This window comes from Sporosarcina sp. SAFN-015 (assembly GCF_059415085.1).
Genome location: NZ_JBPFDR010000004.1, coordinates 1 through 230,686, shown reverse-complemented (window position 1 = coordinate 230,686; position 230,686 = coordinate 1). Strand labels below are relative to the sequence as shown.

Annotated in this window: 233 protein-coding genes, 6 pseudogenes, 1 riboswitch and 2 other annotated features (1 of these 242 cut by a window edge); of the genes and pseudogenes, 183 read left to right on the top strand and 56 right to left on the bottom strand. The window is 44.1% G+C overall.

Annotation, left to right across the window (positions count from 1 at the left end; all coding sequences use genetic code 11):
• The 3 genes in view from ACR65H_RS09305 to ACR65H_RS09295 are tightly spaced (at most 24 nt apart) and all read right to left on the bottom strand, a layout consistent with a single transcriptional unit that may run on beyond the window.
• Positions 1–890, bottom strand: the 5' portion of a protein-coding gene (locus ACR65H_RS09305; RefSeq protein WP_440499898.1) for a b(o/a)3-type cytochrome-c oxidase subunit 1. 766 nt of this gene lie to the left of the window's left edge; only the first 890 of its 1,656 coding nucleotides appear in the window; it begins with the start codon at positions 888–890; the stop codon falls past the left edge of the window.
• Positions 887–1,390, bottom strand: coding sequence for a cytochrome c oxidase subunit II (locus ACR65H_RS09300; protein ID WP_440499897.1), 504 nt, complete (start codon positions 1,388–1,390; stop codon positions 887–889). Before ACR65H_RS09300 ends, ACR65H_RS09305 begins: the two co-directional genes overlap by 4 nt.
• A 24-nt stretch (positions 1,391–1,414) precedes the next feature.
• A complete protein-coding gene (locus ACR65H_RS09295) occupies positions 1,415–1,570 on the bottom strand; it encodes a cytochrome c oxidase subunit 2A (protein WP_440499896.1) in 156 nt (51 codons plus the stop codon).
• A gap of 305 nt (positions 1,571–1,875) precedes the next feature.
• Here ACR65H_RS09295 and ACR65H_RS09290 point away from each other — a divergent pair, with 305 nt between their 5' ends.
• Together ACR65H_RS09290 and ACR65H_RS09285 are read left to right on the top strand one after the other, a co-directional pair.
• The gene (locus ACR65H_RS09290; RefSeq protein ID WP_440499895.1) at positions 1,876–2,577 is read left to right on the top strand and encodes a glucosamine-6-phosphate deaminase; all 702 of its coding nucleotides are present in this window, start codon (positions 1,876–1,878) and stop codon (positions 2,575–2,577) included.
• A gap of 195 nt (positions 2,578–2,772) precedes the next feature.
• Entirely contained in the window at positions 2,773–3,267 is a 495-nt protein-coding gene (locus ACR65H_RS09285; RefSeq protein WP_440499894.1) for a C40 family peptidase, read from the top strand.
• A 181-nt stretch (positions 3,268–3,448) separates the two neighbouring features.
• Here the strand turns inward: ACR65H_RS09285 and ACR65H_RS09280 are convergent, their stop codons facing one another.
• Complete coding sequence (locus tag ACR65H_RS09280; RefSeq protein WP_440499893.1) at positions 3,449–4,342, bottom strand: accessory Sec system S-layer assembly protein; 894 nt, start codon at positions 4,340–4,342, stop codon at positions 3,449–3,451.
• Positions 4,339–6,705: an accessory Sec system translocase SecA2 gene (gene secA2 / locus ACR65H_RS09275; RefSeq protein WP_440499892.1), complete on the bottom strand. Its 2,367-nt coding sequence runs from the start codon at positions 6,703–6,705 to the stop codon at positions 4,339–4,341. Before secA2 ends, ACR65H_RS09280 begins: the two co-directional genes overlap by 4 nt.
• 239 nt (positions 6,706–6,944) lie before the next feature.
• Here secA2 and ACR65H_RS09270 point away from each other — a divergent pair, with 239 nt between their 5' ends.
• A complete protein-coding gene (locus tag ACR65H_RS09270; RefSeq protein WP_440499890.1) occupies positions 6,945–7,988 on the top strand; it encodes a glycosyltransferase family 4 protein in 1,044 nt (347 codons plus the stop codon).
• A gap of 101 nt (positions 7,989–8,089) precedes the next feature.
• Here ACR65H_RS09270 and ACR65H_RS09265 read toward each other — a convergent pair whose 3' ends face one another.
• Both ACR65H_RS09265 and ACR65H_RS09260 read right to left on the bottom strand, forming a co-directional pair.
• Positions 8,090–9,154 (bottom strand): LCP family protein, encoded by a 1,065-nt coding sequence (locus ACR65H_RS09265; RefSeq protein WP_440499889.1) that lies wholly within the window; start codon positions 9,152–9,154, stop codon positions 8,090–8,092.
• Between the two features lie 165 nt (positions 9,155–9,319).
• Complete coding sequence (locus tag ACR65H_RS09260) at positions 9,320–9,952, bottom strand: YigZ family protein (RefSeq protein ID WP_440499888.1); 633 nt, start codon at positions 9,950–9,952, stop codon at positions 9,320–9,322.
• A 145-nt stretch (positions 9,953–10,097) separates the two neighbouring features.
• On the opposite strand from ACR65H_RS09260, the gene ACR65H_RS09255 reads away from it, so the two are divergent.
• The 4 genes from ACR65H_RS09255 (at position 10,098) to ACR65H_RS09240 (ending at position 13,314) form a co-directional block, all read left to right on the top strand.
• Positions 10,098–11,252 (top strand): sensor histidine kinase, encoded by a 1,155-nt coding sequence (locus ACR65H_RS09255; protein ID WP_440499887.1) that lies wholly within the window; start codon positions 10,098–10,100, stop codon positions 11,250–11,252.
• 20 nt (positions 11,253–11,272) lie between these two features.
• A complete protein-coding gene (locus tag ACR65H_RS09250) occupies positions 11,273–11,947 on the top strand; it encodes a response regulator (protein ID WP_440499886.1) in 675 nt (224 codons plus the stop codon).
• Between the two features lie 60 nt (positions 11,948–12,007).
• A complete protein-coding gene (locus tag ACR65H_RS09245; RefSeq protein WP_440499885.1) occupies positions 12,008–12,595 on the top strand; it encodes a nuclear transport factor 2 family protein in 588 nt (195 codons plus the stop codon).
• Positions 12,596–12,939: 344 nt separating this feature from the next.
• Entirely contained in the window at positions 12,940–13,314 is a 375-nt protein-coding gene (locus ACR65H_RS09240; protein ID WP_440499884.1) for a YhjD family protein, read from the top strand.
• Here the strand turns inward: ACR65H_RS09240 and ACR65H_RS09235 are convergent.
• The 3 genes from ACR65H_RS09235 to ACR65H_RS09225 all read right to left on the bottom strand — a co-directional run bounded on the left by ACR65H_RS09235 (position 13,280) and on the right by ACR65H_RS09225 (position 15,750).
• The gene (locus ACR65H_RS09235; RefSeq protein ID WP_440499882.1) at positions 13,280–13,816 is read right to left on the bottom strand and encodes a competence protein ComK; all 537 of its coding nucleotides are present in this window, start codon (positions 13,814–13,816) and stop codon (positions 13,280–13,282) included. The genes ACR65H_RS09240 and ACR65H_RS09235 overlap by 35 nt on opposite strands.
• Positions 13,817–13,981: 165 nt before the next feature.
• On the bottom strand, positions 13,982–15,151 hold the full coding sequence (locus tag ACR65H_RS09230) for a M20 metallopeptidase family protein (protein ID WP_440499881.1): 1,170 nt from the start codon (positions 15,149–15,151) through the stop codon (positions 13,982–13,984).
• 83 nt (positions 15,152–15,234) lie between these two features.
• Positions 15,235–15,750 (bottom strand): antibiotic biosynthesis monooxygenase family protein, encoded by a 516-nt coding sequence (locus tag ACR65H_RS09225; RefSeq protein ID WP_440499880.1) that lies wholly within the window; start codon positions 15,748–15,750, stop codon positions 15,235–15,237.
• A gap of 218 nt (positions 15,751–15,968) precedes the next feature.
• Between ACR65H_RS09225 and hemE the strand changes: the two genes are divergently transcribed.
• From hemE to ACR65H_RS09205, 4 genes are read left to right on the top strand one after another with little or no spacing between them, the layout of a single operon-like run.
• A complete protein-coding gene (hemE, locus tag ACR65H_RS09220) occupies positions 15,969–17,006 on the top strand; it encodes a uroporphyrinogen decarboxylase (RefSeq protein WP_440499879.1) in 1,038 nt (345 codons plus the stop codon).
• 33 nt (positions 17,007–17,039) lie between these two features.
• Positions 17,040–17,972: a ferrochelatase gene (gene hemH / locus ACR65H_RS09215; RefSeq protein WP_440499878.1), complete on the top strand. Its 933-nt coding sequence runs from the start codon at positions 17,040–17,042 to the stop codon at positions 17,970–17,972.
• Between the two features lie 25 nt (positions 17,973–17,997).
• Positions 17,998–19,419: a protoporphyrinogen oxidase gene (gene hemY, locus ACR65H_RS09210; protein WP_440500096.1), complete on the top strand. Its 1,422-nt coding sequence runs from the start codon at positions 17,998–18,000 to the stop codon at positions 19,417–19,419.
• A gap of 50 nt (positions 19,420–19,469) precedes the next feature.
• On the top strand, positions 19,470–20,324 hold the full coding sequence (locus tag ACR65H_RS09205; protein ID WP_440499877.1) for a glycerophosphodiester phosphodiesterase: 855 nt from the start codon (positions 19,470–19,472) through the stop codon (positions 20,322–20,324).
• Between the two features lie 34 nt (positions 20,325–20,358).
• Here ACR65H_RS09205 and yhfH (ACR65H_RS09200) read toward each other — a convergent pair whose 3' ends face one another.
• The 3 genes from yhfH (ACR65H_RS09200) to yhfH (ACR65H_RS09190) form a co-directional block, all read right to left on the bottom strand.
• Positions 20,359–20,484 carry a protein YhfH gene (gene yhfH, locus ACR65H_RS09200; protein WP_252502348.1) on the bottom strand — a complete coding sequence of 42 codons (126 nt, stop codon included), beginning with the start codon at positions 20,482–20,484 and terminating at the stop codon, positions 20,359–20,361.
• Positions 20,485–20,562: 78 nt separating this feature from the next.
• Entirely contained in the window at positions 20,563–20,688 is a 126-nt protein-coding gene (gene yhfH, locus ACR65H_RS09195) for a protein YhfH (RefSeq protein WP_440499876.1), read from the bottom strand.
• Between the two features lie 80 nt (positions 20,689–20,768).
• Positions 20,769–20,894, bottom strand: a complete 126-nt coding sequence (gene yhfH / locus ACR65H_RS09190; protein ID WP_440499875.1) for a protein YhfH — start codon at positions 20,892–20,894, stop codon at positions 20,769–20,771.
• 134 nt (positions 20,895–21,028) lie between these two features.
• Between yhfH (ACR65H_RS09190) and lplA the strand changes: the two genes are divergently transcribed.
• The 7 genes from lplA to ACR65H_RS09155 all read left to right on the top strand — a co-directional run bounded on the left by lplA (position 21,029) and on the right by ACR65H_RS09155 (position 30,369).
• A complete protein-coding gene (gene lplA, locus ACR65H_RS09185) occupies positions 21,029–22,021 on the top strand; it encodes a lipoate--protein ligase (RefSeq protein ID WP_440499874.1) in 993 nt (330 codons plus the stop codon).
• A 346-nt stretch (positions 22,022–22,367) separates the two neighbouring features.
• On the top strand, positions 22,368–23,072 hold the full coding sequence (locus ACR65H_RS09180) for a response regulator transcription factor (protein WP_440499873.1): 705 nt from the start codon (positions 22,368–22,370) through the stop codon (positions 23,070–23,072).
• Positions 23,069–24,118 (top strand): sensor histidine kinase, encoded by a 1,050-nt coding sequence (locus tag ACR65H_RS09175; RefSeq protein WP_440499871.1) that lies wholly within the window; start codon positions 23,069–23,071, stop codon positions 24,116–24,118. Before ACR65H_RS09180 ends, ACR65H_RS09175 begins: the two co-directional genes overlap by 4 nt.
• Complete coding sequence (locus ACR65H_RS09170) at positions 24,072–24,842, top strand: ABC transporter ATP-binding protein (RefSeq protein WP_440500095.1); 771 nt, start codon at positions 24,072–24,074, stop codon at positions 24,840–24,842. Before ACR65H_RS09175 ends, ACR65H_RS09170 begins: the two co-directional genes overlap by 47 nt.
• A 30-nt stretch (positions 24,843–24,872) precedes the next feature.
• On the top strand, positions 24,873–26,795 hold the full coding sequence (locus ACR65H_RS09165) for an FtsX-like permease family protein (RefSeq protein ID WP_440499870.1): 1,923 nt from the start codon (positions 24,873–24,875) through the stop codon (positions 26,793–26,795).
• Between the two features lie 198 nt (positions 26,796–26,993).
• A complete protein-coding gene (locus ACR65H_RS09160) occupies positions 26,994–28,547 on the top strand; it encodes a fatty acid--CoA ligase family protein (RefSeq protein ID WP_440499869.1) in 1,554 nt (517 codons plus the stop codon).
• A gap of 118 nt (positions 28,548–28,665) precedes the next feature.
• On the top strand, positions 28,666–30,369 hold the full coding sequence (locus tag ACR65H_RS09155) for a methyl-accepting chemotaxis protein (RefSeq protein ID WP_440499868.1): 1,704 nt from the start codon (positions 28,666–28,668) through the stop codon (positions 30,367–30,369).
• Between the two features lie 454 nt (positions 30,370–30,823).
• On the opposite strand, the gene ACR65H_RS09150 is transcribed toward ACR65H_RS09155, so the two are convergent.
• The gene (locus tag ACR65H_RS09150; RefSeq protein ID WP_440500094.1) at positions 30,824–31,699 is read right to left on the bottom strand and encodes a LysR family transcriptional regulator; all 876 of its coding nucleotides are present in this window, start codon (positions 31,697–31,699) and stop codon (positions 30,824–30,826) included.
• 108 nt (positions 31,700–31,807) lie between these two features.
• Here ACR65H_RS09150 and ACR65H_RS09145 point away from each other — a divergent pair, with 108 nt between their 5' ends.
• The 10 genes from ACR65H_RS09145 to ACR65H_RS09100 all read left to right on the top strand — a co-directional run bounded on the left by ACR65H_RS09145 (position 31,808) and on the right by ACR65H_RS09100 (position 40,307).
• Positions 31,808–32,881: a citrate synthase/methylcitrate synthase gene (locus ACR65H_RS09145; RefSeq protein WP_440499867.1), complete on the top strand. Its 1,074-nt coding sequence runs from the start codon at positions 31,808–31,810 to the stop codon at positions 32,879–32,881.
• 77 nt (positions 32,882–32,958) lie between these two features.
• A complete protein-coding gene (locus tag ACR65H_RS09140; RefSeq protein ID WP_440499866.1) occupies positions 32,959–34,929 on the top strand; it encodes a S9 family peptidase in 1,971 nt (656 codons plus the stop codon).
• 16 nt (positions 34,930–34,945) lie between these two features.
• Positions 34,946–35,491 carry a GNAT family N-acetyltransferase gene (locus tag ACR65H_RS09135; protein WP_440499865.1) on the top strand — a complete coding sequence of 182 codons (546 nt, stop codon included), beginning with the start codon at positions 34,946–34,948 and terminating at the stop codon, positions 35,489–35,491.
• Positions 35,488–36,024: an SF0329 family protein gene (locus ACR65H_RS09130; RefSeq protein ID WP_440499864.1), complete on the top strand. Its 537-nt coding sequence runs from the start codon at positions 35,488–35,490 to the stop codon at positions 36,022–36,024. The genes ACR65H_RS09135 and ACR65H_RS09130 overlap by 4 nt, the downstream gene beginning before the upstream one ends.
• Before the next feature lie 504 nt (positions 36,025–36,528).
• Positions 36,529–37,260 (top strand): ABC transporter ATP-binding protein, encoded by a 732-nt coding sequence (locus ACR65H_RS09125; protein ID WP_440499863.1) that lies wholly within the window; start codon positions 36,529–36,531, stop codon positions 37,258–37,260.
• Positions 37,257–38,285, top strand: a complete 1,029-nt coding sequence (locus tag ACR65H_RS09120) for an ABC transporter permease (RefSeq protein WP_440499862.1) — start codon at positions 37,257–37,259, stop codon at positions 38,283–38,285. Before ACR65H_RS09125 ends, ACR65H_RS09120 begins: the two co-directional genes overlap by 4 nt.
• 12 nt (positions 38,286–38,297) lie before the next feature.
• The gene (locus ACR65H_RS09115) at positions 38,298–38,939 is read left to right on the top strand and encodes a TetR/AcrR family transcriptional regulator (protein WP_440499861.1); all 642 of its coding nucleotides are present in this window, start codon (positions 38,298–38,300) and stop codon (positions 38,937–38,939) included.
• 170 nt (positions 38,940–39,109) lie between these two features.
• On the top strand, positions 39,110–39,586 hold the full coding sequence (locus ACR65H_RS09110) for a DUF2975 domain-containing protein (protein WP_440499860.1): 477 nt from the start codon (positions 39,110–39,112) through the stop codon (positions 39,584–39,586).
• Between the two features lie 10 nt (positions 39,587–39,596).
• Positions 39,597–39,809: a helix-turn-helix domain-containing protein gene (locus tag ACR65H_RS09105; RefSeq protein ID WP_440499859.1), complete on the top strand. Its 213-nt coding sequence runs from the start codon at positions 39,597–39,599 to the stop codon at positions 39,807–39,809.
• A 213-nt stretch (positions 39,810–40,022) separates the two neighbouring features.
• Complete coding sequence (locus tag ACR65H_RS09100) at positions 40,023–40,307, top strand: late competence development ComFB family protein (RefSeq protein ID WP_440499858.1); 285 nt, start codon at positions 40,023–40,025, stop codon at positions 40,305–40,307.
• A 24-nt stretch (positions 40,308–40,331) separates the two neighbouring features.
• Here ACR65H_RS09100 and ACR65H_RS09095 read toward each other — a convergent pair whose 3' ends face one another.
• Positions 40,332–41,159, bottom strand: coding sequence for a flagellin N-terminal helical domain-containing protein (locus tag ACR65H_RS09095; RefSeq protein WP_440499857.1), 828 nt, complete (start codon positions 41,157–41,159; stop codon positions 40,332–40,334).
• A gap of 114 nt (positions 41,160–41,273) precedes the next feature.
• Between ACR65H_RS09095 and ACR65H_RS09090 the strand changes: the two genes are divergently transcribed.
• Positions 41,274–41,681, top strand: a complete 408-nt coding sequence (locus ACR65H_RS09090; protein WP_440499856.1) for a flagellar export chaperone FliS — start codon at positions 41,274–41,276, stop codon at positions 41,679–41,681.
• Positions 41,682–41,747: 66 nt separating this feature from the next.
• Here ACR65H_RS09090 and ACR65H_RS09085 read toward each other — a convergent pair whose 3' ends face one another.
• The 3 genes from ACR65H_RS09085 to ACR65H_RS09075 form a co-directional block, all read right to left on the bottom strand.
• Positions 41,748–42,797: a hypothetical protein gene (locus ACR65H_RS09085; protein ID WP_440499855.1), complete on the bottom strand. Its 1,050-nt coding sequence runs from the start codon at positions 42,795–42,797 to the stop codon at positions 41,748–41,750.
• Positions 42,794–43,879 carry a YaaC family protein gene (locus ACR65H_RS09080; protein WP_440499854.1) on the bottom strand — a complete coding sequence of 362 codons (1,086 nt, stop codon included), beginning with the start codon at positions 43,877–43,879 and terminating at the stop codon, positions 42,794–42,796. Before ACR65H_RS09080 ends, ACR65H_RS09085 begins: the two co-directional genes overlap by 4 nt.
• A gap of 108 nt (positions 43,880–43,987) precedes the next feature.
• Positions 43,988–44,764: an enoyl-CoA hydratase-related protein gene (locus ACR65H_RS09075; RefSeq protein ID WP_440499853.1), complete on the bottom strand. Its 777-nt coding sequence runs from the start codon at positions 44,762–44,764 to the stop codon at positions 43,988–43,990.
• A gap of 134 nt (positions 44,765–44,898) precedes the next feature.
• On the opposite strand from ACR65H_RS09075, the gene ACR65H_RS09070 reads away from it, so the two are divergent.
• The 23 genes and pseudogenes from ACR65H_RS09070 (at position 44,899) to ACR65H_RS08960 (ending at position 65,043) form a co-directional block, all read left to right on the top strand.
• Positions 44,899–46,134 (top strand): EAL and HDOD domain-containing protein, encoded by a 1,236-nt coding sequence (locus tag ACR65H_RS09070; RefSeq protein WP_440499852.1) that lies wholly within the window; start codon positions 44,899–44,901, stop codon positions 46,132–46,134.
• A 63-nt stretch (positions 46,135–46,197) separates the two neighbouring features.
• A complete protein-coding gene (locus ACR65H_RS09065; protein ID WP_440499851.1) occupies positions 46,198–47,043 on the top strand; it encodes a DegV family protein in 846 nt (281 codons plus the stop codon).
• Between the two features lie 296 nt (positions 47,044–47,339).
• The gene (locus tag ACR65H_RS09060) at positions 47,340–48,719 is read left to right on the top strand and encodes an ATP-dependent helicase ComFA (protein WP_440499850.1); all 1,380 of its coding nucleotides are present in this window, start codon (positions 47,340–47,342) and stop codon (positions 48,717–48,719) included.
• Complete coding sequence (locus ACR65H_RS09055) at positions 48,716–49,324, top strand: ComF family protein (RefSeq protein WP_440499849.1); 609 nt, start codon at positions 48,716–48,718, stop codon at positions 49,322–49,324. Before ACR65H_RS09060 ends, ACR65H_RS09055 begins: the two co-directional genes overlap by 4 nt.
• A gap of 12 nt (positions 49,325–49,336) precedes the next feature.
• Entirely contained in the window at positions 49,337–49,756 is a 420-nt protein-coding gene (locus ACR65H_RS09050; protein ID WP_440499848.1) for a TIGR03826 family flagellar region protein, read from the top strand.
• Positions 49,749–50,249 carry a GNAT family N-acetyltransferase gene (locus ACR65H_RS09045; protein WP_440499846.1) on the top strand — a complete coding sequence of 167 codons (501 nt, stop codon included), beginning with the start codon at positions 49,749–49,751 and terminating at the stop codon, positions 50,247–50,249. Before ACR65H_RS09050 ends, ACR65H_RS09045 begins: the two co-directional genes overlap by 8 nt.
• Positions 50,250–50,447: 198 nt before the next feature.
• Positions 50,448–50,711, top strand: a complete 264-nt coding sequence (gene flgM, locus ACR65H_RS09040) for a flagellar biosynthesis anti-sigma factor FlgM (protein WP_440499845.1) — start codon at positions 50,448–50,450, stop codon at positions 50,709–50,711.
• Between the two features lie 23 nt (positions 50,712–50,734).
• Positions 50,735–51,232, top strand: coding sequence for a flagellar protein FlgN (locus tag ACR65H_RS09035; protein WP_440499844.1), 498 nt, complete (start codon positions 50,735–50,737; stop codon positions 51,230–51,232).
• 15 nt (positions 51,233–51,247) lie between these two features.
• Complete coding sequence (gene flgK, locus ACR65H_RS09030) at positions 51,248–52,864, top strand: flagellar hook-associated protein FlgK (protein WP_440499843.1); 1,617 nt, start codon at positions 51,248–51,250, stop codon at positions 52,862–52,864.
• Positions 52,865–52,882: 18 nt separating this feature from the next.
• Positions 52,883–53,800: a flagellar hook-associated protein FlgL gene (gene flgL / locus ACR65H_RS09025; RefSeq protein ID WP_440499842.1), complete on the top strand. Its 918-nt coding sequence runs from the start codon at positions 52,883–52,885 to the stop codon at positions 53,798–53,800.
• Positions 53,801–53,853: 53 nt separating this feature from the next.
• Positions 53,854–54,408, top strand: coding sequence for a DUF6470 family protein (locus tag ACR65H_RS09020; RefSeq protein ID WP_440499841.1), 555 nt, complete (start codon positions 53,854–53,856; stop codon positions 54,406–54,408).
• An 83-nt stretch (positions 54,409–54,491) separates the two neighbouring features.
• A complete protein-coding gene (fliW, locus tag ACR65H_RS09015; RefSeq protein WP_440499840.1) occupies positions 54,492–54,929 on the top strand; it encodes a flagellar assembly protein FliW in 438 nt (145 codons plus the stop codon).
• 1 nt (position 54,930) lies between these two features.
• The gene (gene csrA / locus ACR65H_RS09010) at positions 54,931–55,155 is read left to right on the top strand and encodes a carbon storage regulator CsrA (RefSeq protein WP_440499839.1); all 225 of its coding nucleotides are present in this window, start codon (positions 54,931–54,933) and stop codon (positions 55,153–55,155) included.
• Between the two features lie 242 nt (positions 55,156–55,397).
• Entirely contained in the window at positions 55,398–56,135 is a 738-nt protein-coding gene (hag, locus tag ACR65H_RS09005; RefSeq protein WP_440499838.1) for a flagellin Hag, read from the top strand.
• Between the two features lie 342 nt (positions 56,136–56,477).
• Positions 56,478–56,591: pseudogene (locus ACR65H_RS09000) on the top strand (flagellin); the annotation flags it as partial.
• Positions 56,592–56,954: 363 nt separating this feature from the next.
• A pseudogene (gene hag, locus ACR65H_RS08995) lies at positions 56,955–57,707 on the top strand (flagellin Hag); the annotation flags it as partial.
• 363 nt (positions 57,708–58,070) lie between these two features.
• A pseudogene (locus tag ACR65H_RS08990) lies at positions 58,071–58,184 on the top strand (flagellin); the annotation flags it as partial.
• 134 nt (positions 58,185–58,318) lie between these two features.
• Entirely contained in the window at positions 58,319–59,536 is a 1,218-nt protein-coding gene (gene fliB / locus ACR65H_RS08985) for a flagellin lysine-N-methylase (RefSeq protein ID WP_440499837.1), read from the top strand.
• Between the two features lie 432 nt (positions 59,537–59,968).
• A pseudogene (locus ACR65H_RS08980) lies at positions 59,969–60,080 on the top strand (flagellin); the annotation flags it as partial.
• 582 nt (positions 60,081–60,662) lie between these two features.
• A complete protein-coding gene (locus tag ACR65H_RS08975) occupies positions 60,663–61,391 on the top strand; it encodes a hypothetical protein (RefSeq protein ID WP_440499836.1) in 729 nt (242 codons plus the stop codon).
• 661 nt (positions 61,392–62,052) lie between these two features.
• The gene (locus tag ACR65H_RS08970) at positions 62,053–62,856 is read left to right on the top strand and encodes a phage replication protein O (protein ID WP_440499835.1); all 804 of its coding nucleotides are present in this window, start codon (positions 62,053–62,055) and stop codon (positions 62,854–62,856) included.
• Between the two features lie 114 nt (positions 62,857–62,970).
• Entirely contained in the window at positions 62,971–63,573 is a 603-nt protein-coding gene (locus ACR65H_RS08965) for a DUF8042 domain-containing protein (RefSeq protein WP_440499834.1), read from the top strand.
• A gap of 168 nt (positions 63,574–63,741) precedes the next feature.
• Complete coding sequence (locus ACR65H_RS08960; protein WP_440499832.1) at positions 63,742–65,043, top strand: Na+/H+ antiporter NhaC family protein; 1,302 nt, start codon at positions 63,742–63,744, stop codon at positions 65,041–65,043.
• A gap of 37 nt (positions 65,044–65,080) precedes the next feature.
• On the opposite strand, the gene ACR65H_RS08955 is transcribed toward ACR65H_RS08960, so the two are convergent.
• Both ACR65H_RS08955 and ACR65H_RS08950 read right to left on the bottom strand, forming a co-directional pair.
• Positions 65,081–67,063, bottom strand: coding sequence for a methyl-accepting chemotaxis protein (locus ACR65H_RS08955; RefSeq protein WP_440499831.1), 1,983 nt, complete (start codon positions 67,061–67,063; stop codon positions 65,081–65,083).
• Positions 67,064–67,404: 341 nt separating this feature from the next.
• Positions 67,405–67,929: pseudogene (locus ACR65H_RS08950) on the bottom strand (nitroreductase family protein); the annotation flags it as partial.
• 38 nt (positions 67,930–67,967) lie between these two features.
• On the opposite strand from ACR65H_RS08950, the gene ACR65H_RS08945 reads away from it, so the two are divergent.
• The 32 genes from ACR65H_RS08945 (at position 67,968) to ACR65H_RS08790 (ending at position 102,593) form a co-directional block, all read left to right on the top strand.
• A complete protein-coding gene (locus tag ACR65H_RS08945; RefSeq protein WP_440499830.1) occupies positions 67,968–68,327 on the top strand; it encodes a winged helix-turn-helix transcriptional regulator in 360 nt (119 codons plus the stop codon).
• A 75-nt stretch (positions 68,328–68,402) separates the two neighbouring features.
• Positions 68,403–69,323 carry a catalase gene (locus tag ACR65H_RS08940; protein WP_440499829.1) on the top strand — a complete coding sequence of 307 codons (921 nt, stop codon included), beginning with the start codon at positions 68,403–68,405 and terminating at the stop codon, positions 69,321–69,323.
• Between the two features lie 163 nt (positions 69,324–69,486).
• Positions 69,487–71,088: a gamma-glutamyltransferase family protein gene (locus tag ACR65H_RS08935; protein ID WP_440499828.1), complete on the top strand. Its 1,602-nt coding sequence runs from the start codon at positions 69,487–69,489 to the stop codon at positions 71,086–71,088.
• 143 nt (positions 71,089–71,231) lie between these two features.
• Complete coding sequence (locus ACR65H_RS08930; protein ID WP_440499827.1) at positions 71,232–74,426, top strand: AfsR/SARP family transcriptional regulator; 3,195 nt, start codon at positions 71,232–71,234, stop codon at positions 74,424–74,426.
• Positions 74,416–74,799, top strand: a complete 384-nt coding sequence (locus ACR65H_RS08925; RefSeq protein ID WP_440499826.1) for a hypothetical protein — start codon at positions 74,416–74,418, stop codon at positions 74,797–74,799. The genes ACR65H_RS08930 and ACR65H_RS08925 overlap by 11 nt, the downstream gene beginning before the upstream one ends.
• Positions 74,800–74,879: 80 nt before the next feature.
• The gene (locus ACR65H_RS08920; protein WP_440499825.1) at positions 74,880–76,139 is read left to right on the top strand and encodes a substrate-binding domain-containing protein; all 1,260 of its coding nucleotides are present in this window, start codon (positions 74,880–74,882) and stop codon (positions 76,137–76,139) included.
• A 100-nt stretch (positions 76,140–76,239) separates the two neighbouring features.
• Positions 76,240–77,013 (top strand): ABC transporter ATP-binding protein, encoded by a 774-nt coding sequence (locus tag ACR65H_RS08915; RefSeq protein WP_440499824.1) that lies wholly within the window; start codon positions 76,240–76,242, stop codon positions 77,011–77,013.
• Positions 76,991–77,698: an ABC transporter ATP-binding protein gene (locus ACR65H_RS08910; protein WP_440499823.1), complete on the top strand. Its 708-nt coding sequence runs from the start codon at positions 76,991–76,993 to the stop codon at positions 77,696–77,698. Before ACR65H_RS08915 ends, ACR65H_RS08910 begins: the two co-directional genes overlap by 23 nt.
• A gap of 13 nt (positions 77,699–77,711) precedes the next feature.
• The gene (locus tag ACR65H_RS08905) at positions 77,712–78,572 is read left to right on the top strand and encodes a branched-chain amino acid ABC transporter permease (protein WP_440499822.1); all 861 of its coding nucleotides are present in this window, start codon (positions 77,712–77,714) and stop codon (positions 78,570–78,572) included.
• A 4-nt stretch (positions 78,573–78,576) separates the two neighbouring features.
• Positions 78,577–79,569: a branched-chain amino acid ABC transporter permease gene (locus ACR65H_RS08900; RefSeq protein WP_440499820.1), complete on the top strand. Its 993-nt coding sequence runs from the start codon at positions 78,577–78,579 to the stop codon at positions 79,567–79,569.
• Positions 79,566–80,621: a 3-oxoacyl-ACP synthase gene (locus ACR65H_RS08895; RefSeq protein WP_440499819.1), complete on the top strand. Its 1,056-nt coding sequence runs from the start codon at positions 79,566–79,568 to the stop codon at positions 80,619–80,621. The genes ACR65H_RS08900 and ACR65H_RS08895 overlap by 4 nt, the downstream gene beginning before the upstream one ends.
• A complete protein-coding gene (gene phaZ / locus ACR65H_RS08890; protein ID WP_440499818.1) occupies positions 80,593–81,492 on the top strand; it encodes an intracellular short-chain-length polyhydroxyalkanoate depolymerase in 900 nt (299 codons plus the stop codon). Before ACR65H_RS08895 ends, phaZ begins: the two co-directional genes overlap by 29 nt.
• A 12-nt stretch (positions 81,493–81,504) precedes the next feature.
• A complete protein-coding gene (fabG, locus tag ACR65H_RS08885; RefSeq protein WP_440499817.1) occupies positions 81,505–82,245 on the top strand; it encodes a 3-oxoacyl-ACP reductase FabG in 741 nt (246 codons plus the stop codon).
• 18 nt (positions 82,246–82,263) lie between these two features.
• Entirely contained in the window at positions 82,264–83,745 is a 1,482-nt protein-coding gene (locus ACR65H_RS08880) for an AMP-binding protein (RefSeq protein WP_440499815.1), read from the top strand.
• Positions 83,746–83,880: 135 nt separating this feature from the next.
• Positions 83,881–84,252 (top strand): flagellar protein FlaG, encoded by a 372-nt coding sequence (flaG, locus tag ACR65H_RS08875; protein ID WP_440499814.1) that lies wholly within the window; start codon positions 83,881–83,883, stop codon positions 84,250–84,252.
• 15 nt (positions 84,253–84,267) lie between these two features.
• Positions 84,268–85,773, top strand: coding sequence for a flagellar hook-associated protein 2 (locus tag ACR65H_RS08870; RefSeq protein ID WP_440499813.1), 1,506 nt, complete (start codon positions 84,268–84,270; stop codon positions 85,771–85,773).
• 67 nt (positions 85,774–85,840) lie between these two features.
• A complete protein-coding gene (fliS, locus tag ACR65H_RS08865; protein ID WP_440499811.1) occupies positions 85,841–86,242 on the top strand; it encodes a flagellar export chaperone FliS in 402 nt (133 codons plus the stop codon).
• Positions 86,182–86,592 carry a flagellar protein FliT gene (fliT, locus tag ACR65H_RS08860; RefSeq protein ID WP_440499810.1) on the top strand — a complete coding sequence of 137 codons (411 nt, stop codon included), beginning with the start codon at positions 86,182–86,184 and terminating at the stop codon, positions 86,590–86,592. Before fliS ends, fliT begins: the two co-directional genes overlap by 61 nt.
• Positions 86,593–86,987: 395 nt before the next feature.
• Entirely contained in the window at positions 86,988–88,469 is a 1,482-nt protein-coding gene (locus tag ACR65H_RS08855; RefSeq protein ID WP_440499809.1) for a methyl-accepting chemotaxis protein, read from the top strand.
• 57 nt (positions 88,470–88,526) lie between these two features.
• Positions 88,527–88,910 carry a PilZ domain-containing protein gene (locus ACR65H_RS08850; protein WP_440499807.1) on the top strand — a complete coding sequence of 128 codons (384 nt, stop codon included), beginning with the start codon at positions 88,527–88,529 and terminating at the stop codon, positions 88,908–88,910.
• A gap of 125 nt (positions 88,911–89,035) precedes the next feature.
• Entirely contained in the window at positions 89,036–89,599 is a 564-nt protein-coding gene (hpf, locus tag ACR65H_RS08845; protein ID WP_440499806.1) for a ribosome hibernation-promoting factor, HPF/YfiA family, read from the top strand.
• Positions 89,600–89,912: 313 nt separating this feature from the next.
• Positions 89,913–92,417 (top strand): preprotein translocase subunit SecA, encoded by a 2,505-nt coding sequence (secA, locus tag ACR65H_RS08840; protein WP_440499805.1) that lies wholly within the window; start codon positions 89,913–89,915, stop codon positions 92,415–92,417.
• Between the two features lie 273 nt (positions 92,418–92,690).
• Positions 92,691–93,792, top strand: a protein-coding gene (prfB, locus tag ACR65H_RS08835) for a peptide chain release factor 2 (protein ID WP_440500093.1) whose coding sequence is annotated in 2 segments (ribosomal slippage) — positions 92,691–92,762 and positions 92,764–93,792 — 1,101 coding nt in all. Because the reading frame shifts where the segments join, the coding sequence is not laid out codon by codon here.
• Positions 93,793–94,222: 430 nt separating this feature from the next.
• Positions 94,223–94,546, top strand: a complete 324-nt coding sequence (gene cccB / locus ACR65H_RS08830) for a cytochrome c551 (RefSeq protein ID WP_440499803.1) — start codon at positions 94,223–94,225, stop codon at positions 94,544–94,546.
• Positions 94,547–94,886: 340 nt separating this feature from the next.
• Entirely contained in the window at positions 94,887–95,573 is a 687-nt protein-coding gene (gene ftsE / locus ACR65H_RS08825; protein WP_440499802.1) for a cell division ATP-binding protein FtsE, read from the top strand.
• The gene (gene ftsX, locus ACR65H_RS08820) at positions 95,563–96,447 is read left to right on the top strand and encodes a permease-like cell division protein FtsX (protein ID WP_440499801.1); all 885 of its coding nucleotides are present in this window, start codon (positions 95,563–95,565) and stop codon (positions 96,445–96,447) included. The genes ftsE and ftsX overlap by 11 nt, the downstream gene beginning before the upstream one ends.
• Positions 96,448–96,546: 99 nt before the next feature.
• Positions 96,547–97,833 carry a murein hydrolase activator EnvC family protein gene (locus tag ACR65H_RS08815; RefSeq protein WP_440499800.1) on the top strand — a complete coding sequence of 429 codons (1,287 nt, stop codon included), beginning with the start codon at positions 96,547–96,549 and terminating at the stop codon, positions 97,831–97,833.
• A gap of 190 nt (positions 97,834–98,023) precedes the next feature.
• The gene (locus tag ACR65H_RS08810) at positions 98,024–98,674 is read left to right on the top strand and encodes a hypothetical protein (RefSeq protein ID WP_440499799.1); all 651 of its coding nucleotides are present in this window, start codon (positions 98,024–98,026) and stop codon (positions 98,672–98,674) included.
• A 4-nt stretch (positions 98,675–98,678) separates the two neighbouring features.
• Positions 98,679–99,278 carry a peroxiredoxin family protein gene (locus ACR65H_RS08805; protein ID WP_440499798.1) on the top strand — a complete coding sequence of 200 codons (600 nt, stop codon included), beginning with the start codon at positions 98,679–98,681 and terminating at the stop codon, positions 99,276–99,278.
• A 71-nt stretch (positions 99,279–99,349) separates the two neighbouring features.
• The gene (locus ACR65H_RS08800; protein ID WP_440499797.1) at positions 99,350–100,792 is read left to right on the top strand and encodes a S41 family peptidase; all 1,443 of its coding nucleotides are present in this window, start codon (positions 99,350–99,352) and stop codon (positions 100,790–100,792) included.
• A gap of 335 nt (positions 100,793–101,127) precedes the next feature.
• A complete protein-coding gene (locus tag ACR65H_RS08795) occupies positions 101,128–102,300 on the top strand; it encodes a PDZ domain-containing protein (protein WP_440499796.1) in 1,173 nt (390 codons plus the stop codon).
• A 35-nt stretch (positions 102,301–102,335) separates the two neighbouring features.
• Positions 102,336–102,593, top strand: a complete 258-nt coding sequence (locus tag ACR65H_RS08790) for a CsbA family protein (protein ID WP_440500092.1) — start codon at positions 102,336–102,338, stop codon at positions 102,591–102,593.
• Positions 102,594–102,799: 206 nt separating this feature from the next.
• On the opposite strand, the gene ACR65H_RS08785 is transcribed toward ACR65H_RS08790, so the two are convergent.
• Entirely contained in the window at positions 102,800–103,108 is a 309-nt protein-coding gene (locus ACR65H_RS08785) for an AzlD domain-containing protein (protein ID WP_440499795.1), read from the bottom strand.
• Positions 103,108–103,830, bottom strand: coding sequence for an AzlC family ABC transporter permease (locus ACR65H_RS08780; RefSeq protein ID WP_440500091.1), 723 nt, complete (start codon positions 103,828–103,830; stop codon positions 103,108–103,110). The genes ACR65H_RS08785 and ACR65H_RS08780 overlap by 1 nt, the downstream gene beginning before the upstream one ends.
• Before the next feature lie 152 nt (positions 103,831–103,982).
• Here ACR65H_RS08780 and ACR65H_RS08775 point away from each other — a divergent pair, with 152 nt between their 5' ends.
• The 7 genes from ACR65H_RS08775 (at position 103,983) to ACR65H_RS08745 (ending at position 116,400) form a co-directional block, all read left to right on the top strand.
• Positions 103,983–104,609: a TVP38/TMEM64 family protein gene (locus ACR65H_RS08775; protein WP_440499794.1), complete on the top strand. Its 627-nt coding sequence runs from the start codon at positions 103,983–103,985 to the stop codon at positions 104,607–104,609.
• Between the two features lie 203 nt (positions 104,610–104,812).
• Positions 104,813–108,304: a helicase-exonuclease AddAB subunit AddB gene (gene addB, locus ACR65H_RS08770; RefSeq protein WP_440499793.1), complete on the top strand. Its 3,492-nt coding sequence runs from the start codon at positions 104,813–104,815 to the stop codon at positions 108,302–108,304.
• Complete coding sequence (gene addA / locus ACR65H_RS08765) at positions 108,282–112,001, top strand: helicase-exonuclease AddAB subunit AddA (RefSeq protein WP_440499792.1); 3,720 nt, start codon at positions 108,282–108,284, stop codon at positions 111,999–112,001. The genes addB and addA overlap by 23 nt, the downstream gene beginning before the upstream one ends.
• Complete coding sequence (locus tag ACR65H_RS08760; RefSeq protein WP_440499791.1) at positions 111,998–113,188, top strand: DUF418 domain-containing protein; 1,191 nt, start codon at positions 111,998–112,000, stop codon at positions 113,186–113,188. Before addA ends, ACR65H_RS08760 begins: the two co-directional genes overlap by 4 nt.
• A gap of 70 nt (positions 113,189–113,258) precedes the next feature.
• Positions 113,259–114,158: a fumarylacetoacetate hydrolase family protein gene (locus tag ACR65H_RS08755; RefSeq protein WP_440499790.1), complete on the top strand. Its 900-nt coding sequence runs from the start codon at positions 113,259–113,261 to the stop codon at positions 114,156–114,158.
• An 81-nt stretch (positions 114,159–114,239) separates the two neighbouring features.
• Positions 114,240–114,614 carry a YisL family protein gene (locus tag ACR65H_RS08750; RefSeq protein WP_440499789.1) on the top strand — a complete coding sequence of 125 codons (375 nt, stop codon included), beginning with the start codon at positions 114,240–114,242 and terminating at the stop codon, positions 114,612–114,614.
• Positions 114,615–114,948: 334 nt separating this feature from the next.
• Positions 114,949–116,400 (top strand): alpha-amylase family glycosyl hydrolase, encoded by a 1,452-nt coding sequence (locus ACR65H_RS08745; RefSeq protein ID WP_440499788.1) that lies wholly within the window; start codon positions 114,949–114,951, stop codon positions 116,398–116,400.
• 67 nt (positions 116,401–116,467) lie between these two features.
• On the opposite strand, the gene ACR65H_RS08740 is transcribed toward ACR65H_RS08745, so the two are convergent.
• Both ACR65H_RS08740 and ACR65H_RS08735 read right to left on the bottom strand, forming a co-directional pair.
• Complete coding sequence (locus ACR65H_RS08740) at positions 116,468–117,322, bottom strand: DegV family protein (protein ID WP_440499787.1); 855 nt, start codon at positions 117,320–117,322, stop codon at positions 116,468–116,470.
• A gap of 23 nt (positions 117,323–117,345) precedes the next feature.
• Positions 117,346–118,164 carry a Cof-type HAD-IIB family hydrolase gene (locus ACR65H_RS08735; RefSeq protein ID WP_440499786.1) on the bottom strand — a complete coding sequence of 273 codons (819 nt, stop codon included), beginning with the start codon at positions 118,162–118,164 and terminating at the stop codon, positions 117,346–117,348.
• A 200-nt stretch (positions 118,165–118,364) separates the two neighbouring features.
• Here ACR65H_RS08735 and ACR65H_RS08730 point away from each other — a divergent pair, with 200 nt between their 5' ends.
• From ACR65H_RS08730 to ACR65H_RS08720, 3 genes are all read left to right on the top strand, one after another.
• Positions 118,365–119,126: a prolyl oligopeptidase family serine peptidase gene (locus tag ACR65H_RS08730; protein WP_440499785.1), complete on the top strand. Its 762-nt coding sequence runs from the start codon at positions 118,365–118,367 to the stop codon at positions 119,124–119,126.
• A gap of 50 nt (positions 119,127–119,176) precedes the next feature.
• Positions 119,177–119,485 carry a metal-sulfur cluster assembly factor gene (locus tag ACR65H_RS08725; RefSeq protein WP_440499784.1) on the top strand — a complete coding sequence of 103 codons (309 nt, stop codon included), beginning with the start codon at positions 119,177–119,179 and terminating at the stop codon, positions 119,483–119,485.
• Between the two features lie 171 nt (positions 119,486–119,656).
• Positions 119,657–121,798 (top strand): ATP-dependent Clp protease ATP-binding subunit, encoded by a 2,142-nt coding sequence (locus tag ACR65H_RS08720; protein ID WP_440499783.1) that lies wholly within the window; start codon positions 119,657–119,659, stop codon positions 121,796–121,798.
• Here the strand turns inward: ACR65H_RS08720 and ACR65H_RS08715 are convergent.
• Together ACR65H_RS08715 and ACR65H_RS08710 are read right to left on the bottom strand one after the other, a co-directional pair.
• Complete coding sequence (locus tag ACR65H_RS08715; RefSeq protein WP_440499782.1) at positions 121,722–122,201, bottom strand: hypothetical protein; 480 nt, start codon at positions 122,199–122,201, stop codon at positions 121,722–121,724. The genes ACR65H_RS08720 and ACR65H_RS08715 overlap by 77 nt on opposite strands.
• 31 nt (positions 122,202–122,232) lie before the next feature.
• On the bottom strand, positions 122,233–122,418 hold the full coding sequence (locus ACR65H_RS08710; protein ID WP_440499781.1) for a DUF2929 family protein: 186 nt from the start codon (positions 122,416–122,418) through the stop codon (positions 122,233–122,235).
• A gap of 186 nt (positions 122,419–122,604) precedes the next feature.
• Here ACR65H_RS08710 and ACR65H_RS08705 point away from each other — a divergent pair, with 186 nt between their 5' ends.
• The 3 genes from ACR65H_RS08705 to ACR65H_RS08695 all read left to right on the top strand — a co-directional run bounded on the left by ACR65H_RS08705 (position 122,605) and on the right by ACR65H_RS08695 (position 125,295).
• A complete protein-coding gene (locus ACR65H_RS08705) occupies positions 122,605–123,537 on the top strand; it encodes a beta-ketoacyl-ACP synthase III (RefSeq protein ID WP_440499780.1) in 933 nt (310 codons plus the stop codon).
• Positions 123,538–123,611: 74 nt separating this feature from the next.
• Entirely contained in the window at positions 123,612–124,847 is a 1,236-nt protein-coding gene (gene fabF / locus ACR65H_RS08700) for a beta-ketoacyl-ACP synthase II (protein ID WP_440499779.1), read from the top strand.
• A 229-nt stretch (positions 124,848–125,076) separates the two neighbouring features.
• Positions 125,077–125,295, top strand: a complete 219-nt coding sequence (locus ACR65H_RS08695) for a YuzI family membrane protein (RefSeq protein ID WP_440499778.1) — start codon at positions 125,077–125,079, stop codon at positions 125,293–125,295.
• Here ACR65H_RS08695 and trpS read toward each other — a convergent pair.
• Positions 125,252–126,238 carry a tryptophan--tRNA ligase gene (gene trpS, locus ACR65H_RS08690; RefSeq protein ID WP_440499777.1) on the bottom strand — a complete coding sequence of 329 codons (987 nt, stop codon included), beginning with the start codon at positions 126,236–126,238 and terminating at the stop codon, positions 125,252–125,254. The genes ACR65H_RS08695 and trpS overlap by 44 nt on opposite strands.
• Before the next feature lie 44 nt (positions 126,239–126,282).
• Positions 126,283–126,510: a binding site (T-box leader), on the bottom strand.
• Positions 126,511–126,700: 190 nt separating this feature from the next.
• Here trpS and ACR65H_RS08685 point away from each other — a divergent pair.
• From ACR65H_RS08685 to pepF, 5 genes are all read left to right on the top strand, one after another.
• A complete protein-coding gene (locus tag ACR65H_RS08685) occupies positions 126,701–127,906 on the top strand; it encodes a putative glycoside hydrolase (RefSeq protein ID WP_440499776.1) in 1,206 nt (401 codons plus the stop codon).
• 399 nt (positions 127,907–128,305) lie between these two features.
• Positions 128,306–128,704 (top strand): transcriptional regulator SpxA, encoded by a 399-nt coding sequence (gene spxA, locus ACR65H_RS08680; protein WP_060206922.1) that lies wholly within the window; start codon positions 128,306–128,308, stop codon positions 128,702–128,704.
• Between the two features lie 241 nt (positions 128,705–128,945).
• The gene (gene mecA / locus ACR65H_RS08675; RefSeq protein ID WP_440499775.1) at positions 128,946–129,599 is read left to right on the top strand and encodes an adaptor protein MecA; all 654 of its coding nucleotides are present in this window, start codon (positions 128,946–128,948) and stop codon (positions 129,597–129,599) included.
• A 233-nt stretch (positions 129,600–129,832) separates the two neighbouring features.
• Positions 129,833–130,912, top strand: coding sequence for a competence protein CoiA (locus ACR65H_RS08670; protein WP_440499774.1), 1,080 nt, complete (start codon positions 129,833–129,835; stop codon positions 130,910–130,912).
• Between the two features lie 51 nt (positions 130,913–130,963).
• On the top strand, positions 130,964–132,778 hold the full coding sequence (gene pepF / locus ACR65H_RS08665) for an oligoendopeptidase F (RefSeq protein ID WP_440499773.1): 1,815 nt from the start codon (positions 130,964–130,966) through the stop codon (positions 132,776–132,778).
• A gap of 432 nt (positions 132,779–133,210) precedes the next feature.
• On the opposite strand, the gene ACR65H_RS08660 is transcribed toward pepF, so the two are convergent.
• The 3 genes from ACR65H_RS08660 to ACR65H_RS08650 all read right to left on the bottom strand — a co-directional run bounded on the left by ACR65H_RS08660 (position 133,211) and on the right by ACR65H_RS08650 (position 135,205).
• Entirely contained in the window at positions 133,211–134,020 is an 810-nt protein-coding gene (locus tag ACR65H_RS08660; RefSeq protein WP_440499772.1) for a DsbA family protein, read from the bottom strand.
• A complete protein-coding gene (locus ACR65H_RS08655; RefSeq protein ID WP_440499771.1) occupies positions 134,017–134,409 on the bottom strand; it encodes a globin domain-containing protein in 393 nt (130 codons plus the stop codon). Before ACR65H_RS08655 ends, ACR65H_RS08660 begins: the two co-directional genes overlap by 4 nt.
• Positions 134,410–134,503: 94 nt before the next feature.
• Positions 134,504–135,205: a lytic transglycosylase domain-containing protein gene (locus tag ACR65H_RS08650; RefSeq protein ID WP_440499770.1), complete on the bottom strand. Its 702-nt coding sequence runs from the start codon at positions 135,203–135,205 to the stop codon at positions 134,504–134,506.
• A gap of 144 nt (positions 135,206–135,349) precedes the next feature.
• Here ACR65H_RS08650 and ACR65H_RS08645 point away from each other — a divergent pair, with 144 nt between their 5' ends.
• Genes ACR65H_RS08645 through ACR65H_RS08630 form a run of 4 tightly spaced genes read left to right on the top strand, consistent with a single transcriptional unit; the run spans position 135,350 to position 138,147 of the window.
• Positions 135,350–135,742 (top strand): UPF0738 family protein, encoded by a 393-nt coding sequence (locus ACR65H_RS08645; protein ID WP_440499769.1) that lies wholly within the window; start codon positions 135,350–135,352, stop codon positions 135,740–135,742.
• 15 nt (positions 135,743–135,757) lie between these two features.
• On the top strand, positions 135,758–136,459 hold the full coding sequence (gene yjbM / locus ACR65H_RS08640; protein ID WP_440499768.1) for a GTP diphosphokinase: 702 nt from the start codon (positions 135,758–135,760) through the stop codon (positions 136,457–136,459).
• Complete coding sequence (locus ACR65H_RS08635) at positions 136,431–137,231, top strand: NAD kinase (RefSeq protein ID WP_440499767.1); 801 nt, start codon at positions 136,431–136,433, stop codon at positions 137,229–137,231. Before yjbM ends, ACR65H_RS08635 begins: the two co-directional genes overlap by 29 nt.
• Positions 137,131–138,147: an RluA family pseudouridine synthase gene (locus ACR65H_RS08630; protein WP_440499766.1), complete on the top strand. Its 1,017-nt coding sequence runs from the start codon at positions 137,131–137,133 to the stop codon at positions 138,145–138,147. Before ACR65H_RS08635 ends, ACR65H_RS08630 begins: the two co-directional genes overlap by 101 nt.
• Here the strand turns inward: ACR65H_RS08630 and prpE are convergent.
• Positions 138,135–138,875 (bottom strand): bis(5'-nucleosyl)-tetraphosphatase PrpE, encoded by a 741-nt coding sequence (gene prpE, locus ACR65H_RS08625; protein WP_440499765.1) that lies wholly within the window; start codon positions 138,873–138,875, stop codon positions 138,135–138,137. The genes ACR65H_RS08630 and prpE overlap by 13 nt on opposite strands.
• A gap of 93 nt (positions 138,876–138,968) precedes the next feature.
• Between prpE and mgtE the strand changes: the two genes are divergently transcribed.
• Complete coding sequence (gene mgtE, locus ACR65H_RS08620; protein WP_440499764.1) at positions 138,969–140,342, top strand: magnesium transporter; 1,374 nt, start codon at positions 138,969–138,971, stop codon at positions 140,340–140,342.
• 169 nt (positions 140,343–140,511) lie between these two features.
• Positions 140,512–140,787 carry a hypothetical protein gene (locus tag ACR65H_RS08615; RefSeq protein WP_440499763.1) on the top strand — a complete coding sequence of 92 codons (276 nt, stop codon included), beginning with the start codon at positions 140,512–140,514 and terminating at the stop codon, positions 140,785–140,787.
• A gap of 108 nt (positions 140,788–140,895) precedes the next feature.
• Here ACR65H_RS08615 and ACR65H_RS08610 read toward each other — a convergent pair whose 3' ends face one another.
• Positions 140,896–141,453: a CotY/CotZ family spore coat protein gene (locus ACR65H_RS08610; RefSeq protein WP_440499762.1), complete on the bottom strand. Its 558-nt coding sequence runs from the start codon at positions 141,451–141,453 to the stop codon at positions 140,896–140,898.
• Between the two features lie 118 nt (positions 141,454–141,571).
• On the opposite strand from ACR65H_RS08610, the gene ACR65H_RS08605 reads away from it, so the two are divergent.
• The 7 genes from ACR65H_RS08605 (at position 141,572) to ACR65H_RS08575 (ending at position 144,779) form a co-directional block, all read left to right on the top strand.
• On the top strand, positions 141,572–141,973 hold the full coding sequence (locus tag ACR65H_RS08605; RefSeq protein WP_440499761.1) for a hypothetical protein: 402 nt from the start codon (positions 141,572–141,574) through the stop codon (positions 141,971–141,973).
• Positions 141,973–142,428: a stage V sporulation protein AC gene (gene spoVAC, locus ACR65H_RS08600; protein WP_440499760.1), complete on the top strand. Its 456-nt coding sequence runs from the start codon at positions 141,973–141,975 to the stop codon at positions 142,426–142,428. The genes ACR65H_RS08605 and spoVAC overlap by 1 nt, the downstream gene beginning before the upstream one ends.
• Positions 142,422–143,423, top strand: a complete 1,002-nt coding sequence (locus ACR65H_RS08595; protein ID WP_440499759.1) for a stage V sporulation protein AD — start codon at positions 142,422–142,424, stop codon at positions 143,421–143,423. Before spoVAC ends, ACR65H_RS08595 begins: the two co-directional genes overlap by 7 nt.
• A 9-nt stretch (positions 143,424–143,432) precedes the next feature.
• Positions 143,433–143,795, top strand: coding sequence for a stage V sporulation protein AE (spoVAE, locus tag ACR65H_RS08590; RefSeq protein ID WP_440499758.1), 363 nt, complete (start codon positions 143,433–143,435; stop codon positions 143,793–143,795).
• 74 nt (positions 143,796–143,869) lie between these two features.
• Entirely contained in the window at positions 143,870–144,007 is a 138-nt protein-coding gene (locus ACR65H_RS08585) for a YjcZ family sporulation protein (RefSeq protein ID WP_440499757.1), read from the top strand.
• A gap of 17 nt (positions 144,008–144,024) precedes the next feature.
• The gene (locus ACR65H_RS08580) at positions 144,025–144,273 is read left to right on the top strand and encodes a stage VI sporulation protein F (RefSeq protein ID WP_440499756.1); all 249 of its coding nucleotides are present in this window, start codon (positions 144,025–144,027) and stop codon (positions 144,271–144,273) included.
• A gap of 200 nt (positions 144,274–144,473) precedes the next feature.
• Positions 144,474–144,779 carry a hypothetical protein gene (locus ACR65H_RS08575; RefSeq protein WP_440499755.1) on the top strand — a complete coding sequence of 102 codons (306 nt, stop codon included), beginning with the start codon at positions 144,474–144,476 and terminating at the stop codon, positions 144,777–144,779.
• A gap of 110 nt (positions 144,780–144,889) precedes the next feature.
• Here the strand turns inward: ACR65H_RS08575 and ACR65H_RS08570 are convergent, their stop codons facing one another.
• The 3 genes from ACR65H_RS08570 to ACR65H_RS08560 all read right to left on the bottom strand — a co-directional run bounded on the left by ACR65H_RS08570 (position 144,890) and on the right by ACR65H_RS08560 (position 146,655).
• Complete coding sequence (locus ACR65H_RS08570) at positions 144,890–145,327, bottom strand: GNAT family N-acetyltransferase (RefSeq protein WP_440499754.1); 438 nt, start codon at positions 145,325–145,327, stop codon at positions 144,890–144,892.
• Positions 145,328–145,330: 3 nt separating this feature from the next.
• Positions 145,331–145,846, bottom strand: a complete 516-nt coding sequence (locus ACR65H_RS08565) for a YjcG family protein (RefSeq protein WP_440499753.1) — start codon at positions 145,844–145,846, stop codon at positions 145,331–145,333.
• An 83-nt stretch (positions 145,847–145,929) separates the two neighbouring features.
• A complete protein-coding gene (locus ACR65H_RS08560) occupies positions 145,930–146,655 on the bottom strand; it encodes an alpha/beta hydrolase (protein WP_440499752.1) in 726 nt (241 codons plus the stop codon).
• Positions 146,656–146,834: 179 nt separating this feature from the next.
• On the opposite strand from ACR65H_RS08560, the gene ACR65H_RS08555 reads away from it, so the two are divergent.
• The 22 genes from ACR65H_RS08555 (at position 146,835) to ACR65H_RS08450 (ending at position 171,028) form a co-directional block, all read left to right on the top strand.
• Positions 146,835–147,389, top strand: coding sequence for a phosphatidylglycerophosphatase A family protein (locus ACR65H_RS08555; protein WP_440499751.1), 555 nt, complete (start codon positions 146,835–146,837; stop codon positions 147,387–147,389).
• 161 nt (positions 147,390–147,550) lie between these two features.
• Positions 147,551–148,537, top strand: coding sequence for a TAXI family TRAP transporter solute-binding subunit (locus ACR65H_RS08550; RefSeq protein WP_440499750.1), 987 nt, complete (start codon positions 147,551–147,553; stop codon positions 148,535–148,537).
• Between the two features lie 88 nt (positions 148,538–148,625).
• Positions 148,626–149,147 (top strand): DUF1850 domain-containing protein, encoded by a 522-nt coding sequence (locus ACR65H_RS08545; protein ID WP_440499749.1) that lies wholly within the window; start codon positions 148,626–148,628, stop codon positions 149,145–149,147.
• The gene (locus ACR65H_RS08540; protein WP_440499748.1) at positions 149,140–151,182 is read left to right on the top strand and encodes a TRAP transporter permease; all 2,043 of its coding nucleotides are present in this window, start codon (positions 149,140–149,142) and stop codon (positions 151,180–151,182) included. The genes ACR65H_RS08545 and ACR65H_RS08540 overlap by 8 nt, the downstream gene beginning before the upstream one ends.
• 301 nt (positions 151,183–151,483) lie before the next feature.
• Positions 151,484–152,380 (top strand): ATP-binding cassette domain-containing protein, encoded by an 897-nt coding sequence (locus tag ACR65H_RS08535; protein WP_440499747.1) that lies wholly within the window; start codon positions 151,484–151,486, stop codon positions 152,378–152,380.
• Positions 152,381–152,460: 80 nt separating this feature from the next.
• A complete protein-coding gene (locus tag ACR65H_RS08530; RefSeq protein WP_440499746.1) occupies positions 152,461–153,669 on the top strand; it encodes a hypothetical protein in 1,209 nt (402 codons plus the stop codon).
• 27 nt (positions 153,670–153,696) lie between these two features.
• Positions 153,697–154,851 carry a hypothetical protein gene (locus tag ACR65H_RS08525; protein ID WP_440499745.1) on the top strand — a complete coding sequence of 385 codons (1,155 nt, stop codon included), beginning with the start codon at positions 153,697–153,699 and terminating at the stop codon, positions 154,849–154,851.
• A gap of 25 nt (positions 154,852–154,876) precedes the next feature.
• Complete coding sequence (locus tag ACR65H_RS08520; protein WP_440499744.1) at positions 154,877–155,635, top strand: hypothetical protein; 759 nt, start codon at positions 154,877–154,879, stop codon at positions 155,633–155,635.
• Between the two features lie 65 nt (positions 155,636–155,700).
• Entirely contained in the window at positions 155,701–156,507 is an 807-nt protein-coding gene (locus ACR65H_RS08515) for an ABC transporter ATP-binding protein (RefSeq protein ID WP_440499743.1), read from the top strand.
• A 95-nt stretch (positions 156,508–156,602) separates the two neighbouring features.
• The gene (locus ACR65H_RS08510; RefSeq protein ID WP_440499742.1) at positions 156,603–158,453 is read left to right on the top strand and encodes an SLC13 family permease; all 1,851 of its coding nucleotides are present in this window, start codon (positions 156,603–156,605) and stop codon (positions 158,451–158,453) included.
• A gap of 74 nt (positions 158,454–158,527) precedes the next feature.
• Complete coding sequence (locus ACR65H_RS08505; protein ID WP_440499741.1) at positions 158,528–158,941, top strand: VOC family protein; 414 nt, start codon at positions 158,528–158,530, stop codon at positions 158,939–158,941.
• 4 nt (positions 158,942–158,945) lie between these two features.
• Positions 158,946–159,239: a hypothetical protein gene (locus ACR65H_RS08500; protein WP_440499740.1), complete on the top strand. Its 294-nt coding sequence runs from the start codon at positions 158,946–158,948 to the stop codon at positions 159,237–159,239.
• Positions 159,240–159,313: 74 nt separating this feature from the next.
• The gene (locus ACR65H_RS08495) at positions 159,314–160,426 is read left to right on the top strand and encodes a mandelate racemase/muconate lactonizing enzyme family protein (protein WP_440499739.1); all 1,113 of its coding nucleotides are present in this window, start codon (positions 159,314–159,316) and stop codon (positions 160,424–160,426) included.
• A complete protein-coding gene (locus ACR65H_RS08490) occupies positions 160,423–161,109 on the top strand; it encodes a GNAT family N-acetyltransferase (RefSeq protein WP_440499738.1) in 687 nt (228 codons plus the stop codon). The genes ACR65H_RS08495 and ACR65H_RS08490 overlap by 4 nt, the downstream gene beginning before the upstream one ends.
• A gap of 193 nt (positions 161,110–161,302) precedes the next feature.
• Positions 161,303–162,991, top strand: a complete 1,689-nt coding sequence (locus tag ACR65H_RS08485; RefSeq protein WP_440499737.1) for a methyl-accepting chemotaxis protein — start codon at positions 161,303–161,305, stop codon at positions 162,989–162,991.
• A gap of 150 nt (positions 162,992–163,141) precedes the next feature.
• Positions 163,142–163,858 (top strand): ferredoxin--NADP reductase, encoded by a 717-nt coding sequence (locus tag ACR65H_RS08480; RefSeq protein WP_440499736.1) that lies wholly within the window; start codon positions 163,142–163,144, stop codon positions 163,856–163,858.
• Positions 163,859–164,060: 202 nt separating this feature from the next.
• Complete coding sequence (helD, locus tag ACR65H_RS08475) at positions 164,061–166,295, top strand: RNA polymerase recycling motor HelD (RefSeq protein ID WP_440499735.1); 2,235 nt, start codon at positions 164,061–164,063, stop codon at positions 166,293–166,295.
• Positions 166,296–166,452: 157 nt separating this feature from the next.
• Positions 166,453–167,019, top strand: coding sequence for an RNA polymerase sigma factor (locus ACR65H_RS08470; protein WP_440499734.1), 567 nt, complete (start codon positions 166,453–166,455; stop codon positions 167,017–167,019).
• Entirely contained in the window at positions 167,006–167,758 is a 753-nt protein-coding gene (locus ACR65H_RS08465) for a hypothetical protein (RefSeq protein WP_440499733.1), read from the top strand. The genes ACR65H_RS08470 and ACR65H_RS08465 overlap by 14 nt, the downstream gene beginning before the upstream one ends.
• A gap of 1 nt (position 167,759) precedes the next feature.
• Positions 167,760–168,635 (top strand): ABC transporter ATP-binding protein, encoded by an 876-nt coding sequence (locus ACR65H_RS08460; RefSeq protein ID WP_440499732.1) that lies wholly within the window; start codon positions 167,760–167,762, stop codon positions 168,633–168,635.
• Positions 168,635–169,885, top strand: a complete 1,251-nt coding sequence (locus ACR65H_RS08455; RefSeq protein WP_440499731.1) for a hypothetical protein — start codon at positions 168,635–168,637, stop codon at positions 169,883–169,885. Before ACR65H_RS08460 ends, ACR65H_RS08455 begins: the two co-directional genes overlap by 1 nt.
• Positions 169,886–169,897: 12 nt before the next feature.
• Positions 169,898–171,028, top strand: a complete 1,131-nt coding sequence (locus ACR65H_RS08450) for a hypothetical protein (protein WP_440499730.1) — start codon at positions 169,898–169,900, stop codon at positions 171,026–171,028.
• A gap of 88 nt (positions 171,029–171,116) precedes the next feature.
• Here the strand turns inward: ACR65H_RS08450 and ACR65H_RS08445 are convergent, their stop codons facing one another.
• The gene (locus tag ACR65H_RS08445) at positions 171,117–171,785 is read right to left on the bottom strand and encodes a YjgB family protein (protein WP_440499729.1); all 669 of its coding nucleotides are present in this window, start codon (positions 171,783–171,785) and stop codon (positions 171,117–171,119) included.
• A 173-nt stretch (positions 171,786–171,958) separates the two neighbouring features.
• Between ACR65H_RS08445 and ACR65H_RS08440 the strand changes: the two genes are divergently transcribed.
• Positions 171,959–173,257: a phytoene desaturase family protein gene (locus ACR65H_RS08440; protein WP_440499728.1), complete on the top strand. Its 1,299-nt coding sequence runs from the start codon at positions 171,959–171,961 to the stop codon at positions 173,255–173,257.
• A gap of 4 nt (positions 173,258–173,261) precedes the next feature.
• Positions 173,262–174,125 (top strand): RNA polymerase sigma-70 factor, encoded by an 864-nt coding sequence (locus ACR65H_RS08435; RefSeq protein WP_440499727.1) that lies wholly within the window; start codon positions 173,262–173,264, stop codon positions 174,123–174,125.
• A 113-nt stretch (positions 174,126–174,238) separates the two neighbouring features.
• Here the strand turns inward: ACR65H_RS08435 and ACR65H_RS08430 are convergent, their stop codons facing one another.
• Complete coding sequence (locus ACR65H_RS08430) at positions 174,239–175,693, bottom strand: alanine/glycine:cation symporter family protein (RefSeq protein ID WP_440499726.1); 1,455 nt, start codon at positions 175,691–175,693, stop codon at positions 174,239–174,241.
• Positions 175,694–175,823: 130 nt separating this feature from the next.
• Here ACR65H_RS08430 and ACR65H_RS08425 point away from each other — a divergent pair, with 130 nt between their 5' ends.
• The 3 genes from ACR65H_RS08425 to ACR65H_RS08415 all read left to right on the top strand — a co-directional run bounded on the left by ACR65H_RS08425 (position 175,824) and on the right by ACR65H_RS08415 (position 177,526).
• On the top strand, positions 175,824–176,261 hold the full coding sequence (locus ACR65H_RS08425) for a GNAT family N-acetyltransferase (RefSeq protein WP_440499725.1): 438 nt from the start codon (positions 175,824–175,826) through the stop codon (positions 176,259–176,261).
• A gap of 98 nt (positions 176,262–176,359) precedes the next feature.
• On the top strand, positions 176,360–176,683 hold the full coding sequence (locus ACR65H_RS08420; RefSeq protein ID WP_440499724.1) for a hypothetical protein: 324 nt from the start codon (positions 176,360–176,362) through the stop codon (positions 176,681–176,683).
• A 108-nt stretch (positions 176,684–176,791) separates the two neighbouring features.
• Positions 176,792–177,526 (top strand): sulfite exporter TauE/SafE family protein, encoded by a 735-nt coding sequence (locus ACR65H_RS08415; RefSeq protein WP_440499723.1) that lies wholly within the window; start codon positions 176,792–176,794, stop codon positions 177,524–177,526.
• 60 nt (positions 177,527–177,586) lie between these two features.
• Here ACR65H_RS08415 and ACR65H_RS08410 read toward each other — a convergent pair whose 3' ends face one another.
• Both ACR65H_RS08410 and ACR65H_RS08405 read right to left on the bottom strand, forming a co-directional pair.
• Positions 177,587–177,769: an H-type small acid-soluble spore protein gene (locus tag ACR65H_RS08410; protein WP_440499722.1), complete on the bottom strand. Its 183-nt coding sequence runs from the start codon at positions 177,767–177,769 to the stop codon at positions 177,587–177,589.
• A gap of 17 nt (positions 177,770–177,786) precedes the next feature.
• On the bottom strand, positions 177,787–178,092 hold the full coding sequence (locus tag ACR65H_RS08405; RefSeq protein ID WP_440499721.1) for a DUF3243 domain-containing protein: 306 nt from the start codon (positions 178,090–178,092) through the stop codon (positions 177,787–177,789).
• 137 nt (positions 178,093–178,229) lie between these two features.
• On the opposite strand from ACR65H_RS08405, the gene ACR65H_RS08400 reads away from it, so the two are divergent.
• Positions 178,230–179,027, top strand: a complete 798-nt coding sequence (locus ACR65H_RS08400) for a cupin domain-containing protein (RefSeq protein WP_440499720.1) — start codon at positions 178,230–178,232, stop codon at positions 179,025–179,027.
• Between the two features lie 194 nt (positions 179,028–179,221).
• On the top strand, positions 179,222–180,184 hold the full coding sequence (gene corA / locus ACR65H_RS08395) for a magnesium/cobalt transporter CorA (RefSeq protein ID WP_440499719.1): 963 nt from the start codon (positions 179,222–179,224) through the stop codon (positions 180,182–180,184).
• 17 nt (positions 180,185–180,201) lie between these two features.
• Here corA and thpR read toward each other — a convergent pair whose 3' ends face one another.
• Complete coding sequence (gene thpR / locus ACR65H_RS08390; protein WP_440499718.1) at positions 180,202–180,753, bottom strand: RNA 2',3'-cyclic phosphodiesterase; 552 nt, start codon at positions 180,751–180,753, stop codon at positions 180,202–180,204.
• Positions 180,754–180,879: 126 nt separating this feature from the next.
• Here thpR and ACR65H_RS08385 point away from each other — a divergent pair, with 126 nt between their 5' ends.
• Both ACR65H_RS08385 and ACR65H_RS08380 read left to right on the top strand, forming a co-directional pair.
• Positions 180,880–182,943, top strand: a complete 2,064-nt coding sequence (locus ACR65H_RS08385) for a catalase (RefSeq protein ID WP_440499717.1) — start codon at positions 180,880–180,882, stop codon at positions 182,941–182,943.
• Positions 182,944–183,007: 64 nt separating this feature from the next.
• Complete coding sequence (locus ACR65H_RS08380; protein ID WP_440499716.1) at positions 183,008–183,799, top strand: HAD family hydrolase; 792 nt, start codon at positions 183,008–183,010, stop codon at positions 183,797–183,799.
• A 97-nt stretch (positions 183,800–183,896) separates the two neighbouring features.
• On the opposite strand, the gene serA is transcribed toward ACR65H_RS08380, so the two are convergent.
• Both serA and ACR65H_RS08370 read right to left on the bottom strand, forming a co-directional pair.
• The gene (serA, locus tag ACR65H_RS08375; protein WP_440499715.1) at positions 183,897–185,483 is read right to left on the bottom strand and encodes a phosphoglycerate dehydrogenase; all 1,587 of its coding nucleotides are present in this window, start codon (positions 185,481–185,483) and stop codon (positions 183,897–183,899) included.
• The gene (locus ACR65H_RS08370) at positions 185,480–186,643 is read right to left on the bottom strand and encodes a pyridoxal-phosphate-dependent aminotransferase family protein (protein WP_440499714.1); all 1,164 of its coding nucleotides are present in this window, start codon (positions 186,641–186,643) and stop codon (positions 185,480–185,482) included. Before ACR65H_RS08370 ends, serA begins: the two co-directional genes overlap by 4 nt.
• Before the next feature lie 55 nt (positions 186,644–186,698).
• Positions 186,699–186,921, bottom strand: a binding site (T-box leader).
• 336 nt (positions 186,922–187,257) lie between these two features.
• Here ACR65H_RS08370 and ACR65H_RS08365 point away from each other — a divergent pair.
• The gene (locus ACR65H_RS08365; protein ID WP_440499713.1) at positions 187,258–187,773 is read left to right on the top strand and encodes a DUF3231 family protein; all 516 of its coding nucleotides are present in this window, start codon (positions 187,258–187,260) and stop codon (positions 187,771–187,773) included.
• Positions 187,774–187,871: 98 nt separating this feature from the next.
• On the top strand, positions 187,872–189,917 hold the full coding sequence (locus ACR65H_RS08360) for a prolyl oligopeptidase family serine peptidase (RefSeq protein ID WP_440499712.1): 2,046 nt from the start codon (positions 187,872–187,874) through the stop codon (positions 189,915–189,917).
• Positions 189,918–189,948: 31 nt separating this feature from the next.
• Here the strand turns inward: ACR65H_RS08360 and ACR65H_RS08355 are convergent, their stop codons facing one another.
• Complete coding sequence (locus ACR65H_RS08355; protein WP_440500090.1) at positions 189,949–190,878, bottom strand: M23 family metallopeptidase; 930 nt, start codon at positions 190,876–190,878, stop codon at positions 189,949–189,951.
• Between the two features lie 196 nt (positions 190,879–191,074).
• Between ACR65H_RS08355 and ACR65H_RS08350 the strand changes: the two genes are divergently transcribed.
• Positions 191,075–191,392 (top strand): thioredoxin family protein, encoded by a 318-nt coding sequence (locus tag ACR65H_RS08350; RefSeq protein ID WP_440499711.1) that lies wholly within the window; start codon positions 191,075–191,077, stop codon positions 191,390–191,392.
• Positions 191,393–191,498: 106 nt separating this feature from the next.
• On the opposite strand, the gene ACR65H_RS08345 is transcribed toward ACR65H_RS08350, so the two are convergent.
• Entirely contained in the window at positions 191,499–192,218 is a 720-nt protein-coding gene (locus ACR65H_RS08345; protein WP_440499710.1) for a glycerophosphodiester phosphodiesterase, read from the bottom strand.
• A gap of 89 nt (positions 192,219–192,307) precedes the next feature.
• Complete coding sequence (locus ACR65H_RS08340; protein WP_440499709.1) at positions 192,308–192,586, bottom strand: AbrB/MazE/SpoVT family DNA-binding domain-containing protein; 279 nt, start codon at positions 192,584–192,586, stop codon at positions 192,308–192,310.
• Positions 192,587–192,781: 195 nt separating this feature from the next.
• On the opposite strand from ACR65H_RS08340, the gene ACR65H_RS08335 reads away from it, so the two are divergent.
• The 10 genes from ACR65H_RS08335 (at position 192,782) to ACR65H_RS08290 (ending at position 199,123) form a co-directional block, all read left to right on the top strand.
• Complete coding sequence (locus tag ACR65H_RS08335; protein ID WP_440499708.1) at positions 192,782–193,639, top strand: YitT family protein; 858 nt, start codon at positions 192,782–192,784, stop codon at positions 193,637–193,639.
• 55 nt (positions 193,640–193,694) lie between these two features.
• Positions 193,695–193,802, top strand: a riboswitch (SAM riboswitch).
• Positions 193,803–193,906: 104 nt separating this feature from the next.
• Complete coding sequence (gene metA / locus ACR65H_RS08330) at positions 193,907–194,815, top strand: homoserine O-acetyltransferase MetA (RefSeq protein ID WP_440499707.1); 909 nt, start codon at positions 193,907–193,909, stop codon at positions 194,813–194,815.
• Positions 194,816–194,940: 125 nt separating this feature from the next.
• Positions 194,941–195,657 carry a YetF domain-containing protein gene (locus ACR65H_RS08325; RefSeq protein ID WP_440499706.1) on the top strand — a complete coding sequence of 239 codons (717 nt, stop codon included), beginning with the start codon at positions 194,941–194,943 and terminating at the stop codon, positions 195,655–195,657.
• A 132-nt stretch (positions 195,658–195,789) separates the two neighbouring features.
• Positions 195,790–196,362, top strand: coding sequence for a TetR/AcrR family transcriptional regulator (locus ACR65H_RS08320; RefSeq protein WP_440499705.1), 573 nt, complete (start codon positions 195,790–195,792; stop codon positions 196,360–196,362).
• A gap of 101 nt (positions 196,363–196,463) precedes the next feature.
• On the top strand, positions 196,464–196,805 hold the full coding sequence (locus ACR65H_RS08315; protein ID WP_440499704.1) for a DMT family transporter: 342 nt from the start codon (positions 196,464–196,466) through the stop codon (positions 196,803–196,805).
• The gene (locus tag ACR65H_RS08310) at positions 196,805–197,119 is read left to right on the top strand and encodes a DMT family transporter (protein WP_440499703.1); all 315 of its coding nucleotides are present in this window, start codon (positions 196,805–196,807) and stop codon (positions 197,117–197,119) included. Before ACR65H_RS08315 ends, ACR65H_RS08310 begins: the two co-directional genes overlap by 1 nt.
• 167 nt (positions 197,120–197,286) lie before the next feature.
• The gene (locus ACR65H_RS08305) at positions 197,287–197,817 is read left to right on the top strand and encodes a hypothetical protein (protein ID WP_440499702.1); all 531 of its coding nucleotides are present in this window, start codon (positions 197,287–197,289) and stop codon (positions 197,815–197,817) included.
• 30 nt (positions 197,818–197,847) lie between these two features.
• Entirely contained in the window at positions 197,848–198,225 is a 378-nt protein-coding gene (locus ACR65H_RS08300) for a hypothetical protein (protein WP_440499701.1), read from the top strand.
• Positions 198,226–198,325: 100 nt separating this feature from the next.
• On the top strand, positions 198,326–198,931 hold the full coding sequence (locus ACR65H_RS08295) for a hypothetical protein (RefSeq protein WP_440499700.1): 606 nt from the start codon (positions 198,326–198,328) through the stop codon (positions 198,929–198,931).
• A gap of 42 nt (positions 198,932–198,973) precedes the next feature.
• On the top strand, positions 198,974–199,123 hold the full coding sequence (locus tag ACR65H_RS08290; RefSeq protein WP_440499699.1) for a DUF3977 family protein: 150 nt from the start codon (positions 198,974–198,976) through the stop codon (positions 199,121–199,123).
• Between the two features lie 390 nt (positions 199,124–199,513).
• On the opposite strand, the gene ACR65H_RS08285 is transcribed toward ACR65H_RS08290, so the two are convergent.
• Positions 199,514–200,176 (bottom strand): HAD family hydrolase, encoded by a 663-nt coding sequence (locus tag ACR65H_RS08285; protein ID WP_440499698.1) that lies wholly within the window; start codon positions 200,174–200,176, stop codon positions 199,514–199,516.
• Between the two features lie 108 nt (positions 200,177–200,284).
• Here ACR65H_RS08285 and ACR65H_RS08280 point away from each other — a divergent pair, with 108 nt between their 5' ends.
• Positions 200,285–201,184: an RluA family pseudouridine synthase gene (locus ACR65H_RS08280; RefSeq protein ID WP_440499697.1), complete on the top strand. Its 900-nt coding sequence runs from the start codon at positions 200,285–200,287 to the stop codon at positions 201,182–201,184.
• A 39-nt stretch (positions 201,185–201,223) separates the two neighbouring features.
• Here ACR65H_RS08280 and ACR65H_RS08275 read toward each other — a convergent pair whose 3' ends face one another.
• On the bottom strand, positions 201,224–201,865 hold the full coding sequence (locus ACR65H_RS08275) for a spore coat protein (protein WP_440499696.1): 642 nt from the start codon (positions 201,863–201,865) through the stop codon (positions 201,224–201,226).
• A 159-nt stretch (positions 201,866–202,024) separates the two neighbouring features.
• Here ACR65H_RS08275 and ACR65H_RS08270 point away from each other — a divergent pair, with 159 nt between their 5' ends.
• Positions 202,025–203,308 carry a glycoside hydrolase family 18 protein gene (locus ACR65H_RS08270; protein WP_440500089.1) on the top strand — a complete coding sequence of 428 codons (1,284 nt, stop codon included), beginning with the start codon at positions 202,025–202,027 and terminating at the stop codon, positions 203,306–203,308.
• A gap of 51 nt (positions 203,309–203,359) precedes the next feature.
• On the opposite strand, the gene ACR65H_RS08265 is transcribed toward ACR65H_RS08270, so the two are convergent.
• Positions 203,360–203,503, bottom strand: a complete 144-nt coding sequence (locus ACR65H_RS08265) for a hypothetical protein (protein ID WP_440499695.1) — start codon at positions 203,501–203,503, stop codon at positions 203,360–203,362.
• Between the two features lie 304 nt (positions 203,504–203,807).
• Here ACR65H_RS08265 and gdhA point away from each other — a divergent pair, with 304 nt between their 5' ends.
• The 7 genes from gdhA (at position 203,808) to ACR65H_RS08230 (ending at position 212,126) form a co-directional block, all read left to right on the top strand.
• Complete coding sequence (gene gdhA / locus ACR65H_RS08260) at positions 203,808–205,187, top strand: NADP-specific glutamate dehydrogenase (protein ID WP_440499694.1); 1,380 nt, start codon at positions 203,808–203,810, stop codon at positions 205,185–205,187.
• Positions 205,188–205,453: 266 nt separating this feature from the next.
• On the top strand, positions 205,454–206,662 hold the full coding sequence (locus ACR65H_RS08255; RefSeq protein ID WP_440499693.1) for an argininosuccinate synthase: 1,209 nt from the start codon (positions 205,454–205,456) through the stop codon (positions 206,660–206,662).
• A gap of 193 nt (positions 206,663–206,855) precedes the next feature.
• Positions 206,856–208,445, top strand: coding sequence for a hypothetical protein (locus ACR65H_RS08250; protein WP_440499692.1), 1,590 nt, complete (start codon positions 206,856–206,858; stop codon positions 208,443–208,445).
• A gap of 18 nt (positions 208,446–208,463) precedes the next feature.
• Complete coding sequence (locus tag ACR65H_RS08245) at positions 208,464–209,687, top strand: ABC transporter permease (protein WP_440499691.1); 1,224 nt, start codon at positions 208,464–208,466, stop codon at positions 209,685–209,687.
• Positions 209,684–210,814, top strand: coding sequence for an ABC transporter permease (locus tag ACR65H_RS08240; RefSeq protein ID WP_440499690.1), 1,131 nt, complete (start codon positions 209,684–209,686; stop codon positions 210,812–210,814). The genes ACR65H_RS08245 and ACR65H_RS08240 overlap by 4 nt, the downstream gene beginning before the upstream one ends.
• A 1-nt stretch (position 210,815) precedes the next feature.
• Complete coding sequence (locus ACR65H_RS08235) at positions 210,816–211,481, top strand: ABC transporter ATP-binding protein (RefSeq protein ID WP_440500088.1); 666 nt, start codon at positions 210,816–210,818, stop codon at positions 211,479–211,481.
• Positions 211,482–211,544: 63 nt separating this feature from the next.
• Positions 211,545–212,126, top strand: a complete 582-nt coding sequence (locus ACR65H_RS08230) for a YdcF family protein (RefSeq protein WP_440499689.1) — start codon at positions 211,545–211,547, stop codon at positions 212,124–212,126.
• A gap of 119 nt (positions 212,127–212,245) precedes the next feature.
• Here the strand turns inward: ACR65H_RS08230 and ACR65H_RS08225 are convergent, their stop codons facing one another.
• Complete coding sequence (locus ACR65H_RS08225; protein ID WP_440499688.1) at positions 212,246–213,040, bottom strand: histidinol-phosphatase HisJ family protein; 795 nt, start codon at positions 213,038–213,040, stop codon at positions 212,246–212,248.
• 107 nt (positions 213,041–213,147) lie between these two features.
• Here ACR65H_RS08225 and ACR65H_RS08220 point away from each other — a divergent pair, with 107 nt between their 5' ends.
• The 10 genes from ACR65H_RS08220 to rlmN all read left to right on the top strand — a co-directional run bounded on the left by ACR65H_RS08220 (position 213,148) and on the right by rlmN (position 221,227).
• A complete protein-coding gene (locus ACR65H_RS08220; protein WP_440499687.1) occupies positions 213,148–214,110 on the top strand; it encodes an ATP phosphoribosyltransferase regulatory subunit in 963 nt (320 codons plus the stop codon).
• A 13-nt stretch (positions 214,111–214,123) separates the two neighbouring features.
• Positions 214,124–214,759 (top strand): ATP phosphoribosyltransferase, encoded by a 636-nt coding sequence (hisG, locus tag ACR65H_RS08215; protein WP_440499686.1) that lies wholly within the window; start codon positions 214,124–214,126, stop codon positions 214,757–214,759.
• The gene (gene hisD / locus ACR65H_RS08210) at positions 214,756–216,036 is read left to right on the top strand and encodes a histidinol dehydrogenase (protein ID WP_440499685.1); all 1,281 of its coding nucleotides are present in this window, start codon (positions 214,756–214,758) and stop codon (positions 216,034–216,036) included. Before hisG ends, hisD begins: the two co-directional genes overlap by 4 nt.
• Entirely contained in the window at positions 216,033–216,617 is a 585-nt protein-coding gene (gene hisB, locus ACR65H_RS08205) for an imidazoleglycerol-phosphate dehydratase HisB (RefSeq protein ID WP_440499684.1), read from the top strand. The genes hisD and hisB overlap by 4 nt, the downstream gene beginning before the upstream one ends.
• A 13-nt stretch (positions 216,618–216,630) precedes the next feature.
• Complete coding sequence (gene hisA / locus ACR65H_RS08200) at positions 216,631–217,347, top strand: 1-(5-phosphoribosyl)-5-[(5-phosphoribosylamino)methylideneamino]imidazole-4-carboxamide isomerase (RefSeq protein WP_440499683.1); 717 nt, start codon at positions 216,631–216,633, stop codon at positions 217,345–217,347.
• Positions 217,344–218,105, top strand: coding sequence for an imidazole glycerol phosphate synthase subunit HisF (hisF, locus tag ACR65H_RS08195; RefSeq protein ID WP_440499682.1), 762 nt, complete (start codon positions 217,344–217,346; stop codon positions 218,103–218,105). The genes hisA and hisF overlap by 4 nt, the downstream gene beginning before the upstream one ends.
• The gene (gene hisIE / locus ACR65H_RS08190) at positions 218,105–218,743 is read left to right on the top strand and encodes a bifunctional phosphoribosyl-AMP cyclohydrolase/phosphoribosyl-ATP diphosphatase HisIE (protein WP_440499681.1); all 639 of its coding nucleotides are present in this window, start codon (positions 218,105–218,107) and stop codon (positions 218,741–218,743) included. Before hisF ends, hisIE begins: the two co-directional genes overlap by 1 nt.
• A complete protein-coding gene (gene hisC / locus ACR65H_RS08185) occupies positions 218,736–219,800 on the top strand; it encodes a histidinol-phosphate transaminase (protein WP_440499680.1) in 1,065 nt (354 codons plus the stop codon). Before hisIE ends, hisC begins: the two co-directional genes overlap by 8 nt.
• Positions 219,801–219,880: 80 nt before the next feature.
• Positions 219,881–220,060, top strand: coding sequence for a hypothetical protein (locus ACR65H_RS08180; RefSeq protein WP_440499679.1), 180 nt, complete (start codon positions 219,881–219,883; stop codon positions 220,058–220,060).
• 99 nt (positions 220,061–220,159) lie between these two features.
• Positions 220,160–221,227: a dual-specificity RNA methyltransferase RlmN gene (gene rlmN, locus ACR65H_RS08175; protein WP_440499678.1), complete on the top strand. Its 1,068-nt coding sequence runs from the start codon at positions 220,160–220,162 to the stop codon at positions 221,225–221,227.
• 58 nt (positions 221,228–221,285) lie between these two features.
• Here rlmN and ACR65H_RS08170 read toward each other — a convergent pair whose 3' ends face one another.
• The 7 genes from ACR65H_RS08170 to ACR65H_RS08140 all read right to left on the bottom strand — a co-directional run bounded on the left by ACR65H_RS08170 (position 221,286) and on the right by ACR65H_RS08140 (position 226,777).
• Positions 221,286–222,707, bottom strand: coding sequence for a tyrosine phenol-lyase (locus tag ACR65H_RS08170; RefSeq protein WP_440499677.1), 1,422 nt, complete (start codon positions 222,705–222,707; stop codon positions 221,286–221,288).
• A 132-nt stretch (positions 222,708–222,839) separates the two neighbouring features.
• The gene (locus ACR65H_RS08165; RefSeq protein WP_440499676.1) at positions 222,840–223,211 is read right to left on the bottom strand and encodes a hypothetical protein; all 372 of its coding nucleotides are present in this window, start codon (positions 223,209–223,211) and stop codon (positions 222,840–222,842) included.
• A gap of 139 nt (positions 223,212–223,350) precedes the next feature.
• Positions 223,351–223,671 carry a YflT domain-containing protein gene (locus ACR65H_RS08160; RefSeq protein ID WP_440499675.1) on the bottom strand — a complete coding sequence of 107 codons (321 nt, stop codon included), beginning with the start codon at positions 223,669–223,671 and terminating at the stop codon, positions 223,351–223,353.
• 78 nt (positions 223,672–223,749) lie between these two features.
• The gene (locus ACR65H_RS08155) at positions 223,750–224,049 is read right to left on the bottom strand and encodes a hypothetical protein (protein ID WP_440499674.1); all 300 of its coding nucleotides are present in this window, start codon (positions 224,047–224,049) and stop codon (positions 223,750–223,752) included.
• A 72-nt stretch (positions 224,050–224,121) separates the two neighbouring features.
• Positions 224,122–224,691, bottom strand: coding sequence for an SCO family protein (locus tag ACR65H_RS08150; protein ID WP_440499673.1), 570 nt, complete (start codon positions 224,689–224,691; stop codon positions 224,122–224,124).
• The gene (locus ACR65H_RS08145; RefSeq protein WP_440499672.1) at positions 224,688–226,100 is read right to left on the bottom strand and encodes a sensor histidine kinase; all 1,413 of its coding nucleotides are present in this window, start codon (positions 226,098–226,100) and stop codon (positions 224,688–224,690) included. Before ACR65H_RS08145 ends, ACR65H_RS08150 begins: the two co-directional genes overlap by 4 nt.
• Positions 226,100–226,777, bottom strand: a complete 678-nt coding sequence (locus ACR65H_RS08140; RefSeq protein ID WP_440499671.1) for a response regulator transcription factor — start codon at positions 226,775–226,777, stop codon at positions 226,100–226,102. The genes ACR65H_RS08145 and ACR65H_RS08140 overlap by 1 nt, the downstream gene beginning before the upstream one ends.
• Before the next feature lie 161 nt (positions 226,778–226,938).
• Between ACR65H_RS08140 and ACR65H_RS08135 the strand changes: the two genes are divergently transcribed.
• The 5 genes and pseudogenes from ACR65H_RS08135 to ACR65H_RS08115 form a co-directional block, all read left to right on the top strand.
• Positions 226,939–227,688: a FixH family protein gene (locus tag ACR65H_RS08135; protein WP_440499670.1), complete on the top strand. Its 750-nt coding sequence runs from the start codon at positions 226,939–226,941 to the stop codon at positions 227,686–227,688.
• 145 nt (positions 227,689–227,833) lie between these two features.
• The gene (locus tag ACR65H_RS08130; protein WP_440499669.1) at positions 227,834–228,166 is read left to right on the top strand and encodes an ASCH domain-containing protein; all 333 of its coding nucleotides are present in this window, start codon (positions 227,834–227,836) and stop codon (positions 228,164–228,166) included.
• A 6-nt stretch (positions 228,167–228,172) separates the two neighbouring features.
• Positions 228,173–228,613: a hypothetical protein gene (locus tag ACR65H_RS08125; RefSeq protein ID WP_440499668.1), complete on the top strand. Its 441-nt coding sequence runs from the start codon at positions 228,173–228,175 to the stop codon at positions 228,611–228,613.
• 133 nt (positions 228,614–228,746) lie between these two features.
• Entirely contained in the window at positions 228,747–229,595 is an 849-nt protein-coding gene (locus ACR65H_RS08120; protein WP_440499667.1) for a GNAT family N-acetyltransferase, read from the top strand.
• A gap of 461 nt (positions 229,596–230,056) precedes the next feature.
• A pseudogene (locus ACR65H_RS08115) lies at positions 230,057–230,320 on the top strand (transposase); the annotation flags it as partial.
• Positions 230,321–230,686 lie beyond the last annotated feature (366 nt).

Sequence of the window (230,686 nt, the reverse complement as noted above, 5' to 3'; positions counted from 1 at the left end):
GGTATGACAACCATGAATGTCAAGACAACTTGGATGAATTTCCATGTGGGATCAATACCAGGCTCTGTCAACTGGTGATGGAATCCGACCGGAATCGAAAACATAAGCAAAAGGATGAATGATAGCCTTGCAAGCGAGTCGCTGAACAATTTGCCGCCAATAATTTTCGGGATGATTGCATACCATGCCATATATGCAGGGAGCAGCCAGAAATAGACGAGCGGATGGCCGAAATACCAGAAAAGCGTACGGCTCAATAAGACGTTGATTGTCGCCGCGTATCCTAAAGACCAAGGGATGAATTGAATTAATACGGAAGTAGCGACACCGAGAGATGCGATGAACCACATCGCCATATTGATAACGACCATGAATGCGAGCAATGGAGATTTTTGTCCCGGATTCGCTTTCTTCCAAACGTACAGCTGACGGAAGTTGACAAAAACAGCTATCCAGCTGCCGACGATGACTAATGCCAAACCGATATAAAATGCAGCATGTGCACGCAAAGGAGCATAGAATGTGTACAGTACGTTCGCTTGCCCTACTAAAATTGTCGTCGCTGCGATAACTGTACCGACGAGCATTGTCCAAAACGCAACCCAGCCCCATTTGTATTGTTTATCAGAAATACCGACCGTCTTCCCCATAAGGGCAAATTGGAAACCGACGATGAAAAACGTTGTTAATACTAAACCTAAAATGACGCCGTGCACCGTTAAAATCGTGTAGTAGTTAATTCCGAATGGCAATTGGAATTGGCCGGAACGGGACAGAGTTTGCAAGAGTCCCATAAGCCCGCCTATGAGCAAGGAAGCAAATGTTACATGCATGAACGCCATGTAGAGCCGGGCTTCCTTCTTCGGGAACAGATAGTTTTTCAACATCATTCATACACCTCCACGGTTGCAAACATTTGATGGTGGCCGATACCGCAATACTCATTGCAGACGACAGTAAATTCGCCGGTGTTTTTCATGACTGTTTCAAGCCGACTTACGTGTCCTGGCTCAACCATCATGTTGACATTCGTGCCTGCAACTTGGAACCCGTGCACGACGTCCTTAGTAGTGATCTGGAATAAAACAGTGGAACCTTTTGGCACGCGGATTTTTTTAACAGGTTTTCCGTCTGCATCTGTGCCAAAATCGTAGTTGAACGCGGAAGCAACGATATTGACGGTATATTTGCCTTCCGCCACTTCACGAAGGCCGAGATTTTCAGGTTTGAAAGATTCGTGCGCTTCGACGTTTTGTGGGTCGATCGTTTCGATATGACTCATTGGATGTGTCCCTTTCCAGAAAGCTGCGAATCCGATAATTACAAGGAAAAGTGCGAGAGAACCCAATCCGAATGTAAGCCAAATCTTTTCGTATTTATGCAAATGCATCGTATTTCCTCCTAATGAGTCTCATTATCTAGATAAAAATAGTGCGTAAAGTCCAAACCATGTTACTAGGATGAAGACACCTAACAGCATGACTGAGATGAAGGTCCCTTTCAGATTGATGCCGGTATGAGGATTGCCGGATTGTTCTGCCGGGCGCTTCTTGGAATTGCTTGTAGCCATACTTTCCACCTCCTGCATTGAAGTTGTTAGCTCATACTTTTATCATAAGCACGAGGGGAAAATAGAGAATTAGGGAAATCCCTATGAATCTGCAATTTACGAAAGAGTCCACATTTTGTTCACATCGTCTTCAAAAATTAGACATATACGTTTTCGCAGACGAAATGTGTTTCGGAAGAAAAAGAAAGGGAATAGAAGTGTGGTCAGTCTTTTTGTGTAAATTATTCGTTTTATTGACCATACTGTTTTTGGAAATTAAAATAAGACAGTAAGACCAAATCTATAATGAAAGTCGGTTGAGAAGAATGGAAAAATGTAAACTTATTCAAGTTGAAAGCCCTGAAAAAGGAGCGGAACGCTTTTTTGAGTTGATAAAAGAAGAACTTGAGCATAATCGACTTCATGTGCTTGGATTGGCAACAGGAAGTACAATGATCCCTGTCTATAAAAAATTGACAGAATCGGAGCTGGACTTTTCGGATGTGACGACATTCAATCTAGATGAATACGTCGGCTTGCCTGCATCCAGCCCGAATAGCTATGCATACTTCATGAAAGATAACTTATTCAGCAAGAAAAAATTCAAAGATACGAATATACCGGACGGCATGGCAGAGGATCTCGAAGCAGAGTGCAAACGATATGAGAAAGCATTGCAAGATGCAAAGCTCGATATTCAACTACTCGGCGTCGGTGAAAACGGACATATCGCGTTCAATGAACCTGGCACTCCGAAAGATTCCGTCACACACGTTGCAACTTTGACTGAATCGACACTCGGTGTAAACAGCCAATACTTTGAAAACGACGAGAAAATCCCTAACACAGCATTGACAATGGGAATCGCCTCTATTATGAGTGCCAAAAAATTGGTTCTCCTCGCATTCGGTGAGAAAAAACGCCCAGCGATTACAAAAGTGCTCGAAGGCAAAATCGATCCGGACTGGACGATCACATACCTGCTCGAACATAACGACGTAACAATTATTACAGACTTAGAATTATAATTTTAATGGAGAGCCGTGTCCTTGTCGGATGCGGCTTTTTCTTATGGGAAGAATAATGACAAGAATGTTTCAAAGAGAATATTTTGTGGATTTTTGTAATATTTCTGTTACCGAAATGTAATATTGGACGAGCATAGTACATGGTAAAGTAATCTCAGATGATTTATTCAGATAAATAAAAATTCGGGGGATCATATGAGAATACTTTCACGCATGCAAAAGTCGATTGCATTTTTTGCGATTGTCTTTGTATTATTGTTCACACCTACCATTGGTCAAGCTGAAGCATCATCATCCGACTCGGCTTCAATTTCAGAAACGGCTTCAAGCCTAATTGGCATTCGGTATGCTTATGGCGGCACAACAACAGCTGGATTTGATTGTTCCGGGTATGTAAGTTATGTCTTCAATCAACATGGCATTAAGCTATCCCGCACTTCATCAGGTATGTATGCATCCGGGGAAAAGGTCGATAAGAGCGATCTTATCGAAGGGGATCTTGTGTTTTTTAATACAACTGGCAAAGGGGTTTCCCACGTCGGCATCTACGTAGGCGATGGTAATTTTGCACATGCATCAACTTCAAAAGGCGTGCGGATCGATAAACTTAACGACCCTCATTACTGGGGCAAGCGATATGTCGGAGCGAAACGCATTTCAGGCGCTAATGACGTGGCGTTCAATAAATAAAGTTCAAAACGGATTCCTTTATGGGGAATCCGTTTTTTTTATTTTGATATGTTGATAGGTCCAAAGTAATGAGATGAGCATAATAGGTCTAAACTCGCGCAAAAGCCTACACAACTCGCGCAAAACGTTTTCTACCTCATAGAAAAAAGCCGCGAAATTCGCGGCTTTCACTTTTTTATCATTACTGTGGTACACGGATTGTCCAACGGGAGAAGTCTGGCTCTTCTTTTTGAACCATTTCCTTCGGATAAATGAACGTCCATGGCTTCGATGTGTTCGCTTTAACGGAAAGCGGTGCTAAATCGAATGAGCCGCGTGCGACGATTTCGCCTGTCGCATCGACTAGTTCCAATGGAAGCTTTTCGATATTGATCTGCTTTGAGTGTCCGTTGCGGATGAAGATGGATGCAGCAATGCTTCCGTCTTCTTGTTTTTTCACTTGGAAACCTGCGAAGTTCACTTCGCGCGGCTTCAACTTCGGCATGTTTTCAACTACTTTTTCAAGCGCCTCTTTTTGCTCGGCAGTTAAGCCGTCTTCCCAAGCTTGTTCCAGCTCAAGTTTATGGGGCACCATCGATTGTACGTTGAACGCGAGCTTCCAGTTTTCTGCAGGCGGCTCTTCCGCAAAGATGTTGTCCTTCGTGAACACGAATACCCAAGGACGAGCGCTCTTCCCTGGAATGTCGCCCAATTCCTTCAAATCGAATTCCTGTGACGCCAATGTTTTTCCATCCGCGTCAAGGAGCATCAATTCGACAGAGCCGACAGAAATCGACTGTTCCAATGAAGAACGGAAAAATGATTTGACGAGCCAGCTTCCATTTGCCGGTTCGACATCGATGTCGATGCCGGATAGGGAGATTTGGTTCGGTTTCAATGGTTCCAATTCATTCGCAAGGAAACGGAAAACATATTCCTGTTCTTGGGAAAGAGCCCACTCCGGATGAAGGGAAAGCGTTGTTTCCACTTCATCCGTGCCTTTCGCCTGTGCGCTGCCTTCTAGAATTTCTTCTGAATTAATTGTGCTGTCTGAACCCGTTTTTTCGGTTTTCTTAAATAAGTTGAAAAGTTTCATGATTCTTGGGCCTCCTGTTGTTGTGAAATAAGCTTCATAAAGCCGATAACTTCGGATGCGATATTCCGGCGTAGCTTCTGATAATGCGTACCGAATAATTGCAAGCCTTCACGTTGATAAATACGCATTGGATCTTCTTGTCCATATGACCGCAATCCGATACCTTCCTTAAGACGAGCCATCACATCCAGATGTTTCACCCACATCGTATCGATATGGCTTAACATGACTTGAGGGATGATTTCGTTCACCTGCTCATTTTCGGCAAATGAATCAAGATACGCAAACAGATCGGCAACCGGCTCTTCATAAAACTTCAATACGTCTACTGGTCGTTCCAAATTACGTGGGAGCGTGACCGTTTCTAGTAATAGTCCGTTCATCGTCCTCTCAATTCGGTCGAAATCAAAGTTATCCGGAGTTTCATGTTCCGGGCAGCTATCATAAACGACGAATTCCACAGCTTCGGACACCATTATCTTCAATTGGTCGAGAAGGTTTGTGCGCTCGAGAACTTTATCTCGCAACGAATAAAGAACGCCGCGTTGGTCATTAATGACATCGTCAAGTTTTAAGTTGTATTCACGCATAGCGAAGTGTGCACCTTCAACAATCCGCTGTGTCCGTTCTGTCAGTTCGTTCACATCAGCGTTTTGGACGAGTCCATCTTCGTTAACAACGACTTTTTTATTGAACTTCTCAAGGTCTTCCTTCGCGAAGCGTTTGAACATGTCATCTTCAAGCGAGAGGAAAAATTGACTTTCGCCATGGTCGCCTTGACGTCCTGAACGTCCGCGCAGCTGGTTGTCGATCCGGCGGCTTTCGTGTTTTTCCGTGCCGAGGACGAATAGACCGCCAAGTTCTTCGACGCCTTCACCGAGCATAATGTCTGTTCCGCGTCCCGCCATATTTGTAGCAACAGTAATATGGCCACGTTGACCTGCTTGGGAGATGAGATCTACTTCCTGCTCAACACTTTTTGCATTCAATAGATGATACTCAAGTTTTTCACGGTCTAAAAACTCCGCAACTTTTTCAGATTGGAGAATGGAAGTCGTTCCGACGAGCACAGGCTGTCCTTTTTTATGGCGCTCCGCTACTTCCTTCGCTACCGCTTCGTATTTTTGTTCGATTGTCTGATAGACTCGGTCCGGCGAATCGATGCGGGCACGTGGGCGGTTCGTCGGGATTTGGATGACTTCCATGTTATACACTTCACGGAATTCCTTTTCCTGTGTCTTTGCCGTTCCTGTCATACCGCTAAGCTTAGGATACATCCGGAAATAGTTTTGGATTGTAATTTGCGCTTGGGCTTTATTTTCATCAGTGATCGGCAACCCTTCCTTCGCCTCGATCGCCTGGTGAAGACCATCAGATAGGGTACGCCCCTCCATGATTCGCCCCGTGAACATATCGACTAGCTCAATCTTGTCATCTTTCACAATATAATCGACATCACGTTTGAAAATGACATAGGCGCGAACGGCTTGAATCATATAATGATAGAGTGTCTGATGCTCAAGTTCGTACAGATTATCGATGCCGAAAGCTTTTTCTACCTTCTCAATTCCAGTTTCCGTTAGTGAAGTCGCTTTCGTTTCTTCATCAAATTCAAAGTCCACACCTTTTTTGAAACGCTTCGCGAGTCTCGCTGCGATGAAATGAAGATCAGGATCCGCTTGCATTTTACCTGCAACGATCAACGGTGTTTTCGCTTCGTCGATTAAGACGCTGTCCACTTCATCGATAATTGCGAAGTGATACGGACGTTGAACCTTTTGGGAAGTATGCTGAACCATATTGTCACGGAGGTAATCAAAACCGAACTCAGTTCCGACGCCGTATGTAATGTCAGCCATATACGCTTTCTGCTTCGCAGGTCCTTGCATCATCGGGACGTTCAAGCCGACCGTCAATCCGAGGAAGCGGTGAATTTGACCGATCTGATCGTAGTCACGTTTCGCAAGATAATCATTAACTGTAATAACGTGCACACCTTTTCCTTCAAGCGCGCGCAAATAGGATGGCAGGGAAGCGACAAGCGTCTTTCCTTCACCAGTCGGCATTTCTGCAATATTGCCTTCAGCCAATACCATTCCGCCGATAAGCTGAACGTCAAAATGACGCATGCCTAATACTCGCTTGGATGCTTCGCGGACGACTGCGAATGCGTCTGGTAAAATTGCCTGTACAGTTTCGCCTTCTTGGATTTGCACTTTGAACACTTCTGTCATATGTGCAAGTTCTTCATCGGATAATGTTTCGTATTTTGATTCTAAGTCATTTATGTGTTGGACAACTTTACGATATTTGCGAAGTTGTCGTTCGCTCGTTTGATTTGAACGTTTAAAAATTGATAACATATGATGGACGCTCCTTTATTTAATCCTTCTATTAAGGATACAGGTTCTATTTTATCAAACTATATGCGAAAAGACTACCTTGTTAAGAAATTGTAGCGATATAGAAAGGGTAGTCTTTCTGCTAACCGGGTATAGTAGTCTCGAGTACCCAGATTCACGAACTTGGGTGCTTTCCATTGACAGCTGTGCTATAATACTTGTGGCTAATTAAATTATTGTTATTTACGGGGAGGAAGGACATGTTATTCCTTGCAATGGCTGCTGCATTCATAGCTTCCATCATACTGACTCCGCTCGTCATAAAATTCGCGTTCCGTATCGGAGCAGTTGATCATCCGAATTATCGGAAGGTGCATGCATCCGTTATGCCGCGTATCGGAGGGATGGCAATTTTCGGTGCTTTTGTCATCGGTTATTTATTGCTTCGTCCGTCTGATGAGCACGCTATCGGAATTCTTGTTGGAGCCGTCATCATCATTATTACAGGCTTCCTCGATGATATGCTTGAAATTACCGCCAAGGCGAAGATGTTAGGCCAAATGGCTGCAGCGATCGTCGTCGTTACGTGGGGCGGCTTACAAATTGAATTTATTAACTTGCCATTTTTCGGCCCGATTGATTTTGGCTATTTAAGTATCCCAATCACGATTCTTTGGATTGTCGGCATTACAAATGCTATTAATCTCATCGACGGATTGGATGGACTGGCGGCGGGTGTTTCCACGATCGCACTCATTTCCATCTCTGTCATGGCGATGATCATGGGAGAAATGTTTGTTGTCGCGACAGCTGCCATTTTGGCTGCGAGTGCACTTGGCTTCTTGTTCTATAATTTCCACCCAGCGAAAATATTCATGGGGGATACGGGAGCTTTATTCCTTGGCTATATGATTTCGGTATTGGCGCTATTGGGATATAAAAACGTCACGATGATTTCACTTATCATTCCGATTATCATACTTGGCGTTCCGATTTCGGATACGTTCTTCGCAATCATCCGTCGTGTGCGGATGAAGCAAAAGATTTCCGCGCCGGATAAATCGCATTTGCACCATTGCTTGCTGCGGGCAGGGTTCTCACATCGACAGACTGTCCTGATCATCTATGGACTTGCTATCCTTTTCGGTGTAGCTGCAGTTCTTTTCTCGCAAGCGACTGTATGGGGCGCGATTGTACTCATCATCGTCATGCTTCTCGCAATTGAGTTGTTCGTTGAAATCATCGGTCTCGCCGGAACGAATTACCGGCCATTATTGAATTTAGTTCGTATGATTGGAAAATAATGAATGCTGTATAATACGGTGATATGCGAAATCTCGCATATCACTTTTTTTATTGTGCATATAAAAAATACCCCACTGAAATGATCAGTGGGGTGTCTAATTCAATAACCATCGCTGCCTTCAGCGGTTTCATCCGTTGTTCCGACAACATTTGGATTGTTGCTATCCGTTAACGAGGAAGAGTCAGGAATCAAGCCTAAATGGGCTTTCAATAGTTGACTCACATTCTCTAAATCATTTTCGTTCAATTTATAATAATAGGTTCCTGTTGACCAATCGTCATAGCCTTGCAAATTGAGTGAGTCAATTTGTGGCATGCCGCCTTTTGCATATTCCCAGAAGGAAGTCATTTCTTTGAAAGTCATGTCAGTTTTCATATTGTCTCCGACAGCATCGATGACATCACCATATTTCGCGATGGATTTGACTGACACCATCTCTTTAATGATTGCTTGCAAAATCATTTGTTGACGTTTTCCGCGCTCCAAATCACTGTCGAGCTTACGTGTACGCGCTAAAGCGAGAGCATGTCTACCGTCAAGCGTTTGTAAGCCTTTTACTAATTGAATTGTGTTTTTATCGTTTTCATCTTTTTCTAGTCTATTGTACGGAACATCGACTTCAATTCCGCCTAATGCATCTACAACTTCGATGAATGCATTAAAGTTCATTTTCACGTAGTAATCGATTGGGATATCAAGCATTTCTTCAACTGATTCAATCGATGCATGCGTTCCGCCAAATGCATGGGCATGAGTGATTTTGTCTTTATACCCGACCTTCGGGATGTAGACGTACGAATCACGCGGAATGCTTAGCAATTTCACTGACTTTTCCTCTGGATTGAACGTAGCGACGAGAAGGGCATCCGAACGACTATGGCTGTCTCCTTGCATGCGCGCTTCACTGTCATCCACACCGATCAAAAGGACGGATACGTTGTCTTTCGCTGGCTCCACTTTCGCTTCGGCCCTCAATTCGGATTTCTGTGTAGCAGGAACGGCTTCATACGCTCGATCGACTGCCTGCTCCGCCTGGTTTCTCAATGAAAGTCCATATGCTGCAATTGCAAGCAAGGCAGTTAGCGAAACTAATAAGCCGATCTTAATAGCTAGACGACCTTTAGATGTCTTCTTTTTCATTTTTCTATAGTCTTTTCTTTTCATGGCTTGTTTTGGCCTCCACCATTGGCTAAGGAATCTTCCCAAGCAAATTTAATGTTCAATGAACAACGGAAAGTTGACGCAAACAAGAACAGAATCTTGCAAAATAAACAATGAATCGTCAACTTTCCCCATTATACTATTAATTTCCTTGGTCGTATACTATTATCACAAATCGAATTCGAGGAATGAAGTTGAGACTTCAGAAATTTCTGCTTGGCCGTTCGTCAATTCCGTCATCCAACTAATGAAGGCATCCGTCTTTGCTATAGGAACATTTAATAGTAAGCTGACGTCTTCTTCATATAGAATTTCTTTAAGTGGATAAGGCGATTGCCTAGCTTCATTCTCAACTTTTCCGAGCCATGTATAATCGATGGATACTTTCATGAGCGCGTGAAGTTTACGTTCGACGATGCCTGTCGCGGCGATTCCTTCGGTAGTTGCGCGGCCATATGCGCGGATGAGGCCGCCGCCTCCTAATTTAATGCCGCCAAAATAGCGTGTTACGACAACAGCTGTATCTTTCAATCCTTGTTTCTTTAGTACTTCCAGCATAGGGACCCCTGCTGTGCCCGAAGGCTCTCCATCGTCATTTGCCTTCTGGATTTGATCGTGCTCACCGATGATGTAGGCTGAACAGTTATGCGTTGCTGTATGATGCATCTTTTTTATATCTTGAATGAAGTCCATTGCTTCTTGTTCCGTCTCAACACGCTTGACGTACGTCAGGAATCTGGATTTCTGAATGACGATTTCACTTTCACCTGCCAAATTGACTGTTTTATAATCTGCTCGCATTTGCAGCACTCCTATCACTTGTAATACAATCTTAATACGCAATTAGTTTTATGATGATATAATAATAAAGTGTATAAGGAATCAAGGAATACTGCAACATTGCCTATGTTTAGCTTTTTTCGCATTCCAGAAGGGAGGGGTTGAGATGGCAGAAAAGACGATGGATATCCAAAACTTGGAAAAAATATTCGACAATATGGTTAATGTGATGGATCAATCCAAGAATGACATCTTCACTATAAGCGAGCAAAGCCGTCAAACCTTCCAAGAGATGCAAACCGAACTTGTTATTATTAAAGAAGATATTTCCCGGGTAATCACTGAAGGTGATTATTTGGAGGATATGACTCGCCAATCCCGACGACGGCTGGCGGATGTTTCTAAAAACTTTATGAACTACTCAGAAGAAGAAGTACGTCAAGCGTACGAAGTTGCTAATGATTTACTCGTCAGATTATCCATCAACCGAATGGAAGAAAAGCAATTGCGTGTTCGAAGGGACGAGTTGGACCGGCGCATTGCCGCCCTTTTGGAAACGATTGAAAAGGCGGATCATCTTGTCAATCAAGTGACGACGGTCATTACATATTTGACTTCTGATTTGAAAAAGGTCGGGGAAGTGCTTGAAACAGCCCGACAAAAACAAGAGTTCGCCATTCAAATCATCCAAGCTCAAGAAGAGGAACGAAAACGACTATCGCGTGACATTCACGATGGTCCAGCGCAGATGCTTGCCAATGTGCTGCTCAGATCGGGACTCATTGAAAAGACGTTTTCCGAAAAAGGTCCGAATGCTGCCTTGTCCGAACTGAATCAATTGAAAGAGATGGTCCGGAACGCCCTTCTTGAAGTCCGACGCATCATCTATGACTTGCGTCCGATGGCATTGGATGACCTCGGTTTGATTCCGACGCTCCGAAAATATTCTTCGACAGTCATGGAATATGAAAAAGGTGTCACAATCCATTTCATGAATAATGGAACGGAGAAAAGATTTGAGTCAAGCATCGAAGTGGCGATTTTCAGACTCGTCCAAGAATGTATCTCAAATGCACTTAAACATGGAAATTCAAGAGATGTTTGGGTGAAAGTCGAATGGCTTCGTGATACAATGAATATTGTCGTGAAGGATAACGGAAAAGGATTTGACCCGAATCAAACTAAAGATAAATCATTTGGCATTATAGGGATGCGGGAGCGCGTCGAACTGCTAAAAGGCGAGATGAAAATCATGTCGACAATTGGCAAGGGCACAACTGTACTATTCCGTATTCCGTTACATGAAAATATAATTGAATAGAGTATTGGGAGGGAATGACAATGACGAAAATTTTAATTGTAGATGATCATCAGCTATTCCGTGAAGGTGTTAAGAGAATCCTTGATTTTGAAGATTCATTCGATGTAGTAGGAGAAGGAGACGACGGCAGCGAAGTTGTTGAGCTATACCGCCGCTTTGAGCCGGATGTCGTATTGATGGACATCAATATGCCTGGAATGAACGGAGTGGAAGCAACGGAAAATCTAAAAAACGAATTTCCGGAAGCGAAAGTGATCATGCTTTCCATCCATGATGACGAATCATACGTGTCACATGCATTGAAATCGGGTGCGCTCGGTTATATGCTGAAAGAAATGGACGCAGACGCAATTGTACAAGCTATTAAAGTCGTCGCTGCAGGCGGATCTTATTTACATCCGAAAGTGACACATAACCTCGTGTCAGAATTCCGTCGCCTGAGCGAACGTGAACATAAAGGATCATTCCAACAAAACGACATTCGCCGTCCGCTTCACTTATTGACGAAGCGTGAATGTGAAGTATTGCAGCTGTTGACAGATGGACAAAGCAACCGTACGATTGGGGAGACGCTTTTCATTTCCGAAAAAACGGTTAAAAACCATGTTTCGAGCATCTTGCAGAAAATGGGTGTCAACGACCGTACACAAGCGGTTGTCACGGCAATCAAAAACGGTTGGGTTGAAGTGAAATAATGTTATAATAAAAGGGGCCTTCTTATAGAAGGTCCCTTTTACTGTATAGGAGGAAGAATAATGAAAAAAATGTTCGTTTTCTCAATGCTTATATTCGTGCTTATTCTCGGTGCATGTTCGAAAAAGGAAGATACTTCGTCAAACCAAGGTTCGGTGAATGACGGGGAAAAACCGAGTGAATTTGGTTCAATTGATCATGGCGTAGATGAAAATAGCGATGACAATAAAGTTGGCTTCAACTTGTCAGGCGGCACGATTGAAGAAGCTGCAAACGTGCCAGCGGAAGAGAAAGAGCTGATCATCAAGTCGTTCGATACATATATCCACGCGTTCAACAATCAGGACATCGATGAATATATGAGCACGCTTTCCAAGAAGCCGAAAAGCTTCAATTTGGAGGAAGAGCGCGAGTATATCGAAAGTGCATTTGAACAGTTTGAACTGTCTCGCGAGGCAAAAGATATTACAATTGTGAAGTTTGACGAGGAGACGGGGGAAGCCCAAGTGTTCGCCAATTTGGTAACGAAAATGAAACAAAAATCCACGGGCCTAGAGACGAACCGCGACGGCAGGCAAGTCACCGTCTTCACAAAAGAGGATGGAGACTGGAAAGTGAACTCCGTTTATTATATGGAAGAACAGAAATAACGTTTATATACAATTAAATATCCACAAACTAACACTATCCACAAACTAACACTGTCCAAGCAATTTTGCTGGGGCAGTTTTTTCATTCTGTTTATGAAATTATTAGTATTCGTGCTTGAGTTACTTGGAGTGGAAGGCGGCGACTCCAGCGGGAACAGCACGAGCTGAAAGCCCCGCAGACGCGAAGCGACGAGGAGATTGAAGCCGTGCCCGCGGAAAGCGTCCGCCTGAAACGGAAAGTAACGGCTCTTAACGGTTAAAATTACCTTCCTTCACTATATTGCTTTCCAGAAATGAAGGATGTATAATGGGAACAAATGTTCCTTTGAAGGGAGGAAAACGTAATGCCTTTAATTCCAGCGAAGGCATTGCCTCATTTTGAAAACATGATCTACTTGCCGATGGTTCTGATCGTGTTGCAGCGCGACCGGGAACTATTTGAAAAGGGCCCCTTCAAATTGAAAGGACCCTACTTGAAAAGAATTGACGCTTCGATCAAACAGATCCAAAGCGAGCTGCAAGAAACGACGTTTTATTTACGCCGCCATAACATGAAATTGATTCGGAAAACGAGGGATAGCATGTTCACGGAATACATTTTCATCCATGGCGGCTACGAAGACCACCGTCGCTATTTGAATGTCCGACTTCGCAATCGCACAGAAGAATTATTGGACCTGTATTTTACAAGGTCGGATAATCAGTCGGCGGGTCATTAGGCGGAAATAGGAAAGAGGAACGATCAAAGTTCTTATGCTTTCTTACAAAGTTCCTCTCAAGCAATTTTGCCAACGAATATTGGCGATACATCGTCGTGATTGAAATTCCTAATTTGTACCTTCCCCCATTCTCCAATGTAACAGCAATACCTAGACCGTCAGTCTCAAAAAAATCGATTGCATGGGAAGAAATCCATACATTTTGGTCCGATGAAGGAGATAACGTCGGAATAAAGATTAATGGAATGCCGAAAGCGTTTGCCGTCAGTAGAGGCGCCTTCTGCTTATTATCCCCAAATAATAGCCTAGACGTGTTCATAACATTTTTATAGCTCGCACCATAGAAAGTGCAGGAACCGGTTACAATATGTATCGGTTTTTGCAGGACTGTCAGAGTTCTATTCCGTTCAATCACCCTCGTGAAGATTTTATTGCCTTCTTCAATTGGCAATAACATGAGAGTATCGAATGATAAATAATACCTTGTTACGACTTCAGTCAAATCCACTTCCTCCTATCCTAATTATTCCATCCCTCACTAGTATTATAGGATAAGGAATTAGAAAAACAAGCCTTTTAAATGAATAATTTGAACTATACAATAAGACGTTCAATTCTACCATTTTATTGAATGAAAAAACCCCGTCGGTAAACGGGGAGTTGGGTATTATTCAGCTTGATAATCCAACGCGGCAGCGCCAAGCGTTTTCGCTGCAAGCAACATCGCCTGCTCCTCAAAATCGAATTTCGGATGATGGTGAGGATAGGTTGTTTCTGCTGGCTGGGCACCTGTGAAGAAGAAAGTGCCAGGCACCTTTTCCAAATAGTAAGCGAAGTCTTCTCCGCCCATTTGCGGCTTGCTTTCCACAACGTGCTCGACGCCAGGTATCGTTTCAGCAACGCGTTTCAAGAGCTCGGTTTCTTCTCTATGGTTCACGACAGCAGGGTATCCGCGGAAATAGTCGAACTGAATTTCACAGTTATTGGCAAGTGCCGTACCTTCCACGACCCGTGCCATTTCTCGTTCCATCATGTCGCGGACATCAGGATCGAATGTGCGCACCGTGCCGCCAAGCTTTGCCGAATCAGCGATAACATTAAACGCGTTATCCGCGATGAATGAACCGACCGACAATACGGCAGATTCAATCGGATCAACGCGACGGGATACGAGCTGCTGAAGGTTCATGACGAGCTGCGCACCGATGACGACAGCGTCCTTCGTTTGGTGAGGCGCTGCTCCGTGACCGCCTGCACCTTGAACCGTAATCTCAAACCGATCCGCAGCCGCCATGACCGGACCTGTTAAATATTCGATAGTTTTGAAGGGGATGAGCGACCAAAGATGTGTGCCGAAAATGACATCGACACCATCAAGGCAACCGTCCTCGATCATCGAAATGGCCCCACCTGGTGCGAATTCTTCAGCATGCTGGTGAATGAAGACGTATTCTCCTGCGAGATCTTCCCGCAATTCGTGGATTGCCTTCGCCAATTGAAGTAATGCAGCTGTATGTCCATCATGCCCACAAGCATGCATGACGCCTGGAACCGTCGATTTGTAAGGGACGTCTTTTTCATCTTGGATCGGCAATGCGTCAAAATCAGCACGCAAAGCAACAGTCTTGCCGGGACGTGCTCCTTTGACACGGGCGACTACACCGTTGCCGCCGACGCCAGCGCGTACCTCAACACCGAGATCTGCGTAAAAATCATGGATATATTGTGCGGTCTTCTCCTCTTTGAAAGATAATTCTGGGTGCATATGCAGATGTCTGCGGATGACGACCATATCCTCGTAAGCCAGATCTAATTTCTCGAACAATTGCTCATTCATTCCATTACCCCTCTCGAAACGCTGTTATTTATACTTTCACAATTATAACAATACGTTTCGGGGGTCGCAATGCGATCATCCGATCATTCTTGGGTATCTGTTTTCGCAGTATAAGTCGTTAAATAAGAAGCGCTTGCGAAAATATGTGTCGTATTGCCTGCAAATTCTTTCATATTCAGTGAATGAGGAGAGTCCTTGAACGCTTGCGAATTTTTCCAGCGGTCATAATCAATCGGATCTTCCCATTCCGTCATTACAATATAAGTGTCAGAATCGAGTGGGCGAAGAAGACGGAAAGCGATGAAACCTTTCTCGCTTTCAATCTTGCCGGTGTTTGTTGAAAAACGGTGCTCGAAGACAGGCCGTCCTTCATCTGTGACAGGTATGTTGTTGCAGACAAAATACCCTTCTGCCTTCAATTTACCTGCAGAGCTAACGACTTCATACCGCCTTGGTGCTTGGAAGACAGACTTTCCTTCTGTTTCATGCACAAGAAGGGACCGTCCTCCGCCATGCATGAGAATCATCTCTTCATTAGAATGACGCTGTTGAATCTTTTCCATGAAATCAATCGTACCGCTAGTCAAATACATATACATTCCCAATACCTCCTGCCAAAATTAAGTAGTACTCATATTTTCCCTTAACCAGACAATTAAAACAAACATTGTCGAATTGATGGCGGCAAGGATGAAAAGTGAGCACAATTTCATGACAAAACAGCTGAAACACTATACATTCAAAGTAGAAACGTCTATATTTGAAAGCGAATAAGTGAACTTCGATAATTATTATAAAGAAAGTGGGGAATCGATTTATGACAACATTTAACGATACACTGCTTCGTGCTGCTAGAGGAGAAAAAATCGACCATACGCCAGTTTGGTTCATGAGGCAAGCGGGGCGTTCTCAGCCTGAATACCGCAAAATCAAAGAAAAGTATTCACTAGAAGAGATTACGCATCAGCCGGAGCTTTGCGCTTATGTGACAAAACTTCCTGTCGACAACTACAACGTCGACGCGGCGATTTTGTATAAGGATATTGTGACGCCACTTCCGGGAATCGGCGTAGATGTGAAAATAAAAGCGGGCGTTGGCCCGGTCATTTCAAATCCGATTCGTTCGGTGCAAGACGTCCATAATCTCGGTGAGCTTTCACCAGAGGATCATATCCCTTACGTTATCGATACGATTAAAATCTTGAAAGAGCAATTGACTGTTCCGCTGATCGGCTTCGCAGGCGCGCCATTCACATTAGCGAGCTATATGATCGAAGGCGGTCCGTCAAAAAGCTATAATTTGACGAAATCTTTCATGGTATCTGAGCCGGAAGCATGGTTTGCGCTAATGGATAAATTAGGGGATACAATAATCACGTCCATTAAAGCTCAAGTGAAAGCGGGAGCGGCGGCCATCCAAGTGTTTGATTCATGGGTCGGCGCATTGAATGTGTCCGATTACAGAACGTTCATTAAACCTGTCATGACACGTATTTTCAGTGAGCTTCGCGAATTGAACGTGCCATTGATCACGTTTGGCGTTGGGGCTAGCCACTTGGCGAATGAATGGCATGACCTTCCTGTAGACGTCGTCGGTTTGGATTGGCGTTTATCTATTAAGGAAGCTGGGGAAAGAGGATTGACGAAGACATTACAAGGGAATTTGGATCCTTCGCTGCTGTTGGCGGATTGGAATATTATCGAGGAGCGCGCGAAGGTCATCGTTGAACAAGGCGTCGAACACGGCAGCCATATTTTCAACCTCGGCCACGGCGTCTTCCCGGAAGTCCAACCGGCAACATTGAAACGACTCACAGAGTTTGTTCACGAATATAGCGCGCAGCTTCGTAAATAAATTACGCAAATAAATTGTAATGAGGTGCAACTGATGACAAAAAGGAAAATGGGACTTTTAGTTATGGCGTACGGAACGCCATATAAAGAAGAAGATATCGAACCGTATTACACGCATATCCGGCGCGGTCGTCCACCTGCTCCTGAACAGCTGGAAGACTTAAAGTCGCGTTATCAAGCAATCGGAGGCATCTCGCCTCTAGCGAAAATTACGGAAAATCAAGCGAACGCGCTTGGCGACCGTCTGAATGCAATGCAGGACGAAATTGAATTTACCGTTTACGTCGGTTTGAAGCATATAACACCGTTCATTGAAGAAGCAGTTGAAAAGATGAATGCTGATGGCATTAAGGAAGCGGTGTCCATCGTATTGGCGCCACATTACTCGTCATTCTCCGTAAAATCATACAACGGGCGTGCGAAAGAAGAAGCTGATAAATACGGCATTTCCATTACGTCGGTCGACAGCTGGTACAAACAGCCGAAATTCATCGAATACTGGTCCGATAAAATCCGTAGCACGTATGAAAGCATGAGCGAGGCAGAGCGGGAAAAAGCATGCCTCATCGTTTCAGCACACTCCTTGCCTGAAAAAATCAAGCAATTCGGGGATCCGTATCCTGACCAATTGGAAGAGACTGCTAAATTGATTGCGGAAGCTGCACAAGTTGCAAATTATGCAGTCGGCTGGCAAAGTGAAGGGCAGACGGGCGAGCCATGGCTCGGGCCGGACGTCCAAGATTTGACACGTGATTTGCATGAGAAGGAAGGCTACACAACATTCGTTTACACACCGGTCGGCTTCGTTTCGGACCATTTGGAAGTTCTTTATGATAACGATTACGAATGTAAAGTCGTATGTGATGAAATCGGTGCATCGTATTATCGTCCGGCAATGCCGAATACGGACCCGCTTTTCATTAGCTCAATGGCGGACGCAGTTCTTGAACAATTGAAAGAAGCCTGATGGCAGCTAGGAAGTGATGATGGACATGAGTGAACAGAAGAAAAAGGTCGTCATCGTAGGTGGAGGGATCACCGGGCTTTCCGCGGCATTTTATATGCAAAAAAAAGCACGAGAAGAAAACTTGCCAATCGAAGTGATACTTATCGAAGCGACGAATCGGCTAGGAGGGAAGATTCAGACGGTCCGCCGCGACGGTTTTGTCATTGAACGGGGACCTGATAGCTTCCTCATCCGAAAGAAAAGCATGGATACGTTTGCGCAAGATCTCGGTATAGGTGAAGAGCTAGTACGCAACGCAACAGGGCAAGCGTATATACTCGTAAACGATCGTTTGCAGCCGATTCCCGGCGGTTCTGTCATGGGCATCCCGACGAAGTTCGGACCATTCCTGAAATCGGATCTGTTTTCATTAGCAGGCAAGCTGAGGGCGGCTGGGGACTTCGTCTTGCCGCGCTCAGGAATTGAAGGAGACCAGTCGCTCGGCCACTTTTTCCGACGCCGATTTGGCGCGGAGATTGTTGAGAACCTTATCGAACCGCTGCTCTCGGGAGTGTATGCAGGCGATATTGACCATATGAGCTTGCAATCGACATATCCACAATTTTACCAAGTCGAAAAGAAGCACCGCAGCCTCATCCTCGGGATGAAGAAGACGACGCCGAAGCAAGTACCGCAGAAGGACGGGCATGGAGCTTCCAAAAAAGGGGCTTTCCATTCATTGCGGAACGGGCTTGAATCGATCGTCGAGGCGGCGGAGCAACAGTTGGAACCTGGAACTGTGAGGAAAGGGATTCGCATCGAAAGCATTTCCAAGCAGGGAAATCAAACCATTCTCGAGCTGAATACAGGTGAGAAGATTGTAGCCGATTCCGTCATCGTGACGACTGGTCATATGGCGGCAAGCCAACTATTCGCTTCACACGGACTGCTTGATGGACTGAAGGAAATCCAAACGACATCCGTTGCGACAGTCGCTCTTGCATTTCCTGAAGAAGCGGTCGTCCAAGACATGGAAGGAACCGGCTTCCTCGTTTCACGAAGCAGCGACTATTCCATTACTGCTTGCACATGGGTCCATCGAAAATGGCCGACGACAACGCCGGAAGGGAAAATCCTTTTGCGCGCATTCGTCGGGCGAGTAGGGGAAGAAGCGATCGTCGATTTGCCTGATGACGAAATCGAACGGATTGTCCTTGAAGATTTGAGCAAAATACTGACAATTAAAGGCAAGCCGGACTTCACTGTCATTACGCGTTTCAAGGAAGACCGTCCCCAATACCGGGTTGGCCATCGCCAACGTGTAGATGCTGCTCGTGCAGAACTGAAAAAAGTATTTCCAAACGTCAAATTGGCAGGCGCCTCTTATGACGGTGTCGGACTGCCGGACTGCATTGATCAAGGCAAAGCGGCTATGGAAGAGGTTATCGCCGAGCTATTCGCGAATTAAATCGAAAAGTCCGCCCTCGCGCGGACTTTTTACATTGGAAGGATTTTTGTATGAAACAGCTATTATGTATTATTAGTACAGCAATTTTATTGTCTGCTTGTTCCATCGGAAACGATTGGGACAATCCGATGCCTGAGGAAGGCTTCCTCATTATCGGACATCGTGGCGCTTCTGCATATGAACCGGAAAACACGATGCCATCCTTTGAACTTGCTGACGACTTGAATGCGGATTATGTCGAACTTGACGTTCATTTAACGAAAGACAAAGAACTGATCGTCATGCATGATGATGACGTGAAACGGACGACGGAAGCTGCAGGGAAGATAAAGGATTTCACGCTTGCCGAATTGAAAGAGCTGACTGCAAATAAGGAAAAAGGCGGGAAAGTGGCCGTTAGCGGAAAGAACGAAGAAGCATATGAAATTCCGACATTGCGTGAAGTAATCGAGGAGATGAAAGGTGAACTCCGGTTTGTCATCGAGTTGAAGGATACAGAGCAATATCCAGGCATTGAAGAGGAATTGGTCAGTTTGATGAAGGAATATGAGCTGACGGGTGTCGATCGTAAAGGATATCCGAAGGCAGTCATCCATTCATTTGATAAAAAAGCATTGAAACAGGTGCATGAAATGGATTCAACAATTCCATTGTTGCAATTGATCTCCTTTGATGAGGGGGAGGAAGCGGAACTTTCGCAGAAGGAATTGAAGGATATTTTGTCATACGCTTCGGGCATCAGCGTAAGCTATGAAGCATTGACGCCACCTTTCGTCAATACGATGCATGGTGAAGGCTTGGCTGTCTATGCCTATACAGTGAATGACCCGGAAGCTGCCCTTAGGTTGCAGGCAATGGGCGTCAACGGAATCCATACGGATGAACCCGATATATTGAGTGAATAAAGAACAGCTGAGATATGATCTCAGCTGTTTTATTTTATAGGATATTGCACTCATCACATTTATTGCTGTAGCATTCGTGCTGTTCCTCAATCTCTTTTCCGCATTCCGCACATGTTTTTGCAGGCAGGTTCTTGAAAAACTCAATGACATTCTCTAGCATCGACGTTCCCTCCTGTCTTTTGTAATAATACTAAATGGGCGTATGGTCTATTGTGGTATAACAGTATGAGTAAAAAAATTAGACGATATTGCACTCGTCGCATTTATTGCTATAGCATTCATGCTGTTCCTCAATTTCATTTCCGCAGTTGGCACATGTTTTCGCAGGCAGGTTCTTGAAAAACTCAATGACATTTTCTAACATCGGTGTTTCCTCCTGTTCTTTTTGTACTAATACTCAATAGGACAATGGGCTATTATTATATAACAGTGTAAGTAAAAAAATTAGACGATGTTGCACTCGTCGCATCTATTGCTATAGCATTCATGCTGTTCTTCGATTTTATTTCCACAAACATCACAGGCTTTTGCAGGCAGGTTTCTGAAAAACTCTACGATACTCTCGATCATTTCATCTTCCTCCTATTGTTCTATAACTAAATGTAATAGTGTGATTGTAATATAACAGATAAACAAAAGTCAAGACTTATTCGTTCTTTTCAGATAAAATAAAAGTGAATTCATTTACATAGGGAGCGATTATCGTGTATTTCGTTGACAATAAAGGCATTACAGATCCAAGAATCAACCTTGCGATCGAAGAGTATGTATTGAAAAACATGGATATCAACAAAGATTCGTTTTTACTGTTCTATATCAATGGACCGTCGATCATTATCGGGAAGAATCAAAATACGGTCGAAGAAATCAATACAGAATTCGTCGATGCGAACGGCATCCACGTTGTCCGTAGACTTTCCGGCGGAGGCGCTGTATACCATGACTTAGGGAATCTCAACTACAGCTTCATTACAAAAGATGATGGGGAGTCGTTCCGCAACTTCAAGAAATTCACTGAGCCGGTCATCAAGGCTTTGGCGGATATGGGTGTCAAAGCGGAGTTGCTAGGACGCAATGACATTCTCGTCGAAGGACGGAAAGTTTCAGGCAACGCACAGTTCGCGACGCAAGGCCGTATGTTTACGCACGGGACATTGATGTTTGATACGGAAATCGAGCGTGTCGTCTCTGCATTGAAAGTGAAAAAAGACAAAATCGAATCAAAAGGGATCAAATCGATTCGCAGCCGTGTTGCGAACATTTCGGAGTTCATCGAAGAGCCGATGACGATCGAACAATTCCGTATGGAAATCTTGAAGTCAATTTTCGAAGGCGAAGAAAACATCCAATATTGGGAGCTGACCGATGAAGATTGGGACAACATCCGAGCTTTATCCGCAGAGCGTTATGGAAACTGGGACTGGAACTACGGTAAATCCCCAAAATTCAATATGCAGCACTCCCATCGCTTCCCTGTGGGCGGCATTGATGTGCGACTACAAGTTGAAAAAGGCAAGATTGATGAGGTCAACATTTACGGCGACTTTTTCGGTGTCGGCGATGTAACCGTTGTAGAAGATAGCTTAAAAGGCGTTCAATACGATCGCGATTCCATTACGAAAGCACTCGATGCAATCGACATCCCGACGATATTGGGCGGTATTACAAAAGAAGAATTCATTAACTTAATCTACTAAGTTGAAAACCGGTGCTTAGCCGGTTTTTTTCTTTTGCTATAGTTTATGCACGATTGTTTCAGCGGGTGTGGTCATCTCAAGTTTGGATGCAAGTAATGGCTGAGTGGTGATAACCTCACCACATCGGTGGTAAAGCCCTCCGCAGCGGTGATAACACATCGAATACCGGTGATAACCCCTCGAGAGTCGGTGATAAAGTCATCCAAGTCGGTGATAACGGGCAGAGAGTCGGTGATAAACCTCCCCGAGTCGGTGATAAACCATTTCCAAAGCGTCCTCCTCGCCCGCCGAGCGTGCATTCCAGTTTTGCGATATAATGTATGGAATAGTGAAGGGGGAATTTGCGATGAGGAACCACCGTATCTTCATTGTTGAGGATGATAAAAAAATTGCGCGGCTGTTGGCGGATACGTTGCGCAAATATCAATATGATGTAGCAATCGTTGAGGATTTTGATAATGTGGAGGCGGAATGTTCGGCGTTTGATCCGCATTTGATCCTGCTCGATATCAATCTGCCTTCGTACGACGGTTATTATTGGTGCCGACAGCTTCGGCAAACGACGACATGCCCGATCATTTTCATCTCCGCGCGCTCGGGGGATATGGACCAAGTGTTTGCGCTCGAGAATGGAGGGGATGATTTCATAACGAAACCTTTCCATTATGAGATCGTCCTTGCGAAGATCAGGAGCCATTTACGACGAGCCTTCGGTGAGTACGCGCCGAGCCAAGGAGAACGCACGGTGAAGCTCGGTTCACTTGAACTGTTTATCGAAAGGATGGAGCTGCATTTGCGGGATGAAGCGATTCCGCTTCAGAAGAAGGAATGCGTCATCCTTGAGCTGTTGATGGAGTCGTCGCCGAAAGTCGTGTCGCGGGAAACACTGCTTGAGGAGTTATGGGACGACCAGTCGTTTGTCGATGAAAACACACTCAATGTAAACATGACGCGCGTACGGAAAAAGCTGACGGATTACGGTGTGCAATCAGTGATCGAGACTGTTCGTGGGTCGGGCTACCGCTTTCTCGTTGCGCCGGAGGAGTCATGAAACAAATTATTTTATTCCTGAAAGAGCATTTATCATGGATCATATTTGAAGCGATGCTCGTCACGTTCGTTCTTGTCTTATATTGGTTGGACGGCTTCCGAGGTATTAATACTGCGATTTACTCGATTATTATGGCCTTGCTTTTGACATCAGGCTTTCTCGTCGGGCGTTTTATAATGCGCCGGTCGTACTATGCGGCGATTTTGCGCAAACCGGAACAGATGGAAGACGCACTCATCCGCAATGTGCAGACGACGGAGCAGCGCCAATCGACGGCGTTCATGCGGGATTTGTATGGGCTGTACCAAGCCGAAGTGCAATCGTTGTATGCTGCTCAGCATCGCCAGCTCCAGTTCGTCAATCAATGGGTGCATCAAATGAAGACGCCGATTTCAGTCATCAACTTGCTGCTGCAGGAAGAGGGAGAGCTCGACAAGAAGAGCCTCCGCGAGGAAGTCGATAAAATTCAGCGCGGTCTCGACGTCGTGCTTGTCAATGCACGACTTGAAACGTTCGAGGAGGATATGCAGATCGAACAAGTCGGCTTGAAGAGCCTCATTCAGCAGATCGTGACGGACCATAAGCGGCTGTTCATTACGAACGGCGTCTTCCCGGTCATTTCAATCGACGAGAAACTCGTCGTCGCGACGGATCCGAAATGGATGAAAATCGCTATCGGGCAGTTTATTACGAATGCTGTGAAATATACGTTTGAAAAAGGGAAGCGCCTTTATATATTAGCAAAACCAACCGCGATAGGCTTTGAGCTGACTATTCGCGATGAAGGGATCGGCATTCCGGCTTCCGATTTGAAACGGGTGACAAAGGCGTTCTTCACAGGGGAAAATGGCCGGTTGACCGGTGAATCGACAGGGATGGGGCTGTATATCGCCGATGAGATCTGTTTGAAGCTCGGGCATCCATTGACAATTGACTCGGAAGTGGGGCAAGGGACTTCTATTAAGATTCTGTTTACAAATGGAGAGATAGGTGAAGCGGATGAAAAGCTCGATCGTGGAATTGGAGCGGGTGACGAAGATCTATGAAGGGAAAGTGATGCACCGCGCGTTGAACCGCCTTGACTTCGAGGCGGACGCCGGAGAATTCATCGCCATCATGGGGCCTTCGGGGAGCGGCAAGACGACGTTGTTGAATATCATATCGACGATCGATATGCCGACGTACGGGCGTGTCATGATCGCCGGTATCGAGCCCGAAGCGTTGAATTCGAATGAATTGGCGCTGTTCAGGCGGCATAATTTCGGCTTCGTTTTCCAAGACATCAATTTGCTTAAAAATTTGACGGTAGAAGAGAATATCGTGCTGCCGCTCACGTTGGACGGATTGCCGATCATGGAAATGCAAAAACGGATCGACAAGTTGGCGGGGCAATTAAGCTTGAAAGAAATCCTCAACCGACGTCCGGATGAGCTGTCGGGTGGGCAGGCGCAAAGGACCGCAGTTGGACGGGCACTCATCCATAAGCCGAAGCTCATTCTCGCGGATGAACCGACCGGGAATCTCGACTCGAAATCGGCGAAAGAAGTTCTCGAATTGCTAAGCCTTGTCAATCAAACCGAGCGGACGACAATCATCATGGTGACGCATGATCCGATTGCGGCGAGCTATTGCGATCGCGTGCTGTTCATTAAAGACGGCGAATTTTTCAATGAAATTTATAAGGATGAACGGCGTCAGACGTTCTTCCAAAGGATTTTGAATGTGCTCAGCTTACTTGGAGGGAATGTCCATGATTTGCGGATGCTGTAAGACGGACAGTCGAATAGGGAGGAATTCGCGATGACGTTTCGCCAGTTCGCTTTCCGGAATGTCATGCGCAACCGGCGGATTTACGCTGCCTTTTTCATGGCGAGTGTTTTTTCGGTCATGGTGTTTTTCCTTTATTCCATGCTTCTCTTCCATCCGTCGATTGAAGGTAGTGCGGTACAGGATATTGCGGTGCTCGGCATGGGGATCGCTGAAATTGTTCTATACATATTCACGATGTTTTTCCTGTTTTATTCGATGCGGGCCTTTTTGCAAGCTCGAACGAAAGAGTTCGGGATCCTTCTCCATTTAGGAATGGAGAAACGGCAGCTGCATCGGCTCATTTTTATTGAAACGCTCATCATCGGCGCGGCATCAATTGGTGTCGGCACGTTTCTAGGTTATATGTTTTCGAAGTTCTTCTTCATGGTCGTAAAAAGGATCGTCATGCTGCCGGCACTCCCTTTATATTTATCGTGGGAGCCGTTCGCATTAACGGTCGGTGCTTTCCTAAGTCTATTTATCATCATTTCATGGGTCGCGCCGGTTTTCATCAAAACGGGCAAGCTCGATGAATTGATTCGTGGAGATGTAACCGGCATGGAACAGCACGGTTTTTCAAAAACCCGCGGGGTCATCGGAATCGTTCTTCTCGCACTGTCCTATGGCATGGCGGCTTTCACGTCAAACAGCATCGTCATCGGACTCGTCTTCATGCTGCCACCGCTCGCGACGCTCGGCACATATTTCTTTTTCACGGATTCATTGCCGTTCCTCCTTCATCTTTTCAAAGTGCGGAGGGAGTTCTATTGGCGGCATTTCCGCTTGCTCGCGATTTCCGAAGGCGTTATTCGACTGAAAGAAAACGCCCGGATGTTCTTCATCGTGACGATCGTATCGACGGTCGCCTTCATGTCAGTCGGCATCCTCGCTTCGCTCACTTCATTCGCTTCTCAATACCGGGAGTTAAACCCGCTCGGCCTTGTGTACGAAAGCTTACCGGGCAATGAAATGGAGCAGGAGCATATTAATCGGCTTGGGTATGAACTAAGGAAGAATGAGATCGACTACACATATGTGCGGTTTCCTGTGTTGAAACAGCGGTCATCTTTGACGGATTATACCGTCACGATCATCAAGCTTTCGAGCGTCAACAGGCTTTCGAAATCATTTGGCAATCAGGCGTTTGAACTGAAGGAAGGGGAAGCGCTGTTCCTGCCGCCGACCGCTACTACATTTGAACAGCTGAACAGGCAATCTGTCGAGACGGTCCTCGAGGAAAGCGGCATTCCTGTGCAAATCAACGGCGCCTATCCATACCAACTGTTCCCGCCTCATGCTATCGGCACGAACACGATCATTTTAAACGACGTCGACTATGAGAAACTCGCTTTGCTCGTCGAGCCATCATCCATCTATCACGCATTCGATATTCCCGACTGGCAGAAGACAAAAAACATTGGGCTGACAATCGAACATTCAGTGACGCAGTCGATTATAACAGGCACACGTGGTGAACTGCATTTTACTTTCGATAACCCAGGCCTGAATTATTCCGTCATGCGTACGACGTTCACATTATTGCTGTTCATCGGTTTATTGCTCGCAGGTGTTTTCCTGCTTGCTGCGGGAAGCTTTATCTATTTCCGGCTCTATACGTCGCTCGACAGTGATCGGAAAGAATTCGACGTGCTCCGTCGCATGGGCATTACCGACAAGGAATTCAAGAAAATCGTCAATCGGCAGCTCATCCCGCAATTTTTCGTCCCATGGGGTGTCGCGCTCGTCCATAGCTCGTTTGCGTTCTTGTCACTTCAAGTCATTTGGGATGCACTCGCGGAAATTTCCATCGTTCGCGAACTCATCATGGTGCTCGTCGGTTTCACAGCATTGCAAATCATTTATTTCTACCTCATCCGCTGGCGCTATTTAGCCCATATCCGAACACCGGAGTAAAAGTGGAATGTAATAAGCTCATGCCTTCCCTCGAATGACAGGGAAGGCATTTGTTTTCTTGGAATAAAAAAGAGAAGATGCTAAATTGCAATTTCCATAGATTTTCTAAAAGTATTGTGAACTTTTAATTTTTCTTATATAATAATAGATGGGTTAAATGAATGATGATTCATTCAATTAAAAGGGAGGATGTTCACGATGAATTTGGTAACACAAGTTTATGAAACATCGAAGCTGCAACCTGGGAAAACGGCCTATCACTTCATGGGGAAAGATACGTCTTATGCTGAGTTCGACCAGTCCGTGTCCATGTTTGCATCTGCATTGCAAGAATTGGGAATCGAAAAGGGCGATCATATCGCTTTATTGCTAGGGAATACGCCGCATTTCCTCATTTCGCTTTATGCGACGATGCGGATCGGGGCGACGGCGATTCCGATCAATCCGATTTACTCGCCTGACGAAATCTCGTACATTTTACATAATAGCGATGCGAAAGCGGTCATTGCGATCGATCAGATGTTGCCGCTAGTTGAGAAATCGGCTACGCTTTTTCCGTCGATCGGGCACTATATCGTTTGTGAAATGAGTGCAGAAGCGGGTGCAAAAGTGGCGGCGCTATCGGATAAGGCAAAGGCGAAAGTGAAACTATTTTCTGAGCTTATCATAACCGGGCGTCCAAATCTCGAACCAATATCCGTTGACGAAAATGAAACCGCTGTCATTCTTTATACGTCAGGAACGACGGGTCATCCGAAAGGCGCAATGCTGACGCATAAAAATCTGTACTCAAACGCTCGCGATGTCGCTGATTATTTAGGTTTCTCGGAAGACGACAGGGTCGTCGCAACGCTGCCTGTTTTCCACGTATTTGCACTAACCGTCGTCGTGAATGCGCCATTGTTGAAAGGGGCGACAATTGTGCTCGTGCCGCGATTCAGTCCTGCAGATGTATTCCAGACGATCAAGGAGCAGCGAGCGACTGTATTCGCAGGCGTGCCGACAATGTACAATTTCCTTTATCAATTCCCGGAAGGCGATCCGGCAGACTTCAGTACGATCCGCCTCGCGATTTCCGGAGGATCATCATTGCCTGTCGCGCTGCTGCATAACTTCGAGAACAAATTCAATGTGAAGGTGTCGGAAGGGTACGGCTTGTCCGAAGCATCTCCAGTTACGACGTTCAATCCGTTCGACCGAGAGCGCGTGCCCGGTTCAATCGGCACGAACATCGTCAATGTGGTGAATAAAGTCGTGGACGAATTCGGGGATGAAGTGCCTGTCGGCGAAGTCGGCGAACTCATCGTCCAAGGGCCGAATGTCATGAAAGGCTATTATAAAATGCCGGAAGAAACGGCTGCCGCCATCCGTGACGGCTGGCTGTATACGGGCGACTTAGCTCGGCAGGATGAAAACGGATACTTCTATATCGTCGACCGAAAGAAAGATTTGATCATCGTCGGCGGCTACAACGTTTATCCGCGTGAAGTGGAAGAGGTTTTATTCACACATGACGATATTGTCGAAGCAGCGGTCATCGGCGTGCCGGACCCCGACTTCGGGGAAGAAGTCCAAGCATTCGTCGTGCTGAAGAAAGGTGCCAAAGCGGACGAAGAAAAGTTGAAAGCTTTTTGCGGCAACCGTCTTGCAAAATACAAAGTGCCGAAAACAATTGAATTCCTGGACGAACTGCCGAAAAACACAACCGGTAAGATTTTGCGCAGGTCGTTGAAAGATCAGGTGAAGCAGTAACTATCGATTTTCCCCTAATGAATAGGGGAAAATTTTTTTTGTTATAGGCTTAGCTTGGCATAAAGATTTTATCGCAAATACCGATAAAAACAAAAAAATAACTAAAGGGGCAAACACCATGCGTTGGACTGTCGGGAAGAAATTATCGTCGATTTTGATGCTCATGATTATTCTCATTTTGGGAATGAGCGCTGCTGGTATCATCAGTACATTTACGCTGAATAAAAACACATCTACAATTAACGACATCATCATCCCGAAAATCGAAAACATCAATGCACTTGAAAAAGGAACTCAAAACGTGTTAAGCGTGACACAAAGGCATATCCTTTCGAAAGATGATGATTTCGAAAAACAATACGAAAGCGAAATCATTGCTGAAAAGGATTCTGTGAACAACGTTATCTCTACATATGATCAGTTGCTGTCGACAAATGCGGAACGAGAGTTATTAACGGACGTAACTGAGTATTGGAAAACCTTTACCGCGGATATCGATGCCATCATTGAGATGAGCGGCAAAGGACTGGATCAGAAGGCGACCGAGCAGTCATACGGCGCAATCATCACTAGTAATGAAATTAATAAGAAGTTGAGTGAGCTAAGTGCGCTTCATCATGAAGAACTGGAAGAAATCGAGCAAAAAGGAGCTATGCTTTATTCGACAGTCTTAATTACGTTATCGATTAGCGCATTGATTGCTGTCCTGATTGCCGTTTTGGGCAGCCGCTATTTAATGCGCACTATCCAACGGCCGATCGTTTCTCTTTCTGATAGTTTTAAGCAAATGGCGACCGGCGATTTGTCCATCAATCCGATCGTAATTAAGACGAAAGATGAAATCGGTCAGCTCGGCGATAATTTCAACACGATGCTTGCCAATTTGAACGAGTTGGTAGCGGAATTGAGAGAAAATGTCCATACACTGGCCGCAACATCTGGCCAATTCTCGGCCAGCGCAGATGAATCAGCCCGTGCTTCCGAGCAGATCACGAACTCGGTCATCGGTGTGTCGGAAGGTGCGGCTATCCAATTGGAAAGCGCACGCTCCAGCAGCGTGATCGTAGACGACATAGCGGATCAATTGAATCAAACGGTAGAGTCGATCCAGCATGTTTCCGAGATGGCTGTCGCTGCGACGGAGTTGACTGAAGCCGGCGCAGAAAGAATGACAGCGACTGTCGGAAAAATGGAAGACATCCAGCAGTCAACAAAGAGGACGGCAGCGGTTGTAGAATCGTTACATACAAAGTCGTCTGAAATCGGCAAAATTGTCTCGATCATTACGAATATCGCAGGACAAACAAACTTGCTGGCGCTAAATGCCTCCATCGAAGCGGCAAGAGCGGGAGAACACGGGAAAGGCTTTGCGGTCGTTGCTTCCGAGGTTGGCCACTTGGCGCTCGAATCAGGCAATGCGGCATCCGACATTCGAAAATTGATTGAAGAAATCCAACACGAAGTAAGCGGGGCAATCAAAGCGATGGAAACATCAACTCTGTTCGTGGATGAAGGGCTTGAAATGGTGCATCAGACCGGAGAAGGCTTCCAGGAAATCGCTCGACGTGTGAATGAAGTATCCACGCAAGCCGTCGAAATTTCCAAGATCAGTGAAGGGATAAATGCCAGTACGCAGCAAGTAAAACAACTCGTCGACGAAGTGGCGAACTTGTCGAATCAGTCCGATGAAAACGCCCAGGACATCGTGGCGGCAGCCGAGGAGCAAAGCGCCACGATGCAAGAAATCGCCGCTTCCTCCACAGTCCTCAGCTCGATGGCGGATACATTGCAGCAGCTCGTCTCCAAATTTAAAGTGAAATGAATATAAAGCGATCCATATACGATAGGGATCGCTTTTTTGGGTGGGCTGCGTATCTTCATGCATCACGTAAGGAAGGCAATTCGCTACGCAACTAATGCATGGCGTATCGCAATCAATTCAGTTCGCAACGCAATGAAAATGTGTTGCAACACAAAAATTAGGTCGCAACGCAATTAAAACTGGGTGCAACACAATCAATTTGGTGCGCAACGCAATTAAAGCAGGACGCAACACAATCAATTCGGTTCGCAAAGCAACAAATAGGTCGCATGGCAATTAAAGCTGGGTGCAACACAACCAATTCGGTTTGCAACACAATGAAAATGGGTTGCAACTCAAAAAAATAGGTCGCAACGCAATCAAAGCCGGACGTAACACAATCAATTCAGTTCGCAACACAACTAAGTCCCATTGCAACACAACCAAGTTACTAGCAATAATCCCGTATAACCGCCTACCCAAAATAATAAGCCGAAATCTCCCGAATAAACGCCTCTTCCAATTCACCTTTCTTTTTCACAAGAATGAACGTCGAAACGGTCGGCAATGGAAACAGATCAAAATGCGGCCGCATAAGCCGACCTTCCGTCAGTTCGCGCCGGACAATCGAGTGGGGGAGGAAAGAGACGCCTAACCCTTCTTGGATGAACCGCTTCGCGATATGCGCCTGCGTCACTTTCATCGTGCGAACCCCCGTCACATGCTTATGCAGCATGACAAGTAGATCGTCCCAGTAGACCGGATGATGATGTGTCAATAAATAATTGCCGAGAAGCGCTTCCACCACATCAACAGGCGGGCCGCTTTCCTCGTCGTAGCTGTCCGTCGGTGTAATAAAAACAATTGGATCATCGTAGATGCGTATCGATTCGATTCCTTTCAACGTCGCATCCAAGGCAGAAATGCCTAAATGGACTTCACCCGAATCGACGAGCTGCTCAATCATCTCGGACTCCTCAACACGGATTGTCAGCTCCACATCGGCTTGACTCACCATGAACGTCCGCAAGAAATAAGGCAAAATCGTCTCTGCCATGAGCGGTGAAATGGCGATCGTCCACATTCGGCGGTAGCCTTGCGCAAATGCGTGCATTCGATTCACGCTTTCATCCAGCCCTGCAAGCAATTTCATAGCTTCCACGTAAAACACTCTTCCGGCATCGGTCAATGTAACCCGATTGTTGATCCGGTCGAAAAGCCGGACGCCAACATGCTCTTCCAGCAGCTTAATATGTACCGTGACAGTCGGCTGTGACAACAGCAATCGCTCTGATGCTTTCCTGAAATTCAACGTCTCCGCCGCCACGACGAATGTTCTTAGCCATTGCATATCCACTCGCACTCACCCCTGATTAATAAACTTAATCAATCTATTCCAAAACATTCAATTTACCTAATTATACCTCCCGCCTATACTGAAGAAAAGGAGGAATGTATTATGTTTCAAAAAGGCTTGAAAGATGTCGTTGCAGTACATACGAAGATTGCGTCCGTAGAAGGGGATATCGGTGAACTTCGATACCGCGGAATCCAAGTCGGCGAGCTGATCACCAATCATTCATTCGAGGAGATTGCATACTTCCTTTGGAACGGAAAATTCGCAGACCGAAACGAATCATATACTCTTCAAGAGGGCAGGGACTTACCCGCGCATGTAAAAACGATCATCGACGCTCTCCCAACCGAAACGCCGTTGATGGATGTAATGCGAACAGCTACATCCGCATATGCACATCCCGCTTTCACGAATCAACCAATCGAACAGCAAGCACGCCAACTAACGGCTTCACTCCCGGTCATCATAGCGAGACATTATCGTAACGCAAACGGACTGCCGATTATCGAACCTGACCCAACTCTATCGCATACCGCCAACTATTTATGGATGTTAACCGGCAACAAACCTGCCGATGTCCACGTAGAAGCGCTCGAAACATACTTGAAATTAACGATGGAACACGGCATGAACGCCTCCACATTCGCTGCGCGAGTCACGATTTCCACTGAATCCGACTTGACAGCGGCCGTCACGTCAGCGCTTGGCACGATGAAGGGACCTTTGCATGGCGGCGCTCCGTCAGCCGTCATCGAACTGCTTGAAGAGATTGGTACAGAGGACAACATCAGTCCCGTCATCCAAACAAAACTAGAGAACGGCGAACGGATCATGGGATTCGGCCACCGGATATATAAAACAGAAGATCCGCGTTCCATCTTATTACGGGACAAATGCGCCAACTTGGCTGGTCAAGACGGCTGGCTAGATCTCGCGACAGCGGCAGAAAAAGAAATCATCGAGCTTCTGGAAGCATACAAACCAGGTCGCAAACTGTACACGAACGTCGAATATTACGCGGCCGCAATTATGCGGGCGCTCCAAATGCCACCCGAACTATTCACCCCGACATTCAGCGCAGCAAGAATGGTCGGATGGACCGCACATTCCATCGAGCAACTGAGTGACAACACGATCTTCCGCCCGCAATCCGTCTACGTCGGAAAAAAATCTTGAAATAATGCAAAATTAAAAAGGGAAAACTCCTCCGGCTGTCGAAATATGTAGAATAGAAAAGAGAAGGGGGAATTCCCATGAGAAACTTACAAACAGAAGATTTATTCAAACTGCAATCCGTCACGAACCCGCAACTCTCACCTGACGGAAAAGAAGCGCTGTTCATCAAAACGCACATCGACGAAGAAGAAAACAAATATATCGCGAACCTTTACCATATCGACCTTGAGACGAAGGAAACGGCGCAATGGACATACGGAAACCACCGTGTCAGCTCGCCAAAATGGTCGGCAGACGGCAAGCAAATCGCTTTTTTGTCAAATCGCGACGATAAAAATCAGCTATACATCCTTTCCGCCCGCGGAGGCGAAGCGAAGAAGCTTACATCATTTGAAAAAGGTGTTTCTGGCTTCGAATGGTCGCCATGCGGAACGAAAATCTGGTTCGATGCTTCGGTGAAAGAAGGCAAAACGTTCACGGACAAAGAAGAGAAGGATGAAAAGAAAAAACCGGAACCTGTCCGCGTAACAAAAATGAAATATAAAATGGACGGCGTAGGTTTATTGCCACAAGATTCATTCAAACAAATCGGCTTCATTGATATCGAGACTGAAGAAGTGACGCAATTTACGGAAGGGAATCACCAGCATACGTTGCAAGCCGTTTCGAATGATGGAAAGCAAATTGTCATCGGCGTAAACCGTAACGAGAATTTGGACTTTGAATTCCGTCAGCCGCTTTATTTGGTCGATGTCGAGTCGAAGGAAGAGACAATCATCATCGATGAGGAAGGCTATTATGGCGGGGCAAACTTCTCATTGGACGACGACTATATCGCGTTCGTTGGCTCGGATCGCGCGTTCCAAAATGCGACACACGGGAACTTGTATGTGTACGATACGAAGCGCGGCAATACGATCAACATTACGGAAAGCGTCGATGCTCCGGTCGGCGACTATACTGTGGCGGATCATCAGCAAGGGGCGAACGCGCCAGCAGCCGTCTGGACGAAGGACAATGATCTCTACTTCCAGCTTTCGTCGATGGGCGATGTGCGCCTTTATTTCGCAACGCTTGAAGGGGAGTTGTACCCGGCGTCTCAGGAAAACGAGCATGTTTACGGCTATGACGTGAATCGGGAAGGCGATTTCGCGTTGCTTGCGGTGAGCTCTGCAGTGAATCCAGGCGAAATTTATAGATTGATGATCGCGACAGGCGAAAGAGTAGCCCTTACATCATTCAATAAAGATTATTTGGAGGAAGTTCAACTGGTAGAGCCGGAAGCAATCGTCTTCAAAGGACCGAAAGACTGGGATGTACACGGCTGGCTCATGAAACCGGCAGACTTCAAAGACGGGGAGAAACACCCGCTTATCGTCGACATCCACGGCGGACCGCACGCCATGTTCGGCAACACGTTCTTCCATGAAATGCAGCTGCTTGCGGCGCAAGGATACGGCGTGCTGTATATCAATCCGCGCGGCAGCCATGGGTACAGCCAGGAGTTCGTCGATGCTGTCCGCGGCGCTTATGGCGGCGGCGATTATGAGGATATCATGGCATCAGTCGACTATGTGTTAGCGGAAAACGAATGGATTGACGAAAATCGTCTCGGCGTTACGGGAGGCAGCTACGGCGGCTTCATGACAAACTGGATCGTCGGCCATACGAACCGCTTCAAAGCAGCTGTCACACAGCGTTCAATCTGCAACTGGATCAGCTTCTTCGGCGTATCCGACATCGGCTATTACTTCAGCGACTGGCAAATCGCCGCAGACATGAAAGATGTCGAAAAGCTCTGGAAGCATTCCCCGCTGAAATACGCGGAAAACGTCGAAACGCCGCTATTGATCCTTCATTCAGAAAAAGATTTCCGCTGCCCGATCGAACAGGCGGAGCAGCTATATATTACATTGAAGAGCATGGGGAAAGAGACGGAATTCGTTCGCTTCCCGGATGCAGACCACAACTTATCGCGGACCGGCGCACCGAATCTCCGCGTCGAGCGATTGAACGAGATTACGGGCTGGTTCGCGAAATACCTATAATCTTGGAGGCTATTATTTGTCATATACAGTAGAAGGCGTAACAATTCGCCCGATTAGAGATGAAGATTTGTATCGCATGTGGGAATTAAGCTTCAAAGAGGAAAACCCCGAATGGAAGAAATGGGACGCTCCGTATTACCCGCATGTATCAATACCGTACGAAGCGTTTCTTGAACGGAAAGACCAAATCGTCGTGCAAGGCGATTATTGGGGCATCGAAGTGGACGGCGAGCTCATCGGCATGGTGAGCTACTATTGGGAGCACGAGCCGTCCCTTTGGCTTGAGATGGGCATCCTCATCTACGAGCCGAAATATTGGAGCGGCGGCTACGGAACGAAAGCGCTCACGATGTGGATCGATCATTTATTCAACGAAATGCCGCTTGTCCGCGTCGGCCTTACAACATGGTCCGGCAACGAGCGGATGATCCGCGTCGCCGAAAAGCTAGGCATGACAATGGAAGCGCGCATCCGCAAAGTCCGCTACTGGAACGGCGTCTACTACGACTCGATCCGCATGGGCATGCTGCGCGAGGAATGGGAAGCGCATAAGGCGAAATGAGATGGTCTAAGCTAAAGCAATTGTCGGAAGGATTTCTGTGCGAACCGCTTCAAGGGCGAATCCACTACCATTGGATCATCCATCGGAAAAGCCATGACCAGCCGGGAACATTCCGGATGACATTGGACGGTACGGAAATCTTCCGGGCCTCCGATATTCCCTTCAATATTGCCGTCAATACCCGCGGACAGGAATTGACCGAGGAAAGAGCGATCGACCCTTTACAATGGGAATCCGATTGGCGAAAGATGTGGGAGTCGAATGAACGGAAGCAGCTGCATGCCGCCTACGAAGATGCGGAGACGGAAATGAAAGAGCGTGGCGTATACCCGTCATGGGAGATTATCCATCTCCTGTTCGACTACATTCAAATGCCATTTGAAGAAGCGCTGACACATGAGCATCCCTTCATTCGGGCAATTTCCTTATTCGACAGGCGGCTAGGGAAGAGAAAATGGGATGGAATCGATGTTGAAACAGAAACAGATCTTGTAAGGAATTTCTACAAATTTCGCGATGAATTGAATGACTAGAAGTAGTAGAGGATAGTTTGCCGTCATACTGGCATCTATCCTCTTTTTCAATTGATTGTGCGTTAATTGTGTTACGGCTTATATTGATTGTGTTGCCCCCGGCTTTGTTTTCGTTACGGTATGGGTTAATTGTGATGCACTTCACTTTGATTTTGATGCACCCGCCAATGATTGTGTTACGACTCAACTTGTTTGTGTTCCGCTCATCCGCAGCCACACAAAACGAACGCGGCAAGATATCGTTACCCTCAGCATGCAATATCTCGTGCCAAATGCCTTTCACAAACTATAAATTATCTGGAGCAGGTGAATCTCCATGAATAATAGAAGGACCAAAGTCCCGAGACGAGCATAACTAATTGATCTAAGAGCATTTAGCGCGAAACTAAAACCTTTATTACCAGACACTCCCGCGTGATGAGTGATTACTCACTTTACAAACTGATTTTCAACGAATACAATAAAGTGAGTAATCACTCACTATTAAAAAAGAGGTGACCAACGATGAAAGAAAGTGAAGTATGTGTCTCCATCCGCAACGTCTCGAAAAGCTTTGGCAAGCATCAAGTCCTTCAAGACATCAATCTCGACATTTACGAAGGGGAAATCTTCGGGTTGCTTGGACCATCCGGTGCGGGGAAGACAACGCTCGTGAAGGAACTCGCTGGCCTAGACGAACCGACGGAAGGGGAGAATCAATTATTCCACGAGAAGATGCCATCCCTGAATCTCATTAACCGGATCGGGTATATGGCGCAATCGGACGCCCTTTACGAGGAGTTATCCGCGAAGGAAAATCTTCAATTCTTTTCGGAACTGTACGGATTGAAGGGGCAGAAACAAGCGCAGCGCATCAACGAAGTGATGGAGCTCGTTCAGCTTTCGGGCGACGTCACAAAACTTGTTTCGAACTACTCCGGGGGAATGAAAAGACGCCTTTCCCTCGCGATTGCATTGCTCCACGAACCGGAACTGCTCATCCTCGACGAGCCGACTGTCGGAATCGACCCAGTCCTTAGGAAAAGCATATGGAATGCATTTACAGACTTGAAAGCACAAGGAAAAACGCTCATCGTCACGACCCACGTCATGGATGAAGCCGATAAATGCGACCGGCTCGGTTTAATCCGTGATGGAAAACTGATTGCAGTCGGCACGCCTGCTGAATTGAAAAAGGAAACCAATTCAGCAACAATCGAGGAAGCATTCCTCGTCTTCGGAGGTGTGGAACGATGAGAGTGATGGCATTGGTTAAACGGATCCTCCGTCAACTCGTCAGGGACAAACGGACAATCGGGCTGCTTATCTTCGCGCCAATTCTCGTGTTGACGATGCTCTATTTCGTCTTTAACGGCGACGATTACACACCGAAAATCGGATTGGTTGATGTACCTGAAATGCTCGTCGACCAAATCAACACGGAAGGCGCAAAAGTAACGACCTTCGAAACGGAAGCGGAAGCGAAGAAACAACTAGCCGCTCAGGAACTCGACGGCTATTTGAAAATCGAAGACAATAAACCGTCCATCGTTCTAGAGGGAAGCGATCCTAGCGTCACAGGTGCTACGATGAAATGGCTGCAAAACGCATTGCCAAAACCGCCCCAAGCGGTCGATACACCGGAATTGGAAGTTGATTACTTGCACGGCTCAAGCGATATGGGGCAATTCGATTATTTCGGTCCAGTGTTGCTCGGATTTTTCGTGTTCTTCTTCGTCTTTCTCATCGCGGGCGTTTCATTCCTGCGCGAACGGACGACGGGAACACTCGAACGGCTTCTTGCCAGCCCGCTTCGCAAATGGGAAATCGTCGCCGGTTATGTCATCGGCTTTGGACTTTTCACGACAATCCAGTCTACAATTATAACAGCGTACGCAATTTACGTGCTTGGCATGGTTATGGAAGGAGCCTTCTTCTACGTGCTCCTGATCATCATCATCCTCGCGATGACTGCACTGACGCTCGGCATCTTGCTCTCATCATTTGCGCATAACGAGCTGCAAATGATGCAATTCATTCCGATTGTCGTCGTCCCACAAGTGTTCTTTTCCGGCCTGTTCAACTTGGAGACAATCGCCGAGTGGCTCAGCTGGATCAGTTACTTGACGCCTCTTTATTATGCTGCCGAAGCATTGCGCGACGTCATGGTGAGAGGCGCCGGATTCGGTGACATTTTGACAAACGTGCTCATACTTGCAGGATTCTGCCTGCTGTTCATTGCCATTAACATCGCCGTACTACGCAAATATCGCAAAATGTAAGAGGAGGCCGTCATGACAGACGAAAACATGCTAGAGGAAATGCTGCAGGAAGACGACAGCCTGACAGATAAACAAAGAAAAATCCTCGTTGCAGCGACAGAAATGTTCGCGGAAAAAGGCTTCGCCGCCACATCTACGAATGAAATCGCCAAAAAAGCGGGTGTAGCGGAAGGCACGATCTTCCGCCATTACAAGACGAAAAAGGATCTGCTTCTTTCCATCGTTACGCCGATGATGGTGAAAATGCTCGGTCCGATTATCATTAAAGACTTGAACAAAGTGCTCGACAAAGAATTTGAGCACTTTGAAGACTTCGTCCGGGCAATGATTAAAAACCGCCAGGAATTCCTCGAGAAAAACTTGAAAGTCGTCCAGATCTTTCTCCAGGAAATCCCGTTCCATTCTGAACTGCGCGATCAATTCATCGAACATATTGGAAAAAAGGTCGTCAACCGCTTTATCCAAATCATCGAGCATTACCAATCAAAAGGCCAAATCATCAAACTGCCCGCAACAACCGTCGTCCGCCTCGCAGCCTCGACGATTATGGGCTACTTCGCCGCTAAATACGTCATCGGCGTAAAATGGGATGATGAAGAAGAGATCAATCAAATGATCCACTTCCTCAAAAGAGGGCTAACTCCCGACGAATGAGAAAAGAAGGTCTCGCACCTTCTTTTTTTGTTGCAATTAAGAATGCGCTTAGATTTGCTTGCTCTATATCCCAATTCAATAGTATTTTAACTATAATCGATAATTATTTATTGATAATCGATAAATTATAAGTTATAATCAAAGCACATTACACATGCGAGGTGCTTTTAATGAAACGAGGATCAACATTATTTTTAAAACTGGCACTGTTTCTTATCGGGATGCCGGTTCTTGCATTATGTATATATGGGCTCTATTCGTTAATTAATAATCCATTCAATCCACAGTATGCCTACGCCCTCTATCCGATCGTGATAGGCATGTATGTATCCGTTATACCGTTTTTCGCCGCATTGTATCAGGCGTTTAAACTATTAAGTTATATTGACAAGAACGAAGCATTTTCCGAGCTATCCGTCAAAGCTCTCCAGAAAATAAAGTTTTGTGCGATGACGATCAGCGTATTGTATGTCATCATTTTGCCATTCGTTTATATCGTGGCGGAGCTGGATGATGCGCCAGGTCTCATCATCTTTGGAATGGTTCCTGTCTTCGCTGCTTTGGTGATCGCGGTGTTTGCTGCGGTCCTTCAAAGATTGCTGCAGGAAGCTATTCATATAAAATCAGAAAATGATTTAACGGTCTGAGGTGAAACCAATGGCGATTATAATAAACATTGACGTAATGCTAGCAAAAAGGAAAATGAGCGTAACAGAACTAACGGAGAAAGTCGGAATCACAATGGCGAACTTATCCATACTGAAAAATGGAAAAGCAAAAGCGATCCGTTTTTCAACGTTAGAAGCGATTTGTAAAGCTTTGGATTGCCAGCCTGGCGATATTTTGGAATACCAAAACGATGAAGAGTAATCACAAAAAGTCGGTTCCTGCCAATAGGAATTCGACTTTTTTGTACTAAAGCATATAACTGCCCGAGTAGACGAATAAATCCCGCAAATGCTCGTAAAACCTCTTAAATAGATATAAAGTCCTTTGTTCATAATACAACTTTCCTACAGTTCCTTAATTTTCCTTCAAATGTTACGATGAAGTTAGAAGCTCCATTCTAGGGGGTTATGAAACATGCCAGTATACAATGTAATGGAAGAAGTCGTCCAAGGCGTACTCCAACAATACGAAAAAGAACTACATCTATCGTGCAGTTGCGACAGATGCAAAGACGACATCATGGCTATCGCACTGAACGAAATCCCGCCGCGCTATATCGTCAACACCAATCTAAGCCCATACATCCGCGCCTCCCACGTCGCAGACCGGCAAGGCGCAACGAATATCCTCTCAACTGTCGTGAAAGCGGCACGCATCGTCTCCGCATCGCCCCGCTGCGAAAACGCAAAAAAAGAGTAGGCAGGGAGAAATCCCAACGCCTACTCACTTCGAAAACAACGACATCACACTATGGATATTCTGATTCACCTGTTTGACAAGCAGATGATCCCCTTGCTGACGGATATCCAGATTCACGAAATTCATCATTTCCTTCGCCATATCCGTATCCTCTAGCAATGAAAGCGACTTCGTCAAATTATTTTCGAACGTCAACGCATTCGTCAAATGATGCTCGACCGCTTCCATATTCGAACCGATACGTGTCAAATGGCTGGAAACTGTCTTAATTGCATCATCGATTTTCGTAATGAGCTCATTTGCCAAATCGCGCAACTCCAGCGACACATACTTGCCGTCATCCTTGCGAAGACCTAAAGCCTGAGCACTGACATCGACAAGCGTTATTTTCATTTGCTGCCCTGGATTCGCCCCGACTTGCAACGTCAATGATCCCTCTTGGCCCAATATCTTCTTCGTATTGAACTCAAGCTTCGAAGCTGTATCATCGACAGCGCCAAGCAAATTCTCAAGCTCGACTTGGCTAGCCGCACGGTCGTTCACCGTTAGCGTATCATTCGAACTCATCACCGCAAGCTCGCGCGCCCGCTGCAACAGGCCATTCACATTATTCAGCCCTTCATTCGAAGCCTCAAGAACGGACAACCCGTCCTGCATATTGCTCTGCGCCCGGGAAATCCCACGGATCTGCGCACGCATCGTCTCCGAAATCGACAGCCCTGAAGCGTTGTCGCTGCCCTTCGCAATCTTCACGCCGGACCCAAGCTTCATCAAACTCTTCTCAATCTGACCCGCATTCCGCATCGACCGATTCGCCGACACCGCAATATGCTCGCCGCTCAAAACACGCATTCCATCACCCCAATTCAAACTTCTACACGATCTCCATTTATATATCGGACGAAAACGATTGAAATGAACAGAAAAAAGCCGATACAAAAGAAAAAGCGACAGGAGGCACCTACATTGACAACCGTAGACATCGAAAAAGCAATCCAAATCTACAAAGAAGCGAGCGCCTCCACATTATCGATGATGGAATACGTCCTCCTCCTGCTCAACGAACTCCAAAAAAACATTCAACAATGCAAGCAGGCGATCGGGGCAGGGGATGCCGACGAGCGAGACCGTACATTGCAAAAAGCACAAGACTTTCTATTCGAACTCATGACGACGACCGACCACGAAGCCGAACGAAGCGAACGGCTCATGGCCATCTACCTTCACATGAACCAATGCCTCGTCCAAACACATATGACCAAAACGGATAGCCTTCTCGACCATGTCGAAGAAATGACTGTTCAGATAATCGCGTCATGGCAAGTCGCCAAACAAGTAACGCGCCGCAGGAATTTCACGACGGACCGCTTGTGAATGATGAATCTTTTTGGGGGATTAATAAATTTATGAAAATATAAGAGAAATGCTGCAATCCCTTTTTTATAAAAACTTATGGTTAATGGATTCCAAGGTTCCAAAGAAAGGATTCAAATCTTCATCGATAACTCTAAGCTTTAAATCCGCATGGCTGCCAAATTTATTATTAAAGCTAGTACTAATATTTTCGATTTGACACAGTGTTGGTGCAGGTTCTGTATCATAAGGGTCAAAAACATGGACTAAGTCTATGGGATTTAAGTTGTATATTTGCTGTGATTTTAAAGAATAGCCGTTTCCTACGAGGTGAGAAGCACTTCTAATACTAATCAAATTATCTTCGTTATAAATAGGTAGCTTGCTCTGAAAGAAGGATTGATAGATGAGTTGATTTAAAGTTTGTATTGATTCTCTTATACACATTAACGAGATAAAATATTTCAAGGGTATTATAGTTTTATCCCTTTTAGCATTTTCAATCGCTTCTAATATATCATCTGGAGAGTGCATGACCCCTGCTTTACGAATCCTATCCGTAAATAAAAAAATGATGTTTTCTATATTCTTGCTACTAATTTTATTTAGTTCGGAATGTAAACCACTAGGGATTTCACCAATCTCTTGAAACCCTTTGTGTTTTTTGAAATGCAATTGAAGACTTTCTAAAATTTCATCAGTAAAAATCAATGAATCATAACTATGTTCTTTAGTTACAACTTTTTCATAAATACTATAGGGATCTAAGATACTTCTGTGATTTAAATTATTTGGTAATAAATTAATTATTTTTTCGTTTATATAAATAATTTCCCTATGTAATTTAGTTAATAGTCCATACTGCTCTTTAGTTAATTGTGGTACTAAGCAATTAAATTGTTTTTCAATCTCTTTTCTTTGGCTATCAGCAACTAAATATCCATAGAATTGAATATTCGCTTTTTCTGCGCTTTGGTTTCTTATTATTTTTCCAAATTCATACTGATCTAGCCTTTCACCTATTTTTACGTCTTGAAATTTATTCAATTCACTCATCATCGAAGAAACTTCGTCCCTAAAGGATGAATTTTTTAAAATGGTTTTACACATTTCATAGGCAACTTTTACGATACTCATTTATATTTCATTCCTTTTCCGTAAAGTAAGTGTTCTAACTGTTCCTGCACAATCTTATTTATGTCTTCACTTAATGTTGTAAATCTTAAATCAGTTATACCCTCTGTTTCATTAACAAAGAAAATATCCTTATCCTCTATGAAATTCAAGACTAAATTAGGGAGGTGACGAACTGATACAGATAAAAACTTCTCAACCAATAATTTCTCTCCAGTTATGTCTTTTTGGATAAAAGGGTTCCATATACTTGGATTGTATCTAGATAAAAACCCAAGTCCGTATAATCCAGAATACATGGCTATTAAAAGTGATAAATTAACTAGCTTTCCTTGTTTCTTCAAAGCCAATTGGAGAAATTTTCTTCCGTGCAATGAATATACCCCTATATCCTTAAACTTGATTTTTCTATTTAGAATGACCATATCATTTTGAAATTCAGGAATTAGATAATTAACATTTAAATCTTTTACTCTATCTATTAGAGAAGTGTTGTTTTTTAGAAATGGGTATTCCCCAAAGTTTATTCTTTCTATAGTCCTGTCCCTCAGCTTGATAACCTCAATAGGAATAACATTTGAATTAGTAGAATAACACATTTCGAAATCATTTCTTAAATCGGGAATAATACTAAATACTTCTTTTAGCTTCCAACTCATTCCTTTTGGGAAATCGTCATCTGAAAAGACTTCGCAAAACTTCGTAAACCCACCAAACTCACTGTCTTTAATAGTGATAAGGGAATTTCCAATTCCTTCTGTCAAATCTTTTGGCGGTGATAAACTCATTCCATGACCTCTTATGTCAATTTTTTTACCCGTTTTCAAACTAGCAAATCCCACCAATAGGTTCGTTACCCCATAATAAATTAATAAAGGTGTTATATATAATGACGAATGCTTTGCAGACTCAAAATAGGCATGAGACTGCATAATTGAACCCGCGATGAAATCAATCAACTCATCATCAGAAGTATGATCCATTTTAAATAAATATTTTTCTATATTAGAAGGGTATCCATAACGTAATAACAATTTCCATTGTTCTTGTTCTGGATTTTCAGTAACTATATACTTTTTTTCCATTCTAAATCCATCTCCTAATTTTAATTAAAGTGAAACCCTTTATTAATTATCCCTTTATTCTTTTTTTATGAAAGAGAAATAATCGGTCCTCCGCAACCATTCCCATCATCATTTTCCTTTGAACTCCGGTTTACGCTTCTCCGCAAAAGCCGCAAGCGCCTCCAACCGATCTTCCGTCGGGATTGTAATCTCATACGCTTTCCGCTCGATCGCAAGCCCCGTCTGCAAATCGGTGTTCATTCCATGCTTTATCGCGAACTTCGCTTGCTGCAGAGCAATCGGTCCATTTGCGAGCAGCCCCTCTGTGAACTGGTCTACCGTTTCGTGTAAAATATTCGCAGGAGCGACGCCCGTCAATATGCCGTATACAAGTGCATCATCTGCCTTCAATCGTCTCGCCGTCAAAATGAGCTCCATCGCTTTTGCTTCACCGATCAGCCTCGGAAGCCGCTGCGTCCCGCCGGCTCCTGGAATGATTGCGAGCCCCGTCTCCGTCAGTCCCATTACCGCCGAATCCGCCGCGAACCTGAAATCGCAAGCTAATGCAAGCTCCATTCCACCGCCGAACGCATAACCGTTTAACATTGCAACTGTCGGCTGCGGCAAATTTTCCACCATCGTAAACACTTCGCCGATCTTATAAATATTCCGTTTCACTTGCGAATCCGACAGCAGCCTTCGCTCCTTCAAATCAGCCCCCACACTGAATGCACGGTCCCCGGAGCCCGTAAAGGTGACAACCCGGATATCAGGATTAATGCGAATCGACTCGATCACTTGTCCTAGTTCAGACAGCATATTGTAATTGAACGCATTCATTGCTTCCGGACGGTGCAGCGTCACCTTCGCGACATGCCCAACTTGCTCAAATAGTAGTGTTTCCATTGTGAAACCTCCCATTTCCTCAAACTTTCATCCAACATATCATTTTTCTTAATCTACTGCTATTAAAATAGTTTGAAAATTAATAGTAAAAGAGAACTAGTTTTGGTATACTGATTGCATTGAGAGGTGGGAACATGGAGGCACATATATTTGTAGGAAGACAGCCTATTTTGGACACTGAAGGGCGCATTTTCGGTTATGAACTGCTGTACCGCAATAGTGAAAAAAACAGCTTCCCGAATATCGATCCAGAGCAGGCGACAATCCAATTGCTTATCAATACATTTTTATCGATTGGCGTCGATCAGATTTCGGGGGATTCAAAGTCATTCATCAATTTTTCCGGTGACCTGCTCATTAAGGACATCTTTTCGAGTTTGAAGCCGGAATCTGTCGTCATCGAAATTTTAGAGGACGTTGAAATTACGCCAGCTCTTATCTCGAGAATTAAGGAGATCAAGCAGGATGGATTTCAACTTGCGCTCGACGACTTCATCATGCAAGACCAATACGCCTTACATAATGAATTATTCAAGTTGATCGATTATGTGAAAGTGGATTTTCTCGCTGTAGACGAAAAGGGTAGACGTGCGATTGAGAAATTCATTAAACAATACCCTCATATTCAAATGATTGCGGAAAAAATCGAAACCGAAGAGCAGTTTCAGATGGCGAAAAAAAGCGGATACGATCTGTTCCAAGGGTATTTCTTTGCCAAACCAGAAATCATTAAAGGCGTCGAAATCCCCGCGAACCTTAATTTGCATATGCAAATTATAAACAGGCTGAACGTTTCGGACCCGAACATCGACGAAATCGCAAATCTAATACTCCATGACATCTCACTAACGTACAAATTGCTGCGATTTATTAACACGATGAATTTCAATATCCCGAAAAGCGTAGGCTCCGTTAAGCAGGCGATTGTCTTGATCGGCTTGCGTGAATTGAGGAGATGGATGCGGATTTTAATGCTGCTCGATATCGGTGATCATTCATCGAGCGGCCGCATTAAAGCGCTCGTTTCCTATTCAATGTCACGTGCGAAAATGTGCGAGCTCATGGCAGTCCGTACAGGGTATCCGAACGGCGACGAGCACTTCTTCGTCGGACTGTTTTCATTGCTCGACGTCATTATGAAGCGCAACTGGGACGATATTATACCGATGTTCCCATTTTCCGAGGACGTGGCGGAAACGTTGTCAGGAAAGCAAACCGACTTGAGCCCTTACTTGGAGCTCGCAATTGCGACGGAGCGTTTTGATTTAAAAAGTATCGAGAAAATCGGAAAACAATTCGGAGTGTCGAAAGAGGAGATTGCTGCGTTTTCGAATAAAGCGAACCATTGGGCGCGAACACTTGAGAGATGACCTTTTAAACCTTTTCTTTTCACCTGCATATCAAGTAGAATATTATGCAGGAGTTGATTAGTAGTGAAAACAGCAATTGTAACAGATAGTACGGCATATTTGCCGTCTTACATAGTGGAGGAGTTCGATATCCACGTTATCCCGCTGACAGTGACGATTGACGGACAGGCTTTCGAAGAGGAAGTCGATCTGACGTCAGCGGATTTTTACGATAAAGTACGCGGCGAAGGACCGTTGCCGAAAACATCCCAACCGCCCGTCGGAAAATTCGTTGAGCTGTTCGAATCGTTGAAAGCGGACTATGATGCTGTCATTTCGATCCACCTATCTAGCGGTATTAGCGGAACTTATGCAGGTGCCGGCCAAGCAGGGGAAATGGTGGAAGACATAGACGTCCGCACTTTTGACACGGAAATTTCGTGCTATGTCCAAGGATTTTACGTCATCCGGGCAGCCGAAAGGGCGAAAGAAGGCGCTGCTCCCGACGAAATTATGGCGGAGCTCGAGGAAATGAAAAAGACGACGCGCGCCTACTTCATGGTGGACGACCTTGCACATTTGCAGCGTGGCGGCAGACTGTCAAGCGCACAAGCACTGATCGGCGGCCTACTGCAAGTGAAGCCAATCCTCCATTTCCAAGACAAAGTGATCGTCCCATTCGAAAAAATCCGCACACGCAAAAAAGCGATGAAACGCATCGCTGACATGCTCGCAGAAGACGCTGAAAAAATGCCTCTCGACGCGGCAATCATCCACGCCAACCAACCTGAAGAAGCGGAAATCTGGTTAGCTGAACTATCAGAACGCCTGCCTGACGTCAATTTCACCATCAGCCACTTCGGCCCGGTGATCGGTACGCATTTAGGTGAAGGATCGATGGGGCTTGGATGGACAAGACGAAAAGCGTAAGCGGCCGCCTAGATGCGACAGGCATAAGCGTAATGGAAGGGCTCCTTTATTCCGATAAAGGCTCAATTAATCGTACAAGGGCTCCTTTATTTTGATAAGGGCTCAATTAATCTGGCAAGGGCTCCTTTATTCCAAGAAGGGCTCAATTAATCGCACAAGGGCTCCTTTATTCCAACAAGGGCTCAATTAATCAATCAAAGGCTCAATTGGTCAAAAGCATTCAGCGCGGCACGACGCGTCATTAACCAAATTCTTGCCGCGTACAACTACAAAATAACAAAAGTGGGGGTGTGAACATGACAAAACCATTCAATCCGGCAATCCGGGATTTCCTGGACGGCCGCATTTGGCTGCGCATGCACACCCCTTTTCCGCGCGAAGAAATCGATGCGCTTATTGAAGCAGGACATATTCAAACAATCAAAGGCATTGAATCAAAACCATCTTTTCTGAATCAAAAACGCCACTTCTGCAAACGGTGTGAAAATGAAGACCCTACCCGCTTCACAATATTCAACTGTGCCAAATGCGAAGGAACATGCACGTATTGCAGGCAATGCCTCAAAATGGGCCGCGTCTCGTCATGCACGGAACTCATTATATGGAATGGTGAGAAACCGACATACCCAACAAACCACACAATCGCTTGGCAAGGCACACTTACACCGCATCAGCAAAAAGCATCCGACGAACTGACCGAAAGCCAAAATAAACGAGTGTCCCATCTCATCTACGCTGTTTGCGGATCAGGAAAGACGGAAATTCTGTTTCAGCCTATACATAAGCTGCTCAATGAAGGAAAACGTGTTTGCATCGCGGCGCCTCGTGTCGACGTCATTCTCGAACTCGAACCGAGATTGCGCGCAGCATTCCCTGATACGAAAATCGAAGCGTTATACGGCGGTGCCAAGCCGACGATGGAAGCTTCCCAGCTCGTCCTCGCGACAACCCATCAGCTATACAGATTCCAGCACGCATTCGATGCCGTCTTCGTCGATGAAGCGGATGCTTTCCCATACAAGTCCGATGCAACATTGCAAAAGTCCGTCCGAAAAGCGGTCAAACCTGGTTTTCCAGTCCATTACGTAACAGCGACACCTTCAGATAGGCTCCTCTCGGAAATGAAACGGGCAGGCTTCGTCTCTATCATCAACCGGCGCTACCACGGCCACCCATTGCCTGTCCCGACATTCACCCCGTTATGGAGCTACGAAAAGCAGATCCGAAAAGGTGTCCTTCCGAAAAAACTCGTCAAATGGACGGAACAACGGCTTGCAAACAAAGAACCGTTCCTCATCTTCTTCCATCATATCGGTTTAATGGAGGAAGCTGAGCCTTTATTCCAGCTCATCGACCCGCGCATCCGCTCCGTTCATGCGTCGCATCCCGACAGGAAAGAGCATGTGCAGGCGTTGCGGAATAAAGTACTGCCGGGCTTGCTTACGACGACTATCCTTGAACGGGGCATTACAATACCGAACGTGCAAGTAGCAGTCGTCGGAGCCGAACAGCAAATCTTCGACAAAGGCGCCCTCATCCAAATCGGTGGTCGAGTCGGAAGGTCGGCGGACTTTCCATCTGGTGATTTCATCCTGTTCCATAACGGCATTACGTACGCGATGGACGAAGCGAAGACGGAAATTGACAAATTAAACAAAGGAGGCGTCCGCACATGAATTGCCTCCTTTGTGAGCAGAAACTTGCCTCCACACCGAGCTGGCAATCCCTTTTTGCCATCGAAAAGACATCATTAATTTGCGAAAACTGTTCAAAAAGCTTCGAACGGGTCGACATAAAAGAGGAAGGCGATCCGGTCGATCACGTCACTTCCATCTATACATATAACGAACCGATGCGCGAATATCTCCATCAATACAAATTCCTACAAGACGTCGCACTCGCAGGTGTCTTTGCGGAGGAACTACGCACAGAACTGACAGGGAAGGACGCCATCATCGTACCGATCCCGATGCATCCGCAAAAGAAAATCGAGCGCACTTTCGCTCACGTCGAGGAAATGCTTAAGGAAGCGCGCATTCCATTCGAAGACCTACTCCTTAAGACAAACACCGAAGTGATGGGAGAGAAAACGAGAGAAGAGCGGCTTGCCATGCGCAATTTATTCACAATCAAACCCGGAAGCGAAATCCAAAATACGACCTACATACTCGTCGATGACATATACACAACAGGCACGACACTCCGACAAGCAGCAACCGTCTTGAAGGAAGCTGGCGCAAGTCGAGTGGAGGCAGTCACGCTCATCCGTGCTGAAAAATAGGAGGAACAAATCATGGCAGAACTAAAACATTGCCCGACATGCGGCGACTTTTTCAACTACACTGGTATCCGAGAAGTATGCGCCAAATGCGCACGCAGCGAAGAAGAAAAGTATGAGGAAGTGTACCGCTTCCTAAGAAGACGCGAAAACCGCGCCGCGACAATCGAACGGATTGTAGAAGTAACAGGCGTGACCGAAACGTTGTTGCATAAATGGGTACGGAAAGGCCGTCTACAACCGGCATTATTCCCGAATCTCGGTTATCCGTGCGACAACTGCGGCAAGCTCACGACGAAAGGCAAGCTTTGCGTAAATTGCACTGAGGAACTGAAAAGTGGGCTGCGCCAATTCGAAGCTGCTCAAGAATTCAGGGAAGCAGTCCAAAAAAGCGAATCCGGCACATATTTAGCCGATCGAAACAGAGATGATTAAGGAATCGGTATCGTTACGGCCATTACGCATCGCCGATTATGAAGCTGTTCTAAATTGGAGCAAGGACGACCTCTTCTGTGCCGCAAACGACTGGGAGAAAAATCGCGATGAAGAGGAGCTTTACCAATGGTGGGTGCGCTGTGTAAACATCCAAGCGGAAGATTTTATTAGATTGGGAATTGAATTCAACGGGAAACTGATAGGCTATGCTGACTTGGCAAATATAGAAGGGAACATCGCCGAAATAGGCATCGCAATCGGCGAATCATCCCTTTGGGGAAAAGGCATTGGCTATCGTTCGACGTTGAGTTTAATGAAATACGCTTCCTCGAGACTGGGAATCACTGACTTCAGCGCAGAAACACACGAAACAAATATCCGTTCACAAAAAATGCTGCACAACCTCGGATTCAAGGAAGTGAGCAGAATCGGCAGCGAAGAATATATGGGCGAGGTTAGCCAGTTGATTCAATTTAGGCTGAAAAACCTATAAATTCTAAGAAACACGCATATACGCCCTAAACCGACTTGCACAAGTCGGTTTTTTCCTCCTTTTAAAGGGAAGAATAAGCTAGGACTACCCCTGCAAAACGCACAAACTCCGTTTTCCTTCAAAAGACCCTAAACGTTGTCACAAATCTGCCGAAATAAGAGGTAAGACCAAATTGACACATCGAAAGGAGCGAGACAAATGAAAATCAATAAAATTAACATCCCGCCCGTCAACCCGTACCGGACGAACCAATTGAAAGCCGAGCAAGCGAAAGAACAGGCGAAATTCAAAACGGATAAACTCGAAATCTCATCCGAAGCGAAGCAGCTCTCCGAAACATCACCGATCACAACACAACGGAACGAGCGCGTGCAACAGCTGAAAGCAGAAATCGAATCAGGGAACTACAAAGTGGACGCTGAAAAACTCGCCTCCAATCTAATGAAGTACTACAAAAAATAAGGACTACGAAAGCAGGGGTCTCCATGTCAATAGATACAATCCTTTCCATACTCGACAACTTGGAAAAACTGCATAAGAGCCTGCTTCGCATTGCAAACGAAAAAACTGCGCTCATAAAAAACGGCGACATTAACGGCATCGACCAGCTTATGAAAGACGAGCAGGCTCATCTTGCTGCTATCGTCCAAATGGACAACAACAGGCAAAAAGCGGTCATCGCATACCTCAAAGGACAAGGACGTCCCGTGCCGATGAACCCGACAATCGCCAATCTGATCGAAGCAACACCCGAGCCGGAAGAGAACCAACTTGTGGAGGCGAAGGACCGTCTCCTGCATGCGATTCATGAATTGAAATGGCAAAACGACTTGAACCAAAAACTGACCTACCAATCCCTTCAATTCGTGAATCTGTCGCTGGACATGATCCGCCCGCGTCCGGAAACGGCTACCTACTCAAAAACTGAAATCAACGGCAGAAAAGAGAAGAAGGAACTACCAAACTTCGACTCGCAAGCCTAAGGAGGAACACTCACCATGCGCTCCACATTCATGGGACTCGAAACAAACAAACGCGGACTGTACACCCAACAATCCGCCCTCTATACAACAGGACACAATATTAGCAACGCCAACACACTAGGCTATACCCGCCAGCGCGTCAACATGCAGGCGACCGCCGGATTCCCAGGTGTCGGACTGAACACCCCAACAATGCCTGGATTCCTCGGTACTGGAGTAGAAGCGGGCTCCATCCAACGTATCCGCGACTCTTTCGTCGATCAGCAGTATAGACAGGAATCGAATAAGTTAGGGTATTGGGAATCAAAATCAAAAGCGATCACTCAAATGGAAGATGTCTTGAATGAACCGTCCAGTTACGGTCTTCAACAATCGCTCAGTGAATTTTGGCAGTCCTTAAACGACCTTGCCGTGAATCCGAAAAATGGCGGAGCGCGGGATGTCGTTGTACAACGGGGAGAAGCCGTTGCTGATTCATTCAACTATCTTCATGGTTCATTGACACAAATCCAAAAAGACATAGGCAGTGAAATTGGAATTGCAATAGAGGATGTTAACTCAATCCTTGACCAAATTGCGAAACTTAACGGCCAAATTGCCCAAGTAGAACCGAACGGCTATTTACCGAATGATCTCTATGATGCGCGAGATAATTTACTCGATCAATTATCCGCCTATTTACCAGTGAAGACAGAGAAAGTTGAATCAGGCGGAAGAGCGTTAAAAATTGCAGAAGGCTCACTTACTGTCACAGTTACTTTCGGTGGTAAAGAAATTAAAGTAGTTGAAGGTTCAAATTATGCCCAGTTCAAAACTGAAGGGGCTGTTGATAAAAATAAGACAACTCCAAATGAGTCTCCATTTGCAGGCTTCTATTTGCTTGATGGAAAATCCCTCGAAAAAGGGGAAGAGTCGTTTGTCGATTTCAATTTAGCGGAAAGTGAAAACAAAGAGCAAGTTACTTTTGTGAAGTCAAAAGACGAAGGTAAAATCAATTCCCTTATTACTTCTTTCGGCTACACGAACGACAAGGGTGAAGTAAAAGGCCTTTATCCTGAGATGATTGATAGCCTAAATGAAATGGCTAGAGAATTTGCTAAAATGTTCAATGAAGCTCATAGAGAAGGTTTTGAGTTGAATAGCGGTAATAATGGACAAAACTTTTTCGACCCTTATTCAGAGAATGTCGGCGACACTGATAATCCTTATGATTATAGCAGTATGACCGCAGGAAATATCGCTGTTTCTGATTATATAAAAGAAGATTCCAGTAGAGTTGCGGCCTCGTCCAAAGCAACTGAAGAAGGAAATGGGGCAAACGCCAAAAATCTTGCCGGTATTCAATTTAAGCCGATGGGTGATAACGGTCCGTCTCTCCAGACATATTTCCAAGGGGTTATAGGGAAGCTTGGAGTTGAAGGGCAAAATGCAGCAAAGATGGCATTCAATTCAGGGACACTGCTCGGAGCAGTTGATCAACGACGAGCTTCCATCAGCTCAGTTTCCTTGGATGAAGAAATGACTAATATGATTCAGTTTCAACAAGCATACAACGCCTCGGCAAGAATGATCACGGTCGTTGATGAAACATTAGATAAAATTATCAACGGCATGGGTGTTGTCGGCAGATAATAGGGAGGAAGAATAGCAATGCGTGTTACACAATCTATGCTCTCCAATAACATGCTCCGCAACTTATCGACGAGCTATAATAAAATGGGCAAGCTTCAGGATCAGCTGACAACTCAAAAGAAAGTGAACCGTCCATCCGACGACCCTGTCGTTGCGATGAAAGGTATGGCTTATCGTATGCAAGTAGATAAGGTGGAGCAATACCAAAGGAATCTTGGAGAAGTGCATAACTGGCTTGACACAACTGACGATGCACTTGACCATGTCGGTGAAGCGATGAAACGGCTCCAAGAACTCGTAACAGATGCTGCTAACGATACTAAAACGTATGAAGACCGCCAAAAAGTACTGAAAGAAATCGACCAACTGCGCGAACAAGTGCGTGACTTGGCGAATACGAAAGCGGGAGAGAACTATCTGTTTTCAGGAACGAAAACGGGAGAACCGCTTTTTCAAGGGGAGACAATCGCCGGGGTTGCAATTCCTCCGGATGGCGACTATCCAACTGCCTTTAACCCATCATTCCAACAGCCAGTAAATATTGAAGTATTTGATGGCGTCGAATTGCCGGTCAACACGGATGGAGCTGCACTGTTCTCCCAAATCGATGACATGTTCAGGCAACTATCTGCAACGATTCAAGATGAAGGAAAAAGCGGCTCGGACATCAGCTCCTTTTTAGGCAATGTAGATGACATGCAAAATCTTGTCCTAAAGGAGCGTGCAAACATCGGTGCCCGACAGAATCGTGCGGAAATGATGGAAAACCGTCTTGACTCCCAAGAGGTCATCTCGAAAAAACAAATGTCCGAAAACGAGGATATCGATATCGAGAAAGTAATCACCGAAATGATCACACAAGAATCCGTCCACCGCGCAGCACTTTCAGTCGGTGCAAGGATTATCCAACCATCTTTAGTAGATTTTCTACGTTAATAAATCAAAAGCGTTTGGTCACATGCCAAACGCTTTTCTAAAAGGTGAAGCTTATGAACATCCCACAACTTCAAATCCAAACAACACGCGGCATTCTTGGACTGCAAATTGATAAACCAATTCAAGAAATCGAGCAGCCAAAAGCGACGATCCACCAAGAGCAACCAGCCGCCATTCTAGAAATGTCGACGACAAGATCCCAGCTCTCCATAGACTCGACAGAAGCGCGTGCCGACATTGACTTGAAAAGTCCACTTCGAAGAGGCGACGAAAATGCGCAATACGGGATGCAGCAAATAAATGAAGGAATTGCAAGACGAGCACAAGAAGGCCAACAGCTCATGCAAATTGAAAATGGGGGAGACCCGATTGCCGACATAGCTAAACAAAACGCTAACCCGCCTCCTGCACCACTCGGCATCCGATTCGTAGGCGACCGGACAAAAATCCAAATGTCCTTCCAACCCGGCACACTCAACATCAACGCAACACCACAAAAACCGGTATTAGACGTCCAAATTAACAAACCGATCCATAACTATACTCCGGGCAAAGTCACTGGTCATATGGAACAATACCCATCCATCCAAATCGATTGGACAGTGTAACAAGAACGGGACAGCTCGTTCTTTTTTTATTCTCCCGACAATGGTACTCTCAATATAGCGAACTAGGTAAAGGAGCGAATAACATGCATATCCAAACAAAGTTTCATGGTGAAATCGAAATCAAAACGGATCAACTATGGAACTTCCCGAAAGGTATTCCAGGTTTCGAAGACGAAAAGGAATTTATTCTTCTACCTATAGAAGGAAACGATATTTTCCAAGTCTTACAATCAACCAATTCACCAACCGTCGCGTTCATCGTCACAAATCCATACACGCTAGTCGCAGACTATTCGTTCGACATCGACGAACCGACAATCGAACTGCTCGACGTCGAAAAACCGGAAGATATATTCGTACTCGGGATTCTTACACTGAAACAGCCATTCGAGACATCTACAATTAACCTGCAAGCGCCACTTATCTTCCAAATGAACAGCAGAAAAGCAAAACAAATGATATTAAATGATAACCGTTTCACAACTCGCCACACAATCGGCCAACCGAAGGAGGCAAAATGACATGCTAGTCCTCTCTCGCAAAACGAATGAAACAATCAAAATCGGAGACGACATCGAGCTCCGCATCCTTGAAGTTAAGGGCGACACAATCCGAATCGGCATAGAAGCTCCGAAAACTGTAGACATCCTTCGCGGAGAACTGGTCCAGTCAATCACCGAAACAAACACAGAGGCACTTACATTAGATGCTTCCCTTTTTTCTCAACTTACAAAGAAAGAGCAATAATACTTCAAAATGGATGCCTAGCAATACTGACTGGCGTCCATTTTCATTTCTCAACATACTTTTCTTTAAAATAAACCAAAATTCAACAAAAAAATATAGAAAACGCTAAACTCCTAACCAACTTGTCCGATACTAATATTGTAAGCGGCAGTAACGAGTTCGGCCGGCTCTTACTCCGTGAGCAACAAATTACTTAGGGTCACAAGGACGTGAACCCATAGACACTCAAGGAGGAAATTACAATGAGAATTAACCACAACATTGCGGCGCTTAACACTCACCGCCAACTAGGTGCTAACAACACACAAGCATCTAAAAACCTAGAAAAATTATCTTCAGGTCTTAAAATCAACCGTGCAGGAGACGACGCAGCAGGTCTTGCTATCTCTGAAAAAATGCGTGGTCAAATTCGCGGGCTGGATATGGCTCAAAAGAACGCTCAAGATGGTATTTCATTAATTCAAACGGCTGAAGGTGCATTAAATGAAACACATGCAATCCTTCAAAGAATGCGTGAATTAACTGTCCAAGCAGGTAACAGTGGTACCCAACAATCAAACGATCTTCAAGCAATTCAAGATGAGATCGATGAGTTGGTAAGCGAAATTGATGGTATTTCAACTAGAACTGAATTCAACGGCAAAAAACTTTTAAATGGAGATTCAACTACTACAGCATTAAGGTTCCAAATTGGTGCGAATGCAGATCAACAACTTTCCATATCAATAGCTAATCATAATGCTGCAACTCTTACTGTAGATGATTTGGATGTAACTGGAATGACTAGTACTGCTCTTTTTAATGCGGAATTGAAAAAAGTAGATGACGCAATTCAAACTGTCTCTGATACACGTTCATCACTTGGGGCTAATCAAAACCGTCTAGAACACACAATCAACAACCTCGGAACTTCTTCCGAAAACCTAACAGCCGCGGAATCACGTATCCGCGACGTGGATTATGTCTTAACTGCTGCGTAAGCAGTGACAGACACAGTCGTCCTGACTGGTAACGGTCAGAGAGTATGATCGGGTGAAATGCTGGAAACCCCTGAAGCTTTCTTCCCCACAACGTAACTGGAAACAGTAAGCGTGACGGGCCGAAAAGAAGAGAGATTGGGCAATCAGCAGCCAAGCTCCTGTCTCGAAAGAGTGGAGAAGGTTCAACGACTAGGGTATACCATCTACAGCACTTGCCATGATGATGAAACCCATAGGAAATGCAAGACTGAGTACCTTGCCGATCCGAAGTGCCCGACCCCTACCGAGCAATCGAAGGGTGAAGATATAGTCTAGTCATTAGTGAAAGCTAATGTTCGCACGATGGCGAAAGAAATGATGGAGTTCACAAAGAACAACATCCTAACTCAAGCAGCACAAGCTATGTTGGCTCAAGCAAATCAACAACCACAGGGCGTACTCCAACTTTTACGCTAATACTATTTAGAGCGCGACCCGAATATCTCGGATCGCGTTTTTTTGTTTTGAAATATAGAAGAAGCAACCTAAATTAAGGATAGAATTATAAAGAACAACTTCCTGGCTTTAGTTGTACAAGCAAAATTAGCCAATGCAAACTTCACGTACAGTGAGTATTATAACTTTTCCGCTAACCTTTAACAGAATGATCGATAAATCATATCATTCTATTTTTAATTAAATGCTAAATCAATACAAGATCTATCCGATAATAAATATGTAAGCGGCAGTAACGAGTTCGGCCGGCTCTTACACCGTGAGCAATATACTATCTAGGGTCACAAGGACGTGAACCCATAAAACTCAAGGAGGAAAATTACAATGAGAATTAACCACAACATCGCGGCTCTCAACACATACCGCCAACTAGGTGCTAACAACACACAAGCATCTAAAAACCTAGAAAAACTATCTTCAGGTCTTAAAATCAACCGTGCAGGAGACGACGCAGCTGGTCTTGCTATCTCTGAAAAAATGCGTGGTCAAATTCGCGGGCTGGATATGGCTTCTAAAAACGCTCAAGATGGTATTTCCTTAATTCAAACTGCTGAAGGGGCACTTAACGAAACACATGCGATTCTTCAAAGAATGCGTGAATTAACTGTCCAAGCTGGTAATAGTGGAACACAACAATCAGGTGACCTTGATGCTATTCAAGATGAGATCGGTGAATTAATTAATGAAATTAATGGCATATCGTCTAGAACAGAATTCAATGGGAAGAATCTATTGAATGGGACAGCAACAATTGCTGGTACAGCAGGTCAACCTGACGAAGTAAAAGGTTCATCATTTGTACTCCAAATTGGAGCTAACAAAGATCAGCAACTTGAAGTGAAAATTGAGAATATGAACGCAACTACATTAACAGTTAATGACTTAAACGTAACTGGAATGACGACTACTACTGCATTTAATGCTGAATTAAAAAAAGTGGATGATGCTATTCAAAAAGTATCTGACACACGCTCCTCTTTAGGTGCTAACCAAAACCGCTTAGAACACACAATCAACAACCTCGGAACATCTTCCGAAAACCTAACAGCTGCGGAATCACGTATTCGCGACGTGGATTATGTCTTAACTGCTGCGTAAGCAGTGACAGACACAGTCGTCCTGGCTGGTAACGGTCAGTGAGTACGATCGGGTGAATTGCTGGAAACCCCTGAAGCTTTCTTCCCCACAACGTAACTGGAAACGGTAAACGTGACGGGCCGAAAAGAAGAGAGATTGGGCAATCAGCAGCCAAGCTCCTGTCTCGAAAGAGTGGAGAAGGTTCAACGACTAGGGTATACCATCTACAGCACAAGCCATGATGATGAAACCCATAGGAAACGCAAGACTGAGTACCTTGCTAATCCGAAGTGCCCGACCCCTACCGAGCAATCGAAGGGTGAAGATATAGTCTGGTCATTAGTGAAAGCTAATGTTCGCACGATGGCGAAAGAAATGATGGAGTTCACAAAGAACAACATCCTTACTCAAGCAGCACAAGCTATGTTGGCTCAAGCAAACCAACAGCCTCAAGGAGTTCTTCAACTTCTACGTTAATAAGGATAGAAAACGCGGTCCATAAATTGGATCGCGTTTTTTCTTTATATATTAGAAATTCAACCGATATAAAATATGCAAAATAAAACAGGATTACTGATTTAAAAATAGGTAATTAAGAGAGGTGCTAGGCATTGACTACAAAAACCACCAGAGAATTTATTGCTCCAAACTATATGAAAGAGTTTCAATGTATTGGTTCAGCATGTGATGATACTTGCTGTGCTGGTTGGAAAGTTATTGTTGATAAAGATACATACAAAAAATATAGAAACACGAACCATCCAGAACTAAAATCGTTATTGAAGGAAAATGTGAAACGTAATAGGTCTGCAGCAACAGATGTCTCATACGCAAAAATAAAGATGGATAGTTCGGGTGCCTGTACGTTATTGTATGATGATCATCTATGTAGAATCCAAAAAGAGTTAGGCCCAGATTTTTTATCAAATACGTGTGCTGTTTATCCAAGGAACTTAAACATGGTAGATAATGTGGTCGAAAAGAGTGCTACACTGTCATGTCCTGAAGCCGCAAGACTTACTTTATTTAATAAGAATGGGATTGAGTTCTATCAAGATACTGAACCGGCCAATACAAAGGGTTTTGTAAAAAAAAATACTATGACGAAAAAACAGCAGGACCTATTTTGGGAGTTGCGAATTTTTATTATTAATACTTTACAAAATAGGAGTATCTCTATTGAAGAAAGATTAATTATTTTAGGGATGTTTCTGAGGAAATATAACACTTCTTCAAATGAAAATGAAAATCTTCAATTGTTAATATCTGAGTTTAATAGAGATATGGAGAACTTGGCGTTTTCCGAACCAATAAACCAATTGCCGAAAAATATACCATTTAAAGTGAGTATGTGTAAAAGCCTTCTTAAATATAGGACCTCACTTCAAGTAACTAGTAATCGATATCTGGAATGTTTAGATGAAACGATTAAAGGACTTGGATTGGACGTGGATATTGGTGAAGAAAGAATAATTTTAAATTATACACAGGCGTATGAAAACTCGTATAAATCTTTTATACAGCAACACGAATATATCCTTGAGAACTACCTGGTGAATTATGTATTTACAAATTTATTCCCGTTTGACAAGAAAACAGTGACAGATAGTTTTACTATGCTTGTTCTTAATATCTCGATGATTAAATTACATCTTATAGGGATGGCAAAATATCATAATGGATTGACAATTGATTTGGTAATAAAATTATTCCAATCGTATTCAAAAACTATTGATCATAATTCAACTTATCTTTACAATGTGGAAAAATTGTTACAGGATTCAGGATATAATACTTTGGCACATATGGTTGTTTTAGTGAAGGATTAATGAAAGGTATTTGCAGGAATTGAAATTATAAAATCCGGCAAATCGGAATCACGTATCCGCGACGTGGATTATGTATTAGCTGCTGCATAAGCAGTGACAGACAAAGTCGTCCTGACTGGTAACGGTCAGTGAGTACAATCGGGTGAATTGCTGGAAACCCCTGAAGCTTTCTTCCCCACAACGTAACCGGAAACGGTAAGCGTGACGGGTCGAAAAGTAGAGAGATTGGGCAATCAGCAGCCAAGCTCCTGTCTCGAAAGAGTGGAGAAGTTTCAACGACTAGGGTATACCATCTATCGCACATGCCATGATGATGAAACCCATAGGAAACGCAAGACTGAGTAACTTGCCGATCCGAAGTGCCCGACCCCTACCGAGCAATCGAAGGGTGAAGATATAGTCTAGTCATTAGTGAAAGCTAATGTTCGCACGATGGCGAAAGAAATGATAGAGTTCACAAAGAACAACACTTACTCAAGCAGCACAAGCAATGTTGGCTCAAGCACAGCAAACCCCGCAAGGAGTCTTACAACTTCTTCGGTAATGTTGTGACCGGGCGTCTAACTTGGTAACGAGTTAGATGATGACTGGGTGAATTGCTGGAACCTCCTGAGAGCTCTTCTGCCACAGCGGCACTGGAAACGGTAAACGCGATGGCTTAAAAAACGAAGAGATTGGACAATCAGCAGCGAAGCCCCTGTCGGGAAACCGTGGGGAACGTTCAACGATTAGGATATACCGTCTAAGGCAATCGCTACGACGATGAAATCCGTAGGATGTTACGAATCGTAACATTCGAAGTGCCCAGCCCCTCCAAGGAAATTTAAGGGTGAAGATATAGTCTATTCTGTAATCGAAAGATACAGTCGCAAAGCAAGCGAACCAACAACCACAAGGAGTTCTTCAACTTCTACGTTAATCTGGTTAATAAAATGCGGTCCGAGATTATTCGGATCGCTTTTTTAGTCTGTTTGTAATCATATTACTATGACTAGTGAAGATTGTTATAGGGTATTAAAGTTAGTAGAATCGGTTGTATTCGTTATTGGATGACGAAAATTGAGAGCGAGACGAGAGTAGTGATAATGTGGGGGGAGACGAAAAAATAATTTCACAGAAGGAATTGTTGGATGAGTTGGATAGATTTACTCCGTGGTCTGGTCCGTTTCTAGTAAGGATTATGGGAATGTTTCCCGATTTTGAAGAAAAACCAATTCCTTTAGGATCTGGTGGTCTGTTGAAATATCGTGGAAGACATTTTGTGATTACAAATCATCATGTTATTAAAAACATAGTCGATCTAAAAAAAGATATAAGAATCCCCTATAGTATTAAGAATGAAACTTATTCTATGACTGTGTTAGACGCATACTCTAATTCCGAAGATGATATAGCTATTATTGAAATAAAATTTAATTCTAATATTAATATTAGTAATCACGCGTTTGTAAATGAGGAGTTTATAGAATATAACATTAGGGATTATGTTAACAAGACTAATATTATATTTATTCATGGCTATCCATCTCTGAAAACTACTATAAACTACGATAAATTGGAAATCGAAGCAACGACATTTCCTTATTGTACTTTTATTGATAAATTTGACGAATATATAAATTCCCTTTTTGTTCTCATTGACGAGACTGGTGTATCTAAATTTCAAGAAAAGGAAGATGTACCTAATGTATCGGGAATGAGTGGATCATTTGTCTATGGATACTATTACAACCAGAATCCACGCTTTAAATTAATTGGAGATTTAACAAGTTGGGACAAGTCTGATTCGACTTTGGAAGTTTATCCTATTAGTGAGTTTACAGACTTCATAGACAAGTATTTTTACACACCGTAATTATTGATTTGATAATTTCAAATGCAGAAACACATCAATCTAATTATGAAAATTCAAAAAAGTTTTTTGTTTTCTCTTACTACTCTTTTTTTCGAAAATGTTAGTTAACATTATTTTCATATCAACCATTAATGATCTTCTAGTGCGTATCAAATTGGTAACAGCTAAAGTTTCCAGATAGAATTTGTTTAATCTATTTGAATAGATTTTTTTTCCAGATAGTAAATACTATGCGATTACAATATCTTGCTTTAATTGAAAACCAATCAAAGTTCTCTTCCGAACAGAATTGTATTGTCGTAAGCAAAACAACAATACTTCTTTAATTTCTACTCAACTATAAAATAAAAATGAGGTCGAACCGCGTTTTTATTTTGTATTTGAGTGTGGAAATCCTCTACTAATGTTCTTTATATTAAAAGTGGCTAAGATGACGTTAAGTGAAAAGAGTCAAAATTATTAAAGTAATTCATTTTCATCTGTTATTTCCACAATTGCTGCCATTCCTAGGAAGGCAGTTTTTTAGTTTTCAGTGGAATTTGGTTCTTATCTTCATTTTGATGAGTTTAACTTCCATCACCTTGTATCCTTGTCCAGAAGACCAGTCTATATAGCAAGTGAAGCGACTGTTCATTCAAACAACTAATTGAGGTGAAGGAAAATGGAACAAGGTTGGATTAAAGTACATAGGTCACTATTAGACAAGCCGATTTGGACAGAGGCGACATCCGAGCAGAAAGTGATTCTGGTGACATTGCTGTTGATGGCGACGCACAAAGAAAGGCAATGGGAATGGAAGGGGATGTCGTATTCACTGCAACCGGGTCAAATGATAACGTCACTCCCGTCTCTCCATCAAAAATGCGGTAAAAATGTGACGGTGCAGAAAATCCGCACTGCTCTCAAACGATTTGAAAGGTATGGATTTCTAACAGATCAATCAACAAATCAAAACAGGCTCATAACCATTGTGAATTGGGATGTCTATCAACGTGGTGACCGTTTTGGAACAGATGACCTAACAGACAGTCAACAGACGGCTAACAGGCAGTTAACACCTAACAAGAATGTTAAGAAAGAAAAGAATGCAATAATTAATTATCCAAGGGTTACTCACGATGAGTCATCCGAGTATTATCAGCTGGCGTTGGCCCTTCATGAAGAGATTCGCCTAAACCATCCTGGCTATAGGGAGCCCGATCTTGGAAAATGGATAATCGAAATGAGGCACATCGTTGAAAAAGATCAGCGTACGATTGAACAAGTACAGTACATTATTACGTGGTCGCAGCAACATCATTTCTGGCGGACAGTTATCCTATCCCCTGCAGCTTTGCGAAGAAATTGGGATCAGATGGTGGCGCAAATGAAACAGGAACGTGATCGGCACAAGGGACAAGTGTACCAGTTACCGAAAAGGCGAGTGGAAGAATTTGTGCTAGATTTGGCGAAAGGCGAAGCATAGTATTCTTCAGGAACGATATCCTCGTATAAAGCACTTTTGTTTAACTGAAATAATGCCCATACTGACCGATATAAACATTAGCACTGCAAATTTGGATTTGATGGAGGAACCATTTTGAAATTAATTATCGGAGAACAACATATTGAGTATAAAGAGAAGCCGTCAGCGGATGAAGTGATTGAACGGATTAATGAGAGCGTGACGGAAGGGCATTATTTCAGCCATTTTATTGCAGATGGTACGGAAGTTTACGACGAACATGAGGAGTTTTTGGAGAGCAACTTGGAGGGGATCAAGGAGCTTGAAGTTGTCATTAAAACAGAAAAAGAATTCATGAATGATGTACTTTTGTCGGCAGAGGAATATTTGCAGCGTGCAATTCCTGAAGTGACCGCACTTGCAAATGAGTTCCAACGTGTCCCAACAAGTCAGACATGGGACAGATTTGAAATGCTGTTAGGCGGAGTGGAATGGCTGAATGACATGTTGAAAGTCGTTTGCAATAGCAAAGAACGCCCTTCTAACTGGGAAATGTATCAACAGATGACGTCCAACATGCAAGCTGAGTTGTCAAAGCTAGGTAAGGCAGTTGAAAAGAAGAAGAACGTTCAAATTTCAACGATCATTAAGAGTGGCTTGTTGCCAATTTTTGAGCGGTTGGAGAAGGAGTTTGGGGAGACGATTGATACGGAGTTTGTTCGTAAGAATTTGAATTGACATAACGAATGTCGCCTAGTAATGAAATTTTTTATGGCAACATTGATTGATAAGGAGCTCCATCCAAAATCAGCTATTCAACCGAGTACTTCACTCATCTGAACAGCTGATTTTTATGTTATACTGATATGCTTGTGTTACTGAATACAATGAAGTTGAGGAATGCGTATGTTGAATGAACAATTGAAAAAAGGGAGTCTGTTGGCGTTTTTGCCGCTTATTGTTTTTGTTGTCCTGTTTATCGGGTCGGGGATTGTGACGAAGGACTTTTATAATATGCCTTTGAACGTGGCGATGCTGATTGCGGCTGCTGTGGCGCTCATGATGAATCGGCGGGAGACGTTCAGTAACAAGGTCGATGTTTTTATGAAGCATGCGGGGCATCCGAATATTATTTTAATGGCAGTCATTTTTCTATTGGCTGGCGCTTTTGCGGGAGTGGCGAAAGGGATGGGGGCTGTTGAGTCGACGGTCAATTTAGGGCTGTCGTTGCTGCCAGCAAATTTGCTCATTGTCGGCTTGTTTGTCATCGGCTGTTTCATATCGATTTCGATGGGGACGTCGATGGGCACAATCGTTGCACTGGCGCCGATCGGTGTAGGAATTGCCGCTCAAACGGATATCCCTGTATCGCTTGCGATGGCAACGGTCATTGGCGGTGCGATGTTCGGGGATAATTTGTCGATGATTTCGGATACGACGATTGCGGCGGTCCGGACGCAACAGACAAAAATGAAGGACAAGTTCAAAGTGAATTTCTTCATCGTTCTTCCGGGAGCGATCGTGACGATGATTCTCCTTGCTCTGTTGACGCAAGGTAATTCCGCGGAGCTAGCAGGTGAATACCCATTTGAATTCATTAAAATCTTGCCGTATGTAGCTGTATTAGTGGCGGCATTGCTCGGTGCGCATGTATTGGTCGTACTCGTTGGAGGAACGATTTTAGCTGGTGTCATCGGACTGCTGGATGGTTCCTACCAGTTGGCGAGCTTCTTGCAGACGGCATCCGAGGGCATTATGTCGATGGAGGATTTAGCGATCGTTTCCATTTTAATCGGCGGTATCGTTGGGATCATTCAGCATAATGGCGGCATCGATTACTTATTGCGGGTCATCTCCCGTAGAATCAAGTCGAAAAAAGGCGCTGAATTCGGAATTGCAGGATTAGTGAGCGCGGCGGATATTGCGACTGCCAATAATACAATCGCCATCATTATTACGGGACCGATCGCAAAACGCATCGCCGATGAGTACGGCATTGATCCTCGCAAATCGGCAAGTTTGCTTGATACGTTTTCAAGCGTCTGGCAAGGCGTCTTGCCGTACGGTGTCCAAGTATTGGCGGCCGCGGGCTTAGCGGCAATTTCGCCGTTAAGCATCATCGTCTATTCGTTCTACCCGGTACTGATGGGGATTTGCTGCATTATTGCAATGTTGATTGGATATCCGAAGTTCAATAAAACAAAATAAAGATCCCGCCTGGCATATAGCCAATGCGGGATTTTTTTTACATCTTGAAACGGTCAATTGCAAGGTTCAGTTTTTCACTCAAGTCTGTCAGTATTTCTGCAGCATCTGTGACAGATTGGATTGCCCTGAGCTGCTCGTCTGTTGAAGCGCTGACTTCTTCACATGCGGCTGCTGTTTCTTGGGACGTGGCCGCCATCGTCTGGATGGTCATTGCCACTTCGTCTTTACGACGGGCTACGCTCTCGATTTCATTTGAAATCGAATCGATGGAAGCCTGCATATTTTCCATCAAATCGGAAAGTTGGGCGAATGTCTTTTCTGTTTCCTGGACGACGCTTTCTTGGTCTCGGAACGTAGCGATTGTTTCATCCATCTGGGAAGTTACGAGTCGGGATTCTTCCTGTAATTGCAAGACGGTCTCTTTCACTTCTTCCGTAGCACGCGCAGACATTTCCGCAAGTTTCCGGACTTCTTCTGCGACGACTGCAAAGCCTTTTCCGTGTTCGCCTGCACGAGCCGCTTCAATGCTTGCGTTCAGTGCAAGAAGGTTTGTCTGTGAGGAAATATCAGTGATTGTTTCCATGACTCCACCGATTTCCTTAACCTTTTCGCCGAGGGTACTAATGGCGTCGTTCATCGACTTCAGATTTGTGCCTGATGATTCGAACGTCTGTTGAAGATTGTGCATCTGGGTTTGGCCATTCGTGTTCATCTTGCCTGTCTGTTCCGCGATTGTCTTCATTGAAACCGCACGTTCCGTAATATCGTTGATCTGTCTGCCAAGTTCATCTGCTTTTTCAGTGACCGTTTCGGCATCTCCTGCAGATCTGGAAGCACCATGTGCAATTTCATTTACGGCATTTGCAACTTCCGAGCTTGATGCACTCGTCTCTTCTGCCACGGCACTCAAACTTTCAGAGTTTGTCCTGACATGGTCAGCGGATTGATTCACAACGGAAATGATGCCATGCATGTTGGCAATCATTTTGTTGAAGTTTTCGCCAAGTTGTCCAATCTCATCTTTCGTTCGGATATCCGATTGGACGGTCAGATCGCCTTCTGCTACTTCATCCATCAAGCTTCGAAGACGTGCAATCGGTTTCAGCATTCTGCTAATGAGGAAGTACAGGCCGATTCCGACAACGGCGAGTGTGATGATTGAAATGATGAAGATGGAAATTAACAGCTGACGCGACATTTCCATAAGGTTGTTCTCCTCATATACTGTACTGACCTTCCAACCAAATTCGGGGATTGTCGAATGGACGCTGATCATCTGTTTGCCGTCCTCGTCCTTGAATGTCGCATCCCCCTGGTCCGAATCGTACATATTCTTGACATAGGCAATCTCCATCAAGTTTTCCCCGCCTTTTGTTGGGTGGGCAATCGCTGTGCCGTTTTCGTCAAAAAGCGTGGAATAACCATCGTACGGGATATACGCTGAGTTCAACATATCGGTAATAGCGGTCAACATGAGGTCAACCCCGGCCACACCGACTACTGTTCCGTTCTTCTCGACCGCAAAGGAAGCAGTGATCATGAAATCGCCGCTGACCTCATCGATGTATGGTGACGACCATTGCACCTTGCCCGGTTCTGCAATCGCGTTTTCATACCATGGACGGCTCGTCGGATCGAAGCCGGTCAAATCCGACACAGGATAAATATTGATATGCTTGGAAGGTAGTGCATAATAGACTGCAACTGCATCGGAATAGACTTCCAAAAAGTTTTTCAGTCTTTGAACTAACTCCGCTTCACTTACACTTGAACCTCTAGGACCAGTGAAGTTCATAATTTCATCCGAATCGGTAAGGGCATCGATTCCTTTCGAATATTGTGCAAGGAAGTTTTCGACAGAGTAACCCATCTGGCTCGAAATAGCGTCGCTTGAATCGATAACACTTTCCAGCGAACGTTTCTTCACCTGGCCATTAAGCATGAAGGCCATAAGTAAGGTTCCTATAAAAAATAGAATTAGAGCTGTGAAGATGATCTTAGTTTTTAGTGATTTAGCCATAAATATCCACCCTTCTTAGTAAATTTGGTCTATATATTTTATTTCGACAAATTTTGTGGCGATTCAAGTGATTTCTCAACCGGGTGAACAAAATATTTTGTCTTTTTAATTTTCATATTAGTCATGTGGGCAATGTTCTGCATGGCGTTTTCTATCTTAATTCTATAAAGCTTTGTGTGAAAGGGAATGAAAAGGGGGAATGGAATGCAAAGACGGTGAATGGGTGAACGGGGAGTATCGCGCTTCCGGATTATATGAAATGAACGAATGACAATATAGCAATACACCACGCATAAAAAAGAAAACGAGCTGCCGGAAGACAGGCACGTTTCCTTTTGATTTTATTTAAAAACTTTCAAACGGTCTTCCACAGGTTGAAATTCCTTCTTGTTCGGTTCCATGACCGGCTTGCCGAACGGCATTTGAGCAAGCAGTTTCCAGCCTTTAGGCAAGTTCCAAGTTTCCTTAACTTCGTCGTCAATCAGCGGATTATAGTGTTGCAGGCTTGCGCCGAATCCTTCTTCTTCAAGCGCCGTCCAAATGACAAACTGCAGCATGCCGGACGACTGGAGTGCCCAGCCTGGGAAGTTATCTTTGTATTCTTCGTTGTCCCGCTGCATCTGTTCCACTAAATCCATATCCTCAAAAAACAGGATTGTGCCGTACCCGCCGCCGAACATTTGCATACGTTGTTCAGTTGAAGCGAAATTCTCCTCAGGCACAATTTTACGCAATGTATTTTCAGTGATATTCCAGAGCTTGTTGTTTTCTTCGCCAAGCAGCACGACAACGCGTCCGCCCTGTGAATTGAAAGCAGACGGCGTATGTTTCACCGCATGAGCAACAATTTCTTCAATTCTTTCATCCTATAGTATACAAAAGGATACTACAGGAGGAATCATGTATGTCAGACGTTTCAAAATGCAAAGTCGAAGAAGCGCTCGAAATCGTTGTAGGCAAATGGAAACCGATCATCTTGCTTCATTTATTGCATGAAGGTACGAAACGGTTCAGCGAGCTGAAGCGCAGCATGCCAGGCATCACGCAGAAAATGCTGACGAAACAGCTACGGGAACTGGAAGAAGAGGATATCATCCAGCGGGTCGTCTATCCGCAAGTGCCACCGAAAGTCGAGTATTCCATGACAGAGTACGGACGGTCTCTCGGTCCAATTCTAGAAGCGATGCACGAATGGGGCGAGAATCATATCCAGCATAAAAATAACTTGGGCTGCAATTCGGATAGTGGTAAACAAGCGCAGTGATTATGATGAGGGCGTGTATGAATCCCGCCGTGTAAGGGTATAAAAGAGGCAAGTGACAGAAAGTGAGGTGGTGACATGTTTGGGGATGGAGAGGAGTACATAACACCGGAAGAAGCGGTGGATACGATCGAGGAATTTGCAGGGAGGTATCCCGGCTATCGGCGTGCGCATGCGAAGGGAATTGCGTTCGACGCGGAGTTTGTGCCGTCTGGAATTGCCGTTCCGTATACGGTGTCCCCGCATCTTCAAAAGGGGAAAGTTGGCGCAGTTGTTCGGTTTTCCCATAGCACGCCGTCACCCGACCCGCCGGAATGGCTTGTGCCGATCAAGGGAATGGCGGTCCGGTTTTCATTGCCGGACGGCGCATTCACGAATTTGGTGATGGCGAATGTGCCGGTATTCATTACGAAGACGCCTGAAGCGTTTGTGCGGCTGCTGAAAGTGATGACAAAGGGTGAGTTGTCATGGCGTGAAAAATGGCGCGTGCTTCGGAAAGACCCTGAATTTCGGACAGTGCCTACGTTGTTGAAGCAGCTCAAACCGCCTGCTAGTTTTGCAGAAGAAACGTACCATGCGCTCCATTCGTATTATTTGGTCAATGGGCAAGATGAGCGGCAGGCTGTCAGATTTCGATGGGCGCCCGTCTCTAAAGAGGAAGGTTCAATTTTAAAAACGATGAATGATTTGGAGGAGGAACTGCTAGCCCGTATGGAAGATGAGGGTGTGCAATTCCGCTTGATGATCCAGATCGGCGAGGATGGCGATCCGGTGGATGATCCGAGTGTCAGATGGCCAGAAGATCGACAGATGATCGATGCGGGTATTTTGACACTAAAGTCTGTACGGGAAGATGAGGCCGAATCTTTCGTATTCGATCCGACGCTTGAGGTTGAAGGTCTTGAGTGTTCGGATGATCCAATTCTCAAGTACCGCTCTCCCTTCTATGCCGAATCATCCGGCCGCCGTTTCCGTGAAAAGCGTCTGCCCGGTCAATGAATGATCATAACAATCCCGCTCGCTGGCATTCGGCCAATAGCGGGATTTATTTTTGCTTTTTGCTATTCTAAGGATTTTATTTCCGACAAAAACTACTATTCTAAAGTTTTCCTCCATTCTAGCGAAAGTGTCGTATAATAGAAGAAAAAACGGGGGAATTCCATTGGACTATTTATACAACCCACACCAAACAACTCGCCATACCGTATTCGCGCGGAAAGGAATGGTGGCGACGTCGCAACCGCTGGCGTCTCAAGCGGGCATTGAAGTAATGCAGAAGGGCGGGAATGCGGTCGATGCCGCGATTGCAACGGCAGCTGCGCTTACGGTCGTCGAGCCGACAACGAACGGACTTGGGGGCGACGCATTTGCAATCGTCTGGATGAAGGATAAGCTGTACGGCTTGAACGCGTCCGGACCTGCGCCGGAAGCGTTGACACTGGATGCGATGAAAGAGGCGGGGCACGAAAAGATTCCGACGTTCGGCTTCACACCGATTACCGTGCCGGGGGTTCCTTCTGCTTGGGCGGAACTATCGAAACGGTTCGGCAAGCTGCCATTGAGTGAAACGCTTGCCCCTGCCATCCGTTATGCGGAGGAAGGATATCCGTTGACGCCGGTTTTAGGGAAGTACTGGAAAATTGCCTATAATAAATTCAAATCGCTTGATTCAGCTGAATTCGACGAGTGGTTCAAAGTATTCGCGCCGGATGGCCGTGCGCCTGAAATCGGGGAAATGTGGAAGTCGCCGGATCATGCAAAGACATTGCGTTCCATTGGCGAAACGAATGCAGAGTCCTTTTATAAAGGCGAGCTTGCGGATTTGATTGATGCACATGTGGCTGAGAACAACGGCTACTTACGCAAATCTGATCTTGAAAACTACAAAGCGGAATGGGTCGATCCGATTTCGACGAATTATCGTGGCTATGACGTATGGGAAATCCCGCCGAACGGGCAAGGCATCGTGGCGCTCATGGCGCTCAATATTTTCTCCGAAATGAATCCTGCCGTTTCTGGAGACGTTCAGTCATTGCACGAACAGATCGAGTCGATGAAGCTCGCTTTCATTGACGGAAAGGCATTCATTACCGAACAAAAAGAGATGCCGATTGATGTTAAGGAATTGTTGTCGAAGGATTATGCAAAGAAACGTGCCACAGAAATTAAGGAACGGGCAACAGCGCCGGAACCATTCGAGCTGCCTCGAGGCGGAACGATCTATTTGGCGACTGCGGATGAAGAGGGGAATATGGTTTCATTCATCCAATCGAATTATATGGGCTTCGGGTCGGGAGTTGTCGTGCCGGGAACAGGCATTGCGCTCCAAAACCGAGGCGTCGATTTCTCGCTTGATCCGAACCATCCGAATGTCTTGAAGCCGGGCAAACGGACGTATAACACGATCATTCCAGGGTTTCTCACGAAAGATGGACAAGCGGTCGGCCCGTTCGGTGTCATGGGCGGTTTCATGCAACCGCAAGGCCATTTCCAAGTCGTCGTCAACACGGTCGATTATCATTTGAATCCACAAGCGACGCTCGATGCGCCGCGCTGGCAATGGATTGAAGGGAATAAAGTGCACGTAGAGCCGGATTTCCCGAATCATATTGCCCAAGCGCTCGTCAGGCTAGGGCATCAAGTCGTCCCTACATTGGACGGCGGATCATTCGGCAGGGGCCAGATCATTTGGCGCGACCCGGAAACAGGCGTCCTTTCTGGCGGGACCGAAGCGAGAACAGATGGATCGATTGCGGTTTGGTGATGAAATTGTAAACTAGTCATAACACCTTCTTTCCAGTTTCCACAGCGAAACTGGTTAGAAGGTGTTTTTTTACAGATGTCATCCAATTCAGAACCTTCTATGTTAAAATAGTTAGAAAGAGATACTAGGGTAGGTGAGAATCGATGCAGACAAAGCCCATTTTACTATCAAAGCTAATGCCGCCAACGCCGTCCGCCACGTATATGCGGAGAGCTTCGTTCATTAAAAAGATGAAGATGGCGGATCGGGTGAAGCTGACGCTATTGCATAGCGGGGCAGGGTATGGGAAAAGTTCGGGTCTTTCTGCGTATTTTCATGATACGAAAGCGACATACAGCTGGTATTCCGTGACGGATGAAGATGATGACGTCCTTCCCTTTATTACATATTTGACGCAAAGTATCCGTCGTGTCGTGCCGGAATTCGGGTCTTCCTTGTCTGAATGGGAGGAGCCGACATTGCATCCGAAAGAAATGGATCTTGAACGATGGCTTGCCCTTTTCATGAATGAACTTTGTGAAATCGACACCTCCCTTTTCATTGTCATCGATGATTTTCACCATGTCGACCATGTGTTTTTAGTCAATTATCTCGTTGAAAAGATGATCGGTTCATTGCCACCGAACATACATCTTATTGTTGCGACGCGGAACCGTCCGCGTTGGGCGAGCCTCGTCAAATTGAAGGTGACTGGCCAACTGAACGAGCTGACGGAGGAAGACTTTCTATTTTCGGAAGAGGAAGTCGCCGTTTTTTACGAGGATTATTTCGAACAGACGCTAACGGAAGCGGAGGCGGCATCGGTCATCCGTTTGACGGAAGGATGGGCGATTGCGGTCAATTTACTGGCGCTCCATCTTGCAGGTGGTGAAACCCATTTGCCGACCGCGATGAAGCCCGCCCTGCATGAACTGTTCGCCTATCTGTCCGAGGAAGTGTTCAACCGGATGAGCGAGGAAGAGAAGAATTGGCTGTTGGCCTATTCAATCTTTCCGACGTTTTCCTTGCAGCTTGTCGGTACGTTTTATGGGAATGAAGCGGCAAGCATACTCGAGCAATTAGCGGAGCGGCATGTGTTTATTCAAACACTCGGGGAAGGGACATACCGGTACCACGCCCTCTTCCAGCAATTTTTGGAACGGAAATGGCAAACGGCCGATCCGGATCGGTTTCATTCAATACAAAAAAAGGCCGCTGAATTTTATGTTCGGCTGGCAAACCCGATCCAAGCGATTTCACATGCTGTCAAAAGTGGTGACTCCGAATTCATCGGTCAAATCATCATCGATAATGGGGCAAGTCTCATTAAAGCCGGTCAGTTCGAATGGCTGCTTGATATTGTCAAAAGCTTATCGCCTGACGTGCTCGAAAGATTTTATCCACTCTATTATTTTGAAGGGGAGGCGCATCGGTACCGTGCTTTTTACGAGAAAGCGAGAGTGGCGTATTCGGCATGTATAGTAGCAGCCGAAAACCAGGGTGATGATTATTATGCAGGCCGCGCACATGCGGGAATCGCGAATATTTATCTCGACACGATCCAACCTGGGCTCGCAGATCCGTATTTGATGAATGCGATCCTTTTCGCGGAAAAGAGCGAAAGGACAAGCGAATTGGAAATGGAGTTGTTGAAACGGCAATTCGCAGAAAACCTCGTCAATCTCGGTAAAGCTGCCGATGCTGCAAAATGGGTGGAGCAGGAGATCCATGATAAAAGCATTCTCCGGGAAGGCAATTTAGATGCAAGAATTGCGCTTCGGACCGGCCAATTGCATGAAGCGCAAGCAATCTTAACGGAACGTATCGATGATTCAACATTGCCTGATGCTCACAGGGAAACCGACATTTTACTCTCTTTAATTTACTCGATGACGGGGCAAAATGAGCTCGCATTGGAGAGTGCCGAACGAGGGGTCGAGCTCGGAAAGGCGGAGAAATCGGGTTTCATTGAAGCGGTCGGTCTCATCCGGATGGGCCACGCGAGAACGATTGCCGATTCCGGCGATGCAGCAATTGCGAAAGAACATTATATCCGGGCGATCGAGCGGATGGATGAATTGAATGTGTCGCGCGGGAATGCAGAGCCGTATATGGGGTTGTCGATTGTGGCAGCGCGGCAAGGAGAATATGCGGAAGCGATCCGGTACGGAGAGGCGGGTTTGCGGGAGACGGAGAAGGTCAACGATGGCTGGCTTTCTGCACTGATTCATATTGGGCTCGCAATCGTTCATTATTATGCAGGAAATGATTCGGACATGGAACGCCATTTAAGTGAGGCGGACCGTTTATTCCAAACGTGTGGAGATGTGTACGGAGAAATGGTGACAGCGTTTTGGTCGATGAATTTGTACGGCAGAACCGGAAATGAAGCACGTTTTTCGGAGCACGCCGAACGATTTTTCACACTTTGTACGGTTTATTCCTTCTTCCTGACGGCCGACACCGTTTTCGGCCCGTTCGATCGCCAGTCCATCCATCCTTTAGTGCTCAAGTCGGCACGTATCCATAAGGAGCACACTGGTATTCAGCACGCCATTCATCTCCTTGGACTAGAGGAAACCGCTTCCCATCCAGGCTATAAAATCGATGTCCAGCTATTAGGGCCTTTCATGATTCAACTTGGGCTTGAAGAAGTCGACGACCGGAAATGGCAACGGGATAAGTCGAAGGAGATCTTTCTTTATTTATTATTGAATAAAAACCGTTTCGTCCCGAAAGAGGAAATCATGCAGGCACTTTGGGAAGATGCCGACGACAAGAGCGCTGACCGGGATTTTAAAGTGGCCTTGAATGCATTGCTGAAAGTGATCGAGCCGAACCGGAGTGCAAGGGAAAATCCGTTTTTCATTCTCCGCAAACAGACGATGTACCGGTTGAACCCGAAAGCCGACATCCGGACGGATCTTGATCGTTTCATAGAGTATGTGGAATCCGGCTTGGCGGAAAAGACCGCCGAGACAGCAGTAGACCAACTATTGAAAGCAACTGCCCTTTATAAAGGGAAACTGTTCGAGGAAAAGCTGTCTGTCGAATGGATTGCACAAGAACGCGAGCGCATCGAACAGCTCTACATCCAAGCACTCGAACGCCTCGCACAATCATATACGAGGCTGCAAAACTACGGAAAAACAATCGAATGGGCGGAGAAACTGCTGCGGATCGATCAAACATGGGAGGAAGCGTATCGCTTGCTCATGTACGCCCACTACCAGCTCCAAAACCGCCCGCAGTCTATCAAATGGTACCGCAAATGCCAATCTGTTTTGCAAGACGAGTTATCCATCGAACCTATGGAAACGACTGAGCAGATGTACAAAATGATTATGAATGAATTATAGGACGGTCTCGGATTCCGGGGCCGTCTTTGCATTGCCCGCGCTCAAGAAAGCCGTTTCGCGCTCAAGAAAACCGAATCCGCGCTCAAGATTTCCATTTCGCGCTCAAGAATTTCATTTCGCGCTCAAGAAAACCGACTCCGCGCTCAAGATTTCCATTTCGCGCTCAAGAAACCGAATCCGCGCTCAAGATTTCCGTTTCGCGCTCAAGAAACCGACTCCGCGCTCAAGAATTCCGTTTCGCGCTCAAGAAACCGAATCCGCGCTCAAGATTTCCATTTCGCGCTCAAGAAACCAAGTCCGCGCTCAAGAATTCCGCCCCCGCGCTCAAGAACTTCGCCCAAGCGCTCAAACCGGCTTGTCCATTGCTTTGTAACTCTTTTGCAACTCCGCATCGCTAGAGTAATAGACAGGAAGAAAGCGTTTACAAAACGAGTGGGAGAGAGGAGTTGCAGTATGAAGAAGAAATTGTGGTTAGTTCTATTATTTGCAATGATGCTAGTCATTAGCGCGGCTTGCAGCAAATCAGAAGAAGGAGATGCATCGTCTTCTGAAAAGGAAACGCCATCGAATACAACGCCTGTATCGGGAGAAGCGAGCAGTGAAGAAGGCGGCACGATTAAAATTGGTGTCCTCGCTTCATTGACTGGAGCGCTCGAATCATATGGAAAGCAAACAAGACAAGGCTTCGAGCTCGGTCTTGAATATGCGACTGGCGGCACGATGGAAGTCGCAGGCAAGAAAATCGAATTCATTTTCGAAGATACGGAAACGAAACCTGAAGTCGCTGTCCAAAAAGCGACAAAGCTTTTAGAAGAAGATGAAGTGGATTTCCTCGTCGGTTCCTCTAGTTCTGGGGACACGCTCGCAGTACTTCCATTAGCGGAAGAATACGAGAAAATTATGATCGTTGAACCAGCTGTAGCGGACAGCATTACAGGTTCGGAGTTCAACCCATACATTTTCCGGACGGCAAGAAACTCGTCTCAAGACGCTGTCGCAGGGGCTGCTGCAATCGCGGGTCCTGGCGTTAAAATCGCGACATTCGCACCGGATTATTCATTCGGATGGGATGGTGTCGCAGCATTCAAGAAAGCTGCTGAAGATTTAGGGGCAGAAATTGTTATCGAAGAATTCGCAGATCCAGCAGCAACGGACTTCACATCCAACTTGCAGAAGATCATTGAAGCAGACCCTGATTACATGTTTGTCGTGTGGGCTGGGGCGAACTCGCCTTGGAACCAGATCGCTGATTTGAAGATGCAAGAGAAAGGCATCAAAATCTCGACAGGTGCACCGGATATCCCGGCACTTTCCATCATGGAGCCGCTCGTCGGCATGGAAGGGTTCTCGGTTTACTACCATACGCTTCCTGACAATGAAATTAACGATTGGTTAGTCAAGGAGCACAAAGCGCGCTATAACGGCGAAGTTCCTGACTTGTTCACGCCAGGTGGAATGACTGCTGCCATCGCGATTGTTGAAGCGTTGAAGAAGACGGATGGAGACGCGGACGGCAATACGTTGATCGGTGTTATGGAAGGCATGTCATTCGACACACCAAAAGGAAAGATGACTTTCCGAGCCGAAGATCACCAAGCGTTGCAAACGCTTTATTCCATCAAGCTTGAAAAGCAAGATGGCGTGCCATATCCGGTTCCGGTTCTCATCAGGGAGCTTTCGCCTGAAGAAACTGAGCCGCCAATCAATAACTGATCACTTATAGGGAATTTGGAAGGACAGTGAACTCGCTGTCCTTCTCAATCACATCAAAACAGTTTGATCTGATTGAGAAGGATGGGAAGGAGGAAAACGAGTGGAACCGATTATACGAACAGAAAACCTGACAATCCGATTCGGCGGGCATACGGCCGTATCGCATGTAAATTTTGAAATGCCGCCACGGCACTTGAAGTCGATCATCGGGCCGAATGGCGCGGGCAAGACGACGTTTTTCAATTTATTGAGCGGTGAACTGAAACCGACGGAAGGGGACGTCTTCTTCAAAGGAGAATCGATGGCTCCTTTATCTGCAGTTGCCCGGACGCGGAAAGGGCTTGGCCGTTCATTCCAAATAACGAATGTGTTTCCGAATTTGACGGTGCTGGAAAATGTCCGGCTTGCAGTCCAATCAAAAAAAAAAATCCGGTATCAAATGATCCGGCATTTTATCCATTATAAGCAGCTCATCGAAGAGGCGGAGAAATTGATTGCCCTCGTGCTGCTCGATGGCAAAGAACATGCCATCGCAAGCCAATTATCCCATGGGGAGAAGCGGAAGCTTGAAATCGCGATGCTGCTCGCGCTCGACACAGAAGTGCTGTTGCTCGATGAACCGACGGCCGGCATGTCCCTTGAAGAAGTGCCAGCGATATTGGACGTCATCCGAAAAATCAAACAGACGGGTGAAAAAACGATTTTGTTGATCGAGCATAAAATGGATATGATTTTGGATTTGTCGGATTCCATCATGGTGCTCTTCAACGGCAAGCTGCTGGCGGATGGCAGCCCGAAAGAAATTATGGATAACGAAACTGTACAAAATGCGTATTTGGGAGGCCTTTACGATGAAAACCTTGCTGAAAGTTGATGGCATCCATACGCATATCGGCCAGTACCATATCCTTCAAGGCATTTCATTCGAAGCGCGTGAAGGGGAAGTGAGCGTTCTTCTTGGCAGGAACGGAGCGGGTAAGACGACGACATTGAAGACGATTATGGGATTGACGCCTGCTTCGAAAGGTAGCGTTGAATTCATTGGACAGGATATTACGAAAAAACCGACGTATACGATTGCAAACGCCGGAATCGGCTATGTGCCGGAAGACCAAGGTATCTTCGGCGATTTGACCGTTGAGGAGAATATGAAAGTAGCTATGCGGAAAGAAGACGAAGCGGCGTTTGCGCGACAAGATTATGTGCTGGAACTATTTCCGGATTTAAAGAAGTTTTGGAAGAAGGACGGAGGACATTTATCTGGTGGGCAGAAGCAAATGCTTTCGATGGCACGTGCGTTCGTCAATGACAGCAAGCTGCTCCTTATCGATGAACCGTCGAAAGGGTTGGCACCGATCGTCGTAGAGAAGGTAATGGAAGCCATTACGGAAATGAAGAAAAGCACGACGATTGTGCTCGTGGAACAGAACTTCATTATGGCGAGCCGGATTGGCGACCGTTATACGCTCATTGACGACGGGGAAACGGTCCATGCAGGGGATATGGCAGATTTAATCCACAACGAAGAAATAAAACGCAAATACTTAGGAATCGGATGAAGGGGGCTGCACGATGGATTTACTTATCAATTTAACGATAAACGGTTTGGCGACGGGCATGCTCATTTTCCTTCTCGCTTCCGGTTTGACACTCATTTTCGGACTCATGAGCGTGCTGAATTTCGCGCATGGCGGACTGTTCGCGTGGGGTGCGTTTTCAGGCGTATGGTTCTATACGATCTCGGGAAGCTTCATCGTCGGCATTCTTGGCGCCATCCTTACAGGAATCATCCTCGGTTTCATTACCGAAAAGCTGATCATTACGCCGGTGTATGGCAATCACGTCCAGCAGATCCTCATTACACTCGGCTTCATGCTTGTGCTTGCTGAAATGCTGAAAGTCGTTTGGGGGCCGAATCAAATCGCGGCGAAAGTGCCTCCGTATTTGGCGGGTAGCTGGGAGTTCGGGGACGTCCTTATCATTAAATATCGGTTATTCATTATCATCGTAGGCTTCGTCATTTTTGGCATTTTCCAATACATGCTGCAAAGGACAAAAATCGGCCTGATCGTTCGTGCTGGCGTATTGGATAAAGACATGGTTCAGGCGCTTGGCATCAATATTAAGCGCGTTTTCTTGTACGTTTTCATGGCAGGTGCTGCGCTTGCAGCGTTGAGCGGCGTTCTGTTTGCTCCGTATTCAGGTGTCATCTACGCGGAAATGGGTTTTGAATTTGCGATTTTGGCGTTCATTGTCGTTGTCATCGGCGGGATGGGCAGCTTCCCGGGCTCGTTGTTTGCCGCCATTTTGGTCGGTCTCGCGGGAAGTTATATGGCGTATTACGTTCCCGCTCTATCACTTGCGGTCAATATGTTGCTTATGGCAATCGTATTAATATTCCGTCCGCAAGGGCTTTTCACGGCAAAGGGGTGACGGCATGAAAAACAAATTCCAATGGAACAACCTGTTTCTTGCAATCATTGTCATTGTACTCGCCGTTTTCCCGCTCGTTTCGGATTCCAGGACATGGACGATTCTGTTGACGCAGATATTCATCTTTTCGATTTTGGCGATGAGCTATGATATTTTGCTCGGCTATACGGGCATCGTCTCATTCGGGCATGCGATGTTCTTCGGGATGGGAGCGTATACGACCGCAGTCATGCTGAAAAGGATGGAGCCAACGATCGGTGTCTTTATCCTGTCGATCGTTTGTGGGATGCTGCTTGCGGCATTGATCAGTTTCTTTATCGGACTCATGACGCTGCGGCTGAAAAGCCATTTCTTCGCGATGCTCACGTTAGCCGTTTCCGGACTGTTTTTAGTGCTCGCGGAAAAATGGCGTACAGTAACTCAGGGAAATGACGGATTTACGTTCAAGGCACCTGAGTTTTTCAAGGACAGGATGATGTTTTATTTCGCTACGCTCATCTGTCTTGTGCTCGTCTATTTGCTGTTGCGGAGATTCGTCAATTCGCCGTTCGGGCGTGTCCTCGTCGCGGTAAGGGAGAATGAACAGCGGACAAAGTCGCTCGGATTTAACACATTGCATTATAAAGTTATCGCGTCCGTTGTGGCTGGAGTTATCGCAAGCTTGGCGGGCTCGCTATATGCAGTCTCTCTGCGATTCGTCAACACTAGCGTACTGACAATGGATATTACGCTCGACGCGTTGCTCATGACGATCATCGGCGGCGTCGGAACGTTGATCGGCCCGATTGTTGGTGCAGGTGTCATCGAATTGGCCCAACATTATTTATCGGGCCTCGCGAAGGAGTATCCGATTTTTGAAAGATGGATCATTTTCTTCGGAATCGTCTATATCCTGGCGGTCATCTTCTTCCCACGAGGCATTGTCGGGACGATACGCGAGAAGTTCTGGAAGCGTAAAACGAAGACTCGTCCGCTCGGGAAGGAGGAAGTCTCATGACGTCTGTCGGTATTGTTAGTACGGGCACGTATATTCCGTCAACAAAAATGACTGCGGAGGAAATTGCGGAACAATCGGGATTGCCGGTGGACGTCGTGAAGACGAAGATGGGCATAACGGAAAAACCGATTCCTGGGGAGCACGATCATACTGTCGCAATGGGCGTATGGGCAGCCCGAGAAGCGCTCCGGAAAGGGCAAGTCGACCCGAAGGAAATTGACGTCATCATTTATATCGGGGAAGAGCATAAGGAATACCCGTTATGGACAGCTGCCATTAAAATGCAGGAGGAGCTTGGTGCCTATCATGCATGGGCTTTCGACGTCGCGCTCCGCTGCGGAACGGCGATCATGGCGATGAAAGTGGCGAAAAGCCTTATGCTATCAGATCCGGAAATTAAGACGGTCCTTCTCGCGGGAGGGTATCGAAACGGCGATTTCATCGATTATGGAAATGAAAGGACCCGTTTCATGTTTAACTTGGCCGCGGGTGGTGCCGCGATGATTTTACGGCGCGATCATCCTGAAAATATCGTCATGGAAGCGGAACTCATAACGGACGGATCCTTCTCGGAGGATGTCGTCGTTCCTGTCGGTGGGACGAAGAAGCCGCTCACGTCAGAAGATCTGGACAACGGCCTTTACCGTCTGGATGTGCTTGACCCGATCGGAATGAAAGCGCGGCTTGAACAGAAGTCGATGGAAAACTTCTTGAAGGTCATCCGCAGTTCATTGGAAAAAAGCAGACTTACCGAGAAGGACATTGATTATCTCGCAATCTTGCATATGAAGAGGTCGGCGCATGATTACGTCCTGCGCGAGCTCGGTCTTCAGGAAGAGCAATCAGTTTATTTACATGAATACGGTCATATTGGGCAAATGGACCAAATTTTGTCTTTAGAGCTTGCTCAAACGGAAAATAAATTGAATGATGGAGATATCGCTGTACTCGTCAGCGCAGGTATCGGTTACGCGTGGGGAGCGATTACGGTGAAATGGGGAAAAAGCGAGGGGGAAAAGGAAAATGGCACTTCAAAAAGTGGGACTGAATAAAGTGACCTTGGCGAACAATGAACAAATTGCGTATCGGGAAAGAGAAGGCGGCGAGCAAGTCGTCATTCTCGTCCACGGCAATATGACGTCGTCGAAGCATTGGGACATCCTCATTGACGCGATGGATCCGAAGCATAAGATTTACGCGCCGGATAACCGCGGGTTTGGGGAATCCACGTACAACGAAAGAGTGACAGGCATCTGCGATTTTTCGGAAGATCTTCATGGATTCATTGAAGCGTTGGGCCTGAAAGATTTTCATTTAGTAGGCTGGTCGACGGGCGGCGCGATCTGCATGCAATACGTGGCGGATCATCCGGGCAAATGTGAAAAGCTTGTCTTGCTCGCATCCGCTTCCACGCGGGGCTATCCGTTTTTCGGGACAAAGGAGGATGGCAGTCCGAATCTCGAACATCGTCTCCAAACGATCGATGATGTCGAGCAGGACGCTGGCAAAACAATACCGATGCAAGGATTGTACGATACGGAAAACCGGGAAGGGCTGAAAGCAGTCTGGAACGCATTGATCTACACGCATAATCAGCCGGATGCAGCGAAATACGATGAATATATTGATGATATGCTGACGCAGCGGAATTTGGCGGATGTGTATCACTCATTGAACACATTCAATATTAGCCCGCACCATAACGGCTTGAATGAGGGCAGCAACCAGGCGAAGGATATCGACATCCCTGTGCTCGTCTTGCGAGGGGACCGGGACTACGTCGTCAATGCGCAAATGACGGAAGAAATTATGGAAGACCTCGGCGACAATGCGACGTTCGTTTCGCTTGAAGATATGGGGCATTCGCCGTTAGTCGATAATGTAGACAAACTAACGAAAACAATCGAATCGTTTTTGGAGTAAGGAGAGGACAGCATGAGACTATCGGGGAAAGTGGCGATCATTACTGGAGGAGCGAACGGAATCGGCCTTGCTGCGTGCGAGCGTTTTGCGGAAGAAGGGGCTTCTGTCATTATGGCGGATTTTGACGACAATGCAGGAAAAGAGCAGGAATCGGTTTTACAGGAAAAAGGACATGACGTTACATTCGTACAAGTCGATGTCGTCAACCGTGAAAGCGTCGCAAGCCTCGTAGAGCAGACGCTTGCGCAACACGGGCAAATCGATGTGTTAATTAATAATGCGGGCATAACGAAAGACGCGACACTTTTAAAAATGGATCCTGCTGATTTCCAACGAGTTTTGGACGTGAACTTGACTGGCGTTTTCAATTGTACGCAAGCAGTCGCGCCTCATATGATTTCAGCCGGAAGAGGAAAAATCATCAATACATCTTCTGTCAGCGGCGTGTATGGGAATTTCGGTCAAACGAATTATGCGGCGACAAAGGCGGCGGTCGTCGGGATGACGAAGACGTGGGCGAAGGAATTAGGGCGTAAAGGGATTAACGTGAATGCGGTAGCACCTGGTTTCACGGCGACAGCTATGGTTGAAAAAATGCCGGAGAAAATCATAAAACAGATGGAATCGGTCGTTTCATTGCAACGGCTCGGAAAGCCTGAAGACATCGCGAATGCGTATCTTTTCTTAGCGAGCGGAGAATCGGACTATGTCCACGGACACGTTTTACATGTTGATGGCGGCATAACGATGTAATAGAAGGAGGGGTTCCGCGTGTTCCATGAGCATGGCTGGATATTGAAAAGGGCCGCACTCTCCGCGGAACGGCCCGCATTGATTGACGTCCATTCGGAGACGTGCTGGACTTACGCGGATTTAAAAGATCGAATCCTTCGATGGGTATCCTTTTTCCGAGAGCAAGGATACGAAAAAGGGGAGCGCATTGCTGTCTATTCGCCGAACAACCCGGAGCTCTTCGCCGTCCTGTTCGCTTGTGGACTGCAAGGATTACTATACGTCCCGCTTAATTGGCGGTTAAGCCAACCTGAATTGCAAGCGCTGCTCGATGACTGCAATCCGGTTTTGCTTCTTTTCCACGATGATTTCGAAGATCGTATGGATGGATTGTCAGCGAAGAATTCCATTTCGCTTTCCGTTATCGAGACGGTTCGTGAAACGGTAAGCTGGCAACCGTCCGATCTTCATGATCGATCCGACACGTGGATGATCATTTATACGGGCGGCACGACTGGGTTGCCGAAAGGGGTCATGCTTTCCAATGATGCGGTCAATTGGAATTCGCTCAATACGATTGCAAGCTGGGGATTGTCAAGCCGTGATACGACGATCAGTTATATGCCGCTTTTTCATACGGGCGGGCTTAACGCATTGAGCATCCCATTGCTTATGGCGGGCGGAACAGTCGTAGTCGGGCATAAGTTTGAACCGACGGAAGCACTTATCGCAACGGATAAATATGAAGCGACGATCTCATTGTTTGTGCCGACGATGTATCAATTGATGATTGGAACATCCTATTTCAGGCAATCTTCATTTCCATCGATGAACGTCTTCCTGTCCGGGGGAGCGCCTTGTCCGCAGACGGTTTACCATTCCTTCCGTGCAAAAGGGCTGCGATTCAAGGAAGGGTATGGTTTGACGGAGGCGGGACCGAATAATTTCTTCATCGACCCCGAATTGGCGGAGAGGAAGATTGGGTCTGTCGGGAAAAGCATGCTGTTCAATGAAATACAAGTGGTGGACGATCAAGGGAATCGTTGCCGGACCGGCGAGATCGGTGAATTGCTGCTGAAAGGTCCGCATGTCTTTTCCGGCTATTGGAATAAACCACGTGAAACAATACAAGTCATGAAGGACGGATGGCTTTGTACGGGTGATCTTGCGAAAATTGACGATGACGGAGATGCGTTTATCGTCGGTAGAAAAAAAGATATGATCATTACAGGCGGAGAAAATGTGTATCCGCAAGAAGTCGAACAGTGCCTCGTCACGTATGAAGGCATTCGAGAAGCCGCTGTCGTCGGTTTTGCCGATGCCGTGTGGGGAGAAACGGTCGTCGCATTTGTTGCGATTGACGCGGAATATAGTTTCGATGAGGTTTCGCTAGTAACACATTGCAAAGCTTCGCTGGCTTCCTATAAAGTTCCGAAAAAGTTCATCGTGCTGCCCGAGCTGCCGAAAACGCACGTCGGGAAAATTGACAGTGGGAGCTTGTGTAAAATGCTCATGAAATAATAGGTGTCTCTTAAGCCGCTTTTGGCTTGGAGACACTTTTTTATTCCAATCATTTTTCCAGTTTGGCTCAACTTTTCTCGACGAAGGCCGATAGAAAGAGTAATGGGATTTTCAAAAACAGGGAGGGTTTGGAGTATGGTCGGACGAATTGGGGGAGCGAACAGCACACAGCAAATGAGCGTAAAAGTGGAAAGTGCAGCACCGGATAGGGGAATCGCGGTAGCGGAAGTGCAAGCCGTCTCCGTACAAAACGAACAGCAAAAAGGGGAAGAACGTCAACTGCCCGTTGAAAAAGCGCAGCAGATGACCGATAGTATGAATAAGTTCCTCGAAAGCGTAAACACGCAATTACGATTCAAATTGCATAATGAACTAAAGGAATACTACGTGACAATCGTCGACTCGAAAACAGACGAAGTGGTCCGAGAGATTCCTTCGAAAAAACTGATGGATATTTACGCAGCCATGAAGGAGTTTGTCGGATTGCTCATCGACCGGAAAATTTGAGGAGGTACTTAACACATGCGAATTAGTGGATTAGCGACAGGAATGGATACGGAACAGATTATCAAAGATATGATGACAGCGAATCGTATCCCTTTGGATAAGATTACTCAGAAGAAGCAGTACTTGGAATGGCAGTTGGATGATTATCGCAGCATTAATAGAGATCTATTCTCTCGATATAACAATCTGTTTGACACAATTATGAAGGAAAGCACGTTTAATGTGAAGAAGATGAACAACTCGAATGAGGCCGCGGTTAGCATTCGTGCTTTGAACGCGACAGGTGAGTTCTCGGGAACAATTGAAGTTAATAGTTTGGCTACACAGGCGACTTTGCATGGAGACTCGTTTTTCGATCAAGGAAAACTGAAAATTGGTGGGAATGAAGTAACATCTGAGGAATTTTCAAAGGCTAAGTTTAGTGAACTTGGATTAGGTACTGGAACAATATCAATCAAAGCACCTAATCAGCAGGAAGCGGTTAACATTGTAGTCACTGCAGACTCAACGATAAATTCAGTACTTAAAGAGATAAATGAAAAGACGGGTGTAAATGCATTTTTCGATTCAGGTAAAGGTGTTATTGCGATGTCTGCTAAGAATACTGGAGCAGGGAAAATAGAAATTTCCGGCGATGCAGGACTGTTAAAATTGCCTACTGATCTCGCATCAGCAAATAATCGAGGAGGGACAGACGCAAGTTTCAAATTCAATGGTCTAGAAACAACCCGTCCTTCTAACACATTCACCATCAACGGGTTCGAAATCAACCTGAAGGAACCGACAACAACTGCTGTAACATTCAGCTCCGCACCTGACACTGACAAAGTGGTCGAGTCAGTCGTGAAATTTGTGGATGACTACAATAAGCTGATTGAGGACTTGAATGCTAAAATACGCGAGCCGAAATACCGTAATTTCCAACCACTATCTGACGAGCAGAAAAAAGAGATGAAAGAGAAAGAAATCGAGCTATGGGAAGAAAAAGCGAAGAGCGGTACGCTACGTAACGATCCATCTATTTCAAGTATGCTTACAAGTTTACGCTCCATCATGAATAGTTCGGTCCATGTTGGTCCGGGAGAGAATGATAAGATGAGCTTGCGTGATCTCGGGATTTCTACGACCATGAACTATAAGGATAATGGCAAGCTCGTTATTGATGAGAAGAAGTTGCGTGAGGCGATTTCCGCAGATCCTAATAAAGTATACCAATTGTTCAATAAAAAACCGACCGATGACAAAGATCCAAAAGACGGCGGAATTGCAGTGCAGTACCGTAAAGTGATCGGTGATACGCGTAAAATCATTGAGAAGAAGGCTGGTACGAGTGATGCGGTGAATGATACATTCGTATTGGGCCGTACCCTCAAAAGCATGAACCAACAAATCGAACGTTTCGAAGATCGCTTGAAAATGACAGAAAATCGTCTTTGGAAACAATTTACCGCAATGGAAAAAGCCATTCAACGTGCGAATGCTCAGTCAGCGAGTATGATGAACATGTTTGGCGGCCAGTAAGAATAGCAAGTAAAAGGGAACGTTCTCTATGAAGAAAGAAAGCCCCTTAAAAGGAGATATGCAATCAATGGCAATTAACAATCCATATGCAACGTATCAGAATAACTCTGTGAACACATCGACACCTGGTGAACTGACACTCATGCTCTATAATGGGTGCTTGAAATTTATTCAACAGGCAAAGAAGGCAATGGATCAAGGGAATATCGAAGAAAAGAATACGGCGACTCAAAAGGCACAGGCAATCGTGTCCGAGCTGATGGTGACATTGGACATGTCCGTTCCGGTTTCTGAAAATATGATGGTGCTCTATGATTTCGTCAATAATCGTTTGATTGAAGGAAATATTAAAAATGACATCACACTTTACGATGAAGCTGCAGACATTATTACGGAGTTTCGCGATACGTGGAAGCAAGTGATCCAAATCAATCGCACGAAGCAGTACGCGAATACGGACGAAATATGATTCGGCCGGCAATGATCCGGTGGCAAGAGGTTGCCCGGCAGCTTCTGTCAGCTACAAGCCGCACAGAGGAAGAACATCGGGATGCCGTCATCAACGAAATTAACCAGCTACTCGATGAAAGGGATGCGTTGCAGGCGGATATCATCGCTCCTTTCTCGCCAGAAGAAGAGGTATTGGGCAAGGAGCTCGTCGCACTCGAAAAAGAAGTCTCCGCAGCGCTTGCATCTTATACAAAAAGAATACGTATCGACATTACTGCGGCTCAATCCAAGAAAGAACATGTCAAAAGTTATGTGAATCCATACGGAAAAGTTGCCCGTGATGGCACATTTTATGATACGAAACAATAATAAGCGGACGAAGGAATATGTAGTATTTTCCTTCGTCTTTTTTTGTCCGCAGAATGTATCGTAAGGACTGTTATTAGGCGGTTATGATACTGTTTCAAGCGAATTAGTTTGTTTATCAAGCGGTCTGGCTGCCATTTCAGGCGGTTCCATCTAGCTTTCAGGCGAACATGGCGCCATTTCAGGCGATTCGCTCTGGTTATCAGGCGGTTCCATCCAGCTTTCAGGCGAACATCGCGCCATTTCACGCGATACTCTCTAGCTTTCAGGCGGTCCCGACATTTTCAACCGTTCCTCAGATTACTTCAGCACTATTTTTCATATGGAACAAATTTACTATTCATGATACATTGAAAATAGAGACAAGGGATTAACGAAACCGACAAGGGGGAATGGAAATGATAACTGAAAACGTGGATAAATTAATGCAAGAGCAATTTGCGAAGAAAAATTTCATATTGTTCATTACACTCGGCGCATCAAGCTTAATTGGAGCTATTTATTATTTTTTAACCGGGCAAGATGCGTTGAAGACGATCAGCATGACAATTCCAATGGCGATGTCGGTCATTTTCTTCCTTTTATCGCGGAAAATAATCATTATTGAAAAGTTGTTTCCATGGGCGATCATCGGGATTACCTCGCTTGCCGCCATTTTCAATGGAATCGTCGGGGATCCGTCCATTGCGACTGCCGGCATTGCCTTTTTCATTGCGGGAATCGCTAGCGTCCATGCTTCGATGCGGATCATGTCGTACGGCTTCGGTCTATCCATCGTTGTTATGATCATATTTTTGACGAACTATCCGTACCAGGAACAGATCGCGTCAAGCAAAGGAAGCATGATGCTCCCGCTTATCCTCATGGCAGTCGGACTGCTTATCCAAATTAGGCAGACAAAAAAACTGGAGTTGCGAGTGAATCAATACACGTTTGAACAGGCGGAACTTGCGAAAGAAGAGGAACGGAAACACCGCAGTTTAAACGCAAACGTCGAGCAAGTGGCGGATGATCTAACGTCAATCGGAAATACGGCAGAACGCCATCTTGCTTCTCAAAAAGAATTGTTGGACATTATGAATGCGATTGCGGCAGGTGTGGAGCAGGAAGCTGAACAGATTGGCAAGATTGCAGAAAATGCGAGTCGGACACAGAACGATGTCATCGATATGCAGAATGAGACGCAATCGATGGTTGAGGAAGCCGCAAAACTAAGATCGGAATCCGATGAAGTCGTGGTCCTGATGCGCAATGTGCAAGCCGGCATGGATGAGGTTGAACAGTTGTTGAATGATTTGAATGGCTCATTCGGCGCGCTCACCCAAAACATTGAACGGACAAATGCACTCGCAAAATCGATTGCGACGATTACGGAGCAGACGAATTTACTCGCTTTGAATGCGTCCATTGAAGCTGCGCGTGCAGGAGATCACGGAAAAGGGTTTGCGGTTGTTGCGGAAGAAATCCGGAAACTCGCCAATATGACAGCCGAGACGCTGACGGAAATCAATGGCAACTTAAATGACGTCAATACGATGAACGGCCGCTCCCGCGAGAATTTAACAGCGAGCACCGGCAAATTGAAATCGCAAGGGACGATGACTGTCCAGGCGGAAAAGAAAATTGAGCGGATGCATCAAACGTTGGATGGGCTGCATAGGAAGTTTGAAATGTTTGATTCCAAAATGAAAATCATTTCGGAAGAGACGTCCGATATCGGTGAAATGACTGGCACGTTCGCGGATCTGCTTATGCAATCAAGCGCTTCTCTGGAAGAAGTAAATGCAACGGTGCATGCGACAGTCGCGGATAACGAGCAGATTGTTAAGACTTTGGACGGAACGATGAGACGAACGAGGGAGATGGCTGAAGTTAGATAATACTCCCCAGATTTGGTATACTGAATATAGGGAATAGATAAGGAATAGGGTGATGAAATGCTGTATAAACGACATGAGTATTTCAGGCATTCATTTGGGACTCCCCTGAATGCAACTTTTCGGATCGTCATTGGAGAAAGTGCGAATGAGTCCAATCCGGGAGACTGTTTGTTGCTCGATATCAGTCCGGGTGGAACGAAAATCGCCACCGATTTCGATTTACCTACAGAGAATGGGCCACTTACTGTGCGGCTCCACTTCACCCTTTTCGAAACGCCGATCGATGTGGAAGGAAAGATTGCATGGAAAAAGCAATCCGCCGGCGGTTTCCAGTACGGTATAGACTTTGTTGAAGATCCTTCCATGGAGAAGTTGATCGTCGATGATCTGAAGCTGCGCAGGCGGACGGAAATCGGGACAACGGACAGGAAGAAGAGCTAAAAAACTCCAACGTGATGATTCCGTCACATTTCGACAAGATTTTAATTTTTCTTCGAATGAAAAGAAGGAAATTAAAATATAGATGTAGAAGTATACATTAACGGTTAATTAAAGGAGGAGTTCATATGCTAGACTTTAACATCCGAGGGGAAAACCTTGAGGTAACTCCGGCAATTCGTGAGTACGTCGAGAAGAAAGTACTGAAGCTCGAAAGATACTTCACAGAGGGCGCGAACGCAACAGCCCACGTAAACCTGAAAGTGTATAACGACAGACAGACTAAAGTAGAAATAACTATTCCGATGAAGAATTTGACTCTCCGAGCTGAGGAGCGCCATGACGATATGTACGCAGCAATCGACTTGATCGTCGACAAGCTCGAGCGTCAAATCCGGAAATATAAAACAAGAGTGAACCGCAAATTCCGCGAACGCGAAGGTGTCGCAGCCTTCCTGCAATCCGTCGAGAGAGAAAAGAACGGCAATGAAGACGTTGCGGCCGATGAAGTTGAATTCCAAGTTGTCCGCACGAAGCAATTCGATTTGAAGCCGATGGATCAAGAGGAAGCAATCTTACAAATGAACATGCTTGGCCACAGCTTCTTCATCTTCACTGATGCAGAATCTGACGGCACAAACATCGTCTATAAACGGAAAGACGGTAAATACGGATTGATTGAAACGAATTAATCGTCTACGAATCGCCCCCGGAGAAATCCGGGGGTTTTATTATGAGCGGGAAAATAATGTATGCACCTTTTGTGCCGTTTTTGCGTCTTAATAATTATTTATGAGTGTCTAAGCGTAATTATGCTCGCTTCTTTTGATTTATGAATAATGAACAGCGTTTTTGCGCTTTTCGAAGCTTTTCTCCGTTTTAAAGTTGCGAGCTGTTTTAGAAAAACGATTTTTCAAAAAATCTGTACTAATCTACCCAGACTATTTGCACCGTGCTTTTCAGAGTGTTAAAATGAAGGGTGAACTTAATGAGGATGTGACGTAAATGCTTGGCGTATTGAATAAAATGTTTGATCCGAATAAAAGAGATTTAAAACGTCTTGAAAAGATTGCAGATAGAGTCGAAGAGCATGCGGCCGAAATGGAGCGGCTTTCCGACGAACAACTGAGAGCGAAAACGGCGGAATTCCAAGAGCGCGTTGCGAACGGCGAGTCGATTGATGACATCCAGCCGGAAGCATTCGCGGTCGTTCGTGAAGCTTCACGCCGTGTGCTTGGCATGTATCCATTCCGTGTCCAAATCATGGGTGCAGCTGCGTTGAACGAAGGGAATATCGCGGAGATGAAGACCGGGGAAGGGAAGACGTTAACGTCGACGCTCTCGGTTTATTTGAATGCGCTTGAAGGAAAAGGCGTCCATGTCGTAACGGTGAACGAATACCTCGCTAGCCGTGATGCGACGGAAATGGGCGAGCTATTCGAATTCCTCGGCATGACAGTCGGCTTAAACTTGAATAGCTTGTCGAAAGAGGAAAAGCGCGAAGCGTATGCAGCGGACATTACGTATACGACGAACAATGAGCTTGGATTCGACTACTTGCGTGATAATATGGTCCTGTATGATGAGCATAAAGTGCAACGGCCGCTTCATTATGCGGTCATTGACGAAGTTGACTCCATTTTGATTGATGAGGCGCGTACGCCGTTGATCATTTCCGGTCAAGCGTCGAAGTCGGCGGAGCTATACCGTTTGGCGAACCGTTTCGTCATTACGTTGAAAAAGGAAGAAGATTATTCTTATGATGAGTCGACGAAAGGTGTCGTTTTGACGGAATCGGGTATCGAGAAAGCGGAGAAGGCTTTCGGCATCGAGAACCTATTCGACTTGAAGCATGTTACGTTGAACCATGCGATCAACCAATCATTGAAGGCGCATGCGAGCATGCATATCGACGTCGATTACGTCGTTCAAGAAGGCGAGGTCGTCATCGTCGATTCGTTCACGGGACGTTTAATGAGTGGTCGCCGTTACAGCGATGGCTTGCATCAGGCGATTGAGGCAAAAGAAGGCCTTGAAGTCCAAAATGAAACGATGACACTTGCAACAATTACGTTCCAAAACTTCTTCCGTATGTATGATAAGCTATCCGGTATGACCGGTACAGCGAAAACGGAAGAGGAAGAGTTCCGTAATATTTACAATATGAACGTCATTGCGATCCCGACAAATCGTCCGATTGCGAGGGATGACCGTCCAGATTTGATTTACGCGTCAATGGACGGGAAGTATAAAGCGGTTGCCGAAGACATTAAGGAACGCCATAAAAAAGGGCAGCCTGTTCTTGTCGGTACAGTGGCGATTGAAACGTCTGAAATCATCTCGAACTTCTTGAAGAAATATGGCATTCCACATAATGTATTGAATGCGAAAAACCATGGCCATGAAGCTGATATCATTTTAGAAGCAGGTCAAAAAGGTGCCGTCACGATTGCGACGAACATGGCGGGCCGTGGTACGGACATCAAGCTTGGTGAAGGTGTGCAAGATCTTGGTGGACTTGCGGTCATTGGTACGGAGCGACATGAATCACGTCGTATCGACAATCAGTTGCGTGGACGTTCCGGACGTCAAGGAGATCCGGGTGTGACACAGTTCTACTTGTCTCTTGAAGATGAATTGATGCGCCGTTTCGGTTCCGAGCAAATGAAAGGCATGATGACGAAGCTTGGCATGGACGATACAACGCCGATCCAATCGAAAATGGTATCGCGTTCCGTGGAGTCTGCGCAAAAACGCGTCGAGGGGAATAACTTTGATTCCCGGAAACGTTTGCTGCAATATGACGATGTGCTCCGTCAACAGCGTGAAATCATCTATAAGGAACGTAATGAAGTGCTTGCGTCCGAGAATATCCGTGAAGTACTTGAAGGCATGTTGACGAATGTCATCGATCGTGCCGTTGAGATGCATGCACCTGATGAGAAGGAAACGGAATGGAAATTGAAAGGTCTTGAAGATTTCCTCGGTGCGAACCTTCTTCCTGAAGGCCGGTTGACGGCGAAGGACATGGAAGGAAAATCAGAAGAAGAATTGAAATCAATGATTCACGATGCGGTCATTGAACGATATAATGAGAAGGAAGCTGAAATGTCTGAGGATCGGATGCGCGAATTTGAAAAGGTCGTCCTTCTGCGGGCGATCGATTCGAAATGGACCGATCATATTGACGCGATGGATCAATTGCGTCACGGTATCCATTTACGTGCATATGGCCAAACGGATCCGCTTCGTGCGTATCAATCCGAAGGCTTTGCCATGTTTGAGGAAATGGTGACGTCCATCGAAAACGATGCCGCGAAATATGTCATGAAGGCTGAAATTCGCAACAACCTCGAGCGCGAGGAAGTAGCGAAAGGGCAAGCCGTCAACCCGAAAGAAGACGGCGAAAAAGTGACGAAAAAACCAGTGCGCCGCGCTGTCAACATCGGCCGGAACGATCCGTGCCCTTGCGGAAGCGGCAAAAAGTACAAAAACTGCCACGGCAAATAATTGCTGTCAGGCACAAATTGCACCAACTTGACTTCCCATCAGCGAGCGCGGTTATCTACGCTTACTGATGGAAGTTTCATTTATGTCACTTCAATTTTTGAAGTAACTTGGATTGTAGTGAAAGGCGGCGACTCCTGCGGGAAAAGCGTGTCCAGGTGAGACCCCGCAGTCGCTTGCGACGAGGAGGCTCACGGACCGCCCGCGGAAAGCGTCCGCCTGTAGCGGAAATCCTGTTGAACACACATTTTTTTATTTTCAGGAGGAACAACTATGATGGAATTATCCGATGTACGGAACGAGCTTGACAAAACAGCTAAGAAATTAGCGGACTTCAGGGGGTCTCTTTGACTTAGAAAACAAAGAGGCACGTATGCAGGAATTAGACGAAGTAATGCTGGAGCCAGGCTTCTGGGATAACCAGGACAGCGCGCAAAAAGTCATTTCGGAATCAAATGCACTGAAAGCGTCAGTCGGCTCATTCCATGAATTGAGTGACACGCAGGAAAACTTGGAAATGACGCTTGAATTGCTTCGTGAAGAAGCTGACGAAGAGCTTCAAGAAGAATTAGTCTCCGAGCTGAAAGAGTTCAAGAAAAAAATGGAAGACTTCGACTTGCAAATGCTATTAAGCGACGAGTTCGACAGCAGCAATGCCATCCTTGAAATCCATTCTGGTGCAGGTGGAACGGAGTCCCAAGACTGGGCTTCCATGTTGCTCCGTATGTATCAAAGATGGGCTGAAGACCAAGGCTATAAAGTAGAGACGCTTGACTATCAAGCAGGTGACGAAGCCGGCGTGAAGTCTGTGACACTTTCCATTAAAGGCCATAATGCATACGGCTATTTGAAAGCGGAAAAAGGCGTTCACCGTCTTGTACGTATCTCGCCATTCGATTCATCAGGCCGTCGACACACATCCTTCTCATCTGTAGAAGTGATGCCTGAATTTGACGGGGACATCGATATTGAAATCCGTACAGAAGATTTAAAAATCGATACGTACCGTTCAAGCGGCGCAGGCGGCCAGCACGTCAATACGACGGATTCCGCAGTCCGGATCACGCATATTCCAACGGGCGCGATCGTGACATGTCAAACCGAACGTTCACAGATCAAAAACCGTGAGCGTGCGATGAACCTCTTGAAAGCGAAGCTCTACCAAATTAAAGTCGAAGAGGAAGAAGCGCGTTTAGCTGAAATCCGAGGCGAGCAAAAAGAAATCGGATGGGGAAGCCAAATCCGTTCATACGTGTTCCACCCGTATTCCATGGTGAAGGATCATCGTACAAACGAAGAGACAGGAAACGTAGGCGCAGTTATGGACGGGGAAATCGATATGTTCATTAACGCATATTTACGTTCGAAAATTTCATAAAACAATCAAAAAAGTGCACTTTTGTGCGCTTTTTTGTTTTATCCACATGCCGAGAATAAGAAATCGATCAGTTTCGGATGGATATCGTTCATTTTCACAAATGTATCGATCATTATCCGAAAGTTATCGGTCAATTCCCAAGAGTTATCGGTCAATTTCACAAAGATATCGTCATTTCGTGACTTAACACCTACGTCCAGAAAAGCTCGTTCTATGTCTCCCTCTGAAGTATGAAAAATATCTAAAGGGTTTGAAATACCGTTTTCCGTCTATAGTAATAGATAAAGGTGAATGGGAAAACCGTTAGGAGAAAAACTTACCAATTTGTCATCAATTTGATAAAAATGGGTACCTACCCTCACGGTGTATAATCCCGTTCCTTTGGTATACTAAGCATGTAGGATAATTTTTTACGACGGGAGGAAACAACATGAAGAACAAGCTACTAGCAACGTTGTTTGGTGCAGCGCTTGTACTTGGCGCATGTGGCGGCGGTAATAACAATAATAATGCCGGTGAAGGTGATACGGCGAGCGTTGACGCGGACAAAGTTTTCCAATCGAACTGTGCGACTTGTCATGGCGGCAATCTTGAAGGACGTGGAAATGCTCCGGCATTGGCGAACATCGGATCCGAGCTTTCCGAGAGTGAAATTCACGATATTATTCAAAACGGTAGAGGCGGTATGCCAGGTGGATTGATCCAAGGCGAAGAATTGGATGCAGTTACAAAATGGCTTGCTGAAAAGAAATAATTTATTTTTGAAAAACGCAATGGGTGAATTGACCTGTTGCGTTTTTTGTATGAAAATGAAAATAAGTGGAAATTAAATGCCGAAACTATTGCACAAATATTACATAGAAGCACTTTCCCTGTCGAAAAACCATACTAAAAATCAAATAAAAACATTTTATTTTCGTACTGAAAAAGGGAAGGTCACGCTTTTCGTGACGATTTGACATTAGGAATAATAAAGCTGTTGAATTGTGTCATCTCAAATGAAACATATCTGTAATACTTAGCAAGCCTTATCATGTTATAATAAATTTGTCGGCAAAAAATGAGGAATACAATATGATTCAGGTGGTTTTTACATGATTGTAATGAAAGATGTTTATAAGAAATACCCGAACGGGGTTGTTGCGGCAAATGGCATCAACGTCGAAATCGGTCGAGGCGAGTTTGTTTATGTCGTTGGACCTAGCGGTGCGGGGAAATCGACGTTCATTAAAATGATGTATCGCGAGGAATCCCCGACAAAAGGCGACATTATCATTAACGGCATCAATCTTGCGACATTGAGAAATAAAAGAGTCCCTTATTTAAGAAGGCAGATTGGCGTCGTATTCCAAGACTTTAAACTACTTCCTAAATTGAATGTTTACGAGAATGTCGCGTTTGCGCTTGAAGTGATCGAGGAATCACCGAAGCAAATCCGAAAAAAAGTGAATGATGTGTTAGCGTTAGTCGGATTGACACAAAAGGCGAGAATGTTCCCGAATGAGTTGTCGGGAGGCGAGCAGCAACGGGTTTCCATTGCCCGCTCCATCGTCAATGTCCCTAAGGTCGTCATCGCGGACGAGCCGACGGGGAACCTGGATCCAGATACATCTTGGGAAATTATGAAGATATTTGAACAGATCAATGCGCGCGGCACGACAGTCGTCATGGCCACGCATAATAAAGAGATCGTAAATACAATCAGACATCGTGTCATCGTCGTCGATGGCGGCATGATTACGAGAGATGAATATGAAGGGGTATACGGTTATGAAAGCTAGGACGATGGGGCGGCATCTCAGAGAAAGCCTTAAAAGCCTCGGCCGGAACAGCTGGATGACGTTCGCCTCTGTCAGTGCAGTAACAGTTACACTTCTGCTCGTCGGGGTGTTCATCGTCATCATGATGAACTTGAACCAATTGGCGGACAATCTAGAGAACGATGTGGAAATCAAAGTCATCACAGAGCCGGCGGCAGATGCTGAGGCGATTAAAATACTAGAAAAGCAAGTACGGGATACACCCGGTGTAAGCGAAGTTATCCATGCAACGAAGGACGAAGAACTGGATAAGATGATAAGTTCTTTCGGGGATGAATTGAATCTGTACAAGCAAAGCAATCCGTTAGGGGACGCTTTCTATGTAAAAGCGGCGGATCCTCATAAGACGGCCGAAGTCGCCATGAAGATCGATACGTATGACAATACGTACCAAGTCGTCTATGGCGAAGGGAAGATCGAGAAATTGTTCAATGTGCTCAATATGAGCAGAAACATTGGAATGGTGCTTATCTTAGCCCTATTATTCACTGCTATGTTCTTAATTTCAAATACGATTCGTCTCACAATTGTTGCGAGAGGACGAGAAATCGAGATTATGAAACTAGTAGGCGCCACGAATAGCTTTGTCCGCATTCCATTCGTATTGGAAGGGGTTTGGCTAGGTGTTCTTGGGTCGATCATTCCGATGGCCGTCATTTCTGTTTCGTATTATGAGCTTTATTCACAATGGCAGCCAAGATTACAGAACGAATTATTCCAATTATTAAGTGCTACACCTTTCATTCTCCAAGTGAATGCACTTCTTCTATTCATGGGTGTATTTATCGGAGTATGGGGCAGTTTCATGTCTGTCCGCAAATTTCTTAGAGTCTAATAAGCTGTCATGCAAAAGAGGGAGCGCTGTAGTCCCTGGCCACGGCTCGATTATGAACGAATCAACCTGCAGCACTAGCTTAAAGGGGGAAATAAGAAGTTGAACAAGCGTAGATGGATTATGGTGATGTTTGCCGTAGTCTTGCTGATGACCACAATCGTAGGTGAATCAGGAGCTTTGGCGAGCACATTGAACGATTTGAAGAAGGAACAAAAGCAAAACCAGCAAAAGAAACAGAACTTGAAATCAAGCATTAACAACAAAGACAATGCCATTAAAACGACTGAAACTGAAATTGAAAAGTTTTTGAAACAAATTAGTAAGTTGAATAAAGAAATTGAAGAAACGAACGCGAACATTAACCGTGTCATCGATAAGATCAACAAAACGACTGAAGAGATCGAAGAGTTGAAAGCATCTATCGTAGATCTGGAAAACAAGATTGCCGAACGTGACGTTGTCCTTCGGGAACGCGTACGTGCCATGCAAGTGAAGGGCAACGATGTCAACTACATAGACGTCTTGCTTGGGGCGAACAGCTTCGCTGATTTCATCGACCGTTTTTCAGCTGTGACAACGCTGATGGATGCGGACCGTGATATTATGCGGAGACAGCAAGAAGATATCGAGCAGCTGGAAAAAGAAAAAGCGCTCGTTGAAAAGAAACTGAAAGAGCTGGAAGAAGACAAAGCGAAGCTTGATAAGCTGAAAGCGAACCTGAAATCTAGAAAACAAGAGAAAAATAAAGTAATTGACCAATTGGAAGCGGAGCAGGAAAGGCTTTCAAGGGAAAAGGAACAGTTGGAAGAAGAGCTTCACGAAGCGATTGAAATCGATGCACAACTAGAGAAGAAAGTAATCGCCGAACAGAAACGGATAGCAGAAATTGCCCGTAAAGAAGCGGAACGTAAACGGAAAGAAAGAGAAGCGGCTGCAGCAGCTAAACCAGGCTCGTTGCCGCATGTTTCAAACGGCTTCTGGACAAAACCAGCGAATGGTCGATATTCATCTTCATTTGGTTGGCGTGTCCATCCGATTTATAATACGAAGCGTCAACACCGTGGCGCAGACATTGCCGCACCGATTGGGACGCCAGTCGTAGCAGCTGGTGATGGTGTCGTTTCCTATGCCGGCCAAATGGGCGGTTACGGGAATGTCATTATGATTACGCATTCTACGAACGGCAGCATTTTCACGACCGTTTACGCGCATTTATCGAAAATCAGTGTCAGCAGCGGACAAGTTGTCGACAAAGGCACCTATATCGGGGCTACCGGCAATACGGGAGCATCAACGGGTCCTCACTTGCATTTCGAAATGCATATAGGAAGTTGGACAGCATCCGGTCCTAGCGCTGTGAATCCTTTGAGATACGTATCATTTTAACTAAAAATGAAGTCTAGGAACTGCACCTCAATTCGGAGGTGCAGTTTTTTCTGTTGCAAACATTTTTATATTTGACGGAAGTTCACAAAGTCTTTCCATTTGTCTTAGATACTTGAGGCATTATGCTCGCATAGTCATTATATTTGCATTAGCATATACCCATACACGTATTAAAGGGGAGTATACTTGGATGACAGTCACTAAACTGTTTTACATCGTCAATCTAACGGTTCCATCGACGTGGATTGCTCTCATCATCGCATTCCTTCTTTCATATATTGCTATCCGGCTGAAATTTGGGAAACAGATTGCAAATCGTTTCGGCGACGCCATTTTTTATCTTATTATCATATGGAAACTGTCGGTGATCATTACAGATTTCAAAATCGTCATTCAGGCCCCACTCTCGATTGTTTACTTCAATGGAGGGATTGTCGGATTTATCCTCGGATTGGCATACGTGGCATTCCGGACATGGCTTGATTGGAAAAAGGGTCGAGTTGATAAGGATGTGCTCGCTGCATTATTTATTGGTGCCGTATCCGTCCAAGCAATATTCCAAGTGATGATGGTGCTCTTGAATGAAGGGAGCTTGCTCGCACGAGTCGGGACGGCAGTCGTGTTTCTTGGCTATCTGTTTTTCGTATGGAAAAACGTGGAGGTTAGCAGAAGCCATATTGTATATCTTTCGTTGCTCTTCATGGCGGCTCATGTATTTGTCGCAGTGATACAGCCGAAAGGTTTGATGAATCCGCCACTGCTTGTGACATTTTTGCTCGGTCTATTTTTTATAGTGATATTTGTGGATAAACGTACATCTGAACTAACGAACGGGGGATAACAGGATGAATAAGAAAGTGATCGGTTACATAATCGCAGCATTGCTCATCGGATCGATGGTCGTCATTATGATCAACCAAAATGTGAAAAAAGCGGATCCGATTGATTCGACGAGTGCACTCATCGAAACGAAGGAAGGATCCGAAGATGAATCTGCAGCTGGAGAGGTGGGGCTGGACTTCGGCAATCTCCCTCCCGATTTCGAATTGACGACATTAGACGGTGAGCAGCTCACATTATCCGATCTGAAAGGGAAAAAAGTCGTCCTGAATTTCTGGGCGACATGGTGTCCGCCGTGTAAGGCGGAAATGCCGCATATGCAAAATTACTACCGAAATTCCGCGGAAGAAGATAATGTAGAAATCGTTGCAGTCAATTTGACGGACAGTGAAAACCGTGGTGTGAAAGTCGTCCAGGAATTCATTGATTCATACGGCTTGACGTTTAAAATTCCGTTGGATGAAAAAGGAGAAGTCGGGCAAGCATATCAAGTATTTCAAATTCCGACGACTTATATGCTGAACACTGACGGCACAATTTCCCAAATCGTTAAAGGACCAATGGATGAAGCTACGCTAAAAACTCTTATAGACGATCTGGATTAAGGAAAGCCGGATTTCTGTTGTCGTAACATACTCATTTCGTTCATATAGTGGACGGAGGAGGGATGTTATCGATGCGCAGAAGCCGGTTTTTAGTTTTTGCGATACTAGCGGTAATCGCGGCAGGCGTCTTTCTATTGTTGGACGGTTGCTCCGCGGACAAGGGAAAAAGTGCGGATTCGACATTGAAAGGGGCGTTCCCAGTCATTGACGAAGCGTACAGCATCATTCAGGAGAAGGCGGTGTACCCGGTCGAAGGGGACAGGCTCATTGAAGGGGCACTGCGCGGCATGGCGGATGTAATCGGAGATCCGTATTCCACGTATTTTTCTGAAGAGGAGGCGGCAACGCATAGAGAGTCGCTCGCCGGGGAAAGGGTCGGAATCGGAGCGGAAATTACGAGGTCAGGTGGCAGATACATCATCGTTGCACCGGTTAAAGGTTCGCCTGCTGAGAAAGCGGGGCTGCAGCCATACGATGAAATCGTCCGCATTAACGGAGAGCCGCTCGGCGGATTGACGTTGCAGGACGTCGTGAAGAAAATCCGGGGCAAGGAAGGAACCGCTGTGGAAATGACGATTTACAGGCCTGATTTGAATAAGCATCTTGAGTTGAAAGTGATGCGTGACGTCATTCCAGTCAAAACGGTGACAGCTGAATTGATGGAGGAAAGGGGCACGAAGTTCGGTTACATAGCGTTGACGATGTTCGGCGATGAGACAGCTGCCGAATGGAAAAAGGCTACCGATGAGATGATTAAAGGTGGTGCCCAAGCGCTCATAATTGATGTGCGCGGGAACCCGGGAGGTTATTTACGAGCTGTCGGTGAAGTGGCTGGAAGTTTATTGCAGCAAGATACCGTCTTCGCTTACATGCAAAATGCGAAAGGCCAACTGACACCGCTCGTCGTGGAGCCTTCCGAGACATTTAAGTTTGATGAAAAACTGAAAAAGATGCCGGTCGTCTTGCTTCAGGATAAAGGAAGCGCATCGGCAAGCGAAGTGTTGAGCGGTGCGTTGAAAGACTTGAAAAGGGGCTTCATCATTGGGCAAGTGAGCTTCGGAAAAGGGACGGTCCAAGATACGATGGAGCTTTCGAACGGCGGTGAGATGAAGCTATCCACGCATAAATGGCTCACTCCGAAAGAGACGTGGATTCACGGGAAAGGCGTCCCCGTTGACTTGGAGTCAGAGCAGGACCGGCTATTCACAGAGCATATCCGTTTCTCGACAGACGTCTATGCAGTCGGCGATTTTCATGAAGATATCGCATATGCCCAAAGGCTTCTTATAGGACTCGGCTATTCACTCGAACGGGATGACGGCTATTTTGACGAGTCGACATCCGTCGCTGTCCACGAGTTCCGCGTGAATGCAAAAATTTCACCGGAAAGCATCATGGACCGAAAATTCTTCGCCGCAATCCGTGATCAAGTCGAGGATTTCCGCAAAGATCAAGAAAACGATATCCAACTGCAAGTCGCAATTGGTTATGTGCATCATTTGCTGAGCAATTGAAGTAGGCAGGGGCTCATTTAATCTAGCAAGGGCTCATTAAATTGCACAAAGGCTCAATTATTCCAACAAGGGCTCATTAAATTGCACAAAGGCTCATTTATTCCAACAAGGGCTCATTAAATCGCACAAGGGCTCCATTATTCCTACAAAGGCTCAATAAATCGCACAAGGGCTCCATTAACTTCACCATCCCACGCTCCCTGCGCCAGTAGGGAGTTTTTTACTGCGCATATAGGACGAAGTGAGAGAATTTTTTCGGCTGTCTCACACGTGAGACGTATCTTTTGATACAATAGAGAATAATCATGTTTTCGGGGATGGGATGGTGACGGTTGATGAGTGAACAAGTACTGATGGATCTGTTAGAAGCTATTGCACTATTTTTCCTGAATCCAGTTTGGTTGGTTGCCTTAATGGCGGCGGTCGGGCTAGGGTATTTCCGGGTAAAGCGGGAACGGCGCAGTTTCCTTGTGCGACTTCATCCCGGTTTGACGGAAATGAAAAGATTGCTCGCTGAATCATGGTTGCCGGCGCTGATTATATCCGTAGTCATTTGTGGAGTCGGTTTATCCGTCGATGTCGGGTGGATTGCGTTATTTTCAGCAGTTGCCATATTGTCGATGATCTCGTTTTATTACCAAGCCGCATCACCGATCTATTTTGCAACGATTGCATTTTTCGGTTTGTTTGCTCTTCAGCAATGGGGTCCGGAAACTCTTACATATCGCGGTTGGTCTCTCGGCGATGTCGATTTGTTCGGAGATTTGGCGCTGACAGTACCTGTCATTGCAGGACTTTTCCTCATCGTAGAAGGCTTCCTCATACGTCGTTATACTGCCGCCTATGCCTCTCCATTCTTGACGAAGACGAACCGTGGATTGCGTGCAGCTGCATATAAATCCAAACGGCTCTGGCTGTTGCCGGTAATATTTCTCGTGCCTGGAGATCTTATCTCGGAATACGCACCTTATTGGCCACAATTAACGATAGGCTCTGCGTCATTCAGCTTTCTTCCAGTGCCGATCATTATCGGATTCTCACAAGTTGCAAGGGCTAGTTTTCCGGATGTGCTGTTCCCGAAAGTGGGACAAGCGGTTACCGTCATTGGTGCTGTAGTTGTCCTTGTAGGAGCATTTGCTTGGTGGATGCCGATTCTCGGATGGGCTGCGCTGATCATCGGGGTCGTCGGCAGGGCAGCGCTATCAATCCTTGTCGCTGTACGGGAGCGAAAAGGCGGATTTGCAGCCGCTCCACAATCGGCTGGTGTCATCATCGCTGGAATCTTGCCGGAATCACCTGGTGAAAAACTGGGATTGATTCCTGGGGAATGCATACGGGCTGTAAACGGCATCCAAGTGTCGAATGAAAAGGAATTGTACGATGCGATTCAAGTGAACGCTGCCCATTGTCGTCTGCAAGTGATCGGCCGCGACGGTGAAGTGCGGCTTATGCAGCAAGTGATCTACCGTCATGATCATCACCGATTAGGACTGCTCGTTGTCCGTTAATTGAATTCAGCAAAAAGGTTTGGTGAAAAATGGATATCGCTGCATTGGAAACGAAATTGATGCTCGCATTGCTTTTGCCTGGATTGCTCGTCGTGTTTTTCACCCGCGTTACTTTTCATCATTTTGTCGGGCTCGCATTGACGATAGCGCTCATTGCGGCGTCTGTTTATGCGGGTTATACGCATAACTGGATTTTATACGTGGCGGATGCGCTTTCGCTGACGGTCGGTTTTTGGTATGCAACGCGGATGGTGAAGAAGGCAAAAAAGCAAGGCGAACAGTTGGATGAATAAGAAAAGGCTGCCCTGAAAGTCGATAATGACTTTCAGTGGCAGCCTTTTTATGATCACTTGCAAAGATTTATGATCACTTGCAAAGATTTATGATCACTTGCAAAGATTTATGATCACTTGCAAAGATTTATGATCACTTGAACTGATACTTCATGTATTGCGGGCTGGCTGCTAATTCGCGCAGCGTACACACACTTTGACGCGATTCACATAAAAAAGCTGTAGACGGCAAGTACGCCGATCGTGCCGAGGACGACGGGCATGACGCCTCCTCCTAAAAAGGCGATGAGGAAAGCGGTTGCAGCACCGATGACGCCGAATAGGATATTGCCTTCCTGAACGAAAATGATGGCTGGGAAGATGAGTGCTCCGAGTACGGCGTATGGGATATTGCTAAGAACGCCGCTAATGATCGGAGGCAATTCCTTGCCGTCGAGGAATGTGAGAGGCACCATTCGCGGAATGTATGTGACGAGCGCCATCCCGAATAGCATCCACCAATATGTAGGTCCCATTAGTATTCCTCCTTTTCCTTATGCAAAGCTTGCATGCTTTTGCCGCGGCGTGCGTAGATAATTTCTATAAGTATTGCCGACCCTAGCGTCGAGACGAGGATCGCCCAGCCGGTGGATAGCAGTTCGCCGATATAAATAATGCAGTGGATGACAGCTGCGAGTGCCGCGAGCATGACGACTTTGCGGTTCCCTTTCATAGCAGGGACGAGCAAGCCGATGAACATAGCGTAAAGGGCGATGGACATGGCGACTTGCAGGAAGCCGGGGAGATTTGCGCCGACGACATGTCCTGCCATCGTGAAAATGACCCAGCTGCCGTACGCGATAATCGTCACTCCGAATGCATATGCGGTCGGAATTTTTCCTTCTTTTCCTGTTGCAAGGACGGAAAATGATTCATCCGTAATGCCAAAGGAGTAGATCGCTTTCACCCATTTTGGCGCACGATGCATCTTTTCATTTAGGGAAGCCGTCATTAGGAAGTGACGGATGTTGACGATGAATGTATTGATGACGATTGTGAACGGGTCTACTCCGAAAGAGATAAGATTGAGCGATATGTATTGAGCTGCACCGGCGTAAACGAATATACTCATGGCAGTCGCCTCGATGAGTGACAGACCGGTTGTCTTTGCAAGCAGCCCGAAAGTGAGTGCGATTGGGAAGTAGCCGATCGCGATGCTGAGCCCCGCTTTTAGGCCAGCGACGAATTGATTTTTCATCATTTTGTCACGTCTTTCTCATTATGTATGATTGAAATTATACTATATTTTGATGTTTTGGTGTTATTCTATAAGGAAAAGGGAATATTCGAAGTAGTATATTGATAGCAGTAATCGGGAAGGCCGACTGTTGATAGGCGAGGGTGTTGCTCATGGAAGAATGGTTGGATGTTGATAAGATTATTGAATTGTCAGGGCAATATAAGGCGTTGGGGCCGTTTATCGGTTTGTTATTGCCTTTCATAGAATCCTTTTTGCCTTTTTTGCCGCTATTTGTGTTCGTTTTTGCGAATGCGGGCGCGTATGGGCTCTGGTATGGGTTTATTCTGTCGTGGGCGGGCACGGTTGTAGGCTCGTACGCGGTGTTTTTGATTATCCGAAATTATGGCCGTAACCGTTTTTTACGATTTTTAACGAGGAATGCACGAGTGCAGCAGTTGATCGGCTGGGTGGAGCGGAACGGGTTTGCTCCGCTATTTTTGCTCATCTGTTTTCCTTTTACGCCTTCCGCGTTAGTAAATCTTGTGGCGGGTTTGTCAAATATGAAAAAGAAGACTTACTTGCTCATTTTGATGGCAGGGAAATTTGTTATGATTTTTACGATCAGCTTTATCGGTTATGATCTGAAGGCGTTGTTGACGCAGCCGATACGGACGGGAATTGTCGTCGGAATCATCGTTCTTCTATGGTTAGTCGGCAAATGGCTTGAAAAGCGGCTTGATCGGAAAGTGGAAGAGGAATCGAGTTCGATTTTTCAAGAGGAAGAGGAGCGCGACTGAGTACGGTTATGTATGGGAATCTCGGTTTCTGTACGAGTTTTTAAATTTATGCATGCTGCTTTGGCTACGGAAGGTTATGACGTCAGCCTTTTGGTTGGATTTACCAATACAATGTTAATAGTTCCTGTCCTCCTTAACTTTCGGTACAATGAAAGAAAGGAAGATAGGATTTTTTCTTTGCTTGCAAGAAAGGAGAGAAGGCCATGTCATTACGGTTTGTGACCGGTAGAGCCGGAACGGGGAAAACGACGGTAATTGAGCGAGAAATTGCGGCAGATCTTGAACGGGATCCGTTGGGACCGGCAGTCATTTTGATCGTCCCTGATCAAATGTCGTATTCGATGGAGCTTAGCCTATCGGTGAACTTCGGCTTGAATGGCTTGATTCGTGCGCAAGTTTCGACGTTTAAGCGGCTCGCGTGGCGGGTGTTGCAGGAAACGGGCGGCATTACGCGGAAGGAAGTTGACGGATTCGGCTACAGGATGCTTGTACGAAGTGTGCTTGAAGAGAACCGGGAAGAGCTGAAGCTGTTCAAGCAGGCTGCCAATAAACGCGGCTTCACAGAAAAAATCGGCGACCTCATGAAGGAGTTCAGCCGTTATTGCCTCGACCGGGAAACTTTGGCTGCGTTCCGAGAGCAGCTCGCAACAGCCGATGCGCCGAGGACGTTGCAGGATAAAGTGAGCGATCTTTCATTGCTTGTATCGAAAATCGAGGAACGTCTCGGCACGTCTTACGTTGATAGTGAAGGTCATTTGGCGTTGCTCGCTTCCCAAATTAAACATTCGGATCTTATGAAAGGCGCACATATTTATATAGATGGCTTTGAAAGTTTCACAGCGAGAGAATATGAAATTATTACAGAATTGATGAAGTACGGAAATCGGGTGACGGTTGTATTGCCGATGGAATCCGATTTGTCGGGGCATGCGGATCATGAGCTGTTCTTCAATTCTGTTCGTACGTCTATGAAACTTCGGGACATTGCCCGAAAAGAATCGGTCGAAATAGAAGAGGGGATCCAAATGGGACAGCCTCTCCGGTTTGAAAACGACGAGCTTCGTCACTTCGAGAATGAATTTGAGAAATACCCTCCGAAAGAAAGAGCGTCGGAGGGGGCGGTTTCGTTGATCGAGGCGACGGATCGACGGGCGGAAGTCCATGCTGTGGCGAGAAAAATACGGGAACTTATCATGAAGGGCGAGCGGTATAAAGAGATTTCGATTTTGTACCGGCAGCCGGACAAATACGATGAGCTCATTGAGACGATTTTTTCGCAATATGATATCCCGGTGTTCATTAGCCGGAAAAAACCGATGCTCCATCATCCGCTTATCGAATTTTCAAGATCTGTCCTTGAAGCTGTAACGGCGGGCTGGACGTATGAATCAATATTCCGCGCAGTGAAGACGGATTTGTTCTTTCCGCATCGGGAAGATAAGCTCCTTTGGCGTGAGCGGGCGGACCGACTCGAAAATTATGTGCTCGCGAACGGAATTTACGGCAATCGGTGGTTTGACGAATCGCGCTGGAAAGTGAAGCGGTATCGGGGACTCGAATTGCATACGACTGTGCAGACCGATGAGGAGCGGCAATTGGAGCAGGAGCTGCATTTGATCCGGGATTTGATCCGGGAGCCGCTGGCGCAGCTTGAAGGCAGGCTGAAACGGTCGAAAAGTGGCCGAGAAGTCGCAGAAGCGCTGTTTTTATTCATGGAATCGCTGCAAGTATACGACAAGATCATCGACTTGCGAGCGGAGGAGGAGCGTGCAGGCCGCCTGTTGAACGCGACTGAGCATGAGCAGGCTTGGGATTCGTGGATCAATGTTTTGGACCAGTTTGTCCTCATGTTCGGAGAAAAGAATATGGAGTTGAAGGAAGCGGCGCGTATTTTGGATGAAGGGTTCGATACACTCGAATTTACGCGCATTCCGCCGTCCCTCGATCAAGTGACAGTGACGACGATCGAGCTTGCTAGCCTAATGGAAATCGATTGCGGATTTGTCATTGGCGTCAATGACGGCGTGTTGCCGCAACGGATTGACTCGGAAGGGCTTTTGTCCGACTCGGACCGCGAATGGTTCACGATGAGCGGCATTGAGCTTGCTCCTTCGTCGAAAATGAAGCTTATGGATGAATCATATATGGCATACCGGGCGTTCACGTCGGCGAGGGAAAAGCTGTTCATTTCCTATCCGATTGCGGATGAAGAAGGGAAATCACTATTGCCTTCGCTTTATATCGCAAGAATTCAACAGCTCTTGCCGGGAATAGAGCTGCAGTTGGCAGTGTCGGATCCGTCTGAGCTGTTGAATGAAGAGGAACAGGCGGATTACATTATCCATCCGCGAACTGCATTGCCTTACGCATCGATGAAAGTGAAGGAAGCGGAGCATACCGGGGAGCTTTCGGCCGAATGGCGGGCGGTGCTCGCTTATTATGAAGATGATCCGTTATGGTCGTCTGTATTGGACTATATTACGAAGCCGATGACGGACCGGAATGAAACGGAGCGGCTTGCACCTGCCATTACGGAAGGGTTATACGGCAAGAATTTCGTATCGAGCGTCTCACGGATCGAATCGTATTACAGCTGCCCGTTCCAGCATTTCGCTTCCTATGGACTTGGCTTGCAGGAACGGATAGAATTCACACTTGAAGCTCCGTCGATCGGAGATTTATTCCACGCGGCTTTAAAATGGGTATCGGATGAAATGAACCGGACGGGAAGATCATGGACGGAGTTGTCGAAGGAGCAATGTTGGCAATTGGCGAGAATGGCGATGGAGCATATCGCGCCGATGTTCTTCAACCGTATTTTGCTGTCGACGAGTCGGTACCATTATATCCGCAGGAAATTAACGCATATTGTCACACGGACGATTTTTGCGCTCGGCAAGCAGGCGGCAAAAAGTTTGTTCCGCCCGATAGCCATCGAAGCGGCATTTGGACCGGGGGAACAGCTTCCGCCACTTGAAATTCCATTGCGGCGTGGCAATCAAATGAATTTGCGCGGAAGAATTGACCGGGTCGATGCGACGGAGATTGACGGGAAAAATTACGTGAGAATCGTTGATTATAAATCTTCTTCGAAGCAACTCGATTTGACCGACGTCTATTACGGCATTTCCTTGCAAATGTTGACGTATCTTGACGTCGCCGTGGAGCATGCGGAGGAATGGATCGGGTTCAAGGCAGATCCAGCGGGAGTGCTCTACTTGCACGTCCATAACCCGATGATCCGGACGGAACTTGAGCTGACAGAGGATTCGATTGAAGAAGAAATATTGAAATCGTATAAGATGAGAGGCTATTTGCTCGATGATCCTGAAGTCGTCATGGGGATGGATGCGCAGCTTGGCAAGACGTCGGCGGTCATTCCTGCTGCATTTAAGACAGATGGTTCATTTACAAAAGCTTCGAAAGTGTTGTCGACGGATGACTTGCAAGTCGTCCGGAAGTTTGTAAGGCAACGCCACCAGCAGGCAGGAGACGGAATGCTTGCAGGAGATACCCGGGTGTACCCATACCGATTGAAGGATAAAATGCCTTGTCAGTATTGCTCGTATCGTTCGGTATGTCAATTTGACCCGACGAATCCCGAGCAGAAATACAGGCATTATGAAAGCATGAACCCGGAAGAGTCCCTTGAAAAGATGCGGAAGGATGTGAATGATGATGAACATTCCAGTTAAACCGGCAGACGTGACATTCACGGACGCCCAATGGAAGGCAATATGGGCGACGGGGAAAGACGTTCTCGTCTCGGCTGCGGCCGGTTCCGGGAAGACGAAGGTGCTCATTACACGGATGATCGAAAAAGTGTTGAGTGAGCACAATCCGATCGATGTGGACGAATTGCTCGTCGTCACATTCACGAATGCCGCTGCTGCTGAAATGCGTCACCGGATGGCGGAAGCGTTGGAAGAGGCAATTGCCGTCAATCCGGAATCCATCCATTTGAGAAGACAATTGAGTTTGTTGAATAAAGCACAAATTTCTACATTGCACTCCTTCTGTCTGAACGTCGTTCGCCAATATGCATATTTGATCGACATTGATCCGGGGTTCCGTATAGCGGACAGCACGGAAGCGGCATTGCTTCGCGACGATACGATCGGTGAAGTGCTTGAAGATGCTTATAATGCCGATAACCCGGAAGCAATGTATCGGCTTGCCGACAGCTTTACGTCGGACAGGAACGACCAATCGATCGAGACGCTCATTGACAAGTTGTACGATTATTCGCGCGTGCATCCGTCACCGGAAAGATGGCTGCGGATGATTCCGATGCAATACGAACTGGATGATGACGTAACGATTGATGAGCTTGACTTCATCGGACCGCTGAAGACGGCGATTCGTCATACGCTCGAGGAAGCGATCCATCTGACGGAGGATATGAAACGAATTGCACTAATGCCGGAAGGCCCCGAACCGCTAGCTGCAACAGCTGATGCTGATTTGCAATGGATTCGGGAAGCGAAGCGCCGGATTGAAGAAGGCACTTGGGAAGAGACGTATGCATTTTTCGGGTCACTCACTTGGGTGAAGGCGGGCACAATCCGGAAGAACACTTGCGACGAAGAATTGGCGAAGCGTGCAAAATCGCTACGGGATTCCGTAAAGAAAATCATCAATTCATTGAAAGAATCGTATTTTACGAGGACCCCAAAGCGTCTGTTGGATGAAATCCGTCTCATGGCGCCAATGATGCATACGCTTGTCGAGCTTGTCATCGATTTCGGCAAAAGATACGGCGACGTCAAGATGGACAAAGGTCTCGTCGACTTTTCGGACTTGGAGCATTTCGCATTGCAAATTCTTGCAGTGGAACAGGATGGAGAGCTTGTGCCGTCCGATATCGCAGTCGATTATTTGAATCGGTTCGCGGAAGTTCTTGTTGATGAATACCAAGACGTCAACTTGCTGCAAGAGGCAATTATCCAGCTTGTAAAGCGTGGCAGTGAAGAGGATGGGAATTTGTTCATGGTCGGTGACGTGAAGCAGTCGATTTATCGGTTCCGATTGGCAGAGCCGGGACTATTTCTTGGGAAATACAATCGTTTTACGTCGGATGATGGGGAAAAGGGTCTGAAAATCGATCTGAACGCGAATTTCCGGAGCCGTAAGGAAGTGCTGGACGCGACGAACTTCATCTTCTCACAAGTGATGGGCGAACGGGTTGGCGAAGTCGAATACGATGAAGCCGCCGCTCTGAAATACGGTGCGCGCTATCCGGAAAAGGAATCACCAGCCGCTTTGACGTTGTTATACGAAGCGGACGAAGAGGATATGGAAGATGAGGCGACGGAGCTGACGGGGCAAAGCTTGAAAAGCTCGCAGGCGGAAGCTCGGTATATGATCCGGAGAATTAAAGAGCTAATGGCGTCAGGTGCGGAAGTAACAGACGCATTTACGGATAAAAAACGTCCGCTTGAATATCGGGATATCGTCATCCTTATGCGTTCGATGACATGGTCCGGGGAAATTGCGGAAGAGTTCAAGCTTGCGGGCATACCAATCTACGCGGAGCTCTCGCGCGGCTATTTCGAGGCAATCGAAGTGATGATTATGCTTAATACGCTTCGGGTTATTGACAATCCGTATCAGGATATCCCGCTCGCATCAGTCCTTCGTGCGCCATTCGTCGGCATGACGGAAAACGAATTGGCACAAGTGAGGCTCGCCGCGAAGAACAAGCCATTTTACGAGGCACTGAAATTGTTCATGGCGACGGGCGGAGCGGGAATTGCTGCCGAAACGCAAGTGAAATTGCAGCGTTTCTTCCTCATGTTTGAGGACTGGCGAAATTTAGCGCGACGTGGTTCATTGTCGGAGCTTATTTGGCAAGTGTATAACGATACGCATTACTATGAAATGGTCGGCGCGATGCCGAACGGCAAGCAGCGGCAAGCGAATTTACGTGCGCTGCATGACCGCGCCATCGATTATGAGAAAACTTCCTTCCGTGGACTTTTCCGTTTCCTCAGGTTCATTGATCGGATGCAGAAGCGGGGAGATGATCTTGGTGCTGCCCGTTTCGTCAGTGAGACGGAGGATGTCGTCCGGATTATGACAATCCACTCGTCTAAAGGGCTTGAATTCCCATACGTGTTCGTCGCGGGGGCAGGAAGACAATTCAATAAAATGGACTTCAATGAACCTTATTTATTCGACCAGCATTTCGGCTTGGCGGTAAAGGCAATCGACCCTGAATTGCGAATTACGTACACATCCGTTCCTTTCCTTGCGATGAAAGAGAAAAAGGAGCTCGAAATGCGTGCTGAAGAGATGCGGGTGCTTTACGTGGCGATGACGCGTGCGAAGGAGCATCTTGAATTGATTGCCACTGTCAAAGATATTGAAAAGGCGATCGGCAGCTGGCAGGACGCTCAGTTAATTGAAGCAGGCGAAATGCTTCCGGAATATACGCGGTCACGTGCGAATGGCTATTTGGATTGGATTGGGCCGGCCATTGCACGCCACCCGGATTTCGAGAAATTCGGTTTCATGTATGGAGGGCGTGCCATCGATGATCCTTCGAAGTGGGAAATCGCGGCATATCCTGTTTCTTCCTTCAATACGATGGAGGAGCAAGAGGAGGAAGTCGTCGAAAGGACTGTGCCGACGTCAACGGACGACGTAATCGATGCGGATTGGTCCAAGGAAGTGACACGGAGATTCGACTACGTCTATCCATTCGTAGCTTCCGTTGAGAAGCGTTCCAAGCAGACGGTGAGCGATTTGAAAAGGGTGGCACTGCTAGAGATGGAGCCGGACTTCGACGACTTCTTCACAACGAAAGATGATGAAGTGAGCACTCCTTATTTACATGACCGTCCCGCATTCATGCAATCTCGGGCGTTGTCGGGGGCTGAAATCGGTACAGCGATGCATACGATCATGCAGCATATCGATCTGTCGAAGACGCATACAGTGCAAGACGTGGATCGTTTCATCACTGAGCTGACGACGCGTCAATTACTGACAGTGGAAGAAGCGAATGCAGTCGATGTGAAAGCGGTCGTCCGATTTTTCGGAACGTCTCTTTTCAAAAGGCTGTCAGGATCTTTAAGGATGCTCAAAGAAGTGCCATTTACGTACGCATACGACGCAAACGATGGCGATCATCAGATTTTGCAAGGGATTGCCGACTGTTTATTCGAAGAGAAAGATGGCTGGGTACTGCTAGACTATAAAACAGATCGGATCCGTGGAAGATTCCGGTCCGATGAAGAAATACAGATTGAAATGCAAAAACGTTACGGCATCCAATTGAGCCTTTATAAAAAAGCGGTCGAATCGATTGCGGGTATTACGATTAAAGAAATGGTCCTCTATTTGTTTGACGGGGAGAGGATTGTGCATGTTCAGGAGGAGACAGTTTGAACGTATCACCAACTATAGGGAACCGCATTGAAGCGTTGGATACACTGAGGGGCTTTGCGCTCCTCGGCATTTTCATTGCGAATATGCTCATTTTCCATTCACCTTATTTTTATATCGATCCGCATTCCTATTTTAGTACACCGAGTGATGTGGCATCGTATAAGCTGATCAACATTTTTGTCGAAGCGAGCTTTTACCCGATTTTCGCGATGTTGTTCGGGTATGGATTGAATATGCAATACGAAAAAGCGATTGCTAATGGAACGTCCTACGTGCCGATGATGGCGAAGCGCCTTGTGATACTGATGGGATTTGGCCTCATTCATGCATTGTTCGTCTGGTCCGGTGATGTTTTATTCACGTATGCAATTATGGGATTCATTATGCTAGCGGCAATCAGGATTCCGAAAAAGTGGCTTTTTTGGATTGCGATCATCATTTATTTGATTCCGACATTTCTTTTCATCGGCGTAATCTATTTACTTGCGAAGCTTGATCCGAATCAACTGATGGACGGATATGTCAATATTCAACAGATTGAGTTGGCAATTACTGCATATGCGCACGGAACATATGGCGAAGTATTCGTTTTCCGTTTTTCGGAATGGCTTTTATACGGGTTGACGAACTCCTTCTTGGGCATCTTTATGGTGTTGCCATTGATTATGATAGGCGCAGCATTCTCGAAGGGGAAACTGTTTGAACGTGCAGCTGAAATGAAAAGCAAAATTGCTATTGTCGGCATCATTGCGTTAGTTGCCGGGATTTTTATAAAATCATGGCCATATATGGATAGCCACGCCTATCATAATTTATTGACCCAGCAACTGATCGGCGGTCCGATTTTAGCAATTGGTTATGCATCTGTTATCATCTTGCTTTGCCAATTGCCGATTTTCCGCACGATCTTCTCACCAATATCTAAGGCAGGACGCATGTCATTAACGACATATTTGACGCAATCGATCGTCGCAACAATCCTCTTTTACGGATACGGCTTCGGTCTATATGGAAAAGTGGATTTAGAGACAGGTACGCTGATTGCTGTCGGCATTTTTGCCATCCAAGTCATTTTCGCAGAGCTTTGGTTGTTGAAATTCCGGATGGGACCTTTCGAATGGCTTTGGCGGAAAGGGACGTACGGGAAAAACATGACGAAAAAAGAGGAGAAAGTGCAAGCTTTGTAGAATTGTAGATGAGTATTACTTTTATTAGTTGAAAAGGTTTTCCACATTATTAGGAAGGATGGGCTTTTACATGAAACTTTTGTCGTTCCGGTTTGAAGGAAGAACATTATTCGGTCCGAAAGTGAAAAAAGAGGAAGCGGTCTGGGATGTGAAATCGATTGCCGAAGCATTTGGCGAAACGGATTTCCCTTCAACAATCATCGAAGGCATCGCAGGAGGTTTGGAGTTTGTTGAAAAGGTGAGGAAACTTGCCGAGCAAGCTCGGAATAGTGAAAATCCGGAACAATTCAAGTATGCATTCACGGAGATTGAATGGCTGTCCCCGATTCCGCGCACGCCGAAAAACGTCCTTTGCGTCGGCAAAAACTATGCCGAACATGCCGCAGAAATGGGAGGGGACGCGCCGCCTGAAAAGCTAATGATCTTTACGAAATCGCCTACTGCAATCGCTGCAGATGAGCAGGATCTTCCGGCGCACGCAGCCCTTACAGACAACCTTGATTATGAAGGTGAATTGGCAGTCGTCGTTAGCAAGAAAGGCAGCAATATCCCGAAACAGCTCGCGTATGACCACGTATTCGGCTATACGATTGCGAATGATATTACGGCTAGGGACATACAATACGGCCATAAGCAGTTCTTCCTTGGAAAAAGCTTGGATGGCTCTTGCCCGATAGGTCCTTATATCGTCACGAAAGATGAAATTCCGAATGCACATAATCTTTCAATCGTCACAAAAGTGAATGATGAAGTACGTCAAAACGGAAATACATCTGACATGATTTTCAAGATCGATGAATTGATTGCCGAAATCTCGAAATTTGTAACGCTCGAGCCGGGCGATGTCATTTTGACAGGGACGCCTGCAGGGGTCGGAAAAGGATTTACTCCACCGAAATTCTTGAAAGCCGGCGACACGGTGAAAATTTCTGTAGAGGGCATCGGGACACTCGTCAATCGATTTGTATAAGGCCATTTCCTACTCTGGAAAGCTTTGCTATGATAAGATAGATAAGATAGAGTAGAATTTATTATCGATGAGGTGAACAGTTTGGACTTTTTATCAAGTACGCCCCATTTTCATATTTTCACATGGGTCGTAGGCATTATCATTTTCCTCGTTTCGGCAGTGATGGCGAACGGCACAAAAGGAAAAAAGATTACGCATATGATTGCACGCTTATTTTACATTCTTATCCTTATTTCCGGAGTCGCACTCTTCATTAAAGGGATGGACTATGGTAGAGGGGCAGAATACGGCATTAAATTCCTTCTCGGTCTATTGACGATCGGAATGATGGAAATGGTCCTCGTACGTTCCGAAAAAGGAAAGAAAGTGACGACATTCTGGATTTTGTTTTTCGTCTTCCTTTTTGCAACAATGTTCCTTGGCTTCAGATTGCCAATGGGCTTTGAATTTTTCTAATATGAATAAACATGGAAACCGTCGGTATGATTCCCGGCGGTTTTTTTATGGTGTTACCGTCTAAACTTCATGCGCACCCTCCGCTTTGGTTATCGTCTAGACTTCGGGCGCCAGAAGCTCGGGGTCATAAGTCAAAGTTGCTCTGTGGCAAAGAACGCCACGCTGCAACTTTGCCTTATGCCTGTCGCTTCTAAGCAGGCGCCCTCCGCTTTTGGTTATTCACAAATTCGACTAATTCTTTTATCCTGTATGGATTTTTCATTCCATTACATGGCGAGGTGCGTTCTGTTTTGTTAAAATGGCAAGAGATAGCTTGTCTGAGGAGGATTTTTTCGTGAAAGGGAAACGTTTGATTGGCATAGCTGCCATTTTTTTATTGTTTATTTCTGCATTCATGCCTGCTGCTGCTTTTGCCAAGGCGGAACGGGGCATTCTGGATGAGAGTATATACGATCTGCTTGTAGACCGTTTCAATAACGGCGCACGCAACAATGATATCGATGTCGATACACATAATGGCAACGCCTTCAATGGCGGCGATTTCGTCGGTGTCCAAGCACGGTTGCAGCATATTATCGATATGGGCTTTACGATGATTTCGTTAGGTCCGGTCTTCAAGACAGAGACGTATGATGGAAACGGGGTTCTGTCCTATACCGAGTTGGAACCTCATTTCGGTACGGAAGAAGAGTTAGATGCATTAGTCAAGGAAGTCCATGAGAAGAAAATGAAAGTGATCGCCGATTTTCCTTTGGGGAAGGTCAGTGCGGAACATGAATGGGCGAAAGGACAGACATATCAATTCGTCCATTCCGCTGACGGCACGGTAGATTGGAATTCGTCCGATGAAAACGTGCAGAACGCATTAATCGAAGCAGCGGTAGATTTCATCACGACTTACGAACTAGATGGAATCCGTCTGACAAAACTCGACGGGTTTGATGAGGCGTTCTTGAATAAAATGATCGACGCAATCCATGACACTAAGGAAGGCGCATACGTATTGACGAATGAAAAAAGCGGGGCAGCCTTTGATTTGCAGCCGAGCGATGAGAAAATGGAAGCGCTCCGTCAGTCATTCGTTAAAGCAGATCCGGATTCAACTCCGCTAAATATTTTCAAGGAAAGTGAAGACCGCGGCTTGCTGCAGTACGATGATTTGACGGGACCACGTTTCACGTATGATATCGTGGAAGCCCGGATGTTCCCACCGACCCGCTGGAAAGTGGCTGCAACTGCATTATTTACGCTTCCTGGCGTGCCACTCATGACATACGGGACGGAAATAGCAGTCAACGGTAAAGAAGCACCTGAAAGCCATCCGCTTTTCAATTTCAAGACGGACATGGAATTCAAGGATTTAATCGGTAATTTGAATTTGCTTCGCAATGAATCGGAAACTCTTCGGAACGGTGAATTCGAATTGTTGCACAATGAAGATGGCTTCCTTATCTTTAAAAGGACTTCGGAAGATGAAACATGGTTGATCGCCATTAACAACACATCGAAAACTGCGAGTTTGTCAATACCTGCCGAAAAGATCGGTGCAAACAAGAAATTGCGTGGAGTATTGGATGGCGATTTAATCCGGGAATCTGATGACGGTATGTTCCGTGTCATTTTGGACAGAGAACTTGCGGAAGTGTACATTGCGGATGATGATAAAGGTTTTAATACTCCTTATTTGATCGCGTCGATTCTCGTTTACGTTCTTTTCCTAGGTTTCTTGTTCCTCGTTATTAAAAAAGGACGGGAAAACAGGAGGAAGGGAAAAGAAAAAGTATAAAATGAAGATGCCTTTTCGGACTTGGTGGCGGCCATGTCTGAAAAGGCATTTTATGATGGAACGTATATTATTGATTGACCTTATTCAAAAAGAAAATTGCAATCGTGCCAGGTCCGGAATGGGATCCGATAGCTGACCCAATCATATGGATTTCGACATTTTTCGGCTGTAATTTCTCTTCAATAAGTGCTTTCATTTCAAGAGCTGTGCTTTCGTCATCCCCGTGACTGATGGCAATTGTCTGTTTTGAAAATTCGGCTCCCCGTTCTTCCATCAGCTCAATGATGCGGCGAAGCACTTTTTTTCGGCCACGATGTTTTTCGATCGGGACGAGCTTTCCGCCTTCGACATGAAGGAGCGGTTTAATGTTCAAGAGGCCGCCGATGAAAGCGCTCGCCTTTGATACGCGTCCGCCTTTCGCCAAGTAATCGAGATCGTCCACTGTGAACAGGTGCTCCATATGGGCGGCCATGTCACGGATTTTACGTTCAATTGTCCTTACATCATCGCCTGCATCCCGTAGACGGACTGCTTCCTTCACAAGAAGACCATGTCCTAGAGAAGCACAGCGTGAATCGATGATGACGAGATTCATGCCCGGATTTCCTTCTTTGACTTGGTCCTTCATCATGATTGCTGTGTTGTACGTGCCTGATAGCTCGGACGAAAAAGCGATGTACAGACCGTCTTCTCCTGATGCGGCAAGTTCCTTCCAAGTGGAAAGGAACAGTTCGGGCGATGCTTGTGATGTTTTTGGATGCTTTCCACTACGGATGGCACTATATACTTCCTTGGAATCAATCTCAAGGACATCATCGCCTTCCTTGTCATCGATTAACACGCGTAATGGGATAAGCGTAACATCGTTTTCGTCAAAAAATGATTTCGGCAAATCTGAACCACTGTCAGCAAAAATTCTCATTGTAAAGTCCCCTCACATTCTTTTTATATTTTGTTTGTTAATAATAACCGTTCTTTCAGTACTTCGGCAATTCCATCTTCGTTATTCGTCAACGTCACTTCGTCAGCAATGGATTTCAGTCTGTCTATTCCGTTGCCCATTGCGACGCCGACACCTGCGTAATCGATCATTTCAAGATCATTATCTTCATCGCCAAAAGCGATAATACGCTCGCGCGGGATTCCTAGATATTTAGCGACATGCGATATGCCGACTGCCTTATTCAACCCGTGGCGTACAATTTCGATGACATCAAATGGAGCACCCCATCGTCTATGGTCGATCGCTTCTGCGTGGACTTCCGCCAAATGCCTTCGGATCGTATCGACATTCGTTGGATCCGCTTGAATAAGCAAGCTCGTAGGTTCGACTTGCAAGGATTCCCGTATATCGCCTTGTTTGATGACAGGAGCTCCGAAGCTGAGGATATCCAAAAGCTTTTCATCGTGATATTGCAAGTATACATCGTCCATCACTTCCGCAATGATATTATGGAATCGGAAATCCTGCATCGCTTCGACAACATCATTGACGACGGGAAGAGCAATCGTTTCATGGACCGTTTTCCATGAGCGGTCGGTCGGATTATGTACGAACGCTCCATTAAAGTTGACGATCGGTGTAGTTAAGCCAAGCTCGCGGTAGTAAATCGAGCTTGCACGATATGGCCTTCCAGTCGCAATCATTACTTGGTGGCCTTGTTCTTCCGCACGCTTTAATGTATTGGCAGTTTCCTCCGAAATCACTTTCTCGTCTGTTAACAATGTCCCGTCCAAGTCGAGGACAATCAAATGCGGCTTCATAATTCCGCCCCCTTTGGAAAGTTTCTTTGTTCTATACCCAATTCATTCAGTGATTCAACGAGCTAATACAGCTTGTTATTATACTGTCCAGTTTATCGTTATCTATCTTGGCAAGTCAAAACATTCCAGCGGAAAACCGTCCTTTTTGTTTTTCTAGTAAAACTTTGATACGATTTAGAAAAAGTACAGAAGGTGTTCGAATGATTGTCAAAGAGGAAAATTGGAGCAATATACCATTACTGCATATTGTGGATGAAACAATGGAAAATAGCAATATACCAACCGTCATCTTCCTACACGGCTTTACGAGTGCCAAAGAGCATAACTTGCATTACGCATATAATATCGCAAAGAAAGGATACCGCGTCCTGTTGCCCGATGCCCATTTGCATGGTTCACGGGATGAAGGTTTGGATGAAGTCCAATTGAGCTTGCGTTTTTGGGAAATCGTCCTCACATCGATTGAAGAAATGGATGTGCTATATAAAGAGTTGAGGGAGAGAGGCGTATCAAAAATCGGCATGGGCGGCACTTCTATGGGCGGAATTACTACGCTTGGCTGCTTGACTGCGTATCCATGGATTGACGTAGCGACCGTCATGATGGGAGCACCAGGATATGTAGAGCTTGCTAAAGCACAAATGTCTCAATTTGAGCGTCGCGGTTTCAAATTGCCAATTACCGACGAAGAACGGAAAGCGCTGCTTGATACACTCGCTATTTTCGATTTGACGAAACAAAAGCAAAAGCTCAACAATCGTCCCGTTTTCTTCTGGCACGGGCAAAACGATACGACCGTTCCGTTTGAACCGACATTTAATTTCTTCAACGCGGCGAAGAAGGATTATGAAAATGAACCTGAGCGATTTGAATTTATAAAAGATCCAATAGCAGGGCACGCCGTTTCAAGATCTGGCATGCTTCGGTCGGTCGATTGGTTCGCATCTTATTTGAATGAATAAGCCATCCTTGCTATGATGAAGGCAGAACAGATTCGGAAAGGGGAATTTCAATGAATGATGATATGAAAGGCAGCTTGATGGGTGCCTTGGAAAATGTGATCGATCCCGAGCTCGGTATTGATATCGTCAACTTGGGACTTGTCTATGATGCAGAACTGGACGAAGAAGGTACTGCCAAAGTAACAATGACATTGACATCACTCGGTTGTCCGATGGGACCTCAAATCGTCGCCAACATCAAACAGGAACTGCAAGAGTTGCCTGAAGTGAAAGACGTGGATGTCAACATTGTTTGGAATCCGCCATGGTCGAGAGATAATATGTCACGCTATGCGAAAATGGCGCTTGGCGTGCGTTAATAAACCATAAAAAAAGGTTGTTTGACTTATTGTCAGACGGCCTTTTTTGTTTAACGCTTTTTAGGAAGGGTAGAGGAAAAAAGTAGGCAGTTTGCTTTACTTATAGGAAGGAAAAGCATATAATTTTAATTAATCAAAGATAGTCAAAGTCAAACAATGAGGTGATTGTATATGAGAATGGATGGCGTACAAGAAGACCAACGTACACCACTTGAACAATTTGGCCGAAATCTCGTTGAAGATGTGAAAAACGGCAAAATGGATCCAGTCATCGGACGAGATGAAGAAATTCGGAATGTCATTCGGATTTTATCAAGAAAAACGAAAAACAATCCCGTACTGATCGGGGAGCCTGGTGTCGGTAAAACCGCGATTGTCGAAGGGCTTGCCCAACGGATCGTCAAAGGTGATGTGCCGGAAGGGCTTAAGGATAAGCAGATTTTCGAATTGGATATGAGCTCGCTTATCGCCGGCGCCAAATACCGAGGGGAATTCGAGGAGCGGTTGAAAGGCGTTTTAAAGCAAGTGAAGGAAAGTAATGGAGAAATCATCCTTTTCATCGATGAAATTCATACGATTGTCGGGGCAGGCAAGACGGAAGGCGCGATGGATGCCGGTAATATGTTGAAACCGATGCTTGCGCGCGGAGAGCTGTATTGCATCGGGGCGACGACGCTCGACGAATACCGAATGTATATTGAGAAAGATCCGGCACTGGAGCGCCGCTTCCAGCAAGTTATGGTGCGCGAACCTTCCGTTGAAGATACGATTTCAATCCTACGTGGCTTGAAAGAACGTTTTGAACTGCATCACGGCGTTCGCATCCATGACCGTGCTTTAGTTGCGGCTGCGACATTATCTGACCGCTATTTGACGGAACGGTTCATGCCGGACAAAGCGATTGATTTGATGGATGAAGCGAGCGCGATGATCCGGACGGAAATCGATTCAATGCCGCAGGAACTTGATTCGGTCACACGACGGATCATGCAGCTCGAAATCGAGGAGCAAGCGTTGCGGAAAGAAAAGGATGCAATCAGTCAAAACCGTCTCGAAGCATTGCGCACCGAGCTGCAAGAGCTGAAAGATTCTTCTGCCGGTATGCGGGAACAGTGGAACAAAGAGAAAGAGGCTTTGCGTAATATTCAAGCGAAACGGGAAGATCTTGATCGGTACCGCCGTGAGTTGGAAGATGCGCAAAATCGTTTTGATTTAAATAAAGCCGCAGAACTCCAATACGGCAAAATTCCAGAGCTTGAAAAACAACTTCAGGAATTGGAAGCGCCGCTTGCGAATAGTTCAGACAGCCGTTTGCTCCGCGAAGAAGTGACTGAGGACGAAATTGCAATGATCGTGGCCCGCTGGACGGGAATTCCGGTCACGAAGCTCGTTGAAGGGGAACGGGAGAAGTTGCTGCGTCTCCGCGAAACATTAGAAGAGAGAGTTATTGGTCAAGACGATGCCGTGCAGCTCGTTACTGAAGCGGTTTGGCGTGCACGTGCAGGCATAAAAGACCCGAATAAGCCAATCGGATCCTTCCTGTTCCTTGGTCCTACCGGGGTAGGGAAGACGGAGCTTGCGAAAACGCTGGCAGCAACGCTGTTCGATTCGGAAGATCATTTCATAAGAATCGATATGTCCGAATATATGGAGAAGCACAGTGTATCTCGCCTCGTCGGAGCGCCTCCAGGTTATGTCGGCTACGAAGAGGGCGGACAGTTGACGGAAGCGGTACGACGCAATCCGTACTCGGTCGTACTTCTTGATGAAATCGAGAAAGCGCATCCAGATGTATCTAATATTTTGCTGCAAATATTAGATGACGGTCGGATTACGGACAGCCAAGGACGTCTCGTCAATTTCACAAATACTGTCGTCATTATGACGTCCAATATCGGCTCGGCATACTTGCTGCAAGGCCAGTTTGATTCGGATGAGCATGCCGCAGAGGATCTGGTCATGGCGGAGTTGCGCCGCCACTTCAAACCGGAGCTTTTGAACCGGATGGATGATATTATCATCTTCCATTCGTTATCAGGCGACTCGTTCCGTTTGATTGCACGTAAAATGCTCGAGGATCTTGTTAGACGGCTCGATGAACAAGAGATCGACTTGGAGTATAACGATGATGTACTAGACTGGATTGTCAAGGAAGGCACGGACGCGGAGTTTGGTGCAAGACCGTTGAAACGATTCATTCAACGCCACGTCGAAACAGTCGTCGCGAAGGAAATCATTAAAGGTGATTTGAAAGATGGCCAGAAATTGGTGTTGACGATGGAAGACGGGAAATTGAAGATTGATAAACAATAAAGAAAGCCTTGGTCACCGATTTAACATCGGCTACCAAGGCTTCTTTGCTTCTCGCGCCCAAAGAAGCGTCTCTCGCGTCCAAAGTGGCGTGTTCCGCGTCCAAAGTGTCGTGTTCCGCGTCCAAAGTGGCGTGTTCCGCGTCCAAAGTGACCTGTTCTGCGTCCAAAGTGGCGTGTTCCGCGTCCAAAGTGGCGTGTTCCGCGTCCAAAATGGCGTGTTCCGCGTCCAAAGCGGCATGTTCCGCGTCCAAAGTGGCGTGTTCCGCGTCCAAAATGGCGTGTTCCGCGTCCAAAGTGACCTGTTCTGCGCCTAAAGCGACGTTTTCCACGCCCAAAGTTACGACTACCGCGCTTAAAATATCAACTTCCACATGCAATGGACTTAGAACAAATAAAAAAACCATCCACAATTAAGTGAACGGCTTTACAGATGAATCAATAATCTGCGACTTGCTCGTCAGGAATGACAGCAGTTACGCCTAGTACGATAACTGACAAGATGACCGAAGCGATGACTCCGCCCATGAAGTCGAAAGATGCGATTCCGGCGATTGAACCGGCTACGTAGTTCAACATCGTTACAAGTAGAAAAGACCAAACAAATGTAATGATATATTTCATCAAATTCACCTCATTGTAACTATTTCCTCGTTCATCATACCATAGCACCACCAATCAATAAACAAAATTATATGCAATCTAGATTTTCTTTGGCGAAATCGTGTCGACATATTGAAAAACGATGTGTTATCTTCTATAATTAATACCAGGTACTAATATTAGATGATAAGGAACGGGGTATGTAATATGAATGCAGGGTTGATCGGTGTAGGGAAATTTGTTCCTACGCAAGTTGTGACAAACCATGATCTTGAACAGCGTATCGATACGACAGATGAATGGATCCGCACGCGCACAGGTATTGAAGAAAGACGCATTGCAGATGACAATACCGATACATCCGACATGGCGTATAACGCAGCAGTGGACGCTATTGAAAATTCAGGTCTCCATCCGGAAGATATCGAAATGATCATCGTAGCAACTGTGACGCCAGACCGTCCATTCCCATCCGTCGCAACGATGATCCAAGAGCGACTAGGTGCGAAAAATGCGGCAGCGATGGATGTATCTGCGGCTTGTGCGGGCTTCATGTACGGCGTTGTCATGGCTAAACATTTCGTTGAAGCGGGAACGTATAAACATGTCCTCGTCGTAGGTGTAGAGAAACTATCAAAAATTACGGATTGGGAAGACCGCAATACAGCAGTCCTTTTCGGAGACGGTGCAGGTGCTGCGGTTGTTGGAAAAGTAAGCGAAGGCCGGGGAATCCTTTCCTTCGAATTAGGAGCGGATGGTACGGGAGGCAAGCATTTATACCAAGATAAATATATCCATATGAATGGGCGTGAAGTATTTAAATTTGCGGTCCGTCAAATGGGCGAATCAGCTGTAAATGTAACGAAAAAGGCTGGTCTGACGACAGATGACGTCGATTACTTAATTCCGCACCAAGCGAATATCCGCATTATGGAAGCATCTCGTGAAAGGCTCGGACTTCCTATTGAAAGAATGTCCAAATCCGTCCATAAATACGGAAACACGTCAGCTGCATCGATTCCAATCTCGTTATTCGATGATTTGCAGGAAGGCCGCGTCAAAGATGATGACGTTATCGTCCTAGTCGGCTTCGGCGGCGGACTCACATGGGGCGCCCTATGTATAAAATGGGGAAAATAAAATAGGATTACTATATAATAAACGAAGCGATATAACTAATTATGAATTGTAAAAATGAAGGGGAGTTTTCAATAATGGAAAAACGTCGTGTAGTCGTTACAGGAGTTGGAGCAGTTTCTCCAGTAGGAAATTCCGCAGAAGAATCATGGGAAGCGGTATTGAACGGAAAATCTGGAATCGGACCTCTTACAAGACTGGATAGTGAACAATTTCCGGTAAAAGTAGCGGCAGAAGTGAAAGATTTTGATATCGAAGAATACATTTCTCGAAAAGATGCGCGGAAGATGGACCGTTTTACACATTACGCATTGGCTGCGTCCATCATGGCAATGAAAGATGCAGACCTCGAATTGGATGAAGAGACAGCATTGCGCACCGGCGTCTGGATCGGTTCAGGCATCGGCGGCATGGAAACGCATGAGCAGCAATTCAAGACATTCCTTGAAAAAGGATACCGTCGTGTCAGCCCATTCTTCGTTCCAATGATGATTCCTGATATGGCATCAGGTCAAGTATCGATTCATTTCGGTGCGAAGGGCATCAACTCATGTACAGTGACAGCATGCGCATCCGGAACGAACTCAATCGGAGATGCATTCGAAGTAATTAAACGCGGTGATGCAGACGTCATGATTACAGGAGGCGCGGAAGCACCAATTACAACGATGGCGGTGGCAGGCTTCTGCTCCAACACAGCATTATCCCTAAACCCTGATCCCGCAACAGCTTCACGTCCATTCGATAAAGAGCGGGACGGCTTTGTCATCGGGGAAGGCGCGGGCATCCTTATTCTTGAGGAGTATGAGCATGCAGTGAAGCGCGGTGCCAAAATCTACGCGGAAATCGTAGGATACGGCTCAACAGGCGATGCGCATCATATTACAGCACCTGCCCCTGAAGGAGAGGGTGCTGCACGTGCAATGCGTCAAGCTCTTGACGAGGCAGAGATTAGCCCAGATAAAATCGATTACATTAATGCCCACGGTACGAGCACACCGTATAACGACTTGTTCGAAACGATTGCTGCGAAGACGGTTTTCGGTGAACATGCGTATAAGCTTGCAATGAGCTCAACGAAATCGATGACTGGACATTTGCTCGGCGCTGCAGGCGGACTGGAAGCAATCTTTACGGTAAAGGCATTGCAAGAAGGGATTCTTCCTCCGACAACGAATTATGTGAATGAAGATCCTGAATGCGACCTCGACTATGTCGTTAATCAAGCAAGAAAAGCGGACATCGAATATGCGATGAGCAACTCTCTCGGTTTCGGTGGACATAACGCATCACTCGTTTTCAAGAAAATATAATTTTAGGCAAGTAGTAATGGTCAGGAGTTTCTTCAGCCTGATTGAAAACGCTTGCCAGCCTAGGCGCGAAGTCGAGCGAAGACGCGAATAGAACTAAAGTTCATGAGCGGACGAGCGAGACGAGCAACAACGGATGCGAGCGTTTGCCAACAGGCTGAAAGCTCCCCTTTTGATTCTTAAAGGGGAGCTTTCTTTCATACACTGGAAGAAAAGAAAAAGGGCGATGTATATGATGCGTATCTTCCTCTTCCTCATCAGCTACGGACTTATAGTCGTTACTGTCACACATATGATATTCTATTTCAATTATCTTTCGCTTGGATATAGTTGGCAACGGATTTTGCTGTTCATTATCCAAACGCCCGATTTCACGCTTTTTGTCATGGCGGTCATTCTATTAGCGATTACCGTCTTCTTCCAAGCCCCATCGCGGACTCCATTTTTTTGAGAGTAGCAGATGCAATCTCATTTGCTTTTTCTGCTCCCCTGTCAAGATGTCCATCAAGCTCCGAGGAATTGAGAAGCTCTCCATAGCGCTCTTGGAATGGTGTAAGATGCCCGATAACTGCTTCAGCGACGCCAGCTTTAAACGCTCCATAGCCGAGTCCTTCGTACTTCGATTCGAGGTCGGTAATTGAGATGCCACTTAATGCCGATTCAATTGTCAGCAAGTTGGACACCCCAGGCTTGTTTTCAACATCAAATTTTACGAAGCCGTCAGAGTCCGTCACAGCACTCTTGATTTTCTTTTCGATTTCCTTCGGTGTGTCCAATAGCGTAATCGTTCCTTTTTTGTTTGGATCCGATTTGCTCATTTTCTTTAATGGATCTTGCAATGATTTAATGCGGGCTCCATTTTTCGGTATGCGTACTTCCGGGATGGTTAACACCTCGCCGTATCGTTTATTGAAACGTTCCGCCAAGTCTCTTGTCAATTCAACGTGCTGCTTTTGGTCTTCTCCGACTGGCACGATGTCTGAATTGTAAATAAGGATATCTGCGGCCATTAGTGGCGGGTATGTGAGAAGCGCTGCAGAGACGCCTTCTTTCCCCTCGGATTTATCTTTGAATTGAGTCATGCGCTCAAGCTCGCCGATATAGGAAATGCATTGCATCATCCAGCCTGCTTGGGCGTGCGCTGGCACTTCAGATTGAATGAACAGCAAAGATTTCTCCGGATCGATTCCGCTGGCGATATAGATTGCAGCAAGCGAGCGGATTGTTTTTGCCAATTCATCAGGATCTTGCTGTACTGTAATGGCGTGCTGGTCGACGATGCAGAAACGGCAGTCGTATTCATGCTGAAGTTCTGTAAATTGTTTAAATGCACCGATATAGTTCCCTAATGTTACTGTTCCTGTGGGCTGAACACCCGAAAAAATAGTTTTCATCCAATATTCCTCCTCTGAAAATAAAAAAACACCAGACATCCCTAAAAAGGGACGACTGATGTGTATCAACCGTGGTACCACCCGAATTAGCCTGCGTGCAGGCCACTCAAACCCCTTAACGCGGGGGGACGTGAATGGCTACTGGAGAAGCAATCCTTTTTCGCCAATCAAGCTCAGGAACCCAATTCCTCTTGTTCGCCATACCTGGTCGCACCAACCACAGGCTCTCTTCAATGCCATAACAAGAATACTCTTTCCGTCTTCGCTTTTCATAATAGTTGTCAAAAGTATAATACGACATTTGAAATAAAGCAACTATAAAAAATTGATGTAAGAACTAGGTCTATATGCGGAATCTGACAAAAAAATAGGTTTTTCGACTCGATATCCAGGGAATAGATTACTTTCCCTATTCATTGTATTTTTGCTTTGATAGAATAATTGAGAGAGAGGAAGTGTCGTATGAAAAAAATAAAATGGATGACCTCTGTGATGCTTGCAAGCGCAGTTGCCATGCCGATTGCAGTGCAAGCTGACGAGGCGAATACGGATTTTGAATTCGCTGAACGTACATATGGATTTGAAACGATAGATAGTGGAATTGTATCAAGCTCAAAATTATTTCGTTATGATTCCGGACTTGTATTTGAGTACCCGGATGCAGTAAGAGGAATTTACGTGACGGGACATTCGGCAGGGGGTTCCCGATTCGATAGATTGTTAAAACTAATCGACTCGACGGATTTAAATGCAATGGTTATCGATATTAAAGATGATTTCGGCAACTTAACGTATAAGCCTCAAGAGGATTCGCCTTTATTTAAACTGGATATTGGAAAGCCGTACATAAAAGATCCACGTAAAATGTTAGAGACGCTTGAGGAGCAAAAGGTTTATCCAATTGCGAGGGTCGTAGTATTTAAGGATAGCGTGCTTGCGGAGCAACGGCCAGAACTGTCATTCATGGATGGAAATGAAGTTTGGAAAAATGGGAGAGGCGAGTCATTCGTCAATCCATTCATGAAAGAAGTTTGGGATCACAATGTTGATATAGCGATTGAAGCCGCAAAAATGGGATTCAAAGAAATTCAGTTCGATTATGTTCGTTTTCCGGAAGGATTCGAAAAACGGCATGAGACATTGAAATACTCAATGGATGACTACGCAGAGTCGGATCTTGATCCGGTTCAGCGCAGAGTTGAGGCAGTTACGGATTTTGTGGCATATGCACGAGAACAACTGAAGCCATATGACGTGGACGTATCCGTTGATATTTTCGGCTATTCCGCTACTTTGCCTGAAGCGCCTGGAATCGGACAAAACTTCTCGAAGATTTCCGAGAATGTAGATGTCATCTCGTCAATGATTTATCCAAGTCACTGGACGTCGTATTTTGGCATTTCCAAACCCGACCTCGAACCATATCGACTTGTGACCGAATATGCGAAAGTAGAGAACGCCAAGCTGGGAGCCCTGGAAAGCCCACCGGTTTCACGTCCTTGGCTTCAGGATTTCAGCGCACCTTGGCTCGGGAAAGGGAACTATCTTCGCTACGGCAAAAAAGAAGTAGAAGCACAAATTAAAGCACTGAAAGAGAATGGAATCGACGAGTATCTATTATGGAACGCAGGGAATAATTATACAGAAGGTGTAGATTATACGCCATAAATCATTTCCGGAAGCCTTCGTTAATAGGTTTCCGGAAATTTTTCATTGTTTACTGAAACTTTTTATCGTTCCATTTCGTACTACTTAGTGTAGAATGACATTTTTCATTCAACGAATTCTAAATGAGAAAATGATTTTTTTGAAGTAATGATGTTTAAACAATTCATTCGCCGGGTATAACAGTAAAGAAGTGTCCAAGTACATAACTTAAGGAGCTGTAAACCCTACAATATTGCGAAAATGTGACAAAGAAATCATCTGTTCCACTTTTCTTTGAAAAAGTGTATTCATTGAGAATGAATATGTGTATAATAGGAGTTAAGCTCGTTACTTTAAAATTATTCTAATTTAATTTTCTAAATATAAGATAGTTAGCCGACTGAAAGGAAGTGTCAGCGAATGGGAGTTACATTATTTACCTCACCTAGTTGCACATCATGTAGAAAAGCGAAGGCTTGGTTAGAAGAACACGAAATTCCGTATTCTGAAAGGAACATTTTCTCAGAGCCTTTGAATATCGATGAAATTAAACAAATTTTGCGGATGACGGAAGACGGAACGGACGAAATCATTTCAACGCGTTCGAAAATCTTCCAAAAACTAAACGTAGACGTAGAAAGCTTACCGCTGCAACGTTTATATGAACTAATCCAAGAACATCCGGGCCTATTAAGAAGACCAATCATCTTAGATGAAAAAAGGCTTCAGGTAGGATATAATGAAGATGAAATCAGACGCTTCCTACCTAGAAAAGTAAGGGCCTATCAGCTTCTTGAAGCGCGGCGCATGGTAAACTAACTAAAGACATAGTAAAGCTGATAGGGAGATAACAGGCATTTAGCCAATCCTATCGGCTTTTTATTTTCTCCTTGCTTTGTGGGCTGGTGTTCTCTACAATGCTAGTAACATTATTTAACTCCCTGAGGATAACCCTTTCAAAACCTCATGGACGGTCATATAGTAAGTATAAGCATTGCAGGTTTATTGCGAAAATAACGAAATGGGCTCAAGCCTGTTTGTAGGAAGGGAGAGAAAAGGGATGGAAATAGAGCGAATTAATGATAATACTGTAAAGTTTTACCTTTCGTATATAGACATTGAGGAACGGGGCTTTACACGTGAAGAGGTTTGGTACAATCGCGATAAAAGCGAAGAGCTCTTCTGGGAGATGATGGATGAGATCAATGACGAGACTGAATTTGAAGTGGAAGGTCCGTTATGGATACAAGTCCATGCGATGAATAACGGAATTGAAGTGACAGTGACGCGGGCTCAAGTTTCGGATAATGATGAATCGGATGGCCAATTCGGTTTGGATGATTCCAGAAAGCCTTTTGAACCAGATCCCAGCATGTTTGCCAATTCCGAACAGCTTATGAGCGAGTTGAACGATGAGCCAGTTGTTTGGACGTCCGATATGTTCGTCTTTGATGAGTTTGAAAACGTCATTTCGCTGTCAAAAGTCATTCCGCAATTTGCTGTTGAATCATCTCTCTATTCGTTTGAAAATAAATTCTATTTATACGTAGTTTATGATGAATCGAAAATGGACGATGATGATAAATCCGACTACTGTAGCCTCGTTTCTGAATACGGCTCGTTATCCCAAGTGACGATCCACCGCCTTGAGGAATACGGCAAAGTCATTATGGAATCTGATGTAATGGCAACTGTGAATAAATATTTCGGCTAATAACGATAATATAGCTGTTTCCCGGTAATAAGGGGGGACGGCTTTTTTGTTGTGAAATGAATTTATAGTTAGATCCAGACTTAATTACCAGTTAAATAGGTTAAGATTCATAATATTTGAAATCACATGCCGTGTTTCCTACAATACAATTGAAAGGAGTGAGGGTCATTTTAACAGCTTGGACAAATGAAGGCCGACTGATCATTCTATCCCCAGAGCTGGGAAGGAAAGAATTGCGAGAATGGAGGCAGAAGCAAAGTTTTTATTGTCCGCAATGCAAAAGTCCGGTCCAGTTGAAAGTCGGCGATATTGTGGTACCGCATTTTGCACACCAGAGGAATACTACTTGTATCGATTCTTTTTCCGAAGGGGAATCCCAACAACATTTGAACGGAAAACGGTTATTGTATCAGTTGCTGAAGGAACGCGGGCAAGAAGTAGAATTGGAGCCATTATTGAACAAGATTTCACAGCGTCCCGACTTGCTCGTCAAAGTAGGAAAAAAGAAGTTTCCGATTGAATTCCAATGCAGTACAATCCCCATTTCCGATCTAGAAGAGCGGACAGGTGGATATCGCAGAGCAGGCATGGAACCAATCTGGATTTTGCATACACCTGCAAAATTCGCTAACACCCCAGAAGGCGTCGGCATTTTTCAGTTTTCTAAGTTTCAAGAATGGTTCATCGTCAGTACCCATCCTAATGGAGACGTTCTCCTCACTTTTAACCCCCACACACTAACATTTCACTATTTCAGTAGTCTGCTGCATGTAGCCGGACAGCGGTATATCGGAATGCACCGCGTTCTTCCCCTTGGTTTTCAAATTTTCCCTTTCGCACGCCCGAAGTCACCAACCGAAAATGATATTAAACTATATGGAAATCTTTATGCTGCACATCGGCAAAAGGATTTGCAAAACAGGATTTTATTGAATAGAAAAGGCATCAAAGACCCATTCTTAAGAAGCTGCTATGAAATGAAAATGCTCCCTACACAGCTGCCGCCATGGATCGGTATACCGATTATAGGAAATCAATCATTCCGCGAAGCAGATGTTGAATGGCAGTTCCGTTTTATTCATTTTCTCAAGCGGAACAGAATTCCGGTTTCAGATGTTTCAACATATGCAATTGAGCGTTTTATCCACGGATTTGATAGGAAATTCAACGGAAAAGTCATGGCTTGTAAAAACTATGTCGAATTATTAAGCCAGTTCGGCATAGAGTCAACTGCGTCAAAAACAGATTTTGGTGAAAATGTAATTTTGCAATTAATTTCAGAAAGATTTCTTGCAAATGAGGAACGGAATTGAGAGAATAAAAATGATTCGATTTACGAAGAAAAATGATGGGGAGGTTTTTGAATGTCGACAGAAACTAAAAACAAAGTGTTGACGCGTGATCAAGTGAAAGTAGAAGAAACATGGCGTCTCGAAGATATTTTTCCAAATGATGAGGCATGGGAAAAGGAATTCAAAGAAATTGAAGAACTCTCAGGAAAGGCTGAAACATTTAAAGGCACTTTGAATGAAGGTGCAGATGCATTGTTCGCGGCGCTTTCATACCGAGATACGATTTATCAAAGAATGGGGAAACTGTATACGTATGCCCATTTGAAAGGCGACCAGGATACGACGAACAGCTTCTACCAAGCGATGGAAAGCCGAGCGAAAACTTTGTACGTCAAAATTTCGACAGCACTTTCTTACTTCGCGCCTGAATTGCTTGCTATTCCTGAAGAGGAATTGAATAGCCTCGCAGAAAACAACGATAAATTGAAAGTGTACAAGCATGAATTCGAAGAAATGAACGCTTATCGTGCACATATCCTCCCGGCTGAGCAAGAAGCTATCTTAGCACAAATGGGTGAAGTGACGGGCAGTTCTTCCGAGACATTCAGTATGCTAAACAATGCAGACTTGACGTTTCCGACGGTGAAGGATGAAGACGGGGAAGAGGCAGAGCTGTCACATGGCCGATATATCCGTTTCCTCGAAAGCAAAGATGCTCGTGTACGAGAAGACGCATTTAAAGCAATGTACAGCAAATACGGCGAATTCAAGAACACATTCGCTTCAACGTTGAGCGGAAATGTTAAAAGAAATAACGTCAACGCGCGCATCCGGAAATACTCATCTGCGCGGGAAGCCGCATTGTCAAATAACCATATTCCAGAGCAGGTATATGATAACCTCGTCAATACGATCAATAAAAACCTTGAATTGCATCATCGCTATGTTGCATTGCGAAAAAAGGTCCTCGGTTTAAATGAGCTCCATATGTGGGATATGTTTGCGCCGATGGTGAAAGACGTGGAAATGAAAATTCCATATGAAGAAGCGACAGAAACGATGCTTGAAAGTTTCCATCCGCTAGGTGAGGAGTACACTTCAATTGTAAAAGAAGGACTTGAAAACCGTTGGGTGGATGTCCGTGAAAATAAAGGGAAGCGTTCAGGCGCTTATTCATCTGGCTCATATGGAACAAATCCGTATATCCTTATGAACTGGCAAGACAACGTAAATAATATGTTCACATTGGCTCACGAGTTCGGGCATAGTGTGCATAGCTATTATTCGAGGAAGAATCAGCCGTACAACTATAGCGGTTATTCAATCTTCGTTGCAGAAGTTGCGTCTACAGTAAACGAAGCGATCTTAAACGATCATTTACTGAAAACAATCGATGATAAGCAAAAACGTATTTATTTATTGAACCACTGGCTAGAAGGCTTCCGTGGAACGGTCTTCCGCCAAACAATGTTCGCGGAGTTCGAGCATCTGATCCATCAGCTTGACCAACAAGGCGTCGCATTGACTGCAGACAAATTGTCGGAAGAATATGCTGCATTGAACAAGAAATACTTTGGAGATGCAGTCGAAGAAGATAAGGAAATCGCTCTCGAATGGGCGCGCATCCCTCATTTCTACTACAATTATTATGTGTATCAGTATGCGACAGGCTTCAGTGCTGCTGTGGCACTTAGCCATCAGATCTTGTCAGAAGGGCAGCCAGCTGTCGATCGTTACATCAATCATTTCCTAAAAGCCGGTTCATCGGATTATCCGATTGAAGTATTGAAAAAAGCAGGAGTCGATATGACAAGCACGGCGCCGATTGAAGAGGCGTGCAAAGTGTTTGAGGAAAGATTGAACGAGCTGGAAGAATTGCTTGGTTAATCTAAAACAGTGAAAAAGAACCTGACGCAGCGCTTTCGGCGACTTAGTCAGGTTTTTTCATTTAAGTTGTATTATGATTATATTTATATAACAATAAGTTAAGCGCTTTCATTTTGGTGAGTGAGTAAATGTGTATTTTTACAACTTCTTGAAAGTCTTTAGGTATAGGATTTATCTCGTGTTTTATTTGTGACAGAGATGTGAATTTTTATGTGAAATGTTGATGTTACTATTATTTTATGATAAGTTATAGATGTGAAATAAATCACATACCAAACATACACCCCTTTTGTTTGAACGTGAACATTTCTCCCATTCCCTTTGTAAAAGAGCATCCCTCTCCCCCAAGAGTGGATGCTCTTTTCTTTTATTGTTTACTATAATGTAAAAAGCAGATTGCATGGGATTCGACGACCATGCAATCTGCTTTTTTCAATTAATGCGTTTACGCCATAGCGTCATGTTTGTCAAAGGTAGTCTTTCTATCTTTTGGAGAAGAAGCTGTTTCTTTAATTCGCGCTCGGCCGATTTTTCCGGGATGTTGTATATTTCGGCGATCTCTTTCGTTGAAAGTGAATCGAAACGCAGGAACAATTCATCTAAAGTCGGTGGGGCGTCTGGTCTGATTTCGTACCCGACCATCTCTTCCAAAATCTGTTCATATATTTCATAAGAATGTAAACCATTCACTTTCAAGCCTTCATCTTCAATATTTTCATTGAAGAAAACAAAGGAAGGTGCGTCCTCGACTTCCATTTCATTCGCTAAATGCAAATCGACTTGCATGGAACGCAGTACATGATGTGATGAAAAATCAAGGATGAATTCATCAACATCTAAATTAATACTTTCTGCTATTTCGACGAGCACTGAAAAGGAGAAGACGTTCCTCTTTTTCAAATATGTGTATTCGAATAGTTTCGATAGGAATCGGAAACCTGCACGCTTTCCTTGAAACTCCGCGGCTTTTAAAGCGATGCTCGGAAATGCAGGATGATTTTTATCGCAAGCTTTCGCATCATTCAAGTTGACGAAACAGCATGAATTCGTCTTTGTCAAGGAAGTTCTAAGAACGACTTTCAATGTGAAATAACGTTCATATTCGACTTGCAATCTGCGCAGCAATGGCTGTAGCGCCCAACTGTTCATGCATAAGGGATCTACGAATACGTAAATCTCGATGGGCTTCGACAAGGAGGCTGAAGAAGTAGCGCTGCTTTCCAACAGAGTTTCCCGGTTCACCGCTCATCCTCCTCGCTTCTATTCACCATATGATTTGCAGTTAGTACGAGTCGTTGATAATATACGTCCCGCAATGGTCCTTCCAAACCTACATCATCCATCGCTTCTGCCATGCAGGCGAGCCAAGCTTTTGCACGTGTTGGAGTTATCGGAAAAGGCATATGACGCGCTTTCATCATCGGATGGCCGTGCTCTTCCGTGAATAAATTCGGTCCGCCTAAATATTGTGTTTGAAATTGTTTCTGCTTTCGTGCTGTTTCCGTCAGATCTTCAGGGAAAATCGGATATAGGTCCGGGTGGACAGCCACTTTTTCATAAAAACGATCGATGAGCTCCGACAATTTTTCAGCACCGATTTCCTCATAAGGAATCAAAGGTTTTCGAGTCATGTATGTCAATCTCCTTTGTTCTGACTGTATGGACATTTTATCAACCAAACAATTCTTTCACAAACATATTGCTTTCAACTGAACTAGGAAGCTGTCAGACTTCAAAGCGATTGTAGTAGTTTAGCACTTTAGATACATATTGTTCTGTTTCCTTGAAAGGCGGGATTCCGCCATATTTTCTAACATTTCCGGGGCCGGCATTATAGGCAGCCAATGCCATTTCGACATTGCCGAATTGGTCAAGCATTTGCCGTAAATATTTTGCCCCGCCCATTATATTTTGCTCTGGATCGAATCCGTCTTGCACACCTAACAGTCTAGCAGTGCCTGGCATGAGTTGCATTAAGCCCATGGCACCTGCGCCACTGACTGCTGAGCTGTTAAAGTTGGACTCCTGTTTAATGACAGATGAAATCAAGTTCTCTGGTAAGCTATATGTTTCCGCCGCCCGCTTAATGAAAACTGTGAAGTTGTTCTCTCCAGCAGGTACAGAAGTTTCACTGTTCAACGCTTGAGAGTTGAAAATAGCCGATTGAAGGCCATTTGGTACATAAACGTTATTCGAACCTGCGTATTGGAGACTGTTCATCGACTCAAGTCCTCCAAGCATTCCGAACGACTGTATTGGAAATGTCTCTGTTCGTGTAGAATCTTCTGTCATGCCATTCAATAGATCATTTATCATAACGCTGAATAGCGAGGAAGTTGAATCCTGACTGTTCGCGATAGTTTGCACCGAACCTAGTGTCTGCATCGCCTGGATATCCATCAAAGTGCGTATTGCACGTGCATCCATTTTGCTACTCCCTTTCTTTAGGACTTTCTACTGTTGCTTATGAATTAAGTATATCAAGTTTGACATAAAAACGCATGTTACAGACTGCACCGACGGCTCTCATATGGTAGACTGAACGTAAGATAATTGAAAGGAAGAAGACCTATGCGAATTCAGAACCGAGTAATTAACGGGCAACAGAGCGGTGACGACATCCTGTTTTTGTTGGAGGCGGAAGCTGACCGTCCGACTGGGGTCCCTGCAAAGAAAATGATAACCGATTCCGAAGAACATTCATTTGTCTATTTGATGGACGAAGATGAAGGGTATACATACATACATTTCCCAAAAGAAACTTGGCCATATATGGCGCTTGTATTGGAAGCCGGAACAGACCCGGTTCTCATGTGGAACGATGAAAAAATTCCCTTGCCAGGTTTTGTAGAAGAGCTGACGATGCTCGTCTATAATATCGAAGGGAACGACAATTATGGAGAGGCATTCACGACTGCGGTGGAGCAGGAATTCGAGGCCTTCCTCCAAAACATCAACTACTAGTTTGGAGGGCTACTCATGAAGGAGTGGAAGCAATTTCTTGAACCGTATAAACAGGCCGTTGCCGAACTGAAGGTGAAACTGAAGGGGCTTCGCACGCAGTATGAACTTGAAGGAGTCCATATGCCTGTAGAATTCGTGACAGGCCGAGTGAAACCGCTCGCAAGCATTTATGATAAAACACTTGAAAAGGGTATTCCTTTCCAACCTTCCGCGGAGTTGGCGGAAGAATTGCCGGATATCGCGGGGGTCCGCATCATGTGCCAATTCGTTGATGATATTGGCAAAGTTGTTCATACATTGCGGCAGCGCACCGATATGCAAGTCGTTGAGGAGAGGGACTATATATCTCATAAGAAACCGAGCGGATACCGTTCCTTTCATATGATCATCGAGTACCCGGTTCAAACGATCCACGGGGAAAGGACGATACTCGCGGAAATCCAGATCCGTACGTTGGCAATGAACTTCTGGGCTTCCATCGAACATTCCTTGAATTACAAATATCAAGGCGAATTGCCGAACGAAATCAGACATCGACTGGAACGGGCAGCAGAAGCCGCATTCAGATTGGATGAAGAGATGTCATTGATTCGGGATGAAATACATGACGCCCAGCAATACTTCAGCGCATTTAAAGAAACAGCCGATAGGGATTACGGCAAAACGAAACGGAAAAGGGGAGTCAATGATGAAATTCGCCATCCAGACGAGAAATGATTCATTATCGAATCGGTTAAAAGATGAAGCGAAGGATTATTTGACTGATTTCGGGTTAGTTTTTGACGAAGATGAACCTGATATCGTTTTATCAGTCGGAGGGGATGGCACTTTGCTCCATGCTTTCCATAAATATATCCACCGACTGAAGGATACTGCATTCATCGGCATCCATACGGGGCATCTCGGATTCTATGCCGATTGGAAGCCTGCTGAAATGGAAAAGCTTGTCTTGTCCATTGCCCGGAAGGAATATAATGTCATCGAGTATCCCCTTCTCGAAGTGACGATCAACTATCGGAATTCGGAAAAAGTCGCAAAATATCTTGCGCTCAATGAATCGACGGTAAAATCCCCTGAAGTGACATTAGTCATGGACGTAGAGTTAAATGGTGTACATTTCGAAAGATTCCGCGGGGATGGACTTTGTATGTCGACGCCATCCGGATCAACCGCCTATAATAAGGCACTCGGTGGCGCGATTATCCACCCGTCTTTACATGCCATTCAACTGACTGAAATGGCTTCTATCAACAACCGGGTCTTCCGGACAGTCGGTTCTCCGCTCGTTCTGCCAGCGCATCATAGTTGTGTACTGACGCCGGTCAAAGGGCCGGATTTCATGGTGACGATCGACCATTTGCAACTATTGCATAAAGATGTGAAATCGATTGAATATAAAGTGGCAGATGAGAAAGTTCGGTTTGGCAGGTTCCGTCCTTTCCCATTTTGGACGAGGGTCCACGATTCGTTCATCGCGAGTGATGAGTGAAGTGGTTGTGGATAAAAAGAAGTTCATCCTGGAATTCATTGTTGACGAAGACCGGATCCTACTCCGGGAATTCCTTCATAGCCATGGAATTTCCAAACGGACTTTGACGGCTGTAAAATACGACGGAGGCTGCCTGCTTGTAAACGGGACAGAGAAGACGGTGAGGCATATGCTCAGTAAAGGCGATGCTGTCACAGTTCAGTTTCCGCCGGAAGAGCCAAGCCTCGGTCTAGTTCCTGAAACTGGCAATCTGGCAATCGTTTATGAAGATGAAGCGATTTTGATTATCGATAAGCCTGCTGGTCAAGGAACGATACCTTCACGCGATCAGCCGAACGGGACGGTCGCCAATTTCGTAGCTGGAAAGCTCGAAGCTGAAGGCGTCCCATCGACCGTGCATGTCGTGACGAGGCTGGATACGGATACTTCGGGAATTGTTTGCATAGCAAAAAACCGACATATTCACCATCTGCTCAGCGAACAGATGCAGACAACCGGTTTTGACCGCAGTTATATTGCAATTGTTGAAGGGTATATAGAGAACGATGCCTTCACAATTGAAGAGCCGATCGGACGGAAGGACGGCAGCATTATTGAAAGGACAGTCCGGGATGATGGGCAGTACGCAAGAACCGATGTGAAAGCAGAAGGCCGCTTCGAATGGAACGGCGAAACGTACACAATCATTTCTTTGAAGCTGCATACTGGGCGAACTCATCAAATACGAGTTCATATGCAATGGCTCGGTCACCCGCTTGCTGGAGACGATTTGTACGGCGGCTCTCTTCAATTGATCGATCGTCAAGCGTTGCATTGTGCAGCAATTGGCTTCTGCCATCCGCTGACAGGTGAACCGATGACCTTTACGAGTAGTCTGCCATCGGATATGGCGCAATTAATTCCTCAATCAAAGTGAGTGAACTTCTCCGGGATGAACGGTTGCTGTGATGGAACTGATACGATTTCCATTTCAGGATAGCGGACGGCGGTAAGTTTGCCGCCAAATACGCATCCTGTATCGATATTGACAGTCTGGTTGACGAACCGTGCATCTGTTACTGGAGTATGTCCGTAGACGATCCACGCGTCGCCAAAATACTTTTTCGCCCAATCCCTTCGAACGGGACGGCCGTCCGGAAGCGTTTCGCCGGTCGTATCTCCATAGAGGACGAACGATTGTATTTTCTTTGAAAATGGTTCTCCAATCATCTGTTCACGAATTCCTGCGTGTGCGATAATAAGTTTTCCATTGTCCAGATTTTCGTATAAAGGCAAAGCCTCGTAGAATTGTCTATACCGATCCAGAAAGCGCATTTTGTCTTTAGGAGGTAGGGCATTCAACTCGGCCACTGTCGTTTCAAGCCCATTCTTCAGCTGGACTTTGCTGCCTTTCGAGAAACGGTACAGTTTGTTGCAATGATTGCCGGGAGAATAAATAAGTCGGTGATTATCCTGCAGCTTGAACATCAATTCCAAAGTTTTTAACGAAGCCGGACCCCGATCCATCGAGTCTCCTACAAAAGCGAGCTGCCTTCCATCGTTATGGAAAGGCAAACCCGATGTGAATGAATAACCAAGCTTGTCCATCAAAGACAGCAATTCATCATAACATCCGTGTATATCACCAATAATATCCAGTTTCATATCTATCGATTCTCCTTTGTAGAGATTCTCTTTTCATTATCATACATTTAGGAATGCATTCATGCATGTCGGAGCGGAAAGGAAGGTGCAGCCATGACTGTAAACGAAGAAATTCGCGATGAAATTATTATCGACGAAGAAAATCTTATAAATTCATTGGAGCAGCAAGATATTAAAACGTTCCGTGATGAATATTTGATGCTTCACCCATATGATCGAGCTGTTTTTTATGAAAAGGTGGAAGCAGAACAACGAAAATTGATGTATTTTTTCCTCTCTCCGAAAGAGTTGGCGGAGATATTCGAGACGAGCGAAATCGATGAAGATGAATATAAGCAGTTCCTTCAGGAGATGGACACGACTTATGCCGCGGATATGATTTCTCACATGTTCGTCGACAATGCGGTAGATGTCCTGAAAGAACTTGATAAAGCGCAGATTGCCAGCTATTTGACGTTAATGAATAAAGAAGCGGCTGCACAAATCAAATCGCTCTTGCACTATGAAGAATATACTGCCGGTTCGATCATGACGACGGAATATGTTTCGATTCCGCAATATTCGACTGTTCGCTCCGCCATGACGATTCTTCGGAATGAAGCCCCCTCTGCAGAAACGATCTATTATGTCTTCGTCGTCGATGAAGATAATCGTTTAACGGGCGTCGTTTCGCTTAGGGATTTAATCATTACGGACGAAGATACGTTAATACAGTCTATTATGAATGAGCGTGTTGTCAGTGTACTTGTCTCCGATGACCAGGAAGACGTCGCAAGGACGACACAGGACTATAACTTGCTAGCTGTTCCTGTCGTTGATTTCCAACAGCATATGTTAGGGATCATTACGGTCGATGATATTATCGACGTATTAGACGAAGAAGCATCTGATGACTATTCAAAACTTGCCGCCGTATCCAATATGGATTCCTTTGACAAAACGTCATTTTCAGCTGCGAAGAAACGGATTCCATGGCTGATCATTCTGTTAGTGCTCGGCATGTTGACCGCGAATCTAATCGATCTATTCACCGATACAATTTCGCAAGTCGCATTGCTCGCTGCATTTATTCCATTAATTGCAGGTACTGCGGGTAATAGCGGGACTCAAGCATTGGCAGTCGCAGTTCGCGGTATTGCGACTCGTGACGTTGAGGATGAGAGCAAGTTCAAACTGCTATTGCGGGAAGCGGGCACTGGCTTGATTACCGGACTAATTTGCGCAATCTTCGTTGTCGGCCTCATTTTTATATGGAAGCATGAATTCATTATCGCGTTGCTCGTCGGGGCGGCCATTTTAGTTTCGATATTTGTTGCAACCATTTCCGGATCGTTCATCCCGCTCTTCATGCATCGGATGAAAATCGATCCTGCCGTCGCATCAGGTCCATTCATCACGACATTGAATGACGTCATTAGTATTATCATTTATCTCGGATTGGCAACAGTGTTCATCGGCAGCCTTTGAACAGAGGAAAGAACTTCATTCCGAATAGGCGCATATACTACGGAAAAAAGGGGGAATCAACATTTCCTACAATGAACCGTTACTATTTGTGCAGGGGCCGCCCGTCTATATAAAGGTGGCCGTCTATGAGGAAGAAAGCACGTCAGTCTTCGTTCCGAACGATGTATCCGTGAGAGAGGCGATTGACGTCAACTCATCCGTTCAAGCTGAAAGCCATGTTGTCAACCCCGCCATCATGAGCAAAATACGCTATTTGAGCGAACCGTTCAGGAAGCAGGCATATAAGCCTCTTCAATTCGTCATAGAAGGCAATCTCGTAAAAGGCGCAATCCATAAAGTCGAAAATGGCATTGTATGGATTGAAACGGATAATATGATTTCTGAAGTTGAAATCGCAAAGATAGAAGACGTCCTCTGGCGCGGGCAGCCATTTGACGAGAGATAGTAAAAACAGGACGGACCAGCAAATGGTCCGTCCTGTTTTTGGGTATAATAAAACGAAAAACTGCCCGATCGGATCGATCGGGCAGAGTCAGCATCACAGGTTATTCCTTCAATCTTCGTCACAATCGATGAAAACGTCTTTTACGCATTGAATTGCACAGAAGCATGTTAAATCGACAGTGACGCAAGTGCCTGTCGCTTCGAAGTTTTCTACTTCGCATACTGCATCGAGGTCTAATTTGCCGCCTTTGAATAAGTCGACTTTGCGACCTCTAGCATCACGCGGTTCAAGTACTTGGATTGTTGCGCAGCAATTGTCGAAAATATTTTGAACCCTGAAGAAGATCGAGAAACAAGTTGCACAGTCTCTACGCCCTTGGTCGGAGGCCGGTGCGCTATCACTCTCGTCGAACCGTCTTCTTCTTCTGAACATTGCTTTGAATGGATTACCTTTTTCGTCCAATAGCATGAATACACGCGTATTGGCCCGTTGACGTGCAGGGCTTACAAGGCTACCGAGCGGAGTCAGGAAACAGTCAGTTCTGCAATCGTCGCAATCTAGATCATCGCGGATATCCTGCACACGTTTAATGGCACGGACAACCTCGCAAATGCAATTGTCGTTGCGCCGTACATCTCCGACTTCTTCATTTCTTCCACATCCCATTCATTCCACCTCCTTTTCTCAACTCTTTATACCTTATGCGCTTGATTGCTCAGGGCTAGGGCAAACATCACGCATGAATAAAAAACAACAGCGATCGCCATACTGTTAAAAAAAGGGGATGGTGAATATTCGTCAGCTCATAACGTTGCTATGCTTGCTTCTTCTGCTATCTGGCTGTATTCCAAATGAATACAAATTCGAAAATCATACAGACGAGGATGCAAGTAAAGTAGAAGAGTTAGTGAAGGGAGATGATCGAATTAAAGGGGCTGCTGCCTTGTTTTATGAGGATCATTTGCTCGTTGGAATCCGTGTAAAAACCTTTTCCAGGTTTAATAAAAGGAAAATTGCCGCTGAACTTGAAAAGAAGTTGAAGGAAGAATACCCAGATTTATCGGTTTTCGCTTCTGCGGATAGCAAGATTTTAACGGAAACGAATAAACTCATCTTAAAAGACGATGAAAAGGGAATGAAGAAAAAAATTCATCATTTGATATCACTAGCGGAGGAAGAAACATAATGGACAAAGACAAATACGCGAAACTGGAGCAAGGGATCACTCCCAAGCCGCCATTACTCAAAAACATGATTAAAGCATTTCTTGTAGGCGGCACGATTTGTCTCATCGCGCAGTTCATAGCACTTTTCTATATGACTTTCTTCGACTTCACCGAACGGACAGCGAGCAATCCGACAGTTGCGACGATGATTTTCATCTCTATGCTGTTAACTGGATTTGGCCTCTATAAAAAAATTGGTCAAGTTGGTGGGGCAGGAGCGGCAGTCCCGATAACTGGGTTCGGCAATGCGGTTGTGTCAGCGGCGATCGAGCATAAGTCAGAAGGCTATGTGCTAGGTGTCGGGGGCAATATTTTTAAATTGGCTGGTTCAGTCATCGTGTATGGTGTTTTTTCAGCCTTTCTCGTTGCCCTTATTAAGACGATTTTAGTGAAGATGGGAGTCGTTTCATGGTAATGAAAGGCTTGTTGACATTCCAATCGACCCCTTCCATCGTTGCAACAGGCGTAACGGCAGGACCTCTTGAGAAGAAAAGTCCATTTCACACTAGCTTCGATAAGATATATGAAGATGAAAGATGCGGCATGGAAACGAATGAACAGGGACATTCAAAATTGATGGAAGATGCATGCATGATTGCGTTAAGTAAAGTGGATAAAATTCCATCGGATGCCGATTTTATATTAACAGGGGATCTTGTCAATCAAATGACCCCTACCAGTTTCTGTGCAACGTCAGTTGGAATCCCATATGTCGGCATGTTTTCGGCATGCGCAACTTCTGTCTCGTCCTTGCTTTTTGCGGCATTATTGGCGGAAGCGGGAATGTCGAAATTGGCAATTGCGGGTTCATCTAGCCAGCATAATGCGATCGAAAGGCAATTCCGATATCCGATTGAATACGGCGCGCAGAAAGGCAGTACCGCACAATGGACTGCGACTGCAGCAGGAGCTGCTGCCATTGCACCTTTCCAAGAAGGAGTTCCTTCTATAGAATGCGGAACGATTGGCATAGCGATAGATATGGGAATGACAGACCCATTGAATATGGGAGCCGCCATGGCGCCCGCCGCAGCTGATACGCTGAAGCGGCATTTGACTGGCCATGGAAAAGCTGCGAGTGACTATGATTTGATTATGACTGGCGATTTGGCTCAAGTCGGATTTTCAATTTTTCAAGAGCTAGTTAAAAACCAAGGAATAACTGATTTAAAGAACTTCAGTGATGCTGGCATGGAATTTTACGGCAACAATCCTGATTTCATGGCAGGAGCGAGCGGGGCGGGTTGTTCAGCCGCCGTTTATTTTTCGGAAGTCTATAAGAAGATGATGGATAAGGAATATAAACGAGTACTCCTGATTGCGACTGGTGCGCTTCTTTCCCCATTATCATACCAACAAGGAGAAACGATTCCGTGCATCGCGCACGCGATCGAACTAACGATGAAATGAGTGGTTTGATTGTTTTCGATTTACATTACCTCCTTTATAGTCGGCGGTCTCATTTGTGTCATTGGCCAGCTGATGTTTGATGTTGCAAAGCTGACACCGGCGCACACGCTCTGCATTCTTGTCGCAGCAGGCTCTGTATTGGACGGCTTTGGCCTTTACGAACCGCTTATTGATTTTGCAGGAACAGGTGCAACGATTCCGATCACGTCTTTCGGTAACGCATTGACGCATGGAGCGCTTGCGGAAGCTGAAAAACATGGCCTTATCGGTGTGCTGACAGGGATGTTTGAAGTGACAAGTTCTGGAATCAGTGCTGCGATTCTATTTGGCTTCATTGCTTCGTTTCTTTTCAAGTCTAAGGGCACCAATTGAAAAAATCTGTGCAAACGCCCCCTTCTTCTCTCCGCTATCTGCATAGGATAGACGGAAGGGAAGGAGGGATTTTTATGTTCGGTGGATGCTATTCTGGCGGAGGCTTTGGCGGCGGATATGGCGGGTATGGAAGAGGCTATGGCGGTTCCACTTTCGTACTGATTGTTGTTCTCTTCATCTTGCTAATCATCGTTGGCAGTAGCTTTGTCTAAGGAGGAGGGATGACAATATGAATGACTCGTTTTTTAAAAAGATAGAATCAAAAACCGGCGTTCCGATGGAAGAAGTATTCGCATTGGCGAACGCAATTCAATATGCGGATTTCAGCGATGAGCGACAAGTGCGGAAAATCGTTAAAAAAGTAGGCAGACTCGCAAAAAAAGAAGTCCCGCAACATATGGAAGATGAACTCGTGAAATCGATCGTAAACAACGGAAAATCAGTTAATTTCAATGATATTCAGCGGATGATGGGGTAACCCAAAAGTAGCTGGATGACGTCCAAATACCCACGCCTGTATCATTGTCCACATAACCGATGACCCGGGCTGGAAATAGATTATGCCTAGTTGATCACTACGAAAATAGGTGAAACCATTCATTTTCAGTCTTATATGTTTCATAAACTATAAATGAGGTTAAAGGGTATGTGAGAAATTAATGTAAAGGGGTGTGGGAAATGGGCTATATACTACCGATTCAGCAGACGCAGGCTGAAATGTACGCGAATCGAATGAATGCAGTGCGTAACAATTTCGCATATGTCGATCGAGTGGAAAAAGTTAAAATGGATCCGGATTTGATGGATAAATTTGATGATACACTTCGAAGTGAACAGGAGCGAATCATGGAGGAAGGAGAAACAGTTATCGTAAACTCCCGCCCTCCTTACTTAAAAGGGTTCATCTATCCGAATCCTGCCAACCTATCGCCTGAAATAGCGCAACTTGTAGGAAAAGGACTCGCGGTAAACGAATATGTGTAAAACAAGATGGGCGGCATCTATATTCTATTAAAAGGATTAAAGATGACGTCAAAAAAAGAGCAGACTCGCAACCGGTCAACGGAAGCGATCTGCTCTTTTTATTCATTAAACTAGTTTGAAACTATTTCCTTTTCCATTGCGCGATGCGGAATATCCGCATCCATGAATTCAGGTGATGTGACCGTATACCCGAGTTTCTCATAAAAAGGCACGGCATAAGATTGTGCGTTCAGTACGATTTTCGTCATCCCGACAGATTTCGCATGTCTTTCAAGTTCATGCATTATCAAATTCCCGAGATGCTTTCCACGTAACTCTTTCACTACGCACACCCGCTCTACTTTAGCGATTCCCGATTCGATTTCCCGAATGCGTCCAGCTCCGATCGGGCGCTGTTCATCATAGACGATGAAATGGGTAGCGGATTTATCAAACTCATCAATTTCAAGACTAATTGGTACCCCTTGCTCATCCACAAAAACTTTTTTTCGCACGTCATACGCATCTGCCCGTTCACGCTCTGAACGGGCAATTTTTACTTCGATCAATCTTTAGCTTTCCTCGCCGAGACGGAAAGTTTCATAAACTGTCCAAGACCCGTCTTCAAGTTGATAGAGTAGGTGAATGCGGTCGATAGTCTCGGTATGGTCTACGCCAAACATTTTAATTTGTCCGATAATATCGTCATGTTCACCAGAATTCAATTTTTGTGCGATTGTAATATGCGGAACGAAGGAATATTCAGGTTTTTCACCGAAAAAGTCTTCATTTAGGTCTTTATGAAGTGAAAGGATATCTTCATTTGGTGTAACTTTAAAGAAAATCGTGTTGGTGATGGGTGCAAACGTGCTAACTTTCGATACATTCAATTCGAAAGGCTTATGGCTGCGAGCAACCTTCTTAATGGCTTCTGCAACTTGCTCGATCTCCTTATCATCTGCCTCGAAAACACCTTTGACGGTCATGTGAGGCGTAATAAGCGCATAATGTGGATCATAACGTTTCCTATACCCATTCGCCAAGTCTTGAAGTTTCTTTGAAGGGAAAGCTACAATACCATATTTCATAATAAAAGACCTCCTCGTAAAATGTTTACATACATCTTAGAATTAATTATAGCAGAATGAACTACTCTTTGAAATGTTTGGCATCATTCCTCTTGAAAGGATTCCTTAATTGCTCTTCGGACGTCCTGTTGCCAATACTTCCATGTATGGTTCCCTTTAAATTCTTCATAGAAGTATGAAAACCCTTTTCTTTTGATCAAATTATGCAATTCCCTGTTTGGAGTGAGGAAATCGCGGATGCCATCTTGTGTCGTTTTCACTTCCGTTTCCTCTTCGCCGATGACATGGTAAACGGAAAATGCTGATGGATCTTTGAATCCTTCCACTTTTTCCATTACATATTCATCAACATAGGGAGAATGGAGAATCACCTTCCCGAAGCAGTTCGGATATTTCAAAGCGGTCAAGAGCGAAATTGTTGCAGCCAATGAATCGCCGATTAACCCTCGACCTGCGCCGACTTGGTAGGTCGGGTAATTTTCATCGATATAAGGGACAAGCTCATGCGCAAGAAAACGGATATAATCTTCATGCCGGTCGCCTTCCGGATGGTACATCCTTCTGCGTTCCTCTACACTTTTATACGGGATGCCGACAACAATCATATTATTGATGTCACCTTCGTAAACTAATTCGTCTACAACCCGTCCGATCCTTCCGTACTGAAAATAATCTTTCCCGTCTGAAGCAATTAGAACTGAATACTTGTAAAGTGGTGAATACTGATATGGCAAATGGATGAGAAGTTGCATCTCCTCATCGAGTGCCTTGCTATATAAGTTTATTTCTTCGATTTTTCCGTACTTCATCAGCAAGTCCTCCCAGTTGTATTATGTAAGAAGATTGTAACATAAGTGAATGAACAGGTATAATGGTTGGATAACCTGTTACATGTTGGAAGAAACAGTCGCAAAATTGAGTAAACATCTGAAAGGCTGCTGTCATATTATACGTGACGGGCAGAGGAAAGAATAAGGAGGTAGTAATTATGTTCACGGGAAAAAACATTGTCCATTCCGACGTTGTTGCAAAAGCTACAAAAGAAGCATTGATCCGAAGAGGCGTTACATTGGAAGATATAGCTAAAATCGTATACGAAATGCAAGTGCCTTATAATGAAGGTCTTGACCTTGCCGAATGTGTAGATTCAGTCGAAAGAGTGTTGCGGAAGAGAGAACTTCAGCATGCAATACTTGTCGGAATCGAATTGGATGAGCTCGGGGAACAAGGGAAACTTTCGGCTCCGCTTCAACAAATCGTTGAATCCGACGAAGGGCTCTTTGGCGTGGATGAAACAATTGCATTAGGCGCGGTCTTTACTTACGGATCGATTGCGGTAACGACATTCGGCCATCTTGATAAAAACAAAATAGGCATTATCAATGAGCTGGATACGAAAAAGGGAAATGGTGTCCATACATTCCTTGATGATCTAGTCGCAAGTGTCGCATCCTGTGCCGCATCAAGACTCGCACACCGAAAAAGAGATTTGGAAGAAGCAGGAATCACTTATTTCGATGAGACAAACAAAGAACTAGATTGATCAATAAAGAGGAAGGTGATGGATTTCATCTTCCTTTTCAGTATTGAAATCGCTTGCAAGTTACTGAAAGTTGCCAAGAATGATTGACAAGCGAATAACCTTTCGTGTTAGAATAGGTGTTAAGTTGCAAAAATACTATATAAAAAGGGGAGAATGGAAATATGAATACAAAGAGATTTCGTATTCTTGCATTCATTTCGATGATCGCGTTGCTAGTCCTGTCAGCTTGTAATTCAGGTGATTCAAGCAAGGGATCAGGCTCTGATTCAGGCAAAACAAAAGAAGATTATGATTTTCTGAGTGTATTGACGGGTGGTACACAAGGTACATATTACGCACTTGGAGGCGCACTTGCGGATATCATCTCGCAAGAAACGGGTGTTAAAACGACTGCTGAAGTTTCACAAGCGTCAGCAGCGAATATGACTGCTTTAAAAGACGGCAGCGCTGAAATCGCTTTCGTACAAACAGATATCGCTTATTATGCATCTAAAGGTGAAATGATGTTTGATGGAGAAGTCATCGACAACGTTTCAGCTATCGGTGCTCTATATCCTGAAACAGTTCAATTGGTTACATTGGAAAAGACTGGCATCAAAACGTTTGAAGATTTGAAAGGTAAAAAGGTTTCTGTAGGAGCACCTGGTTCCGGTACGTATGCGAACGCGGAGCAGTTGCTAGAAATTCATGGCTTATCGATGGATGATATCCAACCGCAAGACTTGGATTTTGGGGAATCCCAAGAAAGCTTGCAAGCAGGTCAGATCGACGCAGCTTTCATCACTGCAGGTACTCCAACTGGCGCGGTTGAAGGTTTGAACGCTGTCGCACAAGTTTACATCGTACCTGTCTCTGATGAAAAAGCAGACGAATTGATTTCAAAATATCAATACTACGCAAAAGAAGTCATCCCTGCAGGAACATATGGAATTGCAGAAGATACGCCGACTGTTTCAGTTGGTGCAATGTTGATTATCCAAAACGACGTTCCTGAAGATCTTGCTTATGAAATCACAAAAGCGATCTATGACAATGCATCTAAACTAACACATCCAAAAGGCGCGTTGATCAAAGCTGAAACAGGACTTGATGGAATCGGGATCCCTGTTCACCCAGGCGCTCAAAAGTACTTTGACGAACAAAAATAATTGAATGAAATTTGATTGTTGGACGGGGCGGTGAGGCGTATGCTTCAGCCGTCCCATTCTTAATTGCTAGTGTGAAAGGGAGAAATGTATGAAGAAGAAGCAAGTAATTCTCCCCAGTCTGCTATTTGCACTACTCATTTTCCTCGTCACTATTTTCCTGCCGATACATAAGGTTTTCACCTTTACGGAATATCGAACTGATCATCCAAAAACGTATTACTATAAAATAGAGGATGAGCGAGATTTTCAAATACGCTATGTACACTCCATATTTTTAACCGATGTCGTTGAATCCTATCGTATTACTGATCAAAATGCCATCCAATTACTATCGATGCAATATGAAAGTGTTGGAATTGGATTGCCGGGCTATGCAGAGGAAGGAGAAACGCTATCAGTAAATGATGGAATGTATACGCTTACGTACGAGCAGAACATTATTCAATCATTTGTCCTTTTCGTAGGCGATGTCAATGCTGATCTTGCCTTCAGATATAAAGGAAATGAAGTGGATTTGAAAAGCTATTTGACTAGAGGGAAATCGTACACATTTCGTGTGCAACGCCAATCATTCTATCAATTGATGAAAGGAGTAAATTTGAATGGCTAAAAATAAGAATCGGGAAGAATCTCTGAAAGAGTCCCAAGTTGACAGCCTTGAAACATTAACAGAAGAACAACAGCTTGAAATTCTTCAAAAATATGATCCCGAATCGAATACACGGAATGTGAAAGGGTTCTTTAAAATCGTCGTTTTTGCAGGATTGTTGGCTTTCTCGTTATTTCAATTATATACGTCAATCGGGACACCGTTTACTGCATATATACAACGATCCATCCACTTAGGATTTGCTCTAGCATTAATTTTCCTTTTGTTCCCTGCTATTAAAAAAACGGGAGTCAAGAAAGACAAAGTGCCTTTCTACGACGTCATTCTATCTTTGCTGGCCATTGCGGTAGGTTTATACTGGCCATTATTTTATGATGATCTTGTCTTTCGAGTAGGAAGGGTATCCGATTTGGATCTATTCATCGGAATTGTCGCTATTCTATTGACATTGGAGGCTGCAAGACGTGCAGTCGGCTTGCCGATTACAATCATCTCGGTAGTTTTCCTAATTTATGCATTTTACGGCCGCTATTTCCCTGGCTTCTTGGCGCACCGCGGCCAAGACTTAAAAAGCATTGTCCAGTTAATGTTCTATACGACTGATGGTATTTTAGGAACGCCGATCAGCGTATCTGCTACATTCATTTTCGTCTTCCTCTTATTCGGTGCATTCCTTGTGAAGACCGGAGTTGGAAACTACTTCAATGACTTAGCTGTCGTCCTCGCAGGCCGTTTGACAGGAGGTCCTGCTAAAGTTGCTATCTTCTCAAGTGCATTGCAAGGAACGATTTCAGGAAGCTCCGTTGCAAACGTAGTCGGATCAGGTTCTTATACGATTCCAATGATGAAGAAATTGGGGTATCGTAAGGAATTTGCAGGCGGCGTTGAAGCGGCTGCTTCAACGGGTGGGCAAATTATGCCTCCGATCATGGGAGCTGCAGCATTCCTAATGGTTGAGTTCATTGGCGGCATCACGTATTGGGAAATTGCAAAAGCAGCTGCGATTCCTGCATTGCTCTACTTTACAGGAATTTGGATTATGACGCATTTTGAAGCGAAGCGTGTCGGTCTAGAAGGCATGTCTCCAGACCAGATACCTGATCGGAAAGCGACATTGAAAAAGATTTATCTCCTATTGCCGATTTTAGGAATTATCTTATTCCTATTATTAGGGATTCCAACAATGAAAGCTGCATTATTGGGGATTGTCCTCACTTTAGTTGTCAGCTTCTTTGATAAATCGACGAGACTCGGGCCGAAAGATATTATTATGGCCCTCGTTGACGGGGCGCGTACTGCATTGGCCGTTGCCGCGGCGACTGCTTGTGCGGGTATTATCGTCGGTGTCGTCGTAAAAACCGGTTTAGGACTAAGCCTTGCAAACGGCCTCGTTTCTGCAGCGGGCGGTAATATCCTATTAACTCTTATCTTTACGATGTTGGCAGCTCTAGTCCTCGGGATGGGCTCACCAACAACGGCTAACTATGTTATTACATCTACAATTGCTGCTCCGGCAATCATTTTGTTGCTGATGGGCGGCGAAATGGGACCAGGTACTACAGTTCCGGTTGTAGTTGCCGTCTCTGCACATTTGTTCGTGTTCTATTTCGGAATCATCGCGGATATTACACCGCCAGTTGCATTGGCAGCATTCGCCGCATCTGGAATTTCTGGCGGAGATCCGATCAAAACTGGCGTCAATTCTGCGAAGCTTGCGATTGCGGCATTTATTATTCCGTATATGTTTGTCTTCAATCCAGCTATGCTCATGATCGACTCCAGTCTCTTTGAGATCTTATGGGTCACCTTCTCCGCTATCATCGGTATGATTGCTATCGGGGCGGGCATGATCGGCTTTTGGTACCGGAAGTGTAATTGGATCGAGCGTATTCTCGCTGTCGTAACAGGATTATTATTGATATTCCCTGAAACGATTACGGATATTGTCGGTTTAGTTCTATTCGTCATCCAAGTTGCCATTCAATGGAAAACAAAGAACAACACACCGAAAAATAAAGAAGTAGCAGTGTCATAATTAAAAAGGCTGTCACATTGTCAACTAGACAATTGTGACAGCCTTTTACATTTATAGAAACGCTACGTAAATAAAATAGAATAAAAGAACCAAGTTCGATTAATTAAAAGTTTATGGACTATTGAAATATTACAATAATATGTCTATAGTGTAATAAGACAAACAAAAATTTGGAAAAACTGAAGACGTTGGAATCAAAAGGGAAGCTGTGATGAATCGGAACTAACTAAAACACGAGTTTAATGTGAACTTTCGTCGGGGGAAAGCGGTTGTAAGAACAAACTGAAAGGCGGAAAAACAAATGCTGAAATTATCAAATGTGTCAATTACGTATAATGATAGAGCTGTTCTCGATAAATTGGACTTAACTGCAAATATAGGAGAGATCATTGGGGTGGCGGCTCCTAATGGTACGGGGAAATCTACAATGTTTAATGTTATGGCAAACTTTGTGAAGCCCGATTCGGGACATGTGCTGTTTGATGGTAAATACGCATACCGAAATGAAAAAGAGGAGTTATTGATCCATAAGCAGTTGTGCACGTTTCCTGAACAGAAAGATCTGTTCGAGGAACTATCCGGAGTGGATCATTTGAAATTATATGCAAACATGTGGAAAGGTTCATCGAAGCATGTACCTACAGTAATTGAGCGACTTCATATGGGCAATTATGTTAAACGGAAAGTACGTACGTATTCATTAGGAATGCGACAACGTCTATGCTTTGCTATGATGATGGCCGCTGATACGCCGGTCATGCTAATGGATGAGGTGATGAATGGACTGGATGTAGATAATGTAGCGTTAATTTCAGAATGCTTAATGGAAATGAAAAAGGATAAGCTTATCTTTGTCGCATCCCATTTACTATCCAACTTGGATCTATATGCGGATAGGGTCCTATTCCTGAAAGACGGAAAGTTTGTCCATGAACATAGATTTACAGGTGAAAACGATGTGTTCCTGAAGATTGAAGTAACTCCGGACCAATACGAAGCATTGAAAGAAAAAGTTGCACTTCCGCAAGGCTACATCTATATAGCGAAACACTTATTATGCATCCCTCTTAAGGGGATGAGCGAGTCCGAACAAACAAAGTGGATTGAGCGGATGCTCGATTATAACGAAAAAGAAATGACGGTCGGGCCTTTGGGTACAGTGGAATACTATGATAAGTATTATTCCAAAAATGTTTAATAGTAAAGCGGAGCAATGGAAAATGCCTTGCCTTTAGGCACTTTTTTCTTAATACTTAACGACCAAAAGGGGAAGCTGGGATGAACCGTAATTATTTGAAGCATGAATTTCTTATAACAGGCAGAAGCAGGCGTAATATACCTTTTCTTTTGTTCATCAGTGTATTATTGCTGAGCTATTGTATTATTTTGCTGCCGAACGAAGAGACAAAAGAAACATATAAGCCTGACGAAGTTAGAAGCTATTTAATAGATCTAGAAGTGGAACAAGAATTAAGGGAAGCAAAGGGAAATACGGGCATTATCAAGATGACAGGCATGCCTGTCTATGCCTATAATGCATACTATTACAAACTGAATCACGCAATGCTTACAGCGTATGAGGATAACAACTATCCACGGTTGCTTTATTTAAGGAACTTTTCCCTATTAGGAAATGAATATGAATATACGTCAGATGAAAACCTTTTTGCGCTATCTCCATACCCAGGGAAAGATCGCTCTCATTTATATAAGCAAACGATGATGCGATATGAAGATTATTTAACGAATGACTATCCTATTACATATGGTTTGATGTATGAAAAGACAGGGTTGCAAGCATTGCAAAAGTTCCTACAGACGAATGGGATACTATTTATCTTATTTTGTGCAATCTTTTTCAGCAGTGATATGTTATCGAGAGACCGCAAAAATCGATCGGTATTGCAAGGCGTTCCTCTATCCTGGTATCGCCAATTGAACTTGAAATCACTATCCGCATTCTTCTATTCGTTGCTCGTTATTATCGGAATCCTTGTTGCAGGGGTTGTCGTGATGAGTGTGCAATTCGGCTTTGGTTATTTCGATTTACATGTTCCCATCATGATCGCACAAGAAACTTTTACATTCGAAGATTATGATGTCATTTCAATTGCAGTCTTTTTAGGAAAAACACTAATAGTCGTTCCTCTATTAATCTTCCTCTTTATCCGATTGAACGTCATTTTAGGTCTTCTGTTTAAAAATGAATGGCTCGTCTTGCTAGTCAGCAGTTTAATTCTCTTCTCAGACCGCCTATTCGTTTCAAGAACGACAAGAGAGATTTTCGGAAAAGATATTAGTTTCTTTCCTCAAACGTATTTTGATTTCGGTAAAATTGTAAACGGGGATAAGAACTTTCTATTAAATACAGAGACGATTACATATACGAAAGGTATTATCGTATTGCTAGTAACGATTGCTGTTATTGAACTTGTGCTATTCGCACTTTCAAAGATCATTAATAAACGACGTTTCTATTTTGAGTGAAAAATATGAACGAGGAAGGATACAATTATGTTTTGGAAGTATTTATTATTTGAAACAAAACTATTGCTCCATAATCGGAAAAACTGGTTGCTTGGAATTGGTCTCATCCTGTTTTTCCCTTTGTACTACTCCCAATACAGTCAAATTGACATTAAAGATATGCAGAGACTCAAAAACGAGGAAGCACAGCATTTCCATACAGTGTTTAATGCGTTTCCTGAGGAATTGCGGGAGACGGCAGAAGGAGAAGCAATCTATACCAACTTGACCCAACAATCTTCATTGATTAATATGCAAAGGTTTTATTTATGGAAGAAAGACGATTATGACAAATATATTGAAGATGGCATTAAATTGAACGAATTGCGCCTCGAATTACATGAGTTGGGAAACAAAGGAATCCATCCTAACTATGTGATTCCAAAGAATGTCATTCAAAAAGAATTGGCGATTTTGCGCTATTACAAAGTACATAAATTGCCGCTAGTGCCAAATCCATTCGTAGCCAGCAATTATTTGCCCGTTGCATTGAGCATGATCAGCGGTTTGCTATTTTGTATTTTCGTATTAATAATCGGAAGCAGTATGTTGTTGAATGACCAGCGACATCGATCAGTTGTTGGAGGCTTTCCGATATCCTTTATGCAAAAGGTAAGCAGCAAGGTTGCTATCCATCTAGTCCAAGTTATGTTATTCCTAGGTCTTGGCGTACTGATCGGTGGTTATTATGTTGCCCAAAAAACGGAATGGGGAAACTTCACCACGCCTATTCTTATTTATCAAGACATGGATTACATTGCGGTATCGACAATTAGGTATTTAACTTACATGTTCATCGCATTTGCGTTAATTGCCTTATTCCTGTTGCTCGTATTTGTTCTCATCAATGTCATGACGAAGAATTTATACGCGACCATTTTGGCGATGCTTGTCATTTTACTGCTGCCCGATGTAATGAGTGTCGCGGATGTGAAATTCAATTGGCTATATCCATTGAAATTTATCGACATTAGCTCCGTTTTGAATGGGGAAGCAGCTATGGAATTCGGCAATGAAAAATTGGACTTCAAACATTCTTTTCGTTGGTTAGTAGGTCTCAATCTGCTAGCCGTAGCTATTCTGTACGGGCGGAATAAACTTCTATACATCCGAAAAGGGGAAGTCGCATTACCATCAAACTGATAAGATGGCAAAGGATGCGACCTCAATGGAAAATAAGGAACGGTGGAGTATTATGAAAAACACTATGCAGAAATGGTTCCAATTGTTAGGCGGCAAGACAGGTCCAACGATTTTAATTGCCTCATGCCTACTGATCCTGTCGGCATGTCATCCTTTACAAAAATCGGAACCCGAAAAGTTAATTCCTTATGAGAAGAACTTTGAAATTGTTGGTCCTGAAAAGGATGCATTGATCGGAAAAGTGAACCCGGCAATTTACACGACAGTGGATCGTAGCAACGAAAACGCTGAACAGGTTGAAAGCGAGGTCTATACGAAAGAAGGAGTCAAGGTTACTCTTCAACCGGGGAGATATTCAATCACGGGATATCCAGTAGGAAACATTTTTATTTATGATAAAAACGGAGATCTTGTCATTCGTGAAATACTAGGACATTCAGCGGGAGTCGGCAGTTTAACAGTCGATATTGACGGTACATATACTGTTTTTGCGGATGGTGGGTATGATTACGTCAGTTTCGTACCGATACCGACACAGCTGTCTACTGACTTAAATGCAGGTATTTGGGAAGTAGGACTAGATATTGAAGCTGGTGAATATATATTTGGCAGTGAGTACGGTCTCGGATATTTGGAACTTCACGAAGAGGGGAAGGAACCTGTCCTTTATGAAGTAATTGGTGGCATTGAGACCGGATCAAAAAGCCGCGTGAAATTGACAGAAGGGCAAAAGATTAGGATTACGGGAATCTCTCTCGTGAATTTTAAGCCGATAGACGAATAAATGGAACGGTGGATCGAACAGGATCTGCCGTTTTTCAATAAAACTATGGAAGTGAGTGACGTACAATGCAAAACGTAATTGACATGGAGAAAGTAATGTTTCGCAGAGGCGATAAGGAGATTCTTACAAATATCGATTGGACGATCAGGGAGAATGAGCACTGGGCGATTTTAGGGTTGAATGGTTCCGGTAAAACGTCGCTTCTCAATATTATATCCGCACATCAATTTCCGACTGAAGGAGAGGTTCACGTTCTAGGTAACCGATTTGGTGAAACGAACCTACCGGAACTACGAAAAGAGATCGGCTTTGTAAGCAGTTCGTTGGAGCGATTCGCGCAAATGTTTCAAAATGACACGGTCGAGCGAGTTATCATTAGTGGTAAGTTTGCGAGTTTCGGCTTGTATGAGCATCCATCCCCTGTTGATTGGGAAAGAGCGGACGAGCTGTTGCATGATTTCCGGTTATCCTACTTAAGAGGAAAGCGCATTAACTCGCTTTCAGAAGGTGAAAAACGTCGGATTTTAATTGCTAGAGCACTCATGAATAAACCACGAATGCTCATTATGGATGAACCATGTTCCGGTTTAGATATATTATCAAGGGAGCAATTTTTACATACGTTGCAAGTTGTTACGAAAAATGACTGTCATCTCGTCTATGTGTCGCACCACGTCGAGGAATTGGTCGAAGACATTACCCATGTCCTTCTTTTAAAAGAAGGAAGGATTGTGGCATCCGGAAAGAAAGAGGATGTAATGACGGATGAATTGCTGACAGAAACATACAACGTTCACGTTAAAATTCGATGGGATGAAGGAAGGCCATATCTTTCGATAAGAAGAAGTGCCCCCGTGGGGATAGAAAGTTGACCGAATAAAATTGTTCACGTAAATGTACGTTACCGGTCGGTGCTTGTTTTCTTTCTATACTACAATGGTTGTAATGATATGAAGAAAGGAACGAGGTGCCTGTGCAACTCACGCTTACATTCATCATTTTAGGAATTACGGTCGTTTTATTCATGACGAATAAAATACGCGCGGATCTCGTCGCGATTCTCGCCTTGCTCGCTTTCGTTCTGACGGGTATCTTAACGCCCGTAGAAGCGTTATCCGGTTTCTCCAACTCAGTCGTCATTATGATTGCTGCCCTATTTGTAATAGGAGCCGGTATTTTGCGGACTGGGCTAGCACAAATGGCCGGTACATTATTATTGCGGTATTCAGGTGATAGTGAGGAACGGCTGTTCATTCTCCTCTTGGTCATTGTCGCTTCAGTGGGCGCATTCATGAGCAATACAGGAACAGTCGCCCTTATGCTGCCAATTGTCATTAGTATTGCCATCAGTATTAACAGCAGCCCGTCAAAGTATTTGATTCCGCTTTCCTATATGGCAAGCTTCTCAGGATTGCTCACGCTTATTGCATCACCGCCCAATTTGATCATCAGTCAAATGCTTGTTGATAATGGGTATGAGAAACTTGGCTTTTTTCAAATCACCCCAATCGGTGTCATCGGGGTTATCATCGGCCTCATTTATTTGTATTCGATCCGAAATTCATTGCTGCCGAAAGGGAAGAAGGCGTCCAATTCCAATCAGGCTCAAAAGCTATCGACGAAGCAATTGGCGGCTGACTATAAGCTTGGAGGAAACTTGTATGTAGTAAAAATTCCAGAAGGGTCTGAAATGATTGGGAAGCGGCTCGCTCAATTGAAGATCCCTGCGACGTATAAGTTATGTATTTTAAAAATAAGTAGGAAATCGAAGGAAGGTCTGAATTTATTGCCGATGACCTATCAAGAGATGGCGGGGCCAAACAGCATTATTCAGCCGAAGGACCGACTTTACGTGCAAGGATCGGCCGATAATGTGGAACAATTCATCGAAGATTACGGGCTGGCGATGGAACGAGGTACGTCTGAGACGGATGAGCTCGTTTCGAAGCAGCTCGGCATCGCGGAAGTGCTGCTTACTCCGCATTCAAAGTTAATAAATGAGACGCTCCGAACAATCAACTTCCGCGAAAAGTACAATTTGAATATTCTAGGCATCAACCGTCAAGGTGAGTATGTCGTGAAAGATATGTCGAAGCAAAAACTCCGGTTTGGAGATGCCCTTCTCGTTCAAGGATCTTGGGATTCGATCGAATTGCTTTCACGTGAAACGAATAACGTTGTCGTCATCGGCCAGCCGAAGGAACATGCAAGCATGGCGGCTGCGAGCGGGAAGGCGTCGATCGCGGGTGCCATTATGATTTTAATGGTTCTGCTCATGGTGTTTGAAGTGTTTCCGGCAGTCATTTCTGTATTGATTGGCGCTACACTAATGATTTTAACAGGTTGCGTACGGAATATGGATGACGCATACGGGCAAATCAACTGGGAAAGTATCATCCTTATCGGAGCTATGCTTCCGATGGCAACCGCGCTTGAAAATACAGGCGGAATGGTGTTGCTTTCAGAAGGAATCATCCAATTGCTCGGCGGACTCGGACCATTGGGCGTGCTAGGGGGAATCTTCCTATTGACAATGACTTTTGGTCAATTCATTAGTAATACCGCGACAGCTGTCTTGTTTGCGCCGATTGGATTAAGCGCTGCCCTCAGCATTGGCGTCAGTCCTTATCCGTTTCTCATTGCAGTCGCGGTCGGGGCAAGCATGGCATTCTCAACTCCAGTCGCCTCACCGACGAATGCGCTCGTCATGACTGCTGGCGGCTACCAATTCAAAGACTTTGTAAAAATTGGCGTGCCGCTTCAATTCATCATGCTTGTCGTTATGATGATCGCTATTCCGATATTGTTTCCATTTTGATTCATTATCGATTTGCAAGAGGGCTTGTACATGGTAAACTGAATTGAATGAATATTAGGGAAGGGGTAATGGCAATGGCAGTAGAAGTCTATTTGAATTTCAATGGAAATTGCAGGCAAGCGGTCGAGTATTATGCGGAGGTCTTCAATACGGAGAAACCTGAAATTATGACATTTGGTGAGACTCCACAACATCCTGATTATCAACTGCCTGAAGAAGCTAAAAACTTGGTTATGCATACAAGGTTGAATATTAATGGAAGCAGAGTCATGTTCTCTGATACTTTTCCAGGTTCTCCTTTTATCGAAGGAAACAATGTCAGCCTTGCCTTTGTCAGCAATGATGTCGAGCTAATCAAAAATGCCTTTGATAAGTTAAAGCAAGACGGAACTGTAGTGATGGATCTTCAGGAAACGTTTTGGAGCAAAAGCTACGGCTCGTTGAAAGACCAATTTGGCATCGAATGGCAGTTCAGCCACGAAGAATGAATAATTGAAAGTAAAACGGCGGGAGATTGCTTCCTGCCGTTTTTGTTTAAAGCAAGCCGTCGCGCGTCCAAAATCGTTCACTCCACGTCCAAAGGAAGCCGTCGCGCGTCCAAAATCGTTCACTCCACGTCCAAAGGAAGCCGTCGCGCGTCCAAAGTCATTCACTCTTCGTCCAAAGCAAGTCGTCGCGCGTCCAAAGTCAGCTACTCCACGTCCAAAGGAAGCCGTCGCGCGTCCAAAGTCAATCACTCTTCGTCCAAAGCAAGTCGTCACGCGTCCAAAGCAAACCCCTGCCTAGTCCATTCTTTCATCGAAATCCTGACAATGATACAATAATAAAAAACAATTGCCATTGTGAAAGGAAGACACATCTTGAAAATTAAAGAAATCGAAATATATGCAATCAACCTGCCTTTACATGAACCGTTCATTATAAGCTACGCAAGATACGACACAATGCCTTCCATCATCGTCAAACTGACAACAGATAATGATATTGTCGGATATGGCGAGTCAGTGGCAGATGAGCATGTCACAGGGGAAAGTTGGGAAAGTACATATGCTGTCCTCAAAAATACGCTTGCGCCGAAGCTCATCGGCATGAATCCTGCCCATATGGAAAAGATTCACGAGCGTATGGACGCGGAAATTTATGGTGTGCCTGCAGCGAAAGCCGCAATTGATATAGCTTGCTACGACGCTGTCGGAAAAGCGTTAGGTGTTCCTGTCTATGATTTGTTAGGCGGGAGGTACCATGATGAATTCCCAATCACACACGTACTGAGCATCGGTACACCGGAACATATGGCCAAAGAAGCGGAACAGCGCGTCCAAGAAGGATATCGTTCGTTAAAAATGAAAGTCGGCACCGATGTACTGGAAGATGTGAAACGAATTCAAGCTGTCCGCGAACAGGTTGGTGAGTCAATCGCCATCCGCATTGATGTAAATCAAGGATGGGTAAACAGCTCGGCGACGTTGCAAGCGTTACGAAAACTTGAAAATTGTTCGCTCGATTGGTTGGAACAGCCGGTGAAAGCGGATGATATCGACGCAATGGTGGAGATAAAAACGAAAACGTCCGTGCCTATCATGATTGATGAAGGCTTGCGCGGAAATCGTGAAATGAGGGAAATCATCGCTAAACGTGCCGCAGATAAAGTGAACATTAAATTGATGAAATGCGGCGGTATTTATCCGGCAATGAAACTTGCCCATATGGCTGAAATGGCGGGAATCGAATGTCAAGTCGGCTCAATGGTTGAATCGTCAGTCGGTTCAGCAGCTGGATTCCACGTTGCCTTTTCTAAAAAAATCATGACAAGCGTCGAATTGACTGGGCCATTGAAGTTCAGCGAAGATATCGGAAACTTGAAATATGACGTTCCTTTCATTCGTTTGACTGAAAAGCCGGGTCTGGGTGTAGATGTTGATGATGCTGTCTTGGAAAAACTGACTGTCTTTTCGGAGAAGGTGGTTGGATGAAGAAAGAAATAATCTTACGAAATGGCCAACAGGTGACGATTAGAGAATTGGCTCTGAGCGACCTTCCGGTAATTAAGGAATTGCAGGAAAGAGTGATTGCTTCCTTGGAAGTCACTTCTTTTTTGCAACCTTTGTCCGACGAGGAATTCCGTTACATATTGAACGGCAATGGCTCAATGATCGGGGCTATGCATGATGACCGTCTCGTCGCGTTCAGAGCGATGCTCGAACCGGAAATTGACGAACATCATTTAGGGAGAGATGCTGGCTTGCCGGAGTCTGAACTGCCTTTCGCATTGTATTCGGAAGTGACAAATGTGGACCCGGATTATAGAGGGAACAGCCTCCAGCAAATTCTTGGCGAACTTCTTATAAAGCAAGTTGACAGAGATCGTCATCGATATGTATTCGCCACTGTAGCCCCTTTCAATATTGCAAGCTTAAAAGATAAGTTTGCATTACATATGCACATAATTAAATTAGAAAAGAAATATGGAAATCTACTTAGATATACATTGATGAAAAAGCTTTGTGAAGATAGTAAAACAGGTTCACTCACTGTCAAGGTGGATATGTCCGATGTGATGAAGCAGCAGTATTTATTGAATGACGGATGGATAGGCATCGGCTTGGAAAAAGACGAATTATCGTGGAAAGTGAAATTCCGAAAAAAAAATAATTGAAGTGAAACCGTACAGAGTGGAATGGCTCGGTACGGTTTTTTTAGTTAAAAAAGACTATTATTATCATCATGTTCATTATAAATTAATATGTCAGGGTACTTCCGACTGATTTTTACATTCTATCTACCTATGTCTATACGAGTAAAAGATAGTAGTTTATAATATGGAAGGCTACTATTATAGGAGGAAAACAATGAGATATTCAGTAAGTAAAAAGTTGTGGACAGGTTTTTTATTACTATTAGTTTTGATGGTCATTTCAGGTGTTTTAAATTATTTGACCATTCCAGACATTGCGGGGAAGTATAGGTCGCTTATTGATGACCAGATGGAAAAAGTTATCTTATTAGAACAGCTATCAACCAATCAAAAAGAGCTTTCAAATGATTTGCGGGGCTATTTACTTTATAAAGAAACAAAATACTTGAAGAATCGCAAGGAACTGCTTGAAACAACTGATGAAATAGTGAATGAAATTGAATCTTCACTTCACACAGAAGAAAGCATTACGTTGCTCAATGAATTAAAAATCGCATCTGAACAATATAATAATCTCTCTGAAAAAGCAATTGCCGCTTTTAATAACGCCAAGGATGATGAAGCGCTAATGTATGCCGAAGAAGCGGAGCCCTATCAGTCACTTATAATAAATAAGGCGGATAAATTGATTTCTCGCCAACACGAGCAGATGGTTGATGTTGAAAAAATGATTGATAAAAGATTAAAATCAACTGGCATTTTCATTATCGGCCTTCTTGGATTAGTAGCAATTCTAAGTATGATCATTGCGTATATTATTAGTAAAAGTATCACAAAGCCAGTTACAAAGATGACAGTCGCTTTAAAGCAACTGGCACAAGGAAATTTAGCTTTAGAGCCTTTACATATTAAAAATCGTGATGAAATAGGTGAAATGGCAACAGCTTTCAATGAGATGAAGTCTGATTTACGCAGTGCCATTATGAGCAGTAGGGATACATCACATCAATTGGCGGCCCAAGCGGAGCAATTAACAGCAAGTTCCGAAGAAAGCCTTGCTGCTTCCGAAATGGTAGCTGAAATCGCCGAAAAGAATTTGCTTGCAAGTGATATGCAAGTTAACCTTGTCAACGATTCTTCTCAAGCGATGGCTGAAATGACAAATGGTATAAATCAAATTACAAATAACAATGAATCGATGCTTGCATCTTCAGATGAAGTGTCCCGCCTTGTGGGAGAAGGCGCGAATCTTATGAAAGATGTAACAGATCAGATGTCCAGCATATCAGCATCAATCCGAAACTCTGCAAGTATCATTACCGACTTGTCCGTCCATTCGGAAAATATCCGAAATGTAACAGGTCTTATTACAGGAATTGCCGAGCAAACGAATTTACTAGCGCTGAATGCTGCGATTGAAGCGGCACGAGCTGGAGAACAAGGCAAAGGCTTCGCTGTTGTCGCGAATGAAGTCCGAAACCTTGCCGAGCAATCGAAGGATTCTGCCGAAGAAATCGGACGGATGATTGAAGCAGTTATTCAAAACGTTTCAAGGGCTGTTGAAAGTGCAGAAGCCGGAAACGACCGTGTGCGAGACGGAGTTAATATCACAGAGCAGGCTCATGCGGTGTTCGATCGAATTGAAATGGCGTCTCAGGATGTCAGCGACAAAGTCCAAACAGTTTCTACCGCTATCGAACATATCCGCACGATGAGCGAGCAAGTGATGGAAAGCTCGAAAAAAGTGCAAGAACTAGCAATTCAATCGTCTGCCGAGGCTCAGTCCACGAGTGCGGCAACAGAAGAACAACTAGCTTCCAACCAAGAAATCGCTTCAAGTGCACAAACACTTTCCGGAGTAGCAGAAAAACTGCAAAACGATATGGGACGTTTTACAGTGTGATAAAATCTCCACGCCAAACAAAAGGCGTGGAGATTTTTTATTTCATGAATGTGCTGCTCTCTTATCAAATGATTGAAATTGATAATCATTATCACTTGCTGTATAGTGGATAGTAAGAATACGAAAAATTGAAAAAGGGGAATAGATAATATGCAAATCTATTGGACAAAAATAAAAGAGATAATTGAAGAAGCGCCTGAGGTTAAAACGTACTTGCTAGACTGTCCGGATGGCCTTACATGGGAAGAAGGTTCCCACATCCACTTGGCACTGGAAGGCTTTAATGCTGGGGATAAACCAAACCGCAGCTTGATCCGTCACATGTCCATCTCTACGCTGCCGCATGAAAACTCGATCGGCATAACAACACGCATTAAAGAGCAGTGTTCTGAATTTAAATCGACGTTAAGAAATCATAAAATTGGAGATGAAGTTGCCATATTTAAAATCCATTCGAATGTTCCGCTAAAAAGAGAAGACAAAAATGTGTACCTCCTCTCTTCAGGAGTCGGATTGGCAACTTTTAGACCGCTTGTACTCGATTATTTCGACCGTGCTGATAACGTCAATCAAATCCATTCCCTGAACATTGATTCAACAAAAGATTTCTTGTTCCCTGATGTGTTTGCACCTGCAGCTGATAAGAAGTTCACTGTCCAGTTCGTTGATAATCGTAAAGATTATTATGAAGAAGTGAAAAATCTTGCTGCAGACAAGGAAGGCCTCTTCTATATTGTCGGCAGCGACGAATTTCTCGTGCAGAATATCGAAGTGCTACGTGAGCAAGGCATTAAACCGGATCAAATTATGCTCGACAAGCGTGAACAGCAACGGACCGAGTTTTTCCCTGTTGAATTGTCTATGTAAGAACATTTGTATAGAACTGGTATGTCCCCGTTTTTCAAAACGGGGCTTTTTTTAATTAACGTGAAGTATGATTATAATGATTCTGAATAAATCATATTGCCTAAAACATTCCATAATGGTACAATCAATTTCTGTTTCATTTTAACCCCAACATCTCACCTAGAAGAGCAGGACGCAAAATACGCAAAACGGAGGACTGTCTATGCAGAAACATCCCGATTTTGAGTTCGAATTGCAGCGCCTTGACTACACGAAGCACTATATGCAAAAGCTCTTGGAAGAGTCGATGCGTGATGTGCAATCCTCGCAAGATGAAATCCGACATGCGATGGCCGACTTGGACTATTTGGATTCTAGTTTAAGCTACATCAATATTTTGACGAACACCCGATTTTTTGAAATGGCCCGTTCCCAGAAGGAAGGGCTCGAAGCGATTCAGCAAAAGCCTTATTTCGCTCGCATTCATTTCCAGACTGAAGGGGAAAAGGATGAATTCCTCTATATTGGAAAAACATCCGTCTTTCATCAGGAAACCCAAGAACCAATCATCGTCGATTGGCGGTCGCCTGTCGCAAATGTTTACTATGATGGAAGATTAGGAGACTTGACGTATAAAGTGCGGGATGAAGAAATTAGTGGACATCTTTTTTCGAAACGGCAGTACAAAATCGAAGAAGGAGAATTGCTGGACGTCCTTGATATTGATTTAACGACGAATGATGAACTGCTTCAGGAAGCACTATCAGGGAAAGCAGATGTCCGTTTAACGGAAATTGTTTCAACCATCCAAGCAGAGCAAAACGAAATCATTAGGGCAAATCTGAAACAGCCGATCATCGTTCAAGGCGCTGCGGGCAGTGGGAAGACGACGATCGCCCTTCACCGGATCTCCTATTTCCTTTATACGATGGGCACCGATTTCCCTTCAGAGAAGCTGATGATTTTGGCACCTAGCCGATTGTTCATGGAATATATCGGAGAAGTGCTGCCAGAGTTGGGAGTCGGGCGAATATGCCAAACGACATTCGCCGAGTATGTACTTGACGCTACAGGTCTGAAGTTGAAATTAACTGACCCGAATAAAAAGCTGGAGCTGTTGACCGCAGCTGCATCGGTAGATGAAGAACAACTTTTCATTGCCCGCATGAAAGGAACGCTTCACTATCGTGAAATCATGCAAAGGTATGTTAATAAGCTGGAACAAGAAACAGCAGCCCTCTTTGAAGATGTCTATATTGAAAAATACCGAATTATGCGCGCAAGCCGTTTGAAGAAGTTATTCCTAGAAGACTTCAAATATATGCCTCTTGAAAAAAGGATCGAACGTATTAAGCTCATTATGCAGAGTGAAGTGAACCGAAAGCGAAAACAGCTGTATAAGCTCTTATCCGACAAATATGAAGAAGCGCTCGATAAAGCGTTGTATGGTATACGTGATGATGTGAAGCGGAAGGCACGTATTACAAGGGTTATGGATGAGCGTGACGAACGGCTTCCTTCTATTGAAAAGGAAGGGAAGAAAACCGTTTCCACTTACATGAAGAGATTTAATAAGTTTAATATTAAAAAACTGTACAGGGATTGGTTAACAAAACCTCAATTACATAAAGAACTGGCATGCCACTGGTCCGATTCGGAAAGGGATGCTTTTTTTGCCGCGCACGTTAGTGATGCATGGGAGACGGAAGACCTGGCAGCTCTCTATTTTCTCCACGCCAAGTTGAAAGGTGTGACGGATAAATGGAAAATGCGAGTCGTCTTCATTGATGAAGTGCAAGACTACAGCGAATTCCAGCTGGCAGCACTGCAAGACGGATTAGAAACGGATATGTTCACGATGGTCGGGGACATGGCACAAGGAATCCATAGTTACAGGGCATTGACATCATGGGAACCTGTGAAGGAAATGTTCCCGCGGGCCACGTATACAACATTGCAAAAAAGCTACCGGACGACAATCGAAATTATGCAGTTGGCAAACAAGGTTCTGGAGCAGATGGAAGAGGATCTTCCGCTTGTCGAACCGGTTGTCCGCCACGGAAGAGAGCCGGAGTTTTACGAAATGCAAACACTCGATGCTTCAAAGGTGAATGAAATTCATGAAGCGATTAAAAGCAGGGGACATCGATCGATCGCTTTAATTTGTAAAACAAGGAAAGAGGCGGGGGCTATTTATAAGCAACTTGAAAAAGCCGGCTTACCTGTCCAATTGTTAGGCGAGGACTCCGACATAAACGGCGACTGCTTGTTAATCGTGCCAAGCCATTTATCAAAAGGCCTTGAATTCGACGCCGTCATCATCGCCGCGTTCGATGAACCATTCCGCGACCATCCGATCGATCGGAAGCTTTTGTACGTAGCGATGACAAGACCAATGCATGAATTGCACTTGCTATCCGACTCATTGCTACCATTGATAAGGCCGAAAAAAGCATAACCAGCTCACGCATAAATCGAACGAAAAGCTCATAAATGAGTGAAAGGATTCTCCACGAGGGAATCCTTTTTTTATTCTCATAAAAACTTAAAACCTTTTCCAAAGAAAATACGAATATACTTATAGGCAAAGATATCGGAAAGCATGTGATCAATGAATGGATAACGACCTACGCTGGATCAAACAGATAAAGAAGAATGCCAGTGAGTCTGCGGCAAATAATCTAGTCTCAAAATATTATAAGGAAATGTATGCTTTTCATTACAAGCAGACGCTCGATCCGGATCTGTCCTTAGATGTAACGCAAGAGTTATTCATCACTGTCTTGCAATCTATTCATGCATACGACCCGAAAAAAGCATCGTTCAGGACGTGGCTATACAGAATAGCCTCTAACCGAATAGTCGATTATTTCCGCTCTAAGCACTATCGATATGCACAATTTACGCAGCCAATTGAAGACATTCATCAGGAAGTTGAAGATGAATACAATTTGGAAATCGAGATTGAACACAAAGAACAATTCGAATTTGTTAATGCAGTGGTGAATCGACTTGATGCACATTCTCAACAAGTTATTCGTCTCAAGCTATTTGGCGGCTATACGTTAAAGGAGATTGCGGCCATTGAAGCCATCCCCTTATCAACTGTCAAAACGAGATACTACGTAGCACTGAAGTGGATCCGTAAAGAAATGGAGGCGGCGAACATTGAAGAGAGATAAATTACATATCCCGATACCAGATGACAGCACCATTGAAAGGCAGATCAGTCAAATTGTCTTTCAAGGCTTAGTGAAGAAGGAAACGTTCATTTCCTATTTGCAATCAATGGTTCAACAAGTCGGATGGCGGCATCTGTTATCTGACCGATTGGAGCTGAGCTTCATTGCAATGATTGCCATCGGATTATACAGCCTATTTCTCATCATGCCAATTCATGGTGATGTACAAAATCTGTATGCCTATATTTTCCTTTTATCACCAATTCTGTTCCTTGCCTTTTCAATCTATACGTACATGAATAAAACACAAAATGCCACCTATGACGTGGAAATGGCTTGTAAATACAACGTCTATCAAGTCATTGCCTTCCGGATGCTGGCGTTTAGCGTTTCGACAATGATTCTGAATACGCTTGCGATTGCTCTCATTGTCATGAAATATGAAGAAATTCACTTCTTACGAGCATTCATGATTTCCGGTACATCACTATTCCTGTTCTCCATCATTCTTTCGATCGCCCTCATGAACCGGAGGACAAAAGGAATTGTCATCGTGACGATTACTGTATGGCTACTCGGAAACAACATCTTGAGATCAGTCAATAACGAGTATTACAATGGCATGCTCCTCCATATTCCAGTATTCATTTACGCAGTCGTTCTAATTGGTTGTCTGATCTTGTATATGAACTACTTAAAAAAACTAATCATTTTCAAACAGACGGAAGGGGTATTTTAATATGTTAGTCGTGAAAGATGTGAGCAAGCGTTATGGGGATTTTACCGCATTGCAAAATATCAATTTGGAATTCAACACAGGTCTATATGGATTGCTTGCTCCGAATGGTGCGGGGAAAACGACGCTAATCAAAATGTTGGCGACTTTGATTACGCCGAGCGAAGGGGAAATCCATTATAACGGGAAAAACATCCTCGAGATGGACGAGAATTATCGTGAACTGTTAGGATATTTGCCACAGCAATTCGGCTATTACAAAAATTATTCGCCAAAGCAATATATGTTATATTTAGCGGCATTGAAAGGAATCGGCAAAAAAGAGGCACTCAAAAAAATCGAGGAGCTGATGGAAAAAGTCGCTTTGGGTGATGTAGTGAATAAAAAAATGAAGAAATTTTCGGGTGGAATGATACAACGCGTCGGCATTGCACAAGCATTGCTGAACGACCCGGAAATCCTGATTTTGGACGAGCCGACAGCTGGCCTTGATCCGAAAGAAAGGGCGCGATTCCGTCATTTACTCACTGAACTTGCTCGTGACAGACTCGTTATTATATCTACCCATATCGTATCGGATATAGAATCGATTGCGAATGAAATTATAATGATCAAAAACAAACAGTTGTATTATAAGGATTCTGTTGAGGATATTTGTTCAACTTTGAAAGGCAATGTGTTTGAAACAACCGTTGATTTTGAACTGATGGATGTATTCCGGAAGAAATATGTCCTTCTTACCGAGAAGCAAGAGTATGGCAAGATGATTGTCCGGTTCATTCATAAAGGCGTGCCCGAGCCTGAATGGAAGCCAGTGGCGCCACAGCTGGAGGATGTTTTCCTTTACGAATACCGTGATGAAATCGAAGGGGAAGTATGATGCGAATTATCTTCCATGAATGTAAGAAGGCACTGTCATCGCCTATATTGATTGCACTGCTCATCGTATTTTCTGCTTTTAATCTATTTATCATCATAAGTTCGTCCGACCATAAAGAAGAATTGAAGATGACGAATGAAATCATTGCTCAATACGGCATGGATATTACAGACACTTCATTGAATCAATTCGAAAAGGATATCCAACTTGATCTCGTAAAGTTAATGGATATCACGGGACAGCAATTCAGCAGCATTTATGATTTTTTGGACGGATTGCGATTTGAGGATCAAGAGAAGTATAGCGAAGAACAATGGGAGTTTTTTCACCAGCTGCAACTGAAAGAAATGTATTTGAACATGGCAAATTCAATAGATGATAGCTATGAAGAAATTGACATACGAAAATTTGCCGAAATAGAGATTGAGCGGTACGGCCTTAGTGGCAAAGCTGCCGAAATATTTCTGAATGAAAACAAGCAGTTCTCTGAACGATTCGAGGAAATGGTGAACAACGGGGAACATAAGCAATGGTTTTTCGCGGGAAAAGCATATTTCATGCATACCTTTCTTTTTAAGACGGTCTTTCTGCATATCATTATCGAATCTCTTCTATTAATTGCCTTGACGACAGCAATGATTACGACGTTTGAGTTTGAAAACAAGACGCATTTAGTTGCATTCACCACGAAACGCGGCAGAGAGCTGATGAAGAACAAGCTTCTGGCTTCTTTGGCAATGGCTGCATCTATTGCAGTCTTCCTATTCTCGCTAACACTTGGAACGTTTTTCACTGTTTTTGATTACACGCATGTATGGCAAACATCCATCAGCAGCGCATTCAACTGGGAATATAATTTTCCGTATGTAGCTTGGTGGGATCTAACCGTAGGGACCTTTTTAATCGGTGTGATTGTACTTGTTTTCATCTCGCTACTGCTATTTTCAGGTTTGACATTTGCATGTTCAGTTGCGGTGAAAAACAGCTACATTACTTTCTTTTTGGTCACAGCATTATTCGTCCTTGTATGGCTATTACCAAGCTTTATTCCAAAGTCTTCAATCTTGTTATTCGTCTCTGCGTATACATTGCCGACTATACTCTTGGCAGTTACATCTTCGTTCATGGGAAGCAGCGGATTGATCCTATTTCAAAACTTCGAATGGATGACCATAAGCTGTTGGATGATGATTACGATTGCAGTTTGTTATATGTCGTATAAACGTTTCAGTAAGATTGATATTTCATGAGGAGGTGCAGCAATGATAATTTTATGGAATGAATTGAAGAAAATTTTCACGTGGAAAACGATGCTATTGTTGTTGTTTATCAATAGCGTGCTATATTTTTTATTGATTGAATTTGATATCAAGCATTTCCCGAACGGCAGCGCGGTTTATTCGTATAACATCGGAGTTGAAATGGTAGAGAAATATGGTGTGACGATGGATGAAAATGAGTTTACTGACTTTAGTAACATGTACGCGGAAAAAGTGGAAGAAACAAATCGATATTTGGAAACTAGAGAGGATTTTATTGCAGAGGGGATAGATACATATGAAAAATTCCAAGCATATGATTGGGATAATGCATCCCAAGAAGCGCGCAATCTTCGAGATGATGTTGTTTTCTATAATAAAATAGATCTCTTTTGGGAGTTGCAAGAGTTTGAAAGGTTGATGGAATTTTATAACCATAGAGAAGATATTCCTGATATGCTTTCTGATAGCCAGAGAGCCCGTTATGAAGAATTGATTGTAAAAGAGAAATTCGACATATATCCTGAATTGGTAATTACTAATTTTCAGGACTTCATTGTCAATGTCGGTGTTGCTATTCTGTTCAGCGTTGTGTTAGTTACTTCGCCAACTATTTTGAGGGACCGTTCAAGAGGGCTGCTTCCGTTGCAGTACACGTCCAAAAAGGGAAGGAATCTTTTCAAGACGAAACTCTTGGCCGGATATATCGCCACATTCACTATTGTTACTGGTTTGTTGGCTGTCTATTTCGTCTTGTATTCGTCGAATGATACATCTATGTTTTTTAATGTGCGTGTCAACACTTTTATTGGCAATCAATCTTGGTACGATCCGACATTCTTTCAATTTATCATGCTTTGTATTGCTGCAATTTACTTGATCGGATTTATATTCGTCACTCTTTCCATGAGTTTTTCAAATGTAGTTCCAAATTTGGTGTCCTTAATCGGCATTCAAATCCCGTTCATTGTAGGATTCCTTATATTCGGACTGAATCGTTTATTACCGTATATGATTCTTATCTGGAATCCCGAATGGCTAGCCGTTATATCTTACGGCAGCATGATTATTGTAAGCTTCATTATTATTTATTGTCTTGTGAAGCGAGAGGGAAAGATGGATGTTTTGATATAAAAAAACACCTTTTTATTCGTATTAAATGAATAGTTGGCAATGGAAGCGTCTCGCCATGGGACGCTTCCAATTCATGAACAGGTAGGGATTACCGCCATTTCTTCAAATTTACATGATCTGGCGTCCCGTCTTTGCCGATGACGAACTGCAGTTCAAAGTCATTAAGATGATAACGAATATTCTTCTCTCCAGTCGACTCGATTCGGCGACTGTCCGCAGGTTTGCCGAGTTGCTCGATCAAATTCTCCTCAGTGATCCCGCCTAGATTTGTTTGGCGTTCCACATTTGTTCCGAAGTAGCGTGCTTCCTCAAGCACGTCCTTTCCGTCATATTTGAATGCGACTGAAGGATTGCCCATTGAGCCATGGTAATGATCATAGCCGCCTATCTTTTCCTCAGGCTCTCCAATTGCTTTTACTATGTCATTCCGTTTCGTCTTTCCAATTATGAATCCTTGGTCTGGGCGGTAGACTTTCCCTTCCTTCGCATCATTAACCAAGTCGTTGAGCATATCAATCGCCATCTGCTTTTGTTCATCCTCCAAGGATTCGGCAGAAGAATTATCGGTATTTCCATCGGTAGTTGAAGAGTCACTGTCGGTTGTACTGTTATCCGTTGTTCCTGCATCTTCTATATCGTCGGTAACTGGTGAATTGTTCCCCATCGCTTCTTTCCCGTCCTCTTCGTTCGCATCAGTGCATCCCGCGATAAGGATGGAGATTGTTGCTACTATTAGCATCCATTTTATCGATTTCATATACTATTACCCCTTTTTATAAAATGTCCGTTCTATTCATTATTTTACCCTCAAAGAGCCAATTGATAACGATACGGGAAATTCCTCTGAATTGCGGAATATTTTTTACAGTAGTTGTCACAAAAACCCTTTCTCATTCGTTTTGATTACAAAACAAATTAGGAGGGTTTTTCATGCTTCAATATGATGTTGCAATCATTGGTGGCGGATTAGCTGGATTGACAGCAGCTAATTTTTTGGCGCAGGAAGGAAAAAAGGTCGTTATTTTGGAAAAATCGAAACGACTAGGTGGAAGGGCGATGACCAATGATAAAAATGGGGTTCTTATGAACTTGGGACCGCATGGTTTGTATGTGTCAGGGGATGCGGCAAACATTATAACCGAACTAGGAATATCTCTTCCTGGTGGAAATGCTACGAAAGCTGTTAAGATTCATGGCATTTTAAATCATGCTGTTCATGTCATACCAACAGATGTACCTTCTATCATGTCATCTACACTATTATCATGGCAAGCTAAATTTATGTTCGGCAAACTAATGGTAAAGATTATGAAGTTAAATATTGATTCCATACCCGAAGTTAGTCTCAAGCAGTGGGTAGATTCTGAAGTATCCGATCCGATGGTGAGGCATATATTTAATTCGATTTGTCGATTGTCTTCCTATACGTGTGCCCCGACACTGCAGCTTGCAAGGCCAGTTTTAAAGCAAGTGAAGCGTTCATTACATGCAGGTGTCTTATATATCGATGGAGGTTGGGAGACAATTGTTCAAAAACTTATGAAGCAGGCAGAAGCGCGGGGTGCTGAAATAGCAACGAATAAAAATGTAACAATTATTGAACATCACGAGCAATATCAAATCATACGATGCTCAGATGGTACGGTCATTCAAGTTCCCATTTGCATCATTGCAGTCCCTCCCAAAGAGGCAATGAACATGTTGAATGGCGCACAACATACTTCTTTGCGTTTGTGGAATGAACAATCAATTCCTATTACGGCATGCTGTTTGGATATCGGGATTAATAAGTTGCCTACACCAAAACATCAATTTGCGATAGGACTTGATCAAGCTTTGTTTTTCACGAACCAATCAAGGGCAGCAAAGTTAAGTGAAGACGGGACATTGGTAGTAAGTTTAACGAAATACCATAATCCAATGGAAGAAATAAACGTAAACGAAGATAAGCAACAATTAGAATCAGTAATGGATTTGCTTCATCCTGGATGGCGAAAGGAAGTTGTGGTGCAACAATTTTTACCGAAACTAACGGTAACGTATGACTTTCCACATGTAAAAAGAAGAGAAAACCCTGGCCCGAGCATACCAGAAATGAAAGGAATTTTTATAGCAGGAGATTGGGCAGGACATGAAGAAGTATTAGCTGACGCCGCAGTTGCGAGCGGGAAGCGTGCAGCATTAGAGATTTTACGAGCAAACGAACTAACGTTAGCGAAGGAAGGTTAAGTGTTTGGAGACTGAACAATTGTATCAAACGTATAAACCTTTGTTGTTTTCAATCGCCTACCGAATGACTGGGAGTATTACAGATGCAGAAGATCTTGTCCAAGAGGTGTTCTTAATATATGACCATGTTAGTAGTGAAAAAGTAATTGAAAACGAGAAAGCGTATTTATGTAAGATTATGATGAATAGCTCTATAGACAAATTGAGATCGGCTGCAAGTAAGCGTGAGGTTTATGTTGGAGAGTGGCTGCCAGAACCATTAGTAGAGGTAAGAAATGACCCTGCACATACTTATTTGATGAAGGAGTCTATCTCGACCGCTTATCTTTTGCTTTTACAACAGTTAACTGAAGATGAACGGGCTGTCTACTTATTAAGGGAAGTTTTCCAGTATAGCTATGAAGAAATTGCTGTTATTATTGAAAAGTCCTCTACCAATTGCAGGCAGATTTTTCATAGAGCTAAAAAAAGTATGGATAATCGACCGAAAACTTCTACATTGGATTTTCAATCAATGAAAAGTAGTATTGAACAATTTACAGTAGCGCTTCAAAAAGGGAATATACCCAAAATGTTAGAGTTATTGAAGACAGATTCTATTTTTATTTCTGACGGAGGCGGCAAAGTAAAAGCTGCGCTAAATCCAATCCATACATCAGAGCGCATTGTCCTATTGTTTACAAGCATTATGAAAAAGCTGCCTGAAAACTCAAGAATGGATTTCGAAGTTGTAAATGGGTACCCAGGCGTAGTCGTGTCAATTAATGACTATGTCGCTTATGTCGTCTCGATGGAGTTTCAAGACGATAAAATTTCTCGGATTTACATGGTGTCCAATCCGGATAAATTGGAGCACTTGCAAAAATAAAAAGGGAAATGAATAAAAAGACGGTTGAAGAATAGTAAAACACTAATCTTCAACCGTCTTTTATTAAAACTTCTCGTTCTTTCCGAAAAGTTCTCATTCCAACTAAATTACATTCACTTCTTCACCTTATCCTCATAAAACACATTAAAATTCGGATCAATCGTGCCGATATTCAAATGCCTTGCTTTATAATCCCTCAGCAGCTCAAAGAACTTCTTACTTAAGAACATGATGACAATCAAATTGATGAATGTCGGAATTGCAGTCGTGATATCTGCAAAATACCAAACAGCTTTTCCAGGCATGTCATAGTAGACGGCATAGATGACCATGAGTAAGCCCGGAACTGGATAGAGCCATTTATAGAACGCAATGGTTTTATTCTTCACCTTTACTTTCTTCTCTCCACCAAATAGATGGCGTAAAATGATTTCGTAATAGGTGTACCAGCCGGTCGTCGTCGTCAAGCCGAATAGGAAGACGGAAAGAGCGATGATATACCTGCCTGTTTGTCCGATACCAGCTTCAAATGCCGATAATGTGAGTGCCGCTCCGTCAAGGCCGGATGACCAAGCACCTGTAATAATGATTGTAAATGCAGTCATCGAACAGATAATGATTGTATCGACAAATACTTCCATAGCTCCCCACATTCCTTGCTTGACTGGGTGGTTTGTTTTCGCTGTTGAGTGGATCATCGGTGAAGTACCCCAACCAGCTTCGTTACTATAAACTGCTCGGGCTACTCCCATCCGGATCACTTGAGCAATGACTGCACCCGTAAAGCCTCCGACTGCGGCCATTCCTGTAAAGGCACTGTCAAAAATAAGTGCAAACACTGGGCCGATTTGATCGAAATTCTTGAGGATGATAAAGAGAGAGGCAAGTACATAAAAGATGCTCATGAAGGGAATCAGTTTCGTCGCAATTTCGCCGATCCGCTTAATTCCCCCGTAGATGATGACGTAAATGAGAGTGACGTAAATGAGAGAAGAAGGTATCATGCCGATATTAAACGTTGAGCTAACTGCTTCAGAAACCGTATAGTTTTGTAGGGTAATGAAAAATGTCGTGAAGATTCCGAATCCGAAAAGAATGGCAGGTATTTTCCAATACTTGAATTTCTTTTCCTCGCCTAATCCTTTTTCCATGTAATACGTCGGTCCGCCATAAGGATTGCCTTTTTCATCAGTGCCGCGGTAATGGACAGCTAATGTGACTTCTACCGTTTTTGTCATCATGCCTAAGAGTGCTGTAATCCACATCCAAAATACCGCGCCGGGACCACCTACCGCAATGGCAGTCGCCACTCCTCCGATATTACCGACCCCGACACTGCCCCCAATTGCAGTGCTGACAGCCTGGAATGGCGTCAATATGCCTTTTGCATTTTCAAGCTTTTCCTTTTTTGTAAAGAGCTTACCGAACGTTGCTTTGAAGATATGAGGTAAATAACTGATCTGAAAAAACTTGCTGCCGATTGTAAAGTATAGCCCGACAAACAATACTGTAAAGATGAGCGGCAACCCCCATAACCACCCGACGATTGTTTCTAAAATCTTGTCCATTCTTTATCTCCTCTCTATTGAGTCAGAATCTTTTGTCTACTGTATGTGGAAAGAGATAAATTGATTACTTAATTTCGAGATATGAATAAATTAAATTCATAGTATAATATTGGAAGAGGAGGATGTTGCTATGGTCCACGTTCACAGTTACTGGGGAATGCCGGATGAGGAAACATTGAAGGGGATTATACAAGTACATAATCAAATTTTTGCTAATGGCGATGAATTATTGGAGAAAGTAGCTTCAAAGCCGAGTGTTCTTTTTGTTGTTGCCCTTGTGAAGGATGAGGTGGTCGGCTATAAGATTGGATATAGTCTTTCAGAAGACCGCTATTACAGCTGGTATGGGGCCGTTAACGAGGAATACAGAGGAAGAGGGATTGCCTCTAAGCTTATGGAACTCCAACATCGTCTCGTTAAGGAAGCGGGCTATGCAATAATCGAAACGAAGACGAGAAATAAATGGAGAAATATGTTGATTTTAAACATTCAACATGGGTTTGATATTTTTGAAACATTTTATGATGATGAAGGGATTCATCGGATCGTATTACAAAAAAATCTGTAAAAATATAGGGGGAAGGTGAGCTTAAATTGAAAAGAATAATGATTGGATTATTCATAGTAATAATGTTGTTGAGTGGCTGTGGCAAGGGATATTGGGTAATGAATAAGAAGAATCTTGACGATGAGCCCGCTGTCAGGGCATATGTGAACTATTTGCAAAAAGATAAAACAGAGCGTAAAGGCTTCAAAGTGATTGATGTTGCAGAAGGGAAAAAGATGGTAGTCATTTCAACAGGGACGCGCGATCTTGAACTCGAAGCGGTAAGTGTTGATTACTTGGATGACCAAACAATCGTTACTGTTCGCGAAATTGAAGCAAACAGTGATGAAGTAAATCCTTATACTCTGATCGGTCTTAAACATCCAGTTAGCAAGTTCAAAGTGGTTAATGAAGACGGAGAAGAGTATGATATCGGGTTTTAATTAATTTTGACTGTATAACAAATTCTTATCCCTTTGTATAATAACTATCGATTTTTCTAATGGACATTAGAGGAGTATAATTTAGTTATACACAGGGGGGTGTCTTTTATGGAGTATATTTCACTCTTTTTCATCGGTGCAATTGCAACGACAATCGGTACGTTAGCTGGAGGAGGCGGATTGATTAGTCTTCCTGCGATGCTGCTACTCGGCGTGCCGATCCACTCTGCAATTGGCGCGAATAAAGTATCCAACACGATCAGTTCATTCTCGAGTTTCCTATTCCTTTTAAGACATAAGCAGATTTCTTTGCGAGAATCATTCTGGATTATGCCTGTCAGTTTAATAGGTGGAATTAGTGGTGGGTTCATTGCAACAAAACTTTCAGAAGATCACTTATATATAGTGGCGATTATTCTTTTATCATTTGCGTTCATCACATCGTTCATTGGAAAAGGGGATTTTGACGGTCAGGAAACATTGAAATTCGGTAAATGGAGTGTGCCTGGATTGTATAGTATCGGAATTTATGATGGACTTTTCGGACCTGGGCAAGGCACATTGATGTTGTATTTATTTGGCCATTTAAAAGTGGCATATATAAAGGCAGTCGGCTATGTTCGACTCGCTACATTCTCAAGTTGTCTCGGGGCGGCGATCACTTATATCGCAGCAGGAAAAATCATTTGGCCGCTTACACTTATGTTAATGTTAGGGTCAATTGCAGGAGCACAAACTGGCGTCCGGATTGCGGAGAAACTGAAACCAAAATTTGTGAAGCCAATCTTACGAGTTGTGACGGTTATGTTGATTGTACAAATTATTGTTGAGAATATCGGGTGACAATAATAAAATAGCAAGAATACGAAAGCTGTCCGGAGAATTTCTGGACAGCTTTTGTCATTATGAGTGCTCCTTCAATTCGGAAATCGAAACTTCTGATCTTTCTTCCATCGCCTGACGTAAATGAACAGTGGCTGTCCGGTCGTCATCATGGACTTTATCAATCCAGACAGACACCCCGTTATAACTGACCATGATTTCATCCGGCGACGACACAATCTGACGTGCTCGTTGACTATCCATCGCAATTTCCTCCCTACTTATGCTCTCCTAACCATTTCCAATAGCAGGCGGGAAAGGACGCCTTGCTCTTCTTTAGACCCCGACTTCCAAAGTTCCATTAAAACCTTTTCTTCACGGTTACGAGGCTCTTCGTGGTTGGCGAGATAATTTGCAACGATTTCGGTCGTTTTAGCGAGCTTTTCATCACTTAAGCCCATATTTTCCCCAAGCTCCACTTTTTCCGATAGATACTGTTTGAATCGATTGAAATTCTCTAAAATCTGATCCTTATCTTCTCCGTTAATCTTCGACAGTTCTTTTTGGACTTTATCTTGCATTTCCATAATGACACCACTCCTTTGTTGTTCTACACATACAGTGCGCTTATCGGTAGTAAAGTAAACATAGTAAAATTTGTATACGTACAATTCCCAGACATAAAGCATAGACTAATTTACAAGTTGTGAAGGGGTTGATGACTATGTATCATGCTCCAAATGTGTATTACCACAATCCGTATTACTTCCACGTACCAATGCAGCACTATGGAGCGCAGCAGCCAGGATTTTGGACGATTCCTGATTATGCTGGATATAATGCTGGAATGAATAACAGCATTGTACTAAAAGACTATGGAGGAGAACCGTTTGTTGTAAATATTAATAATGCAACGAAACAAAACAATACGTTCCGTACTGCTTTATGGACAGGAGATCATTTGCAAGTGACGCTCATGAGTCTAAATGTCGGCGAAGAAATCGGCTTGGAGATGCACCCGGACGTTGACCAATTCCTGCGAATCGAACAAGGACAGGGAATCGTTCGAATGGGCAAGAGTAAAGACAATTTGAATTTTGAAAGAAATGTATTTGATGATTCTGCAATTATGTTGCCCGCTGGAACATGGCATAATCTCATCAACACAGGAAATGTTCCACTAAAGCTTTACTCCATCTACGCACCTCCTAACCATCCTTTTGGTACTGTTCATCCAACGAAAGAGGCAGCCGCCGCCGAGGAGGAAGGACGGAGTCATAGCAATGGAAATCTTGTTTTTGGCAAGACTCCAGACGATTGGATAAGGCATACTCAGTTTTTAGTGAACGAAGGATTGGAAGATGTAAAGAGAGGCATAAATGCGACGCACATTCTGCAAGAGTTCATATTAATGGGGGTTCTTGTCGGGAAAGGGTATTCTCCTGAAAAAGCATATGAGACAGTAGAGGAATGGGAGCGGACGGGAGAATCCAAACTCCTTCAGCAAAGTAAAAATATGTAGCATCTTCTCAAAGCTAGAAAGGCTTGGTGAAAACATCCAAGCCTTTTTTGCGTGAAAATTTCTCGGTAGAGAACTATCACTAAGTTTCACTCTGAATATGTAGGATATAAGGTTAAATTGGACATGATACGGTAAGGATAATCAACGGATTCGGTATGGATATCGTTCTTATAAAGCGAAGAAAGGGTGGTAACATGATCCGCACAATGGGCGTAACAACAGAAGGTCAATTCATTTTCGACTTCCCATTACACGAAATCTCAATGCTCTCATTGCAATGGTACTGGGTTGATTTTGATCAGCCGGATGCAGAAGAAGCATTTTTGCTACAATCGTACTTTGCCTTCCACCCGCTCGCTTTGGAGGATTGTTACGGCCGCATTCAGCGTCCAAAACTGGATCATTATGACGATTATACATTCTTTGCCTTGCACTCGATCTGCCATGAAGATTTGAATGCGGAAGAAGTGGACTTGTTTCTTGGTGATAATTATGTCGTCTCGTTTCATTACACAAAACTACAAGAAATCGACAAGGCAAGAGAAGCAATCATGCAATCTTCCAGGCTTTGGGAACGGGGACATGTACACGTCACTTATGAAATTTTAGATAAAATCGTCGATCAATACTTTCCAATCCTTTACAATATTGAAGACCAACTAGACGAAATCGAGGAGAAATTATCACCGAAAACCGTTCAATTATCAATGGATTATGTATTTGAAGTGCGTGGAGACCTATTACGTCTAAGGAGAACAATTTATCCGATGAGAGAGTTGCTATACAGAATGCTCGAGTCTAAAAAGTTAGATTTCATTCCCCATGAGCAAACGTACTTTTCGGATATATACGACCATCTCATTCGACTAAGTGACATGCTCGATTCGAATCGACAGCTCACATCGGATATCCGCGACAGTCAGCTGTCCATTAATTCCAACCAAATGAATAGCGTCATGATGACGCTGACGATCATCTCCTCAGTTTTTATTCCGTTGACATTCATTGCCGGTGTGTATGGAATGAATTTCGACCGTATGCCCGAGCTTCATATGCGGTACGGGTATCCAGTAGTCCTTATTGTAATGCTGATTATAGGAGTCGCGATGGTAGGTTGGTTTACGTACAAAGGATGGTTCCGAATAAATAAGACGTAATGAAAACCCTCTCGAATTTAATGAGAGGGTTGTTGTTGTAGTGAGAAGGTTTGGACAGCTTCGTATTTTGGATTTTTAGATGGGTGTATCCTAAAAAGTGAAAATTCATCGATGTAAAAAGGAATAGGTGTACAAGTCTCTTTCTGTATGGGTAACGGTCTATCGATTTTCCGCTTTTTAGCAATCGTAATATGAGGGGTGAAGTGATTATCGGGTTCGATACCTAACTGTTCTGACCCGATTGCGGCAACCGATTGTTGCAGCGCATCAAGCTCTTTTGATTGCTGGATAGACAAATAAACAACACGAGGACCTTTCGGAGAACCGAAAAATGAAAGACCATCAACGTTTACAAGAAAGTTGCTATACTTGTCGGCTAACGCGGCCAGGCTTTGCTGCAAAGATTCAAGTCGTTGTTCAGGGAGTGCTCCGATGAACAGCAATGTAATATGCAGGTCATCCATATGAGGGATGACCTTATAAACGTTTGATAAATCGTATTTTTCCTTATACAGCTTTACAAGCTTTTCAGTTGAAGCAGGAGCTTTGATTCCAATGAAATAATGCATCGTTTGCGCCTCCTCTTGAATATGTATCGTCTCCTATTGTAACCTAATTCGGATTTGATGAAACATGAGGAAAGTGCCCGAATGGTTTTAAATTGCATATATATATGGATGGTGAATTAAAAATATGTGGAAGGGGATTTTGTGGAGAATAGCCAAAATCGAAAAAACGCTCAGCTTGACCAATTCAGAGTTAATAACTATGGAAAGAAAATGACGACGAACCAAGGACTGAGAGTGTCGGATGATGAAAATTCTTTGAAAGCGGGAGTGCGCGGACCGACATTACTGGAGGATTTCCATCTGCGTGAGAAGCTTACCCATTTCGACCATGAACGGATACCGGAAAGGGTCGTCCATGCGAGAGGGTTTGCGGCTCATGGGGAATTTGAACTTCATAAATCCATGGAGGAGTTTACGAGAGCCGGTTTCCTGCAAAAACCTGGTTCAAAAACACCCGTATTCATCAGGTTCTCAACGGTTGTTGGAAGTAAAGGGTCTGCAGATACAGTAAGGGATGTACGAGGTTTTGCAATTAAGTTCTATACGGAAGAAGGGAACTTCGACCTCGTCGGAAACAATATACCCATCTTTTTCATCCAGGATGCAATTAAGTTCCCGGATCTCGTTCACGCCATCAAGCCTGAACCGCATAATGAAATGCCCCAGGCTGCTTCCGCCCATGACACATTCTGGGATTTTGTTGCAAATAATCAAGAGACCGCACATATGATCATGTGGCTTATGTCCGACCGAGCCATTCCAAGAAGTTTCAGGATGATGCAAGGGTTTGGTGTGCATACGTTCCGCCTTGTCAATGCGGCAGGGAAAGCGACATTCGTCAAATTTCATCTAAAGCCGATTCTTGGCGTACATTCACTCGTTTGGGATGAAGCCCAAAAGATCTCCGGGAAAGATCCAGATTTCCATCGAAGAGATTTGTGGGAAAATATTGAGCACGGAAATGTCGTTGAATATGAAATCGGAGTGCAAATGATCAAAGAAGAAGACGAGTTCATGTTCGATTTCGATATTTTGGATGCTACAAAAATTTGGCCGGAGGAAATTGTACCAGTCCAGATGTTCGGCAAAATCACATTAAACCGGAATGTCGATAATGTCTTTGCGGAAACGGAACAAGTCGCAATGCATCTCGGCAATATCGTGCCTGGCATCGACTTCACGAACGACCCGCTTCTGCAAGGAAGATTATTTTCATATTTGGATACGCAACTGCTTCGTCTAGGAGGGCCGAATTTCGCTGAGATCCCGATCAATCGCCCAATTTGTCCGTTCCATAATAATCAACGGGATGGATTCAGCCGCCAGCGGATTGATGTTGGGCAAGTCAGTTACCATAAAAATTCACTCGCTAGAAATACACCTTCCACTTCCACTTGGGAAGAGGGTGGGTATGTCCATTACGCAGAAAAAGTAGAAGGGCGCATCATTCAAGCACGAAGCGATTCATTCAATGACAACTTTTCGCAAGCACGCTTGTTCTGGAACAGTATGACAAGTCCTGAAAAACGACATATAACCGATGCCTTCATCTTTGAAGTGGGGAAAGTGAAATCAGTCGACGTCAGACAACAAGTCGTCGATATGTTTGTCAATGTTGACAAAGGATTGGCTACGGAACTTGCGGATGCAGTCGGGGTCAACCGTCCGACCGGAGAAAATGTCGACGTTTCAGCTTCTTCACCAGCCCTTAGCCAAGAACGGACGCCGAGATACCCGAATACTCTTAAAGTCGGCGTGTTAATAGGTGAAGGCTTCAACGGCAGAGAAGTGAAAGCAGTCGTTAAAGCATTATTGAACAACGGGGTTACTGTCGATATTGTAGGAGAGCGATTAGGCAGCCTGACGGGAGTGGATGGTGTAAAAGTTGTGATGAATGAAACCTTTACAACGACTTCACCCGTTCTTCATGACTCATTTTATGTCGTCGGAGGAAAATCTGCAAATCAGGCGAAATTTGAAAGTGACATTAAGGAGTTCATAAACGAAACGTATAAACATTTTAAACCGATTGGCGTTGCTTCGACAGGAGAAGCTATCTTTATGAATTCAGATGCAAGTCCAGGACCAGGCGTCGTTATTGCATCAGAATCTGGAGCCGATTTCTCGAATGATTTCATTCAAGCAATTGCGCAACAGCGTTTTTGGAACCGAAATATCTATTCCAATTGAAATATCCGCTCCAATCCCTTTTGGAGCGTTTTTTTTGTATAATCAAGCAAAGGGGGAATGACCGATGATACGGACACTCATTTTCGATTTGGATGATACGCTTTTATGGGATCAGAAAAGCATTGCGACAGCATTCGAGAAAACTTGTCAATATGCTGAGGAAATGCAAGACGTTGATGCATTACAACTGGAAGCAGCCGTTCGCGAAGCTGCAAGGGAACTGTATGCCGCGTATGATACATATGACTACACACAAATGATAGGAATCAATCCTTTCGAGGGATTATGGGGAATATTTGACGACCCCGGCGAAGAATTTCAGCGAATGAAAGAAGTCATATCAGATTATCAGCGCGATGCATGGACGAAAGGGCTCAATAAACTGGGGATTGATGATGGGGACTTCGGTGAGTCGCTAGCCGCGCGGTTTATTGAGGAACGAAAAAACTCACCATTTGTTTACGATGAGACATTCCCTGTTTTGGATAGGTTGAAAGGCAAATTTAAACTTGTCCTATTGACAAACGGCTCTCCTTCGCTCCAACAAACAAAGTTGGAAATTACTCCAGAGCTGGCTCCATATTTCGATCGAATTGTCGTTTCAGGAGCATTTGGCAAAGGAAAGCCGGATCCTTCCATTTTCGAGCATGTGTTGGAGGAAACAGGGACATCAGCAGACGAAGCTCTTATGGTCGGCGATAATTTACTCACAGATATTTTAGGTTCTTCCCGTGTAGGAATGCGTTCCGTATGGATTAATCGAGAAGGGAAATCGGTGCATCCGGACATTCAGCCGACGTATGAAATAAAACATTTGGACGAGCTTTTTCCGATTTTAGAAAAGATGAAAAGGTGAGTCCCGCAACGGGAACTCACCTTTTTAGCGCAAGGGCTCCATTAATTCATCAAGGGCTCCTTTATTCGTGCAAGGGCTCCATTAATTTTACAAGGATTCAAAGATCAATCGCCTTCACTTCATAAATATCTGCAAGATCAGTCAAATCTTCAAGTTCCGCCTGCTCAACCCGATTATCAATCGTGAGCATCATGATGGCGTCGCCGCCGACAGTCGAACGTCCGACTTGCATCGTTGCGATATTGATGTTTTTCTCTGCTAACAACATTCCGACACGTCCAATTGCTCCGGGCTGGTCTTTATGCTTGATGAACAACAGATGTCCTTCTGGCACAACATCGACCGCGTAATTATCGACTTTCACAATACGTGCTCCTAAGCCGTTCAGCATAGTGCCTGCAACGAGATGTGTACATTTCGCTGTGACGATTTCCGCAGTGATCAAATGGAGGAATCCTTTACCGGCAGTCGTCTTATGCTCATTCACTTTAATATCGAACCGCTCGGCTAAAAATTTCGCATTGACGTCATTGACATGATTTCCGAGATTCCGTTTTAAAATACCTTTTACCGTATTGCGTGTCAGGGCACGCACATCATAGTTTGCGAGCTCCCCGGCATATTTTATGTTCACTTCTTCAATCGCTTCGTTGGTCATTCGGGAAAGGAAAACTCCCAGCTTTTCGGATAAATCGAAGAATGGAGCGATTTTTGCCATCACTTCTTTCGGGACGGAAGGGAAGTTGACTGGATTTCGCACAGATTCTCCTGTAAAGAAATTCACGACGTCCATACTTACATCGACCGCTACGCTTTCTTGGGCTTCCACAGTGCTCGCTCCGAGATGCGGCGTAGCTATTACTTCAGATAATGTAAGTAGTGGATGATCGACGAATGGCTCCGTCTCAAAAACGTCAAGAGCTGCCCCGGCGACTTTGCCTGACAAAATAGCGGCGTAAAGAGCATTTTCGTCAATAATTCCTCCTCTTGCACAGTTGATGATCTGAACGCCATCTTTCATTTTCGTAAATGCTTCTTCATTCAATAAATGTCTAGTCTCTTTTAATAAAGGAGTATGGATTGTAATGAAATCAGCCACCCTTAATACGTCCTCGACGGTCCCAAAGCCGATCCCCATTTTTTGCGCCTTTTCCTCCGTTAAAAAAGGGTCATAAGCAATAACATTCATCCGTTGTCCTTTTGCACGTGCTGCCACTTCCGCACCAATTCTTCCAAGTCCAATGACGCCGAGCGTTTTATTTTTCAGCTCGACACCGATAAACGACTTACGATCCCATTTGCCGTTTTTCAATGAGTTGAACGCTTGTGGAATTTTCCTTGCCAACGCCGTCAGCATCGCGATTGTATGCTCAGCTGCGGAGTTCGTGTTGCCGTCAGGTGCATTGACGACGATGATTCCGTGCTCCGTGGCGGCATCCAAATCGATATTATCGACCCCGACACCTGCACGTCCAATTATTTTTAAGTTGCTCGCAGCTTCAATCACTTCTCGTGTCACTTGTGTTTGACTGCGGACGAGCAAAGCATCGAAGCCTTTAATCCTTTCAAGCAATGCTTCTTTTGATAAATCGGTGGCAATAGTGATCTCCAATCCTTCCGCCTGACGTAGTGGATGGATTCCTTCTTCGCTTAGCGGATCGGCTATTAATATGTGGTATGTCATCGGTAGTTCGCTCCATTCTTCAAATAGATTCGCTGTGCTGCCGCAACTCCTTTGCCGAGCTCAATTTCATTTCCGGATTGGATCAAACCGATTTCGATCATGCTAAGTGTCTGCAAAACATCGGCAGGGGAGCAATAGCCCATATGCCCGATGCGGAAGATTTTCCCTTTCAAACGTTCCTGTCCGCCTGCTACTGATAGTCCGAATTCCTTTTTAATCACTTTCCGGAATTGCTCCACGTCGATCTCATCTGGCCTGACGGCAGTAACTGTATCTGATGCATCTTCATCATTCGTTAATAGCGGGATATCTAGTGCCTTGAAAGCTCCGCGTACCATTTCTTTCAGTAGCGCATGTCGACTGTACACGTTTTCCAACCCTTCCTTTTCCAGTAAATCAAGCACTTGATCGAGCCCAAAGAGAAGGGAAAGAGCAGGGGTGAAAGGTGTCGTATCCTTTGCAAGATTGTCTCTATACTTTGACAAATCCAAATAGAAACCACGGTTCGGGTTTGAATGAATTACATCCCATGCACGCTCGCTTACCGCGATGAACATCAATCCGGCGGGCAGCATAAATGCTTTTTGTGATCCAGTCACCATAATGTCGATAGCCCATTCATCCATTTTCGTTTCGACTCCTCCGACACATGAAACGCCGTCCACTATTATGAGTGCATCGGAAACTTCTTTCACCGCGGCAGCAAGTTCGTGGATTGGATTCATTACACCGGTAGAAGTTTCACAGTATGTTGCAAAAACGGCGCTTATTTTTGGAATAGTACGGAGATGCTGTTGAATTTCAATAGGATTGAAAGCTTTCCCCCACTCAACTTCGTATTTATGCACGCGGATGCCATATGCTTCGCAAATATTCACAAAACGTGCCCCGAATGCACCGGTTACAATGACGAGCACTTCATCCAAAGGTTTAACGGCATTGACGACAGCTGCTTCCAATCCTGAAGTTCCGCTTCCCGTAACGATCAGGACATCCTGTTTAGTCCCAAACACTTTATTCAGTCGTGGTTTGATTGAACGAATCAATTCCGATGTCTCATTGCCTCTATGACCAATCATCGGTTTAGCCATCGCTCGTTGAACACTTGGCGGAATCGGTGTCGGTCCTGGAATTCGTAAGTATTGTTGATCTTGCAACATGTCAATCTCCTCCTTTAAGTAAATGAAAAAAGCCTTTCGTCCCTTGCAAAAAAATGCAAGGGGCGAAAAGCTTTACGCTACGCGGTGCCACCCTTTTTCGCTGTCGTTCGGACAGCCTTCATTGCATGCGTAACGGTCATGTGCCGGATGAACGTACTTTACAAGTTTCTGTCCATCGATTCAGGAGTGCTGCCTTACGTCGAAAACGCTGATTTTCACCAACCATCAGCTCTCTAGAGATTCCGTTCCGCAAAGCCTGTCTCCGTCCAAATCATTATCGAGTTATTTAATTAGTCACAATCATAACACGGTTCTTCTGGATGTCAACCTATCATTCGTGTATTTTTTAGAAAATACTACGAAATACTTATTAAGTAGTTCGTTTTACATTCAAAGACGAATAATATTATTTTATTTTTTATAAAACATTCGCCTTTAATGTAATTTGTGAAATGTAGAGAAAAAATGTATTGCATAACATATTATCAAACATTCCGAAAATGTCAATCTGATTTATTTTACGCGGACCTAGTGTATAAAATAACAATTTCTTCACATCATAACTGCAATTCCATAAACACCAATGGAAAAGTTTAAGAAAAGAGGGAGAAAAATTGGGCATTTTAAATGGTAATCCGAAAGAAGAGCCAATGCACTATGGTGAAGTACTCGGTTGTTGGGCATATGCAGGTGCAAACAAAGGTTTGATCAGCGGATATGAAGGCTTCATCAATCATGCTGGAGACGAGGAACTGATTAAATTATTGAAAGATGCAGTTGAGATGATGAAAGAAGAAAATAATGCTGTTGAGAAAGTGTTGAAGGACAACGGTGTGACACCACCTCCCACATTGCCAGAACGTGCAAAAGCGAATGCTGAAGAAATTCCAGTAGGAGCGCGTTTTATGGATCCGGAAATCAGTGCGGCAGTATCCATAAACGTTGGGCAAGGTCTTGTATCATGCAGTCAAGTAATCGGCCAATGTCTCAGAGAAGATATTGCAATGATGTTCAGTAAATTTCATGCAGATCGACTATTGTTTGGAATGAGATTGCTTCGTCTAAACAAAGAGAAAGGCTGGATCATCCCGCCTCCATTACATGGTGCGACATTCAATAGCCATAAATGAATTTTGGCAGCTGAGTTTATTCAGCTGCTTTTATTATGCTCACTTTTCTGAACTGTATGGTAAAATGTCAATTGTAAGTCATTAAAGGGGGATTTGAAATGGTATTATTTACTAGAAAAGAAGATGTAATTGAGAACTTTCATGGAACTGAAATACGAGATCCATACAGATGGTTGGAAAATCCGGAAGACCCGGAAGTACAGCAATGGGTCGACAACCAAAACAAACAGACACAAGACTTTATCTCAACCTTTCATAATCGCGAAAACGTGAAAAGCAAACTGACGGAAGCGTGGAATTTTCCGAAGTATACTGTTCCGACCAAAGAAGGGGACTATTTCTATTTCCACAAAAACGATGGACTCCAAAACCAGGCTGTATTTTACCGTACTAAAGATCTTCATTCCAAGGAACTGGAAGAAGTGTTAAATCCAAATACGATGAATGAAGAAGGTACAGCCGCCATTACCAATTTATCTTTCACAAGTGATGGAAAGAAGTTAGCATACGGCATTTCTCTTAACGGAAGCGACTGGCAGGAGATCAAAGTTCGAAACTTGGAGACAGGGAAGGATGAAGCTGATTTAATCCGTTTTTGCAAATTCTCGAGCATTGCTTGGAATGAAGAAGGGACAGGCTTTTACTATAACCGTTTCCCAGATCCAGCAACCGTATCTCCGGAAGAGCAAAGCTTCTACAATAAAGTATACTGGCATGAAGCAGGGACGTCCCAAGAGGATGATGTGCTCGTTTACGAAGATACGGACAATAAGGAGTACTCTTTCAATCCGATATTTTCGGATGACTACCGGTATTTGATCCTGAACGTATGGAAAGGTACTGAAAATAAAAGTCGGATTTATTATAAGGATCTTGAAAAAGAAGAGGAATTTGTTCGCCTGTTTGATAAAGGGGATGGAGAATATTCGTTTATCGGAAATGAAGGGAATACATTCTATTTCGTTACAAATGTCGACGCACCGCGTGAAAAAATCATAGCAGTCGATCTCGAAAATCCGTCTAAGGAAAATTGGATCGACATTATTGCAGAAAAAGAAGATGTATTGTCATTCGGTAAAATTGTAAACCGTCAACTAATTGTCTGCTATTTGCATAATGCTCATTACGAACTGAAGATTTTCGACTTGGATGGCAATCATGTAAAGGATGTGCAATTGCCGAATTATATTTCGTTGACAGGTTTAACAGGGAAGAAAGAGGAGGCGTGGATGTATATCGGATATACATCTTACTTGTCGCCGAACGAGATTGCTAGTTATGATTTCGCTCAAGAAGAATTGAATAGTGTTTTTCAAGGAGAGAATAAATTCAGCACGGAAGGATTCGAGACATCCCAAATTTTTTATGTCTCAAAAGACGGAACGAAAATTCCGATGTTTTTAACACATAAGAAAGGATTAGTCCAAAACGGAGAAAATCCTGTCCTATTATACGGGTATGGCGGATTTAATGTGAGTTTGACCCCATCTTTTTCGCCTGCGGTTCGTATGTGGATTGAACAAGGCGGCGTCTATGCTGTCGCAAACTTGAGAGGCGGCGGAGAATTCGGAGAAGAGTGGTACAAGGCAGGAACACTAGCGCAAAAACAAAATGTATTTGATGATTTCGCTGCGGCGGCTGAATGGCTTATTTCTGAAGGGTATACGAAGAAGGAAAAACTTGCAATCATGGGCGGCAGTAACGGTGGTTTGCTCGTCGGTGCAAGCATCACACAACGCCCAGATTTGTTCGGGGCGGCAATTTGCCAAGTGCCCGTCACTGATATGCTCCGCTATCACAAATTCACAGTAGGGCGCTACTGGGTGACGGATTACGGAAATGCCGAAAAAAATGCCGATGATTTTGCGTTCATGATCAAATATTCCCCGCTTCATAACGTCAAGGAAGGCGTTGACTATCCACCGACTTTAATAACTACTGCCGATACGGATGACCGTGTCGTTCCAGCGCATGCGATGAAATTTGCAGCGACTTTGCAGGCAACTTATGAAGGAAGTAATCCAATCTTACTCCGCGTCGAAAAAAATGCGGGACATGGACTTGGGAAGCCGACAGTTAAAATTATCGAGGAACAGACGGATGTCTACTCGTTCTTATTCAAGACGTTAAACGTAAAAATATAAGAAGAGAGGCTGTCTCAAAATCGAGACAGCCTCATTTTTTCTGTTCCCAATTTCGAAGTGCAGGAAACGGATCAAAGGCCCATTCAACCCGGCCGTTGTATTTGTATACTCCATAATGGAGATGGGGAGGAAATTTACCAGATGTACCTTCTTTTCCATATCCTGTGCTGCCTATGAATCCGAGAAGCGTTCCAGGTTCTACAATATCGCCTTCCTTAATGCCTTTATCAAAATACGCCAAATGGGCAAAGTAATGATATGTGTTATGGTTGTCACGAATGCCTACGCGCCATCCACCATATTCATTCCACCCTAATACTTCAATGACGCCATAGGAAGTTGCGACGACGGGAACACCATAGCCTGCAAAAATATCCGTTCCTTCATGAATACGACGTCCTCCCCATCCGCGGCTTGAGCCCCAAGTGCTGCGGTATGTGTAGTGGTGTCCTTTTGGAATCGGGAATACATGTTTATCCAGTTCGACAGTTTCAAAATGCTTATACAACTTGGCTATTGTCACAATCTGATTGACGGTCGCTTCCCGCTTATAATAGTGCCATAATGCCGCTTTGAATTCATTTTCATCTGGTCCGTACATGGCTAAATGTGAAGCCATTGTTTGCAGCACATCCATAGGGTCAGACAAGTCAGCCATCCCATCTCCGTTGCCATCCGTCCCTTTACCGCCAAAAAGCGTGATCGTCGTAGCAGAAGCGTCCGTATAGTCAGGATTCAATGCGCCAAACCAATGATCAACAGAGTACTGAATGGAAATCGGTCCCTCCACCTTCGTTAGATCGTTGCGAACTTGTTGGATGTTTCGTTCAAATTGATCGATCGCTGCAAGGTGGTACCACGGAACGAGTTCACTTGCGAATTGCAAATAAAATCCCATCCGTTCTTCCATAATCTCCTTATCGCTGCGTTCGTCGGAAGCAGAGGAAATGGTAGGCGTCATACAAAGACAGATCATTATAAATACAGATGCAATTATATAAATACGCAATGGGAAACCTCCTTTGTTGAATGATTAGAATTCCCCGATCGTTCGATTTCATGACTTTTTTGTTTCTGCTAAAAATCGTCATTATATGGCTGAATATACGTTGGATGATATACTTTAAGAGAGATGAAAATAGAAGGAGAGAGTATGAATGGAAAAACTTCAATCGGTTGAACAGTTTGAGCAATTGAAAAATGAGGAGCGGACGATGTTCATGTTTTCGGCGGATTGGTGCCCTGATTGTAGGGTGATCGAGCCGTTCTTGCCTAGTATTGAGGCGGATTATCCGGAATATACTTTCATTTATGTTGACCGTGATGATTTTATTGATGTTTGTCAGCAGTTGGATGTTTTTGGGATTCCGAGCTTTATCGCTTTCCATAATGGGGAAGAGGTTGGGCGTTTTGTAAGTAAGGATCGGAAGACGAAGGAAGAGATTGAGGAGTTCATTAACGGTTTGGATGCATGAAAAAAGAGATATCGCTAATCCTTAGATGGATGGCGATGTCTCTTTTTTATGATGTCTCTTTTTGCCCTTCGCCTTTTTCCATTTCAATCCTATCCCCAATTTACTTTTATTTAGAGAAAAAATTAGCCATTTTTTCTGGGTAGTCGGTGAAGATGGATTGGACTCCGGCTTGTTTTAGTATTGTTGCGTATGATTCGTCGTTCACTGTGAAAGTTCTGACGGGCATGCCGCTTTTTATAACTTCAGTGATGGAAGGGCGGATTGCGGCAGGGAATAGGATGTGAAGCGCATCCGCAGGTATTTTGTGTAAATAGTCCAACGGGTGGACGAGTACTTCCATGAATAATGCTGCTGTCTCGATTTGAGGATTGATTCGCTTGACGAGCTGGATGGCAGTGTGGTCAAAAGATGAAATGATAACGCGGGATTCCAGTTGCCTTTCCTCAATTAATTCAAGCACTTTTTGAACCATTCCTTCATAAGGAAAAATATCCGATTTCAACTCGATATTTAGTTTATGATCTGTCGAATCGAATATATCGAGAACTTCCTTCAATGTTGGGATTGTTTCACCGTGGAATTCGGGTGCAAACCAGCTGCCGAAGTCATATGATTTCAATTCTGCCAAGGACATATCTTTCACATAGCTTGTTCCATTTGAAGTACGGTCAATTGTTTCATCATGGATGACGACGAGTTCACCATCCGCTGCCATATGTACATCGAATTCAACGCCAAAAACAGGGAGACGTGCAGCTTCCTTGAATGCGGCAATCGTATTTTCCGGATAGTTTCCGGATGCGCCTCTATGTGCAATAATCTTCATTTAGCTTCCTCCGTTTTCATAGATCGGATCATTTTTCCCGCAGCAAAAGGGCCACGGTACTTTACCGTTGCCCTCTCATTTGGAACTAGTCAATCCCAAGTTTTATTTGCTTCGATTTCTTTTTTCAATATTTCCGCTCCTTTAGGACTTATATACATGCCATTTGAAAGTTTTGTATTTTCGGGGGTGATTTCTCCGGTTACGATGCATGCCGCATCCACCACATATTTTCGAAGAATGATCATATCATCGTCAACAAAGATTTCCATTGGTGCTCCTTTTTCGAGCTTCAATGTATTTCTTAATTCTTTTGGAATCACGATTCGGCCAAGATGGTCGACTTTCCTGACAATACCTAAACTTCGCATAGTATCCTCCCTGACTTATGTTTTTTTTTTACTATTGTCTACAATTATACCAGTTAATTAGAAAAATACAAAAAAATGAATATACTTTCATTTAGTCTCCTATTCTCTCTATTCCTTTTATCTATGCTTTAAAACGTTTCTGAACAACGTTTTTTCTGATAGAATAGTTAAGTCTTTTAAGAAAGGAGAACAATTATGTCATTATTTCATAGGAAGTCGGTAGTTTTCGACTATGTTCAAATCATTATCGGAGCGACATTGGTCGGTCTTTCATTCAATATATTTTTATTGCCATCGCGCATAGCGGCGGGCGGCATTTCTGGTGTCAGTACGATCCTCTATGAATTATTCGGCTATAATCCTGCGTACGTTCAATGGCTTATTAATATTCCACTTATCGTGTTGGGACTATTGCTTGCAGGGAAGGAATTCAGTACAAAGACAATCGTAGGTACTTTTTTTGTTCCATTCGTCATCTATTTGACGCATGGTCTCCATTTACACGTTGATAACCCGCTTCTTAGTTCCATCTATGGGGGCATAATGCTCGGGATTGGACTTGGGATTGTGTATAGAGGGAATGGTTCCACAGGCGGCACAGCTTTGATAGCCCAACTCCTAAAAAAGTATACCGGTATTTCAAGCGGCTTTTCCCAATTGATCGTGGATGGAATTGTCGTTGTCACTTCAGCTTTTGTTTTCAATTTTGAACTTGCTTTATACGCCCTTATGTCGATTTACGTAACGAGCAAGGTAATAGACTTCGTACAGTTGCAAACTTCACCGATAAAACTTGTTCTCATCATTACGGAAAATGAAGAGAAAATCCAGTCGGTCATTCAAAATGAAATTGACCGGGGGTTGACGAAAGTGAAATCGACGGGAGGATATTCGAATAACGAGAAGACAATGATCTTCTGCGTCGTGGAACAGTCAGAAGCTGTCTATTTAAAAAAATTGCTTCAAACCGCTGAACCGTCATCATTTGTCATTTTCCTTAACGCTTCAGAAATATTAGGACTTGGTTTTTCAAAAGCGAAAATTCATCGATGATAAAAAATCAGTATACAATTCAAATAATGATGATATAATAGTTTCAATTGAATATTTCTTATCAAGAGAAGCTGAGGGATTTGGCCCGATGAAGCTTCAGCAACCTCTGCGTCTGCAGGAAGGTGCTACCTCCAACAAGATGTTACATCTTGAGAGATAAGAACGGAGAAGTTTTAAACGAATCCTCGTTCCTATCTAATGGAACGGGGTTTTTTAACGTCTAGGCTTCGGGCGCAATGCGCTTTTGAATAATAAGGGGGAGACGAAATGCCAATCAATATACCTGAACAATTGCCGGCACGTGAGCTGTTGAAAGAAGAGAGGATCTTCGTAATGGATGAAGGGCGGGCGACGACACAGGATATCCGTCCGTTAAATATTCTTATCTTGAACTTAATGCCGGAAAAAGAAAAAACAGAGCTTCAGTTGCTTCGACTGCTAGGCAATACGCCGCTGCAAGTGAATGTTACGTTTTTGAATACCGCTACGTATGAATCAAAAAATGTGAGCAAAAATCATTTGGATTCTTTTTATACGACATTCGAGCACGTCAAAAACAGACGTTATGACGGGCTAATTATTACAGGCGCGCCGATTGAGCATTTACCGTTCGAGGATGTCGTCTACTGGGATGAATTGAAACAGATTATGGATTGGTCCAAAACCAATGTCACTTCGACACTACATATTTGCTGGGGCGCTCAAGCTGCCCTTTATCACCATTATGGCATCAATAAATTTGAACTGCCGAAAAAACTATCGGGCATATATAGTCATCAACTGACCGATCCGACTGTTGAATTGACACGTGGCTTCAACGATGTTTTCACTGCTCCACATTCGCGGTATACGTCAGTGTCAATCGAGGAGATCGAGCAAGAGCAGGATCTTCAACTATTGGCGGTTTCAGAAGAAGCTGGCGCATTCATCATCCTATCAAAGGATTCCAGACAGATTATGATTACGGGTCATTTAGAATATGATGCATGCACACTTGGCGAAGAGTATGCGCGAGATTTGAAAAAAGGGATCGATATTGAAATCCCTGAAAACTATTTCCCGAATGACGACCCCAAAAAACAACCGTTAAATACATGGCGTTCCCATACACATCTTCTTTTCTCGAACTGGTTGAATTATTATGTGTACCAAGCGACACCGTTCGAATGGGAATAAAAATAAAATAGACTAACGCGAAGCACGAGTTTTGAATTTCGTGCTTCGTTTTTGTGTTTTATACATTTTTCGTCCGTATATTGTCCAAGTACTTTCACACACTAATTGTAGTGGAGGTGTGTACGATGATTTCGGAAGCTCTTGAAAGCATGCATTTTTGGGAAATGGTATCTCGAACTACATTTGCTTTTATAACACTTATGATTCTTGCCAGATTGATGGGGAAAAAACAGATTTCACAGCTTACATTTTTTCATTACGTCACTGGAATTACAATCGGCTCAATTGCGGCTGATATAGCTGCGCAATCGGAAACCCCTTTTCTGAATGGTGCGGTTGGTTTGATTTGGTGGGCATTGTTGACTGTTTTCGTGAACTATTTAACAATGAAATCGAAAAAAGCAAGGAAGCTTTTCGATGATTCACCAACTATCGTAATACACAGAGGAAAAATAAGTGAACAGGGGATGAAGAAAGCTCGCCTCACATTGAATGATCTTAATATGATGCTCCGCGAGCAAAGTATATTTACGGTCACGGACGTGAACTATGCTATTCTCGAAACGAATGGGCAATTAAGTGTCATGAAAAAAGCAAGCCAGGAAGCAGCTACCCGCAAAGATGTAAAAGCACCTGGCCAAGAGCCAAAGTATATACCAACAGAAATCATTTCAGACGGGAATTTGATCAAAGAAAATTTGACCGAGCTGAACTTAACAGAAGAATGGGTATATGAGCAACTAAAGAAAAATGGGATTGGTAAAGTGGAACAAGTATATTACGCTGAAATCACTGGCGACGGAAGCCTCCATATCGACATGCGTACAGAAGATAAAAAGTAAGTTACGATGCTAAAAAGGGGGCCGAATTTTACCGCCCCCAAATATTTAAGTAGACATTACGACAACTAATGCTACTTTTATGTTATAATGACTGACAGTCATTCATTCATTTAGTGGAGAGGTGGACGGCAATTGGATAAAAAAGAAAGAATTATAAAAGCGGCTATAGAAGTCTTTCGTAAGCAAGGCATCGAGAAGACAAAGATATCCGATATTGTGAAAGTGGCAGGAATTGCGCAAGGAACATTCTATTTATATTTTCCTTCAAAACTGTCGCTCATGCCAGCAATCGCTGAAGTCATGGTCGCAAAAACATTGGAGATTGTAATCGACAGAGTGTCGGATGATGCGCCATTTCCAAAACGGATGGAGCAGCTCGTCGATGCGATTTTTGAAGTCAATGAAGAATACCATGAAATACAAGCACTCATTTACTCAGGATTGGCATCAACAGAACATCTGAAAAATTGGGAGACGGTATACGCCCCATTTTATCAATGGGTGAGTGATGGACTCCAGCAAGCGATTGACGACGGTATAATACGTAATTCAGTTAATCCAGACAGGACGGCTAGACTTGTCATCGGCCTCGTCGAATCAGCTGCTGAACAAATTTATCTATACGATACAGACAAAGAACACGAAGCGATTATCCAAAAGAATGAAGTGAAAAACTTTTTGAAGCATGCCCTTGCCATCGACTAAATGGTTATCGGATAGTTTAGTTCAAAAAAATCATTATTATTAGGCAACTCGTCATCACGTAAAATGAATGACAGTCAGTCATTAAATAGGGAGTTATTAATATGAACAAATCATGGATTTATGTAGCACTAACAAGTTTTTTCGAATTGGTTTGGATATTTGGTTTTAACATTGCCACTGAATGGTGGCATTGGGTTCCGATCATTGTTTTCATTGTTTTCGATTTTCATTTCTTGGCGAAAGCTTGTGAAAACCTTCCAACAGGTACCGTCTATGCAATATTTGCTGCAATCGGTACAGTCGGGACTGCTTTGATGGATGTTTTCCTATTCGGCGAAACGCTTGGTGTAGGCAAACTATTTTTCATTGCCATTTTAGTTATAGGGGTTATTGGGTTAAAGCTTGCTGATGATGCGGAAGAGAAGAAAGGAATTGTGAAGTGATGGGTTGGTTATTTGTAAGTATTGCAGCGATAAGCGAGTTTGTAGGCGTTGTCGGGTTGAATAAATATAGTGAACAGAAGTCATTTGCAAATGCGCTGCTTTTCGGCGGTGGATTCGGAGCGGCGTTCGCGTTTCTTTATATGTCCTTCAATTATTTGCAAGTAAGCACTGCGTACGCAGTGTGGATTGGTATAGGAACGGCTGGTGCCGTACTCATCAATATGCTGTTTTTCGGTGAATCGAAAAGCAAGGGGCGCATCGCCAGTCTGCTTCTCATAATTATCGGTGTTATTGGATTGAAAGCTTTATCGTGAAGCTATGAATACATGAATGGGGAAGCAACTTGAAATAATAGTTGCTTCCTTTTTTAATATGCCAAATAAACTAGTAAGTTATATGGCAATATAATACAATAAGTTAAAGTAGATAGTATTTTTTATTTTCAAAAAAGTTACGGTGGTCAGTACAAAGGGGAGTGCTAATGAATAGATCAATAGGAAACCGATATTTATGTTTGATGTTATTTTTACTATTTGCACTATCTGCATGTGCTTCAAGTCCGGATTTCGAGTTATATCAAGGGCGATCACTGAAAATCGCGGTAGTTGGAGAAGTACCTAAAGTGAAAGAGGAGCATGTGGAATTTGTAGAGATACCAATTAATGAAATGAATAGTGAAGAACTAAATGCTTATGATGCAGTTTTTATTAGGGAAAACAATCTTTTAGAGGCTTCTGAGAGTCAATATACAGATATTTACTTACAATCATCAATTCCATTTTTCTTTATCGGAGCGTCTAATCCAATACCTTTTACTGTAAAGGACGTGGAGTACGACGAGACATGGGAGTGGACTGCCGGTACTGGATATGCTGTTGGTGTACTTGTATCGCAAGAAGAGGATACAGAAAGGCATTGGCGTTATGGTTTGTACAATGATGAAAAGACTGAAGAACATCTTAAGCAAATGTATTCACTAATTTTCAATACAATTAGTGAACTAAATCCTTAATAAGAAGGAGTATTCGGAGGGGAAGGGGCTATGTTCAGTAGGAAAAAGAAAGTAAAAGATATTATTATATCCTTAGTTGTGGTTTTACTAATCAACGTTGGGATTTTGTATTATGTACATTTCTACACACCTAAGAATTCACTTGAATTATATCAAGATATTACATTCGCGGACAGTATGGAAGAGGTGCAGAAATTATTCTTAGACGGTTATGAACCAAATATTTCAGAAGATGACTTAACGTATATCCAAGATCATACGGCTAATAGAGTAGGGCAGTTTACACTTTTCGAGTACAATGCAAAGTCATATGTAATTATGACTTCTCCCAGAACTAAAAAGTTAAAGGTTCTCGCTGTGGAAGAATTGCCTGAAGATATTAGAGTATTCTTTTCGGAACTTAAATGAGAAATTGCTTGACTTAAGGATAATGATAATTGATTAAAGTTGTGCTGGAAGCTTGTATCGAAGATTCCAAATGAAAAATTAGTATTTAGATGGAGGAGTCATGTTAACTTCTACAATGATCCTGGGTTGGATAGGAGTATTATTATTTTTGATCATTATCTCCACATATAAGAAGATGGCAAAACGTAATGAATATGCTATCTTGCACCTTTTGATGGCACTTATGTACGCGATGTGGCTACCTTTACCACTTTCGTTGTATCTTTTATTAGGTTCAGACACTTTGTTAGTGGGTACGATCTTTGGCTTAGCCTATTTATTCATGTTGGTTATATCAATGGCACTTCAAACGGGACATATTGCATTTATAAATAAGCACAACGAGGATCATTTGATACCAGAAAAACATGCAGAATATATGATGGCAACATTGACTAACCCATTTGAAAGTTTACTAGGCGTTTTTAAATGTTTGTGGGCCATATTTTTAGCAATCTCCTTCTGGGAAAATGGCGAGATATTGATGGCGAGTATCATGCTCCTATTCGGTTTGTTCATTTTTTATTATTTGTTTATCACGATTGACACCAGTTTAATGAAACGGGTGAAACTGTTTTCCAAAGTTAAGCCTAATATAGTTTTAGTCAACCTTGAAACTTTAATCTTTTTTATTATTTTGATGTGCTACGCCACTATTCGTATTTGAATAATCGTCCATGGTTTAGAAGAAATGAAGTGAATTGATTGTTTGAAATTTATTGAGTTTGGGATAGGGAATACTTGGCTTGTCAGGACGGAGATAGAGTTATCAGATGGGACTGAATGTGAGGAAATAGGAATAGTTGGACCCATCCAATGTCACCATTGGGAAATCTGTTTTGAAAGGGAAGTGAAATAGATAATGTGGATATTCCTAATGCCTATTTTAGCGCTTATAACTTTTGGTATGCTGGTTGATTGGAGAAACAAAAGAAATAGGAACATTCACCACGAATCCATTAATCCGAATGCAGAATCAGAAGAAAGATTGAATTACACAATGGAAGGTGACCGAAATTCACCGCAGAGCTATTTGTAAACGTTTAATAAAAAGGGCGGCATTGGCTGCTTTTTTATTTTTGAATATCAATATTTGGCACGTACCAAAGATGATGTTATCCAGGCAGGCTATTCAGTTAAAACGTCTTTGCAAAATGACCCACGACATTTTGAGAAAGTCCCTGAATTAAATATGAAATAAAAGAACAAAAAGGATTTCAAAAAAATTGAAGTCCTTTTTGTTTATTGTTTATATAATCTTCCAATTTCGATCTTCCGCAATCCGCTGCAACCGCGCCTCAGGTCTGACAGCAACTGGATTTCCGACTAGCTCAAGCACAGGAAGATCTGAATAGCTGTCTCCGTATGCAAAGCTATTTTCCCAGTCAACTTGCTTTCCTTCAAATGTCTTCATAATCATTTCGGTTTTTCGTTTGCCTTGGATATGATAAATTTCCGTTTCGCTGTCAAACGCGCCAACTGCTGTAAAAGGTATGTCAGTTCCGATGATTGTATCGAATTCAATGCCATCCGTCACGGCATCCAATAATTGTGTATACGCACCGGATACAAGCATGACATGCATACCTTCTTCTTGGTGCTGTCTTACCTTTTCTACGACTTCTTCATTGAAAGCTTGTCGCATGACTTCCTTCATTTCATCGAAATATTGCTCATACTCAGCTTTTGATAAGGTTTGTAAGGAGTTCGCGTAAATTTGCATCGATCCTTCCCTCATTTTCGCTTCCGGAACGATTTTTATTTTGTATCCTATGTAGAGTGGAAGAATCCTTCGAAAGAAAGCTTTATATTTTGAGCTGTGTGTCGGATGGCGCTTCAAATGATCCATTAATAATTGAAAAGTCTCTTTTGAATAAAGAGTACCGTCAAAATCGAATATCGCAACTTTCATTGAATAAATCCCCCTATTTATACAAACAACATTTAGTAATGATGATACAGCGTTTGAAATGAAAGGGCAATTTGTGGATAATTGATGGAGAGAGTGAGGAGACAGGACATGCATAAGAATCAAAAGAAGAAAAGGGAAGATTCTTTCCTTTTCACAGTGAATGAAGAGGCGGAGTTATTACCGTTTTTATTAGAAAACATGAATAAGAACAGCCGGAATTCCATCAAGTCGATGTTAACGAGAGGACAAGTCTCCGTAAACGGCAGGGCAGTAACAAAGCATAATCATCAACTGTTGCCAGGACATAAGGTGGAGATTGTCACGAATAAAGCTGCTTTGAACGAGAGCAAAATTACTGGTTTGACAATTATCTATGAGGATGACGCAATTATTGTCATTGATAAGGAAGCAAGCCTCTTATCAATGGCAGCAAAAGATAAAAACGAAAGAACGGCGTTCAGTGAAGTATCCGCTTATGTTAAACGTCAAGATCCACGGCAAAGAATATTCATCGTCCATCGATTGGACAGGGATACTTCAGGTGTCCTTCTGTTCGCGAAAAGCGAGCAAGTGAAAATGGCATTGCAAGATCATTGGGATGAGGTCGTGAAAGAAAGGATCTATACGGCGTTAGTGGAAGGGAATGTGCGCAAGGAATCAGGCACAATCAAATCGTGGCTGAAGGAAACACGTACCTACAAAGTCTATTCGAACCCGACAGACAATGGCGGACAACTTGCCATCACTCACTTCCGAAAATTAAAATCGAACCGCCAATATTCATTGCTTGAGGTCAAATTGGAAACGGGACGAAAAAACCAAATCCGCGTCCATATGGAAGAAATCGGACATCCTGTCGTCGGAGACAAAAAATACGGCTCGACCGTAAATCCCATTAAAAGACTCGGTCTGCATGCAACAGCAGTAACGATCATCCACCCGGTTACAAAAGAATTAATGAAATTTGAATCCCCGATTCCATCATCCTTTATCAATAAATCGGTATGAAAAAAGCTGCCCTGACAAATAAGTCAAGGCAGTTTTTTCTTATTGCACCGTATGATTTGGCATGCCCGGCTGACCTACAGATGAGGCGTATGCATTCAAAATCGCCTGCATATCTTGTTGGGCAAGCTGCGGAACTTGATAATAATGATGCTTGTTCTGATAAATTGACAACTCATAAGCCATCTCAATGCAGTTCGGAATTGAATCCTGCAACACACGTCTTACGACTGGATTCGTTGTTTCAAGAGCTGCCATCGTTTTCCCTGACGCATTCGCTTTCGCAGATCCGAGTAGGAAGCCCGAAATTACTTCATCCGAAATTTCGCTCGCATTTTGCATCGGCTTCTTCGGTTGCGATTGCTTCATACCATAAACGAAATCATTGCCTTGCTTCATTTTGTAGCTGCCTGTCGGATGCGATGGGTCCTTGCCCGTTTTGAAAGCTTCCACCGTAATATTATATTCATCCAACGTAAAGCGGTACTGCCTGTCCAAAATGTCGAGCAACTCTGGATCCTTGACATGCGGCCGTAAAATCATTGCCTGATTCATTGCTGCAATAGCATTTGATAGTACCTCATGGACATCGAATAGCTCATGGCCACCATGATTCATCTGTGGCGGGACTGTGCCTGTATGCATGTTTTGATGCGTTTCTCCACCGAAATGATTTTGTGTCAATATATACATCCTCCTTTGTCAATGTATTTTCAATCGGAAATAGTATGGCTTCAAAGACACGGCGTATGCGCGTAAAAAATTCTAAATACGCATAATCCCCGACTATGAAAAATAGCATATGATAAAGGACATTTTGTCAATGAAAGGCAGTGGATGAATATGCTAATACATGTCGTGCAACAAGGGCAGAGTTTATATGGAATCGGTCAAACATATGGAATTCCATATGAGGAAATCGCGACAGCGAATGAGTTAATCGATCCTTCTCGTATCGTTGTTGGGCAAGCGCTCGTCATCCCGGTTACAGGCAGTTATCATTGGGTGTTGCCTGGACAATCGCTTTATATCATTTCTCGACTTTACGGCATAACAGTGGAGGAACTTGCCAAAGTCAATGGAATTTCACCAAACAGCATTTTGCAAATAGGGCAACGATTGTACATCCCTCAAAGACCAAAGCCGGTAAAAGAGGTTTTCCTTTATGTAGAGCCGAGAGAGGCGATAATGCAATCAACCGTCCAAGAAGTACGTAACCGGGCACAAGATTTGACTTACTTGGGAATGTTCAGTTATGAGGCACAACGGGACGGATCGCTGAAGGCACCGCCGATTGATGATATTCCTGAAATTGCTGCAAGAGCAGGTGTTTTAAATGCAATGGTTGTCAGTAATTTAGAAAACTTCGCGTTTAGTGCAGATTTGGCACATATCCTATTTACCGATCAGACAGTGCAAAACCGTTTATTTGAAAATATACTCCAAACTGCAAAAAGATTTGGCTTCAGTGACATCCATTTTGATTTTGAATTTATTAGACCGGCGGACAGGGAATTGTATAATACGTTTCTCCGGAATGCACGTGCCCGATTTCACCCGGCCGGCTTGACGCTATCCACTGCATTGGCTCCGAAAACTGCAGACGATCCGACTGGATTGTATGGTGGGATTGATTACAAAGCGCATGGGGAAATATGTGATTTCGTCACATTGATGACATATGAATGGGGTTATTCATATAGCGACCCTCAAGCTGTCAGTCCAATCAATCAAGTGCGCAGAGTTGTAGAATATGCAGTGAGCCGGATACCGCGAGATAAGATCTTTCTAGGGCAAAACTTATATGGATATGACTGGAAGTATCCATATCCACCAGAGACGGGAGTTGCTGCAAGGGCGCTCAGCCCACAGCAAGCAATTAATTTGGCGATTAGCCGGAATGCGAATATCCAATATGATGCTGTTGCGCAGGCGCCATTTTTTCTCTATTGGGATGATAATGGCGTGCGGCATGACGTCTGGTTCGAAGATGCACGCAGTATACAGGCGAAATTCAATTTGCTTAAAGAATTCAATTTACGGGGAATAATGTATTGGAAGCTAGGTTTAGCTTTCCCTCAAAACTGGCTGCTACTCACAGAAAACTTCACAGTCCGAAAGCGATAATTAAAACGAACCATATGTGCTGTGGCACATATGGTTCATTTGATGAGGCAACTATTTTTCTTTTGAAATGTAATTTATTGCGTTTTGGAAAAAGTCCATATCCGGATTGATCAACAGAGCAGGTAGGAATGCAAAAGCCATTAAGATTACTAAATTGGCTCCTAGTACGGCACGTAGCAATTTGCTGAATTTCATAAAGCATCTCCTCTTTCTCTTTTAGTTGTTTTCCAAATCGCAATGTCTTTGGATATCCCTAATAATAATCTATGTTCAGAAATATGAAAATGATTTTATTTTCGTTTTACTAATTTCGACAGGATTAGTGAAACCGACTTATTATAGTTATCGTAAATACGGGCAAAATGAAAAAGTTGTTGTATATATTCATATTTTCAGTAATACTTAATAAAACGAATAATGATTTTGAAATATTAATTTCCGTTGAAATATTTGACACTAGTCTTTTTTTCTTCGGTATTTTCAAGAAAGGATGAGGCATATGACAAATATGGATAACAACCGGGAATTCCGGAATCGGGCGAATGATTACGTTCATGAAGTTTATGAACTGGTAAAGAAGAGAAATCCGGATGAAAAGGAATTTTTGCAAGCTACGAGAGAAATATTCGATTCGCTTCGCCCGGTCTTTGCCAAGCATCCAGAATATATTCGAAACGGCATCCTAGAGCGTATAACGGAACCGGAACGAATTATTTCATTCCGTGTCGCTTGGGAAGATGACAAAGGAAAAGTACATGTCAATCGTGGATTCCGCGTACAATTCAATAGTGATCTTGGTCCTTACAAAGGCGGCCTCCGATTCCATCCTTCCGTAAACAATAGCATCATGAAATTCCTAGCATTTGAACAGATATTCAAAAATGCTTTGACAGGACAGCCGATCGGGGCGGGGAAAGGCGGCTCCGATTTTGATCCGAAAGGCAAATCCGAACGTGAAATTATGCGCTTTACTCAGAGCTTCATGACCGAATTAAGCAAGCATATCGGACCTGATATAGATGTGCCTGCTGGTGATATCGGTGTCGGTAAACGAGAAATCGGTTATATGTTTGGCCAATACAACCGCTTGAAGGGCGGCTATGAGGCTGGCGTTCTAACCGGAAAAGATCCGAATCATGGAGGATCATTAGGACGGAAAGAAGCGACTGGATATGGGACTGTCTATTTCGTCGAAGAAATGTTGAATGAAAACGGACTTTCCTTCAAAGATAGTACGGTCGTAGTATCAGGATCTGGAAACGTATCGACATATGCTATTGAAAAAGCCCAGCAGCTTGGAGCAAAAGTCGTTGCATGCAGCGATTCGGGCGGCTATATTTTTGATAAAAATGGCATTAACCTCGATACAGTAAAGAGGTTGAAAGAAGTCGAAAATAAAAGGATTTGGGAATATACGAAAGAACATCCGGAAGCCGAATATCATGACGATTGCTCGGCGATCTGGTCCATTCCTTGCGACATTGCTCTTCCATGCGCAACACAAAATGAAATCGATGAAATTGCAGCCCATATGCTAATCGCTAACGGCTTAAAAGCACTTGGAGAAGGTGCGAATATGCCTTGCAATATTGAAGCGATCAATATTTTCCTTGAGAATAAAATCCTTTTCGCTCCAGCAAAAGCGGCAAACGCAGGCGGAGTGGCAGTATCTGCAATGGAAATGTCACAAAATAGTATGAGGCTCGCATGGACAGAAGAAGAAGTGGACATGCGCCTAAAAACAGTAATGGAAAACATTTATGCAAGCTGTAAAGACGCGGCCGAACGGTTCGGCAAACCAGGGAATCTCGTCATGGGCGCCAACATCGCAGGATTCTTGAAAGTCGCCGACGCAATGGTCGCTCATGGTATAAGATGAATAACCGAAACTACCTTGCAATTAATAGTAAGGTAGTTTTTTATTTATTTTAAAAACAATTCCAGCTCTAAGTTCTCACAGCCGCGCATAAACCACATCAACCACTCTTAAATGTCAATACCCGCTCATAACGCTAATTATCCAATTCATCAATAATTTTTCACTTTCCTTATACAAATCTATTGCTATTCAAAAAATGTATGTTATTATAAAAATACATAAAGATGAATAAAGATACATTTGGTTGAATAAAGGAGGACGTAAAAATGGGAAATAAAAAGGTTGTATTAGCATATTCTGGTGGTCTTGACACTTCAGTGGCAGTTCAATGGTTGACGGATAAAGGGTATGACGTAGTCGCATGTTGCTTAGATGTCGGTGAAGGAAAAGATTTGCACTTCATTCAACAAAAAGCGTTGCAAGTCGGTGCGGTGAATAGCTACGTCATCGATGCGAAAGAAGAGTTTGCTCAGGATTATGCATTGCTCGCATTGCAGGCGCGCACATATTATGAAGATAAATATCCTCTCGTTTCAGCGTTATCGCGTCCTTTAATTTCCAAGAAACTTGTCGAAGTCGCGAATAAGGAAAATGCGACGGCCGTAGCGCATGGCTGTACTGGAAAAGGAAATGACCAAGTTCGTTTTGAGGTTGCAATCAAAGCCCTTGACCCTTCACTTGAAGTCATTGCACCGGTACGTGAATGGAGCTGGTCGCGTGAAGAGGAAATCGCGTATGCGAAGGAGAAGAATATTCCGATTCCAATCAATCTAGACAGTCCGTATTCGATCGACCAAAACTTATGGGGGCGCAGCAATGAATGCGGGATTCTAGAAGATCCGTGGGCAGCACCGCCCGAAGAGGCATTTGGTTTAACAGTATCGATCGAAGAGGCTCCGGATACGCCGGATGTAATTGAAATCGAATTTGTAAAAGGTGTGCCTGTCAGCATTGACGGAAAGAAATATCCATTAAGCGAACTGATTTTGAAATTGAATGAAGTTGCTGGAAAACACGGGGTAGGAAGAATTGACCACGTCGAAAATAGACTAGTCGGCATTAAATCGCGTGAAGTATACGAATGTCCAGGTGCCGTTACTTTGCTGAAGGCTCATAAGGAATTGGAGGACATCACGCTAGTAAAAGATGTCGCACACTTTAAGCCGCTCGTATCCCAAAAGCTAAGCGAACTGATCTATAACGGATTATGGTACTCGCCGTTGCGAAATGCATTGGAAGCGTTCGTGAAAGAGACGCAGCAGTATGTCAACGGTGTCGTGCGTGTGAAGTTGTTCAAAGGGCATGCGATCGTAGAAGGAAGAAAATCATCCAATTCACTTTACGATGAGAAATTGGCGACATACACATCCGAGGATGAATTCGATCAGTCAGCTGCTGTCGGCTTCATTCAATTATGGGGTCTGCCGACAGAAGTGCATAGCACGGTGAATAAAAAACAAAAAGTGAAAAACTAACTAAGTTGTAGCCTCCTGCAGAAAAGTGCAGGAGGTTATTTTGTGTATAGGAAATATTTACTAAACTTGTTGACTAGCTAATAATAATCAATTTACGAATTAAGGAACATTTATCCTTTTTTTGTAGTAGAATTTCTATGATGCATGAGATTACCAATCTTTGAAAGTTATTTACGACAGGGAGGAAGTTTGGGTGGAGAATGTACAAGAAACGAAAGTGAAAAGGAAGTCGCCCGCACTATTGATTGCCGTGCTGACAGCCGTGCTTGTAATAGGTGTCGGATCGGTTTCCGCATTCTTTCTTTTAAACAAGTCACCAAAAGTGAAATACTTGCTAGCTGAAACGAAAACGTTTACGCAAATGGGAGACCTTTTCCAAGAACGCTATCAAAATGAGTTTGACTGGATGGATGTTCAGAAGAAAAAGCCAGTAGAAACGACCCAAGATCTTACCTTTGAATGGAATGATCCAAACGCAGACTATGATATGGTCGAAATGCAAAGAATTCTTAACAACACGACGTTTACAATGAAACAAACAAAGGATCCTGTGAAGAAAGAATGGGAAATGGATTTCAGCGGGAAATTCGGCTCCGTTTCTTCAGAAATTGTGACATTTTATTTTACACCTGAAAAGTTGATGGCAGCAATGCCATTCACTGATAAAGTTCTATTTTTCATGGATGAAGACTTCGGTAAAATGATGAAGGAAGCGGACGCTTTTTATGAAGGTCCGGAAAAGCTTGGTTTATCCCGTATATTCGAAGAACAATTTTCTATGGATGGAGAATTCCAAAAGTACGTGAATGAGGAATATATGGAATACCTTTACCACGAGTTGCCTGAAGAGGCATTTACAAGTGAAAAAGAAAAAATTGAAGTGTTCGGCGAGAAGATAAAAACAGAAAAAGTGGCAATGAAACTTTCAGAAGAGCAAGTTAAAACTTTGCTTATAGATCTATTTAAGAAAGCGCGCGATGATGAGAAGCTGAAGGCGCTTTTGAAGGAGCAGATCGCATTTTCAACGATGACTGACGATGTATCTGATCAGCAACTTACCGATATGATTACTGATTTTGAGGATTCATTAGATGAAGCTGTCAATGAAGTGAATGGGTGGCATATTCCAAATGGTCTTGAATCGACCATCTGGCATAAATCGAACAGCATTGTAAAGCGGGAATTTGCTATGTCGTTAGGAGTTAATGAGGATGAAATATCCTCATTAAAAATTGCAGGTGTCCAATCCTTAGAGAAATCCGGTCAAAAATGGGATTATTCATTCACAGGAAAAGACTCTTATACGCAAGAAGACGAGACCGTCAAATTCACAGGCAACTTAACATGGAAAGACGGAAAATCGGACGATACATTGACATTGACTTTGCCAGATGCCGATGCCACGTATAAAGGTAAAGAAGAATTGGATGGAAAAAAACGTACATTCAATCGCGAGTTCTCTATTTCGGACGGAAGCTTTTCTCCTAGACTCGTTTGGAGCGGTACAGCAGAACATGAAAAAGATTCAATGAAGGCGGATCATGAATTCACAATTATCGACCCGTCTGGAGCTATTTCCACATCAGACATTTACCTTCGGCTAAAACAAGAAGCGAAAATTGCGAAGAAAGTGGATATGCCCGATGACTCTGACAACCTCGTTGATGTTGGTAATATGAGTAGTGACGAGTTGGATGAACTTGGAAATGATTTGTCTGCAGAATTCGAGAAATGGGTAATGGATCTGATGGGCGACCTCCAAAGTGAGCTTGAAAACTTCTGATGATTGGAAGTGAGCTGTTTGCAATCGATACGAAGGATATTATTTTTTACGAATGAAAACCTGAAACAGTTGAAGAAGAAGCGGGCAACCCTTCTTCTTCTTTTTCTATTTCCAATAGTGTTAATTGGAATGTTGGTCGGCCTTGCGGCGGGTCTTATCATACCGGCTGAGAACTCTCCGATCCGTGTTGCGTTAATTGACGAAGATCAGACGAAGGAATCGAAGCTGATCAGCACATTGTTGACGGAAACGGCTAACGAACAGGCGTACATTGAAGTCTTTCAGGCATCGGAAGAAGAAGCCGAGCTGATGATTGAAAAAAATGAGATTAGCACTGCTTTTTCATTGCCGAAAAATTTCACTGACGACCTTTATGACGGGGAATCTGTAACAATCCCGATGGTCGGAAATCCGTCAAGACCGATTGACAGTTTCATTGCAAAGCAGCTTGTCGATAGTTTGGCACGCTACATTGCTGCCGCCCAGGCGAATATTTTAGTTATCAACGACTATGCAAAAGAAACTTCGATGCCCCGTGATGAGCGGATGGAAATGATGTTTGATCAATTCGTTGATTTTACGCTTTTTACATTAGGCAAAGATAAGATTTTAGATGAAGAAGTATTGAAGAATTCGGCAACAATGTCGCCGATGCATTACTTTGTGCTGTCAGGCTGGTTCATTGTCTTCTCAGTATGGCTATTGTCCTTTTACACTGTACTTGAAAAGGAAGAGTCGAAAGCGATGGCAACGAGGCTGAAATTATTCGGCGTTAGCGTTGGCCAGCGGGTTGCAGGAAGGCTGATCATTTCGCTAGTTACAAGTTCATTGCTCGCAGGATTTGCTTTTTACATTATGATTAAAACTATTCAAGTTGAGTTTTATGCTGTCGATATGATGCGTTTTAGTTTATTTTCATTGTTGTATGCTTTTATCCTTCTTTGCGGCATTGCAATGATCGATGTTTTGCTGCCATTACAGAAGATAGTTCTTTTTGTTCAATGCGCATTTGTTTTCGGCGTTGTCATAGTGAGTGGTGCATTAATTCCTACTTTGTATTTTCCGCAAGTTTTTCAAGAGTGGCTTCCTTATTTGTTCTCGCCGAGTGCACTTGGATGGATGATAGATCTTGTACTGGAAGGGCGTAATTATGCGGATTTCACTTCATTAGCAATTTATGCGCTCATTGCATGCATCACCTTATGGCTGTCACTCAGCTGGAAAGAAAGGTGGAGCAGATGAATCGACTACCCGCTCAATTTTTCAGATTGAAAAAGGAATGGAAAAATGTAATCTGTTGGCTGTTTGCCCCACTTTTACTGACCGTGTTCGTTATGAAGACATTTGGCATATTGCAAGACGAATCGAAAGTTCCGGTTGCGCTCATCGTTGAAGATTCTTCTTCGTTGGCAAAGCAGTTGGCTGAAGAAATAGAGAAAAACGAAATGTTGTCCGTTCAATATATAGAGCTTGACAATGCCCTTCATAAGTTGGCGCAACATGAGCTTGACAGTGTTTTCGTCATCCGGGAAGGGTACGGCGAATCTGTATTGGCGAATCGGCGGAACGGTTTGATTGAAGCTTATTCTTCCAATCGATCCTTTGCTTATCCAGCGATTTCAGAAACGATTATGTCTCTTGCCCAACAAGATATATCGAGGTCAAAAGCAGCAGGGGTCATTCAACAACTGTTCAAAGATTATGGAATGGAAGATCAATGGGATTATGAAGAGATCATTCAAAAGAGCATAGAGAAACAGCAGAATGAAAGTCTCCTCCACACAAGTTTTTCATATGGCAAACAAACGGGACAACTGAATGAAAAGCCGATGGAGCTCTTGAACAGCAAAGCAGTTTGGGCGTTTTTCACAATTATCTCTGCCTTTTTCCTTTTCGATTGGATGATTAAGGAAAGCAGGCCTTCAATGCGAATGAGATGGTTATACACGTCTACTTCGTTTAAAAGCCATGCAGTACGTATGTTGGGTTTGTATTCATTAATGACGATTTTATCTGACGTGCTTGCTATGTTTGTTTTCCACTTTGTATTGCAGGAGACGGTCACTTTATCTTTTATCCTCCCGATGCTCGCATTTAGGGTGACGTTAAATCTGTTCGCCTTTTTGCTTGCGGTCGTCTACCGTCAGTTGTTTATGTACTACCTAACGGGAATTGCCGCAGCACTTTTATTGACCGTAACGGGAGGGGCTATCGTACCACTCGACGCTCTATCGAGAAGATGGGAATGGATCGAGATTCTCAGTCCAGTACGCTCATTAATGACTACGACGATACCCATTGGCTGGCTTGTGTTGTTGATGTTGCTATTGGCTGCATGGATGGTGAAAGGGGGAAAACGAATTGCTTGAAGTGAAAGGTGTCCAAAAACGATACAAAAGGAAAACTGTGCTGAAAGATGTTTCTTTTCAAATGAATGAAGGCGAAATAGTCGGACTGGTTGGCGAGAATGGAGCCGGAAAATCGACATTATTGCAAATTTTAGCGACGGCAATGGAACCTTCCGCTGGCGAATTGCGTTTAGATGGTAAGCGATATGAGGACGATTTCAAGAAATTGCGGCAAATCATCGGCTATGTGCCCCAAGATATTTCGGTTTGGGAAGAGTACACAGTCGAAGAGAATATGCGTTTTTTTGAGAAGCTTTCATGGAAAAGGAGAACGCTTGAAGAATGCAGGAAGCTCTGTCTTGACATGCAGCTGACACAATGGAAGGAACCGGTCCATTCACTGTCTGGAGGAATGAAGCGCAAGCTCAACTTGGCTATTAGCCTACTGCATGACCCGATTCTTCTTTTGTTGGACGAACCGACAGTCGGGATTGATTTAAAGTCAAAAACGGAGATTGGGAATTATTTGTTGAACTTAGCCAGGGACGAAAGAAAAATGATTCTTTACACGTCCCACGACATGGATGAAATTACGAATGTATGCGACCGTGTCTATTCAATCGGAGATGATCCCTTTTATCCATCCTTGCTTACGGAACGCGGCATTGGCGTCGAAAGGTTATCCTGAAGGAACTTGCCATTTTTTCAGCGGCCCCCTCATATACTAAAATTGACTTGAATAGGTGATCAAGTGAAGAAAAAAAAGAAATTGGGGATGACGATAGGAATTGCAGCGATTTTACTCGGGTTAGGAACTTGGTTCTGGTTAGGTAAATGGATGACAGATGGACAGAAACCAATGGCGAATGGATCAAATGAATATGCTATCATTCTTGGTGCTAAAGTGAACGGAGAGGCACCTTCGCTTACTTTGCGCTTTCGGTTGGAAGAAGCGTTAGCCTATGCAGAATCATATCCTGATGTGAAGTTCATTTTATCGGGAGGGCAAGGGCCGGACGAGGACATTGCCGAAGGGGAAGCGATGCGGCGGTATTTGACAGAGAATGGTGTGAAGGAAGATCGGTTGCTCCTCGAAACCGAGTCGACATCGACGTATGAAAATATCCTTTTTTCTAAGAAGCTGCTGCCAGAAGAAGTGAATGAAATAACGATTATCACAAGCGACTTCCATCTTGCGAGAGCAAGGATGATTGCAGAAAGTTTCAATCTTAAAACAGATGCTTTGCCAGCCAAAACACCGAAATCCGTAGAAGCGCGACATCACGTTAGGGAAAGACTCGCACTTATTAAGACGGTTGTTGTAGGAAAATAAAAAAAAGCAAACAGCCCGCGTCTCATGCGGGCTGTTTTGCGTTCAAAGCGTGGCTCGCGCTCAAGACTCAGCTTTGCGCTCAAGAAAAGGAATCCGCGCTCAAGACTTCTACCTCTCGCTCAAAGTTTTTCAATCGAATGGAAACTCGGCTTTAATCCATCAAACGTTGAAATATATCGGAAACCGATCGACCGCAACAGCTCGAGTGACTCCTTGAAGTCGAAAGCGATATCTTCCGGCTTATGTGCATCCGATCCAATTGTGATGATCTCTCCGCCACATTCCTTATAAAGCCTCAAAACATCATCACTCGGCAATCCGTTCGGCAATCCATATCGCACTCCGGATGTATTCAACTCAATCCCTTTACCTGCAGGAATAATTACGTTAAAGATTTCACGCAACACATCATGGAAGTCATTTTCGACTACCTTAGGGGCATACCGTTTAATCAAATCAACATGTCCTAAAATGGAATAGTTCGTATAGTTTTTCACGCAATGCAACAATTCAGTGTAATACTTCAAAGACGCTTCCTCTACCGTAATCCCCTTAAAGAGATCTCCATAATGCAACCCTTTTCGCGCAACCGTATGCATCGAGCAAATAATGAAATCAAATGATTCCTCATTCAGCATTTCGTCATAACGTCCCAATAAATGCGGCTGCACACCAATTTCGACACCTTTCTTAATGCGAATATGCCCGTCATACAGCCCCCGCAATTCATCGATCCGCTTACTGTATTTCTTTTTGTCGAAATCAAATTCAATTGAATCATCGGGATAATCATAATCAATATGTTCCGTGAAGCAAATTTCTACAAGGCCTTTTGAAATTGCTCCCTTCACCATTTCTTCCATGTCTACATTACAATCTCCTGAAAATGAACTATGCATATGGTAATCAAACATTTAAAAAATTCCCCCTATCTGTTGACAAATAAGAAATATAGTTTTATAGTACGTTATAACTTTAACGAGGTAAAGTGATAAAGTGAATGTAAAAAGGTGGTTGGCAAATGATTCCGAATTTGACTGAAGATGAAAAGTTTGATCAAGTCACGAGCGTATTAAGCAAACGTTTTTCCACTCACGGGTTCCATCGAGTCAGGACACCGGCATTTGAAAGATACGACCTTTATTCCAAAGTGACGAGCTCGGTGAACAGGAAAGAGATGGTGAAAATAGTCGATCCTGCTGGGGATGTACTTGTCCTCAGACCGGATGTGACGATTCCGATTACACAGGAATTGTCTCATTCTGAAACCAAACTGACAAGTGAACGACGCTTTTATTATATACAGGAAGTGTTTCGGCGGTCATCCGATCCGACTGAAAAAATTGAAAGGACACAATCGGGTATTGAATATTTTTGCGAAGGGTCACCAGAAGTTGATGCAGAAACGATTGTTTTGGCCTTACAAACGATGAAGGATTTGAAGTTCCAAGATATCAAAATTGAAATTGGTCATACCGCTTTTTTTCAAGAAATGATTGCAAAGCTACCGTTGACCGAATTGCAGCTAGATCAGTTGAAGGCATTGATTCAAGCGAAGAACAGTGTTGAAATTGAACCGTTACTGAAAAATGTAGATGCAGATCCAGAAATGAAATATGCCATCATGCAAATTCCACACCTCTACGGAAAGCCGGAAGATGTCTTGCGTCGTGCAAAGGAAATATCTACAACTCTTCGAATGGAAGAAACACTTTCATATGTTGGGGAGGTTTGTAGGAGGTTATGTGCACAAGGCTTTGAAGAGCAAATCGTCATAGATTTCGGGTTGATCAATCGAATGGACTATTACTCAGGCATCCTATTCCAAGGGTATGTAGGGCATTTTGGCAAGCCGGTGCTAATGGGCGGAAGATATGATCGTTTAGGCCATGAATTTGGAGCTGATTTGCCGGCGATTGGCTTCGCTTGTGAAATCGAATCATTGTTAAAGGCTTCCGATAATCAAAAATTGTTGAACGGATAGGAGGGAATGAAAGATGGATACGATAACAATTGCAATGGCAAAAGGGAGGATCGCAAACGAGGCGCTTTCCTTATTGGAAAATTCGGGAGTCCTATTTTCGGACTTTGATGAAAAAAGCAGGAAACTCATCTTCACAGACAACGGACGGAGCATCAAGCTGATCTTCGTCAAAGCAGTCGATGTTCCGACGTATGTTGAGCTCGGAGCGGCGGATATCGGGGTCATTGGTAAAGATGTCGTACTGGAAGACCCGAAAGATGTATATGAACTATTGGATCTAGGAATCGGAAAATGCAAACTAGCGGTTGCGGGCTTTCCAGGCGAAAAAATGATAGATAAACCGAAGCTCACTGTAGCATCGAAATATCCGAATCTGGCAAAAATGCATTTCGAACAAAAAGGCCTCCGTACCGAAATCATCAAGTTGAATGGATCGGTAGAATTAGCGCCGCTTTTAGGTTTAGCAGATTGCATCGTCGATATTGTCGAAACTGGGGCAACGTTGAAAGAAAATGGATTAGTTGTTCTAGAGACGATTCGAGAAGTGAGCGCAAGATTGATTGTGAATAAAGCAAGCTATGCGATGAAGACAGAGCGGATACAACAATTCATAGCTGGTGTAAAGAAAGGTTTGGAGGTGTATTCATGAAAATTGTCACCGCGGCCGACTATACGGTGGAAATTAAAAAGCGGAACAAACAATCAACTGATTTGGAATTGGATAGGAAAGCGCTCGCAATCATAAATGACGTCCGCTTGTATGGAGACGCGGCAATACATACGTACACGGAGCGGTTTGACGGTGTAAAACTAGAAAGCCTAATTGTTACGGATGACGAATTCGATGAAGCATACACGCTCGTCTCCCAAAGTTTCATTGCTTCTCTAATGAAAGCGAAACAAAGAATCACTGACTTTCATGAAGAACAACGGGAACGTTCATGGTTCATCCGACAAGAAAAAGGAATTTTACTCGGTCAGCAAGTGTCCCCGATTGAAAAGGTTGGCATCTACGTGCCTGGTGGGAAGGCATCCTATCCGTCAACTGTTCTCATGAATGCTATTCCTGCAACAATCGCAGGGGTCGATCAAATTGCTATCACGACTCCGCCGCAGCCAGACGGGAAAGTGAATCCATATGTGCTTGTAGCGGCGAAAGAGTGCGGTGTCGATATTGTCTATAAAGTGGGCGGCGCGCAGGCAATAGCCGCATTGGCCTATGGGACGGAATCGATCGGGCAAGTAATGAAAATAACTGGTCCCGGCAACGCTTATGTAGCTAGGGCGAAGAAATGGGTATTCGGTGACGTTGCAATCGATATGATCGCAGGTCCGAGTGAGATTTGTGTTTTGGCGGATGAAACGGCAAACCCTGTGTTTGTGGCGGCAGATCTGCTGTCTCAAGCGGAGCATGACGAAAGGGCAGCCGCCATTTGTGTGACGACTAGCGAACAGTTTGCAGGCAAGCTTGTGGCAGAAGTCGAAATCCAGTTGTCTAAATTAGAACGGGTGGACATTGCAAGTCGGTCCATAAACGATTTTGGCAGAATCATCATTGTTGATTCGCTGGAGGAAGCGATTGGCGTCGTGAATGAAATTGCACCGGAGCATTTGCAGATCATGGTGGAAAATCCGATGGAACAACTGCCGTATATCCGAAATGCGGGTGCTATTTTTCTAGGATCGTTTTCACCGGAAGCATTGGGTGATTATATAGCGGGACCGAATCATACATTGCCGACTAGCGGAACTGCCGCATTCTCGTCACCGTTAGGCGTTTATGACTTTCTTAAAAAATCGAGCATAATTCAATACACAGAGGAAGCGTTCAAGGCAGTGGCGGATGACATCATCGTTATGGCGGAAGCGGAGCAATTGACGGGACACGCCGAATCGATCCGACTGCGGAAGGGGGAAGCGGAATGAGAAGCTGCGAAATCTCAAGGAACACTGCGGAAACGGTAATTGATCTTGAGTTTGCGATCGATGGAACAGGTAATACGGATATACGGACAGGTGTCGGCTTTCTAGACCATATGCTGACATTATTCGCGAAACATGGCAGATTTGACTTGATAGTCGAATGTAATGGTGATCTCGCCGTCGATCAGCATCATACAGTCGAAGATATAGGCATTGTACTTGGGCAGGCGTTCAACCGGTGCATCGGAAAAAAGGAAGGTATCGAACGGTATTCGATGGTGTCGACTCCGATGGATGAGGCACTTTCAACTGTATCACTCGACATAAGCGGGCGCTCTTTTCTCGTTTATAACGTAGACGGACTGAAAGATAAAGTAGGGGAATTCGATACTGAATTGGTAGAGGAATTTTTCCTCGCGTTCACGAGACATGCCGATGTAACATTGCATATCAATTTGCAATATGGAAAGAACAGCCATCATATTATCGAATCGGTTTTTAAAAGTTTTGGAAGGGCTTTGCGTATTGCGAGTTCCATAAATCCTGAAATAGAAGGGATTCCATCGACAAAAGGCATTTTATAAGGGGGGGTCGTCAATGATTTTATTTCCGGCAATTGATATTAGAGGGGGCAAATGCGTTCGTCTCATACAAGGCGATTACGCACAAGAAACCGTTTATCATGAAATGCCTTCGGAAGTGGCGAAAGATTGGGAAAGGCAAGGGGCCGAGTACATACACGTCGTCGATTTGGATGGCGCAAAGACCGGTGATTCGTTGAATAAGGAAGCGATCGCGCAAATAGCGAATGCTGTTAAAATCCCTGTACAAGTCGGCGGAGGGATACGGACGATGGAAACGATCGATTCACATATTGCAAACGGCGTCAGCAGGGTTATTATCGGGACGGCAGCCATTCAGAATCCTGGGTTTGTCGTAGAAGCGGTTACTAAATATGACGATAAAATCGCAGTGTCAATTGATGCGCGAAATGGATTTGTCGCAACAGACGGATGGACGGAAACGACTGATGTTAAAGCGGTCAAGTTGCTGCGATGGCTTGAGGAAATTGGCGTCAAAACGGTCGTTTATACCGACATTATGAAAGACGGCATGCTGCAAGGTCCGAATTTCGACGAGTTATATGTGGTGAACAAAGCATCCGACATAAACATCATTGCATCCGGTGGTGTATCAACCAATCGTGACATCGTGAAATTAAATATGATGGATCTGTATGGCGCTATTATTGGAAAAGCATTGTATGAAGGAAATCTATCCTTAGAAACAGCATTGGAGGCGGTGGGAAAATGAAAAAACGAATTATACCATGCATGGACGTTGATAACCGGAAAGTCGTGAAAGGGAAAAAATTCTTAGATGTTCAAGAGGTGGCAGATCCGCTTGAACTCGCAAAAAAATATGTCGCGGATGGTGCGGATGAGCTCGTTTTTTATGATATATCTGCCTCTACGAAAAACCGGGGAATGTTCCTTGATTTGATCGAAGAAATTGCAAAAGAAGTCCCGATTCCATTCATCGTCGGTGGTGGAATTCGGACAATCGAAGATATTGAAAAAATCCTCAGCATCGGCGGGGATAAAGTTTCTATTAATAGTGCTGCATTGGTGAACCCTGAGTTGATTCGAGAAGCAGCTAGTAAATTCGGTTCCGAACGAGTTATGCTTTCGATGGATGTAAAGAAGACCGGTCCTCGAAAATGGTCCGTCTTTGCAAAGGGTGGCATGGAAGAAACGGAAATCGATGCAATTGAATGGGCGATAAAAGGCGAGCAATTGGGCGCAGGTGAACTCGTCGTCAATAGCATCGACGGAGATGGCGTAAAAGAAGGTTATGATATTGAACTTTATAGAGTGTTAGCTGATGCCGTTACTATACCGATCGTTGCAAGCGGTGGGGCGGGCAAACTGGAAGATTTTGCAGAAGTATTGACGGAAGGGAAAGCGGGCGCAGCCCTTGCAGCTTCCGTATTCCACTTCGAAGAAATTAATATAGGGGAATTGAAGACGTATTTGGAAGAACAAAAACAAGTTGTTAGGAATGAATCATAATGAATATCGATGAACTTAGATTTGATGAAAACGGTTTGATTCCTGCTATCGTTCAGAATGAGACGACAGGTGAAGTGCTCATGCTCGCATACATGAACCGGAAATCCATTCAAAAGACGCTTGAAACGAAAGAGACTTGGTTTTACAGCCGTTCCAGGCAGGAACTTTGGAATAAAGGAGCAACTTCCGGCAATCGCCAAATCGTTAAACGTCTATCAGTCGACTGCGATCAAGATGCAATCCTCTTGCATGTGGAGCCGGTAGGACCCGCTTGCCATACGGGTGAAACGACCTGCTTCTATACAAATGGATTTGAAGAAGATCGTTCAGTGCGTACAGTCGTTCATGAAATCGTAGACGAAATCAAGGAACGCCGGGTACACCCGATTGAAGGCTCTTACACTTCGTATCTATTCCGAGAAGGGGTAGACAAAGTGTTGAAAAAGATTGGGGAAGAATCGACGGAAGTCGTCATCGGCGCCAAAAATCAGGACAAGGACGAATTGACGAACGAACTTGCTGATTTGACGTATCACACACTTGTTCTCATGGAGCTATTGGACGTTTCAATCGATGATGTGAAGTCGACTTTAAAAAACAGAAGGCCACATTTAAACAAGAGGTCCCAAGATGAATAAGTTTTGGAGTGAAATCGCGAAACGGGCCGAGCCATATGTACCGGGTGAACAATTGAATGAGCCAGATATCATTAAGTTGAATACAAATGAAAACCCTTATCCACCAAGCCCGCTTGTTAAAGAAGCGATATTGGAGCAATTGGAAGGTCAACTACGATTATACCCATCTCCGACAGCAGACAGCTTACGCCTTGCCATTGCAGAAACTTACGGAGTTTCGAAGGACGAAGTGTTTATTGGGAACGGGTCGGATGAAGTGCTCGCTTTTTCATTCATGGCTTTCTTCCATCCAGACAATCCGATCCGCTTTCCGAACATCACGTATAGCTTCTATCCTGTATACGCCAAACTGTTCAACATTCCATATGAGCCCATTCGTGTAAATGAAGACTTCACGATCCCTGCAGAATCTTTCTTCAACTCGGAAGGCGGTGTCATCCTTCCAAATCCGAATGCACCGACAAGTCTTTATATGGAACTTTCAACAATTGAATCAATTGTAGTGAATAACCCTGAATCGGTCGTCATCATCGATGAGGCGTATATCGATTTCGCAACCGCATCTGCTGTGGAGCTAGTGAAGTCATATGACAATCTGCTCATCATCCAGACGACATCAAAATCCCGGTCGCTTGCAGGCATGCGCGTCGGCTATGCGATCGGCCATCCCGATCTAATTCAGGCGCTCGTGCGTATCAAGGATTCCATCAACTCGTATACGGTCGACAGGCTTGCAATCTCCGGGGCGACGGCAGCATTTAAAGATCAGGAGTATTTCGATTCAACTATTAAGCAAATCAAGGAGACGCGGAATCGTTTTACAGCAGCATTGAAGAAAATGGGATTCCATGTTCTCCCGTCACAGGCAAATTTCATTTTTGCCTCCCACACGGAAAGGGCAGCGTCAGAGTTATATGTACAGTTAAAAAAAGAAGGGATTCTCGTGCGCCATTTCAATCAGCCCGACATCAATAACTATTTGCGCATATCAATCGGAACAGATGAACAGATGAATTGTCTGCTAAAGAAACTAGAAGAGATTCTAACCCTAGTTTGATAATAGGATGGCAATGCAGGATAGGGAACTGTTATACTGTAGTCAAATGGAATGTTTTGCACGAAGGGGGAGCCTCCAGTTTGACGACACCAAAATTTATTGATATTGCACTAATCATCTTCTTAGGTTATTTTGCAATTGATCGTTTCATAAAAGGACAGACGGGTATCGCCATCTTCTTCACGGTCTTGGCGGTAATGAATGTATTTGTTCTCGTGATGAAAATAAAACAGGATAAAAATAGAACGAATGAATCATAATAAGAAAAGCTGACATTGTAAAATGCAGCTTTTTTCTTCTGTTTTTGTAACTATTATGGTATAATGACTGAATGCAAATCTGAGAAGTGAGGAATTGACATGAAAAAATCAATTTACGGCTTGACGTTGGATCAATTGACAACTTGGCTAGTCGAAAATGGTCAAAAGAAATTCCGTGCTGCACAAGTATGGGACTGGCTTTACAAAAAGCGTGTCACAAACTTTGCAGATATGTCGAATATAAATAAAGAATGTGTTCAATTAATGGAAGAGAACTTTGTAATAGAGACGCTTGAACAGTCGGTGAAGCAAGTTTCAAACGATGGAACGATTAAATTCCTTTTCAAAATGCAAGACGGGAACTTGATTGAAACCGTTCTAATGAAGTTTCCATATGGGTTCTCGGTATGTGTGACGACGCAAGTCGGATGCAATATCGGCTGCAGTTTCTGCGCAAGCGGTTTATTGCGTAAAAACAGGGATTTGGATGCCGGGGAAATCGTCGGGCAAATTATGAAAGTGCAACAGCATCTTGACGAAGTAGGCAATGGAGAACGTGTCAGTCACATTGTTGTTATGGGAATCGGTGAACCGTTCGATAACTATGTAAATTTGATGAACTTCTTACGTGTCATCAATGACCAAAAAGGCTTATCGATTGGTGCTCGACACATTACTGTTTCAACGAGCGGTTTGACACCGAAAATCCGCGAGTTTGCAGAAGAAAACATCCAAATCAATTTGGCTGTTTCCCTTCATGCGCCGAACAATGATTTACGGACGAGTATTATGAAAATCAACAAAGCGTACCCGATTGAAAAGCTTATGGACGCAATCGATTATTATTTGGAAACGACAAACCGCCGGATCACTTTCGAATACATCCTATTGGATGACGTGAACGATCACGTAACGGAAGCAGAGCAATTGGCAAAATTGCTTTATAACAAACGACATTTGTCGTACGTCAACCTCATCCCGTACAACCCGGTCGATGAGCACGGACAATACCAACGAAGCAAACCTGAAGCAATCAAATCATTCCACGACACATTGAAAAAACGCGGCATCAATTGCGGAGTCCGCTGGGAACAAGGTTCGGACATCGATGCAGCCTGCGGACAATTGCGAAGCAAGCAAATCAAGAAAGAAAAAGTTGCGAAATAAATACAAAAAAACGCATGCTCAAAATGGCATGCGTTTTTGTTTTGATCAAAGGCTTCATTCACACATTAATTTTCTTATTCTCTTCACTAATCAACTCTCCATTTTCTGCTAACGGAGCAAAACGTGCATTAAAGAAGCGGAGCGTCGGTGGCTCGTAAACCATGCTTAATCCGCAGATTGCTTCCCTTTTCTCATATAACGCCAATATGGAATCGACAACAACATCCATATGATTATTCGTATACACTCTTCGTGGAATCGTTAGCCTTACCAACTCAAGGTTCGGCCGATTGTGCTCGCCCGTCTTGCTATCCCGTCCTGCTGAAACAATGCCGCGTTCCATGCTGCGAACTCCGGAATCCAAATAAAGGGCAGCGGCAAGCGCTTGTGCAGGGAATTCTTCCTGTTTCAAATGAGGAAGGAAAGCGCGTGCATCCAAAAATACCGCATGGCCGCCAATCGGTTGCACGACCGGAATGCCAGCATCTATTAGTTGTTGTCCAAGATATCTCACTTGGCCAATCCGATGCTCGATATAATGATCATCGACTGCCTCTCGGATACCGATCGCCATAGCTTCCATGTCACGGCCAGCCATTCCGCCGTAGGAAGGCATCCCTTCATAGACGACAACGAGCTCGCGCGACCGGATATACAGATCCTCATCATTCATCGCAAGAAATCCACCAATATTTACAAGGCAATCCTTTTTACCGCTCATCGTACAACCGTCGGAATATGACATCATTTCTTTTAATATATCCGCAACAGTGCGGTCCGCGTACCCATGCTCACGCTCTTTAATGAAGTAAGCGTTTTCAACACAGCGTGTCGCATCGAGCATGACGTCGATATTGTGTGACTGGCACAGCTCATATACTTCTTTCATATTTTGCATACTGACAGGCTGGCCGCCCGCAAGATTTACCGTCACCGCAAGACAGACGTAAGGGATCTTGTCAGCACCGACTTGTTGAATCAAGTTGCGCAGTTTATCCAAATCAACATTCCCTTTGAAAGGCAGGTCGATGGAAGGATCATGCGCTTCGTCGATGATGATGTCGACAAACGTAGCACCGTTCATCTCCTGGTGCGCACGCGTCGTCGTAAAATACATATTGCCTGGAACGTAGTCACCTTCTTTAATTTTCAGCTGCGACAAGATATTCTCAGCGCCCCTACCCTGATGCGTCGGCAAAACGTATCGATAGCCGTAAACATCCCGGACTGCTTGCTCCAATCGCTTCCAGCTTTTACTCCCAGCATACGCTTCATCGCCTGTCATGAGCGCTCCCCATTGCGCATCACTCATCGCCGTCGTTCCGCTGTCCGTCAGCAAATCGATGTACACATCATCGGAGTCAATTAAAAACGTATTGTATCCGGCGCGTTCGAGAGACTGTTTGCGTTCCTCGTAAGAGAGCATGGAAAGCGTCTCCACACTTTTAATCTTATAAGGTTCAGCAGTTCTTCTTTTCAATAAAAACATCCCCTTTTGAAAATTTTCTCCCCACTTTACTATATCCCTTGCAATTCTACTATTCAATCAATTCACAAAAGTTTACAATAAAAAGCCGCCATACATATATATGTGGCGGCCATTTGATAAATCCTATTCCTTTAATTTTCTGATTCCTATAACGATGAACTGCACAATGATGCCAAGCCCAAATCCGAACGTCGTAATGATGAATAGGGAAAGGACGCCGATTAAATCGCCAAACCCGCTTTTATCCATCAGGAAGCTCCTGAAAAACTCAGCAAATCCTAAAAGGAGGGCAGCCATGAAAATCCTGAAGGCAATTTTCAATTTATAGAAGAGCAAGGTCGATGCTAGAATACCGACAATTAAACTGAATACCCCGAACGTCAAGTAATTCTTCACGACCAATTCCGTCCCTAAAATCGTTCGAATCCCTAAAATAAGAAGAACGAAGGAAGTCAGACCTGTAAAAAAACCTATTTTCCATAACTTTTTATCCAATGAATTGCACCCGCTTTCAGTACATATCATAACGGAAAAAGGGAGCGAAGTGTAGAGTATAGATGCGGAAAAAAGCGGCTGCTCCTCCCTGAAAGGGAAGGAAACAGCCGCCAAGGCTACTATTATGTTGTAACGACGTTTATTTCTTCGCAATCAATACGAGTTTTCCATGATCGAGCTCTTTCTCCGCATCAGCTGCGTCCTCTGCCGTCAATCCTGCAGCCTCCATCTTGCTGCGGAGTTCATCTCCTCGGGATGTGAACATGTTTTTCATACTGTCGAGGAATCCTTGTTCCTTCATACCGACTGATTCTGTTTCAAGTGCATCTGTAATGTCTGCAGTTCTTTTTTTATCATGAGCAAAGATATAAATATCATCATGTGTATATCCTTGCGTCTCCAATTGCTCAATTTCTTTTTTAGCCTGTACTGCATTCTCGACGATTTTTTTTACTACCATAAGAAAATTACCTCCCAATTGTATTTGTTCTATCTATACCTCACATAGGACAAATTAAAACAAAGGGAAGTTCATATTTTAATAAGCAAAGGGATCCCCTTTAAGACGCTTATATGATTTGATGAATTCATTAGGATTTTCGTTCACACCAAATGTGTAAACTCCGCGGTTCGTATGGAGATAGAAAAGTCCAGTGCCATTCGAAAATGGACGGTACGAGACGTCATGGACATGCTCCAGCGAAAAAGTATTGTCAGAAGAAGTAATCGATTCTTCGTATAAGAAAAGTTTTCGATCCATCTGTCGGTGCTTTTGCTCAAACCAATCGATTGAACGCTCGATGATGAAATAATTTAATGAAGAGATAGATTCTTTCAAGCAGATGCCTCCCAAGGGAATGATATGCATCTATGCTACCAGTTTTACGCTTTGCCGCCAATCAATCCGGTATCATTTGACAAGGCGCTTCACTTCATCGAGAATCTGTTCCTCAAATGACTCTTGCATATAACTGTATTCATTCACAATATATCCTTTTTGATCAATAATATAAAAATTCGATCCGTGGATGAACTGGCCTGACGCATCCGGCTTTTGTACAATTGTTTGAAATTGATTCAACGCGATCTTTTCAATCGCTTCCTGAGAATAGCCCGTCAATAAATGCCAATTCGATTCGTCTGCCGAGAACTGTCCGATATACTCCTTCAAAACTTGAGGAGTATCGCTGTCCGGATCGACCGTGAACGTGACGAATTCCACTTCAACGTCTTCTTCCTTGAATGTTGTTTGCAAGTCGGACATTTTACGCGTCATCGGGGTACAAACAGTTTTGCAATTCGTGAAAATAAAATCCGCAATCCACACTTTTTCGGCAAGTTGATCAGTACCGAATGGCTTCCCATTTTGATCGGTAAATGAGAAAGAGGCAACTTTTCTGCCCGATTTGTTAGGTTCGCTGCAAGCGGACAAAAGAAGTATTGCAATGAAAAGAACGGACAGCATTTTACTTGTTTTCATTGTTCATCCCCATCTTCCATTTTATTCACAAAACGGACAGTAACAGTAGTTCCCGTGGCAGTATCGCTATGAATCGAAAAAGTGCCTCCATGAAGCCGGGTGATCTCCTTCACAATCGATAGACCGAGTCCCGACCCTCCAGTCGTCCGGTTCCTCGCTTTGTCAGTACGGAAGAAACGTTCTCCGATCCTGTTAATATCTTCTTTTGGAATAACAATTCCTTCATTAGTCACTTTGAAAGAGACAATTTCTCCTTCACTTTTCAACTGAATGCCGAGCTTTCCGCGATCGAATGAATATTTCACTGCATTGTCTATAATATTGTAAAAGACTTGTTGGATTCTTTTTGGGTCTCCAACCAATATAAGGTCTTCTTCAATATCGACTTGCAGATCCAATCTTTTTTCAGTGATGAGGATGTTAAATAAATCAAGCGTGTCCAAAATGATTTGAGCAATGACAATCGGCTCTTCAGCGAGTACGTATAACTCTTCCTGCAGATGATTCAACTCAATGAGGTCATTGATCAATTTATTCAAACGAACGGTTTCTTTTTCAATCGTCGTCAAATAGCTTTCTGCTTCTTCAGGCGATGAATAAATTTTTTCCTTCAACACATGCGTGTAGCCGCCAATATACGTCAAAGGCGTCCGCAATTCATGGACAAGGTTTGACGTAAATTCTTTTTTTCGTTTTTCCTGCTCTTCCAAAGAAAGACTCATTGAGTTGAATGCTTTTGCCAATTGTCCAATTTCATCTTCGCGGTCAGTTTCAATCCTGCTGCTATAGTTTCCTTTCGAAACTTCCACCGAAAGACGTTGGAGCTCTTGCAATGGTCTGAACAGAGATTGCCATGTACGGTTGAGACCGAGAAATAAAATGAAAAAGAACAATGTACCGACGATAACGAGTAGAGGAATGCTCTCCCGAAACACGTCTTGAATGGCTGCGAGAGGGACATATATATAGATGAAACCGATTAGCCCTGTTTCGCCCTTTATTGGAAAAATCGCTCCAAGAATTTCACGGTCCAGTTCCTCGACATATCCCTTTTTCATAATATAGGCGCCTTTATTCAACCTTGCCCGTTCTTCATTGCCGATAAGATTTTCATAATTAATCTTATAAGGGAAATATGATGAAAAGTCATCTAAATTGTCGACGACAATCACTTCGTATTCGGAAACGATATTATACCATTGGATTTTTTCAATGATTTCATCGCCCAACTCGCCATAATGGTAATGGGATGTAGTCCGCTTACCTTGATAAACGATTGATTCCTCAATACTTGATAGGTAAAGCTGAGAATAGAGGAAGTGAATGAAGAAAAAAGAAAAAAGAATCGTGAAAGCAAGGCTAGCTACAAGGATAATTAATATCTTTTTGCTCAATGTGAGCTTTTTCATCATTTCACCTCAAGCTTATATCCGATGCCCCATACCGTTTCAATCATGTTGCCTGCTTCGCCTAATTTCAATCGCAACGTTTTAATATGCGTATCGATCGTCCGGTCAGTACTTTGGTGATGATCTCCCCAAACGATGCTCAAGATCTGTTCCCTCGTATAAACACGGCCGGGTTTTTTAGCAAGTGTCTCCAGGATGCCGAACTCTTTCACAGTCAATGAAACCGGTTCGTTATCTAAAGTGACCTTATGCGCAAGGTGATCGATAACGATCGGACCGACTGTCAATACTCGTGACAAAATTTGGTGCTGATACGATCTTCTTAACACCGATTCAACCCTTGCAATGAGTTCGCCAGGCATGAACGGCTTGACGATATAATCGTCTCCACCGATCTTTAAGCCTTCCACCTTGTCCCATTCTTCACCTCTGGCGGATAAAAAGATGATTGGGATATTGGTCGTTCGTTTCAATTCTTTCGCAAACTCGAATCCATTCATATACGGCATCATGACATCGACAATGCATAAGTGAGGCTGCAGCTTGTACACTTTTGTCAAAGCATCCATGCCGTCTGTCGCTTCCTCAACAATATAGCCTTCCGGGGTAAGGAAAGTGCGTACTAAATTTCTCATTTGTTGTTCATCATCTATTATTAAAATCGTATATGGATTCATCAAAATATCCTCATTTCGCACATATAATCAATTATAATATACTTGTCAGTTGTGAAATACTTATGAATAGGTCTGCTTCATAATTACTTCGTAATTACTTGATAATATCATACTAGGTTACATATGTTTTGCAAAAGTAGAAACGACGGAGGTATTAACTGATGAGAAAGAAATACAAACTGTTTGGCCTGATCATCGGATTAAGTATGTTGGCTGCCTGCGGAAAAGAAGCGGTTGACGGATCGGCGGTAGAAGTGCTCCCGTTGGAAGTGGAGCTGACAGTGACTGAACAGGCGCAAGTCGGTGATACTGTTAATATGAAAGCACTCGTCACATACGGAGACGAAAAAGTGGATGATGCCGATAAAGTCGTCTATGAAGTATGGGAAGAAGGAAAGAAAGATGACTCGGTCATGATCGACTCTGTTAATGAAAAGGATGGAACTTATACAGCGGAAACAACATTTGACCATGATGGCCTATTCCACATCCAAGTACACGTAGATGCGAGAAATTTGCACACGATGCCTGTGAAGCAAGTGACAATTGGTGCAGGAGCGGAAGCACAAGCTGAAGATGAGGAGCATAGCCACGGACATGATCATGGGCATGCAGAAGGATTCGCACTCCATTTTGTGAAACCAGAAAATGCAGTTGCTGGTGAAGAGACGGAATTGATGACTCACTTGCAAATCGATGGAGAGCCCCTTGAAAAAGCGAATGTCCGATATGAAATTTCAAGCGACGTCCTTGGAGAAAAGCATCTTTGGATTGATGCAGAGGAAACAGAAAAAGGCGAATATATTGCGGATTACTCTTTCGAAGAAAAAGGTACGTACACAGCGAAAATTCACGTGAAAAATAGTGAAGGCTTGCATGAGCATGAGGAATTTACATTTGAAGTGAAATAAGATAGTTCCCGATCGTCCAACTGTATTGTTTGTGACTGTATCGTGAATTCTTATTTAGGACCACAAAGTTTACGATTGTTACTTATGGATTTACCGATTGAGAATCGATATGATAGAGGTAGATACAGAAGAGGAGCGATGTAGTATGAATGAATTACCGGAAAAAACATGCTCAGTTGAACGACTTGTTACAATCCCTGCAGATGTCGAAAAAGTATTGAACGGCGAAAAAACAGCAACGAGAAGAAATGGTGTCTACGCGTATCCGGATGAAATCATGGTGTTGGACGGAAAAGAGTTCAAAGTTGATAAGCTATATAAGCAAACACTTGGTGAAATGACGGATGAGCATGCTAAACAAGAAGGATTCGCAAATTTGGAAGAGTATAAGCAATCTATACTTGCCTTACATCCGAAAATGCCGTGGATTCCGACAATGAGCGTATGGGTACACGAATTCAGCCCAGTCGCTAAGTAAGATGTCATGAAGTTCATGTATGGGACAATGGTATTTGTCCACGTCGTCTCCGCAGTCCTTGCCATCGGTCCATTATTTTTATTGATGCCGACGATCAAAAGGCTGCGGAACGTCGATCTACCAACTGAGAATGCATACTTGACGATCATCAAAGTTATTATTAGGTTAGTCATGCATGCCGGTCATGTACTCGTCGTATCAGGTGCATTACTGTTGCTGATGGGTCCATGGCCTTGGTTCACTTCTTGGGTGATTGCAACACTTGCCATCTTGCTCATTTCTGGTGTATTCCTTTCAAGTGGATTTACAAAGGTGCTGAAAAGATACCATCTTCCTGACAGCAATAAAGGGGAAATCCTGACTGTCTTGACGAAGACGTCTTGGGTCTACATCGGATTGATGCTCATCATGCTTTGGCTCATGGTGCAAAAACCAATGCTCTGGTAATTTGAGTAATAGACTACATAAAACGAGGACAAGCAGCGTTTGCATGCATGTCCTTTTTAATTTCTCAAAAAAAGTATCGTGACAATTCGATTTTTTACATATATAATGCTCAAAAAGAAATGGGGAGATTTGGATGAAGATTGTTCAATACGAGGATTCCATGCAATTTGCGGAAGTGGCGGAACCAATCATAGCAAAAAATGAGGATGTGTTCAGCCTTTTCTTCGGCGTACTACAAGCGATAAAGGCGGGGAAGTATGCAGATCCGTACATGGCTGCCGTGATGGAAGGGGAAGATGTACTTGCGCTAATGCAGATGACACCTCCGCATCCATTGAATCTTGTTTTAGTGGGTGAGAGCAGGAAGGATGAAGTGATTGATTTGATCGTACGGGAATTGCGTGGAAATTCGATTGCTGTTCCATCTGTCATCAGTTTGAAGCAATGGGCGAAATCTTTTGCAAATGCGTGGGAGAATGAAACAGGGGAGACGCAAAAACTGCTCATGGACCAAGGGCTGTATCGGTTGGATGAAGTTGAAGAGACTCTCGAAATGAGTCCCGGAAGCTGGAAATACGCTACAGATGCAGATGCTCCGCTCATTGAAAAATGGTTTGCGTTGTTTGAGGAAGATACGAATTTGGACAGAACATCACCGGATATCATTCGAGAAAAGGTGTCTGCATTTTTAGAGGCTCGAGAAGTTTTCCTTTGGGAAGACGAAGGGAAAGTTGTCTCAATGATGAAGAAATCAAGACCAACTACAAACAGTGTCACTGTCTCTCTTGTCTTTACACCGAAGGAGGAGAGGAAGAAGGGGTATGCCCGAACGATGGTTGCACAAGGTTCGAAGGAACTTTTAAAGGAATATGAATTCTGCGTGCTCTATACAGATATGATGAATCCGACATCGAATAAAATTTATAAGGAAATCGGATACAAGCATATTGCCGATTCTATTCATATCGGATTTGAGAAGTAAGGAAGCTTATTAGACTTACGGGGTGAGATAAAGCTAGTAAAAAAACGCTCAATGTGAGCGTTTCAGCCTGTTGACAAACGCTCGCATCCGTTGTTGCTCGTCTCGCTCGTCCGCTCATGAACTTTAGTTCTATTCGCGTCTTCGCTCGACTTCGCGCCTAGGCTGGCAAGCGTTTTCAATCAGGCTGAGGAAATTCCTGCCCATTGCCACTTGCCTTAAAAAAGACTGTAGACAAACACCAGGAATTTTTGGTGTTTGCCCACAGTCTTTTTTCTTTTAATATAGAAGTAAGACTAGAAGAGTTGATTTCCGCTACGAACGGACGCTTTCCGCGGGCACGGCTTCAGCCGCTTCCCTCGCTGCGCTCAGTCCAGGGTCTTCAGCTCGTGCTGTTCCCGCAGGAGGCGCCGTTCTTCGCTCCAATCAACGGAGCGTTCTATAAAATGAATGAGGTGATAGATATGATGACGAAAAATCAAATCAATGAACGCGGACAATTAGAAATGTTGACCATTGAACAGTTGGTTCCACAAGACCATCTTGTTCGTAAGTTAGATGCGGCAATTGATTTTTCCTTTATCTATCCATTGGTTGAAAACCTTTATTCGACAATAGGAAGACCTAGTATCGATCCAGTGGTACTTATCAAGATGACTTTTATCCAATATACCTTCGGCATACGATCCATGCGCCAAACCATCAAAGAGATTGAAACGAACATGGCATGCTATGGACAACCCTAAAGGGTCTTAAAAAATTGTCCATGCAGGCGATGCTAACTTTTGCTGCCATAAATTTGAAGAAGCTGGCAAGTTGGACGTGGAGAGCGCTGGCTATGAAGGCTGAATTGATGCCCCTGTCCCAAGGGATCTCCAGTTGATTGGAGTGCAGGGCGGCGACTCCTGGGGGATCAGCGCAGCGTGAAGACCCCGCAGGAGCCGTTACGAAGAACGGCTTTTGCGACCAAAAGCGAAGCGTTGGGAGCACATCCGAGGAGGCTGAGGGCAAGCCCCCCGGAAACATACTAACATTAGTAGCACAAACCAAGGCCATGGTTTGTGCTACTATTTTTTATGTAGAAGTGAAGGGAA

Excerpts from the sequence above, each read along its gene's own strand:
- hisA (WP_440499683.1), top strand. The coding sequence starts at position 216,631 with ATGATTTTATTTCCGGCAATTGATATTAGAGGGGGCAAATGCGTTCGT.
- hisG (WP_440499686.1), top strand. The coding sequence starts at position 214,124 with ATGGATACGATAACAATTGCAATGGCAAAAGGGAGGATCGCAAACGAG.
- ACR65H_RS08285 (WP_440499698.1), bottom strand. The coding sequence starts at position 200,176 with ATGAAAGTTGCGATATTCGATTTTGACGGTACTCTTTATTCAAAAGAG.
- ACR65H_RS08380 (WP_440499716.1), top strand. The coding sequence starts at position 183,008 with ATGATACGGACACTCATTTTCGATTTGGATGATACGCTTTTATGGGAT.
- ACR65H_RS08910 (WP_440499823.1), top strand. The coding sequence starts at position 76,991 with ATGAAAACCTTGCTGAAAGTTGATGGCATCCATACGCATATCGGCCAG.
- fliS (WP_440499811.1), top strand. The coding sequence starts at position 85,841 with ATGGCAATTAACAATCCATATGCAACGTATCAGAATAACTCTGTGAAC.
- ftsE (WP_440499802.1), top strand. The coding sequence starts at position 94,887 with ATGATTGTAATGAAAGATGTTTATAAGAAATACCCGAACGGGGTTGTT.
- ACR65H_RS09140 (WP_440499866.1), top strand. The coding sequence starts at position 32,959 with ATGAGAAACTTACAAACAGAAGATTTATTCAAACTGCAATCCGTCACG.
- ACR65H_RS08340 (WP_440499709.1), bottom strand. The coding sequence starts at position 192,586 with ATGCGAAGTTTAGGTATTGTCAGGAAAGTCGACCATCTTGGCCGAATC.
- ACR65H_RS08800 (WP_440499797.1), top strand. The coding sequence starts at position 99,350 with ATGCGCAGAAGCCGGTTTTTAGTTTTTGCGATACTAGCGGTAATCGCG.
- ACR65H_RS09170 (WP_440500095.1), top strand. The coding sequence starts at position 24,072 with ATGAAAAGCTCGATCGTGGAATTGGAGCGGGTGACGAAGATCTATGAA.
- ACR65H_RS08415 (WP_440499723.1), top strand. The coding sequence starts at position 176,792 with ATGGAGTATATTTCACTCTTTTTCATCGGTGCAATTGCAACGACAATC.
- ftsX (WP_440499801.1), top strand. The coding sequence starts at position 95,563 with ATGAAAGCTAGGACGATGGGGCGGCATCTCAGAGAAAGCCTTAAAAGC.
- yjbM (WP_440499768.1), top strand. The coding sequence starts at position 135,758 with ATGAAGGAGTGGAAGCAATTTCTTGAACCGTATAAACAGGCCGTTGCC.
- ACR65H_RS08150 (WP_440499673.1), bottom strand. The coding sequence starts at position 224,691 with ATGAAAACAAGTAAAATGCTGTCCGTTCTTTTCATTGCAATACTTCTT.
- ACR65H_RS08530 (WP_440499746.1), top strand. The coding sequence starts at position 152,461 with ATGAACCGTAATTATTTGAAGCATGAATTTCTTATAACAGGCAGAAGC.
- ACR65H_RS09285 (WP_440499894.1), top strand. The coding sequence starts at position 2,773 with ATGAGAATACTTTCACGCATGCAAAAGTCGATTGCATTTTTTGCGATT.
- serA (WP_440499715.1), bottom strand. The coding sequence starts at position 185,483 with ATGACATACCACATATTAATAGCCGATCCGCTAAGCGAAGAAGGAATC.
- trpS (WP_440499777.1), bottom strand. The coding sequence starts at position 126,238 with ATGAAAACTATTTTTTCGGGTGTTCAGCCCACAGGAACAGTAACATTA.
- yhfH (WP_252502348.1), bottom strand. The coding sequence starts at position 20,484 with ATGCTAGAGAATGTCATTGAGTTTTTCAAGAACCTGCCTGCAAAAACA.
- ACR65H_RS08735 (WP_440499786.1), bottom strand. The coding sequence starts at position 118,164 with ATGAAGCCGCATTTGATTGTCCTCGACTTGGACGGGACATTGTTAACA.
- ACR65H_RS08370 (WP_440499714.1), bottom strand. The coding sequence starts at position 186,643 with ATGTTGCAAGATCAACAATACTTACGAATTCCAGGACCGACACCGATT.
- ACR65H_RS08705 (WP_440499780.1), top strand. The coding sequence starts at position 122,605 with ATGAATGCAGGGTTGATCGGTGTAGGGAAATTTGTTCCTACGCAAGTT.
- pepF (WP_440499773.1), top strand. The coding sequence starts at position 130,964 with ATGTCGACAGAAACTAAAAACAAAGTGTTGACGCGTGATCAAGTGAAA.
- ACR65H_RS09150 (WP_440500094.1), bottom strand. The coding sequence starts at position 31,699 with ATGCAATGGCTAAGAACATTCGTCGTGGCGGCGGAGACGTTGAATTTC.
- hemE (WP_440499879.1), top strand. The coding sequence starts at position 15,969 with ATGACAACATTTAACGATACACTGCTTCGTGCTGCTAGAGGAGAAAAA.
- ACR65H_RS08580 (WP_440499756.1), top strand. The coding sequence starts at position 144,025 with ATGAATGACTCGTTTTTTAAAAAGATAGAATCAAAAACCGGCGTTCCG.
- ACR65H_RS08925 (WP_440499826.1), top strand. The coding sequence starts at position 74,416 with ATGAATTATAGGACGGTCTCGGATTCCGGGGCCGTCTTTGCATTGCCC.
- ACR65H_RS08335 (WP_440499708.1), top strand. The coding sequence starts at position 192,782 with ATGTCATTATTTCATAGGAAGTCGGTAGTTTTCGACTATGTTCAAATC.
- ACR65H_RS09045 (WP_440499846.1), top strand. The coding sequence starts at position 49,749 with ATGATTAAGGAATCGGTATCGTTACGGCCATTACGCATCGCCGATTAT.
- fabF (WP_440499779.1), top strand. The coding sequence starts at position 123,612 with ATGGAAAAACGTCGTGTAGTCGTTACAGGAGTTGGAGCAGTTTCTCCA.
- yhfH (WP_440499875.1), bottom strand. The coding sequence starts at position 20,894 with ATGATCGAGAGTATCGTAGAGTTTTTCAGAAACCTGCCTGCAAAAGCC.
- ACR65H_RS08440 (WP_440499728.1), top strand. The coding sequence starts at position 171,959 with ATGCTTCAATATGATGTTGCAATCATTGGTGGCGGATTAGCTGGATTG.
- hisF (WP_440499682.1), top strand. The coding sequence starts at position 217,344 with ATGAAAAAACGAATTATACCATGCATGGACGTTGATAACCGGAAAGTC.
- ACR65H_RS09175 (WP_440499871.1), top strand. The coding sequence starts at position 23,069 with ATGAAACAAATTATTTTATTCCTGAAAGAGCATTTATCATGGATCATA.
- ACR65H_RS08940 (WP_440499829.1), top strand. The coding sequence starts at position 68,403 with ATGTTTGGGGATGGAGAGGAGTACATAACACCGGAAGAAGCGGTGGAT.
- ACR65H_RS08545 (WP_440499749.1), top strand. The coding sequence starts at position 148,626 with ATGAAGAAGAAGCAAGTAATTCTCCCCAGTCTGCTATTTGCACTACTC.
- ACR65H_RS08160 (WP_440499675.1), bottom strand. The coding sequence starts at position 223,671 with ATGGTAGTAAAAAAAATCGTCGAGAATGCAGTACAGGCTAAAAAAGAA.
- cccB (WP_440499803.1), top strand. The coding sequence starts at position 94,223 with ATGAAGAACAAGCTACTAGCAACGTTGTTTGGTGCAGCGCTTGTACTT.
- ACR65H_RS08920 (WP_440499825.1), top strand. The coding sequence starts at position 74,880 with ATGAAGAAGAAATTGTGGTTAGTTCTATTATTTGCAATGATGCTAGTC.
- flaG (WP_440499814.1), top strand. The coding sequence starts at position 83,881 with ATGGTCGGACGAATTGGGGGAGCGAACAGCACACAGCAAATGAGCGTA.
- ACR65H_RS09055 (WP_440499849.1), top strand. The coding sequence starts at position 48,716 with ATGAATTGCCTCCTTTGTGAGCAGAAACTTGCCTCCACACCGAGCTGG.
- ACR65H_RS08955 (WP_440499831.1), bottom strand. The coding sequence starts at position 67,063 with ATGGCTAAATCACTAAAAACTAAGATCATCTTCACAGCTCTAATTCTA.
- ACR65H_RS08775 (WP_440499794.1), top strand. The coding sequence starts at position 103,983 with ATGGAAGAATGGTTGGATGTTGATAAGATTATTGAATTGTCAGGGCAA.
- ACR65H_RS08255 (WP_440499693.1), top strand. The coding sequence starts at position 205,454 with ATGGGAAATAAAAAGGTTGTATTAGCATATTCTGGTGGTCTTGACACT.
- ACR65H_RS08265 (WP_440499695.1), bottom strand. The coding sequence starts at position 203,503 with ATGAAATTCAGCAAATTGCTACGTGCCGTACTAGGAGCCAATTTAGTA.
- ACR65H_RS08720 (WP_440499783.1), top strand. The coding sequence starts at position 119,657 with ATGAGAATGGATGGCGTACAAGAAGACCAACGTACACCACTTGAACAA.
- ACR65H_RS08490 (WP_440499738.1), top strand. The coding sequence starts at position 160,423 with ATGAAGAAAGAAATAATCTTACGAAATGGCCAACAGGTGACGATTAGA.
- ACR65H_RS09035 (WP_440499844.1), top strand. The coding sequence starts at position 50,735 with ATGTCAATAGATACAATCCTTTCCATACTCGACAACTTGGAAAAACTG.
- ACR65H_RS09085 (WP_440499855.1), bottom strand. The coding sequence starts at position 42,797 with ATGAGTATCGTAAAAGTTGCCTATGAAATGTGTAAAACCATTTTAAAA.
- ACR65H_RS09180 (WP_440499873.1), top strand. The coding sequence starts at position 22,368 with ATGAGGAACCACCGTATCTTCATTGTTGAGGATGATAAAAAAATTGCG.
- hisIE (WP_440499681.1), top strand. The coding sequence starts at position 218,105 with ATGAATATCGATGAACTTAGATTTGATGAAAACGGTTTGATTCCTGCT.
- ACR65H_RS08315 (WP_440499704.1), top strand. The coding sequence starts at position 196,464 with ATGAACAAATCATGGATTTATGTAGCACTAACAAGTTTTTTCGAATTG.
- hisB (WP_440499684.1), top strand. The coding sequence starts at position 216,033 with ATGAGAAGCTGCGAAATCTCAAGGAACACTGCGGAAACGGTAATTGAT.
- ACR65H_RS09060 (WP_440499850.1), top strand. The coding sequence starts at position 47,340 with ATGACAAAACCATTCAATCCGGCAATCCGGGATTTCCTGGACGGCCGC.
- ACR65H_RS08715 (WP_440499782.1), bottom strand. The coding sequence starts at position 122,201 with ATGGTTTTTTTATTTGTTCTAAGTCCATTGCATGTGGAAGTTGATATT.
- ACR65H_RS09230 (WP_440499881.1), bottom strand. The coding sequence starts at position 15,151 with ATGAATGAGCAATTGTTCGAGAAATTAGATCTGGCTTACGAGGATATG.
- ACR65H_RS08135 (WP_440499670.1), top strand. The coding sequence starts at position 226,939 with ATGAGAAAGAAATACAAACTGTTTGGCCTGATCATCGGATTAAGTATG.
- ACR65H_RS08360 (WP_440499712.1), top strand. The coding sequence starts at position 187,872 with ATGGTATTATTTACTAGAAAAGAAGATGTAATTGAGAACTTTCATGGA.
- ACR65H_RS08400 (WP_440499720.1), top strand. The coding sequence starts at position 178,230 with ATGTATCATGCTCCAAATGTGTATTACCACAATCCGTATTACTTCCAC.
- ACR65H_RS08655 (WP_440499771.1), bottom strand. The coding sequence starts at position 134,409 with ATGACTCGAAAACCTTTGATTCCTTATGAGGAAATCGGTGCTGAAAAA.
- ACR65H_RS08450 (WP_440499730.1), top strand. The coding sequence starts at position 169,898 with ATGATAATTTTATGGAATGAATTGAAGAAAATTTTCACGTGGAAAACG.
- ACR65H_RS08535 (WP_440499747.1), top strand. The coding sequence starts at position 151,484 with ATGCTGAAATTATCAAATGTGTCAATTACGTATAATGATAGAGCTGTT.
- hemY (WP_440500096.1), top strand. The coding sequence starts at position 17,998 with ATGAGTGAACAGAAGAAAAAGGTCGTCATCGTAGGTGGAGGGATCACC.
- ACR65H_RS08460 (WP_440499732.1), top strand. The coding sequence starts at position 167,760 with ATGTTAGTCGTGAAAGATGTGAGCAAGCGTTATGGGGATTTTACCGCA.
- ACR65H_RS09280 (WP_440499893.1), bottom strand. The coding sequence starts at position 4,342 with ATGAAACTTTTCAACTTATTTAAGAAAACCGAAAAAACGGGTTCAGAC.
- ACR65H_RS08505 (WP_440499741.1), top strand. The coding sequence starts at position 158,528 with ATGGCAGTAGAAGTCTATTTGAATTTCAATGGAAATTGCAGGCAAGCG.
- ACR65H_RS09300 (WP_440499897.1), bottom strand. The coding sequence starts at position 1,390 with ATGCATTTGCATAAATACGAAAAGATTTGGCTTACATTCGGATTGGGT.
- fliW (WP_440499840.1), top strand. The coding sequence starts at position 54,492 with ATGCATATCCAAACAAAGTTTCATGGTGAAATCGAAATCAAAACGGAT.
- addA (WP_440499792.1), top strand. The coding sequence starts at position 108,282 with ATGATGATGAACATTCCAGTTAAACCGGCAGACGTGACATTCACGGAC.
- hisC (WP_440499680.1), top strand. The coding sequence starts at position 218,736 with ATGAATAAGTTTTGGAGTGAAATCGCGAAACGGGCCGAGCCATATGTA.
- ACR65H_RS09255 (WP_440499887.1), top strand. The coding sequence starts at position 10,098 with ATGGCAGAAAAGACGATGGATATCCAAAACTTGGAAAAAATATTCGAC.
- ACR65H_RS08575 (WP_440499755.1), top strand. The coding sequence starts at position 144,474 with ATGGGCTATATACTACCGATTCAGCAGACGCAGGCTGAAATGTACGCG.
- metA (WP_440499707.1), top strand. The coding sequence starts at position 193,907 with ATGCCAATCAATATACCTGAACAATTGCCGGCACGTGAGCTGTTGAAA.
- ACR65H_RS08740 (WP_440499787.1), bottom strand. The coding sequence starts at position 117,322 with ATGAGAATTTTTGCTGACAGTGGTTCAGATTTGCCGAAATCATTTTTT.
- ACR65H_RS08895 (WP_440499819.1), top strand. The coding sequence starts at position 79,566 with ATGACGTCTGTCGGTATTGTTAGTACGGGCACGTATATTCCGTCAACA.
- ACR65H_RS08405 (WP_440499721.1), bottom strand. The coding sequence starts at position 178,092 with ATGGAAATGCAAGATAAAGTCCAAAAAGAACTGTCGAAGATTAACGGA.
- addB (WP_440499793.1), top strand. The coding sequence starts at position 104,813 with ATGTCATTACGGTTTGTGACCGGTAGAGCCGGAACGGGGAAAACGACG.
- ACR65H_RS08310 (WP_440499703.1), top strand. The coding sequence starts at position 196,805 with ATGGGTTGGTTATTTGTAAGTATTGCAGCGATAAGCGAGTTTGTAGGC.
- mgtE (WP_440499764.1), top strand. The coding sequence starts at position 138,969 with ATGACTGTAAACGAAGAAATTCGCGATGAAATTATTATCGACGAAGAA.
- ACR65H_RS08270 (WP_440500089.1), top strand. The coding sequence starts at position 202,025 with ATGCTAATACATGTCGTGCAACAAGGGCAGAGTTTATATGGAATCGGT.
- flgK (WP_440499843.1), top strand. The coding sequence starts at position 51,248 with ATGCGCTCCACATTCATGGGACTCGAAACAAACAAACGCGGACTGTAC.
- fabG (WP_440499817.1), top strand. The coding sequence starts at position 81,505 with ATGAGACTATCGGGGAAAGTGGCGATCATTACTGGAGGAGCGAACGGA.
- ACR65H_RS09120 (WP_440499862.1), top strand. The coding sequence starts at position 37,257 with ATGAGAGTGATGGCATTGGTTAAACGGATCCTCCGTCAACTCGTCAGG.
- flgM (WP_440499845.1), top strand. The coding sequence starts at position 50,448 with ATGAAAATCAATAAAATTAACATCCCGCCCGTCAACCCGTACCGGACG.
- ACR65H_RS09165 (WP_440499870.1), top strand. The coding sequence starts at position 24,873 with ATGACGTTTCGCCAGTTCGCTTTCCGGAATGTCATGCGCAACCGGCGG.
- ACR65H_RS08550 (WP_440499750.1), top strand. The coding sequence starts at position 147,551 with ATGAATACAAAGAGATTTCGTATTCTTGCATTCATTTCGATGATCGCG.
- ACR65H_RS08785 (WP_440499795.1), bottom strand. The coding sequence starts at position 103,108 with ATGGGACCTACATATTGGTGGATGCTATTCGGGATGGCGCTCGTCACA.
- ACR65H_RS08780 (WP_440500091.1), bottom strand. The coding sequence starts at position 103,830 with ATGAAAAATCAATTCGTCGCTGGCCTAAAAGCGGGGCTCAGCATCGCG.
- ACR65H_RS08595 (WP_440499759.1), top strand. The coding sequence starts at position 142,422 with ATGGTAATGAAAGGCTTGTTGACATTCCAATCGACCCCTTCCATCGTT.
- ACR65H_RS08970 (WP_440499835.1), top strand. The coding sequence starts at position 62,053 with ATGGAACAAGGTTGGATTAAAGTACATAGGTCACTATTAGACAAGCCG.
- ACR65H_RS09250 (WP_440499886.1), top strand. The coding sequence starts at position 11,273 with ATGACGAAAATTTTAATTGTAGATGATCATCAGCTATTCCGTGAAGGT.
- spxA (WP_060206922.1), top strand. The coding sequence starts at position 128,306 with ATGGGAGTTACATTATTTACCTCACCTAGTTGCACATCATGTAGAAAA.
- ACR65H_RS08930 (WP_440499827.1), top strand. The coding sequence starts at position 71,232 with ATGCAGACAAAGCCCATTTTACTATCAAAGCTAATGCCGCCAACGCCG.
- ACR65H_RS09245 (WP_440499885.1), top strand. The coding sequence starts at position 12,008 with ATGAAAAAAATGTTCGTTTTCTCAATGCTTATATTCGTGCTTATTCTC.
- corA (WP_440499719.1), top strand. The coding sequence starts at position 179,222 with ATGATCCGCACAATGGGCGTAACAACAGAAGGTCAATTCATTTTCGAC.
- secA2 (WP_440499892.1), bottom strand. The coding sequence starts at position 6,705 with ATGTTATCAATTTTTAAACGTTCAAATCAAACGAGCGAACGACAACTT.
- ACR65H_RS08125 (WP_440499668.1), top strand. The coding sequence starts at position 228,173 with ATGAAGTTCATGTATGGGACAATGGTATTTGTCCACGTCGTCTCCGCA.
- ACR65H_RS08480 (WP_440499736.1), top strand. The coding sequence starts at position 163,142 with ATGCAAATCTATTGGACAAAAATAAAAGAGATAATTGAAGAAGCGCCT.
- ACR65H_RS08130 (WP_440499669.1), top strand. The coding sequence starts at position 227,834 with ATGAATGAATTACCGGAAAAAACATGCTCAGTTGAACGACTTGTTACA.
- ACR65H_RS08120 (WP_440499667.1), top strand. The coding sequence starts at position 228,747 with ATGAAGATTGTTCAATACGAGGATTCCATGCAATTTGCGGAAGTGGCG.
- ACR65H_RS08710 (WP_440499781.1), bottom strand. The coding sequence starts at position 122,418 with ATGAAATATATCATTACATTTGTTTGGTCTTTTCTACTTGTAACGATG.
- ACR65H_RS08960 (WP_440499832.1), top strand. The coding sequence starts at position 63,742 with ATGTTGAATGAACAATTGAAAAAAGGGAGTCTGTTGGCGTTTTTGCCG.
- ACR65H_RS08515 (WP_440499743.1), top strand. The coding sequence starts at position 155,701 with ATGCAAAACGTAATTGACATGGAGAAAGTAATGTTTCGCAGAGGCGAT.
- ACR65H_RS08560 (WP_440499752.1), bottom strand. The coding sequence starts at position 146,655 with ATGAAGTACGGAAAAATCGAAGAAATAAACTTATATAGCAAGGCACTC.
- ACR65H_RS09020 (WP_440499841.1), top strand. The coding sequence starts at position 53,854 with ATGAACATCCCACAACTTCAAATCCAAACAACACGCGGCATTCTTGGA.
- hisD (WP_440499685.1), top strand. The coding sequence starts at position 214,756 with ATGAAAATTGTCACCGCGGCCGACTATACGGTGGAAATTAAAAAGCGG.
- ACR65H_RS08455 (WP_440499731.1), top strand. The coding sequence starts at position 168,635 with ATGCGAATTATCTTCCATGAATGTAAGAAGGCACTGTCATCGCCTATA.
- ACR65H_RS09080 (WP_440499854.1), bottom strand. The coding sequence starts at position 43,879 with ATGGAAAAAAAGTATATAGTTACTGAAAATCCAGAACAAGAACAATGG.
- ACR65H_RS08225 (WP_440499688.1), bottom strand. The coding sequence starts at position 213,040 with ATGTTTGATTACCATATGCATAGTTCATTTTCAGGAGATTGTAATGTA.
- ACR65H_RS08325 (WP_440499706.1), top strand. The coding sequence starts at position 194,941 with ATGATTTCGGAAGCTCTTGAAAGCATGCATTTTTGGGAAATGGTATCT.
- ACR65H_RS08350 (WP_440499711.1), top strand. The coding sequence starts at position 191,075 with ATGGAAAAACTTCAATCGGTTGAACAGTTTGAGCAATTGAAAAATGAG.
- ACR65H_RS08525 (WP_440499745.1), top strand. The coding sequence starts at position 153,697 with ATGTTTTGGAAGTATTTATTATTTGAAACAAAACTATTGCTCCATAAT.
- ACR65H_RS08540 (WP_440499748.1), top strand. The coding sequence starts at position 149,140 with ATGGCTAAAAATAAGAATCGGGAAGAATCTCTGAAAGAGTCCCAAGTT.
- ACR65H_RS08650 (WP_440499770.1), bottom strand. The coding sequence starts at position 135,205 with ATGGATGCACGTGCAATACGCACTTTGATGGATATCCAGGCGATGCAG.
- ACR65H_RS09260 (WP_440499888.1), bottom strand. The coding sequence starts at position 9,952 with ATGCGAGCAGATTATAAAACAGTCAATTTGGCAGGTGAAAGTGAAATC.
- secA (WP_440499805.1), top strand. The coding sequence starts at position 89,913 with ATGCTTGGCGTATTGAATAAAATGTTTGATCCGAATAAAAGAGATTTA.
- ACR65H_RS09270 (WP_440499890.1), top strand. The coding sequence starts at position 6,945 with ATGTTATTCCTTGCAATGGCTGCTGCATTCATAGCTTCCATCATACTG.
- ACR65H_RS08585 (WP_440499757.1), top strand. The coding sequence starts at position 143,870 with ATGTTCGGTGGATGCTATTCTGGCGGAGGCTTTGGCGGCGGATATGGC.
- ACR65H_RS08645 (WP_440499769.1), top strand. The coding sequence starts at position 135,350 with ATGCGAATTCAGAACCGAGTAATTAACGGGCAACAGAGCGGTGACGAC.
- ACR65H_RS08810 (WP_440499799.1), top strand. The coding sequence starts at position 98,024 with ATGACAGTCACTAAACTGTTTTACATCGTCAATCTAACGGTTCCATCG.
- flgL (WP_440499842.1), top strand. The coding sequence starts at position 52,883 with ATGCGTGTTACACAATCTATGCTCTCCAATAACATGCTCCGCAACTTA.
- ACR65H_RS08355 (WP_440500090.1), bottom strand. The coding sequence starts at position 190,878 with ATGACGCCTACCATTTCCTCTGCTTCCGACGAACGCAGCGATAAGGAG.
- ACR65H_RS08635 (WP_440499767.1), top strand. The coding sequence starts at position 136,431 with ATGAAATTCGCCATCCAGACGAGAAATGATTCATTATCGAATCGGTTA.
- ACR65H_RS09265 (WP_440499889.1), bottom strand. The coding sequence starts at position 9,154 with ATGAAAAGAAAAGACTATAGAAAAATGAAAAAGAAGACATCTAAAGGT.
- ACR65H_RS09110 (WP_440499860.1), top strand. The coding sequence starts at position 39,110 with ATGAAACGAGGATCAACATTATTTTTAAAACTGGCACTGTTTCTTATC.
- ACR65H_RS08345 (WP_440499710.1), bottom strand. The coding sequence starts at position 192,218 with ATGAAGATTATTGCACATAGAGGCGCATCCGGAAACTATCCGGAAAAT.
- ACR65H_RS08850 (WP_440499807.1), top strand. The coding sequence starts at position 88,527 with ATGCTGTATAAACGACATGAGTATTTCAGGCATTCATTTGGGACTCCC.
- ACR65H_RS09290 (WP_440499895.1), top strand. The coding sequence starts at position 1,876 with ATGGAAAAATGTAAACTTATTCAAGTTGAAAGCCCTGAAAAAGGAGCG.
- ACR65H_RS08300 (WP_440499701.1), top strand. The coding sequence starts at position 197,848 with ATGTTCAGTAGGAAAAAGAAAGTAAAAGATATTATTATATCCTTAGTT.
- ACR65H_RS08410 (WP_440499722.1), bottom strand. The coding sequence starts at position 177,769 with ATGGATAGTCAACGAGCACGTCAGATTGTGTCGTCGCCGGATGAAATC.
- ACR65H_RS08685 (WP_440499776.1), top strand. The coding sequence starts at position 126,701 with ATGAAAAAAATAAAATGGATGACCTCTGTGATGCTTGCAAGCGCAGTT.
- ACR65H_RS09070 (WP_440499852.1), top strand. The coding sequence starts at position 44,899 with ATGGAGGCACATATATTTGTAGGAAGACAGCCTATTTTGGACACTGAA.
- ACR65H_RS08900 (WP_440499820.1), top strand. The coding sequence starts at position 78,577 with ATGAAAAACAAATTCCAATGGAACAACCTGTTTCTTGCAATCATTGTC.
- ACR65H_RS08140 (WP_440499671.1), bottom strand. The coding sequence starts at position 226,777 with ATGAATCCATATACGATTTTAATAATAGATGATGAACAACAAATGAGA.
- ACR65H_RS09105 (WP_440499859.1), top strand. The coding sequence starts at position 39,597 with ATGGCGATTATAATAAACATTGACGTAATGCTAGCAAAAAGGAAAATG.
- ACR65H_RS08610 (WP_440499762.1), bottom strand. The coding sequence starts at position 141,453 with ATGGGATGTGGAAGAAATGAAGAAGTCGGAGATGTACGGCGCAACGAC.
- ACR65H_RS08425 (WP_440499725.1), top strand. The coding sequence starts at position 175,824 with ATGGTCCACGTTCACAGTTACTGGGGAATGCCGGATGAGGAAACATTG.
- ACR65H_RS08555 (WP_440499751.1), top strand. The coding sequence starts at position 146,835 with ATGTTCACGGGAAAAAACATTGTCCATTCCGACGTTGTTGCAAAAGCT.
- ACR65H_RS08755 (WP_440499790.1), top strand. The coding sequence starts at position 113,259 with ATGAAACTTTTGTCGTTCCGGTTTGAAGGAAGAACATTATTCGGTCCG.
- csrA (WP_440499839.1), top strand. The coding sequence starts at position 54,931 with ATGCTAGTCCTCTCTCGCAAAACGAATGAAACAATCAAAATCGGAGAC.
- mecA (WP_440499775.1), top strand. The coding sequence starts at position 128,946 with ATGGAAATAGAGCGAATTAATGATAATACTGTAAAGTTTTACCTTTCG.
- ACR65H_RS09115 (WP_440499861.1), top strand. The coding sequence starts at position 38,298 with ATGACAGACGAAAACATGCTAGAGGAAATGCTGCAGGAAGACGACAGC.
- ACR65H_RS09050 (WP_440499848.1), top strand. The coding sequence starts at position 49,337 with ATGGCAGAACTAAAACATTGCCCGACATGCGGCGACTTTTTCAACTAC.
- ACR65H_RS09130 (WP_440499864.1), top strand. The coding sequence starts at position 35,488 with ATGAGATGGTCTAAGCTAAAGCAATTGTCGGAAGGATTTCTGTGCGAA.
- ACR65H_RS08420 (WP_440499724.1), top strand. The coding sequence starts at position 176,360 with ATGAATAAGAAGAATCTTGACGATGAGCCCGCTGTCAGGGCATATGTG.
- ACR65H_RS08240 (WP_440499690.1), top strand. The coding sequence starts at position 209,684 with ATGAATCGACTACCCGCTCAATTTTTCAGATTGAAAAAGGAATGGAAA.
- ACR65H_RS09145 (WP_440499867.1), top strand. The coding sequence starts at position 31,808 with ATGTTTCAAAAAGGCTTGAAAGATGTCGTTGCAGTACATACGAAGATT.
- ACR65H_RS08725 (WP_440499784.1), top strand. The coding sequence starts at position 119,177 with ATGAATGATGATATGAAAGGCAGCTTGATGGGTGCCTTGGAAAATGTG.
- ACR65H_RS09225 (WP_440499880.1), bottom strand. The coding sequence starts at position 15,750 with ATGTATATGTATTTGACTAGCGGTACGATTGATTTCATGGAAAAGATT.
- ACR65H_RS08145 (WP_440499672.1), bottom strand. The coding sequence starts at position 226,100 with ATGAAAAAGCTCACATTGAGCAAAAAGATATTAATTATCCTTGTAGCT.
- ACR65H_RS08220 (WP_440499687.1), top strand. The coding sequence starts at position 213,148 with ATGATTCCGAATTTGACTGAAGATGAAAAGTTTGATCAAGTCACGAGC.
- ACR65H_RS09095 (WP_440499857.1), bottom strand. The coding sequence starts at position 41,159 with ATGCGTGTTTTGAGCGGCGAGCATATTGCGGTGTCGGCGAATCGGTCG.
- ACR65H_RS08730 (WP_440499785.1), top strand. The coding sequence starts at position 118,365 with ATGATTGTCAAAGAGGAAAATTGGAGCAATATACCATTACTGCATATT.
- hemH (WP_440499878.1), top strand. The coding sequence starts at position 17,040 with ATGACAAAAAGGAAAATGGGACTTTTAGTTATGGCGTACGGAACGCCA.
- phaZ (WP_440499818.1), top strand. The coding sequence starts at position 80,593 with ATGGCACTTCAAAAAGTGGGACTGAATAAAGTGACCTTGGCGAACAAT.
- ACR65H_RS08805 (WP_440499798.1), top strand. The coding sequence starts at position 98,679 with ATGAATAAGAAAGTGATCGGTTACATAATCGCAGCATTGCTCATCGGA.
- ACR65H_RS09155 (WP_440499868.1), top strand. The coding sequence starts at position 28,666 with ATGCGTTGGACTGTCGGGAAGAAATTATCGTCGATTTTGATGCTCATG.
- ACR65H_RS08520 (WP_440499744.1), top strand. The coding sequence starts at position 154,877 with ATGGAAAATAAGGAACGGTGGAGTATTATGAAAAACACTATGCAGAAA.
- ACR65H_RS08945 (WP_440499830.1), top strand. The coding sequence starts at position 67,968 with ATGTCAGACGTTTCAAAATGCAAAGTCGAAGAAGCGCTCGAAATCGTT.
- ACR65H_RS08280 (WP_440499697.1), top strand. The coding sequence starts at position 200,285 with ATGCATAAGAATCAAAAGAAGAAAAGGGAAGATTCTTTCCTTTTCACA.
- ACR65H_RS08695 (WP_440499778.1), top strand. The coding sequence starts at position 125,077 with ATGATGCGTATCTTCCTCTTCCTCATCAGCTACGGACTTATAGTCGTT.
- hag (WP_440499838.1), top strand. The coding sequence starts at position 55,398 with ATGAGAATTAACCACAACATTGCGGCGCTTAACACTCACCGCCAACTA.
- hpf (WP_440499806.1), top strand. The coding sequence starts at position 89,036 with ATGCTAGACTTTAACATCCGAGGGGAAAACCTTGAGGTAACTCCGGCA.
- ACR65H_RS09295 (WP_440499896.1), bottom strand. The coding sequence starts at position 1,570 with ATGGCTACAAGCAATTCCAAGAAGCGCCCGGCAGAACAATCCGGCAAT.
- ACR65H_RS08855 (WP_440499809.1), top strand. The coding sequence starts at position 86,988 with ATGATAACTGAAAACGTGGATAAATTAATGCAAGAGCAATTTGCGAAG.
- ACR65H_RS08565 (WP_440499753.1), bottom strand. The coding sequence starts at position 145,846 with ATGAAATATGGTATTGTAGCTTTCCCTTCAAAGAAACTTCAAGACTTG.
- ACR65H_RS08870 (WP_440499813.1), top strand. The coding sequence starts at position 84,268 with ATGCGAATTAGTGGATTAGCGACAGGAATGGATACGGAACAGATTATC.
- ACR65H_RS08445 (WP_440499729.1), bottom strand. The coding sequence starts at position 171,785 with ATGAAATCGATAAAATGGATGCTAATAGTAGCAACAATCTCCATCCTT.
- thpR (WP_440499718.1), bottom strand. The coding sequence starts at position 180,753 with ATGCATTATTTCATTGGAATCAAAGCTCCTGCTTCAACTGAAAAGCTT.
- ACR65H_RS09240 (WP_440499884.1), top strand. The coding sequence starts at position 12,940 with ATGCCTTTAATTCCAGCGAAGGCATTGCCTCATTTTGAAAACATGATC.
- ACR65H_RS09160 (WP_440499869.1), top strand. The coding sequence starts at position 26,994 with ATGAATTTGGTAACACAAGTTTATGAAACATCGAAGCTGCAACCTGGG.
- ACR65H_RS08605 (WP_440499761.1), top strand. The coding sequence starts at position 141,572 with ATGGTGAATATTCGTCAGCTCATAACGTTGCTATGCTTGCTTCTTCTG.
- ACR65H_RS08485 (WP_440499737.1), top strand. The coding sequence starts at position 161,303 with ATGAGATATTCAGTAAGTAAAAAGTTGTGGACAGGTTTTTTATTACTA.
- ACR65H_RS08295 (WP_440499700.1), top strand. The coding sequence starts at position 198,326 with ATGTTAACTTCTACAATGATCCTGGGTTGGATAGGAGTATTATTATTT.
- ACR65H_RS09125 (WP_440499863.1), top strand. The coding sequence starts at position 36,529 with ATGAAAGAAAGTGAAGTATGTGTCTCCATCCGCAACGTCTCGAAAAGC.
- ACR65H_RS09205 (WP_440499877.1), top strand. The coding sequence starts at position 19,470 with ATGAAACAGCTATTATGTATTATTAGTACAGCAATTTTATTGTCTGCT.
- ACR65H_RS09075 (WP_440499853.1), bottom strand. The coding sequence starts at position 44,764 with ATGGAAACACTACTATTTGAGCAAGTTGGGCATGTCGCGAAGGTGACG.
- ACR65H_RS08305 (WP_440499702.1), top strand. The coding sequence starts at position 197,287 with ATGAATAGATCAATAGGAAACCGATATTTATGTTTGATGTTATTTTTA.
- ACR65H_RS08470 (WP_440499734.1), top strand. The coding sequence starts at position 166,453 with ATGGATAACGACCTACGCTGGATCAAACAGATAAAGAAGAATGCCAGT.
- ACR65H_RS09100 (WP_440499858.1), top strand. The coding sequence starts at position 40,023 with ATGCCAGTATACAATGTAATGGAAGAAGTCGTCCAAGGCGTACTCCAA.
- ACR65H_RS08905 (WP_440499822.1), top strand. The coding sequence starts at position 77,712 with ATGGATTTACTTATCAATTTAACGATAAACGGTTTGGCGACGGGCATG.
- rlmN (WP_440499678.1), top strand. The coding sequence starts at position 220,160 with ATGAAAAAATCAATTTACGGCTTGACGTTGGATCAATTGACAACTTGG.
- gdhA (WP_440499694.1), top strand. The coding sequence starts at position 203,808 with ATGACAAATATGGATAACAACCGGGAATTCCGGAATCGGGCGAATGAT.
- helD (WP_440499735.1), top strand. The coding sequence starts at position 164,061 with ATGCAGAAACATCCCGATTTTGAGTTCGAATTGCAGCGCCTTGACTAC.
- yhfH (WP_440499876.1), bottom strand. The coding sequence starts at position 20,688 with ATGTTAGAAAATGTCATTGAGTTTTTCAAGAACCTGCCTGCGAAAACA.
- spoVAC (WP_440499760.1), top strand. The coding sequence starts at position 141,973 with ATGGACAAAGACAAATACGCGAAACTGGAGCAAGGGATCACTCCCAAG.
- prpE (WP_440499765.1), bottom strand. The coding sequence starts at position 138,875 with ATGAAACTGGATATTATTGGTGATATACACGGATGTTATGATGAATTG.
- ACR65H_RS08795 (WP_440499796.1), top strand. The coding sequence starts at position 101,128 with ATGAGTGAACAAGTACTGATGGATCTGTTAGAAGCTATTGCACTATTT.
- ACR65H_RS08430 (WP_440499726.1), bottom strand. The coding sequence starts at position 175,693 with ATGGACAAGATTTTAGAAACAATCGTCGGGTGGTTATGGGGGTTGCCG.